At 62.8% G+C, this 225,328-nt stretch carries 216 protein-coding genes, 5 tRNA genes and 1 pseudogene (2 of these 222 running past the window's edge); 86 read left to right on the top strand and 136 right to left on the bottom strand.

The window, feature by feature from the left end; all coding sequences use genetic code 11:
- The 8 genes and pseudogenes from ASD07_RS11955 to ASD07_RS11915 form a co-directional block, all read left to right on the top strand.
- Positions 1-2,403, top strand: the final stretch of a protein-coding gene (locus tag ASD07_RS11955) for an RHS repeat-associated core domain-containing protein (RefSeq protein WP_082507274.1). It extends 2,559 nt beyond the left edge of the window; 2,403 of the gene's 4,962 nt are visible here — the last part of the coding sequence; its start codon lies beyond the left edge, outside the window; the stop codon is at positions 2,401-2,403.
- 10 nt (positions 2,404-2,413) lie between these two features.
- Positions 2,414-2,830 carry an NTF2 fold immunity protein gene (locus ASD07_RS11950; RefSeq protein WP_055929905.1) on the top strand — a complete coding sequence of 139 codons (417 nt, stop codon included), beginning with the start codon at positions 2,414-2,416 and terminating at the stop codon, positions 2,828-2,830.
- A 189-nt stretch (positions 2,831-3,019) separates the two neighbouring features.
- Positions 3,020-3,442, top strand: a complete 423-nt coding sequence (locus ASD07_RS11945; RefSeq protein ID WP_055929902.1) for an NTF2 fold immunity protein — start codon at positions 3,020-3,022, stop codon at positions 3,440-3,442.
- A gap of 369 nt (positions 3,443-3,811) precedes the next feature.
- Positions 3,812-4,048 (top strand): annotated as a pseudogene (locus ASD07_RS31675) (IS3 family transposase); the annotation flags it as partial.
- A gap of 210 nt (positions 4,049-4,258) precedes the next feature.
- Positions 4,259-4,870, top strand: a complete 612-nt coding sequence (locus ASD07_RS11930) for an Imm26 family immunity protein (RefSeq protein WP_200953791.1) — start codon at positions 4,259-4,261, stop codon at positions 4,868-4,870.
- Positions 4,871-5,043: 173 nt separating this feature from the next.
- Entirely contained in the window at positions 5,044-5,271 is a 228-nt protein-coding gene (locus ASD07_RS11925; protein WP_055929893.1) for a hypothetical protein, read from the top strand.
- A 196-nt stretch (positions 5,272-5,467) separates the two neighbouring features.
- Positions 5,468-6,052: a hypothetical protein gene (locus ASD07_RS11920; RefSeq protein ID WP_055929890.1), complete on the top strand. Its 585-nt coding sequence runs from the start codon at positions 5,468-5,470 to the stop codon at positions 6,050-6,052.
- Positions 6,053-6,208: 156 nt separating this feature from the next.
- Positions 6,209-6,472, top strand: a complete 264-nt coding sequence (locus tag ASD07_RS11915; RefSeq protein WP_055929887.1) for a hypothetical protein — start codon at positions 6,209-6,211, stop codon at positions 6,470-6,472.
- 48 nt (positions 6,473-6,520) lie between these two features.
- On the opposite strand, the gene ASD07_RS11910 is transcribed toward ASD07_RS11915, so the two are convergent.
- The 3 genes from ASD07_RS11910 to pepN all read right to left on the bottom strand — a co-directional run bounded on the left by ASD07_RS11910 (position 6,521) and on the right by pepN (position 10,310).
- Positions 6,521-6,596 (bottom strand) — tRNA-Thr (locus tag ASD07_RS11910).
- A 67-nt stretch (positions 6,597-6,663) separates the two neighbouring features.
- A complete protein-coding gene (locus ASD07_RS11905; RefSeq protein ID WP_055929884.1) occupies positions 6,664-7,671 on the bottom strand; it encodes a class 1 fructose-bisphosphatase in 1,008 nt (335 codons plus the stop codon).
- Between the two features lie 23 nt (positions 7,672-7,694).
- On the bottom strand, positions 7,695-10,310 hold the full coding sequence (gene pepN / locus ASD07_RS11900) for an aminopeptidase N (protein WP_055929881.1): 2,616 nt from the start codon (positions 10,308-10,310) through the stop codon (positions 7,695-7,697).
- A gap of 162 nt (positions 10,311-10,472) precedes the next feature.
- Between pepN and ASD07_RS11895 the strand changes: the two genes are divergently transcribed.
- Positions 10,473-11,111: a DUF4136 domain-containing protein gene (locus ASD07_RS11895; protein WP_055929879.1), complete on the top strand. Its 639-nt coding sequence runs from the start codon at positions 10,473-10,475 to the stop codon at positions 11,109-11,111.
- Positions 11,098-12,489: a C13 family peptidase gene (locus ASD07_RS11890; protein ID WP_156397974.1), complete on the top strand. Its 1,392-nt coding sequence runs from the start codon at positions 11,098-11,100 to the stop codon at positions 12,487-12,489. The genes ASD07_RS11895 and ASD07_RS11890 overlap by 14 nt, the downstream gene beginning before the upstream one ends.
- Before the next feature lie 244 nt (positions 12,490-12,733).
- Here ASD07_RS11890 and ASD07_RS11880 read toward each other — a convergent pair whose 3' ends face one another.
- From ASD07_RS11880 to ASD07_RS11855, 7 genes are all read right to left on the bottom strand, one after another.
- Positions 12,734-13,465, bottom strand: a complete 732-nt coding sequence (locus ASD07_RS11880) for an alpha/beta hydrolase (protein ID WP_055929871.1) — start codon at positions 13,463-13,465, stop codon at positions 12,734-12,736.
- 2 nt (positions 13,466-13,467) lie between these two features.
- Positions 13,468-13,599, bottom strand: a complete 132-nt coding sequence (locus ASD07_RS32060; RefSeq protein ID WP_255356996.1) for a hypothetical protein — start codon at positions 13,597-13,599, stop codon at positions 13,468-13,470.
- Between the two features lie 6 nt (positions 13,600-13,605).
- Complete coding sequence (locus ASD07_RS11875; RefSeq protein ID WP_055929868.1) at positions 13,606-14,580, bottom strand: quinone oxidoreductase; 975 nt, start codon at positions 14,578-14,580, stop codon at positions 13,606-13,608.
- An 11-nt stretch (positions 14,581-14,591) separates the two neighbouring features.
- Entirely contained in the window at positions 14,592-16,166 is a 1,575-nt protein-coding gene (locus tag ASD07_RS11870; protein ID WP_055929865.1) for a S9 family peptidase, read from the bottom strand.
- Positions 16,167-16,232: 66 nt separating this feature from the next.
- Positions 16,233-16,631 (bottom strand): methylglyoxal synthase, encoded by a 399-nt coding sequence (locus ASD07_RS11865; RefSeq protein WP_055929862.1) that lies wholly within the window; start codon positions 16,629-16,631, stop codon positions 16,233-16,235.
- Positions 16,628-17,551, bottom strand: a complete 924-nt coding sequence (locus ASD07_RS11860) for a DMT family transporter (protein ID WP_055929859.1) — start codon at positions 17,549-17,551, stop codon at positions 16,628-16,630. The genes ASD07_RS11865 and ASD07_RS11860 overlap by 4 nt, the downstream gene beginning before the upstream one ends.
- Positions 17,552-17,651: 100 nt before the next feature.
- Complete coding sequence (locus tag ASD07_RS11855) at positions 17,652-20,162, bottom strand: alkaline phosphatase (RefSeq protein ID WP_055929856.1); 2,511 nt, start codon at positions 20,160-20,162, stop codon at positions 17,652-17,654.
- A 198-nt stretch (positions 20,163-20,360) separates the two neighbouring features.
- Between ASD07_RS11855 and ASD07_RS11850 the strand changes: the two genes are divergently transcribed.
- The 8 genes from ASD07_RS11850 (at position 20,361) to rng (ending at position 27,339) form a co-directional block, all read left to right on the top strand.
- Positions 20,361-21,086, top strand: a complete 726-nt coding sequence (locus ASD07_RS11850) for a YebC/PmpR family DNA-binding transcriptional regulator (RefSeq protein ID WP_055929854.1) — start codon at positions 20,361-20,363, stop codon at positions 21,084-21,086.
- A 5-nt stretch (positions 21,087-21,091) separates the two neighbouring features.
- Complete coding sequence (purD, locus tag ASD07_RS11845; RefSeq protein WP_055929853.1) at positions 21,092-22,363, top strand: phosphoribosylamine--glycine ligase; 1,272 nt, start codon at positions 21,092-21,094, stop codon at positions 22,361-22,363.
- 131 nt (positions 22,364-22,494) lie between these two features.
- Positions 22,495-23,406, top strand: a complete 912-nt coding sequence (gene hemF / locus ASD07_RS11840) for an oxygen-dependent coproporphyrinogen oxidase (protein ID WP_055929850.1) — start codon at positions 22,495-22,497, stop codon at positions 23,404-23,406.
- On the top strand, positions 23,403-24,050 hold the full coding sequence (gene nadD / locus ASD07_RS11835; RefSeq protein WP_156397973.1) for a nicotinate-nucleotide adenylyltransferase: 648 nt from the start codon (positions 23,403-23,405) through the stop codon (positions 24,048-24,050). The genes hemF and nadD overlap by 4 nt, the downstream gene beginning before the upstream one ends.
- A 3-nt stretch (positions 24,051-24,053) precedes the next feature.
- Positions 24,054-24,761: a ribosome silencing factor gene (rsfS, locus tag ASD07_RS11830; RefSeq protein WP_055929844.1), complete on the top strand. Its 708-nt coding sequence runs from the start codon at positions 24,054-24,056 to the stop codon at positions 24,759-24,761.
- A gap of 5 nt (positions 24,762-24,766) precedes the next feature.
- Positions 24,767-25,237 carry a 23S rRNA (pseudouridine(1915)-N(3))-methyltransferase RlmH gene (rlmH, locus tag ASD07_RS11825; protein ID WP_055929840.1) on the top strand — a complete coding sequence of 157 codons (471 nt, stop codon included), beginning with the start codon at positions 24,767-24,769 and terminating at the stop codon, positions 25,235-25,237.
- Positions 25,238-25,252: 15 nt separating this feature from the next.
- The gene (locus tag ASD07_RS11820) at positions 25,253-25,873 is read left to right on the top strand and encodes a nucleoside triphosphate pyrophosphatase (protein ID WP_055929838.1); all 621 of its coding nucleotides are present in this window, start codon (positions 25,253-25,255) and stop codon (positions 25,871-25,873) included.
- Complete coding sequence (rng, locus tag ASD07_RS11815) at positions 25,873-27,339, top strand: ribonuclease G (RefSeq protein WP_055929835.1); 1,467 nt, start codon at positions 25,873-25,875, stop codon at positions 27,337-27,339. Before ASD07_RS11820 ends, rng begins: the two co-directional genes overlap by 1 nt.
- Here the strand turns inward: rng and ASD07_RS11810 are convergent.
- Positions 27,326-28,096, bottom strand: coding sequence for an ABC transporter substrate-binding protein (locus tag ASD07_RS11810; RefSeq protein WP_055929831.1), 771 nt, complete (start codon positions 28,094-28,096; stop codon positions 27,326-27,328). The genes rng and ASD07_RS11810 overlap by 14 nt on opposite strands.
- Positions 28,097-28,263: 167 nt before the next feature.
- On the opposite strand from ASD07_RS11810, the gene ASD07_RS11805 reads away from it, so the two are divergent.
- Positions 28,264-29,799 (top strand): methyl-accepting chemotaxis protein, encoded by a 1,536-nt coding sequence (locus tag ASD07_RS11805; protein ID WP_055929828.1) that lies wholly within the window; start codon positions 28,264-28,266, stop codon positions 29,797-29,799.
- Here ASD07_RS11805 and ASD07_RS11800 read toward each other — a convergent pair whose 3' ends face one another.
- The 4 genes from ASD07_RS11800 to ASD07_RS11785 all read right to left on the bottom strand — a co-directional run bounded on the left by ASD07_RS11800 (position 29,800) and on the right by ASD07_RS11785 (position 33,079).
- Positions 29,800-30,564, bottom strand: a complete 765-nt coding sequence (locus ASD07_RS11800) for a hypothetical protein (protein WP_055929827.1) — start codon at positions 30,562-30,564, stop codon at positions 29,800-29,802.
- Positions 30,565-30,688: 124 nt separating this feature from the next.
- A complete protein-coding gene (locus ASD07_RS11795) occupies positions 30,689-31,144 on the bottom strand; it encodes a hypothetical protein (RefSeq protein ID WP_055929823.1) in 456 nt (151 codons plus the stop codon).
- 36 nt (positions 31,145-31,180) lie between these two features.
- Positions 31,181-31,864 carry an alpha/beta fold hydrolase gene (locus tag ASD07_RS11790; protein ID WP_229207122.1) on the bottom strand — a complete coding sequence of 228 codons (684 nt, stop codon included), beginning with the start codon at positions 31,862-31,864 and terminating at the stop codon, positions 31,181-31,183.
- Positions 31,865-31,903: 39 nt separating this feature from the next.
- A complete protein-coding gene (locus tag ASD07_RS11785) occupies positions 31,904-33,079 on the bottom strand; it encodes a YncE family protein (protein WP_055929820.1) in 1,176 nt (391 codons plus the stop codon).
- A gap of 64 nt (positions 33,080-33,143) precedes the next feature.
- Here ASD07_RS11785 and ASD07_RS11780 point away from each other — a divergent pair, with 64 nt between their 5' ends.
- Together ASD07_RS11780 and ASD07_RS11775 are read left to right on the top strand one after the other, a co-directional pair.
- Positions 33,144-33,494, top strand: coding sequence for a hypothetical protein (locus ASD07_RS11780; RefSeq protein ID WP_055929817.1), 351 nt, complete (start codon positions 33,144-33,146; stop codon positions 33,492-33,494).
- Positions 33,491-34,828, top strand: coding sequence for a hypothetical protein (locus tag ASD07_RS11775; protein ID WP_055929814.1), 1,338 nt, complete (start codon positions 33,491-33,493; stop codon positions 34,826-34,828). The genes ASD07_RS11780 and ASD07_RS11775 overlap by 4 nt, the downstream gene beginning before the upstream one ends.
- Here ASD07_RS11775 and waaF read toward each other — a convergent pair.
- Positions 34,818-35,837: a lipopolysaccharide heptosyltransferase II gene (gene waaF, locus ASD07_RS11770; protein ID WP_055929812.1), complete on the bottom strand. Its 1,020-nt coding sequence runs from the start codon at positions 35,835-35,837 to the stop codon at positions 34,818-34,820. The two genes, ASD07_RS11775 and waaF, sit on opposite strands and share 11 nt — an antisense overlap.
- A gap of 108 nt (positions 35,838-35,945) precedes the next feature.
- On the opposite strand from waaF, the gene ASD07_RS11765 reads away from it, so the two are divergent.
- Entirely contained in the window at positions 35,946-36,779 is an 834-nt protein-coding gene (locus ASD07_RS11765) for a glycosyltransferase family 2 protein (protein WP_055929809.1), read from the top strand.
- Between the two features lie 10 nt (positions 36,780-36,789).
- Here ASD07_RS11765 and ASD07_RS11760 read toward each other — a convergent pair whose 3' ends face one another.
- Complete coding sequence (locus tag ASD07_RS11760; RefSeq protein WP_229207121.1) at positions 36,790-37,389, bottom strand: response regulator transcription factor; 600 nt, start codon at positions 37,387-37,389, stop codon at positions 36,790-36,792.
- Positions 37,390-37,391: 2 nt separating this feature from the next.
- Positions 37,392-38,951, bottom strand: a complete 1,560-nt coding sequence (locus tag ASD07_RS11755) for an ATP-binding protein (protein WP_055929807.1) — start codon at positions 38,949-38,951, stop codon at positions 37,392-37,394.
- Positions 38,952-39,132: 181 nt separating this feature from the next.
- On the opposite strand from ASD07_RS11755, the gene ASD07_RS11750 reads away from it, so the two are divergent.
- A complete protein-coding gene (locus tag ASD07_RS11750; RefSeq protein ID WP_055931772.1) occupies positions 39,133-39,363 on the top strand; it encodes a DUF6139 family protein in 231 nt (76 codons plus the stop codon).
- A gap of 11 nt (positions 39,364-39,374) precedes the next feature.
- On the opposite strand, the gene ASD07_RS11745 is transcribed toward ASD07_RS11750, so the two are convergent.
- From ASD07_RS11745 to dnaE, 4 genes are all read right to left on the bottom strand, one after another.
- Entirely contained in the window at positions 39,375-39,635 is a 261-nt protein-coding gene (locus ASD07_RS11745; RefSeq protein ID WP_229207120.1) for a KTSC domain-containing protein, read from the bottom strand.
- A gap of 7 nt (positions 39,636-39,642) precedes the next feature.
- Positions 39,643-40,857, bottom strand: coding sequence for a hypothetical protein (locus ASD07_RS11740; protein WP_055929801.1), 1,215 nt, complete (start codon positions 40,855-40,857; stop codon positions 39,643-39,645).
- A gap of 2 nt (positions 40,858-40,859) precedes the next feature.
- Complete coding sequence (locus tag ASD07_RS11735; protein WP_055929799.1) at positions 40,860-42,380, bottom strand: MBOAT family protein; 1,521 nt, start codon at positions 42,378-42,380, stop codon at positions 40,860-40,862.
- Between the two features lie 104 nt (positions 42,381-42,484).
- Positions 42,485-46,021: a DNA polymerase III subunit alpha gene (gene dnaE, locus ASD07_RS11730; RefSeq protein ID WP_055929796.1), complete on the bottom strand. Its 3,537-nt coding sequence runs from the start codon at positions 46,019-46,021 to the stop codon at positions 42,485-42,487.
- Positions 46,022-46,208: 187 nt separating this feature from the next.
- Between dnaE and ASD07_RS11725 the strand changes: the two genes are divergently transcribed.
- Entirely contained in the window at positions 46,209-46,511 is a 303-nt protein-coding gene (locus ASD07_RS11725; protein ID WP_055929792.1) for a c-type cytochrome, read from the top strand.
- A 33-nt stretch (positions 46,512-46,544) separates the two neighbouring features.
- Here the strand turns inward: ASD07_RS11725 and ASD07_RS11720 are convergent, their stop codons facing one another.
- On the bottom strand, positions 46,545-47,081 hold the full coding sequence (locus ASD07_RS11720; protein ID WP_162246552.1) for a DUF1444 family protein: 537 nt from the start codon (positions 47,079-47,081) through the stop codon (positions 46,545-46,547).
- A 168-nt stretch (positions 47,082-47,249) separates the two neighbouring features.
- On the opposite strand from ASD07_RS11720, the gene ASD07_RS11715 reads away from it, so the two are divergent.
- Entirely contained in the window at positions 47,250-48,131 is an 882-nt protein-coding gene (locus tag ASD07_RS11715; RefSeq protein WP_055929786.1) for a sulfurtransferase, read from the top strand.
- Between the two features lie 49 nt (positions 48,132-48,180).
- Here ASD07_RS11715 and ASD07_RS11710 read toward each other — a convergent pair whose 3' ends face one another.
- Positions 48,181-49,617 carry a DEAD/DEAH box helicase gene (locus tag ASD07_RS11710; RefSeq protein ID WP_055929783.1) on the bottom strand — a complete coding sequence of 479 codons (1,437 nt, stop codon included), beginning with the start codon at positions 49,615-49,617 and terminating at the stop codon, positions 48,181-48,183.
- Between the two features lie 118 nt (positions 49,618-49,735).
- Between ASD07_RS11710 and ASD07_RS11705 the strand changes: the two genes are divergently transcribed.
- From ASD07_RS11705 to ASD07_RS11685, 5 genes are all read left to right on the top strand, one after another.
- On the top strand, positions 49,736-52,813 hold the full coding sequence (locus tag ASD07_RS11705; RefSeq protein WP_055929780.1) for a diguanylate cyclase: 3,078 nt from the start codon (positions 49,736-49,738) through the stop codon (positions 52,811-52,813).
- Positions 52,813-53,016 carry an oxidoreductase-like domain-containing protein gene (locus tag ASD07_RS11700; protein WP_055929777.1) on the top strand — a complete coding sequence of 68 codons (204 nt, stop codon included), beginning with the start codon at positions 52,813-52,815 and terminating at the stop codon, positions 53,014-53,016. The genes ASD07_RS11705 and ASD07_RS11700 overlap by 1 nt, the downstream gene beginning before the upstream one ends.
- Before the next feature lie 94 nt (positions 53,017-53,110).
- Complete coding sequence (locus ASD07_RS11695; RefSeq protein ID WP_055929773.1) at positions 53,111-54,373, top strand: NRAMP family divalent metal transporter; 1,263 nt, start codon at positions 53,111-53,113, stop codon at positions 54,371-54,373.
- A gap of 5 nt (positions 54,374-54,378) precedes the next feature.
- Positions 54,379-54,711 carry a hypothetical protein gene (locus tag ASD07_RS11690; RefSeq protein ID WP_055929770.1) on the top strand — a complete coding sequence of 111 codons (333 nt, stop codon included), beginning with the start codon at positions 54,379-54,381 and terminating at the stop codon, positions 54,709-54,711.
- Positions 54,712-54,714: 3 nt separating this feature from the next.
- Positions 54,715-55,491 (top strand): ABC transporter substrate-binding protein, encoded by a 777-nt coding sequence (locus ASD07_RS11685; protein WP_055929768.1) that lies wholly within the window; start codon positions 54,715-54,717, stop codon positions 55,489-55,491.
- On the opposite strand, the gene ASD07_RS11680 is transcribed toward ASD07_RS11685, so the two are convergent.
- Together ASD07_RS11680 and lpxO are read right to left on the bottom strand one after the other, a co-directional pair.
- Complete coding sequence (locus ASD07_RS11680; RefSeq protein ID WP_055929764.1) at positions 55,460-55,879, bottom strand: hypothetical protein; 420 nt, start codon at positions 55,877-55,879, stop codon at positions 55,460-55,462. The genes ASD07_RS11685 and ASD07_RS11680 overlap by 32 nt on opposite strands.
- 131 nt (positions 55,880-56,010) lie before the next feature.
- Positions 56,011-56,910 carry a lipid A hydroxylase LpxO gene (lpxO, locus tag ASD07_RS11675; protein ID WP_055929761.1) on the bottom strand — a complete coding sequence of 300 codons (900 nt, stop codon included), beginning with the start codon at positions 56,908-56,910 and terminating at the stop codon, positions 56,011-56,013.
- A 100-nt stretch (positions 56,911-57,010) separates the two neighbouring features.
- On the opposite strand from lpxO, the gene ASD07_RS11670 reads away from it, so the two are divergent.
- Positions 57,011-57,847 carry a class I SAM-dependent methyltransferase gene (locus ASD07_RS11670; protein ID WP_055929758.1) on the top strand — a complete coding sequence of 279 codons (837 nt, stop codon included), beginning with the start codon at positions 57,011-57,013 and terminating at the stop codon, positions 57,845-57,847.
- A gap of 10 nt (positions 57,848-57,857) precedes the next feature.
- Here the strand turns inward: ASD07_RS11670 and ASD07_RS11665 are convergent, their stop codons facing one another.
- Positions 57,858-58,859, bottom strand: coding sequence for an alpha/beta fold hydrolase (locus ASD07_RS11665; RefSeq protein WP_200953790.1), 1,002 nt, complete (start codon positions 58,857-58,859; stop codon positions 57,858-57,860).
- Positions 58,860-58,969: 110 nt separating this feature from the next.
- Between ASD07_RS11665 and ASD07_RS11660 the strand changes: the two genes are divergently transcribed.
- Positions 58,970-59,782 carry a helix-turn-helix domain-containing protein gene (locus tag ASD07_RS11660; protein WP_055929755.1) on the top strand — a complete coding sequence of 271 codons (813 nt, stop codon included), beginning with the start codon at positions 58,970-58,972 and terminating at the stop codon, positions 59,780-59,782.
- Positions 59,779-60,042 carry a hypothetical protein gene (locus ASD07_RS11655; RefSeq protein WP_055929752.1) on the top strand — a complete coding sequence of 88 codons (264 nt, stop codon included), beginning with the start codon at positions 59,779-59,781 and terminating at the stop codon, positions 60,040-60,042. Before ASD07_RS11660 ends, ASD07_RS11655 begins: the two co-directional genes overlap by 4 nt.
- 12 nt (positions 60,043-60,054) lie before the next feature.
- Here the strand turns inward: ASD07_RS11655 and ASD07_RS11650 are convergent, their stop codons facing one another.
- The 7 genes from ASD07_RS11650 to ASD07_RS11620 form a co-directional block, all read right to left on the bottom strand.
- On the bottom strand, positions 60,055-60,774 hold the full coding sequence (locus tag ASD07_RS11650; RefSeq protein WP_055929749.1) for a PEP-CTERM sorting domain-containing protein: 720 nt from the start codon (positions 60,772-60,774) through the stop codon (positions 60,055-60,057).
- Complete coding sequence (locus ASD07_RS11645) at positions 60,771-61,355, bottom strand: PEP-CTERM sorting domain-containing protein (protein WP_055929748.1); 585 nt, start codon at positions 61,353-61,355, stop codon at positions 60,771-60,773. The genes ASD07_RS11650 and ASD07_RS11645 overlap by 4 nt, the downstream gene beginning before the upstream one ends.
- A gap of 117 nt (positions 61,356-61,472) precedes the next feature.
- On the bottom strand, positions 61,473-62,348 hold the full coding sequence (locus tag ASD07_RS11640; RefSeq protein WP_055929745.1) for an SMP-30/gluconolactonase/LRE family protein: 876 nt from the start codon (positions 62,346-62,348) through the stop codon (positions 61,473-61,475).
- A complete protein-coding gene (locus tag ASD07_RS11635) occupies positions 62,348-63,757 on the bottom strand; it encodes an MFS transporter (protein WP_055929741.1) in 1,410 nt (469 codons plus the stop codon). Before ASD07_RS11635 ends, ASD07_RS11640 begins: the two co-directional genes overlap by 1 nt.
- 51 nt (positions 63,758-63,808) lie before the next feature.
- On the bottom strand, positions 63,809-65,389 hold the full coding sequence (locus tag ASD07_RS11630) for an aldehyde dehydrogenase (NADP(+)) (protein ID WP_055929738.1): 1,581 nt from the start codon (positions 65,387-65,389) through the stop codon (positions 63,809-63,811).
- Positions 65,389-66,300: a 5-dehydro-4-deoxyglucarate dehydratase gene (gene kdgD, locus ASD07_RS11625; protein ID WP_055931766.1), complete on the bottom strand. Its 912-nt coding sequence runs from the start codon at positions 66,298-66,300 to the stop codon at positions 65,389-65,391. Before kdgD ends, ASD07_RS11630 begins: the two co-directional genes overlap by 1 nt.
- Positions 66,301-66,419: 119 nt before the next feature.
- On the bottom strand, positions 66,420-67,151 hold the full coding sequence (locus ASD07_RS11620; RefSeq protein WP_082507333.1) for a FadR/GntR family transcriptional regulator: 732 nt from the start codon (positions 67,149-67,151) through the stop codon (positions 66,420-66,422).
- Between the two features lie 144 nt (positions 67,152-67,295).
- On the opposite strand from ASD07_RS11620, the gene ASD07_RS11615 reads away from it, so the two are divergent.
- Both ASD07_RS11615 and ASD07_RS11610 read left to right on the top strand, forming a co-directional pair.
- Entirely contained in the window at positions 67,296-67,997 is a 702-nt protein-coding gene (locus tag ASD07_RS11615) for a FadR/GntR family transcriptional regulator (RefSeq protein WP_055929731.1), read from the top strand.
- Positions 67,998-68,069: 72 nt separating this feature from the next.
- Complete coding sequence (locus ASD07_RS11610; protein ID WP_055929729.1) at positions 68,070-69,839, top strand: GDSL-type esterase/lipase family protein; 1,770 nt, start codon at positions 68,070-68,072, stop codon at positions 69,837-69,839.
- Here ASD07_RS11610 and ASD07_RS30095 read toward each other — a convergent pair.
- Genes ASD07_RS30095 through garD form a run of 4 tightly spaced genes read right to left on the bottom strand, consistent with a single transcriptional unit; the run spans position 69,836 to position 75,618 of the window.
- A complete protein-coding gene (locus ASD07_RS30095) occupies positions 69,836-72,355 on the bottom strand; it encodes a family 43 glycosylhydrolase (protein ID WP_082507269.1) in 2,520 nt (839 codons plus the stop codon). The two genes, ASD07_RS11610 and ASD07_RS30095, sit on opposite strands and share 4 nt — an antisense overlap.
- Complete coding sequence (locus tag ASD07_RS11600; protein ID WP_055929726.1) at positions 72,352-73,233, bottom strand: aldose 1-epimerase; 882 nt, start codon at positions 73,231-73,233, stop codon at positions 72,352-72,354. The genes ASD07_RS30095 and ASD07_RS11600 overlap by 4 nt, the downstream gene beginning before the upstream one ends.
- Positions 73,230-74,045 carry an NAD(P)-dependent oxidoreductase gene (locus ASD07_RS11595; RefSeq protein WP_055929723.1) on the bottom strand — a complete coding sequence of 272 codons (816 nt, stop codon included), beginning with the start codon at positions 74,043-74,045 and terminating at the stop codon, positions 73,230-73,232. Before ASD07_RS11595 ends, ASD07_RS11600 begins: the two co-directional genes overlap by 4 nt.
- Positions 74,046-74,061: 16 nt before the next feature.
- Positions 74,062-75,618, bottom strand: a complete 1,557-nt coding sequence (garD, locus tag ASD07_RS11590; RefSeq protein WP_055929720.1) for a galactarate dehydratase — start codon at positions 75,616-75,618, stop codon at positions 74,062-74,064.
- 163 nt (positions 75,619-75,781) lie between these two features.
- Between garD and ASD07_RS11585 the strand changes: the two genes are divergently transcribed.
- The 8 genes from ASD07_RS11585 (at position 75,782) to ASD07_RS11550 (ending at position 88,703) form a co-directional block, all read left to right on the top strand.
- On the top strand, positions 75,782-77,185 hold the full coding sequence (locus ASD07_RS11585; RefSeq protein WP_055929717.1) for a glycoside hydrolase family 105 protein: 1,404 nt from the start codon (positions 75,782-75,784) through the stop codon (positions 77,183-77,185).
- Positions 77,186-77,194: 9 nt separating this feature from the next.
- The gene (locus tag ASD07_RS11580; protein ID WP_055929714.1) at positions 77,195-78,406 is read left to right on the top strand and encodes a DUF4861 family protein; all 1,212 of its coding nucleotides are present in this window, start codon (positions 77,195-77,197) and stop codon (positions 78,404-78,406) included.
- Positions 78,407-78,441: 35 nt separating this feature from the next.
- Entirely contained in the window at positions 78,442-80,265 is a 1,824-nt protein-coding gene (locus tag ASD07_RS11575) for a glycoside hydrolase family 28 protein (protein ID WP_055929711.1), read from the top strand.
- Positions 80,266-80,391: 126 nt separating this feature from the next.
- Positions 80,392-83,340 carry a TonB-dependent receptor gene (locus tag ASD07_RS11570; RefSeq protein ID WP_055929709.1) on the top strand — a complete coding sequence of 983 codons (2,949 nt, stop codon included), beginning with the start codon at positions 80,392-80,394 and terminating at the stop codon, positions 83,338-83,340.
- A 119-nt stretch (positions 83,341-83,459) separates the two neighbouring features.
- Positions 83,460-84,734, top strand: coding sequence for an HD-GYP domain-containing protein (locus ASD07_RS11565; protein WP_162246551.1), 1,275 nt, complete (start codon positions 83,460-83,462; stop codon positions 84,732-84,734).
- A 115-nt stretch (positions 84,735-84,849) separates the two neighbouring features.
- Positions 84,850-85,164 (top strand): hypothetical protein, encoded by a 315-nt coding sequence (locus ASD07_RS11560; RefSeq protein WP_055929705.1) that lies wholly within the window; start codon positions 84,850-84,852, stop codon positions 85,162-85,164.
- A 5-nt stretch (positions 85,165-85,169) separates the two neighbouring features.
- Entirely contained in the window at positions 85,170-86,462 is a 1,293-nt protein-coding gene (locus tag ASD07_RS11555) for an FAD-dependent oxidoreductase (protein ID WP_055929702.1), read from the top strand.
- A gap of 111 nt (positions 86,463-86,573) precedes the next feature.
- Positions 86,574-88,703: an alpha-amylase family glycosyl hydrolase gene (locus tag ASD07_RS11550; protein ID WP_055929700.1), complete on the top strand. Its 2,130-nt coding sequence runs from the start codon at positions 86,574-86,576 to the stop codon at positions 88,701-88,703.
- A gap of 1 nt (position 88,704) precedes the next feature.
- On the opposite strand, the gene ASD07_RS11545 is transcribed toward ASD07_RS11550, so the two are convergent.
- The 12 genes from ASD07_RS11545 to nosZ form a co-directional block, all read right to left on the bottom strand.
- Positions 88,705-90,576: a hypothetical protein gene (locus ASD07_RS11545; protein ID WP_082507267.1), complete on the bottom strand. Its 1,872-nt coding sequence runs from the start codon at positions 90,574-90,576 to the stop codon at positions 88,705-88,707.
- On the bottom strand, positions 90,569-90,937 hold the full coding sequence (locus ASD07_RS11540; RefSeq protein WP_055929694.1) for a YbaN family protein: 369 nt from the start codon (positions 90,935-90,937) through the stop codon (positions 90,569-90,571). The genes ASD07_RS11545 and ASD07_RS11540 overlap by 8 nt, the downstream gene beginning before the upstream one ends.
- Positions 90,938-90,944: 7 nt before the next feature.
- Entirely contained in the window at positions 90,945-91,523 is a 579-nt protein-coding gene (locus ASD07_RS11535) for an MEDS domain-containing protein (RefSeq protein WP_055929691.1), read from the bottom strand.
- A gap of 68 nt (positions 91,524-91,591) precedes the next feature.
- On the bottom strand, positions 91,592-91,903 hold the full coding sequence (locus ASD07_RS11530) for a cupin domain-containing protein (protein ID WP_055929689.1): 312 nt from the start codon (positions 91,901-91,903) through the stop codon (positions 91,592-91,594).
- On the bottom strand, positions 91,860-92,918 hold the full coding sequence (locus ASD07_RS11525; protein ID WP_055929686.1) for an FAD:protein FMN transferase: 1,059 nt from the start codon (positions 92,916-92,918) through the stop codon (positions 91,860-91,862). The genes ASD07_RS11530 and ASD07_RS11525 overlap by 44 nt, the downstream gene beginning before the upstream one ends.
- Before the next feature lie 2 nt (positions 92,919-92,920).
- On the bottom strand, positions 92,921-93,244 hold the full coding sequence (locus ASD07_RS11520) for a cytochrome c5 family protein (protein ID WP_055929683.1): 324 nt from the start codon (positions 93,242-93,244) through the stop codon (positions 92,921-92,923).
- 38 nt (positions 93,245-93,282) lie between these two features.
- Positions 93,283-93,804: a nitrous oxide reductase accessory protein NosL gene (locus ASD07_RS11515; protein ID WP_055929680.1), complete on the bottom strand. Its 522-nt coding sequence runs from the start codon at positions 93,802-93,804 to the stop codon at positions 93,283-93,285.
- A complete protein-coding gene (locus tag ASD07_RS11510; protein WP_055929677.1) occupies positions 93,801-94,625 on the bottom strand; it encodes an ABC transporter permease in 825 nt (274 codons plus the stop codon). Before ASD07_RS11510 ends, ASD07_RS11515 begins: the two co-directional genes overlap by 4 nt.
- Positions 94,609-95,529 (bottom strand): ABC transporter ATP-binding protein, encoded by a 921-nt coding sequence (locus ASD07_RS11505; RefSeq protein ID WP_055929674.1) that lies wholly within the window; start codon positions 95,527-95,529, stop codon positions 94,609-94,611. Before ASD07_RS11505 ends, ASD07_RS11510 begins: the two co-directional genes overlap by 17 nt.
- On the bottom strand, positions 95,510-96,787 hold the full coding sequence (locus ASD07_RS11500) for a nitrous oxide reductase family maturation protein NosD (protein ID WP_082507265.1): 1,278 nt from the start codon (positions 96,785-96,787) through the stop codon (positions 95,510-95,512). Before ASD07_RS11500 ends, ASD07_RS11505 begins: the two co-directional genes overlap by 20 nt.
- A 4-nt stretch (positions 96,788-96,791) precedes the next feature.
- On the bottom strand, positions 96,792-98,957 hold the full coding sequence (locus ASD07_RS11495; protein ID WP_055929668.1) for a 4Fe-4S binding protein: 2,166 nt from the start codon (positions 98,955-98,957) through the stop codon (positions 96,792-96,794).
- Positions 98,958-98,978: 21 nt separating this feature from the next.
- Positions 98,979-100,907: a TAT-dependent nitrous-oxide reductase gene (nosZ, locus tag ASD07_RS11490; RefSeq protein WP_055929665.1), complete on the bottom strand. Its 1,929-nt coding sequence runs from the start codon at positions 100,905-100,907 to the stop codon at positions 98,979-98,981.
- A gap of 106 nt (positions 100,908-101,013) precedes the next feature.
- Between nosZ and ASD07_RS11485 the strand changes: the two genes are divergently transcribed.
- Entirely contained in the window at positions 101,014-103,164 is a 2,151-nt protein-coding gene (locus tag ASD07_RS11485) for a hypothetical protein (protein WP_055929661.1), read from the top strand.
- 29 nt (positions 103,165-103,193) lie between these two features.
- On the opposite strand, the gene ASD07_RS11480 is transcribed toward ASD07_RS11485, so the two are convergent.
- Positions 103,194-103,841: a glutathione S-transferase family protein gene (locus ASD07_RS11480; protein WP_055929658.1), complete on the bottom strand. Its 648-nt coding sequence runs from the start codon at positions 103,839-103,841 to the stop codon at positions 103,194-103,196.
- Positions 103,842-103,955: 114 nt separating this feature from the next.
- Here ASD07_RS11480 and ASD07_RS11475 point away from each other — a divergent pair, with 114 nt between their 5' ends.
- Positions 103,956-104,537, top strand: coding sequence for a TetR/AcrR family transcriptional regulator (locus tag ASD07_RS11475; RefSeq protein ID WP_055929655.1), 582 nt, complete (start codon positions 103,956-103,958; stop codon positions 104,535-104,537).
- Here the strand turns inward: ASD07_RS11475 and ASD07_RS11470 are convergent.
- Positions 104,534-105,115 (bottom strand): DJ-1/PfpI family protein, encoded by a 582-nt coding sequence (locus tag ASD07_RS11470; protein WP_055929652.1) that lies wholly within the window; start codon positions 105,113-105,115, stop codon positions 104,534-104,536. The genes ASD07_RS11475 and ASD07_RS11470 overlap by 4 nt on opposite strands.
- A 141-nt stretch (positions 105,116-105,256) precedes the next feature.
- Between ASD07_RS11470 and ASD07_RS11465 the strand changes: the two genes are divergently transcribed.
- Positions 105,257-106,192, top strand: a complete 936-nt coding sequence (locus ASD07_RS11465; RefSeq protein WP_055929649.1) for a GlxA family transcriptional regulator — start codon at positions 105,257-105,259, stop codon at positions 106,190-106,192.
- Positions 106,193-106,275: 83 nt separating this feature from the next.
- On the top strand, positions 106,276-107,196 hold the full coding sequence (locus tag ASD07_RS11460; RefSeq protein ID WP_055929647.1) for an alpha/beta fold hydrolase: 921 nt from the start codon (positions 106,276-106,278) through the stop codon (positions 107,194-107,196).
- A 19-nt stretch (positions 107,197-107,215) separates the two neighbouring features.
- Here the strand turns inward: ASD07_RS11460 and ASD07_RS11455 are convergent, their stop codons facing one another.
- From ASD07_RS11455 to ybiB, 11 genes are all read right to left on the bottom strand, one after another.
- Positions 107,216-108,268 (bottom strand): DUF5694 domain-containing protein, encoded by a 1,053-nt coding sequence (locus tag ASD07_RS11455; protein WP_156397971.1) that lies wholly within the window; start codon positions 108,266-108,268, stop codon positions 107,216-107,218.
- 102 nt (positions 108,269-108,370) lie between these two features.
- Complete coding sequence (locus ASD07_RS11450; RefSeq protein ID WP_055929644.1) at positions 108,371-109,855, bottom strand: hypothetical protein; 1,485 nt, start codon at positions 109,853-109,855, stop codon at positions 108,371-108,373.
- A gap of 129 nt (positions 109,856-109,984) precedes the next feature.
- Positions 109,985-110,063 (bottom strand) — tRNA-Ile (locus ASD07_RS11445).
- 44 nt (positions 110,064-110,107) lie between these two features.
- Positions 110,108-110,659 (bottom strand): hypothetical protein, encoded by a 552-nt coding sequence (locus tag ASD07_RS11440; protein WP_055929641.1) that lies wholly within the window; start codon positions 110,657-110,659, stop codon positions 110,108-110,110.
- 58 nt (positions 110,660-110,717) lie between these two features.
- Positions 110,718-110,796, bottom strand: a tRNA-Ile gene (locus tag ASD07_RS11435).
- Between the two features lie 8 nt (positions 110,797-110,804).
- A complete protein-coding gene (gene rpoD, locus ASD07_RS11430) occupies positions 110,805-113,048 on the bottom strand; it encodes an RNA polymerase sigma factor RpoD (RefSeq protein WP_055929639.1) in 2,244 nt (747 codons plus the stop codon).
- Positions 113,049-113,218: 170 nt separating this feature from the next.
- A complete protein-coding gene (dnaG, locus tag ASD07_RS11425) occupies positions 113,219-115,015 on the bottom strand; it encodes a DNA primase (protein WP_055929636.1) in 1,797 nt (598 codons plus the stop codon).
- 102 nt (positions 115,016-115,117) lie between these two features.
- Positions 115,118-115,567 carry a GatB/YqeY domain-containing protein gene (locus ASD07_RS11420; protein WP_055929634.1) on the bottom strand — a complete coding sequence of 150 codons (450 nt, stop codon included), beginning with the start codon at positions 115,565-115,567 and terminating at the stop codon, positions 115,118-115,120.
- Positions 115,568-115,693: 126 nt separating this feature from the next.
- Complete coding sequence (gene rpsU, locus ASD07_RS11415) at positions 115,694-115,906, bottom strand: 30S ribosomal protein S21 (protein ID WP_005665410.1); 213 nt, start codon at positions 115,904-115,906, stop codon at positions 115,694-115,696.
- A 197-nt stretch (positions 115,907-116,103) separates the two neighbouring features.
- Positions 116,104-117,315: an NAD(P)/FAD-dependent oxidoreductase gene (locus ASD07_RS11410; RefSeq protein WP_055929631.1), complete on the bottom strand. Its 1,212-nt coding sequence runs from the start codon at positions 117,313-117,315 to the stop codon at positions 116,104-116,106.
- A gap of 6 nt (positions 117,316-117,321) precedes the next feature.
- A complete protein-coding gene (gene ybiB, locus ASD07_RS11405; protein WP_055929628.1) occupies positions 117,322-118,272 on the bottom strand; it encodes a DNA-binding protein YbiB in 951 nt (316 codons plus the stop codon).
- A 73-nt stretch (positions 118,273-118,345) separates the two neighbouring features.
- Between ybiB and ASD07_RS11400 the strand changes: the two genes are divergently transcribed.
- Entirely contained in the window at positions 118,346-119,404 is a 1,059-nt protein-coding gene (locus tag ASD07_RS11400) for a 3-deoxy-7-phosphoheptulonate synthase (RefSeq protein WP_055929625.1), read from the top strand.
- Here ASD07_RS11400 and ASD07_RS11395 read toward each other — a convergent pair.
- Positions 119,401-119,856 carry an OsmC family protein gene (locus tag ASD07_RS11395; protein WP_055929622.1) on the bottom strand — a complete coding sequence of 152 codons (456 nt, stop codon included), beginning with the start codon at positions 119,854-119,856 and terminating at the stop codon, positions 119,401-119,403. The genes ASD07_RS11400 and ASD07_RS11395 overlap by 4 nt on opposite strands.
- Positions 119,853-120,482 (bottom strand): GntR family transcriptional regulator, encoded by a 630-nt coding sequence (locus ASD07_RS11390; RefSeq protein ID WP_055929619.1) that lies wholly within the window; start codon positions 120,480-120,482, stop codon positions 119,853-119,855. The genes ASD07_RS11395 and ASD07_RS11390 overlap by 4 nt, the downstream gene beginning before the upstream one ends.
- An 86-nt stretch (positions 120,483-120,568) precedes the next feature.
- Between ASD07_RS11390 and tsaD the strand changes: the two genes are divergently transcribed.
- Positions 120,569-121,603 (top strand): tRNA (adenosine(37)-N6)-threonylcarbamoyltransferase complex transferase subunit TsaD, encoded by a 1,035-nt coding sequence (gene tsaD, locus ASD07_RS11385; protein WP_055929616.1) that lies wholly within the window; start codon positions 120,569-120,571, stop codon positions 121,601-121,603.
- On the opposite strand, the gene ASD07_RS30790 is transcribed toward tsaD, so the two are convergent.
- The 6 genes from ASD07_RS30790 to ASD07_RS11360 all read right to left on the bottom strand — a co-directional run bounded on the left by ASD07_RS30790 (position 121,604) and on the right by ASD07_RS11360 (position 126,673).
- Entirely contained in the window at positions 121,604-121,774 is a 171-nt protein-coding gene (locus ASD07_RS30790; protein WP_156397970.1) for a hypothetical protein, read from the bottom strand.
- Between the two features lie 68 nt (positions 121,775-121,842).
- The gene (locus ASD07_RS11380) at positions 121,843-122,637 is read right to left on the bottom strand and encodes an ABC transporter ATP-binding protein (protein ID WP_055929613.1); all 795 of its coding nucleotides are present in this window, start codon (positions 122,635-122,637) and stop codon (positions 121,843-121,845) included.
- 1 nt (position 122,638) lies between these two features.
- Positions 122,639-123,535, bottom strand: a complete 897-nt coding sequence (ntrB, locus tag ASD07_RS11375) for a nitrate ABC transporter permease (RefSeq protein WP_055929610.1) — start codon at positions 123,533-123,535, stop codon at positions 122,639-122,641.
- A gap of 11 nt (positions 123,536-123,546) precedes the next feature.
- Entirely contained in the window at positions 123,547-124,767 is a 1,221-nt protein-coding gene (locus ASD07_RS11370; protein ID WP_055929607.1) for a CmpA/NrtA family ABC transporter substrate-binding protein, read from the bottom strand.
- A gap of 116 nt (positions 124,768-124,883) precedes the next feature.
- The gene (locus tag ASD07_RS11365) at positions 124,884-125,792 is read right to left on the bottom strand and encodes a LysR family transcriptional regulator (RefSeq protein WP_055929604.1); all 909 of its coding nucleotides are present in this window, start codon (positions 125,790-125,792) and stop codon (positions 124,884-124,886) included.
- Positions 125,774-126,673: a LysR family transcriptional regulator gene (locus tag ASD07_RS11360; protein WP_055929601.1), complete on the bottom strand. Its 900-nt coding sequence runs from the start codon at positions 126,671-126,673 to the stop codon at positions 125,774-125,776. Before ASD07_RS11360 ends, ASD07_RS11365 begins: the two co-directional genes overlap by 19 nt.
- Before the next feature lie 109 nt (positions 126,674-126,782).
- On the opposite strand from ASD07_RS11360, the gene ASD07_RS11355 reads away from it, so the two are divergent.
- Entirely contained in the window at positions 126,783-127,637 is an 855-nt protein-coding gene (locus ASD07_RS11355) for an oxidoreductase (protein ID WP_055929598.1), read from the top strand.
- Here the strand turns inward: ASD07_RS11355 and ASD07_RS11350 are convergent.
- The 7 genes from ASD07_RS11350 to ybaK all read right to left on the bottom strand — a co-directional run bounded on the left by ASD07_RS11350 (position 127,634) and on the right by ybaK (position 133,053).
- Complete coding sequence (locus ASD07_RS11350) at positions 127,634-128,473, bottom strand: ion transporter (protein ID WP_055929595.1); 840 nt, start codon at positions 128,471-128,473, stop codon at positions 127,634-127,636. The genes ASD07_RS11355 and ASD07_RS11350 overlap by 4 nt on opposite strands.
- Positions 128,470-129,696, bottom strand: a complete 1,227-nt coding sequence (locus ASD07_RS11345) for a metal-dependent hydrolase (RefSeq protein ID WP_055929591.1) — start codon at positions 129,694-129,696, stop codon at positions 128,470-128,472. The genes ASD07_RS11350 and ASD07_RS11345 overlap by 4 nt, the downstream gene beginning before the upstream one ends.
- An 88-nt stretch (positions 129,697-129,784) precedes the next feature.
- Positions 129,785-130,075: a DUF427 domain-containing protein gene (locus ASD07_RS11340; protein ID WP_055929589.1), complete on the bottom strand. Its 291-nt coding sequence runs from the start codon at positions 130,073-130,075 to the stop codon at positions 129,785-129,787.
- Positions 130,076-130,092: 17 nt separating this feature from the next.
- Complete coding sequence (locus ASD07_RS11335) at positions 130,093-131,136, bottom strand: sensor domain-containing diguanylate cyclase (RefSeq protein WP_055929587.1); 1,044 nt, start codon at positions 131,134-131,136, stop codon at positions 130,093-130,095.
- 56 nt (positions 131,137-131,192) lie between these two features.
- Entirely contained in the window at positions 131,193-131,843 is a 651-nt protein-coding gene (locus tag ASD07_RS11330) for a DsbA family oxidoreductase (protein ID WP_055929584.1), read from the bottom strand.
- A gap of 6 nt (positions 131,844-131,849) precedes the next feature.
- Positions 131,850-132,473: a glycerol-3-phosphate 1-O-acyltransferase PlsY gene (gene plsY, locus ASD07_RS11325; protein ID WP_055929581.1), complete on the bottom strand. Its 624-nt coding sequence runs from the start codon at positions 132,471-132,473 to the stop codon at positions 131,850-131,852.
- Between the two features lie 88 nt (positions 132,474-132,561).
- Positions 132,562-133,053: a Cys-tRNA(Pro) deacylase gene (gene ybaK, locus ASD07_RS11320; RefSeq protein ID WP_055929578.1), complete on the bottom strand. Its 492-nt coding sequence runs from the start codon at positions 133,051-133,053 to the stop codon at positions 132,562-132,564.
- A 38-nt stretch (positions 133,054-133,091) separates the two neighbouring features.
- Here ybaK and ASD07_RS11315 point away from each other — a divergent pair, with 38 nt between their 5' ends.
- Entirely contained in the window at positions 133,092-134,051 is a 960-nt protein-coding gene (locus ASD07_RS11315; RefSeq protein WP_055929575.1) for an endonuclease/exonuclease/phosphatase family protein, read from the top strand.
- A 29-nt stretch (positions 134,052-134,080) separates the two neighbouring features.
- On the opposite strand, the gene ASD07_RS11310 is transcribed toward ASD07_RS11315, so the two are convergent.
- Positions 134,081-136,510, bottom strand: coding sequence for a bifunctional diguanylate cyclase/phosphodiesterase (locus ASD07_RS11310; protein WP_055929572.1), 2,430 nt, complete (start codon positions 136,508-136,510; stop codon positions 134,081-134,083).
- A 190-nt stretch (positions 136,511-136,700) separates the two neighbouring features.
- Here ASD07_RS11310 and ASD07_RS11305 point away from each other — a divergent pair, with 190 nt between their 5' ends.
- Together ASD07_RS11305 and ASD07_RS11300 are read left to right on the top strand one after the other, a co-directional pair.
- Positions 136,701-137,903 carry an efflux RND transporter periplasmic adaptor subunit gene (locus tag ASD07_RS11305; RefSeq protein WP_055929569.1) on the top strand — a complete coding sequence of 401 codons (1,203 nt, stop codon included), beginning with the start codon at positions 136,701-136,703 and terminating at the stop codon, positions 137,901-137,903.
- 11 nt (positions 137,904-137,914) lie between these two features.
- A complete protein-coding gene (locus ASD07_RS11300; protein WP_055929565.1) occupies positions 137,915-141,034 on the top strand; it encodes an efflux RND transporter permease subunit in 3,120 nt (1,039 codons plus the stop codon).
- A 124-nt stretch (positions 141,035-141,158) separates the two neighbouring features.
- Here the strand turns inward: ASD07_RS11300 and ASD07_RS31410 are convergent, their stop codons facing one another.
- The 4 genes from ASD07_RS31410 to ASD07_RS11285 form a co-directional block, all read right to left on the bottom strand.
- Positions 141,159-141,332: a hypothetical protein gene (locus tag ASD07_RS31410; protein WP_200953789.1), complete on the bottom strand. Its 174-nt coding sequence runs from the start codon at positions 141,330-141,332 to the stop codon at positions 141,159-141,161.
- A gap of 56 nt (positions 141,333-141,388) precedes the next feature.
- The gene (xerD, locus tag ASD07_RS11295; protein ID WP_055929562.1) at positions 141,389-142,291 is read right to left on the bottom strand and encodes a site-specific tyrosine recombinase XerD; all 903 of its coding nucleotides are present in this window, start codon (positions 142,289-142,291) and stop codon (positions 141,389-141,391) included.
- A complete protein-coding gene (locus tag ASD07_RS11290) occupies positions 142,267-142,791 on the bottom strand; it encodes a methylated-DNA--[protein]-cysteine S-methyltransferase (RefSeq protein WP_229207119.1) in 525 nt (174 codons plus the stop codon). The genes xerD and ASD07_RS11290 overlap by 25 nt, the downstream gene beginning before the upstream one ends.
- 325 nt (positions 142,792-143,116) lie before the next feature.
- Positions 143,117-144,109: a TRAP transporter substrate-binding protein gene (locus ASD07_RS11285; protein ID WP_055929559.1), complete on the bottom strand. Its 993-nt coding sequence runs from the start codon at positions 144,107-144,109 to the stop codon at positions 143,117-143,119.
- Positions 144,110-144,231: 122 nt separating this feature from the next.
- Here ASD07_RS11285 and ASD07_RS11280 point away from each other — a divergent pair, with 122 nt between their 5' ends.
- From ASD07_RS11280 to ASD07_RS11265, 4 genes are read left to right on the top strand one after another with little or no spacing between them, the layout of a single operon-like run.
- Positions 144,232-146,208: a PAS domain S-box protein gene (locus tag ASD07_RS11280; protein WP_055929556.1), complete on the top strand. Its 1,977-nt coding sequence runs from the start codon at positions 144,232-144,234 to the stop codon at positions 146,206-146,208.
- A 21-nt stretch (positions 146,209-146,229) separates the two neighbouring features.
- On the top strand, positions 146,230-146,817 hold the full coding sequence (locus tag ASD07_RS11275; protein ID WP_055929553.1) for a response regulator transcription factor: 588 nt from the start codon (positions 146,230-146,232) through the stop codon (positions 146,815-146,817).
- Between the two features lie 48 nt (positions 146,818-146,865).
- A complete protein-coding gene (locus tag ASD07_RS11270; RefSeq protein ID WP_055929550.1) occupies positions 146,866-147,321 on the top strand; it encodes a MarR family winged helix-turn-helix transcriptional regulator in 456 nt (151 codons plus the stop codon).
- A 4-nt stretch (positions 147,322-147,325) separates the two neighbouring features.
- Positions 147,326-148,168 (top strand): CPBP family intramembrane glutamic endopeptidase, encoded by an 843-nt coding sequence (locus tag ASD07_RS11265; RefSeq protein ID WP_055929547.1) that lies wholly within the window; start codon positions 147,326-147,328, stop codon positions 148,166-148,168.
- Positions 148,169-148,199: 31 nt separating this feature from the next.
- Here ASD07_RS11265 and ASD07_RS11260 read toward each other — a convergent pair whose 3' ends face one another.
- Genes ASD07_RS11260 through queG form a run of 3 tightly spaced genes read right to left on the bottom strand, consistent with a single transcriptional unit; the run spans position 148,200 to position 150,242 of the window.
- Complete coding sequence (locus ASD07_RS11260; RefSeq protein WP_055929533.1) at positions 148,200-148,787, bottom strand: GGDEF domain-containing protein; 588 nt, start codon at positions 148,785-148,787, stop codon at positions 148,200-148,202.
- Positions 148,788-148,821: 34 nt separating this feature from the next.
- On the bottom strand, positions 148,822-149,178 hold the full coding sequence (locus tag ASD07_RS11255) for a hypothetical protein (protein ID WP_156397968.1): 357 nt from the start codon (positions 149,176-149,178) through the stop codon (positions 148,822-148,824).
- Positions 149,130-150,242: a tRNA epoxyqueuosine(34) reductase QueG gene (queG, locus tag ASD07_RS11250; protein WP_156397967.1), complete on the bottom strand. Its 1,113-nt coding sequence runs from the start codon at positions 150,240-150,242 to the stop codon at positions 149,130-149,132. Before queG ends, ASD07_RS11255 begins: the two co-directional genes overlap by 49 nt.
- Before the next feature lie 41 nt (positions 150,243-150,283).
- Between queG and tsaE the strand changes: the two genes are divergently transcribed.
- Genes tsaE through ASD07_RS11235 form a run of 3 tightly spaced genes read left to right on the top strand, consistent with a single transcriptional unit; the run spans position 150,284 to position 152,952 of the window.
- The gene (tsaE, locus tag ASD07_RS11245; protein WP_055929528.1) at positions 150,284-150,769 is read left to right on the top strand and encodes a tRNA (adenosine(37)-N6)-threonylcarbamoyltransferase complex ATPase subunit type 1 TsaE; all 486 of its coding nucleotides are present in this window, start codon (positions 150,284-150,286) and stop codon (positions 150,767-150,769) included.
- Positions 150,733-152,202, top strand: coding sequence for an N-acetylmuramoyl-L-alanine amidase (locus ASD07_RS11240; RefSeq protein ID WP_055929525.1), 1,470 nt, complete (start codon positions 150,733-150,735; stop codon positions 152,200-152,202). Before tsaE ends, ASD07_RS11240 begins: the two co-directional genes overlap by 37 nt.
- Before the next feature lie 9 nt (positions 152,203-152,211).
- On the top strand, positions 152,212-152,952 hold the full coding sequence (locus ASD07_RS11235) for a D-hexose-6-phosphate mutarotase (protein WP_055929524.1): 741 nt from the start codon (positions 152,212-152,214) through the stop codon (positions 152,950-152,952).
- On the opposite strand, the gene ASD07_RS11230 is transcribed toward ASD07_RS11235, so the two are convergent.
- Both ASD07_RS11230 and ASD07_RS11225 read right to left on the bottom strand, forming a co-directional pair.
- The gene (locus ASD07_RS11230) at positions 152,936-154,012 is read right to left on the bottom strand and encodes a carbonic anhydrase (protein ID WP_055929522.1); all 1,077 of its coding nucleotides are present in this window, start codon (positions 154,010-154,012) and stop codon (positions 152,936-152,938) included. The genes ASD07_RS11235 and ASD07_RS11230 overlap by 17 nt on opposite strands.
- A 66-nt stretch (positions 154,013-154,078) precedes the next feature.
- Positions 154,079-154,723, bottom strand: coding sequence for a VTT domain-containing protein (locus ASD07_RS11225; RefSeq protein ID WP_055929521.1), 645 nt, complete (start codon positions 154,721-154,723; stop codon positions 154,079-154,081).
- A 112-nt stretch (positions 154,724-154,835) separates the two neighbouring features.
- On the opposite strand from ASD07_RS11225, the gene ASD07_RS11220 reads away from it, so the two are divergent.
- The 5 genes from ASD07_RS11220 (at position 154,836) to ASD07_RS11200 (ending at position 159,186) form a co-directional block, all read left to right on the top strand.
- Entirely contained in the window at positions 154,836-155,741 is a 906-nt protein-coding gene (locus ASD07_RS11220) for a peptidylprolyl isomerase (RefSeq protein WP_307144017.1), read from the top strand.
- Positions 155,742-155,793: 52 nt separating this feature from the next.
- Positions 155,794-157,728: a DNA mismatch repair endonuclease MutL gene (gene mutL, locus ASD07_RS11215; protein ID WP_055929518.1), complete on the top strand. Its 1,935-nt coding sequence runs from the start codon at positions 155,794-155,796 to the stop codon at positions 157,726-157,728.
- A gap of 7 nt (positions 157,729-157,735) precedes the next feature.
- A complete protein-coding gene (miaA, locus tag ASD07_RS11210) occupies positions 157,736-158,701 on the top strand; it encodes a tRNA (adenosine(37)-N6)-dimethylallyltransferase MiaA (protein ID WP_055929514.1) in 966 nt (321 codons plus the stop codon).
- Between the two features lie 35 nt (positions 158,702-158,736).
- A tRNA-Met gene (locus tag ASD07_RS11205) sits at positions 158,737-158,813 on the top strand.
- Between the two features lie 296 nt (positions 158,814-159,109).
- A tRNA-Met gene (locus ASD07_RS11200) sits at positions 159,110-159,186 on the top strand.
- A 107-nt stretch (positions 159,187-159,293) separates the two neighbouring features.
- On the opposite strand, the gene ASD07_RS11195 is transcribed toward ASD07_RS11200, so the two are convergent.
- From ASD07_RS11195 to ASD07_RS11175, 5 genes are all read right to left on the bottom strand, one after another.
- The gene (locus ASD07_RS11195; RefSeq protein ID WP_082507264.1) at positions 159,294-160,235 is read right to left on the bottom strand and encodes an acyl-CoA desaturase; all 942 of its coding nucleotides are present in this window, start codon (positions 160,233-160,235) and stop codon (positions 159,294-159,296) included.
- 89 nt (positions 160,236-160,324) lie between these two features.
- Positions 160,325-160,648, bottom strand: coding sequence for a thioredoxin family protein (locus ASD07_RS11190; protein ID WP_055931752.1), 324 nt, complete (start codon positions 160,646-160,648; stop codon positions 160,325-160,327).
- A 32-nt stretch (positions 160,649-160,680) separates the two neighbouring features.
- Positions 160,681-162,258, bottom strand: a complete 1,578-nt coding sequence (locus ASD07_RS11185) for an aldehyde dehydrogenase (NADP(+)) (RefSeq protein ID WP_055929511.1) — start codon at positions 162,256-162,258, stop codon at positions 160,681-160,683.
- 41 nt (positions 162,259-162,299) lie between these two features.
- Positions 162,300-163,118 carry a ChaN family lipoprotein gene (locus ASD07_RS11180; protein ID WP_055929508.1) on the bottom strand — a complete coding sequence of 273 codons (819 nt, stop codon included), beginning with the start codon at positions 163,116-163,118 and terminating at the stop codon, positions 162,300-162,302.
- A gap of 31 nt (positions 163,119-163,149) precedes the next feature.
- Complete coding sequence (locus ASD07_RS11175) at positions 163,150-163,989, bottom strand: alpha/beta fold hydrolase (protein WP_055929506.1); 840 nt, start codon at positions 163,987-163,989, stop codon at positions 163,150-163,152.
- Positions 163,990-164,093: 104 nt separating this feature from the next.
- Between ASD07_RS11175 and ASD07_RS11170 the strand changes: the two genes are divergently transcribed.
- Complete coding sequence (locus ASD07_RS11170) at positions 164,094-164,642, top strand: ABATE domain-containing protein (RefSeq protein ID WP_055929503.1); 549 nt, start codon at positions 164,094-164,096, stop codon at positions 164,640-164,642.
- On the opposite strand, the gene ASD07_RS11165 is transcribed toward ASD07_RS11170, so the two are convergent.
- A complete protein-coding gene (locus ASD07_RS11165; protein ID WP_055929500.1) occupies positions 164,639-165,538 on the bottom strand; it encodes a LysR family transcriptional regulator in 900 nt (299 codons plus the stop codon). The genes ASD07_RS11170 and ASD07_RS11165 overlap by 4 nt on opposite strands.
- A 101-nt stretch (positions 165,539-165,639) precedes the next feature.
- On the opposite strand from ASD07_RS11165, the gene ASD07_RS11160 reads away from it, so the two are divergent.
- Both ASD07_RS11160 and ASD07_RS11155 read left to right on the top strand, forming a co-directional pair.
- Positions 165,640-166,371 carry an SDR family NAD(P)-dependent oxidoreductase gene (locus ASD07_RS11160; RefSeq protein WP_055929497.1) on the top strand — a complete coding sequence of 244 codons (732 nt, stop codon included), beginning with the start codon at positions 165,640-165,642 and terminating at the stop codon, positions 166,369-166,371.
- Between the two features lie 15 nt (positions 166,372-166,386).
- A complete protein-coding gene (locus tag ASD07_RS11155) occupies positions 166,387-166,596 on the top strand; it encodes a 4-oxalocrotonate tautomerase family protein (RefSeq protein WP_055929494.1) in 210 nt (69 codons plus the stop codon).
- Here ASD07_RS11155 and ASD07_RS31405 read toward each other — a convergent pair.
- The 3 genes from ASD07_RS31405 to ASD07_RS11145 are packed head-to-tail and all read right to left on the bottom strand — an operon-like array spanning position 166,591 to position 169,018.
- Complete coding sequence (locus ASD07_RS31405) at positions 166,591-166,764, bottom strand: hypothetical protein (RefSeq protein WP_200953788.1); 174 nt, start codon at positions 166,762-166,764, stop codon at positions 166,591-166,593. The genes ASD07_RS11155 and ASD07_RS31405 overlap by 6 nt on opposite strands.
- 59 nt (positions 166,765-166,823) lie before the next feature.
- The gene (locus ASD07_RS11150; protein WP_055929491.1) at positions 166,824-167,369 is read right to left on the bottom strand and encodes a DUF1697 domain-containing protein; all 546 of its coding nucleotides are present in this window, start codon (positions 167,367-167,369) and stop codon (positions 166,824-166,826) included.
- Between the two features lie 53 nt (positions 167,370-167,422).
- Positions 167,423-169,018, bottom strand: a complete 1,596-nt coding sequence (locus ASD07_RS11145) for a sensor histidine kinase (protein ID WP_055929488.1) — start codon at positions 169,016-169,018, stop codon at positions 167,423-167,425.
- A gap of 120 nt (positions 169,019-169,138) precedes the next feature.
- Between ASD07_RS11145 and ASD07_RS11140 the strand changes: the two genes are divergently transcribed.
- Positions 169,139-169,477: a hypothetical protein gene (locus tag ASD07_RS11140; protein WP_055929485.1), complete on the top strand. Its 339-nt coding sequence runs from the start codon at positions 169,139-169,141 to the stop codon at positions 169,475-169,477.
- Entirely contained in the window at positions 169,474-170,319 is an 846-nt protein-coding gene (locus ASD07_RS11135) for an HDOD domain-containing protein (protein WP_055929482.1), read from the top strand. The genes ASD07_RS11140 and ASD07_RS11135 overlap by 4 nt, the downstream gene beginning before the upstream one ends.
- A 13-nt stretch (positions 170,320-170,332) precedes the next feature.
- On the opposite strand, the gene ASD07_RS11130 is transcribed toward ASD07_RS11135, so the two are convergent.
- Positions 170,333-170,677, bottom strand: a complete 345-nt coding sequence (locus tag ASD07_RS11130; protein ID WP_055929479.1) for a hypothetical protein — start codon at positions 170,675-170,677, stop codon at positions 170,333-170,335.
- Positions 170,678-170,881: 204 nt separating this feature from the next.
- Entirely contained in the window at positions 170,882-171,187 is a 306-nt protein-coding gene (locus ASD07_RS11125) for a hypothetical protein (RefSeq protein WP_055929477.1), read from the bottom strand.
- A 94-nt stretch (positions 171,188-171,281) separates the two neighbouring features.
- Between ASD07_RS11125 and miaB the strand changes: the two genes are divergently transcribed.
- The 3 genes from miaB to ybeY are packed head-to-tail and all read left to right on the top strand — an operon-like array spanning position 171,282 to position 174,122.
- Positions 171,282-172,616, top strand: a complete 1,335-nt coding sequence (miaB, locus tag ASD07_RS11120; RefSeq protein ID WP_055929474.1) for a tRNA (N6-isopentenyl adenosine(37)-C2)-methylthiotransferase MiaB — start codon at positions 171,282-171,284, stop codon at positions 172,614-172,616.
- The gene (locus tag ASD07_RS11115; protein ID WP_055929471.1) at positions 172,613-173,680 is read left to right on the top strand and encodes a PhoH family protein; all 1,068 of its coding nucleotides are present in this window, start codon (positions 172,613-172,615) and stop codon (positions 173,678-173,680) included. The genes miaB and ASD07_RS11115 overlap by 4 nt, the downstream gene beginning before the upstream one ends.
- Complete coding sequence (gene ybeY / locus ASD07_RS11110; protein WP_055929468.1) at positions 173,664-174,122, top strand: rRNA maturation RNase YbeY; 459 nt, start codon at positions 173,664-173,666, stop codon at positions 174,120-174,122. The genes ASD07_RS11115 and ybeY overlap by 17 nt, the downstream gene beginning before the upstream one ends.
- Here the strand turns inward: ybeY and ASD07_RS11105 are convergent.
- Positions 174,119-174,742 (bottom strand): LysE family translocator, encoded by a 624-nt coding sequence (locus tag ASD07_RS11105; RefSeq protein ID WP_055929465.1) that lies wholly within the window; start codon positions 174,740-174,742, stop codon positions 174,119-174,121. The two genes, ybeY and ASD07_RS11105, sit on opposite strands and share 4 nt — an antisense overlap.
- A 92-nt stretch (positions 174,743-174,834) precedes the next feature.
- Between ASD07_RS11105 and ASD07_RS11100 the strand changes: the two genes are divergently transcribed.
- The gene (locus ASD07_RS11100; RefSeq protein WP_055929462.1) at positions 174,835-175,722 is read left to right on the top strand and encodes a LysR substrate-binding domain-containing protein; all 888 of its coding nucleotides are present in this window, start codon (positions 174,835-174,837) and stop codon (positions 175,720-175,722) included.
- On the opposite strand, the gene ASD07_RS11095 is transcribed toward ASD07_RS11100, so the two are convergent.
- Positions 175,719-176,735, bottom strand: a complete 1,017-nt coding sequence (locus ASD07_RS11095) for a transporter (RefSeq protein WP_055929459.1) — start codon at positions 176,733-176,735, stop codon at positions 175,719-175,721. The two genes, ASD07_RS11100 and ASD07_RS11095, sit on opposite strands and share 4 nt — an antisense overlap.
- Before the next feature lie 85 nt (positions 176,736-176,820).
- Between ASD07_RS11095 and ASD07_RS11090 the strand changes: the two genes are divergently transcribed.
- Positions 176,821-177,699, top strand: a complete 879-nt coding sequence (locus tag ASD07_RS11090) for an HlyC/CorC family transporter (RefSeq protein ID WP_055929456.1) — start codon at positions 176,821-176,823, stop codon at positions 177,697-177,699.
- Complete coding sequence (gene lnt, locus ASD07_RS11085) at positions 177,699-179,237, top strand: apolipoprotein N-acyltransferase (RefSeq protein ID WP_055929453.1); 1,539 nt, start codon at positions 177,699-177,701, stop codon at positions 179,235-179,237. Before ASD07_RS11090 ends, lnt begins: the two co-directional genes overlap by 1 nt.
- Here the strand turns inward: lnt and ASD07_RS30785 are convergent.
- Both ASD07_RS30785 and ASD07_RS30780 read right to left on the bottom strand, forming a co-directional pair.
- Complete coding sequence (locus ASD07_RS30785; protein ID WP_055929450.1) at positions 179,234-179,785, bottom strand: hypothetical protein; 552 nt, start codon at positions 179,783-179,785, stop codon at positions 179,234-179,236. The genes lnt and ASD07_RS30785 overlap by 4 nt on opposite strands.
- 3 nt (positions 179,786-179,788) lie before the next feature.
- Complete coding sequence (locus ASD07_RS30780) at positions 179,789-180,265, bottom strand: hypothetical protein (RefSeq protein WP_156397966.1); 477 nt, start codon at positions 180,263-180,265, stop codon at positions 179,789-179,791.
- 179 nt (positions 180,266-180,444) lie between these two features.
- Here ASD07_RS30780 and glyQ point away from each other — a divergent pair, with 179 nt between their 5' ends.
- The 6 genes from glyQ to ASD07_RS11045 are packed head-to-tail and all read left to right on the top strand — an operon-like array spanning position 180,445 to position 186,370.
- Positions 180,445-181,341 (top strand): glycine--tRNA ligase subunit alpha, encoded by an 897-nt coding sequence (gene glyQ / locus ASD07_RS11070; RefSeq protein WP_055929444.1) that lies wholly within the window; start codon positions 180,445-180,447, stop codon positions 181,339-181,341.
- Positions 181,342-181,354: 13 nt separating this feature from the next.
- Positions 181,355-183,457 (top strand): glycine--tRNA ligase subunit beta, encoded by a 2,103-nt coding sequence (gene glyS, locus ASD07_RS11065; protein WP_055929442.1) that lies wholly within the window; start codon positions 181,355-181,357, stop codon positions 183,455-183,457.
- A 1-nt stretch (position 183,458) separates the two neighbouring features.
- Positions 183,459-184,016 carry a D-glycero-beta-D-manno-heptose 1,7-bisphosphate 7-phosphatase gene (gene gmhB / locus ASD07_RS11060; RefSeq protein WP_055929439.1) on the top strand — a complete coding sequence of 186 codons (558 nt, stop codon included), beginning with the start codon at positions 183,459-183,461 and terminating at the stop codon, positions 184,014-184,016.
- Positions 184,017-184,029: 13 nt separating this feature from the next.
- On the top strand, positions 184,030-184,770 hold the full coding sequence (locus ASD07_RS11055) for a 1-acyl-sn-glycerol-3-phosphate acyltransferase (RefSeq protein WP_055929436.1): 741 nt from the start codon (positions 184,030-184,032) through the stop codon (positions 184,768-184,770).
- Entirely contained in the window at positions 184,716-185,654 is a 939-nt protein-coding gene (locus tag ASD07_RS11050) for a M48 family metallopeptidase (protein WP_082507261.1), read from the top strand. The genes ASD07_RS11055 and ASD07_RS11050 overlap by 55 nt, the downstream gene beginning before the upstream one ends.
- A complete protein-coding gene (locus ASD07_RS11045; RefSeq protein ID WP_055929433.1) occupies positions 185,654-186,370 on the top strand; it encodes a phosphodiester glycosidase family protein in 717 nt (238 codons plus the stop codon). The genes ASD07_RS11050 and ASD07_RS11045 overlap by 1 nt, the downstream gene beginning before the upstream one ends.
- Here the strand turns inward: ASD07_RS11045 and ASD07_RS11040 are convergent.
- The 8 genes from ASD07_RS11040 to ASD07_RS11005 form a co-directional block, all read right to left on the bottom strand.
- Positions 186,367-186,972 carry a response regulator transcription factor gene (locus ASD07_RS11040; RefSeq protein WP_055929430.1) on the bottom strand — a complete coding sequence of 202 codons (606 nt, stop codon included), beginning with the start codon at positions 186,970-186,972 and terminating at the stop codon, positions 186,367-186,369. The two genes, ASD07_RS11045 and ASD07_RS11040, sit on opposite strands and share 4 nt — an antisense overlap.
- Positions 186,969-188,078: a sensor histidine kinase gene (locus ASD07_RS11035; protein WP_055929428.1), complete on the bottom strand. Its 1,110-nt coding sequence runs from the start codon at positions 188,076-188,078 to the stop codon at positions 186,969-186,971. The genes ASD07_RS11040 and ASD07_RS11035 overlap by 4 nt, the downstream gene beginning before the upstream one ends.
- 6 nt (positions 188,079-188,084) lie before the next feature.
- Positions 188,085-189,878, bottom strand: coding sequence for a CIA30 family protein (locus tag ASD07_RS11030; protein WP_055929425.1), 1,794 nt, complete (start codon positions 189,876-189,878; stop codon positions 188,085-188,087).
- 90 nt (positions 189,879-189,968) lie between these two features.
- Positions 189,969-191,252, bottom strand: coding sequence for a lipid IV(A) 3-deoxy-D-manno-octulosonic acid transferase (gene waaA / locus ASD07_RS11025; protein WP_055929423.1), 1,284 nt, complete (start codon positions 191,250-191,252; stop codon positions 189,969-189,971).
- 2 nt (positions 191,253-191,254) lie between these two features.
- Positions 191,255-192,220, bottom strand: a complete 966-nt coding sequence (gene waaC / locus ASD07_RS11020) for a lipopolysaccharide heptosyltransferase I (protein WP_055929420.1) — start codon at positions 192,218-192,220, stop codon at positions 191,255-191,257.
- Positions 192,221-193,600: a phosphomannomutase/phosphoglucomutase gene (locus tag ASD07_RS11015; RefSeq protein ID WP_055929416.1), complete on the bottom strand. Its 1,380-nt coding sequence runs from the start codon at positions 193,598-193,600 to the stop codon at positions 192,221-192,223.
- 33 nt (positions 193,601-193,633) lie between these two features.
- On the bottom strand, positions 193,634-193,948 hold the full coding sequence (locus tag ASD07_RS11010) for an H-NS family nucleoid-associated regulatory protein (RefSeq protein WP_055929413.1): 315 nt from the start codon (positions 193,946-193,948) through the stop codon (positions 193,634-193,636).
- 52 nt (positions 193,949-194,000) lie between these two features.
- Positions 194,001-195,098, bottom strand: a complete 1,098-nt coding sequence (locus ASD07_RS11005) for a glycosyltransferase (RefSeq protein WP_055929410.1) — start codon at positions 195,096-195,098, stop codon at positions 194,001-194,003.
- Positions 195,099-195,319: 221 nt separating this feature from the next.
- Between ASD07_RS11005 and ASD07_RS11000 the strand changes: the two genes are divergently transcribed.
- The gene (locus ASD07_RS11000) at positions 195,320-196,165 is read left to right on the top strand and encodes a symmetrical bis(5'-nucleosyl)-tetraphosphatase (protein ID WP_055929407.1); all 846 of its coding nucleotides are present in this window, start codon (positions 195,320-195,322) and stop codon (positions 196,163-196,165) included.
- Here the strand turns inward: ASD07_RS11000 and ASD07_RS10995 are convergent.
- Genes ASD07_RS10995 through ASD07_RS10965 form a run of 7 tightly spaced genes read right to left on the bottom strand, consistent with a single transcriptional unit; the run spans position 196,162 to position 201,158 of the window.
- Positions 196,162-196,644: a hypothetical protein gene (locus tag ASD07_RS10995; protein WP_055929404.1), complete on the bottom strand. Its 483-nt coding sequence runs from the start codon at positions 196,642-196,644 to the stop codon at positions 196,162-196,164. The genes ASD07_RS11000 and ASD07_RS10995 overlap by 4 nt on opposite strands.
- On the bottom strand, positions 196,641-197,438 hold the full coding sequence (locus ASD07_RS10990) for a 1-acyl-sn-glycerol-3-phosphate acyltransferase (RefSeq protein ID WP_055929401.1): 798 nt from the start codon (positions 197,436-197,438) through the stop codon (positions 196,641-196,643). The genes ASD07_RS10995 and ASD07_RS10990 overlap by 4 nt, the downstream gene beginning before the upstream one ends.
- Positions 197,419-198,723, bottom strand: a complete 1,305-nt coding sequence (locus ASD07_RS10985; RefSeq protein ID WP_055929397.1) for a dihydroorotase — start codon at positions 198,721-198,723, stop codon at positions 197,419-197,421. Before ASD07_RS10985 ends, ASD07_RS10990 begins: the two co-directional genes overlap by 20 nt.
- A 2-nt stretch (positions 198,724-198,725) precedes the next feature.
- Positions 198,726-199,691, bottom strand: a complete 966-nt coding sequence (locus ASD07_RS10980; RefSeq protein WP_055929394.1) for an aspartate carbamoyltransferase catalytic subunit — start codon at positions 199,689-199,691, stop codon at positions 198,726-198,728.
- Positions 199,684-200,205, bottom strand: a complete 522-nt coding sequence (gene pyrR, locus ASD07_RS10975) for a bifunctional pyr operon transcriptional regulator/uracil phosphoribosyltransferase PyrR (RefSeq protein ID WP_055929391.1) — start codon at positions 200,203-200,205, stop codon at positions 199,684-199,686. Before pyrR ends, ASD07_RS10980 begins: the two co-directional genes overlap by 8 nt.
- Positions 200,192-200,590, bottom strand: a complete 399-nt coding sequence (gene ruvX, locus ASD07_RS10970; RefSeq protein ID WP_055929388.1) for a Holliday junction resolvase RuvX — start codon at positions 200,588-200,590, stop codon at positions 200,192-200,194. The genes pyrR and ruvX overlap by 14 nt, the downstream gene beginning before the upstream one ends.
- Positions 200,583-201,158: a YqgE/AlgH family protein gene (locus ASD07_RS10965; protein ID WP_229207118.1), complete on the bottom strand. Its 576-nt coding sequence runs from the start codon at positions 201,156-201,158 to the stop codon at positions 200,583-200,585. The genes ruvX and ASD07_RS10965 overlap by 8 nt, the downstream gene beginning before the upstream one ends.
- A gap of 184 nt (positions 201,159-201,342) precedes the next feature.
- Here ASD07_RS10965 and ASD07_RS10960 point away from each other — a divergent pair, with 184 nt between their 5' ends.
- Positions 201,343-202,725, top strand: coding sequence for a deoxyribodipyrimidine photo-lyase (locus ASD07_RS10960; RefSeq protein ID WP_055929382.1), 1,383 nt, complete (start codon positions 201,343-201,345; stop codon positions 202,723-202,725).
- Here ASD07_RS10960 and ASD07_RS10955 read toward each other — a convergent pair.
- The 7 genes from ASD07_RS10955 to ASD07_RS10925 all read right to left on the bottom strand — a co-directional run bounded on the left by ASD07_RS10955 (position 202,704) and on the right by ASD07_RS10925 (position 213,465).
- Complete coding sequence (locus ASD07_RS10955) at positions 202,704-203,267, bottom strand: YdcF family protein (protein ID WP_055929379.1); 564 nt, start codon at positions 203,265-203,267, stop codon at positions 202,704-202,706. The two genes, ASD07_RS10960 and ASD07_RS10955, sit on opposite strands and share 22 nt — an antisense overlap.
- A 60-nt stretch (positions 203,268-203,327) precedes the next feature.
- On the bottom strand, positions 203,328-209,402 hold the full coding sequence (locus ASD07_RS10950) for an Hpt domain-containing protein (RefSeq protein WP_055929377.1): 6,075 nt from the start codon (positions 209,400-209,402) through the stop codon (positions 203,328-203,330).
- A 35-nt stretch (positions 209,403-209,437) separates the two neighbouring features.
- Positions 209,438-211,765, bottom strand: a complete 2,328-nt coding sequence (locus ASD07_RS10945; RefSeq protein WP_055929374.1) for a methyl-accepting chemotaxis protein — start codon at positions 211,763-211,765, stop codon at positions 209,438-209,440.
- A 57-nt stretch (positions 211,766-211,822) separates the two neighbouring features.
- Positions 211,823-212,371: a chemotaxis protein CheW gene (locus tag ASD07_RS10940; protein ID WP_055929372.1), complete on the bottom strand. Its 549-nt coding sequence runs from the start codon at positions 212,369-212,371 to the stop codon at positions 211,823-211,825.
- A 3-nt stretch (positions 212,372-212,374) separates the two neighbouring features.
- On the bottom strand, positions 212,375-212,740 hold the full coding sequence (locus ASD07_RS10935) for a response regulator transcription factor (RefSeq protein ID WP_055929369.1): 366 nt from the start codon (positions 212,738-212,740) through the stop codon (positions 212,375-212,377).
- 24 nt (positions 212,741-212,764) lie between these two features.
- A complete protein-coding gene (locus ASD07_RS10930) occupies positions 212,765-213,163 on the bottom strand; it encodes a PleD family two-component system response regulator (protein ID WP_055929366.1) in 399 nt (132 codons plus the stop codon).
- A 149-nt stretch (positions 213,164-213,312) separates the two neighbouring features.
- Complete coding sequence (locus tag ASD07_RS10925; RefSeq protein ID WP_028104578.1) at positions 213,313-213,465, bottom strand: rubredoxin; 153 nt, start codon at positions 213,463-213,465, stop codon at positions 213,313-213,315.
- A 96-nt stretch (positions 213,466-213,561) separates the two neighbouring features.
- Here ASD07_RS10925 and ASD07_RS10920 point away from each other — a divergent pair, with 96 nt between their 5' ends.
- A complete protein-coding gene (locus ASD07_RS10920; protein ID WP_055929363.1) occupies positions 213,562-214,371 on the top strand; it encodes a bifunctional hydroxymethylpyrimidine kinase/phosphomethylpyrimidine kinase in 810 nt (269 codons plus the stop codon).
- Positions 214,368-215,651 carry a glutamate-1-semialdehyde 2,1-aminomutase gene (gene hemL / locus ASD07_RS10915; protein ID WP_055929360.1) on the top strand — a complete coding sequence of 428 codons (1,284 nt, stop codon included), beginning with the start codon at positions 214,368-214,370 and terminating at the stop codon, positions 215,649-215,651. The genes ASD07_RS10920 and hemL overlap by 4 nt, the downstream gene beginning before the upstream one ends.
- Here the strand turns inward: hemL and ASD07_RS10910 are convergent.
- The 11 genes from ASD07_RS10910 to ASD07_RS10860 form a co-directional block, all read right to left on the bottom strand.
- Positions 215,648-216,766 carry a sensor histidine kinase gene (locus tag ASD07_RS10910; RefSeq protein WP_082507260.1) on the bottom strand — a complete coding sequence of 373 codons (1,119 nt, stop codon included), beginning with the start codon at positions 216,764-216,766 and terminating at the stop codon, positions 215,648-215,650. The two genes, hemL and ASD07_RS10910, sit on opposite strands and share 4 nt — an antisense overlap.
- 197 nt (positions 216,767-216,963) lie before the next feature.
- Positions 216,964-217,824, bottom strand: a complete 861-nt coding sequence (locus tag ASD07_RS10905) for a hypothetical protein (RefSeq protein WP_055929355.1) — start codon at positions 217,822-217,824, stop codon at positions 216,964-216,966.
- Positions 217,824-218,516 (bottom strand): hypothetical protein, encoded by a 693-nt coding sequence (locus ASD07_RS10900; RefSeq protein ID WP_055929352.1) that lies wholly within the window; start codon positions 218,514-218,516, stop codon positions 217,824-217,826. Before ASD07_RS10900 ends, ASD07_RS10905 begins: the two co-directional genes overlap by 1 nt.
- 98 nt (positions 218,517-218,614) lie before the next feature.
- Positions 218,615-219,580 carry a magnesium/cobalt transporter CorA gene (gene corA / locus ASD07_RS10895; RefSeq protein WP_055929349.1) on the bottom strand — a complete coding sequence of 322 codons (966 nt, stop codon included), beginning with the start codon at positions 219,578-219,580 and terminating at the stop codon, positions 218,615-218,617.
- Between the two features lie 102 nt (positions 219,581-219,682).
- Positions 219,683-220,060: a hypothetical protein gene (locus ASD07_RS10890; protein ID WP_055929346.1), complete on the bottom strand. Its 378-nt coding sequence runs from the start codon at positions 220,058-220,060 to the stop codon at positions 219,683-219,685.
- Positions 220,057-220,749 (bottom strand): monofunctional biosynthetic peptidoglycan transglycosylase, encoded by a 693-nt coding sequence (gene mtgA, locus ASD07_RS10885; RefSeq protein WP_055929343.1) that lies wholly within the window; start codon positions 220,747-220,749, stop codon positions 220,057-220,059. The genes ASD07_RS10890 and mtgA overlap by 4 nt, the downstream gene beginning before the upstream one ends.
- Entirely contained in the window at positions 220,746-221,567 is an 822-nt protein-coding gene (gene aroE, locus ASD07_RS10880) for a shikimate dehydrogenase (protein WP_055929341.1), read from the bottom strand. Before aroE ends, mtgA begins: the two co-directional genes overlap by 4 nt.
- Positions 221,567-222,448, bottom strand: coding sequence for an energy transducer TonB (locus ASD07_RS10875; RefSeq protein ID WP_055929338.1), 882 nt, complete (start codon positions 222,446-222,448; stop codon positions 221,567-221,569). The genes aroE and ASD07_RS10875 overlap by 1 nt, the downstream gene beginning before the upstream one ends.
- 45 nt (positions 222,449-222,493) lie before the next feature.
- Positions 222,494-224,527, bottom strand: coding sequence for a ribonuclease catalytic domain-containing protein (locus ASD07_RS10870; RefSeq protein WP_055929335.1), 2,034 nt, complete (start codon positions 224,525-224,527; stop codon positions 222,494-222,496).
- Positions 224,524-225,108 carry a chorismate lyase gene (locus tag ASD07_RS10865; RefSeq protein ID WP_055929332.1) on the bottom strand — a complete coding sequence of 195 codons (585 nt, stop codon included), beginning with the start codon at positions 225,106-225,108 and terminating at the stop codon, positions 224,524-224,526. Before ASD07_RS10865 ends, ASD07_RS10870 begins: the two co-directional genes overlap by 4 nt.
- On the bottom strand, positions 225,105-225,328 hold the 3' portion of the coding sequence (locus tag ASD07_RS10860; protein WP_055929330.1) for a YqiA/YcfP family alpha/beta fold hydrolase. The gene runs 358 nt beyond the window's last position; only the last 224 of its 582 coding nucleotides appear in the window; the start codon falls outside the window, past its right edge; its stop codon occupies positions 225,105-225,107. Before ASD07_RS10860 ends, ASD07_RS10865 begins: the two co-directional genes overlap by 4 nt.

Raw genomic sequence — 225,328 nt, 5'->3', positions numbered from 1 at the left:
ACTACCTACCGCTACAATGTAACTGGGGAATTGTCGGAAATAGCTCGCCCAGATGGTACAAGCGAGCACCTGGCCTATGACGCAGAAGGACGCCTCATCGACTACGTCGATCCGAAAGGCCAGCGCACACGCTATGCCTACAACGGTCACGGCTTGCCTGTCGAACGAATGGACGCAAACAACCAGACGATGCGCTACGTCCATGACGAGGCGTTGCGCGTCGTCGAGCTGGTCAACGCGAATAATGAGAGCTATCGCTTCACGTATGACGCAGAGAGCCGGCTCGCCAGCGAAACCGGGTTCGATGGCAAAACAACCAGCTATGAATATGACCGCGCCGGCTATTTGAGCGCCAGCGAAACTGCCGGCAAACGCACCAGCTACGCGCGCGACTCGCTGGGCCAGCTCGATGCCAAAGTTGACGTCGACGGCAGCGTGCGCTATGCCTACGATGCCTTGGGCCGCCTGACTGCCATCCGCAACGCCGGTGCCGATATTCGCTATGCCTACGATCCTGTGGGTCAACTCATTGACGAGCGCACCGCTTATGCCCTGCACAATGTCGCCCTGCCCGATCAGGAAGTGGAATACGACGCCGCATTCACGCTGACACACGCCTATGATGAATTGGGTAACAGGATCCACACCGTCCTGCCCAATGGCCGCTTGGTGGAGATCCAGCGCTACGGTTCGGGTCACTGGCACGGAACCCTGTGGAATGGCAATTCCATCGTAGATATTGAGCGCGACAAGCTGCACCGCGAAACCGAGCGGCTGGCCGGCAACGGCAACGAACGCATGCGGACCGAAAAGCGCTACGATCCGCAATCCCGCTTGACTGCCATCTCCTTGCACAAAGGCGGGCAAGTGCTTCACAAGCAGAATTATGGATACGATCGGGCGGGAAACCTGAGCCAGGTTGACGACGAATTGCGTGGCGTTACCCGCTATACCTACGATCCTGTGGGGCAGATTCGCTCCGCGGTACAGCCGGGCCTCACTGAGCTATTTGAATTTGATCCCGCAGGGAACCTGCTGGACCCTGGCGCCAAAGACAGCACACAAAGCCTGCAAGAACAACCACTGGCTGAGGCTCCTCGGCCGCGCCTGCCAAAAGTCACGCATAACCTGCTGCGCCAGTACATGAATTTTGCTTATCAATACGATGAGCAAGGTAACACCATTCGCAAGTCCATCCATCGGCTGGCCGGCGCCAATGATGCGGGCGAACTGAGCTTTGCTTACGATTCGGAAAACCGGCTCCTGCATGTCAGCCGCGCTTTTGCCAACGCCGACTCCGCTACCATTGTCCATTACCGATACGATGGTTTCGGGCGCCGAATCGCCAAGCACACTGAGCAAGGTGGCGTGACCTTCTACGTTTGGGACGGCGATCAGTTGTGCCACGAAGTGCGGGACGATAAGTCTGTCAGCTATTTGTATGAGCCGGAAAGCTTTGTGCCATTAGCCATGGTCGAAACACCGGTCGGCAGCAAGGAGTACGCATCCCGGCAAACGTTCAGGGCGCCGGTTTCCGCATGGCGCCTGCCGGATGTCGGGGATGCGACAGCGCATTTGGAGGACTGGCAAGCGCATTTGGCAAAGCTCGAAGAGCTACAACACCAGGAACGTTGGAACGCGCGCCGCCAGCAGGCAGCTGAATTATGCGCTTCTGACCGAATTTATCACTATAGCTGCGATCGGCTGGGGACTCCGCAAAGGCTGCATGCCGACGATGGCACGCTGGTTTGGTCCGCCATCTACCGCACCTGGGGCCGCGTGCTCTCCGCCGACCGAGCAATCGTCGCGCAACCATTGCGCTTCCAGGGGCAATACGAGGACGCAGAGACCGGCCTTTACTACAACCGCTATCGCTATTACGATCCGGATTGCGCCCGCTATATCACGCAAGATCCGATCGGTTTGGCTGGAGGTACGAACCTCTATCGCTATGTCGATTCCCCAACTACTTATGTCGACCCGCTAGGCCTATTTGCCACGGCAGCGTATGTCTACGGTGTGGGCAATCGAATCGAAAGCGCAACGGCTACTATTACGCCATCGGACCTCAATACTGGCAGCAATACCAACGCTACATCTCGACGATGGGCACGCAAATTGGGCTGTCCGCTGGATGATGCTGGTCACGTGGTCGGCAATCAGCTAGGCGGGCGCGGAGGGAAGAAGTATGTATTCCCACAGACGTTAGGCGTTAACCGAGGAAGATTCGCGCAGTGGGAAAGCGAAATTGCCGACCAGGTGAGACAAGGCGCAACCGCGTATCTTGACATCAGGCTCATATATAACGGTAATTCAACCCGACCCGACCGTATTGCATACAGCTATACAATTAATGGTCACACCGAGTCGACGGTGTTCCAAAACCCAAGAAATTGTCCATAGGAGAAAAAAGATGTCTGACGTAACTTTGGAAAGTGCGAAAGCAGTGGCAATAGAGTTCTTCCACGAAATGACCGAGTGGGAAAAATGGTGCGCTGAATTTGATATTGATCAACCAAGCGAGGAAACGCACGAAATACGCTTGGCCCGCTTAGAAGCGATATTTAACAAATACCTCACTTCGAAGGCACTCAAGCACAAGCAGTCGCGTTACGAGTTTCTTGACTTTAAGATGCCTCCTGAATTCTCTCGTGGCATTTCCGATGTTGAGCCAGCAGATGGGGGGAAAGTTTGGATCTATAAACCGATTGGCGCAATGAACGGACGGGCACGTTTTCTCATGGAAAACGAAGGCGGCGCTTGGAAGCTGGCGTTGAAGGAGCAAGATCCTGCAAATACCGGTAAATGGAAACGGTATCTAGATCTTTAATAGACAGTATCGGTACCGCTGACGAATTGCTTGAACGTTGTCTGGCTCCATGGGACCGGCGCAATGAACGGGCAAGCACGCTTCTTAATGGCGAATGAAGCCGGCGCCTGGAAGGTGGCGTTGAAGGAACAGGATCCGGCCAACATCGGAAAATGGAAAAGATACCTCGATATCTGATATGACAGCGAAATGGCAACGACTGAAACTATGCTAGGAAATGCAAAGGCCGTGGCAACTGAGTTCTTCCACGAGATGACTGAATGGGAGAAATGGTGTGCTGAATTTGATGTGAATCGGTCAAGCGAGGAAACTCATGAGTTACGCCTCACCCGCCTTGAGGCAATATTCAACAACTATCTCACCGCGAAGGCGCTCAAGCACAAGCAGTCGCGCTACGAGTTCCTTGACTTCGAGATGCCGCCGGAGTTCTCTCACGGCATTTCCAGTGTCGAACCGGCAGAAGGTGGAAAGGTCTGGGTCTATAAGCCGACAGGCATGATGAACGGACGTGCGCGCTTTCTAATGGAGAGCGAAGACGGCACTTGGAAGGTGGCATTTAGGGAAGACGATGTCGCGAATACCGGAAAATGGAGGAAGGCCTTAGATCTATAATCCTTGGCGTAGTCTGTCGACGGATCTCCGGGTCGGCAAAAGACGATATCGGTCCGACGATGACCGCAAGAGCTTTTGAGAGCGGGAGAGATGCGATAACCAAGTTCGATAGGATTGTAGGCGTCGTCGCATCATTTTTGAAGAAGGTGGCCAACGAGAGGCGTGCCTGTCGGGTTCAATTCCTACTTCGCGAGGAAACGCAAGCCGAGCATCTGCAGGCTCTGCGCGATATTTGCGAAGAGCCTCAACATTTGAAATGACAAAGAGATATCGGTGAATGATGCAACTATGCTAGGAAACGCAAAGGCCGTGGCAATTGCGTTTTTCCACGAGATGGCCCACTGGGGAAAATGGTGCGCTGAACTTGATAAGCCATCTCGCCGACGTGAGATGGCCCGCCACTACGTCGAAGCCGGCCGCATGACTGTCAAGAGTGCCTGTGTGGCCTTCGGCATCAGCCAGACTTGCTACCGTTATCAAGCCAAGCTCAATGCTGAAAATGAGGCCATAGCCGATTGGCTGGTTCGCCTGACGAACAACCAGCGCAACTGGGGCTTCGGTTTGTGCTTCCTGTTCCAGCGCAACGTAAAGGGCTTCACCTGGAACAAGCAACATCAACTACAACATGCTCCACGACGAATTCACTCCATTCCCAATTTTCCGATGCGATCAGTGACACTGCACTTCGTATGCTTGGTCCTGATGGTGCGGCAGGTTTCATGGAGTTCTTCTTCGATTACGCGCACGGCATATGGCGCAACCGGCTGTATGACAAGGCAGCCTTAAGCATACGAAAAAATGGGCATGAAACCACTAATGAGCAAGGTCAAACCGGGTGATTTGTTTTACGTCCCGGCCACGAACAAAGAGTGCAAATCTGGCTTTGTGATCGGGCGCTATATTGAACTTGTCCCTACGAATGCTGGTCATTTGATCGAGGTATTTGCAAGATTTTATACAGAACTGCCCAAGTCGATCGATGAGGTTGATAAAAGCCAGCGCTTATTCCGCCCGATCATGTGTTCGCTACGATTTGAGGAAATTCCCAAATGGAAGGTTTTGTTCAGCGATCCCAGTTACGACACAAGCCAATCGGACTACGGCAGTATTGCCATCGCATTTGATACAAAGCTCTGGAGTGGCGGGAAGAGCCGAAGCGCAACAAAGGAGGAACTCCAGGAATTTGAGGACTCGACCTGCTGGCGGATGCATCACATCGTTTTTAGGGTCAATGCACACTTGGCCGGAATCTTCGGCCCAAATGATTGCTATGACTATCACCGCGTACCAAAAGGACTGCGCGTGGACGACCCCGCAGCAAAGGAAGAAGTAATTGCCTTAGCTGAAGCGATGGATGCGCGATTTAAAAATTGGGAAGACGTGGAAAAGGCACGCAGGCCGCGTAAGCCCCTAATGGGTCAATCATGAGGGCTGGCCAAAAAGCGTCACTCACGGCGAGGCTCATGTTCATATGCATAGGATCCGCTGGGCCGCAGCACTTCCGACTCACGACGCACAGCTCGATCTGTTCAGTTAGGACGCGGCTGCCAATACCGTCCACTCCTTACCGGAGAACTCGCAATTTCTAGAAGGATAAAGTTATGGTGCACTTCAAGTCTATTTCAGATTTGATTGCAGGCTTAAGCAAGCTTAAACAGGAGGCATGGATTCACACGGATATGACGGTTTGGCTGTCGAATCCCGAAACGGCAGATTTTTATTACGTGCATTGGGCTTACTTGCAAAGTCTGGATGATGACGAAGTTTTCGAGAACGATGATGGTGACGAGCTACCACTTGTATTGAGGGAAAAAAATTTGAACGAATGAATGCTTGTCAATGTGCTTGCTGACATTGCGGCTCGCCTTGAGTCGAAAGAGAACTGCGTAAGAAAATTCATTGATCAGGTCAACTATTACCGTGAATTTGACACCTTTATGCATTGACCCAGTAAATCGTTCATCCTCGATGAAATTGAGGCGGCTCAGCGTGGACCGAGCCGCACCATGCTTCTGGAGAAATTGAATGCCGCTTGACGTCGCATTGAAAAACTTTGCTGGCGCTTTTGCAGCCGGGTCCGCAAATTTCGGAACGCTCGAGTGTCGTGAATTCCAGCCGATCGTTGAACCGATTCCGCTTGGTCCGGTCCTACACGACTACTATGGACGGCTGAGTATGAGCGACAAACCGCAGGTGGGCGGGCGACTCCTGCTGATGCTGTTCACGCTCGATGATCTTGAGACTTGCCAGCATGGATGGCGCTGGATACGCAAAAATAATGGCCCTGTCATAGACGATCCCGCCTGGAACAAGCATTGGATCGTCATCGCCTACCACCATGGCGATGCTATCGTTGTCGATGACAGTACCGCCAGCGGCGTTGTAACTGGCCACATTGGCTCATTCAATGTGAAGATTGCCGACGATCTCGCCAGCTTTTTCCAAGTCATGGCCGAGGCTATGACGCTTGAGGCGAGTACCTTCAACTACGAAGTGCTCGACGAAGACTTTAGCCCCATTCCCGACTTTCTCAATGCAGTCAGTGCCATTGCACGGCGCGTGCTTGTGCCTGCTGGTGAGGCAGGTTTCATGGAATTCTTCTTCGGTTGATGGCGCGGCTAATGACGCAACGTCATCGACCATTAGCTGATGGGCACTTTCGTCGAACGTAACGCCAAGTAAGTCGGCACCGCGCGCGTTTGAGCCACATCAACCGCGCGCTTTAGCCAGAGGCGAAAATGATAGGATCCTTTTCAAGGAGCTGCCATGGAAGCCACTCCCCCGCCCGAGCTCGCCGCATATGAGCAACGCACTACGCAACTGGAGAAAACGGTGAATGATCTCTCCTGCGACCTGAAAACGCTGCGATCGCACATAGACGGCCGCTTCATTGAGCAACGTGCCCATTTTGATGCTCAGCTTTTCGCGACAACGGAAAAGCTCAATGCCCGCATGGACTCACAAACTTATATGATCATCGGCATGCTGGTGGCGGTCTTTCTCGCCCTGGTTGCGCTGGTCGCGAGTTAACGAAAAAACCCTGCCAGATCAATGACCTGGCAGGGTTTCTGTACGTCCTGGTGCCGGAGATAGGAATCGAACCTACGACCTTCTCATTACGAATGAGCTGCTCTACCAACTGAGCTACACCGGCAAAGAGCCCGGATTATAACAAACAAACTTGCGCGTTTGCTAGTATCAGGGCGCCATCATTGCAAAAATTACACGGATTCCTGGTGGTAGCTGGTGACCAGTGCCACTTCGTCGCGGGAACCGAGGAAGACTGGCACGCGCTGGTGCAGTTTTTCAGGCTGGATGTCGAGGATGCGCTTCTGGCCATCGGTGGCCATGCCGCCGGCCTGTTCAACGATAAAGGCCATCGGGTTCGCTTCGTACATCAGGCGCAGGCGGCCCGGCTTGGATGGGTCTTTATTATCGGCCGGGTACATGAAGATGCCGCCGCGGTTCAGGATGCGGTGCACGTCGGACACCATCGAGGCGATCCAGCGCATATTGAAGTCGGTACCGCGCGGGCCGGTGGTGCCGGCCAGCAGTTCGCCGATGTAGCGCTGCACCGGCGCGTGCCAGTGGCGCATGTTGGACGAATTGATCGCAAATTCCTTGGTCTTGGCAGGAATCTGCATATTGCGCTGGGTCAGCACCCACGAGCCCATCTCGCGGTCCAGGGTGAAGCAGTTCACGCCGTTGCCGGTGGTGAGCACCAGCAGGGTTTGCGGGCCGTACACGGCGTAGCCGGCGGCCACTTGCTTGGCGCCTGGCTGCAGGAAGTCTTTTTCGGTCGGCTCGGTCATGCCTTCCGGCGCCTTCAACACGGAGAAGATAGTACCGATCGATACGTTGACGTCGATGTTGGAGGAGCCGTCCAGCGGGTCGAACACCAGCAGGTATTCGCCTTTCGGGTAGCGGTTAGGGATCGGGTGGATGTCTTCCATTTCTTCCGACGCCATCGCCGCCAGGTGACCGCCCCATTCGTTCGCTTCCAGCAGGATTTCGTTGGAGATCACGTCCAGTTTCTTCTGGACTTCACCCTGCACGTTTTCCGATTCCAGTGCGCCCAGCACCTCGCCCAGTGCGCCTTTGCCAACGCTGTGGGAAATGGTTTTGCAGGCGCGGCCTACCACCTCGATCAGGAGGCGCAGTTCGGCTGGGATGCTGTGGTGCTGGCGTTGTTCTTCAACGAGGTATTGGGTCAGGCTGATGCGTTTCATTATTTCCCTAGGTTTGTGCTTAATTAGTTTGCGAGTGCTTTGCTGACCACTTCCATCACGTCGTTCGACAGTTTGGCGGCGGCGGCGACTTTTTCCAGCGCATGGCGCATATGGATTTGCAGCGCCGGCGCATAGCGGCGCCAGCGGTCCATGCTGCGGGCCAGGCGGGCGGCCACTTGCGGGTTTAGGGCGTCGAGCTTGATCACGTGCTCGGCCCAGAATTCGTAGGCGCTGCCGTCGGCGGCGTGGAATTGCGATGGATTCTGGTTGCAGAAGCTGAACAACAGGCTGCGGGCGCGGTTCGGGTTCTTCAGCGTGAAGGCCGGGTGTTTCATCAGCTCGCGTACCTTGGCCACGTTGGTGTGCGGGGCGGAACCCTGCATGGCGAACCATTTGTCCACCACCAGCGCTTCGCCTTTGAAGTCCTTGTAGAAGGCGTCGAGCTGCTTGCCTGCGTCGGCGCCGCTGTGGATCAGGGCGGACAAGGCGGCGGCGCGATCGGTCATATTGGTGGCGGCAGAGAACTGCTCGCTGGCCAGCTTGACCGCTTTGGGATGAGGCTCTACCAGCATATAGGCCAGCGCCAGATTCTTCAGGCCACGCTTGCCGGCCGAGAGGGCATCCGGGCTGTATGGCCCCGGCGTGCCGTTGGCGTGATACGCCTCCAGCAGCTCGTTTTCCAGCGCATCGCCGATGACGGAACGTACAAACTGGCGTGCGATGTGGATCGCTTGCGGATCGACCACGTCCATCCGCTCGCCGATGATGGTCTCCGACGGCAGGATCAATGCCATTTCGCGGAAAGCTGGATCCAGCGACGTATCGGCCAGCAGCTCGCGCAGCGCGACGATATAGGTGTGATCGAGTACCAGCTCTTCGCCCTTTTGCACGGCGGCGGTCAGCGACAGCAGGCGTTCCATGGCCAGGCGCTGGCCGGCTTCCCAGCGGTTCACCGGGTCGCTGTCGTAGCGGAACAGGTGCAGCAGCTCGTCATCGGTGTACGGGTATTCCAGTACCACCGGCGCGGAAAAATCGCGCAGGATCGAAGGTACCGGCGCTTCGGCCACGCCTTCGAAGCGGAAGGTCTGCTCGGCCTTGGTCAGTTCCAGCACCTTGGTCGGGATCAGGTCCTTGCCATGGCGGTCCAGCAGGCCCACGGCCACTGGAATATGGAACGGCTGCTTCTCGGACTGGCCCGGCGTGGCCGGACAGGTCTGGCGTAGCGTCAGTTCATACACCTGCCTGGCGCCATCGTGGTGGCCGCTGGCGCTGACTATTGGCGTGCCAGCCTGGCTGTACCAGCGCTCGAACTGCTTCAGGTCGCGCTTGTTGGCGTCGGCCATCGCGGCGCGGAAATCATCGCATTGCACGGCCTGGCCGTCATGGCGTTCGAAGTACAGGTCCATGCCCTTGCGGAAGCCTTCGCGGCCCAGCAAGGTCTGGTACATGCGCACTACTTCAGCGCCCTTCTCGTACACGGTCACCGTGTAGAAGTTGTTGATCTCGACGAAGGAATCGGGACGCACCGGGTGCGCCATCGGGCCTGCGTCTTCCGGGAACTGGGCCTGGCGCAGCGTGCGCACCTGGTCGATGCGGGTCACGGCGCGGCCGCTCTCGGTACCGATCATGTCGGCGCTGAATTCCTGGTCGCGGAATACGGTCAGGCCTTCTTTCAACGACAGCTGGAACCAGTCGCGGCACGTCACGCGGTTGCCGGTCCAGTTGTGGAAGTATTCGTGGCCGACCACGGCTTCGATGCCGGCGTAGTCGATATCGGTCGCCACGCGCGGATTGGCCAGCACGAACTTGGTGTTGAAGATGTTCAGGCCCTTGTTTTCCATCGCGCCCATATTGAAGTCGCTGACGGCAACAATCATGAAGCGGTCCAGGTCCAGTTCCAGGCCCCAGCGTTCCTCGTCCCAGCGGATCGAGTTCTTCAGCGACTCCATCGCGTAGTCGGTCTTATCGAGGTTGCCCTCTTCCACCCACACCTGCAGCAGCACTTCGCGGCCGGACTTCAGCTTGTATTTCTCTTCCTGGCACACCAGGCGTGCGGCCACCAGGGCAAACAGGTAGGACGGCTTCTTGAACGGGTCTTCCCACTTGGCGTAGTGTCGGCCGTCGCCAAGGTCGCCCTCTTCCAGCAGATTGCCGTTGGAGAGCAGTACCGGGTATTGCTCCTTGTCGGCGCGCAGCATCACGGTGTAGCGCGCCATCACATCCGGACGGTCCGGGAAGTAGGTGATGCGGCGGAAGCCTTCGGCTTCGCACTGCGTATAGAAACCACTGCCCGAAGTGTACAGGCCGGAAAGCGTGGTGTTTTCGACCGGGGCGCAGGTGGTTTCGATTTCCAGCAGCACATTGATCGGTGCGTTGCGGATGGTCAGAGTATTGTTGCCAATAATATATTGGTCTGGGTTCAGCGCCACCCCGTTCATGCGCAGGGCGACCAGCTCAATGGCTTCGCCGTGCAGCACCAGGTCGTGGCTCTTGCTGTCCGGGTTATGGCGCAGTTGCACGCGGTTGGCGACGATGGTGCAGACGGGATCAAGGTCGAAGCCCAGTTCCACGGTCTCCACCAGGTAGCTGGGCGGGGTGTAGTCTTTACGATAAATCGTTTGCGGGCTGTCGGTACGCATGGTTTGGGCGAGCGAGGACAAAGAAGGCTATTTTACCAATACCGGGCAGGGGACACGCCCGATTCTTTTCCGGTGCCCCTGCGGGGGTAACATTCTGTAATAATTAGGTGAAACGCATGTTGCCGGATTAAACTGGCTTATAGGACAAAAAGGAGTGTCGCCATGAAAGCGCTAGCCATTTTGGTGGCAGCCACCAGTCTGTTGCTGAGCGGCTGTGCCACTACCCTGCGCAGCAACGTTACGGTCTTCCACGAGTGGCCGAGCGACCTGCAGGACAAATCATATTCCTTCGAAACGCCCTCGCCTGGCGAGGATACACTGGAATTACGCAGCTACCAGAACCTGGTGAGCGGTGAACTGGCCAAGCTGGGCTTCACCCAGGCCGCGACGACCAAGGACGCCAAGCTGCGCGTCGCCATGCAGTTCAGCACCATCGACCGACCGGTCAAAGTCCTGACCGCGAGCGACCCGTGGATGTATGGGCCAGGCCCGTGGGGCTATTACCCGCGCTGGGGCTACTACCCTTACCGTTACCGCTACTATGGTTTCTACCGCCCATACTACGACCCGTGGATGTGGGGGCCGATGGAATTCCGCGAAACCATCCAGCATAACTACGACCGCAACCTGCGTGTCACCATCAACAACCTGCAGGGCAAGAAGCTGTATGACGTGACTGTGCAGAACACCAGCCGCAAGCAATCGACCCCGTTGGTCATGCCGGCCCTGGTGCAAAGCGCCTTCACCGGCTTCCCTGGCGAAAGCGGAAAGGCCAAGCGCGTAGATCTTGAGCTCCAATAACTCCATCCAATCAATCGGGCGGTGGTTGCGCGCAGGCGCTTCCACCGCCTTTTTCCGTTCCCCGCGCTGGGAAGGCCTTTCCACCGGCCCTGGTGTCGTCGCGGCTCTCGTGCTGCTGGTACTGGGACTGTCGGTCCTGTTCCAGCGCTTGTATATCCACGGTCCCGCGATCTTTTACTGGAAGGCTATCGCCTACGGCTGGCTGCCTTTTGCCCTGCTGCCCTTCTATGCCTTGATGGCGCGCGGCACTGGACCGAGCGGGCGCCCCGGTGCGGCGCCCGACCTGGCACTGCTTACTACCTTGCTGCTGGCGCAGACTGTCTGGCTGGAACTGTTTGTAGACCTGTGCTTTACCGCCATGCTGTACAGCGGGTCCGAAGCGTGGTCGGTGCGCTACCTTGGCCAATGGGGTGCCTGGATCATCTGGGGGATTCCGGTCACCCTGATGGTCCTGTCGCAACTGGTGCTGCTGGCGCGCGGCGGGCGTGGACGACGTTGGCCGCTGACGCTCGCGGCGGGCATGATGGCGGGCGTGGTGGCCCTGGGCGTGGCCACGCAGCAGCCGGACTTCTGGTATCCCAAAAAACAGGAGGCCAACAACGAAGAGTCTTCGCGCTACCTGAAACTGACTGCGGAATTGATGGAGTCACAGCCGGTGCTGCTGTCGCGCCAACTGGCGGCGCTGGCGCCGCAGCGTCCGGGCAAGGTCGATATGTATGCGCTGACCTTCGCGCCCTACGGCGATGAAGTCTTCCGCCGCGAAAGCCAGATGGTGGCGGACGTGATGTCCCAGCGTTTCGGTACTGCCGGCCGCACGCTGCAGCTGGTGAATCATTTCCAGACTGCGGAAAAACTGCCTTGGGCCACCACGGTGAACCTGCAGAAGGCAATCCGCAGCGTGGCGCGTACCATGGACAAGGATGAAGACGTGCTGTTCATCTATCTGACTTCGCACGGCGCGCGCGAAGGCCAGCTGGCGGCGGACTTCTGGCCGTTCGAGCTCACCGAGCTGACTCCATCCACGCTACGCAAGTGGCTCGACGAAGCGGGCATCAGGCATCGCGTGATCGCAGTGTCGGCCTGCTTCTCCGGCAGCTGGATTCCGTCACTGAAGGACGACGCAACCATGGTGCTGACCGCAGCCGATGCCGATCACACTTCCTACGGTTGCGGCTACAAATCGGAGCTGACTTTCTTCGGCCGCGCCATGTTCGACGAACAGCTGCGCACCCGCACGCGCTCCTTTGAACAAGCCCACGCCGCCGCGCGCGAAGTGATCCGCAAGCGCGAAGTCGAAGCGGGCAAGGACGACGGCTACTCGAATCCGCAAATCTCGGTCGGTACTGCCATCCGCGCCAAGCTTGCTACGTTTCAGTGAACGTAACGGGCAATGAAAAAGACCGCCGCTGTTAGGCTGGCCATTGCCCCGTATAGTCTCCAGGTTTGCTTGTGGAGGTCTTCTTTTGTCGCGTAAATCCGGTCTGCAGATTCGATCCATTTCTTGATCCCTGTGACGTCCTCCTTCATGCTGCCAACATCCTCCCTGAGTTGCGCGACGTCTACTTTGAGTTGCCCTTGCCTGAAATTGTGACAGGAGTTGGACCAAGCACGCGCTTGAAAGTTCAATGAAGCTGCAAGGATCGGAGCGAGATATCATTGTGCCCAACACCGGACACAACGTGGAAAGTGGCAAGGCCGGGGCGGAAGCTGCGGTACAGGGCTTCGCTGCTGGCACGGGGAATGACTTCGTCGCGTTCGGCAGCGAAAATGGTGGTGGGGGCGTTGACCTTGGCGGCGTAGCTTACCGACTCGTAGCGGTCGCGCAGCAGCAGACGCACCGGCAGCCAAGGGAAATGGTGCGATGCTGCTCCGGCCATGCTGTCGTAAGGTGTGAGCAGCACCAGCCGGTCCACAGTCTTGACACTCGCGAGCCTGGTGGCGATACCGCTGCCAAGGCTGCGCCCGACCACCGTTACCTGCGGGTGCAGTGCACGCACATGCTCGTACAGCGCCTGCGCATCGGCAAACAGGCCCGCTTCCGTTGGTTCGCCCGGCGTGGCGCCGTAGCCTCGGTAGTGCATCAGGTACAGCGCCTGGCCGGGAAAGGCAGCCTGCAATTCCGGCAGGCTGTATTCCACCGCTTCCGCATTGCCGCCGAAGTAGATCACGGCGCCAGGCCCCGGCTGCTCGCGCAGCGTGACGCCAACGCGCGCACCTCCTCCCAGCGTCAGGATCGTGCCGCCTTCGAACGCCTGGGGATAATAGATCATGCTGCGCTGGCGGAAAAACACCAGCGCGCATACGGCGACATACACCGCCAGCACCAGCAGAAGGAGCGACAGCACAAGGCGCATGGTCAGCGGTAATACGCTTCGCTGGCGAAGGTGATGAGACCGATCAGGGCCACAGCACTCAGCAGGACGATCAGCAAGCGTCCAAATTTCGGGGTGCCGTCATCGTCTTCGGTTGGGCGGTTCTGGTCGGTCATATTCACTCAGGGCAGTAGGATGGTGGAACCCGTGGTGCGGCGCGCCTCCAGGTCGCGATGCGCTTGCGCAACATCGGCCAAATTATACCGCTGCTTGATTTCGATCTTCACGTCGCCGCGCGCCACCACGTCGAACAGCGATTGCGCACAAGCCTCAAGGTCGGCGCGCGTGGCGGTGTAGTTGCCCAGCGCGGGACGGGTCAGGAACAGCGAGCCGCGCGAAGCCAGTTCACCCAGCGAGAAGTTGGCTACCGGCCCGGAAGCATTGCCGAAACTGACCATCATGCCGCGCGGCTGCAGGCAGTCAAGCGAACCAATGAAGGTGTCCTTGCCGATCGAATCGAACACAGTGGAGACGCCCTTGCCGCCTGTGATCTCGCGGACCCGCTCAGTAAAGTTCTCCGCGTTGTAGTTGATCGCGTGGGCCGCGCCATGCTGCAGCGCCAGCGCCACCTTCTCGTCCGAACCGGCGGTACCGATCAGGTTCACGCCGAGGGCACGCGCCCATTGGCAAGCGATCAGCCCCACGCCGCCGGCCGCGGCATGGAACAGGATGGTGTCGCCCGCCTTGAGCGGCGCCGCGCTGTGGAACAGGTACTGCACCGTCATCCCCTGCAGCATCATGGCGGCCGCCGTGTCGCTGCCGATGGCATCCGGCAGCTTGACCAGCAGGCTGGCGGGCATGTTGCGCGCCTGCGCATAGGCGCCGTTGGGACGGCCAGCATACGCCACGCGGTCGCCCACGTGCACATGGCTCACGCCCTCGCCCACTGCTTCCACGATGCCGGCGCCTTCCTGGCCCAGGCCGCCCGGCAGCGGCTGCGGATACAGGCCGGTACGGAAGTACGCGTCGATAAAGTTAAGGCCGATCGCCTCGTGCCGCACCGTCGCTTCGCCCGGACCAGGTGCGCCTACCTCGACGTCGACGTATTCCATCACTTCCGGCCCGCCGGTGCGGGACATGCGTATCGCCTTAACCATTACCTACTCCTTTAGTGTGTGATGAAGCCGCGCTCGCGCAGCCATTGTGTCATGCGTGGATAGTGTTCACGCGCCCAGTGCGTGGAGTTGATGTAGGCACTGCCGCCATCGAGATCGGTTTCCCACAAGCCGTGCGCGGCGCGCGGCAGCATCCACACCTGGTGATCCCTGTGACCGCTCGCGTCCAGCGTTTGCTGGAACAGTTTCGCGCTCTTATGCACCGGCACGAAGGCGTCTTTCTCGCCGAGGATATACACCACTGGCGCATTCAGCTTCTTCAGGTCCGGCAGCGGGTCGTAGCTGTAGAAGGCGGTGCTGGTTTCGCTCGGTTTCTCTTTCAGCGTGTCGGGCACGATTTCGACCTGGCTGGCCCAGCGCGCACTCTCGCCGGCGCGTGCTGCTGCCAGCAACTCGGCGCGGTTGGCGCCGCGGCTGGTCACCCAGCGCATCAGTTTTTCCTGGTAGGCGGCGCCCGCCTTTACCTCGTCTTCACTGAATCCTTGCGCACGCAGCGAATTCTCGATGCGATAGACCTCCTGTTCGGCCGGCGGCACGGCCGACGCGGCTTGTGCGATCACGAAGGCGACTTTCTGTGAACGAATCGCTGCCAGCGGCGCCAACCAGCCGCCCTGGCTATGTCCCCATGTGCCGATGGCGTTGGCCTTGATGTCGCCACGCTTGCCAAGCAGTTCGATGCCGGCGATTGCATCGTCGGCCAGTTGCTCCATGGTGGCCTTGTTGAACTCACCGCTGGATTTGCCGACGCCGCGCTTGTCGTACATCAGCGCGGCCATGCCGTGGGCTGCGAAATAATAGGCTTGCAGCGCATAGGCGCCGCGCGGCGCGGGACTGGACATCTGCGTCAGTACAATGGCCGGGAATGGCCCCTTCCCTTCCGGCAGGACCAGGGTCCCGGAGAGGGTGGCGTCGCCGTTCCTGAATGTGACTTCTTCGGAACGGAACTGCAGGCGGCGGCCGGTTTGCTTCTTGCCGGCCTGCTGCCAGATCATCTTGTTGCCCTCGAAGCGCATCGTGGTTTCGCGCACTTCGGGATTCAGGTTGCCCGCGCCTGCGTAATATACCTTCTCGCTGTCGGCGAACATGGAGGCATAGCGGCCGGTGCTCATATCGCTGTAAAACAGTTGCGGGAAGTCGCCCCACTCCGACAGCACGACCACGCGCTTGCCGGGGAATTCATAGGCGCCCAGCAGCGGCTGGTGGCGTGCGGGATCGTCGGCCAGGGTGCGGCGGAAGGCGAACCTGCCTTCCTTCCCGTTCAGGCTTACTTTGCCGGACAGCAGGCCGCCTTGCAGCTTGCCGTCGAATTGCAGCACGCCGTCAGGGCCCGGCAAGGCGAAGCGCACCTGGCTGCCCTGCTGCGCAACCGCGTCGAGCGGCAGGCCTTTCTTTTCAAAGGCGGGCATATCGACTGTGGCCTTGCCATCGACGCCGAAATGCGGCCGCAGGAAGTTGACGTCGTTGCCGACACCGTAGGTGCCGACCCAATGCCCAGCCAGCACCGGTGGCGCGGCATGCGCGGCGGAAGCAATGGCAAAGGCGGCAATGCCGCCCAGGATGATTTTCATATGCAGTCTCCCCGATTTTGTAATGAGGGCGCTACATTGCCAGCGCGCCAGGGCGCCGGCCAAGACTCATGCGACAGGCTGCGATTTTGCGGCATCAGCCTGCAATTGGGACAGCACCAGGTGGGCAGTCGCCAGGTTGGTAGCGCAAGCAACGTTATGCACGTCGCAGGCACGGACCAGTGCATTGATATCCGGCTCGTGCGGCTGCGGGGTCATCGGGTCGCGCAGGAAGATGATGGCGTCAATATGCCCGTCGACCAGCAAGGCGCCGATCTGCAGGTCGCCGCCCAGGGGGCCGGAATGCTTGCGCTCCACCGTCAGGCCTACTTCAGCAATCAGGCGGCCGCCCGTAGTGCCGGTCGCGCACAGTTTGCAGGTACGCAGGAAGGCAGCGTACTCGCGCGCCAGCGCGATCATGTCGTCTTTTTTCTTGTCGTGGGCAATCAGGGCAATGCGGGGCGTCATTTCTCTTTACCTTTCACATTCGACAGCAGGTAGATACCGGCCAGCACCAGGGCCGTCCCCGCCAGTTGCCAGCTGGTGACGGGTTCGGACAGGATGACGGCGCCAAAGAACAGCGTGGAAACAGGACCAATCATACCCGCCAGCGAAGCGGGGCCAGCGCCTATGCGCTGCACAGCGATCATGGTCATGAATACAGGCATCACCGTGCACAGGATGCCGTTCACCAGCGACAGGCCGTACACTTCCATCGGCTGCACCAGCAGGCCGGCGGGCCGCAGCAGGAAGAACTGGCCGATACAGGCGGCACTCGAGACGCACATGGCATACGACACCAGGCGCAGCGAGCCAAGGCGCTTGACCATTTCCCCTGAAGCCAGCAGGTACAAGGCGTAGGCCATGGCCGAGCCCAGCACCAGCAGCGAGCCGAGGGCCACATTGCTGCCGCCATCACGCAGGTCGTGGAAGAACACCAGTACGATGCCGGCATAGGCGGTGAGCAGCGAAATCCACTGGCTGCGCCCGATATGCTTCTTCAGCCACAGCGCGGAGGCCAGCAGTACAAAAGTCGGCGTCAGGAACAGGATCAGGCGCTCCAGGCCGACAGTGATGAATTGCAGCCCGAGAAAATCGAGGTAGGAAGACAGGTAGTAGCCGACCAGTCCCAGTCCAACCAGGCGCCAGGCATCGGCGCGGCTCAAAGGCGGTTCGGTGCGCATCTTCCACAGCGCGATGGCGGCGAAGACGGGCAAGGAAAACAGCATGCGGAAGGCGATCACCGTGACGGCGTCGAGGTGATACCGGTATAGCAGCTTGGCCACGATGGCCTTGGTGGAAAACAGGATGGCGCCGCCAATTGCGATTGCCAATCCGCCAAGATAGGCGGCACGCTTGCCTTGCGATTCCTGAGTGGCTATTTCCATGCCACCATTGTAGCGGCAAGCCGCCAGGTTTGCTGGCGGCCGCCGCGTGCCAGCTGCCTGACCCTGTGGGTCAGGCACCGGTTTGCCGGTTTTGCCGACCTTAGTACACGTTGACGGACGCCTGGCCTGCGGTAACAGCAGCGGTGGTGATCTTGGCGATCACATTGGCCGGGGCATTGCCGCCTACCAGTTTGTTGACCTGCTTGAACTGTGCCGTCAACGAGCCCGGGGTCAGCGTCACCACGGTGAACCCTTGCGCGTCGGTATTCACGTGACGCAGGTGCGGGTTGCTGTTCAGGCCTGCCAGTTGCTGCGCCAGCGGCACCAGTTGGCTGCTGAAGGTGGCGTCGGCCTTGAGGCCTGCCAGCACGGCATCCACGGTCGCATCCAGCGCCGCTTCCGGCACGCCTTTCGCGCCCAGGGCCCCGCGCAGCTGCACGGTCAGCGAGGCGGCCAGCGTATCGGCGGTCGGCGCGGCCTTGCCCAGGGTGTAGTCCAGCAGGTTCAGGTCGAGGTCCACGATGCCCACATTCGGCACTGGCAGTTGCAGCGGCCAGGACACCAGCGTGGCCAATTCGGCGCCCAGGCTCTTCGCCGCATCACGCAGGTAGGTGAAGAAAGAGTCGGAGCTGGCGCCGGCCGATACCAGGTCCACCATTACCGGCGTGCCGCCGCCCGCTGCGTCGTAATCGTCGCTCACCGTGCCGGCGAAGAAGGAATGGATGTCGCCGGTCAGCGCCACCACATTGCCGATGGCATTGGTTTTCAGGTGCGACATCAGGGCCTTGCGCTCGGCATTGTAGCCGTCCCACTGGTCGCAGTTGATCAGGAACTTGCGGAAGTAAGGAGCCAATGCGGCCGCCTTGCCGGAAGCGACCACGATTGGCGATGCCGCTTTGTTGGCCTGGATATCGGGCTTGATGTAGCCAATGGCGATGCCCTGGGCCGCGGCTGTAGCCTGCGCCGTGGCGTCGCCCGCGGCCTTGGCCACGTTCTCCGCCTGGCCGAACGCCAGCACGGCGACGCCGGCCTGGGTCGAGGTCAGGCCAGCGCCGACGGCCGCGGTCAGGCGTGCGCTGGTATCGCCGCCGCCGGCTGCCACGCCGGCTATGGCCATGGCGGCGCCACTCGCCACCGAAGCCGAAGCGCCGGCAGTCATTGCAGCCACAATGGCAGCGGCCACCGGCACATTGCCGCCGGTCGAACCGATGGCGGTGTCGCCGATAGTTTTGGCCAAAGTGCCCACGGCCTGCAGTGCAATCAGGGTCGCAATGGCGTCGGTGCCGTTCATGCCCATGCGCAGCAGCGATACTTCATTGCCCCACAGTTTCCAGGTCGCGCTCGAAGCCTTCATGGTCGACTTCCACCAGTCGCGCTGGGTGGCGCCCAGCATGCCGGCCACGGACAGCGGATCGGCGCCGGCCGCGGTGGCGGCCGCCATCTTCTGCGCTTCGACGCCGTTGTACAGGTCCTGCGCCACCAGATAGCGCGCGCCAATGCTGCCCAGCGGCAGGCCGGTGGCCGGGTTGGCCATCTGTTCCGGCACCACGTGGTCGGCGCGGTAGAGGCGTTCATCGGTCATCACCAGCTGCATCAGCTTACCGAACTTGAAGTCGCGGTAGATCTTGATGTTCTGGAAGCCGGTGGCCGCGCTGTCGAGGGTAACGTCGGCCGGCATGAATTCGAACCAGGCCTGGTTGGCGCTGCGGCGGCGCGGCGTGTCATGTTTCTCGCCCTCGGCATAGGTCTGGGTATCGCCCCAGCAATCGTCGCTGAACTCATGGTCGTCCCAGATCGCGATGAAGGCGAAGCGCTCGTGCACCGCCTGCAGGCGGGTATCGGTGCGGTAGGTCTTGTACAGGTAGCGGTAGTCGGCCAGCGTGGTCGCGTATTTCGCGCCCGAAGCGCCGTTCTTGAACGTGCCGTCCGGCAGCTTCAACTCGGCATGGCGTTTTTCGACGGAGCCGGCCTGGAAACCCTCGCCCACGGTCTCGTAAATGTAATCGCCGAGGTGGACGATGAAGTCCAGTTTTTCATTTTTGGCAATATGGTCCAACGCGCCCCAGTGGTTGATGCTCCAGTCCTGGCAGGTCAGGTAAGCAAATTTCAGCTGGTCGACGCTGGCATCGGCTGCCGCTGCGGTCTTGAAGCGGGCCACATTGGAACGCACGTCGCCGGCGGTGAACTGATAGAAGTAGGCGGTGTTCGGCAGCAGGCCGGTGACCTTGTGGCGGATCGTGTTATCGAAATCGGCGTTCAGCTCGATCTGCGCATCGACCACCGTGGCGCCTTCAAGCGCCTTGTTGCCGCCCAGGGAAGCGGTATTGTCGACCGCGGTGACCTGCACGCGCACCGTAACGCCGCTCTTGGCGGTGACCGTCGCCACGTCGTCCAGGGAAGTCGGCACCACGCGGGTCCACAGCATGATGCTGTCGGCGCGCGGGTCACCGGAGGCTACGCTTTGCGGGAATTTCCAGTTGGCGCCGGTCGCGGGCGGCAAGCCAGGTGCCGGCGCGGGGGAATCACTGCCGCCGCCGCAGCCTGCCAGGCCGCCGGTGGCAGCCGATACCGTAATAAAGCCGCCCAATTTGATAAATTGCCGACGATCCATATGTCTCCTTCATGATAAAAGTTTATTGTTTTACGATATTAACTTTACAAGCAGATGAATTAGCCCTGAGGAAAGCTACTAAACATGCCCGCACCCCTTGCGGAAGCACTTTTGGTCGCGCCGGCGCGACAATTTCAGAGAGGTACCGGTATGCTAGAATGTCGCCCTCGATTGGATACCGTCTAAGGAAGATTGAACATGGCTGGACACAGCAAATGGGCCAATATTAAGCACAAAAAGGCTGCAACGGACGCGAAACGCGGCAAAATCTGGACGCGCCTGATCAAGGAGATCACGGTGGCTGCACGCATGGGCGGCGGCGACCTGAACTCCAATCCGCGCCTGCGCCTGGCAGTCGACAAGGCCGCTGATGCCAATATGCCGAAGGACAATGTGAACCGCGCGATCACCCGCGGTACCGGTGGCGGCGACGGCGCCAACTATGAAGAAGTTCGCTACGAAGGCTACGGCATCGGCGGCGCGGCCATCATCGTGGACTGCATGACCGACAACCGTGTGCGTACCGTGGCTGAAGTGCGCCATGCATTCAACAAATACGGCGGCAATATGGGCACCGAAGGCTCCGTGGCCTTCATGTTCCAGCACACCGGCCAGTTCCTGTTCGCACCGGGCACCGACGAAACCAGGCTGATGGACGCAGCACTGGAAGCGGGCGCCGAAGACGTGGTGACCGACGAAGAAGGCGGCATCGAAGTACTGTGCGGCCCGCACGATTTCGCGGGCGTGAAAGACGCGCTGGAAGCGGCAGGCTTCAAGGCCGAAGTGGCGGAAGTGATCATGAAGCCAGCCACCGAAACCGTATTCACCGGTGAAGACGCGGCCAAGATGCAAAAGCTGCTGGACGCACTGGAAAACCTGGACGACGTCCAGGAAATCTATACCAACGCTGTCATCGAAGAATAATCCTTATGAAGATCCTGGTAGTCGGCTCGGGTGGCCGTGAACATGCTTTGGCTTGGAAACTGGCGCAGTCGGAACGCGTACAGATGGTCTATGTTGCGCCTGGCAACGGCGGCACCGCGCGCGATGTGCGCCTGGAAAACGTGCCGATCACCGACCTGGAGGAACTCGCTGCCTTCGTCGAGAAAGAGCACATCGGCCTGACCGTGGTCGGCCCGGAAGTGCCGCTGGCTGCCGGTATCGTCAACCTGTTCCGCGCGCGCGGCCTGAAAGTATTCGGCCCGACCAGGGAAGCGGCACAGCTCGAGTCCTCCAAGGACTTCGCCAAAGCCTTCATGAAGCGCCACGGCATCCCGACCGCTGAATATGAGACCTTCGCCGATGCCAAGGCGGCCCACGCCTACGTGGATGCCAAGGGCGCGCCGATCGTGATCAAGGCCGACGGCCTGGCCGCCGGCAAGGGCGTGGTGGTTGCCATGACCCTGGAAGAAGCGCACGGCGCAGTCGACCACATGCTGTCCGATAACGCCTTCGGCGACGCCGGTGCGCGCATCGTGATCGAAGAATTCCTGGCCGGCGAAGAAGCCTCCTTCATCGTCATGTGCGACGGCAAGAACGTGCTGCCGCTGGCCACCTCGCAAGACCACAAGCGGCTGCAGGATAACGACCAGGGCCCGAACACCGGCGGCATGGGCGCCTACTCCCCGGCCCCGATCGTGACCCCGGCCATGCATGCGCGCGTCATGCGCGAGATCATCATGCCTACCATCCAGGGCATGTCCAAAGACGGCATCCAGTTCACCGGCTTCCTGTACGCCGGCCTGATGATCGACGCTGCCGGCAACCCGAAGACGCTGGAATTCAACTGCCGCATGGGCGACCCGGAGACCCAGCCGATCATGTCGCGCCTGAAGACCGACCTGCTGGGCGTGATGGAACACGCCGTGAACGGCAGCCTGGACCAGGTGGAACTGGAATGGGACCGCCGCACCGCCGTTGGCGTGGTGCTGGCAGCCGCCGGCTACCCGGACGCACCGCGCAAGGGCGACCATATCCACGGCATTCCGGCTGAAACGACCGATTCCGTGACCTTCCACGCCGGCACCATCGACGATGCGGACGGCAAGCTGGTCACCGCCGGCGGCCGCGTACTGTGCGTCGTCGGCCTGGGCGACAACATCAAGATGGCACAGAAGCAGGCTTACGAAGCGGTCGAAAAGATCGGTTTCGAAGGCGTGCAGTTCCGCCGCGATATCGGCTGGCGGGGTTTGAAGCACTAAAACCGGTAAACCAGGGTCCGACCCAAGGGTCGGACCCGCGCGTGCCAACGCCGCGGACTCCGGAACAGGCGGGTCTGACCCTTGGGTCAGACCCAGCTTTACCGGTTTAGAAGAAGAGAGCAAAAGAAGAAATGACCGCCCCCGCCCCACAAGACGTCAAAGCCTGGCTGCTTGGCCTGCAAGAGCGCATCATCTCCGCCCTGGAGGATGTGGACGGCAAGCCATTCCTGCGCGATGCGTGGGAGCGCCCGGAAGGCGGCGGCGGCATTTCGCGCCTGATCGAGGACGGCAATGTGTTCGAGCGCGGCGGCTGCAACTTCAGCCACGTAACGGGCGCCAAGCTGCCGCCATCGGCCTCGGCGCACCGTCCCGATCTGGGCGGCCAGCCGTGGGAAGCCATGGGTGTATCGCTCGTGCTGCACCCGCGCAACCCCTACGCACCGACCGTGCACATGAATGTGCGCTTCTTCAGCACCGCCACTGCCGACGGCAAGCCGGTATGGTGGTTCGGCGGCGGCATGGACCTGACGCCGTATTACGGCAACAAGGAAGACGCAAAGCACTTCCACGCAACTTGCCGCGACGCGCTGCAGCCCTTCGGCGACGAGCTGCATCCAAAGTTCAAGCAATGGTGCGACGAGTACTTCTACCTGAAGCACCGCAAGGAAGCGCGCGGCGTGGGCGGCATCTTCTTCGATGACTTCAACGCGCTCGGCTTCGAAAAGAGTTTTGACATGACACGCAGCGTAGGCGACGCATTCCTGGCCGCCTACCTGCCGATCGTGAAAGCCCGCAAGAACGCACCCTACGGTGAGCGCGAGCGCGACTTCCAGGCCTACCGCCGTGGACGCTACGTCGAGTTCAACCTGGTGTTCGACCGCGGCACCCTGTTCGGCCTGCAGTCCGGCGGCCGCACGGAAGCGATCCTGATGTCGATGCCGCCGGTGGTCAAATGGCGTTATGACTGGCATCCGGAAGACGGCAGCGCGGAAGCGGCGCTGTACTCGGACTTCCTGCCGCACCGCGACTGGCTGGCCGAGTGAAACGCTGCATCGCACTGCTGGGAGGCAGTTTCGATCCGGTGCACAACGGCCACGTCGCGCTTGGCAAACAGTTTGTCCAGCTGCTCAATGCCGATGCATTGCTGGTGATTCCGGCCCTGCCCTGGCAAAAGGGCGTGCTGGTGGCGACGCCGCAGCAGCGGGTGGACATGCTGACTTTGGCCTTTACCGGCCTGCCCTGCCCGGTCACGATCGACTGGCAGGAACTGGCGCGCGGCAGCGCCACTTATACGATCGAAACGCTGCGGGCAATCCGCGCCGACGTGGGGCCCGACGTAGCGCTGGCCTTCCTGATGGGCGCCGACCAGCTGCAGCGACTGAATACCTGGCACGAATGGCGCAACCTGTTCGACCTGGCCCACTTCTGCGTGGCGGCCAGGCCCGGCTTCGAGCTGGACGACGCCCACGTGCCGGCCGAGGTGGCAGCTGAATTCCAGCGCCGCCTGGCCACGCCGGAGCAGGTCAGGAACACCCCGGCGGGCAGGACCATGCTGGCGGCCGATTTGGCCGTCGACATCTCGGCCACTGCCATTCGTGCTGCATTACAACGGGGGGATGGGGCGAACTCGCTTCTGCCACCGGTAGTGCTAGACTATATTGAACAACATAATTTGTATAAGAACTAAATAATGGATATCAAAAAACTGCAAACCCTCGTCGTGGACGCCCTGGAAGACGTGAAGGGCCAGGAAATCGTCGTATTCGACACCACCGGCTTGACCAGCCTCTTTGACCGCATCGCCATCGCTTCCGGTACCTCCAACCGCCAGACCAAGGCACTGGCTGCCTCGGTGCGCGACAAGGTCAAGGAAGCCGGCGGCGACGTGATCGGCATCGAGGGTGAAGACACCGGCGAATGGGTGCTGGTGGACCTGGGCGACATGATCGTCCACATCATGCAGGCGCCGATCCGCGCTTACTACCGCCTGGAAGAAATCTGGGGCGAAAAGCCGGTGAAACTGGGCGCCGCCAAGCGCAAGTCGACCACTGAAGGCAAGGAAGCGGCCGCCAAGGAAGCCACGCCGAAGAAATCCGGCCACCTGGCCGCCACCAAGCCTGCCAAAGCCGCCGAACCCGTGATCGAGAAGAAGACGGCTGCCAAGAAGCCGGGCACCGCCAAGGCAACCGCCGCTGCCGGCGCCGTAGCGAAGAAAGCTGCCGCCAAAAAGGCTGCGCCGAAGGTGGTCGCACCGGAAGGCAAGAAAGTGAAGGTCGCTTCCACCAAGACCGCCGAGGCAAACGTCAAGGCCGCCAAGGAGAAGAAAGCCGCCGCCGCCGCCGCAACGCCGGTCAAGACCGTCATCAAGCGCCTGAAGAAGGCTGCAGCGGCTGAGTAAGCCCCGTGCAGCTGATTATCGCTGCGGTCGGCCACAAAATGCCGGCCTGGATCGAGAATGGCTTCACCGAATACGTGAAGCGCATGCCGCCGGAATTGCGCATCGTGCTGAAGGAAATCAAGCCCGTCGAGCGTTCCGGCAGCAAGACCGCCGCCACCGCCATGGCCCTGGAACGGGAGCGCATCGAGGCGGCATTGCCGAAATCGGTGCGCATCATCGCCCTCGATGAGCGCGGCAAGGACCTGACCAGCGTGGGTCTGTCCCAGCAGCTGGAGGCCTGGCAGCAGGATGGCCGCGATACCGCCTTCCTGATCGGCGGCGCCGATGGCCTCGATCCGGGGCTGAAAGCCAAGGCGGAAGGCTTGCTTCGCCTGTCCAGCCTGACCCTGCCGCATGGCATGGTGCGCGTCATGTTGGCCGAACAGTTGTACAGGGCGTGGACAATTACACAAAACCACCCTTATCATCGTGTCTAACCCTTAAGGCATCTGATGAAACTGGTCGAAAAGAAGATCTACCTGGCTTCCAAGAGTCCACGCCGGCGCGAATTACTGCGCCAGATTGGCGTGGACTTTGAGTTGCTATTGCTGCGCAACGACGGCCCGCGCGGGCCGGACGTCAGCGAAAACGTCCATTCCGGCGAGGAGCCGCTGGTGTATGTCGGCCGGGTGGCCCAGGAAAAAGCCGATTTTGCCTGGGACATGATCCAGCGCCGCCGCCTGATCCTGCGTCCCATCCTGGCGGCCGACACCACCGTCACCATCGACGGCGACATCCTCGGCAAGCCGGCCAATGTGCGCGAGGCTAGCGACATGCTGCACAAGCTGTCGGGCCGCACCCACCAGGTACTGACTTCGGTGGCCGTGCATTCGCAGGACTTTTCCGGCCATATCACCCAGGTCTCCGAGGTCCGCTTCGGCAAGCTGACGGAGGCCGAAATCAAGACTTACTGCGCCACCACCGAGCCTTACGACAAGGCCGGCGGCTATGGCATCCAGGGCCTGGCCGCCCTGTTCGTTGAACACATCGAAGGCAGCCACTCCGGCATCATGGGCCTGCCGCTGTATGAAACGGCGCAACTGTTGCGCCAGGCAGGATTGAAACTCCCCTGATGAACGAAGATATCCTCATTAATATCACCCCGCAGGAAACCCGCGTTGCCCTCATCATGCAGGGCGCCGTGCAGGAACTGCATATCGAGCGCACGCTGACGCGCGGCCTGGCGGGCAATGTCTATTCCGGCAAAGTGGTGCGGGTGCTGCCCGGCATGCAGTCGGCCTTCATCGACATCGGCCTGGAGCGCGCAGCCTTCCTGCACGTGGCCGATATCTGGGAGGCGCGTCCGCATGACGGCGCCCAGAACGCGACCCCGACCCCGATCGAAAAACTGCTGTTCGACGGCCAGGTGCTGACCGTGCAGGTGATCAAGGACCCGATCGGCACCAAGGGCGCGCGCCTGTCGACCCAGATCTCGATTGCCGGCCGCATGCTGGTCTACCTGCCGCAGGACGGCCATATCGGCATCTCGCAAAAGATCGAGAAGGAAGCCGACCGCGAAGCCCTGCGCGCGCGCATGCAAGGCCTGCTGCCGGACGACGAAAAAGGCGGCTACATCGTGCGCACCCAGGCCGAAGACGCCTCGGACAGCGACCTGCAGGCCGACATCGAATACCTGCGCAAGACCTGGGGCGCGATCTGCCACGGCGCGCGCACCCGCCCGCCGACTTCCCTGCTGCACCAGGACTTGAACCTGGCGCAGCGCGTGCTGCGCGACTTCGTGCACGACGAGACGGCAACCATCCAGGTCGATTCGCGCGAGAACTTCCTGGCGCTGACGGAATTCAGCCGCGTCTACACGCCGTCGGTCCTGTCGCGCTTGCAGCACTACACCGGCGAGCGCCCGCTGTTCGACCTGTACGGCGTGGAAGAAGAAATCCACCGCGCGCTGGGCCGCCGCGTCGACCTCAAGTCCGGCGGCTACCTGATCGTCGACCAGACCGAGGCCATGACGACCATCGACGTCAATACCGGCGGTTTCGTCGGCGGCCGCAATTTTGCCGACACCATCTTCAAGACCAACCTGGAGGCGGCGCATGCCATCGCGCGCCAGCTGCGCCTGCGCAACCTGGGCGGCATCATCATCCTCGACTTCATCGACATGGAGAACAACGAGCACCGCAACGCCGTGCTCGCGGAACTAAAGAAGGCACTGGCGCGCGACCGCACCAAGGTGTCGGTATCCGGCTTCTCCGCGCTGGGCCTGGTGGAGATGACCCGCAAGCGCACGCGCGAATCGCTGGCCCACATCCTGTGCGAACCCTGCCCCGCCTGCGAAGGCAAAGGCCAGGTCAAGACCTCGCGCACGATTTGCTACGAGATCCTGCGCGAGCTGCTGCGCGAGGCCAAGCAGTTCAACCCGCGCGAATTCCGTATCCTCGCTTCGCAGGAAGTGGTCGACCTGTTCCTCGAGGAAGAGTCGCAGCACCTGGCGATGCTGGGCGACTTTATCGGCAAGAAGATTTCACTGCAGGTTGAAACCAGCTACCACCAGGAACAGTACGACGTCATTCTGATGTAGTCCTGATCGGCACGGCGCCATGGCGCGCCAGGATGGCCTGCCATGCCGGGTCGCGCTGCAGCTCCTGCACTGCCGCCGCGATGCGCCGCGCGGTCCTGGGCGGCAAGCTAGGCGACAACAGGATATGGCGCAGGAAGTCGCCGCCCGGTTCCGGCGCTGCGACCAGCTGCTGCAATTCCGGCGACGCCTCTGCCAGCGCGCGAAAATGCAGGCGATTCACCACGGTAAAATCAATGCGGCCGGCCAGCAGCTTACGCAGGTTGTTGGCCTCATCGCCGACCTCTTCGATATGCAGCTCGCCGCGCCGCTCCATGCTATCCAGGAAACGGTAAACGTGGCCGCGCACAGCGCCAAAGCGCATTCCCCGCAACGATGCCGGCAGATCGCTGGCAGGGACATTCCCGGCCTTGAACAGCACTACATTGTGGTCCAAGAACAGGGGTGCGCTCCAGTCGTAACGCTTGGCCAGCGCCTCGTCGAGGAAGCCTGGCGACAGGAACAGCGCAATTCCATCGATCCTTTTGTTGGACCGTCCCGCCATTGCGAGGAAGCGGGCGCGCGGCACATTTTCCAGCACGAACTGGTCTTCGCCCATGTGGCGGTTCAAGGCCGACACCAACTCAGCGGCCAGTCCCCTTCCATCCGCTTGTACGAAGGGCGGATTCAGGTAGGTGTTATAGGCCGTATAGGTTGCAGCTACGCCCCAGGCGGGCCAGGCCAGCAGCAACAGCAAGCCATTGCGAAGCAGGTTTGGCATGCTCCTATGCTAGCCCGAAAGTGCAAGAAATGCCGAAAGTTACCTTGCAAATATAAATGTTCCGATTTGCATATTAACAATTCTCTTGCTGAACACAAACGGATTTAGCGTTACCATCGTGGAACAAATGGCAGCGATGAACTGTCACAAAGTCCGGGGAGATCACGATGAAGAACATGAAAATTGGCGCACGCCTTGGCCTGGCCTTTGCCGTGGTACTGCTGCTCCTGGCCGTGATGACGGTGGTCGGCATCATGCGCCTGCAAAGCGCCAGCGCGAAGACCGAGGCCCTGGTGGCCGAAAATGTGCGCAACGAGCGCCTGGTGGCCGAGTGGCAGAAGGTGGTCGAAGTCAATGCTGCCCGCACCACGGCGGCATATATGGTGTCCGATCCGGAGCAGCAGAAGTCCATCGAAGCGCAAATGAAGGCCGCCTCCGGCCGCGCTACCGAAATCCAGGACTTGCTGGCCAAGCTCCTGGCCCATCCCGCATCGCGCAGCGCCTACGAAAAAGTGCTGGACAACCGCAAAGCCTATGTCGAACAGCGCAAGGCCGTCTACAAAGCCAAGGCCGACGGCGATAAGGAAACGGCGCAGCGCCTGTTCGTCGACATGGAAGCGCGCCGCGTCAGCTATCTGGGCGCGCTCGATGAAGTGACGCAAGCCGAGCATCGCAACCTCGATGCGCTGGCCGCTGAAATCCAGGCCAGCAACCGTAGCGGCCGCAACCTGCTGATCATGCTGGGCATGGCGGCTGTCACCCTGGGCGTGGGCTTCGCCTGGCTGACCACCCACTCTATCGTCAAGCCGCTCAACCAAGCCGTCAAGATCGCCCAGACCGTAGCGGATGGCGACTTGAGCCGCCGCATCGAAGCGCACGGCGAGGACGAAGCGGGCCAGCTCCTGAAAGCCCTGAAGTCCATGAACGACAGCCTGGCCGGCATCGTCAGCGAAGTACGCCACGGCACCGAGAGCATCGCCACCGCTTCGCAGCAGATCGCCTCCGGTAACCACGACCTGTCGGCGCGCACCGAACACCAGGCCAGTACGCTGGAACAGACAGCATCGTCGATGGAAGAGCTGACTTCCGCGGTGCGTACCAATGCCGACAATGCGCGCACGGCGCGCGAACTGGCCGCCACCGCCTCCGACGTGGCGACGCGCGGCGGCAGCGTGGTGAGCGAAGTGGTTCACACCATGGGTTCAATCAACGCGGCCTCGACCAAGATCGTCGACATCATTGGGGTCATCGACGGCATCGCGTTCCAGACCAATATCCTGGCGCTGAATGCCGCCGTGGAAGCGGCGCGCGCCGGCGAACAGGGGCGCGGCTTTGCGGTGGTGGCGAGCGAGGTGCGCAGCCTGGCGCAGCGCAGCGCGCAGGCGGCCGGAGAGATCAAGGCATTGATCAACAACACGGTGCAGCAGGTGCAGGCCGGCAGCGAACTGGTGAACCAGGCCGGCAGCACCATGGATGAAGTGGTGGCCAGCATCCAGCGCGTCACCTCCATCATGTCGGAGATCGCGTCCGCCAGCAGCGAGCAGACGGTCGGCATCGAGCAGGTCAACCAGGCGATCGTGCAGCTTGACAATGTGACGCAGCAGAATGCCGCGCTGGTGGAACAGGCGGCAGCGGCGGCCAGCGCCATGCAGGACCAGGCCGGCCGTTTGACCGGCCAGGTCGGCCGCTTCAAACTGGCCTGATTACTTCCTCTCCACTGCCGGCGGCGATGCCGTCGCAGCGCCCACGCTGAAGTAGCCATCGAAGCGGCGGTCGTTGCCGCCGAAGCCGATGCTCCGGGCAGGGGTGGCGCCAGTGGGCTCGTTACCGGCGAGCGGACTGGCATCGCAATACGGCGAGCACGTCCATGCGTTGCCGCGCGTGTAGCGGGCGTTCAGGCTGAGAACATTCTTCGACCTGGCCTGGATGTACTGGCCGAATGGAACCGAAGCGTAGACATCGCCCTTGCCAGCCGATACTTGTGCATGGACCCCGCCCACCAGGACCAGGTTGTAGCCGTTTTCCAGCCGGTGCTGCAGGAAGTTCTCCCCCATCCCGGCATTGATATCGGCGACGCCATACAGCGGCGCGAAGCCGACCACCTGCACGCCTTTCAGTGCACGGTGCAGTTCCAGCATGGCCCGGCTGGTGCGGCCATCAAGCCTGCGCCAGCGCGGCGACGACAGCAAAGCGGCTTCATCGATCTCGCCGCGAAGATATTGCGCCGTGTGCTCGGTGTCCGAAGCGTCGAATTCCAGGAACACCCTGACCGGCTCGCCGTGCTCGACGAACTCGCGTACGCAAGCCGAGAAGAATGCAGGAATCTCATTGGTGCCGTGCATCTCGCCGAAAATGACCGTACCCGACTGCGGCAAGCGTTCCTTCAAGGCGGCATGGCAGTTCGCCTGTGCAGTTGGCATGGCGCATACCAGCGCAGCAAGCAATCCAGGCACATAAAGTTTCTTCATACGTCGCGCTCTCTTGGTTTGTTAAGGTGTTTTTTTGCGGAACGCGGACGAAATCCGGTCCCGCGGAATTAGCAAGAGCCCAGGGCAGTCGCCGTTCGCGGAATCGTCACCCTATGCCTGCGCCTTATTTGATAAAACGGGCGTAAATCCAGCCGGCCATTGCTGCCACGCCGACAGTCGCAAAGCGGGTCAGCCAATCCCTGCTGCGCTGCCGGCTGGCCATCTTGCGCGATAGCTCCGCAGCTTCCGCAATCAAGCCGCTGTCGTCGGGGTGATGGTAGGTTTGGTCTGGGGCACGATAGGTTTCGAGTTCATCGCCCCGTACGCGGGCACCCAGCAAGCCGGCAAGGTCAATCATCAGGCGCAGGAACTCCTCGCTGGGGCTCTTGGCCCACAGTTCTCCATCTTCCAGCAACATGATCTCACTCTCGCCGTCCCTGGCCGGCTGGTAGACCTGGGGGTCCGGCTGCGCGTCCCCGTCGAATGCGAGGCGGCCGGACATCCGGCCGACCGCCAGCGACACCTCCTCCAGCCGGATGGGATCGGAAGCAGTGCGCAAAATTGAGATGTGATAGCCCATACGGGCCGAGTATAGCGTTAATGTTTAGGCAATATCCTATCGAAAAATCACAGTCAGGATGCTGGCCAGCGCCTGCGGCTGTTCGAGGGGAATCAGGTGGCCCGCGTCGGGCACGGTCACCAGCTTTGCGCCGGGAATGCCGTCGGCCAGTTCGCGCGCCTCTTCGGCGCGGCGCAGCTGGTCTTGGGCTGCCGCAACCACCAGGGTCGGACATCGGATATCGGGCAGGCGGCCGGTATCGGCCTCGCGCACGATCAGCGACTGGCGCACGAAGACCTCGCGGCCGAGGCGTTCGCCCATCAGGCGCACCTGCGTCAGCAGCGCTTCGTTGGCGGAGTTATCCGGGTGCAGCGATTGCGCGATGGCGGCGCGCCCCAGGCCGCGGAAGGTGCCGATCGGCCTGGCGCGGGCTGCCTTGCTGCGCTGTTCAACCTGCAGCGGCAAATCGGCCCGGCTGGAAGTGGCGACCAGCGCCAGCGACTGCACGCGCCCGGGTGCCAGCCGCACCACTTCGCGCGCGACGTAGCCGCCCATCGAGAAGCCAAGCAAGCTGAATTGCGGCGGGCAGTGCGCCAGCACGGCCTGCGCCATGGCGGCGATGGAATCGCCTTCGGCCAGGCTGGCGAAATGCAGCGGGAGTGCGGCAGGCAGGAACGGCAGCATGCCATCCCATAAGGCATCGTCCAGCATGTAGCCGGGAATCAGGACCAGCGGTATCATGCCGCGATTATATCCGCGGCATGACACCGCCGGCTGGGCTCAGTGCCCCATCATCTCATTCCACTGCGGCAGCAAGACGATGCTGTTGGGATTCAGGCCGGCGTTCTTCAGCGTATCCATGCTGGTGACGACGGTGCCGGCCTGCAGGTCGACCACGGTGACCGATCCATCGCTCATGCCCGGCAGGTTAAGCAGGGCATTCTGTACGAAGGCATATTTGCCGTCCTTGGTAAAGGCCACATGGTGGGCCCCTTCTGCTGCCGGGATGGACTTGAGCAGCCTGGGCTCTCCTGCCTTGGCCGATATATCGAAGACATGCAGTTGCCCCGGCTTGGCGCTGGTCACATACATGCGCGTGGCGGCCTTGTTGAAGTAGAGCTCCAGCGGCACGCCTGCCTTGGCGTCGGCAAAGTCATACACCTGCGCCACCTCGAAATCCTTCTTGTCCTTGTTCCAGCTGGCCGTCCATAGCGTACCGCCATACATATTGGTGATGTAGGCTACAGCCGGTTTCGCATTCGGCACGAACAGGATTTCCACCGGCGCCTCGCCGGCCGGCGAAGCTTTCTTCGACACCTTGTAGGTGCCAAGCACCTTGCCGGTGCTGGCCTCCACCGCGCTGATCACCTCCCCCGCATCGCCCAGGTCGGAGGCGCGCACGGTCGACGTGAGCAGGATGCGGTCGGCCGCACCGGAAACGGCCAGCCCATGCGGATACGGCGCCGCCACCTTGATGGTGGATAGCACTTTGTCGCTATGGGCGTCGCCCACCACCATGGCCTGGCTTCCCATGCAGCTCACATACCAGCGTTTGTGGTCCGGCGAGAAAGCCATGTCCTCGCCCACGCTGCAGTCGGGAATGCTGACGGTGGTCATGGCATAGTCCCTGGACTTCATGTCCATCACGCGCAGCTCGGTCTTGCCCAGCGCCGTGATGTAGGCCTTGCTCATGTCGTGGTTGTAGAAAATATGGTGCGCCACCAGGTCGGCCGGCAGCGGGATGTCCTTGACGATCTTGCCGAAAGTCCTGGAGTTGGGGTCGACATCGACAATCGCGATGCCTTCCTTGCGCGCCGCCGGCGCCACCGGGTTCTTGAGCGCCTTGAGCGACTCGGCGGACTTGCTTTCATAATTCATCATCGCCAGGATTTCAGCGCTGGCCAGGGCCGGAATGCCCAAGGCGACCGCGAGGGGAAGCAGGAAACGGATACGCATGGTCCACTCCTTCTTTTGCAGGGTCAGGCATTGAATATTACGCCTGCCGCACTAGAATCTCCATATGCGCCTGCCCTGCCCCCACTGGCTGTTTGCAACCCTGACGCTGTTGGCGGGGATTCCTGTATGGGCCGCGCAACAAAGTGCCAGTTTCGACGTCAAGCAGCAGCGCATTGCCAACCCGGCGCCCACGGTGCGCGTGCCGCAGGGCGACACGCTGGTGCTGGAATTGCGCAGCGACGCCCCGCTGGAGCTGCACCTGCACGGCTATGACCTGATGTTCTCGCTCAAGCCCGGCGCACCGGGACGCCTGCAACTCCAGGCGCGAGTGCTCGGCCGCTTCCCCCTGGCGGCGCATGGCAAGGGCCAGCACCATGCCCCGGCCCTGCTTTACGTGGAAGTTACTCCCAGATGAAGCGCTGGCTGCTGGCAGCCATTCCCTTGCCCGCGCTGGCGCATGGATTCGGCCAGCGCTTTGATTTGCCGCTGCCCTTGTGGATGTTCATGGGCGGGGCCGGCGCCACAGTGGCTGCCACCTTCCTGCTGCTGGCGCGCCAGCGCAATATGCAGCCGCGTGCGCCGGAACGGGCTTTCACGCTGCTGGAACGAATTCCGCTGGCCAGCGTGCTGGCGACGGCCTTGCGGCTGGCGGTGCTGGCGCTGTACCTGCTGGTGATCTGCGCCGGCTTTGCCGGCGCACAGAATCCGTTCAAGAATATTGCGCCGGCCATGGTGTGGGCTATCTGGTGGGTCGGCATGGCCTTCGTCTCGGCCCTGCTGGGCGACTTGTGGGCGCTGGTCAATCCGCTCGACACCGTGTACCGCTGGACCCTGGGCGAGCGCCCCGCCAAGCTGGCCTGGCCGCAATGGGCCGGCGTGTGGCCGGCCGCCCTGCTGTTCCTCGCCTTCGTGAACATGGAATTGAACTGGGAAGGCAGCGAGCAGCCGGCCAGCCTGGCCGCTGCAATGCTGGCCTACTCCTGCCTGTCCTGGCTGGCCATGTTCCTGTTCGGGCGCCGCACCTGGCTGGCGCACGGCGAAGTGTTTGCGGTGGTATTCGGCCTGCTGGCGCGCTTTGCACCAAACCAGGTGCACAATGGACGCTGGCAATTGCGCCCTTTCGGCGCCGGCTTGCTGCTGCAGGCGCCGCTCGGCTGGTCGCATATCGTGCTGGTGATGCTGATGCTGGCTTCCGTCAGCTTCGACGGCCTGCTGGAAACCCAGGCGTGGCTGGACCTGCAGGGCGCACTGGCACTGCCGCCCGCCTTGCTGCGCGGCGCAGCGCTATGCCTCCTGCCGGCGGTATTCCTGCTGGCTTACCTGGCCGTGTGCCGCGCGATTGCCTGGTGCGGCGGCGGTGCGGCGCTGGCGGCGACCGCCGGCTGGTATGTGCTGACCTTGGTGCCCATCGCGATTGCCTACCACTTCGCCCATTACCTGTCCTTCCTGGCGATGGCGGGGCAATACCTGGTCCCCCTGGCTTCCGATCCGCTCAACCTTGGCTGGGACCTGTTCGGCACCCGCTTCTATTTCATCCGGCTGGGCATCGTCGATGCGCGCATGGTCTGGTATGTGTCGCTGTTCGCCATCGTGGCGGGACATGTGGCGGCGGTATGGCTGGGACACCAGACCGCCTTGCGCCAGTTCGGGCCGCGCGCCACCCGCAGCCAGTTGCCGATGCTGGCGCTGATGGTGGCTTACACCCTGCTGAGCCTTTGGATCATCGCCCAGCCGATCGTCAACGGCTGAGCATTGGCTGCAGCACCTGCCACACCTGGCCGGCGCTGATGCCGTGCATGCAGTTCTGGTGGCCGAGCGGGCATTCGCGCTGGCGGCATGGCGAGCACTCCAGGCGCAGCGAAATCGAGGCCGCCAGCTCGGAGAATGGCGGCGCGTGATCCGGATCGGTCGGACCGTAAATGGCGATCACCGGCCGGTTCAGCGCCGAAGCCACGTGCAGCAGGCCGGAATCGTTGCTGACCACGGCGGCCGAACGGGCGATCAGGGCGATGGCATCGGACAGGCTGGTCTTGCCGGCCAGGCTGGACAGGCCAGCCGGTGCCCCGGCGGCAGCAATGACTTCATCGCATGTCGGGCCATCTTTGGGCGAACCCAGAAGCGCAACCTGGGCTTGCGGGTCGCGCGCCAGGATGTGCTGCGCCAACTGGCCGAAATGCGCAGGCGGCCAGCGCTTGGCTGCGCCGAATTCGGCGCCCGGCGCAAACACCACCAGCGGGCGCGCCGGGTCCAGGCCAACCTTGGCGCAAGCAGCGGCAACCTGCTCGCCGCTGGCGGCCATGCGCGGCTTGGGCAGGCCGCCATGCAGCGGCGCCCCCGGCGCATCGGCCAGCGCCGCGTAAAACGGCACCATCGGCCGCGGCGGCGTGTCGTCGTGGTGCATCACATTGATCAAGCCATAACGGCTCTCGCCCTTGTAGCCGACGCGGCGCGCAATACCGGCCAGCCAGGGAATCAGGGCGTATTTCAGGGTGTTGGGCAGGATGTAGGCGTCGGCATAGCCGCGCTGGCGCAGCAGGCGCGCGTAGCGCCAGCGCTCCTTCAATTGCAGCGCGCCATGGCGGAACGGGGTTTCCAGCACCTCGGCCACTTCCGGCATCTGGCGCCAGGCCGGCGACACGGCCGGCGGCGCCAGCACGTCGATCGGGCGCTCCGGATGCAGCGCTTTCAGGCGCTGCAACAGCGGCTGCGCCATTACGGCGTCGCCGATCCAGTTGGGGGAGATCACCAGCGTCCTCATTGGCGCCCCTCCTGTTCAGCACAGCCGGTGGCGCGCACCCGGCGCTGATATACTGCCGGATTGGCGCCCGCCGGCAGGACGGCATTTTTTATTAATCTTTTAGCATCCATGCAACAAGCTTCAACCATCTCGTTAATTATCACCACATACAATCGTCCGGACGCCCTGTCGGCCGTGGTGGAGGCCTGCTTTGCACAGGACGATCAAAATTTCGAGATCATTATCGCCGATGACGGATCGACCAACAACACGCGGGAAACCGTCGCCGCCCTGCAGGCGCGCTCGCCGGTGCCGTTGCAGCACGTGTGGCAGGAGGATCTCGGTTTTCGCGCCGCGCGGGCGCGCAACCTGGGCACCCTGGCGGCGCAGGGCGAATACATCATCTTTATCGATGGCGATTGCGTGCCGCAGAAGGACTTCGTGGCCAACCACCGCCGCCTGTCCAAGCGCGGCTACGTGGTGACGGGCAGCCGCGTGCTGCTGAGCGAAGCCTATACGCGCCGCCTGCTGGAGCAGCACCTCGATATCCAGCGCGCGCGCGCGCTGGAAAAACTCAAGCTTTACCTGGCCGGCAACGCCAACAAATTCCTGCAAACGATGCTGACCCTGCCGAACCTGGGCCGTGAAAGCAAGCGCTTCACCTGGCGCCGCATCAAGAGCTGCAATATGGCGGTATGGCGCAGTGACCTGGACCTGGTGAACGGCTTCGACGAAAGCTTCACCGGCTGGGGCCATGAAGACTCCGACCTGGTGCTGCGCCTGTTCAATGCCGGCGTCATGCGCAAGAGCGGCGCCTTCGCCACCGAGGTATATCACCTGTGGCACCGCGAAGCGAAACGCGACCAGGAATCGAGCAACCGCGCGGTGGTGCTGCAGCGCGCCGTCGACAAGACCACGCAAGCCGTGACCGGCTTGCGCGAGCTGGGCGCAAGCGCAGCCTAGTCGCGCTAGCCTAGTCGCGCAGCGCGACGCGCACCAGGTCGGCCACGTTATCCACGCCCAGCTTGGCCATCAGGCGCGCCTTGTGCACTTCCACGGTGCGTACGCTGATGTTCAGCTGGGGGGCGATTTCGCGGTTGTGGCGCCCCATGACCACCAGTTCGAAGACTTCACGCTCGCGCGGGGTCAGTTCGTCCAGCAGCTGGTCGCGCTGCTGGCGGCGGTCCTGGTCCTGGCGCTGGCGCAGCTGCATCGAAAACGCTTCCTCGATGGCGGCAATCAGCTTGTCGTCGTCGAACGGCTTTTCCAGGAAATCGACAGCGCGCGCCTTGAACGCTTCGCGCGCCGAGCTGACGTCGCCGTGGCCGGTCACGATAATCACCGGCAGCAGGCAGTTCATCTCATTGAGCTTGCGCTGCAAGGTCAGCCCGTCCATGCCGGACATGCGGATATCGGCCACCAGGCAGCCCGCCCATTCGGGCAGCCAGGCATGCAGGAACGCTTCGGCACTGGCAAAAACGGCGGTACGGTAGCCGCGCACCCCCAGCAGCAGGCCAAGGGCGTCGCGCAGCGAAGGATCATCGTCGACGATGAAAACGGTAAGGTTTGACAAGGCTATTCTCCAGAGTCCAGCGCCGGCAGTATAAAACGAAAGACGCCGTGATCGGCAACTTCCGCCCATAAAGTTCCGCCGTGCGCCTCGACGATGGAGCGGCTCAGCACCAGTCCCAGGCCCATGCCGCTGGCCTTGGTCGATACGAAGGGCTCGAACAGGCGTCCCGCCGCCTGCTGCGTCAGGCCATCGCCGCTGTCTTCCACCGTGAAGCGCAGCTTGCCGCCGATATTCTCGGCCGCGAGGCGGATGCGGCGCTGCCCCGCCGGGCGCATGCGCACTGCATCCAGAGCGTTGGCCAGCAGGTTGCGCAGCACCAGTTCCACCTGCAGGCGATCGACCTGCACCGCCAGCGCCGGCGCCTCGTCGATTGAGACCTGCACCCCGTGTTCCGCAAACTGCGGCCGGAACTGCTGCACAATACCGGACTGCAAGGCGGCCGCGCCGACGGTTTCGAGCTGCATGGCGCCGGTGCGGAAGAAGTCGCGCAGCCGGCGCACCACTTCCGCCGCGCGCGCCGATTCATTGATCATCTGCCCGATCGCGTTCTTCAGCACATCGCCCGCATCGCCGCGCGCCAGCAGGTGCTCGCAAGCCTTGCCGTACACCGCCAGCGCCGTCATCGGCTGGTTCAGCTCATGCGCCAGGGCGGCCGCCATTTCGCCCGCCGCGGCCAGGCGCAAGGTCTGCTTCAGTTCTTCCGCCACCTGGCGCCGCTCGTCGACCACGATGCCGATGAAGAAGCCCACCAGCGCCAGCACGGCATCGAGCATCTGCAGTTCGGAGACGGTGATGTTATTGGCGCTGTTGGCCCTGACCAGGGCCACGATGGCGAGCTGCAGCACGAACACCACCAGCGCCGCGCCATGCACGCCCTGGCGCGAAGCGGCCCAGATCAGCGGCAGGAACAGGAAATAGAAGTGCTTGAATTCGGCCGTCATGATATAGCCGAACACCGCCCACAGAACGAAAATCGCCAGCGCCAGGTAGCCCAGGGTTTCCGGCTTCCAGGTGGCCTCGCGCAGGCGTACCCGGTCTTGCGGGTTGGCCAGTTTCCACAGCAGCGGCATGCTGACCACCACCCCCACCATGTCGCCGAAACCGAAACGCCAGGCGGCGCGCAGCCAGTCGCTCCAGGGCACCAGGCCAAGCCAGGCCAGCAGGCTGATATGGCCGACCGCGTTCAGCAAGGTGCCGGCGGCAACGATCATCAGCCAGCGGTAGAAACTCGAGCGCGAACTGAAGATGGTGCCGCCGCCGAGCGCGCGGCGCAGGCATTCGCCCAGCAAGCCGTAGCCGCAGATCAGCCAGGCGGCTGTGAGCAGGGTGCCGGCCAAGCCGCCCGGCAGGCCGCGCACCAGGACATCGCCCGTCACCAGGGCGGCAAACCACGGCAGCGCCGCGCGCCGGCCATACACCAGCCAGAACACCAGGCCGAGTGCTGTGTCCGGGTTCCAGGGCGTGATGTTCAGGCCAAGCAGCGGCTCGACGTAAGTGATCCAGTCGAACAGCAGGTAAGCGGCAAAGAATCCGGTGGCCGGCAGCAAAAACGGAAAACGCATAAAGCCCACTATATCATTGAACTTGAGCAATCATCCGGCGTGCGGGTTTGTTGATCCATGTTAATTTTGCTGTTTCCAGTGCAGCGCGCCGGCAAATCTTGCATGGCCACAGCCATGCAAGCGGAGTAGAATCAAAGCGTTACGCCAGCCTGTGCGTAGGACTAGTTGAAGGGAGATGAAGATGCGCCTGGATATCTACCGCCGTGCCGAACATGACGGCATTTTTTCCTACCTCGCCGTACCCGAGGGCAAACCCATCCCACAGGAAGCCATCAACACCGACTGGCTGCCAGCCGAGCAATCGCTGGAAGTCGACGATGATGTGCAAGGCCTGCCTGATTACCACATCGACCGGCTGACCCAGCAGATGGGCAGCAAAGGCTACGCCATTACCGGCTTGAAAGACATGTAAGCGCGGCGGCGTCAGTCGCCGAACAGCTCGTCAAGCCCGGCGGGACGCGTTCCGGCCTGCGGCTTGGCGCGTCCCTTGCGGCCTGTGAACTCTTCCTCGATATTGTCGCGGTAAAAGCTCCAGGCGCTGCCCGAGGCCGACAGGCGCTGCCACACGTCGCGCCCGACGCCGTCGTAATCGATGGCGCTGCCGTCGTCGAACTCGACGCGCAGCACGCGTGCGCGCTCGTCGTAACCAATGGCGCGCAGCTTGCCTGCGTTGATGCGTTTCATTTCCATTTCATTGTCCCTTTCCGAGCCGGCGCGCCGCGCGCGCCACCAGTTCATGTGCTTCCGCAAACAGCGCCGGCTGCGCCGCGGCGCAAGCGGCACGTTCGGCGGCGATGCGCTGGCGGTCCTGCTCCAGGTTCTGCAAGGTCAGCGCCATGCCAAAACCATCCTGCGGCGCGCCAGCCAGCATGCGCCGCAGCATCTCTTCACCCAGCGCCGGCTTCTGGTGCCCGGCCTCCCAGTACCAGTGCGTCGTGCCCTTCCGGTTCGGTCCCGGAATCGCTTCGCAATTGAATTCGCCGAAGCCGCTGAAGTCGTGCACCGTGATCTGCGCTTGCGGGTAACGGGTGCGCGCGGCCTGCGCCTCCTCCAGTACGATACGTTTCCATTCCTCGAAGCGCTGCCACATGCCGCTCGCTTCATACAGCGCCAGCATCTGCGCGTGATAAGCGTACACCATCAGGCGCAGGTCGACGCCGGGATTATCGCTCGCCGCCGCATCGACCAGGGCGCGCAATTCGGCGCGCAGCCCTTGCCGGTCAAGCCCGCCCGGCGCTTTCTTCACCAGCGAGGCCGCATTCTCTTCCGCGCGCTGGCGAAAGATCTTGTAGTAGCCGTCGTAGCGCACAAATTTGATGTACTGGTGCAGCGGGTTCAGGCCGCGCTCCGTCATGGTTTCGGCCTCGCGGTCGCCCTGCATGGCAAAGGTGGCTGCCGCATCGCGCAAGGCGGACAGCGAAAACAGGCTTTCCACACGCCAGCCCAGTTTGCCAGCCCCTGCTACCGGCGGTTTGCGCGCGCCGCCTTGCTGGCCCGGCGCCAGCAAGGCGTCGTGGAAATCGAGGCCGGCAATCACGCGCGAAGGCGAGATGCCGAGGCTGCGCAAGTACTGCAACTGCCCTACCGCCACCATGGTGCCGGTGCCCGCCAGCCCGAGGTTGTAGGCGCCGCCGCCCAGCAAGGGGCTGTCCGGATCGAAGCCGACTTCAACCCGCGAATTCCCGACCAGGAACTGGGTCGCGCCCAGGCGCCGGGCGCCGGCCAGCTTGATCTCGTTACGGAAGTGCTGCGGCACCGGTTTTTCCGCATTCAGGCCGGGCTTGCGCACCACGCCATACAGGCCATAGGGGTCGGCCAGCATCACCACGCCGGCCACCAGCAGCAGGCCCGCCAGCATGGCCAGGCCCAGTTTGCGCAAATAATGATGGTGCAAAGCGTTGCACATGGTCAGAACTGGAAATAAAGGAATTCGCTCGGCCGCGACAGGGCCAGCAGGCAAAACACGGCCAGCAGGCCGGTCACCAGCGCCGGACGCGGCGCCGGCAGCCAGGCCAGGCGCGCCGGGGCCGCCGTGCCGTCATGATCCAGCGCAGGCTCGAAGCGATGCATGATTTGCTGCGTATTCGGCGCCAGGAAAGCGACCAGCGCGGCCAGCAGGACCCAGCACCATGTTTCAATGAACTGGGTGGCGCCGCCCAGCGTCCACTTGATTCCCAGCGCGGCCAGCGCATCGTGCAGGCCGCCCAGGCGCGCGCCGATAGCATCCGGCAGCGCGACGCCATACTGGCCTGACATGCCGCCCACGATGCGCATGGCCGAGGGCAGGTCGGCGGCGCGGAAGAACACCCAGGCATAAGCCACGGCAGCGAAGGTCAGCGCCCGGGCCGCAACCGCCCCTGCCTTGCCGGCGCCTTGCCAGCCAAGGCGCGCCCTGAGCATCTGCCATGCGTGCGCAATCATCAGGTAGGCGCCGTGCAGGCCGCCCCACAGCACGAAATTCCAGCTGGCGCCGTGCCACAGGCCGCCCAGCAGCATGGTCGCCATCAGGTTCGCTTCGGCGCGCACTGCGCCATGGCGGTTGCCGCCCAGTGGAATGTACAGGTAGTCGCGCAGGAAGCGCGACAGGGTCATATGCCAGCGCCGCCAGAAGTCGACGATATTGCGCGATTTGTAGGGCGAGTTGAAGTTCAGCGGCAGGTGCACGCCGAACATGCGCGACAGGCCGATCGCCATGTCCGAATAGCCCGAGAAATCGAAATACAGCTGGAAGGAATAAGCCAGCACGCCGCCCCAGGCCATCAGCAGGGTCGGCTCGCCAGGCGCCGCGAACAGCGCGTTGGCGTACGGCGCCAGGGTGTCGGCCAGCAGTGTTTTCTTGGCCAGGCCGATAATGAAGATGGTGGCGCCGACCGAGAAGTTTTCGGCGCTCGGCAAGGCGTTCCGCGGGTCGGCGAACTGCGGCATCATTTCCTTGTGGTGCAGCACCGGCCCGGCCACCAGGTGCGGAAAGTAGGTCACGAACAGCAGGTAGTGGATGAAGCGTCCTTCCTGCACGAAACCGCGCGCCGTGTCGACCAGGAAGGCGATCTGGGTGAAGGTGAAGAACGATATGCCGATCGGCAGCACCACCTGCAGCAGTTCCGTATGCTGGCCGGTCAGGCTGGTGTAGAAGAAGTTGGCGTACTTGTAGTAGCCGAGCAGCGCCAGGTTGGCCGCCACGGCGCCGCCCAGCCAGCAGCTGCGCGCCCTGCCCTGCGCGCGCCGGATGGCCTGGGCGCAGCCATAGTTGGCGACGATGGAGCCGAGCAGCAGCGGCACATAGCGCACCTCCCACCAGCCGTAGAAAAACAGCGACGCCAGCGCCAGCCACGCCACGCCCCAGGTCGGGTGGCGGCGTGCCAGCAGGAAGTAGCCGACCAGGGCGATCGGCAAAAAACCCAGCAGGAAGCTGAAAGAATTGAACAACATGATCGGTAGTGGCCACCATGAGGAATGGAGCGGTACTACCGGATTATGTTGAACTATTAATAACTATGGCGCACGATACTGTTGGGTTGGCTTAGCGCCCCATCTTAATACTCGATGGCGACTTCCTGTGCTCCCAGGCCCTGTTCCAGGGCGATCTTCAGCGCATCGGACGGCGCCACGCGCCAGTCGTCGCCAAGCTGCAACACACAGTCGATGCCTTGCGGCTTGACGCGCATCGACACGGGCAGGCCGTATTCGTCGCGGTGCGGGCCGAGGATCTCGGCCAGCCTGGCCGGCGCCACGGCCTTCGGCAGGGCCAGGCCGATCTGGCGGCCGAACTGGATGCGCGCCGCGGTGATGTTGTAGACCTTTTCCGCCGAAATGCGCAGGCCGCCGGAGAAGCGGTCTTCCGACACCTTGCCCGTCACGCACAGGAATTCGTCTTCCTTGAACATATGCTTGTTCGGCTCGAAGACTTCGTTGTACACCGTGACTTCAACCACGGCGGTCTTGTCGTCCAGCGTGACGATCAGCAGCTTGCCGCGCTGGGTCATCTGGGTACGGATGCCGGAAACGACGCCGCACATCATGCGCGGTTCGCGCGACGGCTCCAGTTCGGACAGCTTGGTGCGGGCAAAGCGGCGCGCTTCCGCCGCGTAGGAGTCGAACATGTGGCCGGACAGGTAGTAGCCCAGCGCGATCTTCTCTTCCGCCAGCTTTTCGCGGTCGGTCCATGGCGTCGCCTGCACATAATCAGGCGGCGCCACCAGGTCGGAATCGTCGCCGCCGAACAGGCTGACCTGGTTGGCCGACTTGGCTTCCTGGTCCGCGTATTCCATGGCGAAGCCGACCGAGGCAAACAGCGCCGCCCGGTCGACGCCAAAGCCGTCAAACGCACCGGCGCGGATCAGGGCTTCGATGGTGCGGCGGTTCATCTGCTTCTTGTCGACCCGCTTGCAGAAGTCGAACAGGCTGGTGAACGGGCCGCCCGAGGTGCGCGAGGCGATGATCGCTTCGATCGCGTTCTGTCCCGCGCCTTTCACGCCACCCAGGCCGTAGCGGATCCTGGTCGCCTTCTTGCCCGGCTCGCCGTCCGGACGGAAGTGGTAGGCCGACTGGTTGACGTCCGGCGGCAGGATGGTCAGGCCGCAGACGTCGATCGAGTCCTCGACCAGGATCTTGACCTTCTCGGTATCGTCCATGGCCAGCGACATGTTGGCTGCCATAAACGCTGCGGTGTGGTGGTGCTTCAGGTAGGCGGTATGGTACGACAGCAGCGCGTAGGCGGCCGCGTGCGACTTGTTGAAGCCGTAGCCCGCGAACTTTTCCATCAAGTCGAAGATCTCGTCGGCCTTCTCGACGGTCAGGCCGCCTTCTTGCGCGCCCTTGCGGAAAAGCTCGCGGTGCTCCGCCATCTCCTCGGCTTTTTTCTTACCCATGGCACGGCGCAGCATGTCCGCGCCGCCCAGCGAGTAGCCGCCGATGATCTGCGCCATCTGCATGACCTGTTCCTGGTACACCATGATGCCGTAGGTTTCGGACAGGATGCCCTCGGTGCGCGGATCGGGGTAGTCGAACTTTTCGCCGTGCTTGCGCTTGCAGAAGTCCGGGATCAGGTCCATCGGGCCCGGGCGGTACAGTGCCACCAGCGCGATAATGTCTTCAAAGCGGTCGGGACGCGCGTCCTTCAGCATGCCCTGCATGCCGCGCGATTCAAGCTGGAACACGGCGACGGTTTTCGCCTTGGTCAGCAGCTCGTAGGTCGGGCGGTCGTTCAGCGGCAGCTTGGCCAGGTCGAAATCGGACAGTTCGGGATCGAGATCCTTGATGTAGTTGACGGCGCGGTCCAGGATGGTCAGCGTGGTCAAGCCCAGGAAGTCGAACTTCACCAGGCCGATCGCCTCCACGTCGTCCTTGTCGAACTGCGACACCACGCCGGTATCGCCGGACTGGGTGTACAGCGGGCAGAAGTCGGTCAGCTTGCCCGGTGCGATCAGCACGCCGCCGGCGTGCATACCGATGTTACGGGTGATGCCTTCGACCTGCTGCGCCAGGTCCAGCAACTGGCGCACTTCCTCCTCGTTTTCCTGGCGCTCCTTGAGCAGCGGCTCTTCTTCGATCGCTTCCGCGATCGACACCGGTTTGCCAGGCTTGAACGGGATCAGCTTCGACACCCCATCGCAGAACATATAGCCGAAATCCATCACGCGGCCCACGTCGCGGATCGCGCCTTTCGCCGCCATGGTACCGAAGGTGGCGATCTGCGATACCGCCTCGCGCCCGTACAAGTCCTTCACGTGCTGGATCACCAGTTCGCGTTTTTCCTGGCAGAAGTCAATATCGAAGTCGGGCATCGATACCCGCTCCGGGTTCAGGAAACGTTCGAACAGCAGGTTGTACTTCAACGGATCCAGGTCGGTAATCTTCAGCGCATACGCCACCAGCGAGCCGGCACCGGAGCCGCGGCCCGGGCCGATCGGCACGCCGTTGTTCTTGCCCCACTGGATGAATTCCGCAACGATCAGGAAGTAGCCCGGGAACTTCATCTTGATGATGGTGTCGTTCTCGAATTTCAGGCGCGCCTCGTAGCGCGGGCGCTCCTTCTCGCGTTTCTCCGGATCGGGGAACAGCTGCACCAGGCGCTCTTCCAGGCCCCTGGTCGTCTCCGACACCAGGAATTCGTCGATGGTCATGCCCGGGGTCGGGAAGTTCGGCAGCTGCGGCTTGCCCAGCACCAGCGACAGGTTGCAGCGCTTGGCGATCTCCACCGAGTTTTGCAGCGCCGCCGGCAGGTCGTGGAACAGCTCCGCCATTTCCGCCTGGGTCAGGAAGCGCATCTGCTCGTTGAAGCGCTTGACGCGCTTGGCGTTGGCCAGCATCTCGCCTTCCGCGATACAGACACGCGCCTCGTGGGCGATATATTCTTCCCGCGACAGGAACTGCACCGGGTGCGTCGCCACCACCGGCAGGCCAAGCCTGGCCGCAATCGCCACCGACTGGCGCACTTGGACTTCCTGGTTGGCCTGGCCGGCGCGCTGGATCTCGACGTAGAAATGGCCGTTCGGGAAAATCTCCGCCCATTTCCGGGCATTGGCTTCAGCCAGTTCCAGGTTGCCGTTCTCGATGGCCTGGCCGATATCGCCGAAATGAGCGCCGGACAAGGCGATCAGGCAGTTGCGCGGATCTTCGTCCGGCAGCAGAGGGTACTGCTTGTTGGGCAAGTCGCGCAGCCACTCGGTGCGGATTTCTGCGCGCCCCTTCCACTGGTTGTTCAACCACGCTTCGGACAGCAGCTCACACAGCTGCAGGTAGCCCATGCGGTTCTTCGCGAACAGCATGATGCGGTGCGGTTTGTCGCGGTTGTCGTCGTTGGTGATCCAGGTATCGACACCGACGATCGGCTTGATGCCCTTGCCGCGCGCCGCCTTGTAGAAGCGCACCATGGCGAACATATTGGCCAGGTCGGTGATGGCCAGGGCGCCCTGGCCATCCTTGACCGCCTTCTTGATCATGTCGTCATAGCGCACCAGGCCGTCGACAATCGAATATTCCGTATGGACGCGCAGGTGGACGAATTGCGGTCCCACGGGCGCGGCGGCTGGCGTGGCGTCTACTGGCTGGTCGATTGTTTCAATGCTCATGGGGGCAGGCGGATTTTAAGTCGAATATCCCCCTATTTTAACGCCTGAGCTGCCCCGGGCGCCTCCTAATGAACTAGATTGCTGGCTAGTCCAGCATAGGGCGCGCCATAATTGCTTACAAATGAGCCCGTTGCAGCCGCACGGCGCGGCTAGAATCACCCTTACCAATCCACCCTTGGAGATGAAGATGAAAATTGTTGCTGCTGCCCTGCTGATGACCGCCTCGCTGGCGGCCTATGCGGAAGAACCTGAGCAGTTGGCCAAATCGAAGAGCTGCTTCGCCTGCCACGCCATGGCGAAAAAACTGGTCGGGCCTTCGTTCAAGGATGTCGCGGCCAAATACAAAAACGACAAGGGCGCCGAGGATAAACTGATCCTGAAGGTGCTGCAGGGCGGCTCCGGGGTCTGGGGTGCTGTCCCGATGCCGCCTAACCAGGTGACCGACGCCGAAGCGCACCAACTGGTACGCTGGGTGCTGGCGCAGAAGTAAGCGCTAACCGGGGCGGCCGTCCACCGCCCATCGTCACGCCGGCTTGCGGATGCGGAAGGTGTTCCTGCTGATCAAGTGATCGCCGTTTTCATGGACGCGTTCCACCATTTCCTTCAGCGCGGCGACACCTTCCTCCGACGCCATGTCGCAGAACGCCATGATGTCGCGCGCCGGCACGGCAACCATATACCCTTCGTCCACCAGGCCGGCCAGGTCGCGCTGCCACAACGCCTGCAGCAGGAACATGCTGGCCTCGAAATTGCCGTCGACGAAAACGCCAAAGACCGGGCCATGCTGCTCGACCCGCATATGCTGGCTGCAAAGCTTGTCCAGGTTGGCGATGGCCGAGCGGTGCAGCTGCGCCGCGTCCATGCCGGCTTCGGCGAGATGGCGATGCTGTACATACACCAGCCCTTGGGGCTCGTCGACCACGTAGGCCACCACCAGGCCGGAACCCACTTGCCGCAGTACCGGGCTGTCGGCTTCGGACAGGGAAACCGCGGCGGCGCCACCGGCAATGTCCACGCTTTTCAGATACGCGACAGCGCGCGCCAGGAATTCTTGCGTCACAAACTCTGCTGCACCATCATTCATTGAATTGACCTTTCCATTTTTCAACATTTGATAGCAATTATTCCAGATCATTTAAGCATTTGGCAATCCCTGCCTATTATTTGGGCATTCCGCCGAGTGCGGCTATAATGTCGGCTGTTCCGGATTCAATCGATTACCCATCCCATGCAAGCAACCATTGAAAACGCGCCTGCAATGCCCGGCGCGGCAGCAGCCGTATACGTCAACATAGCGGCCTACAAATTCATCACGCTCGAGCAGCTGGACGAACTGCGCCCGCAATACCAGGACATCTGTGCCCGCCTGGGCCTGAAGGGCACCATCCTGCTGACCCCGGAAGGCATCAATATGTTCCTGTCCGGCACCCGCGCCCACATTGACGAGTACCTGGCCTGGGTCCGCAGCGACCCGCGCCTGGCCGACCTGGAAGTGAAGGAAAGCCTGTCGGCCGATCAGTCGCACCGCCGCATGCTGGTGCGTATCAAGAAAGAAATCATCACCATGCGCCATCCGCTGATCCGTCCTGAAGACGGCCGCGCACCGCATGTGCAAGCCAAAGACCTGAAGCGCTGGCTGGACCAGGGCCACGACGACAACGGCAAGCCGGTGGTGATGGTGGAGACCCGCAACGATTACGAAGTCGACGTCGGCACTTTCACCAACACCGTCGATTACCGCCTGACCAAGTTCACCGAATTCCCGGAAATCATCGAGAAGCACAAGGCTGATTTCGAAGGCAAGACCGTGGTGACCTTCTGCACCGGCGGCATTCGCTGCGAGAAGGCCGCGATCCATATGCAGAATATCGGCTACGACAATGTGTACCAGCTGGAAGGCGGCATCCTGAAGTACTTCGAGGAAGTCGGCGGCGCGCATTACACCGGCGATTGCTTCGTATTCGACTATCGCACCGCGCTGAACCCGCAACTGGAGCCGACCGAGACCAAGCAGTGCTTCGCCTGCCGCGCGGTGGTGACGCCGCGCCAGCAGCTGGCACCGGAATACGTACCCGGGGTTTCGTGCCCGGCCTGCTTCGGCAAGCACTAAGCAGCAAGCCATAAAAAAGGCCCGTTGATCAACGGGCCTTTTTTACGCCTTAGCCTTTCGGCAGTCCGCCCAGCAGGGCGGCAATTTTCTGTTTCGGCTTGGCAGGAGCGGCCGGCGCCGCAGCTGCCGCTGCGCCATTGCTGCGAGTCGGCTCATACGGTTTCAGGAACCATGGATCGACTTTCTCGCGGCGCGGGGACAGCGCCGGTCCGTCGCCGCGGCCTTCACGGCGCTCACCGCTGCGCGGCGCCGAGCGGTCGGCCTGGGTGCGGTCGCGGCGGCGGTCGCCGTGGCGCTCGTCGCTGCGGAAGCCGCCCGGCACGAAGCCTTCGAGCGTAGCGCGCGGGACGGTTTGCTTGATCAGCTTTTCGATGTCCACCAGCAGGCGTTCATCCTTGTCCGAGAAGATCGAAATCGCATCGCCGGAAGCGCCGGCGCGGCCGGTACGGCCGATGCGGTGCACGTAGTCTTCAGCGTTATACGGCAGGTCGAAGTTGATCACGCACGGCAGGTCCGAGATGTCCAGGCCGCGTGCCGCCACGTCGGTGGCGACCAGCACATCGATCTCGCCTTTCTTGAACGCGTCCAGCGCCTGCATGCGTTCCTGCTGCGTCTTGTCGCCATGGATGGCGGAGGCCTTCATGCCTTCGGCTGCCAGGCCGCGCGCCAGGCGGGACGCGCCGATCTTGGTGTTGGAGAACACGATCACCTGTTTCAGCTCGCGCTGGCGCAGGATGTGGGCGACGGCATCGCGTTTGTGGTCTTCATTTACCTTGTACACCACCTGGGTCACGCGTTCGGCGGTCGCGTTGGAACGCGCCACTTCGATCGTGATCGGGTCGGTCAGGAAGGTCGACGCCAGCTTCTTGATCTCCGGCGAGAAGGTGGCCGAGAACATCAGGTTCTGGCGCTTCTTCGGCAGCAGGTTGATGATGCGCTGCAGGTCGGGCAGGAAGCCCATGTCCAGCATGCGGTCGGCTTCGTCCATGACCAGCATCTGCACCTGGCCCAGCGAAATATTCTTCTGCTCCACGTGGTCCAGCAGGCGGCCCGGGGTGGCAATCACGATTTCCACCCCGCTGCGCAGCTTTTCAGTCTGCGGCTTCATGTCCATGCCGCCGAAGACGACGGTGGAACGCAGCGGGGTGTGCTTGCAATAGGCGGCCACGTTTTCCGCCACCTGCACCGCCAGTTCGCGGGTCGGCGTCAGCACCAGGGCGCGTACCGGGTGGCGCGCCGGGCTCATCGACGCACTCGCATGGGCCAGCAGCAGCTGGATGATCGGCAGCGAAAAACTGGCCGTTTTGCCGGTACCGGTCTGGGCGGCCCCCATCACGTCGCGGCCCTGCAGCAGGATCGGGATCGCTTGCGCCTGGATCGGCGTGGGGTGCACATAACCCTGGTCGGTCAGTGCTCGCAGGATTTCCGGCGCCAGGCCGAAATCGGCGAACTTTACTTGCTCAGGGGTGTTCTCAATGTCAGACATACAATTCTTTAGTTAACAGCGGCCAACCCCGCATGATACCCGAGAACTGTGGTAAAGCGCATGGAATGGCGCTCCAGAACGGAAATTATTGCCGAGTTGGAAGCTATAATGTCACTAAATGAATGCTACCTACGCTCGCGGCTGGCAAATGGGCCGCTTTATTTTGCTCATCATCCTGGCATGCAGCCTGTTGACTGCTGTCGCCCAGGCTGCTTCGCCGTCGCTGCGCTTTCGCAAGCTCGGGCCACTCGGCAATGACGAGCCGTCAATGTTATCCCTGCTGCAAGACAAACGCGGCTTCATGTGGATCGGCACCCAGTCGAACGGGCTGTACCGCTACGACGGTTACCGTGTGACCAAGTATCGCAGCAAGGCGGGCGACCCGCGCAAGCTGCCGCATGACCGCGTAGCGGCGCTGTTTGAAGACAGCCGGGGCCGGCTGTGGGCCGGCACCCAGAGCGGCCTGGCGCGTTTCAACCCGGAAAGCAACGATTTCACCACCTTCGTGCCGGCCAATGTGCCCAACAACGGCCGCATCATCCGCGCCATCGTGTCCGATGGAAAAGACGGCATGTGGTTGGCGACCTGGGGCGGGCTGCAGCACTTTGAACCTGGCAGCGGCAAGTTCAGCATCCATATGCACGATCCGGCCCGCCCTGGCAGCCTGGGCGGCAACGACCTGAATGCGCTGGCGGTCGATGTCCAGGGCGGCGTCTGGGCCGCCACCTGGCCCGGCGGCCTGGACTACCTGCCAGCCGGCGCCAGTGAATTCGAACATCGCCGCGTGGACAAGGGCCAGGACCCGAACGCCCGCGCCAACATCGTGCGCGCCCTGCGCTTCGACCAGCACGGCGTGCTGTGGATCGGCACCGAAGGCGGGGTCTGGCGCTGGGACAGCAGCCAGCCATGGGACACGCGCGCAAGCGTGGCCGTGCCCGACAGCCGCGTCACCAGCTTCTATTTCGACCGCGACGATACCTTGTGGGCCACCACCCTGTCGGCCGGCTTGCTGCGCTGGGACGCGACGGCGCAACGCTTCGACCAGTACAGCCACAACAGCGACGACCCGTATTCGCTGCCGGGCGATAACCTGCGCGCCATGCTGCAAGACCGCGGCGGCATGCTGTGGATCGCCTCCTTCACCGATGGCATTGCCCTGGTCAACCTGAGCAGCAGCGGCTTCACGCGCCACCTGCCGTATCGCCTGGACGGGCGCCACGGCCGCGCCAACAACGCCTTGCTCAGCCTGGAGAGCGGGCCGAACGGCACGGTCTGGATTGGCGGCAACCTTGGCGCCGGCCTGTTCGATCCCGCCAAGGGCGAAGTGCTGCGGCGCTACCAGGCCGATGGCCGGCCCGGTTCGATGAACAGCAATATCGTGTACAGCCTGTACCAGCAGCCCGGCGGTCCGCTGTGGATCGGCACGGCCAACGGCCTGAACCGGCTCGATACGCTCGATGGCAAGTTCCAGCTGGTCCGCTTCGGCAATACCGCCAGCGATTTCATCAACTCCATCGCGCCCGGCAAGGACGGCGTGCTGTGGCTCGGCACCGGCAACAGCCTGGTGCGCTACGACACGCTGCACGACCGCTCCCTGCTGTTTTATCACGACCCGCAAAATCCGGACAGCCGCAGCGTGGGCGGCACCAGCGTGGTGCTGGAAGACAGCAAGGGCCGCGTGTGGATGGGCTCCGAATTCAATGGCGGCGGGCTCGACCTCCTGGACCCGGCCACCGGCAAGTTCCGCCACCTGCGCGCCGGCGGGCCGGAAGGCATGATCGACGATAACGTCACCTCGCTGCACGAAGACGCCGCCGGCCGGCTGTGGATCGGCACCTCGCGCGGCCTGGTGCAACTGGAAGAAACGGCAGGCGGCGGCTTGCGCCTGCGCTCACATGCCGCCGCCGTGCAGCACCTGAAGACGCTGTCCATCCAGTCCGACGCCAAGGGCAAGATCTGGGTCAGCACGCTGGCCGGCCTGTTCCGCCTGAATCCCGGCAACGGCTCGGCCCAGCTTTACACCGTCGCCGACGGCATGACCGACGGCTTCACCACCAACGCCTCGGCGCCCGGCCCGGATGGCAGGCTGTACTTCGGCGGCGTGCACGGCATGACCGGCATCGAGCCGGAGCAGGTGCGCAGCGACTCGGTGCCGCCGCAGGTGGCCATCACCGACATCAAGCTGTTCAGCCATTCGCTCAGCGAAGGCCGCTTCCGCGACCAGGCCCGGCTGGAAGGCCCGCTGACGGCGCCCACCGGCCTGGTGCTGTCCTCGCAAGCCACCGCCTTCACCATCGAGTTCGCAGCCCTGCACTTCACCGAACCGTCGCAGAACCGCTACGCCTACCAGCTGGAAGGTTTCGACCCTGACTGGCAGGAAACCGACGCCGAGCGCCGCGTCGCCACCTACACCAACCTCGATCCCGGCCGCTATGTATTCCGGGTCCGCGCCGCCAACCACCACGGCAGCTGGAGCGAGCAGCCCGCCACGCTGCACGTGACGATCACGCCGCCGTTCTGGCAAACCACCTGGTTCCGCCTGGCTGCGGCTGCCCTGATCGTGGGCGGGCTGTGGAGCCTGTACCACTGGCGCATCCGCCGCCTGACGCGCCTGCAAGCAGTGCTCGAGCAGCAGGTTGCCGCCCGCACCGTCGAACTGGAAGACTCCAACCGCAAGCTCGAGGCTCTGAGCCAGACCGACGGCCTGACCGGCGTCGGCAACCGGCGCGGCTTCGACCTGGCGCTGGAGGCGGAATGGCGGCGCGCCCAGCGCACCGGCCAGCCACTGGCGCTGTCGATGCTGGATGTGGACTACTTCAAGAAATACAATGACCGCTATGGCCACCTGGCCGGCGACGCCACGCTGCGCGCGGTGGCGCGCGTGATCACCGAACACGGCCGGCGCAGTTCCGACCTGGTGGCGCGCTACGGCGGCGAAGAATTTGCGCTGCTGTCGGTGGCCACGCCGGGCGCCGACGCGATCGGCGTGGCACAGACCATCTGCACCGAACTGGCGCGCCTGCAATTGCCGCACGACGCCTCCCCGCTCGGCCATGTCACCATCAGTATCGGCGTGGCGGTACTGGTGCCGACCGAAAACAGCCGCCCCGAGCAACTGGTACGGCTGGCGGACGAAGCGCTGTACCGCGCCAAGCAGCGCGGCCGCAACCAGGCCCTGCTGGCAATGGAAGAATAATGGACGTGGCCCCGCAAGACGACCCCAAGCCGCAAGCGCCGGCCGAGCCCGGCCCCGGCGAGTGCTGCCACAGCGGCTGCACCTGGTGCGTGCTCGACCTCTACTACGACGACCTCGAGCGCTACCGCAGCGCCCTCGCCGCCTGGGAAGCTCGCAGAAAGAAAGTCGGGGTCAGGTCCGGCAATCGGACAAAAAAAGCATGAACGTATAGGTTTTGGCGGATTGCCAGACCAGAGCCCGACTTGCATGTTCGTGTTCTAACAGAAGGCGGGGCCGGAGCCAGCTAGCATCGGTGGCATGGAACAGCAGAGCCAATCATGGCTGGACAAGCTCGGCCCGGGCCTGGTCGCGGGGGCCGCCGACGATGATCCCAGCGGCATCGCCACCTATTCCCAGGCTGGAGCCCAGTTCGGCTTCGGCATGCTGTGGCTTGGCTTGTTCACCTATCCGCTGATGGTCGGCATCCAGGAAACCAGCGCCCGCATCGGCCGTACCAGCGGGCGCGGGCTGGCGTCCAATATGCGCCGCTGCTTCCCGGCCTGGCTGTTGTACGGCATGGTCAGCCTGCTGTTGTTTGCCAACACCATCAATATCGCGGCCGACCTGGCTGCCATGGGCGATGCGCTGCACCTGGTGGCCGGCGGCAAGGCGCAGTGGCACGCGCTGGCCTTCGGCCTGCTGTCGGTGCTGCTGCAAGTCTTCATTCCCTACCAGCGCTACGCGCGCATGCTGAAGTGGCTGACGCTGGCGCTGCTGGCCTATGCCGCGACAGTGCTGGTGCTCGACGTGCCTTGGGGCGAGGTTGCCAAGCGCACCTTTTCGCCGCACATGGAATGGAACAAGGCGTACCTGACCACGATGGTGGCGGTATTCGGCACCACCATCAGCCCCTACCTGTTTTTCTGGCAGGCCGCGCAGGAAGTGGAGGAACTGCAGGCCGACCCGCAGGCCGAGCCGCTCAAGCGCGCGCCGCGCCAGGTGCGCCCGCAACTGCGCCGCATCAAGCTCGATACGGCCATCGGCATGGGCTTTTCCAACCTGGTGGCATGGTCGATCATGCTGACCACCGCGGTCACGCTGCATGCGCACGGCATCTTCCACGTCGGTTCGTCGGCGCAGGCCGCGGCGGCGCTGCGGCCGATTGCAGGCGAACTGGCGTTTGCGCTGTTCGGCCTGGGCATCATCGGCACCGGCTTGCTGGCGATCCCGGTGCTGGCAGGTTCGGCTGCCTACGCCATGGCCGGCGCCTTCAACTGGCGCAGCAGCCTGGAACTGCAACCGAAGGCCGCGCGCAAGTTCTACGCCATCATCGTCGCCGCCACGCTGGCCGGCGTCGGCATCGGCTTCCTGCCGATGGACCCGATGCGGGCGCTGTTCTGGAGCGCAGTCGTCAACGGCGTGGTCGCGGTGCCGGTGATGGTGGTGACCATGCTGCTGTCGACGCGGCGCGGGGTGATGGGCGAGGTCGTCCTGTCGCGCCGCCTGCGCGTGCTGGGCTGGTCCTGTACCACAGTCATGGCCTTGGCAGTTTTGGCCATGTTCGCCAGCATGGTAAGCTAGCGCGCATGAACAAACGACACTTCCTGCTGGCCCTTGCCGCCGCCATCGCCCTGCCTGCCCTGCCTGCGCTGGCCGGCGAACCCCGCCCATTCCCGCCCAGCGCCAAGCGCGGCAAGATGGCCTTCGGTTATGCGCCCGACATCGCCATCGACGGCAAGCCGCGCCAGCTCTCGCCTGCCGCGCGCATCTTCAGCGAAGAAAACCTGACCCTGGTGCCGAGCGCACTGGCCGAGGCGACCCTGATCGTCAACTACACCGAAGACATGAACGGCAATATCGACCGGGTCTGGATCCTGACGCAGGAAGAAGCGCGCCTGCCGGCAGCCACCAAGCGCTGAGCAATGCTGCGGCGCCGCCTTGCCTTCGCCCTGCTGCTTGCAGCCTCGGCGCAGGCCGGCGCCGGCACCCTCGTCAAGGCCTATAACAGCTATCGCGGACCGCCTTACATCGACGGCAAAGGCGGGCTGGCGCCCGCGCTGGTACGCTACCTGAACCACAAGCTGGACGGCCGCTACACGCTGCAGCTGGTGTCGCTCCAGCGCCGCCAGCTTAACCAGTTGATGGAGGCGGCCGGCGGCTTCGATGGCGTGGCCCTGTTCCTGTCGCCAGCCTTCATCGGCGACGTGCCGCGCAAGCGCTTCCACTGGAGCCCGGCCTTCCTGGACGACAGCAATGCCATCGTGTCGCGCATCGACAATCCGGTGCGCTACGAAGGCCCCGCTTCGCTGGTCGGCCTGCGCTTTGCCGGCATTGCCGGCAACCGTTATCCCGGCATCGACGAATACGTCGGCAAGAGCCTGGCGCGCAGCAACGCGGCCGATGCCATGAGCAACCTGCGCAAGCTGGTAGCGGGCCAGGCGGATTTCACCGTGATGCCGCTCAGTTCATTCCGTTACCTGCGACGCCAGATGGACCGGGAAAAACTGCCCCTTGGCCAGTTGCATGTGGGCGACAAGCCCTTCAGCCAGTTTGGCCGCCACTTCGTCCTGGCGCGCGATGCCGGCGAGCTGGCAATAGAGCTGGACAGGATTGCGGCCGCCATGCCCTGCGACCGCGAGTGGCGCCGCATCGCGCTGCGCTATCACTTTACCGTCGCCGACGCCGCCGTTTGCCGCTGAAACGTCCCGCCGCGCGAAACGCCAACAGCACCACCAGGCTGATGCCGCACAAGGCCTGTATGGCAGGCTTGTGCGCGGAATCGTCGACTGCTTCGAATTTGCTGCCCAACAGGACATTATTGGCCAAGGCCGGATCGACATCCAGCATCATGCTGCCAAGGTTGGCCCGCAGGCTGCCGGCATTGCCGGGCGGGCTGAAGGGAAATTCCGGCGGCTCGGCCAAGCCGTCCTGGAACGTGGCGGCGCCGTCTTCGGCGGCGCTCAACTCGAACGGGTCGGGACCGGCATTGCCTGCACCAGGTGCATCGGAGCTGGACAGGAGTGCAGCGCAAGCCCCCTGGCTCATGGACAGCAGCAAGGCGCAAGCGCCCAGCCCCAGCTTCCCCATATATTTCCTCTAGTTAATTTTTCTTAACCAGACAGTAAGCAATAATCACGCCAAGAAATATAAGTTGCTGATTTTAAATGCAGCACTTTTTCAGCTGTAAGGAATTCCGACAGTTTTACGCCAGCACCCGCTCAGATGTAATAGAGCGCTGCCGCGGCGCCGATAATCAGGCCGAACTTGGTGATCTTGTAGACGGTCTTGTTCCAGGCCTTGAAAGCGCGGCGGTATTTGCCGGCGTAGAAGGAAACGCGGAACAGCTTCGACACCAGGCCGACCTGGTCGCCCTGTTCGTTGGGCGAGGCGGCGGCGGTCATCATGGTGCGGCCCAGGAAGCGGTTGACCGCCTGTGCCCAGCGATAACGCATTGGACGCTCCACGTCGCAGAACAGGATGATGCGGCCGCTCTCGGAACCGTTGATCGCCCAGTGGATATAGGTTTCATCGAAAATCACGCCCTGGCCATCGCGCCAGCTATGGCGCTCGCCATCGACGTCGATGAAGCAGCGGTCATCGTTCGGCGTGGCCAGGCCCAGGTGGTAGCGCAGCGACCCGGCGAACGGGTCGCGGTGCGGATTGAGCTTGCCGCCAGGCGGCAGTTCGGCAAACATGGCAGCCTTCACCGACGGGATCGAGGCCAGCAGGGCATAGGTCTGCGGGCACAGTTCCTGCGCCGATGGATGGCTGGCGTTGTACCACTTCAGGTAAAAGCGCTTCCAGCCATTCTTGAAGAAGGAATTGAAGCCGGCGTCGTCGTTCTTTTCCGAAGCCTTGATCTTCTGCAGGCGCAGCAGGTTTTCCGCTTCGGCGCGGATCACTTGCCAGTTGTCTTGCAGCGGCTTGAGTTCCTGGAAGGTGTCAACCGGCAGGTAAGGGGTCGACGGCACGCGCGAGAACCAGTGCATGAAGATATTGATCGGGGCCATGAACGACGAATGGTCGAACAGTTGGCGGCCGATCGGGAGCCGTACCTTGCCACGGAAGTGGATATGCAGGACGGACAGGATGTAAAAGCCGACAACAGCCCATTTCATTGCGAAACCTCGGAAAGATCCAAACCTGCGATTTTACCGCAGTCTGCAAAGTGAGTATTTGTGAATATCGCAACAATGTAAGCATGCTATCGTGGCGCGCATGACTTGTATTATTTGCTACGCCCCATTGAAGACCGGCCTCTCAGGCTGGCACCGGACCTGCCCCGGCTGCGCCTATGAAGGCGCAGCCCATTGCGTCGCACCTGCAAGCGGCGCTGAAGACATGCGCGAAGCGTCCCTGAATGCGCTGCGCCAGGACAACTGCCGCACCATCGTCGCCCTCACCCGCCAGTTTGCCGCGCCGCGCGCCAACACGCTGCTTGACGTGGGCAGCGCCCATGGCTGGTTCCTGGAAGCGGCATCCTGTGCTTTCGACGTGCTGGGCGTCGAGCCCGATGAAGTGCTGGCGCGGCAAGCGGCTGCGCGCGGGCTGCCGGTGCGCATCGGCTACTTCCCGCAGGCGCTGGCGGACGGGGAGCAATTCGACATCATCGTGCTGAACGAAGTGATCGAACATATCCCCGATATCCGTGCCGCGCTGCGCGACTGCCACCAGCGCCTGTCGCCGGACGGCACGCTGGTGTTGAACCTGCCAAGCAGCCGCGGGCTGTGCTACCGCTTGTCCAAGCTGTTCGCCCGCTTCGGCCTGCATGGTCCGTTCGACCGGCTGTGGCAGAAGGACATGCCGTCGCCGCATGCGCATTACTTTAATCCGTCCAACCTCACCAGGCTGGTGGAACGGGAAGGCTTCGCACTGCGCCACAGCACCGAGCTGGCCATCGTGAAAAAGGAAGGCATGTGGCGCTGGATGACCGTGTTCGGCCGACTCCACCCGTTCAAGGCCCCGCTGCGCTACCTGGCCATGCGCTGGGCGCTGTTGCCGCTGATGCGGCTGTTCCCCAGCGATATCATGGTCTGCATCTACCGCAAGCGTTAAGCGCTGGCCGTCATGCGCTGCGCCATAGCGCCAGCGCTTCCTGCGCCACCAGTTCCGGGCGCTCCTCAGGCCAGAATAGCTTGCTGCCTTCGAGGCGGCCTACGCCTTTGCTGTTGCCAAAGGCCTGCTCAAGATAGTCGGCGCCGCGCGGCAGGAAGATAGTGTCCGCCATGCCCCACAACACCCGCACCGGCGCGGTACTGGCTTGCAACGCCGGCTTGATGCCGTGCAGGGCATTGCGCTCGAGCGCCGCAATGTAGCCGTGCAGGCGCTGCGGATTGTCGACCAGGGGACGCAGGTAGGTTTCGAATACCTCGTCCGCCAGTGCGGCGGGACGGGCATAGCAGATGCCGCCCAGGCCCTCCGGCGCGCGCGCCTTGTCCTTGTCGGCCAACCAGGGTGCCAGCCATTCCTGCGCAAACCTGCCTTGCCTGGCCAGTTCGATCACGGGCAGCATGGCGGGCGGAGGGCAATCGATTTCGGTGTCGCAGTTGGCCAGCAGCAGGCTGCGCACGCGTTCCGGGTGCAGCACCAGGAACAGCTGCGCCACGGCGCCGCCGCTATCGCTGGCCACCACATCGACTTTATCGACGCCCAGTTTATCGAGCAGCTCGGCCAGCATGGCGACCTGGCCTTCCGGATCGAGCTTGGCTTGCGGCGCTGGTTCGCTGTGGCCAAGCCCGAGGAAGTCCGGCGCGATGCAGCGGCGATGCGGCGCCAGGCGCGCCACCGCGCCTCGCCATTGGAAGCTGTTCAACGGCAGGCCATGCAGGAACAGCGCTGCCTGCGGGCCGCGGCCACGTTCCACAACTGCAATGCGGCCAACGCTGGTGGCGACAAAACGCCGCGCCGCGTGCCAGCGCCGGGCATCGCGCGCAGCCCCGGCGCGCAGCGCTGCATCCCCCGCTGCCACGCCTTCGGCAGCACTGGCAAAGCCCCCCATGCCCGTCAAGGCGCTGAGTGCGGTAGCGGCAAAACCCAATTTCAAAAAGTCCCGGCGAATCATGCTCATTCCCTTCAAGACAGGTTTTCAATGGTATGCATGATCGGCCCGGGAGCGACGCGAAGCAATGACCTCGGAGGTCATGGAAGCGCAGCGCCAAACCTTGCTAATATCGCCACATGAACGCAATCCCCACCCCGACCACCCATATCGGCGCCCTGCTGCGCGAATGGCGCTCCGCTCGCCGCCTGAGCCAGATGGACCTGGCACTGGATGCCGGCCTCTCCACGCGCCATCTGAGCTGCATCGAAACCGGCAAGGCCCAACCCGGCCGCGACGTCCTGGCGCGCATCGCCGACGCACTGGAAATGACACTGCGCGACCGCAACGCGCTGCTGGTGGCCGCCGGGTACGCGCCGCGCTACACGGAATCCGCGCTGGCCAATCCCGAACTGGCGCCAATGCGGCGCGCCATCGAAGCGATGCTGAAGCAGCAGGAGCCCTACCCCGCCTTCCTGATGAACCGGCACTGGGACATCGTGATGGCCAACGACGCCGCCATCCGCATGAACCGCTGGCTGCTGGATGGCCGCGACAGTCCGCACCGCAATATGCTGCGCCACGCATTCGACCCGCAGGACTTGCGCTCGGTCCTGGTGAACTGGGAGGAAATCGCCGGCACCCTGCTGGCCCACCTGCACAAGCTGGTTGCGACAGCACCCAACGACAGCAAGGCTCGCGCACTGCTGGACGAAGTGCTGGCCTACCCCGGCGTACCCGAGAAATGGCGCCAGCGCGACTTGCGCGCGGTGCCCGAGCCGCTGCTTGAAACGGTGTTCCAGCGCGACGGGCAGCGCCTGGCATTCTTTTCCACCATCACCACCTTCGGTACTCCGCGCGACGTTACGCTGGAAGAACTGCATATTGAATCGTGCTTCCCGGCAGATGAGGCCAGCGCCGTATTTTGCCGTTCACTTGAAAGGTCGATATGAACGACTACATCCTCCTCATGCATGACGATGCCATCGATCGAGCCGTCGCCGAAGACGGCGCCCGCTGGGAGCACTACCTGTCCGGTCTGCGCGCCTCGGGACAGTTCGATGGCGGCAGCGTCGTGCCGGCGCCTGCCCGCGTGAACGGCTACATCAGGGTCCGCGCAGAGAGCCTGGAAGCGGCGCAACGCTTCCTTGCCGGGAATCCAGATTACGATGCAGGCGGCACGGTCGAAGTGCGCGCGCTCCCGCGCTCGTAACGGGCAGGCGGCTTAGCCAGGCTTGCGCCTGCGCAGGCCCGCGATAGCCGCCAGGCCGATGCCGAACAGCGCGGGCGCTGCCGGTTCCGGGACTGCGGCCACCTTCAGGCCGCCCTCCCAACCCTCAAATTCCCGCCATGTTTCAGCGCCGGTCCCCGGATCGTTGCGGACGCGACTCCACTGGGTACCAAACCACGTCTCGGACAGCGGCTCGCGGTGCCACAAGGTCTCAGCCAAGGTGGCATCCATTGATGTCGCCCAATCCATTCCAGTGCCTTTGAAGAACAACTGGTAGCTGCTGCTGTAGAAGAGCGAAATCCGGTCCTTCCAGTTGTATTCATCCTTCTCGACGCTGAAGATGAAGTGGCCCGTGTAGCTGCCATCGGGTTGCACCTGAATATTGGCATACAGGACCTGGTCGGAAGGATCCGCAGTTCCAAAGCGGGCAAGGTAGCTGCTGTCGTAGGGCGTTTGGATGCCCGACTGGTCAAAGTCGAAAAAGCAGGTCGAGCCGTGTGCCGTGCCGACATAGCGGTGGCGGCAATCGCGCAGGGAAGTCAGGTTGGAGCGCAAGGTGCCGCCAAATGGCGTGAAGACCTGCGTGTCGTAACTGAGGTCATCGTCTTTGACATTCCAGTGCTTGCCCGAATCGACGCTGAACGTGGTCGCAATGCCGGCATGCGCCAAGCCAGCCGAAGCCAGGAGGATGGCTGGCAAAACGAGGGACTTCATGCCTTCCTCCGGCGCAGGGCCGCAAGGCCAGCGAAGCCAATGCCAAACAGGGCCAGCACGCCAGGTTCCGGCACCGCCCTCACCGCCATTTGGCCGTTCCATCCTTCCGCCGTGATGGTCGCGTCGATGCCAGTCAGCGGATCAAAGCGGGTGTGTTCCAGGAAAGTGGTGTAGCGCAGGCTTTTCGTCTCACGTTGCCATAGCAAGTCCGCAAGGGCAGCGTTCAGCGTTGTGCCAAAATCCATGCCCGTGCCGTAAAAATTAAACTGGTAGTTGGTGTTAAAACCGGTAAACAAAGTGTCGTTGCCGTCTGGCTCCGAGACGTAAGAGCCGCTGAGGAACGTGAAATTGCCGTAGTACGAGCCGCTCTTCGATACTCTCAGTAGTGCCACCAGCGTTGGAGTACGGTTGAATCCAGCGAGTCCAAGGCGCTTCAGGTAAGCACTATCGTATGGCGAGCTGAACCCGGACAGGTCGCTATCGAAATAGCAGGTCGACATATGTACGGAAGTGTAAGTCTTGCGGCAGTTACGCAGGGGCTGCATATTCGAGCGGATGGTACCGCCAAAAGGCTCGAACACTTCCGCGTCATCGATATTGCCCTCGCCCTTTGAGGTCCAGTGGACTGCGGAAGTGACGTCAAAGCTGGCGACAACGCCCGCATGGGCCGGCGCGGCAAGCGCCAGCAGCAGGGCTGGTTAGTTGCACATAGCTTCGGCAAGGCCTTGTACGCCCGGCCGCAGCAGCAGGACGCTGCCCGGCCAGCCGTCGGTGACATTGCCGGGGTCGATCGACGTGACCAGCAGTGTGCGCAGGTCGGGGCCGCCGAAGCTGCACATTGACGGCTTGGCGAACGGCAGCGCGGTCTCGCGGTCCAGCACACCGGCCGGCGTGTAGCGCTGCAGCAGGCCGCCGTCGTTGGCGCAAGTCCAGTAGCAGCCGTCGGCATCGACGGCGGCGCCGTCGGGACGGCCTTTTTGCGCGCCCAGGTCGAGGAAGATGCGCTTGTTATGCGGCGTACCGCTGGCAATGTCGTAATCGAAGGCCCACACCATGCGCCGCTTCGGATGGGAATCAGACAGGTACATCACGTCCCCGCCTGGCGAGAAGGCGGTGCCGTTCTGGGTCAGCAAGCCGGATACGAAAGGCGCCGAAAGCCCTTCACCCGCGCTGTAACGATAAAGCCGGCCGACCGAACGCTCTGCCGACATATCCATGAACATGGTACCGGCCCAGAAGCGGCCCTGCCTGTCGCAGCGTCCATCATTGAAACGCATGCCCTCGCCCAGTTCCGGCCCGGGCGGCGCGGCCAGTCTTTGGGCAGATGCGCTGCCGTCTTCTTGCAGCGACAGGTGGAAAATGCCGGTCTCCATGCCGGCGATCAGGCCGCCGCGCGCGGCCGGCGAAACGCAGGCCGCCATTTCCGGAGCTTGCCAGAAGCGCGTGGCGCCGCTTGCGTAGTCAAGGCGCCAGATGCGGCGCGCCGGAATGTCGACCCAATACCATGCGCCCTCGCCCGCGTGCCAGGTGGGGCTTTCACCCACCGTGCAATGTACACCGCTTATTTTTTCCATCAGAGGTCAGTGATTTCCTTGTGAGCCGGAACCAGCGCCTTCATGACGCACCAGGCGAGCAGGTAGGCCAGCGCACAAAAGGTGAACATGATCATGTAGCCGGTCTGGATCTGGCCCAGTGCGCTGTAGTGGTCGAACAAGCGGCCTGCAACCTTGGTGATCATTACACCGCCAAGGCCACCAGCCATGCCGCCGATGCCGACCACGGAGCCGACGCTATGTTTTGGGAACATGTCGGACACAGTGGTGAACAGGTTGGCCGACCAGGCCTGGTGCGCCGAGGCGCCGATGCCGATCAGGACTACCGGCACCCAGATGCCCAGGTAACCAAGCGGCTGCGCCAGCAGCACCGCCAACGGGAAGAAGGCGATGGTCAGCATGGCGCGCATGCGGCCCTGGTAGACGCTGGCGCCGCGGTTGATGAAGAAGGTCGGGAACCAGCCGCCGCCAATGGAGCCAAACATGGTCATCGAGTACAGCACCGCAAGCGGGAGCACCATTTCGGTAGCCGATACGCCGTATTGCGCCGACATGAACTTCGGCAGCCAGAAAAGGAAAAACCACCACACGCCGTCGGTCAGGAATTTTCCGACCGTGAAAGCCCAGGTCTGGCGGTAGGCCAGAAGCTTGAACCAGGATGCCTTGCGCGGTGCCGCGTCGGCGTCCGGCGCGGCCGGCGCATCGCCCGCATCGCTGTTGATGTAATCCAGCTCGGCGCGCGCGAGGCGCTTCTGCCTGGCCGGCGTTTCATAGAAATACAGCCAGAAGCCCATCCAGACAAAGCCGATCGCGCCGATGATGATGAAAGCTGATTGCCAGCCCCACAGCTCGGCAATCAGCGGCACCGTGATGGGCGCCAGGATCGCGCCGATATTTGCACCGGAGTTGAAGATGCCGGTGGCGAAGGAGCGTTCCTTCTTCGGAAAATATTCAGCGGTGGCCTTGATCGCCGCCGGAAAATTGCCCGCCTCGCCCAGCGCCAGTACGGCGCGGCCCACCATGAAGCCGGCCACCGACACCGGCACCGCGGCGATACCGATGGCAGCGAGAATATTCGAGAACGTGGTTCCGATCGACACCGAATATGCATGCAGGATCGCGCCCATCGACCACACCACGATCGCCAGTACGAAAGCGCGGCGCGTTCCCATCTTGTCGATCACGCGGCCGGCAAACAGCATCGAGATCGCGTACACGAACTGGAATACGGCAGCGATGTTGGCGTAGTCGCTATTCGACCAGCCGAATTCTTTCGACAAAGCGGGCGCCAGCAGCGACAGCACCTGGCGGTCAAGGTAGTTGATGGTGGTGGCAAAGAACAGCAGGCCACAGATGGTCCAGCGGTATTTGCCGATGGCGGCGGCCGGTTCGGCTGCCAGGCCGACGGCTTGCGGGTTGGGCTGATTCATAGTTTCTTATATTCGAAAGCGGCCGGCGTCTCCTCCGGCCGTACTACTTGATCAAACTGCCGTGCGCAGCTCCCCGTCCACGATGCGAACCAGGCGCAGTGGATTATCGTCCTGCAGGGCGGCCGGCAGCAAGGCTGCCGGCACATTCTGGTAGCTTACCGGACGCAGGAAGCGTTCGATCGCCGTGGCGCCAACCGACGTGGTGCGGGTGTCCGAGGTAGCCGGGAACGGGCCGCCGTGCACCATCGCGTGGCACACTTCGACGCCGGTCGGGAAGCCGTTGAACAGCACGCGGCCGGCCTTGCGTTCCAGCGTCGGCAGCAGCCTGGCAGCCAGCGGATGGTCGTCGGCAGTGCAGTGCACGGTGGCGGTCAACTGGCCTTCCAGGCTGGCGGCAAGACGCAGCACTTCGGCTTCGTCGCGGCAGGAGATCAGTACCGAGGCCGGGCCAAACACCTCGTCCTGCAGCGCATGGCTGGCGAGGAAGGTTTCTGCGTCGACCCGGAACAGCGCAGCCTGCGCGGCACACCCAGCGCCCTCTGCCTGGCCCAGTGCCAGCAATTTAACTCCGGCAACATCGGACAGGCGGCCGACGCCGGATTCATATGCAGTGTGAATGCCAGCGGTCAGCATGGTGCCGGCACCCTTCGGCTGCAGCGCAGCAGCGGCAGCCGAAGCGAAACGGTCGAAGTCGGAACCGGCTACCCCGATCACCAGGCCTGGATTGGTGCAGAACTGGCCGACGCCCATCGTCAGCGACTCCACGAAAGCGGCGCCCAGTGTTTCGGCATTCGCTGCCAGCACCGCAGGGAGCATAAAGACCGGGTTGATGCTGCTCATTTCGGCGTACACCGGAATCGGCTCATGGCGCGCAGCGGCAGTCCGCATCAGGGCAGTGCCGCCCTGGCGCGAACCGGTAAAGCCGACTGCCTTGATCGACGGGTTGGCGACCAGCGCCTGGCCGACCACGCGGCCATCGCCGTGGATCATCGAGAACACGCCTTCAGGCATGCCGCAATCCGCCGCCGCTTTCCGCACCGCGCGCGCCACCAGCTCCGATGTGCCGGGATGGGCGGCGTGCGCCTTCACCACCACCGGGCAGCCGGCAGCCAGCGCGGAAGCGGTGTCGCCACCAGCCACGGAAAACGCCAGCGGGAAGTTGGAAGCGCCGAACACGGCGACCGGGCCGATTGCAATCTTGCGCAGGCGCAGGTCGGGACGCGGCGGCGTGCGCTGCGGCAGCGCCGAGTCGAGCGTGGCGTGCTGCCAATGGCCGTCGCGCACCACTTTGGCAAACAGGCGCAATTGGTTGACGGTGCGGCCACGCTCGCCTTCCAGGCGGGCTTGCGGCAGGCCGGTTTCGGCCATGGCACGCTCGGTCAGCGTTGCGCCGAGGGCGTCGATATTGCCGGCGACCGCTTCCAGGAAGGCGGCCCGCACTTCCGGCGTGGTGGCGCGATAGGCATCGAAAGCCTGTTCGGCCAGCGCACAGGCGCGCTCCACGTCCGCCAGTTCGGCCTGGCCGAACGCCGGCTGCAGGTTTTGCCTGGTAGCCGGGTTGAAGGCCAACAAGGTGCCGGCTGCGCCGCGCACCAGTTGCTGGCCGATGATCATTTCACCGGTGACCTGCATTATTGGGCACCTTGCTTCTTGATCAGCGCCAGCAGCATTGCGTCTTCTTCCGCGGTCAGGTCGGTCAGCGGAGCCCGCACCGGGCCACCGGAATGGCCGACCAGGCGCGCACCTGCCTTCACGATCGACACCGAGTAGCCTGCCTTGCGATTGCGGATCTCCAGGTATGGCAGGAAGAATTCATCGAGCATGCGGTCGGTTTCGGCAGTGTTGCCGGCGGTGGTGGCGTGGTAGAAGTCCATCGCCAGCTTCGGCACGAAATTGAACACCGCCGAGGAATATACCGGCGTACCCAGGGCCTTATAGGCGCCGGCATAGACTTCCGCAGTCGGCAGGCCGCCGAGATACGAGAAACGGTCGCCCAGCTTGCGGTAGATCTGCACCATCAGCTCAATCTCGCCCACGCCATCCTTGAAACCGATCAGGTTCGGGCAGCGCGCTGCCAGGATCGCCAGCGAGTTGGCGCTCAGGCGGCAGTTGGCGCGGTTGTAGACGATCACGCCGATCCTGACCGACTCGCACACCTGGGCCACGTGTTCGATCAGGCCGTCCTGGCTTGCTTCGGTCAGGTAATGCGGCAACAGCAGCAGGCCATCAGCGCCCAGGCGCTCGGCTTCCTGCGCCAGCGCGATGGCCTGGCGTGTCGGGCCACCGGTACCTGCCAGCAGCGGCACTTTGCCGCGGCAGCTTTCCACGGCGACCTTGATCACCTGCGAATATTCAGTAGCGGTCAGCGAGAAGAACTCACCGGTACCGCCGGCCGCAAACAGCGCGCTGGCGCCATAGGGAGCCAGCCAGTCCAGGCGTTCGGCATAGGTCCTGGCGTTGAAATTGCCTTCTGCGTCGAAGTCGGTGATCGGGAAGGACAGCAGGCCGGACGACATGACTTTCTTGAGTTCTTGCGGGGACATGGACATCGTTGACTCCTAAGTGTGGTTTTTGGACGAATCGCGCTTGAATTAAGTTGTAAGTCATCGTACAACTTAGTTTAAATGCGCGCAAGCGAAAAAATGGGGACGTACCCCATTTTTTACGCTGCGTTTTCGAAACGTTGCTGGGCCTGTAACAGGCGTTCGCGGGAATTGGAGAGGTGGGTGCGCATGGCAGCGCGGGCGGCTTCGGGGTCCTGGCGCTGGATGGCGCGGAAGATGTCTTCGTGTTCGCGGTGGACGCGTTCCAGGTAGTCTGCCGGACGATCCTGCGACAGGTTGGCGGTGTTGACGCGGGCGCGCGGAATAATCGCCTGGCCAAGCTGGCCCAGGATGTCGACGAAATAGCGGTTGCCGGTGGCCTTGGCAATCACCAGGTGGAAGCGGCGATCGGCTTCCACCGAAGCGCGCCCCTGCTCCATCGCTTGTCGCATATCGGCCAGCGCCTGCGCCAGTTCAGCCACTTGCTCGTCGCTGCGGCGGGTAGCCGCCAGGCCGGCAGTCTCCGTTTCCATACTGATGCGCAGTTCGAGGATGGCCAGCACGTCGCGCACCGTAACAATGCTCTCGGCGTCGATGCCAAGGCCGCCGGTATTGCGCGGCTTCTCCAGCACGAAGGTGCCGATGCCATGGCGGGTCTGCACCAGGCCAGCCGCCTGCAGATGCGAAATCGCTTCGCGCACCACGGTGCGGCTGACGCCATGCTGCTCCATGATGGCCGATTCGGTCGGCAGCTTGTCGCCGGGCTTCAGCACGCCGCTTTTGATGCTGCCGCTGATTTGTTCGACCACGCCCTGGGCCAGGGTGTGTCGCTTGCGAGGGAGGATAGTCATGGCCTCATTATACATGCCAAAAAGATGTCAGACATCCTATCAGAGATATCCTGGCCCATTCTCGCGCCATGCTTTCTTGCGAAATTGGCCGGACCAAATTAAAATCGGGCGACCATCTCCCCCTATATAGAAGGCCCTGGCCGCATGAGCAAAAAAATCGTTGCAACGGAGCCGAATCCAGCAGCCGAACAACGGCTGTACCGCGTGGTCGCCGCCAAGATCCAGGATTTGATCCGCGAAGAAAACATCAAGCCTGGCACCCGCCTGCCGGCCGAACGCGATCTGGCCGCCAAACTGAGTGTGAGCCGCGCTTCGCTGCGCGAGGCGCTGATTGCGCTCGAACTGTCCGGCATCGTCGAGGTGCGCGGCGGCTCGGGAGTGTATGTCAGCGAAAAGGCATCGGCCCCTTCGGATGTGACGGAAGGCGGCCCGGGTCCGTTTGAAGTGCTGGCTGCGCGACGCCTGATTGAATCCGAGGTCGCGGCGATCGCGGCAAAGATGGCCACCGATTCGGCCATCGACGCAATCCTGCGCGCTGCAGCGGAAATGGAACAGCACCACTCCGACCGCGCCACCAACGAACAAGCCGACCGCAACTTCCACCTGGCGATTGCGCGCGCTACCGGCAATACGGCGCTGGTGGGGGTGGTAGAGACGCTGTGGAACCAGCGCGGCACCATGTGGCACAAGCTGAAAGAGCACTTCCAGACGGAAGAACTGCGCCAGAACACGCTGGATGACCATCGGAATATCGTAGCGGCGATCGCAGCGCACGATGCCGCCGGCGCGCGCCAGGCCATGCGCGCCCACCTGGAACGCGTTACCAAGACCTTCTCACGCGGCTGAATAATTTTGGCCTGACCACTTGTAAGTGCGGTCGGACCAAAATAAAATGAGGCGAACTTCCGGGGGAGCCTCATGCTGCGTCACATCCTTTTGTCCCTGGCCTGTGCGGCCATCTTGCCAGCCCACGCTGCCGATCGCATCATCCTGGTCGGCGATTCGACCGTCGCCAGCGGCGGGGGATACGGCGACTACCTGTGCCGGCGACAGCGCGCCGACACGACCTGCCTCAATCTTGCCAAGAACGGCCGCAGTTCCGGCTCCTTCCGTGCCGAGGGCCGCTGGGACGAGGTACAGGCATTGCTGCGCGATGGAGCCGGCTTCCACAAAACTTATGTGCTGATGCAGTTCGGCCACAACGACCAGCCGGGCAAGCCCGGCCGCTCGACGGACCTGGTCAAGGAATACCCTGCGAACCTGGCGCGCTATGTGGCCGACGTGAAGGCGGGTGGCGGCGTGCCGGTGCTGGTGACCTCTCTCACGCGCCGCAGCTTCCGCAATGGCTACGTGTGGAATGACCTGGCGCCCTGGGCATCGGCCGCACGCGAAGTGGCGCGGAGCGAAGGCGTAGCGGTGCTGGACTTGAATGCGCTATCCCTGGCTGCCGTGCAGGCCATGGGGCCGGAAAATGCCGACACGCTGGCCCAACCTAAAGGCGCAGGATTCGACTACACCCACCTTGGTCCAAAAGGCGGCCGCTTCTTCGGCGACATGGCCGCGCGCGAACTGCTGCGCCTGTTCCCTGCCCTCGGGCCCCTGACAGATCCTGCTGAGACCTCGCGCCAGGCTGCGCGCGAACATGCGCCTGCCGACGGTTGGGCCGGCGAGCAAGGCGGCACGCATGGCGGCGCCGCTGCTCCCGCCTCGGCCTTGCATACCGTCGCCACTCCGGCCGAACTTCGCTCCGCCTTGGCCGCCGCTCACGAGGCACGCATCATCCAGGTACGCGGCATGCTCGACATGGCCGACGCAGCCAAGCCCGGCTTGCTGCGGATTCCATCCAACACCACGCTGATCGGGCTTGGCGAAGATGCGGGCCTTGTGAATGCGAGCATTATTGTGGCCAACGTGAGCCAGGTCGTTATCCGCAACCTCGCGCTCAGCAATCCATGCGACCCCGATCCGAAATGGGATCCCCAGGACGGGCCGCACGGCAACTGGAATTCGCAGTACGACGGCATTACCGTCACCGGTTCGCATCACGTCTGGCTCGACCATAACAGCTTCACCGATGCGCCGCGCACCGACGGCCAGTCGCCCAAAGAGAACGGCATGCTGAAGCAGTGCCACGACGGCGCACTCGATATCACGGCGGCTTCTGACTTCGTCACCGTGTCGTACAACCACTTCGCATTGCACGAAAAGAACACACTGGTTGGAGCCAGCGACCGCGCCACCGGCGATGAAGGCCACCTGCGCGTGACCTTCTCGAACAACTTCTTCGACCACGTGACAGCGCGCACTCCACGCGTAAGGTTCGGGCAAGTCCACTTGTTCAACAACTTCCACAAGGGTTCGCGCAAGCATGCCGAGTACGCGCATGAATACAGCGTCGGCGTCGCCAAACAGGCGCGCGTGATCATCGATGCCAACGCCTACGACATCGAAGGCGCGCGTGGCTGCGGCGATGTGCTGCACAATCCGGGCATGTCCGAACCGGGCTCGGTCCTTGACCGCGGCTCGCAATTGAACGGCAAAACACTGGCCGATTGCGGCTTCCCTACAGACGTCGGATGGAGCGTCCCCTACGGCTATACCGCCCTCCCCGCTGGCGACGTGCAGCCCAACGTCATGGCCAATGCCGGTGCCGGCCACCTATCCAGACTCCGCCCCGCGGCCCGCTAAGGCGTGATCCGCAGATAATCGATGTCGGCGTAAGAACCCTTCGCGCCGGTGGCGAACAGTGCGATCTGGGCGCCGACCCAGCGGCCCATAGCGGCGGTGAACGGCGTGCCTGCGGGTGTGAAGTGGACGCCGTCCTGGCCATAGGAGAACGCGGTTTGGCCACCAGCGCCAACATCCATGCGCAAATGGACGGACGTCTTCAGCGGCAACGGGAACGATGCTTCCTGCTGTTCCTTGCATCTATCATTGGCTGCCTCGCAGCGTACGTAGGCAACACGCAGTCCGCCGTGCTCGCGGCGCAGGCCCAGCCAGGCGTAGCTTTGGCCGTACATGGCCAGGCCGACCATATCGCCGTCGGCAACAGCATGCAGGTCGACCTTCGTCACTGCGGTAAAGACTGGCGCAGGAGGTTTCTGCGTCAGCACTGCAGGCAATGATCGCAGCGGCGCGATAGCGGCTTCGCCATTCGCCGGCGCTGCCACGGGCTGAGCGTACAGGCGCAGGAAGCCGGCACGTGCAGTCAGCGAGTTCCAGCCGGGTGCCGGATTGGCCACCCATTGCCACTGCGGTGCGAGGCGCTTTGCGCCGAACTCGTCGCCGCTTGCCAGCGACGCCGGCGCCAGCCCCGCTATCGGCTTGGCGTATTCAAGCACAGGCTGTCCCACACCCGGCTTGACGGAAGGCTCGCCGATGAGCGGCCAACCGTCATCCAGCCAGCGCATAGGCTGCAAATGCACCACGCGGCCGAACGCGCGCTTGTCCTGGAAGTGATAGAACCAGTCGCCGCCATCTTCCGCTCCCACCCAGGCGCCCTGGTGCGGACCATTGGTGGAGGAACTGCCCTGCTCCATAACGATGCGCGCTTCATACGGTCCGTCGATATGCCGTGAACGGAACACCGACTGCCATCCCGACTCCACACCACCGGCCGGTGCGAACACGTAGTACCAGCCATTGCGCTTATAGAGCTTGGGGCCTTCCAGCGTCTTATAGCCCGGCAGCGTATTGCCATCGATGACCACGCGGCTGACCTGGTCCAGCATGCGGCTGCCGTCCGGCGCCATAGGGCGCAGGCTCAGGACGTTGTTGAAGCCCGCGCGCGACTTCGCCCACCCATGCAGCAGCCACGCTTTGCCGTCGTCGTCCCACAGCGGCGCTGGATCGATCAAGCCTTTACCGGCCATGATCAGCCGCGGCTTGCTCCATGGGCCAGCAAAGTCTTTGGCGGTGATGACGTAGATGCCGAAATCCGGATCGGGATAGAAGATCCAGAACTTGCCATCGTGAAAGCGCAGGCACGGCGCCCATACGCCCTTGCCATGCTGCGGCGTGCGAAACGCCTTTCCCGGCACCAGCCTTCGCAGGGCATGGCCGACCAGCCTCCAGTTCAGCATATCGCCCGACTCCAGCAATGGCAGGCCAGGTACATTGGTGAAACTTGAAGAAGTCATGTAGTAGCGCTTGCCGACGCGGATTACATCCGGGTCCGAATAGTCGGCATGCAGGATCGGGTTGCGGTAACGGCCATCGGCCAAATCCGGCGACCACGGCGCGCGGCGCGTTTGCGGTACGCCGAGCGTGCGCTCAAGGAAACCTTGCATGGCATCGACAGTCGGGGCCAGCCAAGGGTCGAACAACCAGAAAGAGTGCGGCGTCCCGGGTAAATGCACATGCTCGGCCGGTATCTTGTATTGCCTGAGCCGCGCCGCCAACGCCTCGCGCCCAACGCTGAAGCGCGCCTGGGCGCTGGTGACAAACAGTACCGGCGCGCTGCCTGCACCTGCATGCGTCAGGGGCGATGCATCGCGCCAACGCGCTTCCTGTTCGGCATAGCGGCCGCCCAACCAGGCAGCGGCCGCGGACGGGTTCCTGGCCGGGTCGTCTTCATGCTTGCGCGCCTCCTCGGAGGTAAAGTCGGACAGGCCATCTATATTAATGGCCGCCTGCACGGCACTCGACGCATCACTGCCGCTCGTCATGCCGACCAATGCAGCAATCTGGCCGCCCGCCGATCCACCGGCGGCGGCGATGCGCTTATCGTCCAGGCCATATTGCGGCGCCGCCAGGCGCAGCCAGCGAACCGCCTGTTTGACATCGTCGATCGCAGCAGGATACTGTGCTTCGCCTGACAAACGATAATCGACCGTGGCGGCCGCGAAGCCTCGCGCCGCAAGGCGGGCAGCCAGTGGCGCCATATTTTCCCGTGTGCCGCTGCGCCATCCCCCGCCGTGGACCAGCACGACCAGCGGCGAAGGGCGTTCATCGCCGCCGCCATTCGGCCCGGGCAGGTAAAGGTCGAGCTGCAACGCATGCTCTGCGCGTTGGGCATATGTAAGGTTGCGCAGCACGCGAACCGGTGCAGGTGCCTCTGCAGCAGCAACCGCAATGTAAGGATACTGGCCGGCCAGCTTGGCAAACGTTGTTCCGGCGTTATATGGCGCCTCCCCAGATGCCGCCATGCTGTTCGCGCCGGCGGCCAGCCAGGCGACGCCCAGCACGGCTTGCAGCCTCCTCATGCAATCTCCTCAACCGCAAACCGTACGGTGCGCCGCAAACTCTGCCCTGGCGCCAGGACGGTAAGGCCATTCGCGGCCGCACCGCCCGGCAGGTTATGCGCGTTGACCGGATGGTCGACCGGCTCGAAACAGAAGAAGTCCTTGCCCGCTGGGACGTACAGGATGTAATAAGCCATGTCTGCGCTGATGCGCAGCCGCAAACGTCGCGTCGGCCAGTCGATCTGTGCGCGGCCATCCCAGCCGGTGAAGGCGTTATCGACGCCTGCACGCGGCAGTGGGCGCGCCGCATCGCCGCCGAAATCCCATGCCGACGGCACAGTGCTGCGTGCCGCGGGCAGCTTGTCGGCGTCGGACAGCCACACGCCATCTGCGGCAGCCCGCAACCGCGCGCCTTCCGGGTCGGGCAGCCATGGATGCAGCCCGAGGCCAAACGGCAGCGGATGCTGGCCGTCGTTGGTCACCTTGAGCGTCACCCGCAACGCGTTGTCCGACAGCGTATAGGCCATGTGCGCGGTGAATGCGAATGGCGAACCGTCGCGGCGGTGGAGCGAGAGCACGACGCTGCTGTCGTCCCTGGCCTCGACGTTCCACGGCATGCGCCAGCCATCGCCATGGATCGGGCAAGGTTCGCCTGCGCGTGTTGGCGCGGGCGTGATACGGCGGCCTTCAAATTCAAAACCTTCAGGGGCGATCCGGTTGGACCAGGGGACGAGCGGGAAACAGGCCAACTGGCCCGGCAGCGGCTGCGCGACGCCGTCTGGAGCCGGGCGCAGCACCGCAGCCGGCGCAATGCCGCCAAGCCAGTCAAGCCGCGCCAGGCCGCCGCCGGCAGCCGGCAGCACTACCGCCTGCAAGCAGCCGCTGCGCAGTTCGATCATTTGAACATCGGGCCATCGAGCAGGAATTTACCGCCCTGGTAGATGGTGGTGATGTCGTCCTTCTGCGGGAAGTCGGAAGTATCCGGGAACAGGTGCGCGAACTTCGCCGACGAATCCTTCGGGCGATAGCCCAGGTGCGCCGCACAGCGGTTATCCCACCACACCGAATCGTTGTCCGACATGCCGAACACAATGGTGTGGCCCACACGCGGTGCGAACAGCGAGCAGCGCAGCAGCTCCGTCAAATCGTCATACGAAAGGTAGGTCGACATCATGCGCTTGTTGGCCGGCTGGGGGAAGCTGGAGCCGATGCGGATGCAGACAGTCTCGATGCCGAAGCGGTCGTAGTAGTAGCGCGACATCTGCTCGCCAAATACCTTTGAAATGCCGTACATGCTGTCCGGCCGCGTCGGCATGTTCGCATCCAGCATATCGGTGGTCTTGTAGTAGCCGATCGCATGGTTCGAGCTGGCGAACATCAGGCGCTTCACGCCGTGCTTATAGGCCGCCTCGTACAGGTTCGCCACGCCAAGGATATTGGCCTGCATGATCGCCTCGAACGGTGCTTCGGTCGAAATGCCGCCGAAGTGCAGCACGGCATCCACGCCCTCCATCAGCTTCATCACCGCGGCCTTGTCGGACAGGTCGCACTGCACCAGCTCCTCGCCGGGGCGCGCCTCGCCCATGTCGGCGATATCGCTCAGGCGCACCACTTCCGCCCACGGCTTGATGCGGTCGCGCAGCACTTTTCCCAGGCCGCCCGCAGCGCCGGTCATCAGGATCCGCTTGAATGGTTTTCCAGTTTGCGTCATGTCTTTTACTCCGTCATCAGGTTACCGGCGCTGGATTGAACAGCGCCAGCGAATTATGGATCTTCCAGTGTTCGGCCCAGGTTTCCTTGCCGCTCGCCACATCCAGCATCAGGTGGAACAACTCCCAGCCGACATCCTCGATGCTGGCTTCGCCGCTGGCAATGCGTCCCGCGTTCACGTCCATCAGGTCGTGCCAGCGCTGCGCCAGGTCGTTGCGTGTGGCGACCTTGATCACCGGTACCGCCGCGAGGCCGTATGGCGTACCGCGGCCGGTGGTAAAAACGTGGATGTTCATGCCGGCCGCCATCTGCAGCGTGCCGCAAATGAAATCGCTGGCTGGCGTCGCCGCGTAGATCAGGCCTTTCTGCGTCAGCTTGTCGCCCGGGGACAGCACGCCGTTGATGGCCCCCGAACCGGACTTCACAATCGAACCCATGGCTTTTTCCACAATGTTCGACAGGCCGCCTTTCTTGTTGCCCGGCGTGGTGTTGGCGCTGCGGTCAACGCCGCCGCGCTTCAGGTAATCGTCGTACCACTGCATTTCGCGGATCATCGCCGCCGCCACTTCGGGCGTCTCGGCGCGCGAAGTAAGCTGGTCGATGCCGTCGCGCACTTCCGTCACTTCCGAGAACATCACGCTGGCGCCGGCGCGCACCAGCAGGTCGGTGGCATAGCCCACTGCCGGATTGGCAGTCACGCCGGAGAAAGCATCGCTGCCGCCGCACTGCACGCCGACCACCAGTTCGGACGCAGGCACGGTTTCGCGCTGGCGTGCATTCAACGCTTTCAGGTGATGCTCCGCAGTGCGCATGATCGAGTCGATCATGGAATTGAAGCCGACATGCGCTCCGTCCTGCAGGCAGACCACGTCCGGCTCGCCGGCCGCCGCGTTAAGGTTGGCCGACGCGATCGGGATGCTCCCGGTCGGGAACAGTCGCGTGGGCGGCAGCTTCTCGCAGCCGAGACTGACCACCATCACCTGGTTGCCGAAGTTCGGGTTCCTGCTGATATTGCGCAGCGTGCGAATCGGCACATCGGCGCCCGGCGCATCGATCGCCACGCCACAGCCGTAGATATGCTCCAGCCCCACCACATCATCCACATTGGGATAGCGCGGCAGCAGTTCTTCCTTGATGCGCTTGACCGCGTGGTCGACCACGCCCGACACGCACTGCACGGTGGTAGTCACGGCCAGGATATTGCGCGTGCCGACCGAACCATCGGCATTCCGGTAACCCTGGAAGGTGTAGCCCTCCAGCGGCGGCAGCGGCGCCGGCTTGCGGGTGCCGATCGGCAGGCCATCCAGCGAACGGGCGCCCGGCATGCGCAACACCTTCTCAGACACCCAGGAACCGCGGGGAATCGCCTGGTCTGCGTAACCGATGGTCACGTTATAGCGCGTCACGGCAGCGCCTTCAGCCAGGTCGGCCAGCGCGACTTTATGCCCTTGAGGCACGCCTTCGACCAGCGTCAGGCCGTCCGGGAATACCGAGCCAGCCGGCAAGCCGCCGTCATTGACCACGATGGCGACATTGTCAGCCTCGTGCATCTTGATGTAGCGTGCAATTTTCATAGAAATCCTTTGGGTACTTGCATTGTTCCTTGCCTTCGTTTTCAGTATGCCACACAAAAATCTCGATTGGCTAGTCCACCTTGCATATTTGGTCTGACCAAATTAGAATGGCCTGACCAGATGACGCACTTTCACCACACTTAAAACGTCGCATCGGAGACCTATGAAGCCGACATCGTCCCTGCTGGCAGCCGCCCTGGCATGCCTGTTCGTCCTCAACCCGGCCCACGCGGATGGCCCCTACCGCAATCCCGACAACAAAAACCAGAACGATGCCGGCGAAGGCAGCTACCCTGTGCCCTACAAGATGCCGACCGCCGCCGACATCACCGGCACGCTGCAAAAAGTGCGCGGCTATATGGACAGCGTGACCCCGACCCGCGTCATCAACAAAAAAACCGGCGCGCCGGTCAGCGACCTGAAAACCCCGGTGGCCGACGCGATCTTCGAACCGAGCAAGGGCGACTTCGGCATCCAGGTGTACGAAATGGGCGTGGTGCACTCCGGCTTGCTGCGCGCAGCCGAAGCGACCGGCGACCGCAATTTCCTCGCCATGACCGAGCGCCACTTCAACTTTTTCAAAGCGACCAAGCCTTACTTCACCGAGCAGGAGAAGCAGTTCAAGCTGGAGCGCGCCAACAGCTTCTCGCGCTTCCTCGACCCGCGCTCGCTCGATGATTCGGGTTCGATGTGCGCCGCCCTGATGCGCGCCCGCGCCGCCAAGGTCGGCCCCGACCTGTCGGACATGATCGCCACCTGCAGCGATTGGGTCGCCAACAAGCAGTTCCGCCTGAAAGACGGCACCCTGGCCCGCAAACGTCCTCAGGCTGAGTCATTGTGGGGCGATGACCTGTACATGGGCGTGCCGGCACTGGCTGAAATGGGGCGCATGACCGGCAAACGTTCCTACTACGACGACGCAGTGAACAATGTGCTGAACATGGCCGGCTACCTGTTCAACCCGCAGACCAACTTGTATACCCACGGCTGGCACGCCGGCATGAAGGATGCACCGAACTTCTACTGGTCGCGCGCCAACGGCTGGGCGGTGCTGGCCATGTCCGACCTGCTGGACGTGCTGCCGCAAGACCATCCCGGCTATCCGAAAGTACTGGCGCAATTGCGCCTGTCGCTGAAAGGCATTGCAGAGCGCCAGTCCGGCGGCGGCTTGTGGCACCAGATGATCGACCGCAACGACTCCTATCTGGAAACCTCGGCTTCGGCCATCTTCACCTACGTGATTGCGCATGCCGTCAACCAGGGATGGATTTCGCCGGCGCCGTACGGTTCCATCGCCCAAGCCGGCTGGGCCGGACTGCAGACCAGGGTCACCGACAAAGGCGAAGTGGAAGGCACTTGCGTCGGCACCACGCTGGCCGGCGACCAGGTGTACTACTACAACCGCCCGACCAGCAAACACGCGCTGCATGGCTACGGCCCTGTACTGCTGGCAGGCGCCGAAATGATCAAGCTGGTCACCAATCCCAAGCTCGATATCCAGTACCGCGTGCGCACCTACCATTACCTGCCGAAAGGCGGCGAGACCGACTACCGCGAACACCACTAAGGAGCAGCCATGAAGACCACCCGCATCCTTGCCGCACTGGCCGCCGCCCTGCCCGCGCTTGCCGCCAGCGCAGCGGAGCGCCTGACCATCACGCTGCAGCACGACCTCGACATCGCGCGTCCCTCGGAGACTGTAGGCGTGCCATGGTCGGAAGTGAACAAGGCCTTGCCGCACGCACTGGTGCAAAAGATCGCCGTGCGCGATGGCTCCGGCCGCGTGGTGCCGCACCAGGTCACCAACGTTGCGCCACAGGCGAAAGATCCGCAGAACGTCGGCATCGCCTACGGCGAGCTGATTTTCCAGCACAGCTTCAAGGCAGGCGAAAAGTCCGCCACCTACACCGTAGAAAAGATCGACGGCGTCGCACCCGTATTCGCCGCGCAAACCTTCGCCCGTTACGTGCCCGAGCGCCTGGACGACTTCGGCTGGGAGAACGACAAGATCGGCCACCGCACCTACGGCCCCGCCCTGGCCGCCCCGGCGCCGCCCGGCGTCGCAAAGGAGGTGCTGGTGACCTCCGGCCTGGACCTGTGGTTCAAGCGCGTGCCCTACCCTATCGTCGACCGCTGGTACAACAAAGGCCACGACCACTACCACCATGACGAAGGCGAAGGCATGGACATGTACAACGTCGGCCGCTCGCGCGGCGCCGGCGGTACCGGCATATGGGACGGCGGCAAGCTGTATGTCTCGACCAACTACGCAAGCTGGAAAGTACTGGCCAATGGCCCGGTGCGTTCAGTGTTCGAACTGGCGTACGCCGCGTGGGACGCTGCCGGTACGCCCGTCACGGAAACCAAGCGCTTCACCGTCGACGCAGGCCAGCAGCTCGACATGATCGAATCCACATTCTCCTATGCAGGCGAGAAGCCGCTGACCATTGCGGCAGGACTGAACAAGACGCCAAGCGACAAAGGCCAAAGCCCGCAAATCGCCACCAGGCGCGAAGGCAGGATATTGCTGCAATGGGTCGAGCAGTCCAGCAACGGCGCCTTCGGTACCGCCCTCATCGTGCCCACCGCGCAAGGCTTTGCAGAGGACAGCTTGAACGAATTGATCCTCGCCCCGGCAACGGCAGGCAAGCCATTCCGCTACTACGCCGGCGGCGCCTGGAGCCGCGCCGGCGAAATCACCACCCGCGAGCAATGGGAAGCCTACATCGCCAACGCCGCCGCCCGCGCCGCCAATCCCGTGCGCACTGTCCTTGCGGTTTCCAAATGAAAATGTCCGCTCCGGGGTCAGGAACAAAAGTGGACATGTTGCGCTCACGCCGCGCCGTGCTTCGCGCAGCCGTCGCTGGCGGCACGCTGCTTGCGTCGCATCCCGCGCTCGCACGCATCGCTGCCGCCGCGGCGGCAGCGGTCAATGGCGGTCCCTGGCTGCGTGCAAGGGAAATCGCAGCACGCTTTGCCACACCGCTCACCTTCCGCAAGCAGGATTTCCTGGTGACGAAATATGGCGCCAAGCCCTGCAAACTGCTCTCCGTACAAGGCCAGATAGCCTCGCTCGAACCGGGCACGCTGCAAACGCCGGCGCAAGGCAGCCATGACTGCTACCCAGCCATCAGCGCTGCCATCGCAGCTGCACACCAAACCGGCGGCGGCCGCGTCGTCATCCCTGAAGGCGTGTGGTACATCAAGGGCCCGCTCGTGCTGCGCTCCAACGTCCACGTGCACCTGGCAAAAGGCGCCCGCCTGATGTTCAGCGCCAATCCGGACGATTACGCGAAATACGGCGACATCGACTGCGGCCGGAACGGCAAGCTGGTTCGCAGCCGCTGGCAAGGCAACGACTGCCTGAACTTCTCCCCGCTGGTCTACGCCCACGGCCAGAAGAATATCGCCCTCACCGGCGAAGACTGGACTTCCGTGCTCGACGGCCAGGGCGGCATCCCATTCGAAAATAACCCGCAGGAATGCTGGTGGGACTGGAAAGGCCGCGGCAAGCCCGCGCGTGAACGCACTGAAATCGCCCCCAACCCGGACAACGCCCCGCTCGCCCAGCGCGCGCCGCACCTCACACCGGAAGACCGCGCCCTGATCGCAGGCCCGGGCAACCGCTGGCAAACCGACTCGCGCTACCTGCCCGCGCTTTCCGAAGCCGGCATTCCGGGCAGGGAACGCATTTTCGGCCACGGCCACTTCCTGCGCCCCTGCATGGTCGAACTGATCGAGTGCGAAAACGTCCTGCTCCAGGGCTACCAAATCGCCGGTGCGCCATTCTGGGTGCACCACCCGGTCGCCAGCCGCAACGTCCACTTCAAGGACGTGAACATGCAAAGCCTCGGCCCGAACAGCGATGGCTTCGATCCTGAAGCCTGCGATGGCGTGCTGGTGGAAGGCTGCACCTTCAACAACGGCGACGACTGCATTGCCATCAAGGCCGGCAAGAACCAGGACACCCACTACGGCCCCACCCGCAATATCCTGATCCGCAATTGCGTGATGAACAGCGGCCATGGCGGCGTCACGCTGGGCAGCGAAATGGCCGGCGGCATTGAGCACATCTACGCCGAGCAGATCGAATTCAGGAACCTGCATTGGGCCAGCGATGCACTCAACACCGCCATTCGCCTGAAAACAAACATGAACCGCGGCGGTTTCCTGCGCCACCTCTACGTGCGCAATTGCACGCTGCCGAACGGCGTGCAGACCAGCCCGGGCATCTACAAGCCGCTGCCCGGCACCAGCAAGCCATCCGGACAGGTCGCCTCCGGCGCCGGCGCCGTAATCACCATCGACTGCGATTACGCGCCAGCGGACGACGCCGTGCGCAATCGCCCGCCGCAAGTATCGGACATCGAAATCTCAGGCCTCAAAGTCGGCAACGTCAACTCAGCCCAGGGCAAGGTCTCCTGTTACCAGGCCATGGTGCTGCTCGGCCCCGTCGCCGGCAGCTACAACGGCGCCGCAGGCTTAGCGATCCCCCCCATCACGCGCGTGAAAATCCGCGACTGCGACTTCGGAACGCCACGCAATGCCGGGCAACCGTGGTTTCTGCACAACGTACGCGGACTTGTGCTCGATAACGTCACCATAGGCGAAAAGCGCTACAGCGGGGAATTTTCCGCCGACGCCTGATCTGGACAGGCCAATTTTGCAAATAAATATATTTGGACTGACCACATTGCAAAAACATTAGCATAGAATACCAAAACCGGCCTGACCAATTACAAGAGCCGGCAGCAACGATAAACAGGAGATGGCATGAAGTTTACGGATCAAACCGAGGCCTTGCGCAAGTTCGCGCTGCGTCTCGTCGGCACTTACTCAGTCACCGCGCTCGCCATGGGCCTCGCCCACGCACAGTCCACCGCACCGGCCGCGCCGGCAGCAGAACCAGAAATGAAGGTAGTCGTCACCGGCCTGCGGGCCGCGCTGGAATCGGCGCTGAACAAAAAGCGCGAGGACAACGGCATCGTCGACGTCATCAAGGCCGAAGACATGGGCAAATTCCCCGACACCAACCTGGCCGAATCGCTGCAGCGCGTGCCGGGCGTGGTGATCGACCGCGATGCCGGCGAAGGGCGCAGCATCACCGTGCGCGGCCTGGGCCAGGACTTCACCCGCGTGCGCATCAACGGCCTGGAAGCGCTGGCCACCACCGGCGGCACCGACAGCTCCGGCGGCACCAACCGCTCGCGCGGCTTCGACTTCAACGTGTTCGCCTCCGAGTTGTTCTCGTCGCTGACTGTGCGCAAGAGCTCCTCCGCCGACGTGGATGAAGGCTCATTGGGCGCCACCGTCGACCTGCAGACCATGCGCCCCTTCGACCTGAAAGGCTTCAACGCTACGATCACCGCCAAAGGCAAGTACAACGACCTGTCGAAGAAGACCGACCCGCGCGTAGCTTTCCTGCTGTCCGACACCTTCGCCGACCGCAAAGTGGGCGTGCTGCTGTCCGGTGCCTTCTCCAAGCGCCAGCTGCTGGAAGAAGGCTTCTCCACCGTGCGCTGGGACAACGGCCCGTCGAGCGGCGGCTGGTGCGCACCGCAAGGCGTGAGCGCCAACCCGTCCAATTCCACTGCTGCGACTTGCGGGCCTGCTGCACAAGCCGTGCCACGCCTGCCTGCATCGCAAGCCGCGACCGATGCCTACAACCTGGCCAGCAACGCCAATAGCTTCCATCCGCGCCTGCCGCGCTATGGCCGCCTGACCCACGACCAGGACCGCATAGGCCTGACCGGTGCCGTGCAATGGCGCCCTATGCAAGGCTCGCTGGTCACCTTCGACATGCTGTATGCGAAGCTCGATGCGACGCGCCAGGAAGACTTCCTGGAAGCGATTTCGTTCAGCCGCTCCGCCAGCCAGGGCGGCAAGCCGCAAACCTCGGTAGTGGAAGCACAGTACGCACCGAACGGCAACCTGTTGTACGGCAAATTCAACGGCGTCGACATGCGCGCCGAGTCGCGCTTCGACAAGTTGTCCACCACGTTCACGCAGCCGACGCTGACCCTCGACCAGCGCTTGACCGATACCCTGCAACTGCAAGCACGCGTCGGCCGCGCCACGTCGAAGTTCCGCAATCCGGTGCAGACCACTACTACGCTCGATGCGCTGAACGTAAACGGCTACGCCATCGACTTCCGCCAGGATGATCGCCACCCGATCATTTCGCTGCCGTACGACCCGGCAGCCGGCGGCAGCATGGGAATTATCGGCGTGCCGCAGGTTGCCAGCGGCACCCAGCCGACCACCGTCGCCAACACCACCACCAGCGAGATCCGCATCCGCCCGCAGGGCGCCAACAATCGCAACGACACGGCGACCGTAGACTTGGCCTGGGAAGCTTCGGACGCGCTGACCATCAAGGGCGGCCTGAATCGCAAGAAGTACGACTTTGATTCCTATGAGTCGCGCCGCGTGAACCAGAACGACACCATCTTCGCGCCGCCCTCCGGTTCGGGCAACCTGGCCACCACGCTAAGCGGCTTTGGCAAAGGCCAGAACCTGCCGGCCGGCACCTATACCACCTGGTTGATCCCGGACCTGAACGCCATCGCCAAGGCGTATGACATCTACTGCAACTGCATCAAGAGCGGTCCGGCCGGAGGGCCGGGCGACTTCACCCTGTCCTCCGTCACCAACGGCAATGCCCGCGGCAACAACCGCTCCGTCAACGAGGAAGACAAAGGCTTCTACCTGATGGGCGAATTCAAGACGGAGCTCGGCACCATTCCCCTGCGCGGCAACTTCGGCGCCCGCTACGTCAAGACCGAGCTTTCTGCTACCGGCTACCAGGCTGCCGGCGGCGGCACTGCCGTTACCGTCAACAATGAATACTCGGACACCCTGCCATCGCTGAACATCGCCGCCACGCTGACACCGGACCTGATCGCACGCTTCGCCGCGGCCAAGGTGATGACCCGTCCGCAGCTGAACAACCTGTCGCCGGGCGGCACCATCGCTACCACCGGTACGCCGAGCATCACCACTGGCAATCCGCTGCTGAAGCCTTTCCGCGCCAAGACCTTCGACACCAGCCTCGAATACTACTTCGGCAAGAACGCCTTTGTCGGCCTGGGACTGTTCCAGAAGAACATCAGCACCTACATCCAGTCCCTGCGCACCAATATCGCGTTCAAGGACACCGGGCTGCCGATGTCGCTGCTGCCGGCCAATTTCACCGGCGAAGAAGTGTTCCAGGTGACGGCACCAATCAACACCGATGGCGGCAAGTTGAAGGGCTTCGAACTGAATTACCAGCAGCCGTTCACCTTCCTGCCAGCGTGGGGCAAGGACTTCGGCACGCTGCTGAACTACACCCATGTGAAGTCGAAGATCGAGTACGTGGTCTCGCCAACCAGCGACACCCGCATTACCGACGACTTGCTGAACCTGTCGCCGCGCTCGTGGAACGCCACGCTGTACTACGACAACGGCAAGCTCAGTGCCCGCATCTCGGCTTCTTCCCGCTCCTCGTTCGTAACCCGCGTGCCGGGCCAGAACAACAACGACGTCGAAGGCAAGAACAAGTCGCTGAACGTGGACCTCTCGCTGTCGTATAAAGTCAACGACAAGCTGGAATTCACGCTGGAAGGCGTGAACCTGACCAACGAAGAAAACGACCAGTTCGTGAGCCGCGCGCGCAACAGCGTGGTGGTGAACAACGTGACCGGCCGCGAATTCCTGGCCGGCTTGCGCTACAAGTTTTAAGGTGTTTCAAAGGCGTCTCTCCGCCTCTGCTTCCGGCCCCGCCTAGCGCGGGGCTTTTTTTTTCTGCGAGAATGTCCACATTCGTTCCTGACCCCAAGGTGGACGTTTTGGCTAGCGAAATGCAACTAAGTGAGGTTCCCGGCGAGAGCCCGCATTTCGTGCGCTCGGTTGCGGAAATGGGCGACACGCGCGATGTCATTGCCAGCCGGGATATCTATGCCAGCAACGGCACCAAGCTGCTGGCCAAGGGCGCCCGTATCGACAGCAAGCAGTTCGAAAAGCTTACCCGCTATAAGCTGTCCGCCCCGCTCGACCAGGTACTGTCTTCCGACAAGGCGGTGGATGGCGCCATGCTGGCGATCGAATTCGACCGCATCCTGGAACACGACGCCACCTACCGCCAGCTGCTCTCGCGTGCCGGCGATCCGCGCCAGTTAAAGCACTGCACTGCCAACCTGCGCCTGCACTCGACCGTCGAGTTGCGCCTGACCGTCATGGCGGACAAGCACGCCGAAATGTTCGAACACACCCTGCGCACTTCCATCATCTCCTTCGCCTGCGCCCAGCGCATGGGCGTTGCGGCGGCCGGCCTGCCCGCAGTGCTGCTGGCTTCCTTGTGCCACGACTTCGGCGAGATGCACACCGATCCGCGCATCCTCGACCAGTCGCACCAGGTCACGGCGCAAGAACGGCGCTTCGTGCACGTGCATCCTGTCACGGGATACGTGCTGCTGAAGGACTTGCCGGGCTTTCCCTCCGCCGCCAGCAAAGCCGTGCTGCAGCATCATGAACGGCTGGACGGCAGCGGTTACCCGCATGCCCTGCACGGCGCGCAGGTCGACCGGCTGGCACGCATCGTCGCTGCCGCCGATGTCACCGAAACAGTGTTGCGCCGCCTCGATATGCAGCGCCTTGAAATGCTGTACCGGATCAACAAGCCGCGTTTCGATGGCGATGTACTGGCCATCCTGCGCGACCTGTTGCAACCGCAGGCCGGCCAGCCCGCCGAAGCCGGCCCCGCCACCGATCCGTCTCGGCGCCTGAACCATTTATCGGATTTGCTGCAGGCCTGGTTCGACCTCAGGGCAATGCTGGAACAGCGCCCCGCCACCGATTCTCCGGGCTCGCCGATAGCCTTCCTGTTCGAGCGCATGGCGTCGATCCGCTCACTGGTGCTGCAAGCCGGCTTCAATCCGGACGATATGACCAGCATTCTGGCCATGATGCAGGACGACCCGGAGGTGCTGGCTGAAGTGCGCGCCATGCTCGATGAAATGGATTGGCTTCTGGCCGACCTGGCCAACGAGATCGACCGCCGTTCGCCGGAGCTTGACGGCCTGTCGCAGGGTGCCCTGAAAGACCTGATGCAGCGCCTGCGCCCTGAAGTTCATTAACAAAACGGTTGCAAATGCTTACACCGATTACATGGCACGATGTTTTTTGCGCGCACCGCCAGCCATATACTGCAGCCACGCGACTTGCGGAAACCAACAAATGAAAGGGTACGCCATGAAAACCACCAAGCTGTTCGCTGCCGTCCTGGTATCGGCCTTCGTCTTGCCAGCCTTCGCCCAATCCACTCCTAACCTCGACAAGCGCGAAGATCGCCAGCAAGGCCGCATCGTGCAAGGCATCGAGTCGGGCCAGTTGACCGCCAAGGAAGCGCAGCACCTGGAAGCACGCGAAGCCAAGCTGGCCAGCGACGAAGCAATGGCCAAGGCCGACGGCAAAGTGACCCGCAAGGAGCGCAACAAGCTGCAGCGCGAAGCTGACCGCAACAGCGCCGCCATCCACCACCAGAAGCACGACAAGCAGACCCGCTGATTCCAATGCCAGCGCGCTATGACGCCATCGTAATCGGCAGCGGCCCCGGTGGCGCCAGCGTCGCACAGTCGCTGGCGCGGCATGGCCAGCGCGTACTGGTACTGGAGCAAGGCAGCGGCGCCCCTTTGCGCGGCACGCTGGCCCAGATGGCGGGCATCGGCGCCATTCCCGGCAAGGGCGCTTTCCTCCATCGCGATGCATCGCTGCTGGTGCGCGGGCTGGCTACCGGCGGCAGCTCTACCCTGAATTTCGCCACCGCCGCCGCGCCCCCGCTCGAACGCTTCGCGGCGCTGGGCATCGACCTGGCACCCTCCCTCGCGGAATGCCGTGCCGAGCTCCCGATCGGCCAGTTGCCGGACGAACTGCTCGGCCCCATGGCCCGGCGCATCATGCAGGCCGCGCTGTCGTCCGGCCTGCCCTGGCAAAAGCTCGACAAGATGATCCGCCCCGCCATCTGCCGCACCGGCTGCTGGCGCTGCGTCTATGGCTGTCCGTTTGGCGCCAAGTGGACTGCGCGCGACCTGCTGGATGACGCACGCCTGCACGGCGCCCATATCCTGGACAATGCGCAGGCCATGCGCGTCGTGCGCGAGCAGGGCCGCGCAACCGGCGTGGAATACCTGCGCGATGGCGCGGCACATACGGTCCAGGCCAAAGTTGTGATATTGGCCGGCGGCGGCATCGGCAGCCCGCGCCTGCTGCACGCTTCCGGGCTGGCGCCGCGCAGCCTGCCGTTCATCAGCGACCCGGTGGTGGCGGTGATGGGCGCGCTCGACGATATCGAAGGCGGCGCAGAGGTGCCGATGGCTGCCGGCATGGCGCTGCCGGAAGAAGGCCTGTCCTTCGCCGACCTGACGCTGCCCAGGCCGATGTACCAGGCCTTCGCGCTGCAGGTAGGCCGCATTGACCGCCTGTTCGCGCACCGCCGCACGCTCAGCATCATGGTCAAGATCCGCGACCAGGCCGGCGGCGGCATCGGCCCGCACTGGGTCGACAAGACGCTGCAGACGGAGGACCGCGAGCGCCTGCGCCGCGGCACCGCTATGGCGCGGCGCATCCTGTCCCAGGCCGGCGCCCGCCATGTATTCCAGAGCTGGCATTTCGCCGCTCACCCGGGCGGCGCGCTGGCCGTGGGCGGAGGCGGCCCGGCGTCCGTGGACAGCGAATTGCGCACAGCAACGCCCGGGCTCTACATCTGCGACGCCTCCGTCCTGCCCGTCCCCTGGGGCCTGCCGCCCACCCTCACGCTGCTTGCACTCGGCAAGCGCCTGGGGCACCGACTACAGGAATTCATGTAGTCAAAATACTTTGAATTTATCGCTTTTTCTGCTGCGTTTACGCCACACAGCAACAGTACACGTAGTCAAACTACTCCATACTTTGTCGACCAAACAAAGAAAGGAAGGACTATGGAGACTCAACGCAAGGCCCTGACTACGGCCATCCTGGCCGCATTCGCCATCCACGCGCAGGCCGCGCCAGACACCTCGGTCGGCAACAAGCAAGGCTTCAACACGGACGTGATCTACCAGATCGTGACCGACCGCCTGGCGGACGGCAACAGCGCCAACAATCCCACCGGCAGCGCCTTCAGCTCCGGCTGCACGCAGAAAAAACTGTTCTGCGGCGGCGACTGGAAAGGCATCCAGAACAAGATCGAAGATGGCTACCTGACCGGCATGGGCATTACCGCCATCTGGATTTCGCAGCCGGTCGAAAACATCACCGCCGTGCTGAACTACTCGGGCACCAACAGCACCGCCTATCACGGCTATTGGGCGCGCGACTTCAAACGCGCCAATCCAGCCTTCGGCACCATGACTGATTTCACCAATATGATCAACGCGGCCCACGCCCGCAACATCAAGGTGATCATCGACTTCGCGCCCAACCATACCTCGCCCGCTTCGGCTAGCGACACCACCTTCGGCGAAAACGGCAAGCTGTATGACAATGGCGCCCTGATGGCGGGCTACGGTTCGGACCCGAATGGCTACTTCCACCATAATGGCGGCACCGATTTTTCCACGCTGGAAAGCGGCATTTACCGCAACCTGTTCGACCTGGCGGACCTGAACCACAATCACGCCACCGTTGACGGCTACATGAAGGCCGCCATCAAGGTCTGGCTGGACCTGGGCATTGACGGCATCCGCATGGACGCAGTCAAGCACATGCCTTTCGGCTGGCAAAAGAGCCTGATGTCCTATATCCACGGCTACAAGCCGGTGTTCACTTTCGGCGAGTGGTACCTGAGCGAGAATGAAGTCGATCCGGCCAACCACTACTTCTCCAACCGCAGCGGTATGAGCCTGCTGGACTTCCAGTTTGCGCAGAAAGTGCGCCAGGTCTTCAAGGATGGCTCGGCGAACATGACTTCGCTGAACCAGATGGTGAGCGATACCGCCGGACAGTACGCCCACGTGGCCGACCAGGTGACCTTCATCGACAACCACGACATGCCGCGCTTCCAGGTGGCCGGCGCCAGCGGCCGCAAGCTGGAACAGGCACTGGCCTTTACCCTTACCTCGCGCGGCGTGCCGGCCATCTACTATGGCACCGAGCAATACATGCAAGGCACCGGCGATCCCGACAACCGCGCGATGATGACGTCCTTCGCCACCACCACGGCGGCCTATAAACTGGTGGGCCGCCTGGCGCCGCTGCGCAAGTCCAATCCCGCCATCGCCTACGGCAGTACGCAGCAGCGCTGGGTCAATAACGATGTGCTGATCTATGAACGCAGCTTCGGCAACAACGTGGCCGTGGTGGCGATCAACCGCAACTTGTCCAGCGCAACGCCGATCAGCGGCTTCATCGCCGGCCTGCCCCCAGGCAGCTATACCGACGTGCTGAATGGCCTGGGCTTCAATGGCAACAGCATCACAGTCGGGGCCAACGGCGCGGTCGGCAACTTCACGCTGGCGGCCGGCGCTGTCGCGCTCTGGCAGTACACCGCTACAGTGGCTTCACCAAAACTTGGCCACGTGGGGCCAAATATGTCGATGCCAGGCAAGACCATTACCATCGACGGCCGCGGCTTCGGCGCTTCCAAAGGCACAGTGAAATTCGGCAGCACGGTGGTCAGCGGCGCCAATATCCTCTTGTGGGAAGATACCCAGGTCAAGGTACTGGTGCCAAACGTGGCGGCAGGCATGAGCGGCGTGAGCATCGTTACTGCAGGCGCTGTGACGAGCGATAGCTGGGACAACTTCGAAATCCTCAGCGGCCCGCAGGTAACGGTACGTTTCGTCGTCGGCAACGCTACCACGGTGTCGGGCGAAAACGTCTACCTGGCAGGGGATAAGTTCGAACTTGCCAACTGGAGCGCAGCAGCGCCGCTTGGCCCGCTGTTCAACCAGGTGGTCTACAGCTATCCGAACTGGTACACCGATGTCAGCGTGCCGGCCGGCACCACGCTCAGCTACAAGTTCCTGAAGAAGAGCGCCAATCCCACCGTGTGGGAAGGCGGCGGCAACCACACTTTCACCACCCCGGCCAGCGGCACGGCGACAGTGAACGTGAACTGGCAGCCTTGACTCAGGGCTTCAGCTTCAAGATCGTACGCTGAGTGGCGACGTATAGCGCGCCCTTCCTGTCCACGGCAAGGGCGCGCAGTTTTCCGGTGTCTTCCTGCAAGCCGTTCCCTTCGGTGGTGACTTCACCGTTCACCGATATCCTGCGCAACACTCCATCGTCAATGAGGTAGATATTACTGCCGGCGTCGGTCGCCGCATGGGTGATGTTTCGGAAGCGTGCCAGCAGGCTTACGCCGTCGCTGCTGCCTTTGCGTTCGCGGCTGCCGGCGGCCAGCAATTGGTAGCCGTCGCCTCCTACCCTGCTCACATAATGACCGTGCAGCATGAAGACATCGTCGTTCGGCGCAACCAGCACGTCGCCGCAACCGTCCGCGCCCTGCAGTTCCGTCTTGCGCGCCACACCGCGCGGGCGAATGCGCCACAGCACGTTATCGGCGCAATACCAGGCTTGGCCGCCAGCATCCGCGGCGACCCTGTGCTGGCCCAAACCGGGCAGCATGAAGGGTTCGGCATCCTGCGCGACATATGCCCAGATGCGCTTCAGGGCAGGAACCAGGCCGGTCTGCTCCGGCGTCATGCCCGGCGGACCGCTGACCAGGGAGATCATGCCTTCCGTACTGACGCCGGCCAGCCCGCCGTTGGCGGTCACGAAAACGCCGGTGCTTGATCGCGCCACCATCGACCCGTGCAAATCCACCTGCGCCGCCGTGTGCGATTCGCGCAGCTTGCGAAAGCCGCCCGCCTCCAGCAGGGTGCGTACCACGCCCTCCTTGTCGATGCGGCGCAACTGGTCGCCGTCCAGCACATACAAGCCGCCATCGCGGCCCACTGCAAGCTGGGTGATGTCGCCGAAGCGGGCCTGCATCGCCGGACCATCGCGGTTCAGCGATGCGGCGTATTGCAGGGTGAGCGGCTGCAGCTTGCCGCTGGCATCCCAGCTCGTTGCCGCCTGGCGCTCTGCCAGCAGCAGGTACAGGCTGCCCTCGCCGTCGCGCGCAACGCCAGACAGTTCTCCCGTGACGTCGCCCATACCCAGCAGCGGCACGATCATGCCGCTACGCTCAATCCGATAGACAGTTCCGGTGGCAGGCCCGGTCGCCAGCAGGCGGCCCTGCGAGTCGGCAGCCAGCTGTCCCGCGGGCATTGCGCGCCCTTTCGCAAGAGCCGGCATGCTGGGCGCCTGGTAGCGCCGCAGGCATTTGCCGCGCAGGCATTCCTCGCCCTGGGCTGTCACAGTGTTCGATTGCACATCGAGCGCTTGCCATTTTCCGTCGGCAGCCACGCGCAGCGCATTGCTCGCGTCAGACAATACGACGCCGTCGCGTGCATCGAGCGCTATGCCCTGCGGTTGAAATGGCAAGTCCTGGGCCACCGTACTGACGACACCGTCGGCCGAGATGCGCCGCAGCGCACGATTGCCTGCATCGGCCACCAGGAGGCTGCCCGCCCGATCGAGTGCCAGGCCAGCAGGCTGGTTAAAGCGGGCCGCGATGCCCTTGCCGTCATTGCGTCCGGCGGTTCCTGCCTGGCCCGCAACGGTGCGCACCTCGCCCGCCGGTGAAATCGCCTTTACCGCATGGTTGCCCGCATCGGCTACATAGACCGTGCCATCCGCGCTCACGGCCAGACCGGCCGGCGCGATGAAGCGTCCGGCCAAAATTACCAGCTTGCCCTCCGGCTTTAAGGCCCTGACTGTCGCACCGTCGGTGAAATAGACGGTGTCGTCCAGCCCCACCGCAATACCGCGCGGCGCGTCGATCCGCTCGCTGCGCAAGGCCATCGGCGCGCCCGCAATGACCTCCCATTTGGCGGCAAAGGCGGCCTGGGAGAGCAGCAGCGCAGCTGCGGCCGCAATCAAACTCCTTTTATTCATCCAGCGCACGGGAAGTGGGAAGGCGCCACAGGTAAACCGTCACGCCGCAGGCAACCAGGAACAGCATGACCTTCAGCGAGAAAAAGGGCACCCTGTATATCGAATAGAACATCGACGGCCACATCATCGCCATCGCCAGCACCTTGCCGCGCAACGGGATGCCGCGCCCGTCCTCATAGTCGCGCAGGTAGCGGCCAAAGCGGCCGTGGTTGCGCAGCCAATGATGCAGCTTGTCCGAACTGCGGGCGAAGCAGGCCGACGCCAGCAGGAGGAAGGGCGTGGTGGGCAGCAGCGGCAGGAACACGCCCAGGACCGCGAGGACCATGAACAGGCAGCCGAAAGTGACCAGGACGATTTTCATCGCCCCATTATAGCGGCGGGCAGGCCCTGGTATGCGCGTTGTGCACTTCGCGGCAATCTGCCGGGTCGGCGGAATCGAAACTGGCCTTCGGATAGGCGCAGAACAGGGGGAAGGATTCGCGCTGGCACAATTGCGTCCACATATGCTCCAGGCGCATGGTCGCGCGATACAGCTTTTCCTCCCACAGCAAGGCCACCATTTCACCGAATGCCCGCACCGTCGGGTGCTTTTCGCGCGCCTTGTCCAGCAATTCTTCAATCATCTCGTTGAAACGCGATTCAGCCGGCCAGCCATCGAACATGAAGCGCGCCAGGCAGTCGCGGGCATCGCGCACGATGAACTGTCCGCTCGATGCCGCCGCTGCGACATTGATGCCGCTGCGTTCCAGCCGCTCTGCCAGCGCAGCCCGGTGTTCCGGCGTGGCGATGATGACGACGGCGTCGTTCTTGCGGAAACCTTCCGCAACAAAGACTTCCAGCATGTCGAGGAAAACGTCTTCATTCTCGTACATCTGCACCACGTGGTCGCAGTGCGAAGTATGCTGCCAGAATTCCTCTATCGCTTCCTGCTGCTGCGTTGACTGCATTTCTGTTGGCTCCAGGAGTAAAGCAACCAAGAGTAGCAGATCAGGATTACCAAAAGATGCGCACTTTGTCACGCGCTGCGCCCGTGCAGGTGCACCGCGAGCCATAAGGCGCCATCGGAAACCTGCAGGACGGCATGGGGCGTGCGCGCCGGCAGGAACAGGTAATCGCCGGCCTTCAGCGCTACCTTGCTGCCGGCCACGTCCAGCATGGCCTCCCCCGTCAGCAGCACCACCCATTCGTCCTGTTCCTGCACGTATTCCTGCGATGCGATCTTCGCCGTGCTGACAATGCGCTCGATAACCAGCCCCCGGTGCGACAGCAGCGTATCGAAGCGCTCACCCGTTGCGGGCGGCAGTGCATCCTCGTACAGATTTCCCATTCTCTTTTCCCTGGTCGGTGCGTGCCGTCATGGCAGGCGTAGCATACACCTCGCCCTGGGCATCAATCAGCATGGCTTCTTTCAAATCGAGTCGTTGCGCCATATCGCACCAGCCCTGCGGGCCAACCACGAACAGCGGCTTGGAATTGCCATCCGAGCGCAAACCTGCGTCGGCGCCGCCGGAGGCAATGATGGTGACGGAAGCGACCAGGTCCACCGTCTGTCCGGTGCGGGCATCGATGATGTGGGCGTGGCGCTTGCCCTCCTTCATGAAGTAGCGCTCGTAGTCGCCGCTGGTGCCGATTGCCTCATTGTCGTGCAGGGCCACGCGCGCCACCGTCTCCGGCCCGCGCGGATTGCGGATGCCGACCATCCACGGCCGCTCGCCCGGCTGGCCAAGCGCGATCGCGTTGCCGCCGACGTTGACCAATGCCGCCTTGACATGTGCCTGGCGCAGGATCTGCGCCGCCCGGTCCAATGCATAGCCTTTAGCGTAGCCGCCCAGGTCCAGCATGACGGTGCGGTTACTGCTAGTAATGCGGTTCCCTTCGAAATGCAAGTCCGCCATGCGCGGATTGGCCTTGACCAGCCTCTCGATTTCCGCCGACGGCGGACCGCCCGCTGTAATATCGTTCTTCTGGAAACCCCACAGCCGGATCAGGCGGCCGATGGCGGGGTTGAACGTATCGCCGGAGCGCGCCGACAATTCGGCGGCGGAGCGCAACAGCCCCACCATCTCATCGTCTGCGTCAAAGGCCTCGCCGCGAGCGATAGCATCGTTCAGCGCCGTCAGCTGGCTTGGCTGCCAGGCATGGTACTTGTGGTGCAGGCGGTCGAATTCGCGCAGCACGGCAGCGCCCTGCTCGCGCGCCTCAGCTTCGGATGGCCCGTAAATACTTACCTCCACCTGCGTGCCGAACACATGGCCCTGCACGCGGTGCACTTCATCCCTGGCCGTGCAAGCTGCCAGCAAAGGCAGCAGCACGGTGCAAGCCAACAGCCGTCGGCGCTGCATTATCAGCTCTTGGCCATGAAGTCGATGGCGGCCTTCACCTCATCATCTTTCAAGCCGGGATTGCCGCCTTTTGCAGGCATCATCTTGAAGCCGTTCAGGCCATGGGTGTACAGTACTTCCTTGCCCTGCTTGACGCGCGGGGCCCACGCGGCTTTATCGCCGGCTTTAGGTGCGCCCAGCACGCCAGCGGCGTGGCAGGAGGCGCAGTTGGCGGAATAGATCTTCTCGCCGCTGATGCCGGCGCCCTTGGCAGGTGCGGCGGCCATAACCGCAGGCGCCAGGACGGCGGCAGCGATAGCGACGGTCAGCTTGGTAAATGCTTTCATGCTTGTCTTCCTCTTGGTTGGTGGGTGAAAAAAAATACTCAGCGCATGGAATCGTCATGCGCATCATGGCCCGGCCTGGTGCCCGGTTTGAGCACACCCGGCTTGATCTGGCTGTAATCGAGTACGCGGCCGCCTTCTCGCGCAGCGAAGGCCTGCGCATCCTCTTTACCGGCGAAGGTGCCGATGGTTGGCCCCATAGCGCCCTGGGCGCGGCTCTCGATCACGTAGAACGCGCTGCGGGCCTCGATCCAATGCCCGCGCGGCTTGCTCCAATCGGCTTTGCCCATGTCCTGCACATAGCTGGCGCCGATGCCGCGCTGGCCATCGTCGCCAAACAGGACCTCAAACAATTCCGACAGGCTGCAGAAGTAGTCGATGCGGCCGTCCCTGAACACGATCTGCGCCTTCGGGCCGGGATAATCCTTGAGGCTCATGCCATCGAGCGCGCAAACCGCATCGTCCGCCGGCTCGCCAGCAGCCAGCGAACGCACGGCATCGCCGCAGCCGGCAAGCAACAGCAGCAGCGCTGCAAGGGCAGCGGCATTTCGCTTGCACTTCATTTGAATCTCCAGCTGGCGATGGCAAAGGGAACGGCGATCCAGGCCAGCATTACGCCAGCCAGCAGCGCCGGGCTGGTCAAATGCTCCGGCATCACGGTCGCCAGGCCGTACAGGCCCTGCACCTGCTCGGAGCTGAAGATATTCAGCAGGCGGAACACGTCGGCTGGATTGAGCATCAGCAAGGCGCCGAAGACGCTGCTGTCCAGGGCACCCTGCGACAGCGCCAGGACGCCCATCAGCACCATGTCGAACACCAGCACGAACAGGAACCACAGGCCGATCGCCAGACCGCTGGCGCGAATGCGGTTGTGCGCCAGCACCGACAGGCAAAGCGACATGCTGAGGAAGGCCAGTCCCAACAGGATGGCGCTGCCGGCAAAGCCGAAGAAATGCACGGCATCGCGCGCGTCGAGCTGGTTGGCGAGGGCCAGCAAGGCCGCGCCGAAGCCCAGTGCCGTCGATGCAGCCAGCGCAGCCGCCAGACCGGCAAACTTCCCCAGCAGCAGTTCAAAGCGGGTGATTGGCAGCGACAGCAGGAGTTCCAGCGAACCGCGTTCGCGCTCGCCGACAATCGCGTCGTAGCCCAGCAGCAGCGCAATCAGCGGCACCAGGTAGGTGACAAGGCTGGACAGGCTGACGATGGTGACGTCGATACCCCGATAGCCCACACTTCCCTGCTGCGCCATGCCGAACCATGCAATCGCCAGCGCAAACACGGCGAACACCAGCGCCACCGCCAGCACCCAGCGGTTGCGCAGGCGGTCGCGGAATTCGCGCGCAGCGATGGTGGCAGCGGCCGACCAGTCAAGCCGCGCGTGCATGACGGCCTCCCATGCCGAAGAACAGGTCTTCCAGCGACGGCTCATGGATCGCCACGTCATCGATGGCGTCGCTGAGCGTCGAGATCAGCTGCAGCATCTGGATTTTCTGGCGCGGCGGGCAAGGAACGCGGATGCAATCGCGCTCCACGCGCACCTGGTGGCCGCGCAGCGCGGCGATTACGCGGCCGGTAGCGCCTGGACGCGCCACCAGCCGGATTTCGGCAGGCATGGCTGCGCCGGCGCGCAGTTGCGCCAGCGTTCCTTGCGCCGCAATGCGGCCTCCGCTCAGGATCACCAGTTCGTCGACCCGCTCCTGGATCTCGGCCAGGATGTGCGAAGTGATGACGATGGTGGCGCCCTCTTCTCGCAGCTGGTGCAGGATGCGGTAGAAATCGTGGATGCCGTCCGGATCGAGGCCATTGGTCGGTTCATCAAGGAAGACCAGTTGCGGTGCGCCAAGCAGCAATTGTGCAAAGCCCAGGCGCTGTCGCATGCCCTTGGAGTAGCCGCCAACACGGCGATCGGCCGCCGCCGACAGGCCCACCCGCTCCAGCACATTGCAGCAGGCGCCGCGCGCGACTTTCTTCAAATCCGCGAACAGGTGCAGCAGTTCCAGACCGGTCAGGTTGTCGTAGGCGACAAAGCTCTCCGGCAGATAGCCGATACGGCGCCGCACATCGCGGAAGGCGCCATCATTGGTGCGTACGCCGCAGATGCGTACTTCGCCCGAAGTCGGCTCCAGTAAGCCAAGCATCATCTTGAACAGTGTGCTTTTGCCGGCGCCGTTATGCCCGATCAGGCCCACCATGCGGCCCCGCCCGACGGACAGGTCGACGCCATCGACCGCCTGCAGCGCCCCATAACGCTTGCCCACGGCGCGCAAGTCAATCAGCTTGTCGTCCATGCCATTTTCTCCAATCAGTGTTCCAGGGCTGCATACGGGCGTGCTTGTCGATCACGCTCGGCGCGCGCAGCAAAGGAAATTGCCGCGACACCAAGCGCAGCGTTTGTACGGCCGGACTGCTAAGCAGGAGCTTGAGCAGCGGGTATTGCCAGTGCAGGCGATCGACCACGTCGTTGGCCTGGTACAGCACATCGCCGTTGCCGTCGTTGTCCTGGTCCCAGCCGCTGTAATTGCTCCAGTAATTGCCCTTGCTGCGCCCCCATTCGACGTCTTTCGAGGCTACGAAGTTGACCTGTTCGGCATTGTGGATAAAGTCGTTTCCATCCACAGCATTGTTGCTGGAACCGGCCGTCAGGTGCACGCCGGTGCGATTGCCGATTACCAGGTTTCCGCGCAGGGAATTGAATTCGGCGTCGTAAATAAAGAAGCCGCGTCCATTGCCGGCCACGATATTGTTTTCTATGACCGAGTCCTGGATGGTGCGCAGCATGATGCCGTGGTCTTCGTTTCCCCAGGCGACGTTGTTGCGCACCGTGAGGCTGCGTACCTCCATCAGCGCCAGGCCGCCGCGGCTCTGGTACACGGTGTTGCCTTCCCACGTGCTGTTGTGGGTGTTCATATAGTGCGTTCCGTAGCGCACGTGATGCACGGTGTTGCCGCGGAAGGTGGCACGGCGCGAGTAGTCGACGTAGATGCCGTCGCGCACGTAGCTCACCGTATTGTCGATCACCTGCGTGTCGTCGGTGTTGTAGACCTGGATGCCGTTGCCGCGCATTTGCGACATCAGGTCACGGCGGCCGGTAATCAGGTTGCCCTGCAGGATGGCGTCACGCGACTGCTCGAGCCAGACGCCGAACAGGTTGGTGACCAGGTCGCAGTTGGCGATCACGATCCGGTCGGAGCCTGGCATGACGTAGATGCCGGCATTTTGCGATCCGAGGTCGGTGCCGCTGTCGCGCACGATCAAGCCGCGGATCGATACGTCAGCCGACCTGACGCGGATCACGTCCCCCTTGTAGCCGGCGGCGATGGTCGGCTTGCCGATACCCTCAAGGCGTAGCGGCTTGTCGATCAGGATGCGTTCTGCGTAGGTACCGGCCATGACCTGGATAGTGTCGCCGGGATGTGCCTGGCCGACGGCAGCGGCGATCGATTCGCCGGCGCGCACCTGCAGCACGGCCGCGTATGCACCTGCCGGGGCGCAGGCCAGCATCGCGGGCGCAGCCAGGGCGGCCGCGCAAACCCTGAGGACACTCATGGTTTTACCCTGCCTTCCTTTTCAGCTCACTGCGGACCGCATCCAGCGAAATAAAGTAGCCGCGTTCATCGATAGGCGTCAGCGGCTGGCCGTTCTTCTCGCGCGTCTTGCGCTCCTTGGCCAGCGGCGGGCAGGCATGGTCGTCGTAGTACATCACCATGCAGTCCAGGCAAAGCAGGCATTCCTTCTGGTCGATGCGCCCCTGCGCATCGATAGCATGCGAGCCGCACCCCTTGGCACATGCGGTGCAGGTCACGCACTCCTGCTTGCGCTTCAGGCCAAACAGGCGGAAGAAGCTCGGCACGGCCAGGCCGGCGCCCAGCGGGCAAATGTACTTGCAATATGGCCGCTCGCTCAGGATTGAAATGCCGAGAATGACCGCCACGAAGGCCGAGAACGGCCAGCCCCGATTCAGTACGCCCACCAGGAAGGTGGTCTTGAACGGTTCAATCTCCGCCAGGTGCTCTGCCAGTTCCATCGAATAGAACGACACCCCGACCAGCACCGCGAACACGCCGTACTTCACCCATTTCAGCTTGTCGTGCACGCGCTTGGGCAGCAGGCCCTGGAAGCGGCCCAGTCCAATCAGGGTGCCGAGCTTGTGGGCCAGGTGTTGCAGCGAACCGAATGGACACAGCCAGCCGCAGAACAGGCCGCGCCCCCACAGCACCACGCTGACCACCATGAACCACCAGAAGATGAAGGTGAACGGGTCGGACAGGAACAGCTCCCACTTCCACTGGTAGACCAGGGAATGGAACCAGGTCATCACCTGGGTGATTGAAGGCTGCGCCTTCAGGTACAGTCCAAAGAAGCCGACCGCGATGAGCCACAGCATGGTGCGCGGAATGCTGATCAGCGGCTTGCTCTTGCGCTTCGAGGCGCGCACCAGGCGCTCGCGCTGCGAGTACAAGCCGGCCGTAGCCAGCAGCGCCAGCACGAACAAGGTGATTTCGCCTTTGCGCGCCAGCCAGGCCGATTTCCAGGCCGGCACCGGACGCTCGACTTTCGGGCGGCCGCCTTCCAGGTAGCGCGCCGGAGTCCAGTATTCTTCGTCAAAGTGGACAAACACCTTGGCGTGGGTCTGCATGTCCAGCTTATTGGCCAGCAGGCTCAGTTGCCACGGCCACGCAGGGTTGAAATTTGCGGAACGGACGATGAAGATCGCCGATTCCTTGTATTCCGGCGCATCGGCCGGCTCCAGGTGATACAGGTTCAGGTAATCGGTATCGCGGAAGGTAAAGCGGTCCGCATCCTGGCGCACCTGGATGCGGTCGTAAATACCGCCGCGCACAAAGCCGGAACCCTTGAACGATTCCAGGCCGGTGCCGATGATGAAGATTGCGTGCTCGTCTTCCTTCAGGTCCTGCATCAGGCGCTGGTAATTGCGTTCGCCGAGCAGGCTGATGCCGATGGTCGGCACATTCAGGTAGCCGAAGTGCAGGTCCATATATGGCTTGCCGCCGGATGGCAGGCCCACATCCGCGCTTTCCACGCGCATATGCTGGACCGCGCCCTCCTTGACGAGCGCGGTCCAGTCCAGACGTTCGCGCAGCTGCGTGAAATGTACGCGCGGTTTGACCATCCCCTTGAAGATGCCCACCTGCTTGCCTATCTCATACGCGCTTTGCGCAATGGTCTGGTTCTCGGCTATGGCAGTAACGGTGGCCCCGCTGATCGCATCAAGATCACCACCATCACGTCCAAGACCGAGTTCCAGCTTGGCGTCGCCGGGCTTGCCCAGGTACTGCCTGACGAACTTCGTCAGCACAGTTTCCGGAATGCCCGCCAACAAAATCGGTTCGGAGTGCTTCAGGATGCGCACCCCGGTAATCAAACCTTTGGCATCCATGCCGATCAGCGTGACAACCGGCTTACCCGAGTAAGCCGGAATGTCCACCACATCGGTGGACAGGAACACGTAGCCCACCACCTTCTGCCTGCCCTGCTCCAGCGCGTAGCCTTCAACGTAGGCCGGCGCGCCTTTGCGCTTGGAAAACGCCGTCGCGGCAGGCAGCACGTCGCTGCACGGCGCTTCGGCACACAAATCGGGGCCACCCAGCAACCCCGCGGACAGCACGGTGTTGTACATCGAAGTGGCCGAGGCGGGCGCTGCGCACACCAACGCAAGCAGCGCCGCCCAAAGCAGGGAAATCAGTCGATACAGCATGGATAAACCGCCCTTTCGGGCTTAAGCCTCCACCAGGAAGCGGCTGCGCATTTCCAGGTGCAGCGCGTGGCAGAAGTGCGTGCAATACATCCAGAACGCACCGGCATGGTCAGCCTTGAAGGTGACCGACTTGGTCTCCTGCGGGTTGACGATGAAGTTGATGTTGTAGGTCGGCAGTGCGCAACCGTGAGTCAGGTCTTCCACCTTGTCGTAGTTGGTCAGCGTGAGCGTTACCTCGTCACCCTTCTTCACCTTGATGACCGGCATGCTGAAGGCCGGCGCCTGCGACATCAGGCGCACATGCACCTTGTTGCCGTTGCGCGTAATGCCCGCGTTGTCCGCCGTCACCTTGTTCGGGAAGTCGTCCATGTTGTAGATCTGGCGCGTCTTCACGATATCGCGGCGCACGATGATTGCGTCGTGCGGCTCCGGATAAGCGGTGTGGTCGGAAATGATCACCATCTGGTCGCCGGTGATGTCGATCAGCTGCTCCGTTTCACTGTGCAGCGGGCCGACCGGCAGGAAGCGGTCCTTCGAGAACTTGTTACCCGAGTTGAAGTACTTGCCGTCCGCATCCTTGGTCTCACCCATCGAAGCGTAGCCGTGGCCCGGCTGGTAGTGCACGTCCACACGGTCAACCACCGGCTTGACGGTCTTGTCGCCCTTGAACTGCGCGATGGCGGCAGCCACGTTCCACTTGACGATCTGGCTGTCCAGGAACAGGGTGGTAAAGGCATTGCCCTTGCCGTCGAAGGCGGTATGCAACGGGCCCAGGCCGATTTCCGGTTCCGCCACAACGGCATCGCGCTCGGTTTTCAGTTCGCCGTCGAACCACTTGGCCACCAGAGCCACTTCGATCACGGTCGCAGTCGGCGACAGCTTGCCGGAGCACACCATGTACTTGCCGTCCGGCGACGCGTTCACGCCGTGCGGGTTCTTGCCGACCGGGACGTAGCACGTGACGGCGGTCTTGGGATCGGCATTGACGGCTTTGCGGCCGTCAACCACCGGCACTTTCGAGGAGCCGATGGTGGTGAATTTTCCGGCCTTGACCAGCGCTTCCACCCGGGCCACATCGAAGAACACGCAGGCATCGCGCTCGGCAGCCATCATGCCCGCCTGGTCCGCCGCATTTTCCGTGTTGTACTGGTTGGAGCAGGCGAAGCGGCCATCATAGGATGTCGCCGTCAAATCCATATTGCCATCGACGCGCACTTGCCAACGCACGTCCATGGTTTCCGCATCCACGCAGGTGAACAGCGAGCCCCATTTGGAGGGATCGTCCAGGTCGCGGCCGTCGTTCGGGAATGGAATCGCGAATTCGGCACCGCAAAACACGCGGGTGGTGTGGTTGACCGACTTGTCGACCGGGTCGCACTTGTCAGGGAAGATGCCGTGGAAGCCTTGTACGTTAGGCAGTTCGGTGATCTTGTCGCACTCCATGGTGTCCATGCGGATGCGGGCCAGGCGCGAGTGGATCTTGTCGTTCACCCACAGGAAACGGCCATCATAGGTGCCGTCCTTGTAGCTGCCATGCACGTGGTGGGTATCACCGGTGGTGTATTTCAGGCTGCCATCCGGCTTGGTGCCCATGATAGCCTTGGATTCGTTGGTGATACCCCAACCAACCATAGGATCGATATTGAAAACAGGGATACGGCGCAGTGTTCGCCCGGAAGGAACGCCCATAATGCGCGCCTCGCCGGAGTGGCCGCCGCTGGAGAACAGGTAATAGTCATCCAGCTGGCCCGGCTCCACATGCGCCTTGCCAGCACCGTGCGACTTGCCCGCTGCTGCTGCCGATGCCGAAGCAGAACCGGGCGCCCCCGCACCGTTCTCCTTGCAGCCTGCCAGCACGCCAGCGCCGGCCAAGCCTAACGCAGCACTCTTACCCAGGAATCGACGACGGCTGTTCGTTTGCGCGTCGTTTACCTCATTGTCGCTACCCATGTTTCAATACTCCTACTCTGTGTTATTCCAGTGCAGGACTGTACGGAGTTTGCCGGCTAATTAAATTGATTCAAGTCAAGCACTTTCAATTTGAGAGGATCTGCCCATGAAATCTTTGCTGTTCTATCTCGTCGGCCTGCTGGCCTCGGGCGCCGCGGCGGCGGCGCAACTGCCCTCCCTTCAAGTGAGCGACGCCTCGGCGCAGGCGCAAGCAGGCCTGCCTGTCACTGTCGGCCACGTGTTCGCGAAAGGCGATGTAAAGCCAGGCGAAACAATCACCGCATCAGTGAGGGGCGTCGCCATACCTTTGCAGGCCGACGTCAAGGCGACACACGCCGATGGCTCGATGCGCCATGCCGTGCTAACTGCCGTGCTGCCGCAACTCGGCAGCGGCGAAACTGCCGAGGTAGCGCTGGCGACAATGCCCATGCCTGTGCCGTCAGGTGGCACCGGCCCTGGATCCCTGCTGGCCAGTGGTTTCAATGCCGTGGTGCGGCTCAACGTCGGCGGCGTCATTTACACTGCGGACGCCGCGCAGCTACTGGCCAGCAAGCCATATAAGACCTGGCTTGCCGGGCCATTGGTCGACGAATGGCAGGTAAGCGCTCCCGTGCTGGCGAATGGCGTCGCGCACCCGCACCTTGCCGTGCGCTTCGCAATCCGCAGCTATCGCGTGCCAGGCAGCGGCCGCCCCGGCCCGACGCGGGTGGACGTGACCGTCGAGAACAACTGGGCTTATGAACCGGATCCCAGGAATGTGACCTACGATGCCGAAGTCGTGGTGAACAACCAGGTGGTGTATAACAAAGCCGCGTTGAGCCACTTCCATCACGCGCGCTGGCGCAAGGTGTTCTGGTCCGGCGCCGAACCGAAAGTACACGTCAAACATGATATCGCCTATCTGCTTGGCACGCGCGCCCTGCCCAATTACGATCGGACTGTGGTTCCCTCGCAAACCGGCCTTGCCAGGATGAAGACCGATTGGGAGGCGGCCGACAGTGGCCCGATGGCCATGCCGCTGGTGAACAAATACATGCCTTCGACTGGCGGCCGCCCGGATATCGGGCTGCAGCACGCCTGGGCCGCAACCTACCTGCTCAGCATGGATGCCCGCGCCAGGCAGGTGACAGTCGGGCTGGGCGACCTGGCGGGAAGCTGGCCGGTCCACTATCGCGACAAAAACACGGACCAGGTGGTGTCGATCATTGAGTACCCTTACGTGCGCGACCAGCGCATCGGCTCCGACAGCTACAATCCGCTCACCCAAAAGCACGAAGACATGCCGCGTTGTACTTCGACCGTGGCCGGCGCATGCAGCACGCCTTATACGCCCGATTCAGCCCACCAGCCCTCTTTCGCCTACCTGCCCTACCTCCTCACCGGGGATACCTATTATCTGGACGAATTGCAGTTCTGGGCGAACTGGAACCTGGTCACCATGAATCCGCATTACCGCGCGCTTTCCAAAGGCCTGGTGAAGGGCAACCAGGTCCGTGGCCAGGCCTGGTCGCTGCGCACGTTGGGACATGCCGCCTACATCACGCCGGACGCCCATCCAATGAAGGCCTATTTCAACCAGGTCCTGAAAGACAACCTGGATTTTTACAACACCACCTTCGCCGGCAGTGCCACAAACCAGCTGGGCTTCATCGACAATACAGCCACCAGCTACGCCGTGGCCTACAGCGGTCCAACCGGGCCGAGTACCGGCGTCGCCCCTTGGATGGACGACTTCTTCACATCGACGGTCGGCCATCTGGACGAAATGGGATTTACCGCAGCGCAGCCGATCCTGGCCTGGAAAGCGCGCTTCCCGGTCGGCCGCATGATGGCCAGTGGCTACTGCTGGATTGACGGTGCGGTCTACGCCCTCATGGTACGGCCGAGCGCCACCTCCGCTTATTTCACCAGTTTCGCCGAAGCCTACCAGGCGACCATGCGCAATAACGACGGCTCACCAATGGTGAACAGCACCGGTGCACGCTACCTGGAGCAGCCTTGCGGCAGCCAGGCCCAGGCCAACTGGCGCACCCAGGTCGACAAGGATGCCAACGTCTGGCGCTCGCCATGGCTGGCCGGCGAGATGACCGGTTACGCCACCTCGCCGGAAGGCTATCCCTCGAACATGCAGCCGGCGCTGGCCATGGCCGCCGCTACCGGCATCCCCAACGCCCGTGAGGCATGGACGCGCTTCATCAACCGTAGCGTCAAGCCGAACTACAGCGAGCGGCCGCAGTTCGCCATCGTGCCGCGCTGAATAAGGGTTTGCCCGGCGGGCGGCTAACCTCAGGCTGCCGCCTGCTTCGGCGCATACAGCGCCACCTGTGCTGCCACTGCCCGCGCGTAGGCTGGACGGTCCATGCAGCGCGCCTGGTAGGCGCTGACCGCCGGGAATTGCTCCAGCAGGCCGCTCGAGTCCAGCAGGCGCAATACCGTCGACATCATGATGTCGGCAACGCTGAACGTGCCAGCCAGATAGTCGCTACCTGACAGCCATGCTTCCAGGTCGCCGAGGCGGCGCTTCGCCATCGCTTCCAGCCCGGGCCGGCGAGCTTCGACCCATGCTTCTCCCGCATGGAACACGTCCAGCTCCGCAAAGGCACCGAAATACGGCTCGACCGAATTCAGTGCCGCGTACAACCACATCTCGGCCAACTGCCGCTCGCGCGCGCCGGTCGGCATCAGCCCCAGTTGGTCGCCCAAGTGGCGCAGTATGGCGCCGGACTCGAAGATCGGCTGATCGCCATCCAGCAGCACAGGCACCTGGCCAAAAGGCTGCTGCTGGCGATAGGTGGACGACATCTGGTCTTCAGGCCCAATTGTCTGCACGGAATACGGCTGGCCTGCCTCTTCCAGCGCCCAGCGTGCGCGCAGGTCGCGCACGTAACCAACAGCGAAATCTGGAACGGAACGCAAAGTAACCAGGGTGTACATGTCTGTCTCCTTAGGGTTGGGATGTGAACATGTGGCAGATTACGGAGATACTTAATATGTTCAAGAACATATTTTCAATCGGACGCATAATGCCGATCAAGGAGGAAGCCCCCCATGCCTTACACCGCAGAGCACAAGGAGCGCACCCGCGCCAGGATCGTCGAATCAGCCCGCAAGCTGTTCAACCGTCACGGCTTCGAGCAGGTATCGATCGAAACCATCATGTCAGAAGCCGGCCTGACGCGCGGTGGTTTCTACAACCATTTCGGCAGCAAGGATGAACTGTACGCCGCCGCTGTAGCCAGCTTCACCACCTGCAACCCCTTCCGAAAGGACATCGCCAGCGCGCCCTCGGCCGACCCGCGCGACATGGCTCATCGGCTGTTGAACCTTTACCTTAGCGACAAAGTGCTGGAAGATATCGAGAACCACTGCCCCCTGTATGCCTTGCCCGGCGACGTGGCCCGCGCCGGCCTGTCGCCACAGCGCGCCTACACAGACCTGATCCGCAACCTGACACGCATTTACGCGCACGCGTTGAAGGACTACGGCGACGGCGAGCAGAGGGCGCAAGCCATCGTGGCGCTCTGCGTCGGCGGCATGGTGCTGGCCCGCACCACCGACGATCCTGTACTACGCGCATCATTGCGCGCGGCGGCACGCCAGCAAGCACTGGCGCTGCTGGGTGCGAATTAAGGCTTGATCTCGGTACCGAGCACCTTGAGGAACTGCGCCATCCATTGCGGATGCGCAGGCCACGCTGGCGCTGTCACGAAATTTCCATCAGTGACCGCCTGGTCCATCTCGACCGAAACGTATTCGCCCCCAGCCATGCGGACTTCAGGCGCACACGCTGGATACGCCGAGATGCGCCTGCCCTTGATGACGTCAGCCGCAGTCAGGATCTGCGCACCGTGGCAGATCGCCGCAATCGGCTTGCCCGCCTTGGCGAATTCCTGCACCGTTTCCAGCACTCGCTGGTTGAGGCGCAAATATTCCGGCGCCCGTCCGCCCGCAATCACCAGCGCGTCGTAGGCCGAGGCACGAGCGTCGTCAAAGCTCGCGTTCAGCGCAAACTGGTGGCCTGGTTTTTCAGTATAAGTCTGGTCGCCCTCAAAATCGTGGATCGCGGTCTTGATCTTCTCGCCCGCATTCTTGCCAGGGCAGACCGCGTGCACCGTGTGCCCAACCATCTGCAGTGCCTGGAACGGCACCATGGTTTCATAATCTTCCGCAAAGTCGCCCGTCAAAAACAGGATCTTCTTGATTGCCATTCCGATCTCCTTGTTAAAACTTGCATGACGAAATGCGCTTACGATGAGCAGCGCGACTGATGAGGATAACATCGCTTGCCAGCGCCGGCAGCCAATGGCGCGTATGATCGAAATACCTCCTTTTACGCCATAGGTCCTGCTTTGCTGAAGATTGGCTTCCTGCTGCCGCCTGGCTTCCAGATCATGGGGCTGGCCGCCGCCTCCGCGTTCGAACTGGCTAACACCACGGCCTGCGAGCGCCTGTACGACATCGGCTTTTTTTCCGCACATGGCGGCCCGGTTGCAAATTCGTTCGGCGCCTCGCTGGAAACCCAGCCGCTCGCGCGGCGCCGGCTGGACACCCTGATCGTCTGCGGCCTGGTTGCGCCAGCGCCCACCGACACGCAGATACTCATTCGCTTGCGCGCCGCCGCCAGGCTTGCGCGCCGGACCGCATCCGTCTGCACCGGCACTTTCCTGCTTGGCGAAGCTGGCCTGATCGACGGCAGGCGCGTCACAACGCACTGGTTGTTTGCCCGCGAACTGCAGCAGCAATTCCCCGCGGCGCGCGTCGATGCGGACCGCATTTTCATCAACGATGGCCCAGTCTGGACTTCGGCCGGCATGAGCACCGGCATCGACCTTGCGCTGGGCCTTATCGAGGCCGATTACGGCGCCGAACTCGCGGCAGCGGTGGCGAAGAAGCTGGTGGTCTACCATCGTCGCGGCGGAGGCCAGTCCCAGCATTCCACCCTCCTGCAACTTGGCGCCAAGTCCGACCGCATCCAGCGCGTGCTGGAGTATGCGCGCAATCACCTGCACTCCGGTCTGTCGGTCCAGGAACTGGCCGGTGTCGCACACCTCAGCCCTCGACAGTTCAGCCGAGCCTTCACAAGCGAAACCGGCCAGTCGCCGGCCAAGGCGATCGAGCACCTGCGGCTGGAAGCCGCGCGCCTGATGATCGAGCAAAGCCGCCACACCATCGAAGAAATCGCGGCGGAAACCGGCTTCATCGATACCGAACGCATGCGACGCGCCTTCCTGCGCGCCTACGGACAGCCGCCGCAAGCACTGCGCCGTATAGCGCGCATGTCCTGAAAGGAGGGAAATACGTCATTTACGCCACAAGCAGCGGAACCTATATTGAAGGCATCTCGAACCCTTCACCAAGGATCACCAATATGTCCGCGCTCAAGAAATCAATCGCCGCTGCTGCAGGCACCCTTGCATTGGCCGGCGCCGCCGCCCAGGAAATCGACTACGTAAAACTCAGCCCCGATATCACCCTGCGCCGGATGGTGGTCAAAAATCCGGCAGCCAAAGGCACGGTACTGTTCCTGCACGGCTTTCCGGAAACCATGCTCACCTGGCGCGACCTGGCGCTGGACCTGGGCCGCGATTACGAAGTGCACGCCTTTGACTGGCCGGGCTATGGTCAATCGTCACGCCCTTCCGCCGCCAAATTCGCCTACGCACCGCGCGACTATGCGCAAGTCGTTAAGGCCTACATCGACAAGGCAGGCATCGACCGCTCAACGCTGGTGATTTACGCCACTGATATCGGCGCCCTGCCGCCGCTGCTGGCAGCGCTGGAGCAGCCTGACATCGCAAGGAAAATCATCGCCGGCGACTTCGCCCCATTCGACCGGCCGCAATACATGTCCGACCGCCTGCGCAGCCTGAAAGAGCCGCAGACCGCCCAGGTAACCCGCACCGCGATCAACCAGAATCGCAACGAGATCATCGAAAACACCTTCCGCCGCGGCCTGGAAGCCAGCGAGCAATTCAATGTGCCTGCGGATTTCACGGAAGACATGCTGGCCGGCTGGACGCAGGGCCGCCTGAGCACGGGAGACGCCTTCTACCACTACTACTCGCACTTCACCCGCGACCAGCAGTATTTCGAGGCCAACCTGGAACGCCTGAAAACACCGGTCCAGGTTGTGTGGGGAGAGAAGGATATCTACATCGACAAGAAGATGGGCGAAGAATTCGCCGCCAAGTCAGGTCGGCCATTCAGCATCCTGCCCGGGCTCGGCCACTACGCCCACCTGCAGGCACCGCGACAAATCAGCCGCGAGATCCGGGCAGCGTTTGATTGAGCGGCGTTCCTGCGCTGCGTCACTTCAAAACGTCGACAGCATCGACGATCTCCACGCCCTGCAGCTGCGCAAGCCAATGGTCAAACCAAGGCTTATGCGCAGCGCCGACAATGGACAGCACACGGGCCCCCGGACGCTCGCGGAAGGTTTCACGGATGTTGGCCACCATGCGCAGGTTGCGGATCTCCCAGCCGCCTACCCAGATTTGCGGGTAAACTTCCGCCGACTTCGCCCGCATCGGCCCTACTACGTTCGACTCCGCATGGATGCGCATGCTCTCCGGCGCGTTTATGAAACGGTACAAGGGCAGCATATCGTCCGCCTGCGACAAGGCATCTTCCTGCTTGCGGCGGACGTTCATTTCGGCGCTGCTTGACGCCCAGGCAGCCTCCAGCTGCTTCACGAAGGCCTTGATGTCAGGCAGGTCGATACGGTCGCCGGTATGGTTATCAACCGAATAGACGCGCTGCAGGCCAAGCCTGGCGGCCAGTGGCGCCGCAATCAGGTTGTCCTCGTTCTTGCGCTTTTCAAGCTTTTCCAGCATTGCCACCAGGGCCGCATCCAGGCTATCGCCCTCGCGGCGCTCGGCCGCAGGCAACTGCAGCCACTGCACCAGGGCCGACGAGGGCTCGTTCGCCGCCAGGAACGCTGCCGCCAGACGCCTGCGCTGCGATGCAGTCGGCTTCGCAGGCCAGGCCTTCAGCGTCGTATCCACTTCCGCCAGCGCAGCCGGCATATCGAGCCCGGTCGCAGCCATCGCTACCTCAGTCTTGGGACACCAGTTCGCCCCATACTTTGCGGGATGCCGCGCCGCGAGGTCACAGTCCTCCCCGGACTCGCTCTCAATGGTAATGATGTCGGGCTTGAAGGCTGCCAGGCGGTCGATGACACCGCCCAGGGAAGCCGCTTTGAATGTGGCCGGCGTGCCGCTCAAATGGACGGTGCCCAGCACCATCACCTGCGACTTCGGCCCCGCCATGTCGCGATCGAGCTTGGTCAAATCGACCTGCGCTTGCGCCAGCAACGGCGATGCCGCAGCCAGCCCCCACGCCACTTTTTTCCACATGCCCATTTCACTCCCCCGACGGTTGATAGGAGTGCCGATTCTAGGATCCCGCGCGCGTGCGCGCCCCCGCTATCCGACAGGATGCAGGATCAAGTGGATGGATGGCGTTTAACGGCGGGCGCCTGCTGCGCTGAACGTCAAGGACACCTTGCCGCCGTTCTTGTTGCCGCAGCTGCGCTTTGCCTGCTCGGGCGCCAGGGTGCCGGTGAAAGAAGCCTGCCGCGGCGGTCCATCCAGTGGCAGCGTCAGGGCAATGCCCTCGCTGTCGTACATGACGACCTGCGGCAGCTCCTTGCCATCGTCTCCTTCTGGATTAAAGATATCCACTTGGACCGCGTGCCCGTTCATGCTGAAGCGGCATTCGCCGGCACGCTGCTCGTAAGCGAAATCGAAAGAGCGCTGGCCCTTCTTATCGATATTGATGCGGCCAAGGCTCAGGGAATGCTCCACTCCGGCTGTCGTCTGGCTGAAGCGCGTCTCGCCGCCAACAGCGCCCGTGTACCAGGCAAGCTTGCCGCCGGCATCTTTGGAGATGACGACCCATTGCCCTGAATTGGTGGCCGCGAACACCGGTTCCCCTGGCGCCAGTTGCAACGGAGTTTCCTTTCCATTGGCGGGAGAAATGAGTACCAGCTCCGCCGCCTTGCGCTTCACGTCGCAAGGCTTGCGCAAGGCCAGCACGTCCGCGCCATATTCGGTAATCGAACTCGTTTCGCAAAATTTGCTCGGATAGCTGGCCAGCGAGAGCTGCTTGCCTTCGGCGCTGGTCACTGCCAGTGTCGATCCTGTCTTCTCGTAGGCGAGCGAATAGATCGCACCCTGCTGGGAAATTCCCGCCGCCACGTGGCGCGGGGATTGCTTGAACGGACGCATGCTCCAGGCATAACCGCCATTGACCAGGACGCGCGAATTTGCATAGTCGTCGACCCAGTTGTCCTTCACTACTTTAGCTGCAACGAATGGCCCGGCAACCTGCACGTTGTCGCCTACAAAGCGCGCCTCGGAACCGCTCCTGAAGGCGCCCGTCTTGCGAACGTTCAGCTTACCCTCTTTCAGGCGCCGGTCCAGCGCGAGCGTAAAGAAGGAGTAATACTCGGAGGAGTCATCCTCGTCCTTGATATAGCCTGCAACCTGTAGCCCACTCGCGGATACGCCCAGCGCATGGCCGTAGCTGTTGCTTCCCGGGATCGCAAGCTCTTTCTTTCCAAGCTGCTTTCCCTGCATATTGAATTGGTACATGTAGACGAGGCCCTGGTTCAGCGAGCGCGAAGCTTGGGTATCCACGTTCGCCAGCAGGTAGACATTCTCGCCATCGAACGCGCACTGCACCGGGTACAGCGATGCGTCATCATCGGGCACGGGGATTTGCGTCTTGGCCAGGACGGCGTCGCGCTTCAGGTCAAGCAGCGTCAGCTCGGCAGTGCTATTCCCCCATTCGGGATCAAAGCTTTGTCCAACGAGACAAGCGCGAGCATTGTCGGCAGAAAAACCTATGTAAGTGGGTGAAAATTTGCTGGCATTGAGGGGAGCGGCCAGGGCGCTGGAAAATGCCAGGCCGAGCAGGATGGATCCAGGGAATCGAATAATATGCATAGAGGAAATATTACCAGAATAGCAATCGCATCCGTGAAACGATTCAATCCCTGATGTCCGAGGGAATATCCCAATAGAAAACGCCCCGACGATTGCTCGTAGAGGCGTTTTTCACTGCATATAGCGAATTGGTAGGCCCTCGCGGAGTCGAACCGCGCACCAAAGGATTATGAGTCCTCTGCTCTAACCAGGCATGAGCTAAGGGCCCTGGGAACCCGGCAGGATAGGGCTGAAGCCCCTTTCCGTCAAGTTTTACTTGCCGCCTTGCTTTGGCGCGCAAGAATTGATTGCTGCCACCAAAACCGCTTTGGTGTTGATATTCGGGTCAATTGGCGCATCACCTGCCCCGTAGGTCTGGTCGGTGGCCGTGCTGGCGATGCATGGGCAGGCCGCATCCAGTGCAGCAGTCCCTTGCCTGGCCAGCGGCGCGAAAATACCCCGGCCGCCGCGGCAGATTTCCTCCAGTTGCTGACCGACTTGTTTCTTGACGTACGGCCTCGCGCAGACGACTTCCGCGTCGCGTATCAGGTCGCTGTATTTGGCCTTGTCCTCCGCCGTTGGATCGCCAGGGGACTGCCAGTCTGCCGCGCGCAGGAACTCCTCGGCCTTTATCGGAAGGCAGACGCAATACTGGTCAAAATCCACATCCATCTTCTGGAATTTGGGGTCGTTGCGCGCGTCATCGCAGTGGGATTGGCCTGGCAGCAGCTGCTTCAGGACGGCTTCATCCATAGGCGCGGCATGGCCCGTGCCCATAACAGCAAGCGAAAGGAAGAGGGCCAGCAGTTGATCGCGTACGTTCATCGGTTCATTTACAGAAAAAACAAAGCCCGATCCAAAGGACCGGGCCTTGCTGATGTGTTGGTAGGCCTCCCCGGAGTCGAACCGGGTACCAACGGATTATGAGTCCGCTGCTCTAACCAAGCGTGAGCTAGAGGCCCGTCGGGCCTTAGTTCCCTTCCAGGAAACTCTTCAGCTTGTCCGAGCGCGATGGGTGGCGCAGCTTGCGCAGTGCCTTGGCTTCGATCTGGCGGATACGTTCACGGGTCACGTCGAACTGTTTGCCGACCTCTTCCAGCGTGTGGTCGGTGGACATTTCGATACCGAAGCGCATGCGCAGCACCTTGGCTTCACGCGGCGTCAGCGAATCCAGCACATCCTTCACGACACCGCGCATCGAGGCATGCAGCGCTGCGTCCGAAGGCGCCAGCGTGTTGTTGTCCTCGATGAAGTCGCCCAGATGGGAATCGTCGTCGTCACCGATCGGCGTTTCCATCGAGATCGGCTCTTTCGCGATCTTCATGATCTTGCGGATCTTATCCTCCGGCATTTCCATCTTGATCGCCAGGGTTGCCGGATCCGGCTCGGCGCCGGTCTCCTGCAGGATCTGGCGCGAAATCCGGTTCATCTTGTTGATCGTTTCGATCATGTGCACCGGAATACGGATGGTACGTGCCTGGTCGGCGATGGAACGGGTGATCGCCTGGCGGATCCACCACGTAGCGTACGTGGAGAACTTGTAGCCGCGGCGGTACTCGAACTTGTCGACCGCTTTCATCAGGCCGATATTGCCTTCCTGGATCAGGTCGAGGAATTGCAGGCCGCGATTGGTGTACTTCTTCGCGATCGAGATCACCAGGCGCAGGTTGGCCTCGGTCATTTCACGCTTGGCCTTGCGCGCCTTCATTTCACCGGCCGCCATCTGGCGGTTGATGTTGCGCAGGTCCGGCAGCGGCAGCACGACGCGCGCCTGCAGGTCGATCAGGCGCTGCTGCAGTTCCTTGATGGTCGGGATGTTGCGGCCCAGGATCGCGCTGTAAGCGTGACCTGCGGCGACTTCGCCATCCACCCATTCGAGGTTGGTTTCGTTGCCCGGGAAAACCTTGATGAAGTGGGCGCGCGGCATGCCGCACTTGTTCACCGCCACGTCGAGGATCTGCTTCTCGATATGGCGCACTTCATCGACCTGTCCGCGCAGGGTGTCGCACAGCTTTTCCACCACTTTGGCAGTGAAGCGGATGCCCAGCAGCTCGCCGGAAATCGACTCCTGTGCCTTCAGGTAGGCTTTCGAGTTATAGCCATCCTTCTCGAATGCTTTGCGCATGCGGTCGAACTGGTTGGCGATATTGTCGAATTTTTCGAGGGCGAGCTGCTTCATCGCTTCCAGCTGCTCGGCGGTGTAACCGGCCGCGGCGCCGCCTGGACTGGCGGCTTCGTCCTCTTCCTCTTCGCCCTCTGCTTCTTCGTCGTCGTCCGACTCTTCGTCGTCGGAAGCGGCGGCTGCAGTGGCGATGTTTTCGCCATCCTCATCAACCAGGCCGTCGACGATTTCGTCGATCTTGATCTCGTCGATGCGGATGCGCTCGGAGGTGGCGAGGATCTCGGCGATCGTCACAGGGCAGGCGGAAATCGCCTGGATCATGTCGCGCAGGCCGTCTTCGATACGCTTGGCGATTTCGATCTCGCCTTCACGGGTCAGCAGCTCGACCGAACCCATTTCACGCATATACATGCGGACCGGGTCGGTGGTGCGGCCGAAGTCGGAATCGACGGTGGACAGCGCGGCTTCTGCGGCAGCTTCAGCTTCGTCGTCGCTGGTGACAGTGGCGACGTTATCCGACAGCAGCAGGGTCTCGGCATCGGGCGCGTGCTCATACACGGCGATGCCCATGTCATTGAAGGTGCCGATAATGCCCTCGATCGCTTCCGGATCGACGATATTTTCTGGCAGGTGGTCGTTGATTTCAGCGTAGGTGAGGAAGCCGCGTTCCTTGCCGAACTTGATCAGCGTCTTGAGCTTCTGGCGGCGGCGTTCGAGTTCCTCTTCCGTAGCCTCGGTGTCGGACGAGAACGCATCTTTCAGCAATGCCTTTTCCTTGGCCTTGCGGTCTTTGGCTTTCGCCTTGTCCGCAGCCTTCATCTCGGCACGCTCAACAGCGTTCAGTGCTGCAACCTCGTCGTTTTCCGGCGTGAATTCCTTCGGCTTGCGGCCACGGCGTCCCGGCACCTTGACGGATGGCAGCACATATCCGGAAGTATCGATGGCAGCCAGGGCGGCTGCGTCCGTTGTCTGACTAACCACCGGCGGCGCCGTGACGCGAGTTGCCGGTTTATTAGCCGACTTGGTCGCGGGCTTGGCGGTCACTTTGCGAGGCTTTTCAGCCGCTTTGGTTTCAGGTTTCTTTGCTGGCACAGGCGCTTTCCGGGAATAGTTAAGTCCACTACAAACCGCAACAACTACTACTGTAACTTACTGAAAACAAACGAAAAATCAGACCCGCTAAATATTGCAATATTTAGCATTTTATTATAGCACGCCCCTTTACAATTACCAGACGGGAAGGTTTCCGTGCGTGCCAGCAATTACCTCGAACCTAAATCATCTTCAGCTTCCTTGCGCAGCTGGTCTTGCTTGGCAGTAATTTCGCGGTAGCGTACACCAATTTCTTCGGAGGATAAACCAGCGGTAAATAGCTGGTCCAGTTCCTGTTTTAAAGCATCCATCTTCAAGTGGCGCACGGTAGCGAGCAGCCACAGGCGCTCACCCTCGATATCCGGCTCCGGCGCGGCAGCAATCTCACCGATGAGCGCATCATAATCGCTGCCGGTTTCTTTCACCAACTGGCAGAACGCGGCAAAGCTGCCCTGCTCCCCCAGCGATTGCGCCTGCACAATCAGCCAGACCAGGCGCTCGGCGGCTTCCTGGCCGAAATGACTGAAGGCCAGCAGGGCTTCGTCATCCAGCTGCAGCGCCAGGGTCGGGTGCGTCAGCATGACGCGGATCAGTTTCAGCTCAAGCCCCACTGGCTGCACGCGCCGGCTCTTTGGCGGCGCTACCTTATTAGCAGCCACTGGCTTGGTCAGCTCAAATAGCTGCTCAACTTCGCCCGGCGTGCTCTGCGTCATGGTCGCCAGGCCGCGCACGATTTGCAGGCGCAGCGAGGTCGGCGGCATAGCCTGCAGCAGCGGCTTGGCGTCGAACTGGACGCGGGCCCGGCCTTCAGGCGATGTTAAATCATGCTCGCCGGCGGCCTCGCGCAGCAGGAATTGGGACAGCGGCATCGCTTCATGTACCTGCTGCTCGAAAGCCTGGGCGCCATATTCGCGGATATAGCTGTCCGGGTCGTGCTCAGCCGGCAGGAACAGGAACTTGATCGTCTTGTCATCCGACACATGCGGCAGGCAGGCTTCCAGCGCACGCCTTGCAGCGCGGCGACCGGCCTTGTCGCCATCGAAACTGAAGATCACGGTGTCGGTTTGACGCAACAACTTCTGGACGTGGGTCGTGGTGCAAGCGGTTCCCAGCGTCGCGACCGCTTGCGGAAAGCCCATCTGGGCCAACGCCACCACGTCCATATAGCCTTCCGTCACCAGCACATAGCCCGCATCGCGGATTGCCTGGCGCGCTTCGAACAAGCCATACAGCTCCGAGCCCTTTGAAAATAAAGGCGTTTCCGGGGAATTCAAGTACTTTGGTTCGCCCTGGTCCATGATGCGGCCGCCAAAGGCGATCACTTGGCCCTTGGTATTGCGGATAGGGAACATTACCCGCTCGCGGAAGCGGTCATAGCGCTTGGTGCGCTTACCGTCCTCATCGACGTTCTGGATGATCAGGCCGGCTTCAACCAGGACCGGGTTTTCATAGTCCGGGAACACGGCTTTCAAGCCATCCCAGCCGCTCGGCGAATAGCCCAGCGCAAAGCGGGCCGCGATTTCGCCGGTCAGGCCGCGGCCTTTCAAGTAGCCGATCGCCTGCGGCGCCAGGCGCAATTGGGCGCGGTAAAACTCATTAGCCTTGGACATGGCCTCCGACAGCGCCATGGACTGCTGCTGCTGGGCCGCGCGCTGGGCCGGCGGGATTTTGTCGTCCTGTTCAGGTACGACCATGCCGACATTCTGGGCCAGATCCTTGACCGCATCGACAAAGCCCATGCCCGAATACTCGATCAGGAAGCCGATCGCGGTGCCATGGGCGCCACAGCCGAAGCAGTGATAGAACTGCTTGGTCGGACTAACGGTAAAGCTAGGAGATTTTTCGCTGTGAAACGGGCACAGGCCCTGGAAATTGGCGCCGCCCTTTTTCAACTGGACGTAACGCCCCACCACATCGACGATATCGACGCGGTTCAGCAGGTCGGCAATAAATGACTGTGGAATCACGAGGCTGAACGGTATTTGTTATAAATCAGACTATACCGCCGCGCACAAAGGGAGTTTGATCCACCTCAACGCACGCGGCCCACGATATGGCTGGGCTGTAGATTATGACGGGGTGAGGGCCTTTTTGACCAGTGCGGAGACGACGGTCATGTCGGCGCGGCCAGCCAGCTTGGGCTTGACGATGACCATGACTTTGCCCATGTCCTGGGGACCTGCTGCGCCGGACTCGGCGACGGCGGCTTTCACTTCAGCGGCGATCTCTTCGTCGGACAGGCCGGCTGGCATGTAATCCACCAGGAAGGCCAGTTCGGCTTTCTCAATGTCGGCCAGGTCGGAACGGCCGCCGGCTTCGAACTGGGTGATCGAATCCTTGCGCTGCTTGATCATCTTCTCAACGATGGCCACGGTCTGCACGTCGTTGACTTCGATCTGCTCGTCCACTTCCTTGCGCTTGATCTCGGCCAGCAGCAGGCGGATGGTGGCCAGCTTGCCGGCTTCCTTGGCGCGCATGGCGGCTTTCATGTCTTCAGTGATCTGGGCTTTCAGGCTCATAGCTACCTCAAAAGTGTGCGTGGAAAAAAGGAAAACCCGCTGCGGCATTTACCGGAGCGGGTTGAAACTCTGGCGTGGGCATCCGTGGCGATCAATGCGCCTGCAAGAATGCCGACGAGAGCTGAATTAGTACAGCTTCTTAGGCAGTTGCTGGCTGCGGATGCGCTTGTAGTGACGCTTCACGGCAGCTGCCAGCTTGCGCTTGCGTTCTGCGGTTGGCTTTTCGTAGAACTCGCGTGCGCGCAGTTCGGTCAGCAGACCGGTCTTTTCGATGGTGCGCTTGAAGCGACGCATTGCGACTTCGAACGGCTCGTTTTCTTTAAGGCGGATAGTAGTCATGTAAAAATTCAAACCGTTAGGGTTCAGGAAAGACAGCGATATTAGCAGGTTTTGCTCAAAAATGGAAGAGACAATAGACGCCAAACCGGCCACTCAGGCGGTTCCGCAGGGGATATCGACGTCTTTCGCGGGCAATATTTCAGCCGAGCTAACATCATGAATCCGGCGAAAAATGCGTTGCCGGAAGTGGAATGATATCAGATCGCGAGGCCGGCAGCCACTCCGGATGCCCAAGCCCATTGGAAGTTGTAGCCGCCCAGCCATCCGGTCACATCCACCGCTTCACCAATGAAGTACAGACCCGGCACGTTCTTGCATTCCATCGATTGCTGGAACAACTCGCGGGTGTCGACGCCGCCACGCGTGACTTCGGCCTTGCGATAGCCTTCCGAGCCGTTTGGCGTGATGGTCCATTGGTTGACGGCGCGGCCCAGCTTGCGCAGGGTGTCGTCCTTCATGTCGGCGATGCGCGCTTCGGGGTCCAGCCCTTGCACTTGCAGCAAGCCTTCGGCCAGGCGGCTCGGCAGCCATTGCGACAGCAGGTTGCCGAGCTGCTTCTTCAGCGTGCCCTTCCCTTCGATCAGCGTCTGCGCCAGGTCCATTTCCGGCAACAGGTTGATCGTGATCGGGGTGCCGGGCTGCCAGAAACTGGAAATCTGCAGGATGGCCGGGCCGCTCAGGCCTCGGTGGGTGAACAGCAGGTCTTCGCGGAAGCGCGCGCCGCTCGGATTGCGGCCTTTCAGGGAGCCGGTTTCCACGTCCACTTCCAGCGATACGCCGGACAGCGGCACGAATGGCGCCCATTCCTCGGTGTCGAAAGTCAGCGGCACCAGGGCGGGACGCGGCTCGACCAGCTCCAGCCCAAACTGCTTGGCAATCCGGTAGCCGAAATCGGTCGCGCCGATTTTCGGGATCGACAAGCCGCCAGTGGCAACGACAATCGACGCCGCGTGGATTTCTTCGCCTTCGTCTGTTTGCAGGATGTAGCCGGCACCGTTCTGCTGCAACGCGTCCACTTTCGCAGGCATGCGCCAGTGCACATTGCCGTCGGAGCATTCATCCTTCAGCATCTGGATGATCTGCTCGGCCGAGTCGTCGCAGAACAGTTGTCCTTTATGCTTTTCGTGGAAGCCGATACGATGCTTCTTCACCATCGCCAGGAAGTCGTGCGGCGTGAAGCGCGACAATGCGCTCTTGGCGAAGTGCGGGTTCTCCGACAGGAAATTGGCGGGGCCGGCGTTAATATTGGTGAAGTTGCAACGACCACCACCGGAGATGCGGATCTTCTCCGCCAGTTTATCGGCGTGATCGAGCAGCACAACGCGTTTGCCACGCTTGCCTGCAGTCGCTGCGCACATCATTCCGGCGGCGCCCGCGCCGATCACCGCCACATCAAATTCTTTAGCCATAACCTCCTATTTTACGCGAAGCAAATGGCGGGCTACATCTTTACAGTGGGCGACTTGCTGAGCGATCGAATCCGGCACCGGAATCTCGCCGCGCAGCACGGCCTGGATCCAGGCGGCAGTGGACTCCGCGCTCTTATCTTCGGGCAGCTCGGGCAGCTTTTCCACCAGGGTCTGCTTCTCGACCAGCACCGTGCGCTCGCCGCCGTGGAACCAGTCGATCTTCTGCGCCTTGTTGGCATTGGCGACAGTCTCGCCTTCCGTGCCGCGCATCAGGAAGGCGTGGCCTTTGTTCAGCGTGAAGAATTCACCCAGCGATTCCAGGTACTCCGGGTGGGTATAGGACACCAGCCGCAGCGCGGCCCCTGCAAACGGCTGCACGATCTTCACCAGCGTATGCGTCGAGTTGCGCACGCCGAGGATGCGGCGCAGCGACAGCATCCACGCCAGCCGCGGCGCCAGTGCATCGATGGTGATGAAGGCCACGCGGCCATTCGCCAGCGCAGCTTCAGCCGCCGCATGGTCGGGCGAGGCGTGCACGCCGAGCGCCTCAAATACTTCGGCCGTGGCGACGCGCCCCACGTCATGTGCCACGCCGTGCACCAGCACCGGTACGCCTTCGCGCGCCAGCAGCAGCGCCAGCAAGGCCGTCAGGTTGGCCATCTTGCGCGCGCCGTTATAGCTGGGAATGACCACCGGTGCAAACTCGCCGGCCGGCGCAGACAGCTTGTGGAACGAGGCTTCCGAAGCTTCCAGGAAGCCTTCCAGCTCTTCCACCGATTCGCCCTTGATACGCATCGACAGCAAGATGCCGCCCAGCTCCAGGTCCGATACGCGCCCATCAAGAATCGCGCCCCACAATTCGCGCGCCTGTTCGCGCTCCATGCTGCGGGCGCCCTTCGCGCCCCGGCCGATTTCCTTGATGTACGGAGCGGCCTGGAAAGGTTGTTTAGTCGTCATTCAGCCAGTTTACGGCATTTCGGCTACACTGTTAGATCCCCCAAGAAAAAACACAGTGAAAAGCAGACTGATCATGATCGCCCAAAACCTTGAAAACATTAACGTTACCTCGTTCGCATCCATGCCCACCCCTGAGGAGCTGCATGCGAAACTGCCGCTGACCGACAAGGCCTCCGACACCGTCACCAAGGGCCGCGCCGACCTGCGCGCCATCCTGGAGCGCAAGGACAAGCGCCTGTTCGTCGTCGTCGGTCCTTGCTCCATCCATGACCCTGTCGCGGGCCTGGACTATGCGCGCCGCCTGAAAGCGCTGCAGGAAGAAGTCAAGGACACCATGCTGCTGGTAATGCGCGTGTATTTCGAAAAGCCGCGCACCACCACCGGCTGGAAGGGCTATATCAACGATCCGTATATGGACGACTCGTTCCGCGTCGACGAGGGCATGCTGAAAGCGCGCCAATTCCTGCTGGACGTCTGCGAACTGGGCCTGCCAACCGCCACCGAGGCGCTGGACCCGATCTCGCCGCAATACCTGGGCGACCTGATCGCCTGGACCGCCATCGGCGCCCGCACCACCGAATCGCAGACCCACCGCGAAATGTCGTCGGGCCTGTCGACTCCTGTCGGGTTCAAGAACGGCACCGACGGCGATATCGGCATTGCGATCAACGCCATCCTGTCGGCGGCGAATCCGCACGCCTTCCTGGGCATTAACAGCCAGGGTAATGTGTCCGTCGTGCGCACGCGGGGCAATCCGCATGGCCACGTGGTGCTGCGCGGGGGCGACGGCCGGCCTAACTATGATTCCGTGTCGGTGGCAATCGCGGAACAGTCGCTGCAGAAGGCCAAGCTGCCGGCCAATATCGTGATCGACTGCTCGCACGCCAATTCGTACAAGAAGCCGGAACTGCAGCCGCTGGTGATGACCGATGTGGTCAACCAGATCGTGCACGGCAATGAATCCGTCGTCGGCGTGATGATCGAGTCGAACATTGTGGCGGGCAACCAGAAGATTCCGGCGGACCTGTCGGAACTCAAATACGGCTGCTCGGTGACCGACGCCTGCATCGACTGGGAGACCACGGTTCGCGTGCTGAAAGAGGCTGACCGCGAACTGCGTGCCCGTCCTTAATAGCGCCAGCTGCCTTCAACCTTCATCTCGGACTTGACCGAACGCGCCAGGAAGCACGCTCCATGTGCTTCGTGGTGCAGGCGCTCCAGCTCCGCATCCGTCGGCGCCTTCTCGCCCGAGAAGGCGACCAGCGGCTTCAGCGTCACCACGCTGATCCAGCCATCTTCCATCTTCCCTTCCGCCGCATCGACGTAGCTGTCGACCACATACCCGTCGCGCGCCGCCAGGCTCAGGAACCACAGCATATGGCAGCTCGATAGCGAAGCCACATATGCCTCCTCCGGATCCACCGCAGAAGGATCTGACAGCGGCACCCTCACCACATGCGGCGACGACGATCCGGGCACTACCATGCCGCCGTCAAACGTCCATTTATGCAGGCGGCTGTACCGGTTATCGGTGAATTTGGCGTCGTGCCGATGCCACGCAACTTCCGCGGTATGAATGCTCAAGTCATGCTCCTTTCAGTTTCGCGCAGGTGCGCGGCCAGCATGGCGCACGCGCCCTCAGCATCACCTGCCCTCACCAGCGCGATCAGGCGTTGGTGCTCATCGTTCCATTCCGGACGGCGCGCCTCCGGCCCCAGGCGCGCCAGGTAAAAGCGCTCCACCGAAGACCGCAAGCTGCCCACCAGCTGCAAGCTGCGCGGCCTCGCGCTTGGCGCATACAGTTCGTCATGGAAGGCGCGGTCGAGCCGCAGCCATTCCAGCGGCACAGTCTCGCCATCCAGTTCGTGCTGGATCGCCTCCAGCCGGCGCAGGCTGCGCTCCGAATGCAAGGGCACCGCGCGCCGCAGCACCTCGGTCTCCAGCAGCACGCGCAGGTCGAACAGCTCACGCAGTTCTTCGGCGCTCAAGGTGGTCACGAAGGCGCCGCGATTCGGCTCGATCTGCACCAGGCCTTCCGCCTGCAGGGAATTGAGCGCTTCGCGCACGGGGATACGGCTGGTGCCGAATTGTTCGGCCAGTTCGGCCTGGCGCAGCACGGCGCCGGGCGCCAGTTCGCCGTTGCTGATGGCGCCGCGCAGGGCCGCCAGGATGGCCGGACCGCCGTGCGCACGGGGTGGAGGTGTCTTCATGCAATCAATTGTATACACGTATACCAATCATCGCAAGCTGGCTTTCAATTACAATGGCGGATTGCTTTTACCCTTTGTGCACTCCAATGATCGTTCTCGGCGTTGAATCCTCTTGTGACGAAACCGGCCTGGCCCTGTATGACACGCAGCGCGGCCTGTTGTCGCACGCCCTGCACTCGCAGGTAGCGATGCATGAGGAATACGGTGGCGTGGTGCCGGAACTGGCCTCGCGCGACCACATCCGCCGCGCGATTCCGCTGTTGGAGCAGGCGCTGTCCAAGGCTGGAATGGCCGCCCAGGACATCGACGCCATCGCCTACACGCAAGGGCCGGGCCTGGCCGGCGCCCTGCTGGTTGGTTCCGCCATCGCCTGCTCCCTGGGCCTGGCGCTGGATAAGCCGGTACTGGGCGTGCACCACCTGGAAGGCCACCTGCTGTCGCCGCTGCTGGCCAGCGAGCCGCCGGAATTCCCTTTCGTCGCGCTGCTGGTTTCCGGCGGCCATACGCAGCTGATGCGCGTAGACGGCGTCGGCCAGTACGAACTGCTGGGTGAAACTCTGGATGATGCGGCTGGTGAAGCATTCGATAAATCGGCCAAGCTGCTCGGTCTGGGCTACCCCGGCGGCCCGGCCATTTCGCGCATGGCCGAATTCGGCGATCCGGAAGCCTACAAGCTGCCGCGTCCCATGCTGCACTCGAAGGACCTGATGTTCTCGTTCTCGGGCCTGAAGACAGCAGTGCTGACGGTAGTGAACAACAGCGGCGGCGCTGCCAATGTCTGCGAGCAGGACAAGGCAAACATCGCGCGCGGTTTCGTGGATGCGATCGTGGATGTGCTGACGGCCAAATGCCTGTCCGCGCTAAAGCAGACCGGCCTGAAACGCCTGGTGATTGCCGGTGGCGTCGGTGCGAACGCGCAGCTGCGCGCATCGCTGAACGCGGCAGCCAAAAAGAAGCACTTCAAGGTCTACTACCCGGAACTGGAATTCTGCACCGATAACGGGGCAATGATTGCCTTCGCCGGCGCCATGCGCCTGCAGATCAATCCGCAGGCGGCGCAGCGGGATTATTCCTTCAATGTCCGTCCGCGTTGGCCGCTGGACGAACTGCGGGTTATTTGATCAGGCGAGCAGCCAGGCGCTCAGGCCCACCAGGGCCAGCAGGCCGGCTGCAATACCGGTACGCAGGCCGGTGTGGTTCATCTGCTGGCGTACCAGTTCGTGGCGGTTCGGCTTTTCATCCCGCTTTGCTTCTTTGATAACTTCGTGCTGCTGTACTTCGGTACTCATCATGCGTCTCCATTTGTATAGACCACAAATGTAGCAGCAGAGCCGTCCTGCTGCCACACTTTTGTACATTGCTATGCAGCAAAACGTTGTGCCGGGCGTCCTTGCCGCTGGTAGAGGAACTCCAGTACGCTGGTCCGGTAGTCGAGGTAAAGCGCATCCTGGGCCAGGGCTAGCCTGTCGCGCGGGCGCTCCAGCCTTACTTTAACAATACCGCCGATCGTGGCAGCTGGACCATTTGTCATCATGACAATGCGGTCGGACAGCAACACCGCCTCATCCACGTCATGCGTGACCATCACCACCGTGGCACCGGTAGCGGCAACGATGCGCATCAATTCATCCTGCAGGTGGGCGCGCGTCAGGGCGTCGAGGGCGCCGAACGGTTCGTCCATCAGCAGCACTTTCGGCTCCATCGACAGCGCCCGGGCGATGCCAACGCGCTGCTTCATGCCGCCCGAAATTTCGGTGGGCCGCTTGCCGCCGGCCGCCGCCAACCCGACCAGCTCCAACGCTTTCCAGGTGCGTTCGTCCAGCTGCGCGCGCAACTCTTTGCCGCCGAATACGCGCTCCACCGCCAGGTAGATGTTCTCGAAGCAGGTCAGCCAAGGCAGCAGTGAATGGTTCTGGAACACTACCGCGCGTTCCGGTCCCGGCCCGGCGATTTCACGCCCGCTGCAAACCAGCACGCCGCTGCTTGGCAAGTTCAGGCCCGCGATCAGGTTGAGCAGTGTCGATTTGCCGCAGCCGGAATGGCCGATCAGGGTGATGAATTCGCCCTGTTCCACCGCCAGGTTGATGTCGCTCAGCGCGTGGAATTGGCCGAAGCGCATATCGACCCTGCTGATATCGATGAATTTCGACGCCATCTCATTTCTCCTCATAGCTGAAGGCTTTGGCCAGCGCGACCAGCGCCAGTTCCAGCAGCAGGCCGACCATGCCGATCACGCCAATGGCGATCAGGATGTGCGGCACATTCATGTTGTTCCATTCATCCCATACCCAGAAGCCAATGCCAACTCCGCCGGTCAGCATTTCAGCGGCGACGATCACCAGCCATGCGGTACCGATCGCCAGCCGCACGCCGGTCAGCATGTAGGGCAACACGGAAGGCAGCAGGATCCTGGTCACCACCTTCCACTCGGACAAGTCCAGCACACGTGCCACGTTCAGGTAATCCTGCGGCACGCGCTGCACACCAACAGCTGTGTTGACGATCATCGGCCAGATCGAGCAGATGAAGATGGCCCAGATCGCGGCCGGATCGGCGGCCTTGAAGACCAGCAGCCCAATCGGCAGCCAGGCCAGCGGCGACACGGGCTTCAGCAGGCTGATTAAAGGGCTGAACATGCCATACACAAAGGAGAAGCGGCCGATCAGGAAGCCTAGCGGAATGCCGACCAGCGCCGCCAGGCCAAAGCCAAGCGCCACCCGGCGCAGCGACGCAAGGATATTCCAACCTATGCCCTGGTCGTTCGGGCCCTTGCGGTAGAACGGATCGGCAAACAGCTTCACCGCCTCATGCCAGGTTTCCAGCGGCGTTGGAAACCCTGCATTTCGTACTGCCAGGATTTGCCAGGCCAGCAGCAGCAGCGACAGGCCAAGCAGCGGCGGCAGCACCTTCATGACGAAGGGCCGCAGCCGCCCGCCCTCCGGCGCCAGGCGTACTCCCTTCGCTGCCAGGCGTGCGCGGCGCGACGGTGCAGGCGCTGCGTCCGCGGCTGTGGCCGCGCCTATGCCCTCTATCGATTCGTAGACTGCATTCATATGCCCTCCCTTCACACCTTGATCTTGAACGAGTCGGCATACGCCTTGGGATTCTTGCCGTCCCAAAGTGCGCCGTCGACCATCTTCACGCTACGCAGCGGCGACTTCGGCACATTCACCTTCGCCATGCTTGCCGCATCCTTGTAGACCTCAATCTGGTTGACCTGCGTCGCAACGGCCAGGTAATCAGGCTCCGACTTCAGCAAGCCCCAGCGTTTCTGCTGCGTCAGGAACCACATGCCGTCGCTCAGGTAAGGGAAATTCACCGCGCCGTCATTGAAGAACTTCATGTAGTTCGGATCATCCCAGACCTTGCCAAGCCCATTCTGGTAGCGCCCCATGATGCGCTGGCCGATCACGTCGACCGTGGTGTTGACGTAGGATTTGTCGGCAATGGCTTCGGCCATCCTCACCTTGTTCGACAGGGATGCATCGATCCAGCGCCCCGCTTCCAGCACCGCTGCGACCAGTGCGCGTGCGGTGTTCGGATACTTCTTCACCCACTCCGCGCTGGTACCGAGCACCTTCTCCGGATGGTCGCGCCAGATATCCTGCGTAGTGACCGCCGTGATGCCGATGCCGTCCACGATCGCGCGGTGGTTCCACGGCTCACCCACGCAGAAACCGTCCATATTCCCGATCCGCATATTCGCTACCATTTGCGGCGGCGGCACGGTGATCATCTTCGCGTCCTGCATCGGATTGATGCCGTATGAAGCGAGCCAGTAATACAGCCACATTGCATGCGTACCGGTTGGGAAAGTCTGGGCGAAGGTGTATTCGCGCGGCTCGGCGCGCATCAGCTTTGCCAGCGACACGCCGTCGACCGCCCCTTTGTCGGAAAGCTTCTTCGACAGCGTGATCGCCTGGCCGTTGTGATTGAGGTTCATCAGCACGGCCATGTCTTTCTTCGCGCCGCCGGCGCCAAGGTGCACGCCGTACACCAGGCCATACAGCACATGTGCAGCATCGAGCTCACCGTTCACCAGCTTGTCGCGCACGGCGGGCCATGAGGCCTCTTTGCTCAACACGATCTTGATGCCGTACTTCTTGTCGAAGCCCAGCAAGGACGCCATCACGACCGAGGCGCAATCAGTGAGGGGAATGAAGCCGACTTTGACTTCTTCTTTTTCCGGCTTGTCGGAGCCTGCAGCCCAGGCGTAATTCGATAAGGCTGTCGCAGCGCCCGCAGCAAGCAGGCGACGGCGGGTAAGGCTGAACGTGCGATCCATCTCTATCCCCGGTGAGTAAATAATGGGGATATTGCAAGCGCCGTGCCACCCCGCTTCCGGGGCGATGCCGGTGAAAATCAAGCACTGCGTTTGTGCGCCGCACCAATTTAGCGCTGTCAGCGCACCGGTTGGAGCCTCGGATCGGTGCGCAGGCGCTCGGCCATCAGGTCCACGAAGCTGCGAATGCGGGTTGAACCCTGGCGGCTGTCGCGGTGGATGATATGGATCGGCACGGCCGGCGTGGCGTAGTCCTGCAGCACCTCCACCAGTTCTCCGGCATCGAGCAAGGCGGCCGCCTGGTAGGACAGCAGGCGGGCGATGCCGAAACCGCTGCGCACCGCCTCGATAGCCGAGTCATTGTTATTCACGCCCAGGCGCGGCTTGACCCGCAGCGATTGCGTGCTGCCGCCATGCTGGAAGCGCCAGTCCGGCGGCACGCTGGAGCCGGATGAAGCGACAACGGTGTGTTGCTCCAGTTCCTGCGGCGTGGCCGGCGCGCCATGCTTCGCTATATAGGAAGGCGAGGCGATGATCATGCGCCGCACCTGCCCGACGGGAATCGCACGCATGCTCGAGTCGGGCAGCTCGCCGATGCGGATGCCGACGTCGATGCCCTCCTCCAGCAGGTTGGTCACGCGGTCGACAAAGACAGTGGAAACATCCATCGCAGGATAGCGCTGCAGGTAGTCGACGATGCCGGGCACGACGTAGATGCGGCCGAACAGCACCGGCGCGGTGACGGTCAGGTGGCCGCGCGGCGCGGCGTTGATACCCGCCACCGCATCGTCGGCTTCATCGACTTCCGCGATGATGCGGCGCGCATCGTCCAGGTAGCGCTGGCCCGCTTCCGTCACCCGCACGTGGCGCGTGGTACGGTCCAGCAGCCTTACGCCCAGCCTTTCCTCCAGCGCCGCCACCGCGCGCGTGACGGCAGGCGGCGACAGGCCCAGGCGGCGCGCGCCTGACGCGAAGCCCTGCTCCTCGGCCACGGCCACGTAGACAGTCATCAGGTAAAGGCGGTCCATTTGCGTTTCATCATGAAGTCGATAAAGTGCCGCACGCGCATCGGCATGCGGCTGCGCTGCGGATAGTACATGTAAACAGCCGCATTCGCCGTCACGTGGGTCGGCAGCAGGTGCACCAGCCGTCCCTCTGCCAGGTCGCGCTCCACCATATACAACGCCAGCTGCCCGATGCCGACGCCGGCGCGTACCGCCTCCACCTCGCCTTCCGCCGTGTTGAAGGTCGCCACGCACGGCACATCCTGATAAACCGTTCCGCCCTGCCCTTTCATCTCCCACGGAATGACGCGGCCCGTGTTCGGCTGGCGGAAGCCGGTGCAGCGGTGCTGCTGCAGCTCCTCCACCGTGCGCGGCGCGCCGTGACGCTCAATGTAGCCGCGCGAGGCGCAGATATACAGCGGAATTCTGCCCAGCTGGCGCGCGACCAGGTTGCGCTCAGGCGGATTACCCGCACGGAAGCCGACGTCGATCTTCGATTCGATCAAATCGGTGAAGTGGTCATCGAACAGCATGTCGAAATGGGCGCTCGGATACAGCTCCTGGAACTCGCGCAGCAGCGGCGCCAGCATCACCGTGCCCAGCGAGGTAGGCGCGGCGACGCGGATCATGCCGTCGACCGCCTCGCGGCTGTTCTGCACATGGTCCAGCGCCTCGTCCAGCAGGCGCAGGCCGGGGTTGGCCAGTTCGAACAGGCGCTGGCCCTCGTCGGTCAGGCTCAGGCTGCGCGTGGTGCGGTGGAACAGGCGCACACCGAGGTATTCCTCCAGCTGGCGAATCGCCTTGCTGACCGCCTGCGCGGACAAGCCGGCATCTACCGCTGCCTGGCTGAAGCTGCCGGCGTGCACGACGCCGATGAACAGTGTGATGACGTGGGCCTTATCCATGATTCACAACTACTGGTTGAAGATCAATCACCTTTACCGTATCTAGTGTAGCAGCTTCCCGAGGCCTAATATTCCCTTCACCAACCCACCCGATTGAAGGAGCAATATCATGGCAAACAAAGTCTGGTTCATCACTGGTGCCTCCCGCGGCTTCGGCCTGCTGATTGCCCGCGACGCCCTGGAGCGTGGCGATTCCGTCGTAGCTGCAGCCCGCAACCCGCAAGCGATCGTCGACGCCCTGGGCGTTCATCCCAAGCTGCTGCCGGTGCAGCTGGACGTCACCAAGGAAGCCGCTGCCGTCGTCGCCACCCAGGCCGCAATCGAACGCTTCGGCCGCATCGACGTGCTGGTGAATAATGCCGGCTACGGCATCCTCGGCGCCGTTGAAGAGACTTCGGCTGAAGAAGTGCGCCGCAACTACGAGACCAACGTCTTTGGCCTGCTGAACGTGAGCCGCGCCGTGCTGCCGGTCATGCGCCAGCAGCGCAGCGGCCGTGTGCTCAATATTTCTTCGCTGGGCGGCTACCAGGCTTATTACGGCTGGGGCGTCTACGGCTCCACCAAATTTGCGGTGGAAGGCTTGAGCGAAGCGATGGCGCAGGAACTGGCCCCGCTGGGCGTGCACGTCACTGTCGTGGAGCCGGGCTTCTTCCGCACCGACTTCCTCGACGCCACGTCGCTGGTCGAGACTGCGGTTCGCATTGAAGAATACCAGGACACGGTCGGCGCCATGCGCACCTTCGCCGCCGGCGCCAATCATGCCCAGCCCGGCGATCCGGCGAGGCTGTCGCAAGCCTTGCTGAAACTGGCCGATGCCGGGCAGCCGCCACTGCGCCTGCAGCTGGGCAGCGACGCCGTTGCCCGCGCCTACGCCAAACACCGGCAGGTGGAGCAGGAGCTGGCGCAATGGAAGGAGCTGGCGCTGTCGACCGACTTCGAGCAACCGGTCAAGCAGGCCGCTTAAATCGCGGGGAACCGGCTCCCGCAGCTCTTGCAGAAACGCGCCGACTGCTCATGGTCTGCGGCCAGGCAGCCGGCGCAAGTACGGTTCGAACGGCGCTGCTGGCTGATTTCCGCGCTGATGATACCGGTCGGAACCGCGAGAATGCCCCACCCAAGCAGCATCATGACCGAAGCGATGGCACGCCCCAGGTCCGTCTTCGGCACCAGGTCGCCAAAGCCCACCGTGGTCACGGCGGAAATCGCCCAGTAGACGGAAGTCGGGATGCTGGTGAAACCATGCGCCGGCCCTTCCACCACGTACATGACGGTCCCCAGCAGGAACACGATCATGAACACCACCGACAGGAAGATCAGGATCTTGCGCCGGCTGGCCAGCAAGGCACGGCCCAGCATCCCATATTCCTCGATGTAGAGCGTGAGCTTGAGGATACGGAACATGCGCAGCAAGCGCAGGATCCGCACATTGAGCAGCACATGCGCTCCCGGCAGGATCAGCGACATATAGCTTGGCAGTACCGCCAGCAAATCGATCATGCCGAAGAAGCTGCGTGCGTAGCGCAGCGGGTGCCGCACGCACAGCAGGCGGCAGGCGTATTCGATAGTAAACAGCGCGGTAAAGAACCACTCTGCCGCGAACAGCCAATCGCCATAGTCGCGCGCCACCCCTGACACGCTGGCCAGCACCACCGTCGTCACGCTAAGCAGGATGGCGCCGATCAGCGCCAGGTCGAAGATCATGCCGGCCCGCGTATCGGACTCGAAGATCACGGCATACAGCTTTTCGCGCCAGCCGCCTTGCGGCCGGCCGAAGCGCTGGTGCGGGTCGTAGGTCTTCATTGCACGCTTCCCAGCAAATCAGAGCGCGGCATGCCCCAGGCCGGCACGCCGAACGGGCATTCCGGCTGCGCTGCCAGCAGCAGCGTGGTGAAGTTGCCGCGCGGCGTGGTGGCGAAACGCAGGTCGCTGGCCTGCGCCGCATCCACCGCCGGCATGCGCGCGAAGCGCAGCCAGGCCGCAAGCTGGCAATCGGCGGCCGCACGCGCACGCAAGGCAGCCACATCGCCTTGCCACGAGCCGGAAACCAGCACCCCCGGCACGGTACCGGCCATTTCCTGCGCCGCGTCGGCCGTCAGCGCCGCAGGGCATGCGCGCGGCGGCAGCAGCGAAGGCGCAAGACTCAGATGCCCACGCCGCAGCTGATAAGCTTTCCCGTCCGATTCAATCGAAGTGAAGCTCCAGCACAATGGTTGCGACGGGAAAGCAGTCAGCGCCACATCCAGCACGCGCGCCTGCGGGTCTTGCAGCACCAGCGCCGCCGTCACCGCCTGGCGCGCCTTGAACGACGCCGACGCCTGGACGCCGACAAACGCCAGCGCCACGCCAAGCGCCAGCAGGAGTGCGCGCCGGCTGTGCATATGCATGAAGCGCAGCGCCGCCACCGCCCCGCCCAGCGCCACCAGCGCCGCGAACGAAGCCCAGCCAAGGTAGCCATGCATCGTCACATACAGCAGCACTACCGGCAGCACCGCCAGCAGCACGATGCGCATCCGCCGCGAAGGCGCCGCCATCGCCAGCGGCACCCCGAAGGCGACCCAGAACACCGGCTCGATGATGTAGACCATATCGCCGAAATACCAGGTTCCGCTGAACGGATAGAACGGATGGACGCCGTAGTTGTTCATGAAGTCCATGCCGAGGTGCAGCAGGAAACCCGCCGCCAGCGCCAGCAAAAGCCCACGCCGTGCGGCGCGGCTCTCCCGCAGCAACGCCCGCGCATTCGGCCACAAGGTCCACAACAGGGCGAACAGCAGCAATGCCTGCGGCAGCAGGTACAGCAAAGTGTGCGTATGTCCCCGGTGGTGCAGCAAATAGCCCAGCGGCGCCGGCGCCAGCCGGGTGAAAAACAGGTCAAGGTCGGGGAAATTGCTGGCAAGCGCGCAGGCTGTCAGCAGCAAGCGATGGCGCGTCTTATGCCGCGCCGGCTCAGCCTCCACGGGCAGTGAGCGCTGGATCAATTCGCCGACACCGAGGCCGACAACGGAATGAGTGATGTTATCCATACCTAAATGAAAGTCGGGGTCAGCTCCGGCAATCGGACATTCGCTACGCGAATGTCCGATTGCCGGAGCTGACCCCGACTTTCAACCATTAATGCTGGACCTCGACGCCGTGCCAGAAGGCGATGCGGTCCTTGATGTTGTTGGCCGCTTCCTTCGGCGTTGGGTAGTACCAGGCGGCGTTGGCATTCACCTTGCCGTCCACCACCACGTTGTAGTAGCTGGCCACGCCTTTCCACGGGCACAGCGTGGTGTGCTCGCTCGGCTGGAGATAGTCCTGCTTGACCCGCGATGGCGGGAAATAGATATTGTGCTCGACGATCTCGACTTCGCTGCTATCGGCTTCCGCAATCACGGCGCCATTCCAAATTGCCTTCGGCATGCAAACTCCTGTCCTGTTCAACCTTCTACACGGTTGCGGCCATTGGCTTTGGCACGGTACAGCGCGGCTTCAGCCTGCTTCAGCAGCATCTCGGCATCATCAATATCCATGTGATTGAAGGAGCCGACGCCAAGGCTGGCCGTCACCGTTACCGTGCGTGCCCCGGCGCCGTGCACCTGGGCTTCAATCCGCGACCGCAACGTCTCTGCGAACTTGCGCGCTCCTTCGAGCGGCGTGTTCGGCAACAGGATACACAATTCTTCGCCGCCGTAGCGTCCAGCCACATCGATTACCCGCACGTTTTCGCGCACCAGCCGCCCGATGACGGCCAGCACTTCGTCGCCGGCCTGGTGACCGAACTCATCGTTAACGTTCTTGATGTGGTCGACGTCTACCATTACCGCCGATAAGGGGGTGCGGAAGCGGCGTGTGCGGGCGACTTCAAAGCTCAGCCGGTTCATCAGCGAGCGGCGGTTGTGCAGCCCGGTCAGCTCATCGGTGGTGGCCAGGGTTTCCAGCTCATCCATCGAGGTTTTGAGCGCCCGCTCATTGGCGCGTAGTTCGAACAGGGCCATCACCTGGCGCGCCAGCTTGCGCAATAGGTCGCGCTGGGATGTCGACAGGCAGCCGGGTTTGCTGTCCATCACGCTCAGGGTGCCGATCGCGTAGCCGTCGCTGGTCGCCAGCGGCACGCTGCTGTACATGCGCATGAAAGGAGCTTCGATGGTCAGCGGCAGGCCTGCCGTACGGGCATCCTTGCTCAGGTCGCAGATCTCGCTGGTCTCGCCGCCCAGCACCGCCAGCGAGCAGTAGCACTGGCTGCGCGGCATGGCGCCCAGCGCCAACCCGGCGAAAGACTTGACGAAGGCGCGTTCCGCATCGAGCAGCGTGATGAAGGCGTAGGGAACGTCGCAAACCCTGGCGGCAAGCTCGGTCAGGAAGGTGAAATCTTCGCCAGCGGGCGCGTTCAGGGCGTCGTAGCGGTACAGCGCAGCCAGGCGGTTGTGGTCGTCCGACTGCCTCGGGTACAGGGCCCTTATGATCTTTTCTGCGGCAGACAATGCTTTCTCCCTTGTTACGATACCAAGTGTAACAAGGTTGTTAGCAAGATAACAGTCTATTTGGACGCCATGATTTGCCGCAGCGCACGCTCGAACGCTTCAGGTGGTTGCCCACCAGAAATGAGGTGTTTTTCGTCGATGATAACGGCTGGCACCGATTGGATGCCGTTGCGGTGGTAGAAGTGCTCCATATCGCGCACTTCCTGGGCATAGCGGCCAGAAGACAATACCTGCACCGCTTCCGCCTCGTCCAAGCCGACCTTGCCGGCTACCTGCACCAGCAGGGTGCGCGAGCTTGGGTCCTGGCCGCGCGTGAAATAGGCGTCGAACAGCGCCTTTTTCAGTTCCTTCTGCCTGCCCTGCTCGCCAGCCCAATGCAGCAGGCGGTGGGCATCAAAAGTGTTGTAAATACGGCTACGCATACCTACGCCGAAGTCGAAACCGACGTCGGCGCCGCGCTGGCGGATCATTTCACGGGTTTGCTCTTGCTGGGCGGGGCTGGCGCCGTATTTCTGGCGCAGGTGCTCGGTGATGTCCTGCCCTTCCGGAACCATGTGCGGGTTCAGCTCGAAGGGTTGGAAATGGATCTGTGCCTGCACGCCGTCGCCAAGCCGGCCCAGCGCCACTTCCAGGCTGTTCAGCCCGATCGCACACCAGGGACAGGAAACGTCGGAGACGAAGTCGATGCGGATCGGGGTAGTAGTCATGGTTATCTAGGCCTTTTTCTTGGCTTTGCTGCCGATACGGCTTTCTTTGCCAGCAATAAGGTTAGCAATATTTTTGGCATGGCGCCAAACCAGCAAACCACTCATTGCCAACACGGCAGCCAGCTGCGGCTCGGCGCCAAACAGCAGGCCATAGTAGAACGGCGCAAAAACGGAGGCGATCAGGGCTGCCAGCGAGGAATAGCGGAAAGCGTAAGCCACCACCAGCCAGGTCGCCAGCGTTGCCAGGCCCAGCCAAACATTCAGGGCCAGCAGCACGCCCAGCGCGGTCGCCACGCCCTTGCCGCCGACGAATTTGAAAAATACCGGCCACAGGTGGCCAACGAATACGGCTATCGCCACCAGGGCGATGGCCTGGTCGGCCTGGCTGCCCAGGCCCAGTTGCTGCTGGAAGTGGTCCACCAGGAAGACTGCCAGCCAACCCTTGAAGGCATCGCCGATCAGGGTCCAGATTGCCGCGCCCTTGTTACCGCTGCGCAGCACGTTGGTGGCGCCGGGATTGCCGGAACCATAGGTGCGCGGGTCGTCAAGCCCGTAGAACTTGCTCACCACCACGGCGAAAGAAATCGAGCCGATCAGGTAAGCGGCAATAATCAGAAGCAAAGTAATCATAAATCCCCAGGATTCGTTGTTTTTATATGCGGCAGCGACTATACACCATACCGTCCAGCGCGGGCGGCACGGCGGCCAGCTGATCTTATCAATCAGCCAAGGCGCATTGCACTGGCCTGGCTGCCAGCACTTCCGTCAGTACTGTTGGTTTAATACCAATCAGGAAGCCACGGCGCCCGCCATTGATATAAATCGTTTCCAGCCCGAGGATGCTCTCTTCAACGTAGACCGGCATCGCCTTCCTGGTGCCGAACGGCGACGTGCCGCCCACCATATAGCCGGAATGGCGCTGCGCCACCTCCGGCTTGCAAGGTTCGACGGCTTTGCAGCCGATATTGCGCGCCAGGTTTTTGGTTGAGACTTTGCAGTCGCCGTGCATCAGCACGATCAGCGGCTTAGCCGCCTCGTCCTGCATGACCAGGGTCTTCACCACGGCGTGTTCGTCGACGCCAAGTTCGCGCGAAGAAACGGAGGTGCCGCCATGTTCTTCGTACTCATAAGGATGCTCGGAAAAAGCGACTTTATGCTTACGCAGTAAGGCCGTCGCCGGAGTTTCGGAAATGTGCTCTTTTTTTGCCATGCCGTGATACGCTAGTGCCAAGAGAGGAGTTTCTCATTATGCAGCAAGAAATTCGCTTTGCCACCTTCAATGTCTGCAACCTTGCTCCGCCAGGGGCGAAACTGTACGACAACCTGCTGCCGTTGACGGAGCAGGAGTACGAGGCCAAGGCGGAATGGACCGCACAGCAACTGGACCATCTCGATGCCGACGTGATCGGTTTCCAGGAAATCTTCTCCCAGGCAGCCTTGCGCGATGTGCTCTCGCGCACCCGCAAATACCGCGATGCGCTGCATGTCGGCTTCGACCCCGATCCCCACGCTTCCCGCCTGACGCCCAATGTGGCGCTGGTGTCGCGCCTGCCGTTGGCCGTGGCGCCGGAAGTCTACGCCAATTTCCCCGAGGGCGTGCCGGCCGAATCGGGCTTGCCGGAGTCGGACCGTTTCGCACGGGCGCCGCTGCACGCGCAGATTGTGCTGCCCAACGAAGTGGTGGTGGATGTCATCGTGGTGCACTTGAAATCGCGCCGCCCCGATTACCGTAGTGGCGATACCTCGGAAGACCCGCTGCACCTGGCCATGGCCAGCCTGCGTTCGCTGGTATGGCGCGGGACCGAAGCCGTGGCGCTGCGGGTCCTGTTAAGCAAGATGATGCGCGAATCGCGCCGGCCTTGCATCGTGCTGGGGGATTTCAACGATACGGCCGACGCGGTGACCACCACCATCGTGCTTGGCAACGGTGGCGGCATGATGCCTGGCGACGAGCGGCGCGGCCGCATGTACGACGCCAACCAGATCCAGCAGCGGCAAGACCATTTGCGGCATGTGGCCTACACCAGCATCCATGAAGGCCACTACTCCACCATCGACCACGTGCTGGTATCGGAAGAATTCAATCCGGCCTCGCCGCGCGCCATCGGCGAAGTGCTGGATGTCAGCTACTTCAACGACCACTTGCGCCAGGAGCGTCCCGAAGTTTCCGACCACGGCCAGGTGCTGGTGCGGCTGCGGCTGCGCTAGGCGGTCACAGTTTGTGACCACCACTTTTTCTAACCGGGGTCAGCGGCGCTTGCCAGATGGCCCTGGTATTGGTCGCAGCCAAGCTCGCGCAAGAGCTGGAGCTGGGCTTCTGTTTCGACGCCCTCGGCAATAACGGTCATGTCCAGGCTACGCGCCATGGCGATGATGGTGCGAATGGCGGTGGCGTCGGTACCCCGCTCGAAGAAGGATTGGGCGATCTTGAGCTTGTCGATCGGGCTGTCCTTCAACTGTCCCAGCCGCGAGTAGCCGGTGCCGAAGTCGTCGATCGACAGCCGGACTCCAAGGCCGCGCAATTTCCCCAGTATGGTTTCAGTCTGCGTGCCGCCTTGCATCAGCATCGCCTCAGTGAGCTGCAGTTCCAGCAGGCGCGGCGGCAATCCGGCCGAGCGCAAGGCCTTTGCTACGCAATCGAGCAAGTCTTTATGCACAAACTGCACCGGCGCCAGGTTGACCGACACCACCAGCTCGCGGCTCTCATCCTGCCAGCCGCGTGCTTGGCGGCAGGCCTCCTGCAGCACCCAATTGCCGACGGCCACCATCAAGCCCGCCTCCGTGGCGACATCGATAAAGCGCTCCGGCAGCAGCACACCCAGCTCGGGATGGCGCCAGCGCAGCAGCGCCTCCATTCCCACCACCGCGCCGCTGGGGATATCGACCTCGGGCTCAAACACCAGCTCAAACTGCAGCTCGGCCAATGCGCGCCGCAAGCCCTGCTCCAGCCCCGAGCGCTCGACGATGCGCGCATTCATCTCGCCGCTGAAAAAGCGGTAGCCGTTGCGGCCTTCCTGCTTGGCGTGGTACATGGCGATGTCGGCATTCTTGAGCAGGGTGTCAATCTCCTCGCCATCGGCCGGGAACATGGCGATCCCGATTGAGCCGGAAATATGGGCAATGTGTTCGCCGAACACGAACTCCTGCTCCAGCGCGCGTAGCACAGAGTCCGCGGCATGCGCAGCTCCCTGCGCACCCGCCACATCCGACAGCACGATGATGAATTCATCGCCGCCCTGCCGGCTCACCGTATCGGCCTCGCGCACGCAATGCACCAGCCGGCTGGCGACTTCCTTCAGCAGGCGGTCGCCCACGGAATGCCCCAGCGTGTCGTTGACCACCTTGAACCGGTCCAGGTCAACGAACAGCACCGCCAGCAAAGCCTGGTTGCGGCGCGCCGCCGCCAGCGCCAGGCGCAAACGGTCCAGCAGCAGCACCCTGTTAGGCAAGTCGGTCAGGAAGTCGTGTTCGGCCAGGTGGCGTGTATGTTCTTCGGATTTCTTGCGCTCGGTGATATCGGTCACGATGCCCATATAGTTGCTGACGCGGCCTGCACTGTCGCGTATCGAACTGATACTGGTCCAGCACGGGAATAGCCCGCCGTCGTGCCGCCGCCCCCACAACTCGCCTTCCCAGTGGTCGCCGGCCTCGACCTGCGCCCACACTTCGCGATAGAACGATTCGTCGTGCACACCAGAGCGGAACAGGCTGACCGGCTTGCCCAGCATGTCCTGCGGCCCGAATCCGGTAATCACGGTAAAGGCGCGGTTAAGGGCAATCACGCGCCGGCTGCGGTCGGTCAGCACGATGGCATCCCGGCTGTTCTCGAAAACCTGGGCCGCCAGGTGCAGCTTGCGCTCGGCCCGCTTGCGCTCAGAGATATCGCGCACTACCGCGTAATACAGCTTGCTGCCATCAAGGGAAAGCGCGGTCAGCAGTACTTCGGCCCAGAACAGTCCGCCTTCGCAATCGACATAGTGCCACTCACCGTGTGCGTTGCCCGCATGTCGCGCCTCGGCAGCCATGCTCTCCTCGGCCTCGGCCGACAGCACGCCGGACGGCTGCTGCATCGGCGAAAACTCATGCAGGCCGCGCCCGACCAGCCGCTCGGCCCCGTCGCACTTGAACAGGCTGACCGCCGCCGGGTTGGCTTCTTCCACCACGCCGTCGCGTAGCAGCAGGATGGCGTCGCTGGAGCGCTCGAACAAATGGTGGAAATTTTCGCCTGCCGCCTGCAAGGCATCGAAATCGCGGTGCCGCTGCGTGATGTCGACTTCCATGCAAAAGATCTGCGCCAGTTGCCCCTCATGCCAGACCGGGATATGGGTCGAATACAACCAGAGCTCGCGGCCGTCGCCAGTACGCACCTGCCAGTCGCCGGCCGGGCTGGAGTGGCCGTTGCGCCATATTTCTTCCAGCAGCGCATCGTGTTCCGCCTGCCGTGCACCATGCGAACGTAACTCAGCCATACGCTTGCCGACCGCCTCGCAGGCTTCGATGCCCAGCATGTCGGCACAGGCCTGGTTACAGAATTGCACTACGCCATCACGGCCGAAGCTGCATACCGCCATCAATGGCGTCAGCTCGAGCGCGGCCACCATGCGTGCGATCAGGTCGAGCGCGGCATGCGCAGGCGTGGCGGGCGCGGCAGGCGAAGGAGTACTCATAGCTCCATTGTTGCCACGTTGTGCGGCGCCCGTTTGCGATCCATCAAAGGTGCGGCTCCTCCCTCACTTTTTGCATTTCAGGTCGCCGATTTTGCGCTTTATCGCATTCCCGTGGCCGCTGGACTTGTTAAAACCTACAGTGACACCATCGCAACCCGCGCCAGCGGACAATTTTGACGAAGAGATAATAATGAGCCCACAACCCGTGCACCTGAAGTCCCCCAAACGCTGGCGCCTTCCCCTGATCGGCCTGCTTGTGCTGGGCCTGGCGGGTGGCGGCTGGACCGTCATGAAATCGCAGGCCAAGCCGGCCGGGGACCCCAAGGCCGGGGCCGCCAAACCGGCGCCCGTCCTCGAACTGGCCGGCGCCGACGTTGCCGCCATTGATGCGCGGCCCTTGTCGGTCGGCCTTCCACTGTCGGGTTCGCTAATCCCGGTCAACCAGGCCACCATCAAGTCGAAAGTATCGGGGCAGGTACAGGAAGCTGCGCTGCGCGAAGGCGTATCCGTGCAGGAAGGCCAGGTGCTGGCCCGCCTCGACCAGGCCGACCTGAAAGCGCGGCTGGCCCAGCAGCAAGCCATGCTGGAAGAAGCCCAGGCCAAGCTGTCCATGGCCCAGAAAAACGAATACAACGCAAAAGCGCTGCTGTCGCAAAAATTCATCTCGCAGACCAGCTTCGATACCACCGCCAATGCCGTCGAGCTGGCGCATGCCAACGTCAAATCCGCTTCCGCCGTGGTCGAGCTGGCCCGCATCGCGCTGAACGACAGCGTGATCCGCGCCCCGATCAGCGGCATCATCGCCAAACGTCATGTTCAGGCGGGCGATAAAGTCGCGCCTGACATGCCTGTCTACACCATCGTCGGCCTGCAAGAACTGACGCTGGAGGCGCAAGTGCCCACCACCGATATCCCGCGCGTCAAGATCGGCCAGGAAGTCAGCTTCCGCGTCGACGGTTTCGCCAAACGCGAATTCAGCGGCAAAGTGGCGCGCATCAACCCGACCACCGAGGCCGGCTCGCGCGCGATGCTGGTGTATATCTCGGTGCCGAATGCCGACAGCGTACTGCGCGGCGGCATGTTCGCCAAAGGGAATATCACCACCGAACGCACCAAGGAAGCGCCGATGGTGCCGCTGGCAGCACTGCGCGAGGAAGCAGGCAAGCAGGTGGTCTACCTGGTATCGAACGGTATCGTCGTGTCGCAGCCGGTCAGCCTTGGCCTGCGCAGCGAAGATGTGGGGCTGGCCGAAGTTACGGCAGGCCTGGACAAGGGCGCCAACGTCATCATCTCCAAGCTGGAGGGCGTGAAGCCGGGTGCGAAGGTGAAACTGGCGACGCCGGTAAGCACTCCCGCTGCCAAGCCGGCCATGCTGGCTGCGGCCAAAGGCTAAGGGGCGCCGCCATGTGGATCACTAAAATCTCGATCCGCCAGCCGGTCTTTGCCACCATGGTGATGGTGGCGCTGATGGTGCTTGGCATTTTTTCTTACAAGGGCCTCGGCGTGGAATCCATGCCGAACGTCTCCTTCCCGTTCGCGGCGATTGAGGTCGTGTACCCGGGCGCCTCGCCGGAGGCGGTGGAGAACGACATCACCCGCCCCATCGAGGACATCGTCAACACCGTGTCCGGCGTCAAGACCATTCGCGCCAACTCGTGGGAAGGCAAGGCTGGCGTGTACGTCGAATTCGAACTGTCCACCAATATGGACAAGGCGATGCAGGACATGCGCGACAAGATTGCGCTGGTGCGCCCGAAATTCCCGCGCGAAGCGAAGGAACCCTTCATTGCCCGCGCTGAAGGCGAGAACGACCAGCCGATTGTCAGCCTGTCCTTCACCTCGGACAAGCGCAGCCTGCGCGAACTGTCCACCATGACCGACCAGATCCTGGCCAAGCGCTTCCAGGGCGTGCCGGGCGTGGGCCAGGTGCGCGTGTTCGGCACCACCAAGCGCCAGATGCTGGTCAGCCTGCGCCCTGCCGACATGCGTGCGCAAGGCGTGGGCGTGGACGAAGTGATGCGCGCCATCCAGAACACCAATGCCAACCTGCCGGCCGGCCGCCTGACTGCCGACGTCACCGAAACCCTGGTGCGGGTCGAAGGCAAGCTGAAAGAAGCGGCGGAGTTCAACAAGATCATCGTGGCGCGCCGCGCCAACGGCCCGGTCTACCTGGACCAGGTAGCCGACGTGATCGACGGCGAAGCGGAAGAACAATCGATCTCGCGCGTCAACGGCAAGCGTGCCGTTTCGCTGGATATCACCAAGGTGCAGGACGCCAACGTGGTGGAAGTCGGCAACGGCATCCTGAAAGTGGCGGAAAACCTGCGCAAGACCCTGCCGGAAGATATCAAGATCAAGATCATGGATTCGCAGTCCGAGCGCGTGCAGGCGCAATTGGATAATGTGAAACGCACCATCATCGAAGGCGCGATCCTGACCATGGTGATCGTGTTCTTCTTCCTGCACTCCTGGCGCTCCACCATCATCACCGGCCTGACCTTGCCGATCTCGGTGCTGGCCTCCTTCATCGCCATGAAAGCTTTCGGCTTCACGCTGAACTTCCTGACGCTGATGGCGCTGTCGCTGTGCATCGGCCTGCTGATCGACGATGCCATCGTGGTGCGTGAAAACATCGTGCGCCACCTCGGTTTCGGCAAGCACCACCGCAAGGCGGCGGAAGACGGCACCAACGAAATCGGCATCGCCGTGATGGCGACCACCTTTGCGATCGTCGCCGTGTTCGTGCCGGTGGCCTTCATGGAAGGCATCATCGGCCGCTTCTTCCTGCAATTCGGCGTGACTGTGACCGTGGCCGTGCTGGTGTCGCTGTTCGTATCCTTCACGCTGGACCCGATGCTGTCGTCGGTATGGCATGACCCGGTCAAGGACCGCTTCAAATACCTGCCGTGGCTGGGCCGCATCATGGAAAAGGTCGAACACGGCGTGGAAAAGGTGCACAAGCTGTATGGCAAAGTGCTGGCCCTCGCGCTGAAATGGCGCAAGCTGACGCTCGCCACCGCGCTTGGCCTGTTCGTGGGCAGCCTGATGCTGGTGCCGATGATCGGCGGCGAAATGTTCCCCGAAACCGACCAGGGCCAGATTTTCCTGCAGTTCAAGGTGCCGGTGGGCTCCAGCCTGGAATACAACGACGCCAAGGTGAAGCAGGTGGAAGCGGCGCTCAAGGAATTCCCCGAGATCGACGCAGTGCTGGCCAACGTCGGCGACCAGGGCGGCCGCCACATGTCCTTCATGCGCGTGAAGCTGAGCGATGCCAAAACCACGCATCGCCAGTCGCAGCAAAAACTGGAAGGAGCGATCCGTAAAAGGCTGGAAAGCATTCCCGGCATCACCATGTCGGTCGGCCAGAAACCGATCTTCATCGCCATCCTTGGTACCGACGAAGCCAAGCTGGAGCAGACCGCGCAGACCCTGATGGCCAAGATGCGCAAGATCAAAGGCATCGCCGACCTGGAATACAGCCAGGAAGGCGCCAACCCTTCCACGCTGATCAAGATCAACAACGAACTGGCCAGCGACCTCGGGCTGAACGTGCAGCAGATCGGCAGCGCCATGCGTCCCTTCGTGGCAGGCGATACGGCCAGCTACTGGCTGGCGGCCGATGGCCAGAACTATGAAGTCAATGTGCAGCTGCCGAAGTCCGGCCGCCAGCGCATCGCCGACCTGGCCGACCTTTCGCTCACCTCCAGCAAGACCGGCCCGGACGGCAATCCGCTGATGGTGCCGCTGCGCCAGGTAGTGGACTTCGTGCCCGGCTTCAGCCCGCAAGTGCTGAAACGCCAGGCCCTGCAGCGCCGCGTGGCGGTCTACGCCGGCACCGAAGGCCGCCCGGCCGGCGACGTCGATGCCGACGTCAAGAAGGCGATGGACTCGATGACGCTGCCCGACGGCGTACGCTTCGACGTGGCCGGCAATGCACAGCAGATGGCCGAAACCATGAATGGCGCCATGACGGCGCTGGGCATTGCAGTGGTGTTCATTTATATCGTGCTGGCCTCGCAGTTCGGCAGCTTCCTGCAGCCGATTGCGATCATGGTATCGCTGCCGATGTCGCTGATCGGCGTGCTGGTGGCGCTGCTGGCGACCGGCTCCACGCTCAACGTGTTCTCCGTGATCGGCGTGATCATGCTGATGGGGCTGGTAACCAAGAACGCGATCCTGCTGGTGGACTTCACCAACCACGGCCAGCGCGACGGCATGAGCCAGTTCGACGCCATCATGGCAGCCGGCCAGGTTCGCCTGCGCCCTATCCTGATGACGACCCTGGCCATGATCTTCGGCATGCTGCCGATGGCGATTGGACTCGGCGAAGGCGGGGAAACGCAGGCGCCGATGGGCCGTGCAGTGATAGGCGGCGTGATCACCTCCACCCTGCTGACCCTGGTGGTAGTACCAGTGGCCTACACCTACCTCGACAGCTTCGGCAAGCGCGCCAAGCGCTGGCTGCGCCGCGGCCACCACGACGACGACGCGGCTGAAAAGCCGGATGTCGCCGAAGCCGCGTAAACAGTTTCCGCCTGAACAGTCCTTGCCTCAGCGGGGACGTGACGGCGACCCAAACGGAAGAGCCCGTGTCCCACTTGGGGACTCGGCGTCCCCGTGATGACCACAAGGTGTGATACGGGCTCGGCTATTCTGGACTGGTGGTGTCGGTTTCTTCGTTCTCGTAGCCGGCTTCGTCGGCATCCTGCTCGTCGCCGGGCCGATTCTTGGATGCAAGCTTTTTCTGTGCTTTTTCTTCGGCCTTGCGTTTCTTCTCCAGCTCGCGCTGGCGTTTCTCGAATGCGAAATTCGTCTTTGCCATGGAAATACCTCCTGAAAGCCTACATTAGGCCGATTGACTGCGCTGCGCAAACGAAATTATCCGCGCGGATGATGTAGCGCATGAATCTGCTTCAAACGCTCGCGGGCAACGTGCGTATAGATCTGTGTGGTGGAAATGTCGGAGTGGCCTAAAAGCAACTGCACGACGCGCAGGTCGGCGCCATGGTTCAGCAAATGGGTGGCGAACGCATGGCGCAGCGTGTGCGGCGACAAGGGCGCGCTAATGCCGGCCTTGCAAGCATGCTTTTTTACTACCACCCAGAACATCTGCCGCGTCATCGGTCCACCACGGCCGGTAATGAAGAGTGCATCGTCCTGCTGGCCATCGAGGATCACGCCGCGCGCTTCGCGCAGGTAGCGCTCGATCCACAGGCGCGCCTGCTCGCCAAACGGTACCAGGCGGGTCTTGGCGCCCTTGCCGGTAATGCGCAGCACGCCATCGTTCATGCTCAGCTCCAGCGTCTTCAGGGCGACCAGTTCCGATACCCGCAGGCCGCTGGCATACATCAGTTCCAGCATGGTGCGGTCGCGGATGCCGAGCGGCGTACGCAGGTCGGGCGCGGCCAGCAGCGCCTCGACCTGCCCTTCGCTCAGGGTATGGACGAAACGCAGCGGCTGCTTGGCCGAAGCCATGCGCAGGCAGGGGTCTTCTGCGATATGGCGCTGGCGCAGCGCGAGCTGGTAGAAGCGCTTCAGTGCCGACAGGCGACGGTTGGCCGAGCTGGCCTTGGTGTCTTCATGGCGTGCCGCGAAATAGGCTTGCAGGTCGGCTGTGCCGGCTGCGTGCAGGCTGCCAACCGAAGGGCGCGCCGTCTCCAGCCATCGGGCAAAGGCAGTCAGGTCGCGCCGGTAGGCATCGAGGGAGTTCTTGGACAGCCCGTCCTCCAGCCACAGGCTGTCGCAGAACTCGTCGATCAGAGCAAGGTTGCCTGCTGCCATTGATACTCTTGATGTCCTTCGTGGGCCAGCAGCCAGCGTTTTACGCCAAGGGTGAAGCCGTTCTGGTCGTCGCTGCCGGCAAAGCCGCCCAGGCTGTTGGCGCCCATCACGCGGTGGCAAGGCACCAGCGGCGGGAAGGGATTGCTGCGGCAGGCCTGGCCCACAGCGCGCGCCACGGAATCGAGGTGCTTGGCCAGTTCGCCGTAGGTGCGCACCTGGCCGCGCGGGATCTCGCGCAGCGATTGCCACACGCGGCGCTGGAATTCGCTGCCGCGCATTGCCAGCGGCAAGTCGAAAACATAGTCGGCATCGTCGCAATAGGCCAGCAGCTGCTGCACGGCTTTTTCAGCCAGGGCATTGCTTGGCGCCTGTTCCGGCGTGCCACCGGGCAGGTAGAACATTTCCGTCACGACCGCGCCGGCCGTGCCGACGCCCATGGCGCCGAACGGGAGATGGACGATGGCGCTGAAATCCCTGCCAGCTTGTTGTTTTTCGGTCACGCTTACTCCAATAAAACTGTGGCAATCATGCTACACCAGCGCGCCAGGATAGGGCAAAAAAAAACGCACCCTCAGGTGCGTCTTGAATCTTTTTTATCGCCACCCCGGCCATCTAACCCCGCTTGTGGCGGCGGCCAACAGCATACTGTCAGGCAGCGTGTCTCCTCAATGTATCCACGGGCTGGCCGCGTGTCTTCTTCTACACTCCCCACTAAATCCTGTGCCCTTAACCATCATGGTGCAAGTCGCACCGTTCGGGGGCGTCGCAATATTAACCGATCTTTTTCCGAATATCGTTATTTATTTTGAGCAACTTGACAGGATTTCACTTTGCTGTTTCGCGGTTGATGGACTGGATCAGGTCCTTGCCGATGCGCTCTTCCATCTGCTTTTGCACCGGCAGCAGGGCGTTGCGCCACCAGGCCTGTTCCTGCGCGCTCAGGTTGTAGATCTGGGTCTTGCCGGACTTGCGGATCGCTTCCAGCGCCATATCGTTGTCGCGCTGGGCGATGGCTTTTTCGTAAGTGGTGGCTTCCTTCATCGCGCCTTCCAGCTTGCCGCGTAGATCCGACGGCAAGCCATCCCAGAACTTCTTGTTGACGATCACCGCATAGCCCAGGTAGCCGTGGTTGGAAATGGTCAGGTGCTTCTGCACCTCATGCATCTTTTGCGTGTACATATTCGACGGCGGGTTCTCGGTGCCGTCCACCACGCCGGTCTGCAGCGCCATATAGGCTTCGGAGAAGGCCAGCGATTGCGGAACCGCACCCAGCGCGCGCATCTGGATGTCCAGCACCTTGGAAGACTGGATGCGCATCTTCAGGCCCTTGAAGTCGGCCGGCACGCGCAGCTGGCGGTTGGCCGACATGACCTTGAAGCCGTTGTCCCAGTACGCCAGGCCGGTAATGCCCTTGGTCTCGAGTTTCTTCAGCAGCGACTTGCCGATCGGGCCTTCGGTCACGTTATACAGCGCGGTCTTGTTGGGGAAGATGTAGGGCAGGTCGAAGACCTCGAATTCCTTCACGCCCAGGGGACCGAACTTGGCCAGCGAGGGCGCCAGCATCTGCACCGCCCCCAGTTGCAGCGCTTCCAGTTCTTCCTTGTCCTTATACAGTTGGCTGTTCGGGTAAACCTGGACCCTGACGCGGCCACCGGTGGCTTTTTCCGCGAGCTGTTTGAAGCGCTCCGCAGCCTGTCCCTTGGGCGTGTCCGGCGCGACAACGTGGCTGAATTTGATGACGATGGGTGCCTGCGCGAACGCTTGCGACGTGACGAGTGCGGCCGCGCCGAAGGCGGCCAGGAGGGACTTCAGATGCATAAGGTCTCCCGGCGATTTTGGTGCATTATTATTCTCACTTTATATTGTGTTCAGCGGAATGGTGGCACACAACTGTGGAAACCCACAATACAAGCAGCAACTGGATTCGATACTCTCGGCGCATGTTCAAACGCATATCACTGCCCTTTTCCATACGCTGGCTGCTGCCGGTGGTACTGGTGCTGCTGTTCGTCGCCATCGTGTTCTGGCTGCCCTGGCAGGCGCGCCAGCTTGAAAGCAATGAGCGGCAGGAGCAGTTGATCGCCGATACGCTGTGGGTTGAACAGTCGATCCGCTTCCAGCTCGGGCGCCATGAAGAGAGCTTGCGCGGCCTGGCCAATGAAATTGCCACCGGCCACCCGGCACCAGCCGACGTACAGCAGCGCATGGGCCGCATGCTGAAAAATGGCGCCGAACTGAAAAGCGTGATCCAGGTCGACCCCGAGGGCCGCGTTGTGGTGGCGAGCGAAGGGGCGGCGGCCAGCACAAGCGGCAGCGCCACGCTCGGCCCGGCTTCGCTGGCAGCGCAGGACCACGCCCGCCGCACGCACACGCCGGTCTACGCCGAGCCGGAACCGATCGGCGCAGACGCCCAGCCTGGCGCGCTGAAAATGGACCTGCTGTTCCCGATCTACAGCGGCGACAAGTGGCTGGGCAGCCTGGTGGCGACCTTCCAGCTCAGTAGCCTGCTCGATGAAATGGTGCCGTGGTGGTTCGCCCAGGACAACCAGATTTCACTGCTCGACCGCGACGACAAGGTACTGGCGCGCCGCAGTTCGGCCGGCCCCGGCCACGGCGTCTACACCCACAAACGCGCGCTCGACCTGCCCGGTGCCACCATCATCCTGATGACGGATAGCGTAAAGAGCGAGCCGAAGCTGCTGCCCAACCTGCTGGTCGGCTCCGTCATCGCCCTTTCGCTGGCCCTGTTATGGAGCTTGTTCGCACTATGGGGCCACATCTCGCGCCGCCTGGCTGCGGAAGGCGAACTGCGGCAGCAAATGAGCTTCCGCACCGCGATGGAAAACTCCCTGGTAACCGGCCTGCGCGCGCGCGACCTGGAGGGCCGCATCACCTACGTCAACCCCGCCTTCTGCCAGATGGTGGGATACCCGGCCGAAGAATTGATCGGCCGCCTGCCACCCATGCCTTACTGGGCGCCGGACGTCATGGAGGAGTACCAGCACCGCCTGGCCAGTGTTCTGGCCGGCTCTGTCACGCCGGAATTTGAGACCCTGTTCCAGCGTCCGGACGGCACCCGCATCCCGGTTCTGGTGTTCGAAGCGCCGCTGGTGGACAAGGAGGGCCGTCACACCGGCTTCATGGGCTCGATCCTCGACATCTCCGACCGCAAGCGCATGGAAGACCTGAACCGCCAGCACCAGGAAAAGCTGCAGGCCAGTGCCCGCCTGGCCACCATGGGCGAAATCGCTTCCATGCTGGCGCATGAACTGAACCAGCCGCTGGCCGCCATTTCAAGCTATACCACGGGCGCCCTGAATATCCTTGCACGCGGCGGCGAATCGGCCATGCTGAAGCCGGCGCTGGAACAGGCCGGCGCCCAGGCCCAGCGCGCCGGCCAGATCATCCGCAGCGTGCACGAATTCGTGAAGAACCGCGAATCGGAGCGCCAGGACGTGGCGCTGCAATCCATGCTCGACGCCATCCTGGTGCTGATCGAGCTGCAGGCGCGCCAGCACCACGTTTCGCTGCAAATCGAGATACCGGAATCGCTGCCGCTGGTGCGCGCCGACCGCATGCTGATTGAACAGGTGCTGCTGAACCTGACGCGCAACGGCATCGAGGCCATGGCCGACGTGCAGCCGCTGAAACGCGTGCTGCGCGTGGTGGCCGCGAACGATCCGCAGGCGGGCATGGTGGTGGTGCAGGTCATCGACCATGGCCACGGCATTCCGCAGGACGTGGCCGAGCGCCTGTTCTCGCCCTTCTTTTCGACCAAGGCGGAAGGCATGGGCATGGGCCTCAACATTTGCCGCACCGCGATCGAGTTCCACGGCGGCACATTGACCCACCGCGGCAACCCGCAAGGCGGTACCATATTCACTTTTACGCTGCCGGTCGCTGGCGGCGCCCAATAGAGCAAGTTCGGGAGACCCAGAATGCTACATATCGTTGACGATGAAGCCGTGGTACGCGATGCCCTGTCGTGGCTTGCTTCCTCGCGCGGCATCGCAGCAACCACTTACGAAAGCGCGGCTGCCTTCCTGGCCTTTGCGCAGGGCGGTGCTTTCGATGCGGAAGGAGACTGCGTGCTGCTCGACGTGCGCATGCCCGAAATCAGCGGCGTGGCGGCCTTCGACCAGTTGGCGGCGCGCGGGCTGACGGCGCGCCTGCCCGTCATCTTCCTGACCGGCCACGGCGACGTGCCGATGGCGGTCGACACGCTCAAGCGCGGCGCTTTCGACTTCTTCGAAAAGCCCTTCAATGACAACCAGTTGATGGACCGCGTGCAGGAAGGCCTGGCAGCCTCGCGCCTGGCCAGCGGCAAGGCTGCCGTACAGGCGCGCCTGGCCACGCTTTCGGGCCGCGAGCGGGAAGTGCTGGACCTGATCCTGGCCGGCAAGATGAACAAGGTGGTGGCCGATGAACTGGGCATCTCGATGCGTACCGTTGAAGTGCACCGCGCCCACATCTTCGACAAGATGCAGGTGAAGACCGCAGTCGAACTGGCCGGACTGCTGAAGTGAACTAAAAAATAATACATAAGCACTTATATATTGTGCTAGGATGGGTCCATGAAACAAGGACTCGGAACCCAGTTGCGCCATCTCATCGAACTGCTGGACGGCGCCGTGCAGCGCTCATATGTTGACGCCGGCCTCGATTACCGGCCGCGTTACACGCCCGTGATGCGCGCACTGGCCGGCGGCCAGCCATGCACCGTCAGCCAGGTAGCGGAAAGCGCCGGCATCACCCAGCCCGCTGCCACGCAGACCGTGGCCCTGATGCTGAGAGAAGGCTGGCTGGTGGCGCAGTCCAGCCCCACCGACGCGCGCCAGAAGCTGCTGCGCCTCAGCCCCCAGGGCGAACGCCTGCTGCCCGAGCTGCAGGCCTGCTGGCGCGCCACTTCTGCAGCGGCCAGTTCGCTTGATGCCGATCTGCCCTATCCCCTTGCCGAGACGCTGGCCCACGCGATCGCCGCACTGGAGCAGCAATCTTTTGACGAACGCATCCGCAAAGCAAAGGAGTAGAACGATGCAACAAACCATCCCTTCCCCGCTGCCCCAATCCTTGCCTTTGCGCAGCCGCCTGGCCCGCAATCCCGTGGTGCGCATCCTCGCCGGCATCGCTTGCGTCGCCGTGCCCTTGATCGTAACCATGATGCTGGTGCAGAACCTGGTGCCAAAAGAATTGCGCATCGCCTGGCATCACCTGCTCGCCGCGGCGCTGTGCCTGGCCGGATACCGCTTCTATGTACGCCGCTTCGAGCAGCGAGACGCCATCGAATCCGCACTGCCCGGCGCAGCGCCCGGCCTGCTGCGCGGCCTCGGCATCGGCGCCGTTTTGAGCCTTGCTGTTGCCGGCGTGCTGGCGGCGGCCGGCGCGCTGGAAATCACCGGCAGCACACACCCGGGCGCAGCCCTCAAGCCCTTGTCCGAGCAAGCCATGGTGGCGATCATGGAAGAACTGCTGTTCCGCGCGGTGCTGTTCCGCATTGTCGAGGCGCGCTGGGGCACCCTGGCGTCGCTGCTGGTGAACGTGCTGCTGTTTGCGCTGGCCCACCTGCCCAACGAACACATTACCGCGCTGGCGGTGCTCAACACCGGCGTCGCCGGGCTCGCCCTGTGCGCCGCGTGGATGCTGACACGCAGCCTGTGGCTGCCGGTCGGCGTGCATTTCGCGTGGAATTACCTGTACGACGGGGTGCTGGGCATTCCGGTCTCCGGCCATGCGGCGCGCGGCTGGCTGCAGGTACAGATGGCCGGCCCCGAATGGCTCAGCGGCGGCGCCTACGGCGTGGAAGGTTCGCTGGTCACGTTTCTTGCCTGGGGCGCAGCGGCGGCCTTGATGCTGCGCTGGCGCATCAAGCGCCCATGACCGCCTGGTTGCGGCCACCCTGCTTGGCGCGCTACAGCGCCTCGTCGGCACGCCGCACCCACTGTTCATAGCTCGCTTCATGCCTGTCGCTGACGGCGACGCCAAGGCTGACGTGGCAGCGGAACAGCCGGTTGTCGTGATTGATCTCGCAACCCGCCACGCGCTCGCGCAGGCGTTCGGCAAAGACGAACGCCCCTTCGCGCCCGGTTTCCGGCAGCACGATCAGGAATTCCTCGCCGCCACAGCGCGCCCCCACGTCAACTTCCCGCATCACCGAGCGGATGCACGCCGCCAGCATGCGCAGCGCGGCGTCGCCGCCCGGGTGGCCGTATTTGTCGTTGACCTGCTTGAAATGGTCGATATCGAGCAGCACCAGGGATGAAGCGTGGCCGGAGCGGCGCGCGCGGCGGCATTCCGCGTCGAGGTGGCGGTCGGCGGCCCGGCGGTTCAGCAGGCCGGTCAGCCCATCCGTGGTGGCCAGGCGCTCCAGGTCGATGTTCATGCGCTGCATTTCGCCCAACAGGCCATCGGTCGAATCCTGCCAATGCGAAAACACCTGGTAGCCGAAGAAGGCGATGAAAACGATGATTGCCGCGAACACCCAGTAGAAAATCCACACCGTCTGGCGGAAAACTTCCGGCGCATGGTCGGCATCAGTCCTGCCAGACCGGCAATTGGGCCCCGGGCGCAATGTGGTTGGTATAGCTCCAGATCAGGGCTCCGGACGAGTCGAAAATGCTGGCTACAAAACAAAGCTGGACATAGAACAGCAGCGATGTCAGTTGGCGCAAGTCGCGCCGCATCACCATGGCGCGGTAGCCGATCGCCAGGATGCTGAATCCGAGCGGATTGGCGCAGGCAAACAGCAGCGCCCAATGCAGCGGCATGCCGGCATACAGCGCCAGCACCAGGGTCGAACAGCAGGCGGGAATCGCGCCCCACCACCAGCCCAGGGCAAGGGTCAGGAGCAGGCCTCGGTGCCGGCCTGTTGGTGCTGAAGAACGGCCCATTTCACGTGTTCGCGCACCAGTTCCGACGGGTGCGCGCAGCGCGCCTGCAACGCAGCGAGGATCGCCGGATCGCCCTTGGCACCCATGCGTGCCGCGTTACCCAGGCCGACCGCAAGATTGCGCAGCCAGCGCTCATGGCCGATACGGCGGATCGGGCTGCCCTCCATGCGGCGGTTGAATTCCTCTTCGGTCCACGCGAACAGCTCGATCATGCCGGCGCTGCCCAGGGCATGGCGCTCGTCGAAGTCCGGCAGTGTGGCGCGCTGGGCGAACTTGTTCCAGGGGCAGACGGTCTGGCAATCGTCGCAGCCGTAGACGCGGTTGCCCAGCAAGGGCCGCAGTTCTTCCGGGATGGCGCCTTTGTGTTCGATGGTCAGGTAGGAGATGCAGCGCCGCGCATCCAGCTTGCCCGGCCCGAGAATGGCCTGGGTCGGGCAGATGTCGATGCAGGCCGTGCACTGGCCGCAGTGCGCGCCGGTCGGCTCATCCACCGGCAGCGGCAGGTCGACCAGGATCTCGCCCATGAAGAACATGGAGCCCGCGCTGCGGTTGATCAACAAGGTATGCTTGCCGCGCCAGCCCAGGCCCGACTTTTCCGCCAGCGGCAGCTCCATTACGGGCGCCGAGTCGGTGAACACGCGATAACCGAACTCCCCGACCGCCGCGCTGACCTTGTCGGCCAGCTGCTGCAGCCGCGCGCGCAGCACCTTATGATAATCGCGGCCGCGGGCATACACCGAGATCACGGCTTGCGCAGGATCGGCCAGGCGCGCCGTTTCGCGCTCGCGCCAGCCTTCGTCGGCCGCACCGGGCAGGTAATTCATGCGCGCCGTGATCACCCGCACCGTGCCCGGCACCAGTTCCGCCGGACGCGCGCGTTTCATGCCGTGGCTTGCCATATAGTCCATATCGCCGTGCATGCCGGCATCCAGCCAGGCCTGCAGCCCCGCCTCGGCGGCGGACAGGTCGATATCGGCAATGCGCACCTCCGCGAAGCCGAGTTCCAGCCCCCATGCCTTGATGCGGCTGGCTAATTCGTCTAAATTGGCTTGGGAGAGTGACACGGCCTTACAATGCGGGGAAATCCAAACCATCATTTTATTCGATGCTGCACTTTAAATCCCATCTTCACGACGAAGCCGGTACCGCGGCGCTGGGCGCGGCGCTGTCGCGCGCCCTGCTGCCCGGCATGGCGATCTACCTGCACGGCGACCTGGGCGCCGGAAAAACCGCGCTGACGCGCGCGTTGCTGCATGCGGCAGGCCATGCGGGGCCGGTAAAAAGCCCGACATATACCCTGTCCGAACCCTACCGCGTGAAAGTCGACGGCAGGCTTGCCAATGTGGTGCATTTCGACCTGTACCGCATGGGCAGTCCCGAGGAATTCCTCGATGCCGGCTTCCGCGAAGAGTTCAATCGCGAGAACGTTTGCATCGTCGAATGGCCGGAGAAGGCCGATGGCGTGTTGCCGCCGCCCGATCTACATGTTTTCCTCTCTGTAGCCGGGGCCGGACGTGATGTAGAATTGCAGCCGTCCTCCGCTCTTGGTACGTCATGCCTGCAACGCCTCCAATTCGCTCCAAACCTGTAAGCCGCCGCACGGTGCTCAAGGCCGGCGGCACCCTGCTGCTGTCGGTGCTCGCCCCCATGTCGGCGCAAGCCGCGCAGATCCTCGCTGTGCGGGTGTGGCCGGCGGAGGATTACACGCGCGTCACCCTGGAAAACGACACCGACCTCAAGGTCAAGCACTTCCTGGTTCCGGACCCGGACCGGCTGGTGGTCGACATTGAAGGCCTGGTGCTGAATTCCACGCTGAAAAGCCTGGTCGCCAAGATCGAGTCGAACGACCCGTACATCAAGGAAGTACGCGTCGGCCAGAACCGCCCGAATGTGGTGCGGCTGGTGTTCGACCTGAAAGAAAAAGTCACGCCGCAGGTATTCACGCTGGAGCCGGTCGGCAATTACAAGCATCGCCTGATTTTCGACCTTTACCCGGTCAAGGCAACCGACCCGATCGCGGCGCTGATCGAAAAGGGCGAATGGTCGCAGGATGAGAAGGACGGCGCCACCGTCGCGCAACAGCCAGCCCCCGCGGGCCAGCCGGCAGCGCCCGGCCAGGCAGGCGGCGCAAGCAGCAGCACCCAAGGCGCGTCCAGCCAGGCCGGCGTAACTGCCTCCGCGCCGAGCACCGGCACCAGCGCGCCCGGCCAGTCGCCCGCAATCGCCGCCCAATCCGGCAAACCCGCTCCTGGCGAGCCGGAACCTGCGCCGGCACACCACAAGCCGGGCCAGAAACCCGGGCCGGAAAAAATGGTCCGCATGCTCACCATCGCCCTCGACCCCGGCCATGGCGGCGAGGACCCTGGCGCAATGGGCGCGCGCGGCAGCCGCGAAAAAGACATCGTGCTGGCAATCGCCAAGCGCCTGAAAGAGAAGATCGAAGACCACCCCAATATGCGCGTCATGCTCACGCGCGATGGCGACTACTTCGTCCCGCTCGGCAAGCGCGTGGAAAAGGCGCGCAAAGTCGACGCCGACCTGTTTGTCTCGATCCACGCCGACGCTTTCGTGAAGACCAGCGCGCGCGGCTCTTCCGTGTTCGTGCTGTCCGAAAAAGGTGCAACCTCGAGCGCTGCGCGCTGGCTGGCGGACAAGGAAAACCAGGCCGACCTGATCGGCGGCGCCAATGCCAAAGGCCACGACCCGCAACTGGCCAGCGTGCTGTTCGACCTCTCCACCACCGCCCAGATCAACGACAGCATGAAAGTCGGCAAGGCCGTGCTGGGCGAAATCGGCGGTATCAACAAGCTGCACAAAGGCTCGGTCGAACAGGCCGGTTTCGCCGTGCTGAAAGCCCCGGACATCCCGTCGATCCTGATCGAGACCGCCTTCATCTCCAACCCGGAAGAGGAAGCGCGCCTGCTGGACGACGAATACCAGGACAAGATCGCGGACGCCATCGTCAAAGGTATCCGCCGCTATTTCGCCAAGAACCCGCCGCTCTCGAAAAACCGGCTCACCTGAGGAAAGCGCATGAACGAAGTTCGCATCTCCACACCTGAAGGCGCCGAAGCCACGATTTCCCTGTTCGGCGCACACTTGATGTCGTGGAAGACTGCGGACGGCAAGGAACGCCTGTTCCTGAGCCAGCGTTCAGCGCTCGACGGCAGCGCAGCCGTGCGCGGCGGCGTGCCGGTCATCTTCCCCCAGTTCGCCACGCGCGGCGACGGCCTGCGCCATGGTTTCGCCCGCACCGCCACCTGGCGCATCGTCGAGCAGGCCAACGGCTGGGCCGAACTGGCGCTGGCGCAGGGCGACCTGCCGCGCAATCGTTTCCAGTCCTGGCCACACGCCTTTGAACTGCGCCTGCGTTTCGACCTGAAAGCCAACGCCCTGGAAATGCGCTATACCGTGCGCAACACAGGCCGGCAGGACTTCAGCTGGGCCGGCGCCCTGCACACTTATTTCGCAGTTACGGAATTCGAGAAAGCCACGCTGGACGGCATGCCGTTCAGCGGTGCCCTGGACGATATCCGCCCCGCCACGCCGCGGCTACGCCTCGACACCGGCGCCGGCACATTGCAGCTGGAGCAGCAAGGCTTCTCGGAATGGGTGGTGTGGAATCCAGGAATGGAAGGCGCGGCAGCCACCGCCGACATGGACGACGGCGATTACCGCCGCTTCGTCTGCATTGAACCTGCCCAGGTGGACAAGCAGGTGCTGCAGGCCGGCACCGAATGGACCGGCCTGCACACCATCAGTTTGATTCCTTGATCATACGGCCGGAGTTGGCCTGGATCGGACGTGCATTGAACGGATACAGGCGGCTGAACAGGGCCAGTTGCGCGGGCGAGGCCTGCACCGGCTCCTTCATCACCAGCCACAGTACGCCTTCAGTGCAAGGCGGCGTGGTCAGCGAACCCATAAACGTGTAGTAATCGCGGCGCTGCGGCAGCATGTCGTTCGGGTCCAGCACGATGCTCGGCATCGCCGTATCGCCCTTTTCCAGCGGCAGGTTGTTCCACACGGTCTGGATGGTCGCTTGCGGCTTGCCGCGCTCCAGCAGCAATGCCAGCACCGCCAGCCTGCCTTCCGGATCCTTGTGCACCAGGTGCACCACCATTTCGAAACCCTTGCCGTTGACGCGCTCCTCGGCCGGGCGATGGAAGTGGAACTGCTGCAGCTCGTATGTGCGGCCGGCCACGCTCAGGTAATTGCCCGGACCGACCATTACCTGCACGGTATGGCCGTTATCGGTCACATTGAAGCCGGAGGGGCGGTAATCGAAGGCGATCTGCTCCAGGTCCACCTTCATGCCGTCACGGATATCGATCGGCGACTGGCGGCTGCCGCTTGAGCATTTGGCCCAGTCTGAATTGATTTTGGACCAGTTGGCCGGGCCGGATTCGCCCTCATACGTCCAATGGGTGCCGTACACGCGCGGCGGCGGGGCCTTGGCAGCGACTTCCGCTGCGGCGGCCTTGACGGCTTTCTGCTTGCGCGCCTTTTCAGCAGAGGCAATGCGGGCAGCCTGGTTGGCGCGCATTTCGGCCAGGCGCTGGGCGATCTTCTCCGACAGTTCCGCTTCCGCGCGCGCTTCTTCCTCGCGCTGGGCGGCGGCAGACGCCGCCGGGTTCTTGCGCGCGGGCGGGACGTACTTCGGGCCACCGGCCGCAGTGGGCTCTTTTTCAATATTCGCCCTGTCGGCAGCTGCGGCAGCGGCCAGGTTGGGGCGAATATTCGGCACGCTTTTCGACGGCGGTACGACGGGATCGGCGGCGCCTGCTGTCCCGATGACAAGACAACAGGCCGACAGGGCGATCAAGTTACGCATGTTAAATCCGGAGGAGAGACTGTTACTCCGGTTAACGGTTGCGCTGCGGGAAAACTTGAGAGCGGCTTAACGCTTGAGCATACGACGGCCCAGTTTCCAGGCACCGCCCAGTGCCATCGGCACCACGGCCGCGCTGACGCCAACCAGCACGATGGCGCTCAGGTGGTCGCGCACCCATGGAGTGTTGCCGAAGACATAACCGGCCACGCACAGCGACACCACCCAGGCCACGGCCCCGACGACGTTAAACAGCTGGAAGCGGGCATGGGTCATGTCCGATACGCCGGCCACAAATGGCGCGAAAGTACGCACCACCGGCACGAAGCGCGCCAGGATGATGGTTTTGCCGCCATGCTTCTCGAAGAATTCGTGGGTGCGGTTCAGCGCATCCTTGTTGATCCAACGATAATCATGGGTAAACACGCGCTGGCCGATTGCTTCGCCAATCCAGTAGTTGGTCGTATTACCCAAAATTGCGGCAGTCGCCAACAGGAACATCAGCAGTCCGAGGTGCATCTGGCCGGTCGCGCAGAAGGCGCCGCCAATGAACAACAGCGTATCGCCGGGGAAGAAGAAAAGTACCACCAGGCCAGTCTCGCAAAAGACGATGGCAAACAGCAGTGCATAGACATACACGCCATATTGAGCAATCAAAGTACCCATTGCGCGGTCTACGTGGACCAGCATGTCCAGCAATTGAACGAAATCCATTTATTTAAAGTCCCAAAAGGTTGCGGCGGGAATGATACCAAACTGTCTATCTTACAGGCTAAAATTGCCCGGCATCTTAGAACCTGCTTAGAACCCCACAAAGGAGACATTAGTGAAGTCCACCATGCCCGTAGTCCTGGCGTTGGCCTTACCCCTGGCCGCCATGGCCGCGCCCACCAAGGAATTGCCGCCCAAGGCGACTGTCAGCGACATCGTCAAGGCAGCGCCGCAAGCCCACTGGCGTCCTCTGGACCCGGCCAACACCCTGTACATGGACCTGCCGGCCGGCCGCGTGATCATCGAACTGGCGCCGGCTTTTGCGCCCAATCACGCCGCCAATATCCGCACCATGGCCAAGGAAGGCTACTGGGACGGGCTGTGGATCTACCGCACCCAGGACAATTTCGTGGTGCAGTGGGGCGATCCGCGCGAAGACAAGCCAAAGGCGATCGGGACGGCCAAGGCCAGGCTGGAGCAGGAATTCACGGTGCCGATGAAGAACGACGCCCAGTTCACCCGCCTGCCGGACAAGGACGGCTATGCGCAGCAGGTGGGCCACTCCAACGGCTTCCCGTCCGCGCGCGACCCGAAAACCGGCCAGGCCTGGCTGGCGCACTGCTATGGCATGGTTGGCGTGGCGCGCGGCAATGAGTCCGACAGCGGCAACGGCGGCACCCTGTACACCGTGATCGGCAACTCGCCGCGCCACCTGGACCGCAATATCACTGTGGTGGGACGTATTGTCAGCGGCATGCCGCTGCTGTCCGTGCTGCCGCGCGGCCCGGCGCCGATGGGCATGTTCGAAAAAGAAGAACAGTGGGTGCCGATCAAGTCGGTCAAGCTGGCCGCCGAAGTACCCGAGGCTGAGCGGTCGAAGTTTGAAGTGATGCGCACCGAATCGGCCAGCTTCAACTCCGTGATCGAAGCGCAGCGCAACCGCGGCGGCCCGTGGACGAAATATGCAGCCGGCCACGTTGACCTGTGCAACGTCCCCATCCCGGTACGCGAAGTGAAATAAGGAAAATGTCCACTTCGGGGTCAGGAACGAATGTGGACATTATAATGTGGCAATGAACGCGCCAACCCCTCCCCGCCCGATCCGGGCCCTGCCAGACCAACTGATTTCCCAGATCGCCGCAGGCGAGGTTGTCGAACGGCCATCGGCAGTTGTCAAAGAACTCCTGGAAAACGCCCTGGACGCCGGCTCGACCCAGGTCACCGTGCGGCTGGAAGAAGGCGGCGTCAAACGCATTTGCATTACTGACAACGGCCGCGGTATCCCGCCCGACCAGATGCCGCTGGCACTGGCGCGCCACGCGACCTCGAAAATCGCTTCGCTGGACGACCTGGAGAACGTCGGCACCCTCGGTTTCCGCGGCGAAGCCCTGGCGTCGATCGCCTCGGTGGCGGCCGTCACCCTGACCTCGCGCACCGCCGACGGCGCCCATGCCTGGGAACTGGAAGGCTCGCACGAAGGTACGGTAGTCCCTTCGTCCGGCGCCCCGGGTACCACGATCGACGTGCGCGACCTGTATTTCAATACCCCCGCGCGCCGCAAATTCCTGAAATCCGAGCAGACCGAATACGGCCACTGCGCGGAAGTGGTGCGCCGCATCGCCCTGGCGCGCCCCGACGTATCGTTTACGCTGAGCCACAACGGCAAGACCGTCGACCACTGGATGGTCAGCGACATGGCCAAGCGCAGCGCGCAGATCCTGGGCAGCAATTTCGAAGAAGCGCGCCTGGCGCTGGACGAAGGCTCCGGCGTGCTGCGCATCCACGGCTTTGCCGGCCTGCCGACTGCCTCCAAGGGCCGCGCCGACAGCCAGTACTTCTACGTCAACGGCCGCTTCGTACGCGACAAGCTGCTGGTGCACGCCGTGCGCGCCGCGTATGAGGACGTGCTGCATGGCGACCGCTATCCATCCTACGTTCTGGCGCTCGACCTCGACCCGGCACTGGTCGACGTGAACGTGCACCCATCGAAGATCGAGGTTCGCTTCCGCGACGGCCGTGCGGTGCACCAGTTCGTGTTCCACGCCGTGCAGCGCGCGCTTGCCGCGACCTCGGCCACCTCGCACGGCAGCGTGCCTTCGCCGCTGCCGGCCGCCGACAACCTGCATGCATCGGGACCTGTTTGGCGCCCGCAGGAGCAGACCAGCTTCGGCTCGATCCTGAACCCCGAGTATCGCCCGACCTTCTCGCCATCGCCGTTCGGCAGCCCTGCCGCGGGCGGCGTCGCCCAGAGCGCGGAGCGCTACGGCGCCCTGTGGTCGAACGAGCCGCGCGACAACTTCGCTCTGGGCGCGACCGCAGCGGACGGCGGCGGCGGCTTCCGCGCCTCCTCCGAATATACGCTGCCGCAAGCCACGCCAATCACCGCTTCCTCGGCCCAGCTGGCCGGTGAAGAATTCCCGCTCGGCTTCGCATTGGCGCAACTGCATGGCATCTACATCCTGGCCCAGAACAGCAAAGGCCTGGTGCTGGTCGACATGCACGCCGCGCACGAGCGCATCCTGTACGAACAGTTGAAGAATGCGCTGGACGCCCAGATCGACGGCACCGAAATGTCGGTGCAGAACCTGCTGATCCCTGTCACCTTCTACGCCGACGCAGTGGAAGTGGGCACCGTGCAGGAACACGGCGAGACCCTGAAAACACTGGGATTCGACATCGCCGTGATGTCGCCAACCACGCTCGCTGTGCGCGCCGTCCCCGCCCTGCTGAAAAATGCCGATGCCCAGACCCTGGCGCGCGACGTGATTCGCGACGTACGCGAATTCGGCGGCTCGCGCGTGCTGATCGAGCGCCGCAATGAGCTGCTTGGCACCCTGGCCTGCCACACCGCGGTGCGCGCCAACCGCATCCTGGCCGTGCCCGAAATGAACGCCCTGCTGCGCCATATGGAAGCCACAGAGCGCGCCGACCAGTGCAACCACGGCCGCCCGACCTGGGTGCAGATCGACATCAACGCGCTGGATAAACTCTTCCTGCGCGGGCAGTAAAGGCATAATGAACGAGCAGTCCAACAAGCGTCCGCTGGCGGTCGCCATCATGGGTCCGACCGCGTCCGGCAAGACCGCCGTCGCGCTGGCCATCGCACAGCAGGTGCCGTGCGAGATCATCTCCGTCGATTCCGCGCTGGTGTATCGCGGCATGGACATCGGCACCGCCAAGCCTTCAAAAGAAGAACTCGCCGCCGTGCCGCACCACCTGATCGACATCATCGACCCGCTGGACTCCTACTCGGTGGCGCAGTTCCGCACCGATACCCTGCGCCTGGTCGCTGAAATCAGCGCGCGCGGCAAGGTCCCGCTGCTGGTCGGCGGCACCATGCTGTATTACAAAGGCCTGGCCGATGGCCTGGACGAACTGCCCGGCGCCGACGCCGTCCTGCGCGCGCAACTGGACGAGGAAGCCGCCCGCATCGGCTGGCCAGCCATGCACGCACGCCTGGCACAAATCGATCCTGCAACGGCGGCCCGGCTTAAGCCCAACGACTCCCAGCGCGTCCAGCGCGCCCTGGAAATCCACGCCCTGTCCGGCAAGCCGATGTCCGAGCTGCTGGCCCAGCGCGAAAAAGAAGAGCTGCCCTTCGACCTGCTGTCGTACGCGCTCGAACCATCCGACCGGGCCTGGCTGCACCAACGCATCGCTCGCCGCTTCGACATCATGCTCGATTCCGGCTTCCTCGATGAGGTGAACACCCTGCGCGCGCGCGGCGACCTGCATCCTGGACTGCCCTCGATCCGCTGCGTCGGTTACCGCCAGGCCTGGGAATACATGGATGGCAGCATCGACTACGCGGCGATGCGCGAAACCGGCATTATTGCTACCCGCCAATTATGTAAGCGCCAGCTAACCTGGCTACGCTCCATGCCGGAACGGATCATGGTCGACTGCTGCGCCCCGGACGCCAGCGAACAATTGCAACAGCAAGTGCTTGCCAACATAGCCAGGGCGAAAACCAGTCCTTGACAGACCGCAGGCCAGCGCCGATAATGCTGGCCTGCGGTGATATAGCTCAGTTGGTTAGAGCATAGCATTCATAATGCTAGGGTCGGTGGTTCAAGTCCACCTATCACCACCAGAATTCAGGAAGCCGTTGATTCAATTGAATCAACGGCTTTTTTATTGACCAGATCCCGCTGTCGCAAGCCTGCCAATCCACGCGCTCCAGCGAAGTGGCCAGGCATGCTCAGCGTTCACGCCCCGCGTGGCGCAGCACCTGGTGACCGGCAATGCGGCTGATTTCGTCCGGTCGGTGCAGGAAGCAGGGCTTTTGTCACGTTGCGCGCAGGAATCATCTTGCGTGGGCATGGACAAGCGTAGAGGGGCCGTCAATGGTTGACAGCGTAGGCGAAACACTTCATAATGCGTGGCTCTGGTGATATAGCTCAGTTGGTTAGAGCATAGCATTCATAATGCTAGGGTCGGTGGTTCAAGTCCACCTATCACCACCAGGATTCATCAAAAAGCCTGATCCGGAAACGGTTCAGGCTTTTTTGTTTCGCCCTTGCTCATGAAGAGCGAAGCAGAGAAGGATTGCTGAAACTGCACAAGTGATTGGTCACCACCAGAGGCTGACCAGGAATGGCCTGAACCGGCAACGGTCCAGGCCATTTTTGTTTTCCGGCCCGTCCGGCAACTGCAAATCCCTCACCAGTCCAAAGCGCTCCAGGACCCGCAATGCCCACCAGCCAGGATCCCACTCCCCTTCCGCCAGCCCAAGCCGCGCCGAATGCGGGAAGGCATGGTGGTTGTTATGCCAACTCTCGCCCATGGTCAGCAGGGAAGTCCAGCGGATGTTGCGCCCTTGCACTGCGGCACCATCCACCTCATAGGACATATCGCCGTGGTTATGTGCGAAATAGCCGATCAGCCAATGGCCTGTCACACCGGCGCCGATACGGGCACACACACCCCAGCACACGAAGGCCCAGCCGCCCCAAAAATAGAACAGTAGGGCCAGCGGCAACTGCTGCAGCATCCATGTTCGTTCCAGAAACAGATAGAACGCGCTCCCGGTAATGCGTCGTTCGATGTGGATCACCGGAGGCTTGTCCAGAATCAGCTCGCAATGCAACTGCCACCAGGCGTCGCGCCAGAACCCAGCGCCGTGCCGCAGGTATGGGTGGCAATCCTGCTGCCGCTGCGCATGGTCACGCAGCTCGTGCTGGCGCAGCAAACCGATCGGCCCTGCCAGGCCAACTTGCACACCGGTCCAGACCAGCAGGTACTCCAGCCATTTGGGACATGCAAAACTGTTGTGTATCAGTTTGCGATGACTTCCCAGCGAGTGTCCGAACAGCAGCACAAACGCTGTGGCGAAGGCAAATAGCGCAATCGCTGGCAACACGGGGTATGCGAGGATGCCATACACCGCCCCGCCTCCCATCGCCACCAGCCAGAGTGACTTGGCTGGGGCATAACGCACCTGGCCGGCGCATACCGCGGCCAGGTCTTCACTGGCGACCCGATGCTTTCGTATAACGTTAGGAATCCTTTTCATGCGCCGCCCCAAAGATTTAACTATTAACTAATTAGTTAATAGTTAAATCTTTTTTCTGAACAATGTCAAGGATGCCTGAACAAATGGTGTCAAATGGCAGCAATCTGCGCGAAGCCTTCGCGCAGTTCGTCGGCATCTTCCGGGCGCACGACGCGCGCGACTTCCTTGCCATCTTTCAGGAAGACCACGGTCGGCCACAGCTTGATGCGGAAGGCGCGGCCCAGCACACGGCCGGGCCCGTCTTCCACTTTGAAGTGAGGAATGTTGGCGTACTCGCGGTACGCTTCGGCGATGGCCGGCTGGGCGCCGCGGCAATAGCCGCACCAGTTGGTGCCAAATTCCAGCACCGCAGGCCCGGTGAGCGCATCGATGTCAGCCCGGCTCGGCTGCTCTGTCTTGTACACAGTTTCCATCATGCGGACCACCTTACCATGACCACGCAGGCTTATGCGCCCGTCTGGATCTTGCCGTCGACCACACGCGGCACGTTTTGCGGATTGCTGTTGGCCAGGGTCGAAGGCAGTGCCCATTCCGGCGCATCCTGATAGCACACCGGCCGCAGGAAACGGTCGATGGCGGTAGCGCCGACCGAGGTGCTGCGCGGATCTGAGGTCGATGGGAACGGACCGCCATGCACTATCGCATGCGCCACTTCGACACCAGTCGGGAAACCGTTGAACAGGATACGGCCAGCCTTGCGCTCCAGCGTCGGCAGCAGGCCGGCGGCGATCTCTCGGTCGTCGGCGGTTGCATGCACGGTGGAGGTCAACTGGCCTTCCACATGCTCTGCGATGCGGCGCAGGTCGGCCGCGTCGCGGCAGCGCACCAGTACCGAGCTTGGGCCGAAGTTCTCGTCTTCCAGCGCAGGCGTGGACAGGAAGGTGTCGACGTCGGTGCTGTACAGGTGCGGTTGTGCCGCACAGGCAGTGCTCCCCGCGCCGCCTTGCGCCAGCAGTTCCACCTTGTCCAGCGAGGCCAGCTTGCCGACGCCGGCTTCGTACGATTTGTGGATGCCAGGGGTCAGCATGGTGGTCGACGGCTTGGCTTGCACCGCAGCCGCTGCCGCAGCAGCAAACTCGTTCAGCTCAGGGCCTTCCAGCGCAATCAGCAGGCCTGGATTGGTGCAGAACTGGCCGGAGCCCATGGTCAGTGAATCGGCAAAGCCTTGTGCGATGCGTGCAGCGCCGGCTTTCAGTGCGCCCGGCAGCAGGAACACCGGATTGATCGATGCCATTTCCGCGTACACCGGAATCGGCTCCTTGCGGGCCTGGGCGATACGCACCAGCGCCAAACCGCCGCCGCGCGAGCCGGTGAAGCCGACCGCCTTGATAGCTGGATGCGACACCAGATCGCCGCCGATCTGCACATCGCCGATCACCAGTGAGAACACGCCTTCATGCAGGCCGCAGTCGGCCACGGCTTTCTGGATCGCCTTGCCTACCAGTTCAGAGGTGCCAAGGTGCGCAGGGTGGGCTTTCACGACCACCGGGCAGCCAGCGGCCAGCGCCGACGCGGTATCGCCGCCGGCAACCGAAAACGCCAGCGGGAAGTTGGAGGCGCCGAATACGGCAACCGGACCGACGCCGATCTTGCGCATGCGCAGGTCGGATCGTGGCGGCACGCGTTCCGGCAGCGCCGAATCCAGCGTCGCTCCCAGGAACAAGCCGTCGCGCACCACCTTGGCGAACAGGCGCAGCTGGTTGACGGTACGTCCACGCTCGCCTTCCAGGCGCGCTTGCGGCAGGCCGGATTCCTGCATGGCGCGCTCAATCAGTTGCGGGCCGGCGTCGAGGATGTTCTGCGCCACGTGCTCCAGGAATTGCGCGCGCTTTTCCAGGGTGGTTTCGCGGTAGGAGTCGAATGCTTGCGCGGCCAGTTCGCAGGCGCGCTGCAGGTCGGCTGGTGTAGCCATGCCAAATGCTGGCTCGATCTCGATATTGCGGGCCGGGTCGGTAGCCTTCATCTGGCCTGCGCTGCCTTTGACGGCGGCGTGTCCGATCAACATTTCACCTGCGATCTGCATTCTTTGCTCCTTGGTATATTGGGGTCGGCAGGGCCGGAAGTTTACTTGAATTTCGCGCAAGGGTCTGTGCGCTTTTGCGCAGCTACCTTGCGGATTTCGTCATAGCTGCCCTGCAGTCCATCGGGCTCGATGAAGCCAATGGTGCGGACGTTCAGCCTGGGTTCAATGGCATTCAGCCAACGCGGTACGCCGATGTCCTTTCGCACATGGCCGTTGCCTGCGATGAGGACCACGTCGCGCGGCTGCTGCTGGCGAACCAGCTTGGCCATCCAGATATCGCGCGCCACCTGGGCATTGACCATGCCGGGCAACATCATGTCGGGCGCCATATTGCAGTGACCTTCCTGGATCGCCTTCTCCTGGCCGCGGCGCAGGTCGGAAGGCAGCGGCTCATTCAGCTTGTAGGCGGCGACGGTGGCGGCATCAAAGCTCGATGCCACGCCGTCGCGCACCACTTTCGACGCGTCTGCGCGCGACAGGTTGACGGCGACCAGCGGCAGGTGGTTGCTGAGTGCGAGCTGGATGAGCGGGTGGTACAGCTGCCAGTCCCAGCCCTTCTTGTTCATGACGTTGATCAAGCAGGACGCATCAAGGCAGCCCTTCTGCGCTTCGTCCAGCAAGCCTTGCGATTCACGGTCGAACTGTTCCATTGCGATCACGGGACGCCAGCCGGCTTCCACGCGCTGCCGCAAGTCTTCCAGGCGCAGCTTATGCGCCTCCTTGTTGTCATGCACCTCGCCCAGCAAGAGCACTTGCGGGTTGGAGGCGGTGGTGGGGGCCGTGTAGGTAACGGTTTGCTTGCTGCTGCAGCCGGCCAAAGCCAGGCCGGCCAGCAGCAGCGCGATGGTGTATGGCTTCATCGATGCGTGGTCAGGCTTTCCTCGAAAGCGTCTAGTCTAACAGGGCATGGATGGCTTTGCCGATCACCTCAGCGTGGGTCTCCAGCGCGAAATGGCCGGTATCCAGCAATTGCACGATGGCGTTCGGATTGTCGCGGCGATAGGCTTCGGCGCCAGGCGGGGTAAAGAACGGGTCGTTTTTGCCCCAGATCGCCAGCGTCGGCACCTGAGCTTTGCGGAAGAATTCCTGGAACGCCGGGTACAGCTCGAGGTTTTTCCGGTAATCGTAAAACAGCTCGAGCTGGATATCGATATTGCCTGGGCGTGCCATCAGTGCCGAGTCCAGGGTATAGGACTCGGGCGCTACGGTAGCGGGATCGGCGACACCGTGGGTGTATTGCCATTTGGTCGCTTCCGGTGTCAGGAATCCGCGCATCACGTTGGTGTTTTCTTCGTTCGGGTCGGCCCAGTGTTTGCGCATGGGGGTCCAGCCATCGCTCAAGCCTTCCAGGTAGGCGTTGCCGTTCTGCGAAACCAGGGCCGTGATGCGTTCCGGTTTGGCAGCCGCCAGGCGCAGGCCGACCGGGGCACCGTAGTCGAACACGTAGAGTGCGAATTTATCCAGTTTGATGGCTTGCAGGAAGGCCTCCATAGTGCGGGCCAGGTTGTCGAAGGTGTATTCGTAGTTGCGCGCCGCCGGCACCTCGGTAAAGCCGAAACCCGGCAGGTCGGGCGCGATCACGCGGTATTTGGTCGCCAACAGCGGGATCAGGTTGCGGAACATGTGGGAACTGGTGGGGAAACCGTGCATCAGGAGGATCGCCGGTGCGTCGGGTGCGCCTGCTTCGCGGTAGAAAATATTGACGCCGTCAGCCTGGATGGTGCGATTCATCACTAACCCCTTAAAGTTTTTTTTGATGGTTACTAGATTACTCCCACCACGTAACTTGTCAAGCTTTATTTTGATGGTTACAATAAAACCAGGAGGACAGGAAAATGATCGAGTTTTATGGCGACCATCCCGCACTGGATCTGATGAATACCGTGGTGCACGGCGAGGAAACCTGGCATGGCGATGCCGATGTCATGGCATGGCTGGCGGCGGCCGGACAGGTTACGGCGCAAGGCGGCGCGCCCGGCAACCCCGGCGAGTTGCTGGCGGCGGCACGCGCGCTGCGAGAAACCGTCCGCACTGCCGTGGCAGCCCGCAAGGCCGGCGAGCGGGTCGACGTCGCGGCGTTGAATGCAGCGCTGGCGCACGCCGAACGCCACATGGCGCTGGTAGCAGAAAGTGGGAATGGGCTGTCGCTGCAGGCCCGCTACGCTGCCGGCACGCCGCAGCAGCTGCTGGCGCCATTAGCCGAGGCGGCAGCGCAGCTGCTGGCGACGGCCGACTTCAAGCTGGTGCGCAAATGCGAAGACCACGCCTGCACGCTGTGGTTCCTGGACCGCACCAAATCGCACCGCCGCCGCTGGTGCAGCATGGCGCTGTGCGGCAACCGCAACAAGGTCGCTGCTTTCCGCCAGCGCCAGCACGAAAGCTAGCGCAGGACGAACTCGACGAAGCTGCGCACGCGCAGCGACAGGTGGCGTGCGTGCGGGTAGATCAAGTAAAAAGGCCGCGAGCAGCCGCCATGCTGCGGCAGCAGTTCGACCAGCACCCCGCTGGCCAGTTCGCGCTCCACGGCAAAGCGATAGGTCTGCGCTATGCCGCCGCCATGCACCGCCAGCGTCCCCATGCCGAGGAAGTCTTCCGCACACACGATGGCGTCGCTCCCCGCCAGCTCGATCTGCGCGCCGTCGCGCATGAACTGCCAGGGAATCAGGCGTCCCGTGCTGGGCAGCACGAACTGGATGCATTCATGGTCTGCAAGCTCCTCCAACGATCTGGGCATGCCGCGCCGCTTCAGGTAAGACGGCGATGCCACCAGCACCAGGGCCGCATCTTCCAGCTTGCGCGCGATCAGGGTTGAGTCCTGCGGCGCGCGGCCGCGCACCGCCAGGTCATAGCCCTCTTCGGCAAAGTCGATATTCCGGTTGCTGACGTGGATTTCGACCTGCACCTCCGGAAACTGCACGCGGAACGCAGCCACACGTTCCAGCAAACGGTAATGCGCATACGGCGTCGGTACGCTGATACGCAGCTTGCCCGATGGCGCGGCCTGCTGCCCCGTCACTTCGCGCTCAGCCTCCACCAATTGCGACAGCGCCTGCCGGCACTGCTCGAAATACACTTTGCCGCCATCGGTCAGGCGGATCTGGCGCGTCGTGCGCACAAACAGCCGCACACCGAGCCGCTCCTCCAGGCGCGAAATCGAACGGCTCACCGCCGCCGGCGTCACGCCTGCCAGCGCCGCCGCGGCAGTGAAGCTGCCCTGCTCCGCCGCCAGCACGAACAACTCGATACTGCCCAACTGCATATCGTCGAAATGGCGCCGCATTCATTACCCCATGTATCAAGTCAATTACCGAAAGCCATATTTATCCGCCTGAACGTCATAAGTATAGTGGACTCACCGTAACCCAACTCAAGGAGTTTCAAATGACTAAGACAGCCATCATCACCGGCGCTTCCAGCGGCCTCGGTTTCGCCATCGCCAAGGCCTACCTGGCCCGCGGCTACAACGTGGTCGGCAATGCCCGCACCATGGACCGTCTGCAAACCGCAGCGGCCCAACTGGGCAATCCGTCCAATTTCCTGCCGGTGGCTGGCGATATCGCCTCGCCGCAGACGGCCAGGGAATTGTTCGAAAAAGCGGCTGCACGTTTCGGCAAGGTCGACATCCTGGTAAATAACGCCGGCATCTTCATCGCCAAGCCGACGGTCGACTACACCGAAGCCGAGACCGACGCCCTGGTGGCGACCAACCTGAAGGGCTTCTTGTTCCCGGCGCAGGAAGCGGTGCGCCATATGGAGGCCAATGGCGGTGGCCATATCGTCAACATCACTGCCAGCCTGGGCGTGACGCCAGCCAAGGCGACCGCCCTGCTGCCTGTCCTGATCAAAGGCGGCCTGAATATGGCGACCCGCGCCCTGGCATTGGAAGTGGCCAGCAAGAACATCAAGGTCAATGCCGTGGCGCCCGGCATCATCAGCACCCCGCTGCATAGCCCGGATGCCGGCACCCAGGAATTCCTGAAAGGCCTGGTGCCGACCCACAAGATGGGCACCGCCGAAGACATCGCCGACGCGGTGCTCTACCTGACCGACTCGACCTTCATCTCCGGCCATGTGCTGACCGTCGACGACGGCGCCGCAGCCGGCAACTGGTAATCAAAGGAGAATGACATGCCCTATGTGAACATCAAAGTCACCCGAGAACAAGGCGGCCCGACCAGGGAACAGAAGAAGGAACTGATTGTCCGCACCACCCGCATGCTGCAGGAGGTGCTGGACAAAGACCCGGCGACCACCTTCGTCATCATCGACGAAGTGGAGACCGATAGCTGGGGAGTGGGATATGAAACGGTGACCGAACGGCGCGCGCGCCAGTCATAAGCCGCAAACGCTGTGGATATTGCTGAAGGCGACACCACCGACAATGGCGCGGCCAATGCAGCTGACCTTCTGCCAGCCATTGTCGGCCACAGCGAAGCCGCCGATTACCAGGGCCAGGACGACGCCACCGAGAATCAGGGCCCCTCTTATCGAATCATTAATCTTCATTGTGCGTCTGACAAAATCATGGATAAGCGATTTTAGACGCTCAACGCGACGGCGGACAACTAATTATTTGCCATCGCGTGCAATTTGCTGATCGTGCTCCAGTTGCGTGAAGTGACCGCATCGCCCAGTGCCTTGCCCATGGCGGCGGCAGCGCGGCTGGCCAGCACCCCATCCGGGCACCAGATATACGCAGCATGGCGTCCCAGCGCGAACGCTTCCGGCTGCCAGCGCTGCCGCGCCAGCGGTTCCAGCTTGCTGCGGTCTTCTTCGGGTTTATTGAGCACAGCCACCAGCAAGCGCGAATGGTCATCGGCCACGTGCTGCAGGCTGTTTTCCTTGACGATCTCAGCCAACTGGGCAGCCTCGATCACGGTGACTTTGGCGGGAACGCCGAGCTTCAAGACCAGCGCTTCCTCGATGTGCAGGGCGCTGTCGGCAGCATCGGCCGTGTCGCAATCGAACACCACATTGCCACTGTTGAGCAGCGTGCGCACGTCGCTGTATCCCATATCGCTCAGCACCTTGCGCAAGTCGGCCATCGCAACGCGTTTTGCGCGTCCGACATTTATGCCGCGCAGCAAGGCGATCAAGCGCTGCTTATCCATAAGGTTTCTCCCTGCATGGCTTCAGTATGCGGCAGAAACTGCAGTGGCGGCGCTCAGCTCACGGGCCGGGCGTGCAGCGGGGCGTCGGGATGTTTGTCTTCGTTCTCGCCGCCGGGTGTCACACGCGGAATGCGCAGCACAAAGCTGGCGCCCTTGCCCAGCGTACTGGAAACGGAAATGGTGCCGCCGAACTGCTTGACGATCAGGTTGAAGACAATGTTCAGGCCAAGGCCGGTACCGCCCTGCCCGCGCCGGGTAGTGACGAAGGGGTCGAACACCTTGTCCAGCATATCGGGGGCGATACCTTTGCCGTTGTCGACTACCTGCATCTCGATGGCGTCGCCTTCGGGAATGACGTTGATATCGATATTGCCCGCGCCGTCCGGCTCGAAGGCATGTTCGACACAGTTCAGCGTGAGGTTGGTGATAACCTGTGCCAGGGCGCCGGGATAGCTGTCCAGCATGATGTCATCCGGGCAGTTGATCGCGACCACGATGCGGGTTTTCTTCAGCTTGGGTTGCAGGCTCGACACCACCTCGCCGATGTACTCCTTCAGCTCGAAACGGCGCCGCGCTTCGCTGACCTGGTCGACTGCGATCTGCTTGAAGCTGTGGATCAGGTGTGCTGCGCGGTAAGCATTGTTCATGATCAGGCGCGCGCTTTCGCCGGCCGTGTCGATGTACTTCTGGATCTCCGACTTCCTGACCTGGCCGGCCTTCATCGACTCGTCGACGGCCGTGGTGGCATCCATCAGCACCGAGGCGCTGGTCAGGGCGATCCCGACCGGCGTATTGATTTCATGCGCCACCCCCGCCACCAGGGAGCCGAGCGAGGCCAGGCGCTCGGCCTGCAGCAGCGATTCCTGCGTGCGCCGCAGGTCGTCCAGCGCCTGCGCCGTTTCCTGCGCCGAGCGGCGCGCCAGGTCCTCCGCTTCGCGCGTGCGCTTGATAATCGATTTCACCTTGCGCTGGATGGCATTGAAGCCGCGGATCACGTCGCCCAGTTCATCGCTGCGCTTTTCCGGCAGCTCCTCCACTTCGTCGGAGCCGCGCGTCGCCAGTTCGAACAAACCGTCGCGCAACTTCTTCAAAGGGTCGAACACGATGCGCAAGGACAGCGCCAGCGCCACCACCAGGATCAGGTCCAGGGTCAGCACTTCCACCACCTTGCGCCGCACCTCGGCGGCCAGCGTGGCATCGATCTGGGCCCGGCTGAAATTCACCACCACGCGGCCGACAATCACCGGCTTCAATGCACTGCCGGCGGCGCCGGCATCGCGGTACGCCAGGTCGGCCACCACCGGGGCCCCCTGCACGGTCGTTTCGGATTCGATGGGGACGATGCTGCCGTCATCCTTGCGGCGCTTGCCGGAGAACAGGCCGACCGAAGTATCGTAGACGCGGATCGCCACCAGTTCCGGCGGCAGCATCTCGGCCGCCACGATATTGTCGACCTTGGCCTTGTCGAGGTCCCACAGCGCGGAGGGCAAGCTGGTTTGCAAACGGGTCAGCACGCCTTCGCGCAGGCGCTGGTTGGCTACTTCCAGTTCGTGACCCAGGCTGTACTGTGCGTAAGTGCCGGAAATGCCCAGCACAACGGTGACGATCACAACGAACAGTGCAGTCAGCCGGCCTTGGATACCAAACATTCACTCCCTCCCCATATTCCCACCAATGTAAGGGAAGCGGTGTCGCTTGGCAAGATTTTAAGGGTGATGCCTTTCCGTCACTGATGTAAGATTTGGCATGCTTATGTTGGAGATAAAAAAATGACGGCGACTTACCGCCACCTGCCTTTGGCCAAAGCCGAGCCTGGAATGGTGCTTTCCGATGAATTGCTGGACACGCACGGCCAGGTCCTGCTGCCGGCAGGTACCGTGCTGACCGAACGGATGCTGGCGCGCTTGCCGGACCATGGCATCGAATCGCTGGCCGTGGTCGACGACACGGCGCCCGATCCGGCCCAGGCGGCCGCCGAACGTGCAGCCCACCTGGCGCGCATCGAAGTGCTGTTCCGCCGCCACGATCCGGCCAATGCCGAAGATTCCGCGGCCAATGCGCTGCGCGCCCTGGTCACCGAATTTCGCGTCGGCAAGGAGGCTGCATGAGCGAGCAGCTCAGTTATGACGACGTGGTGAAGAACCTGGACGACCTGCCATCGCTGCCGGTAGTGGTGATGGAATTGCTGAATAGCGTGGACCAGGAGGACATCGACATCGCGGTGCTGGCCAAGAAGGTTTCACATGACCAGGCCCTGACGGCCAAAACGCTGCGCCTGGCCAATTCCTCGCTGTTCGGGCTGCAGGTCAAAGTCACCACGATCCAGCAAGCGATTACCTTCCTTGGCTTCCAGAGTACGCGCAACCTGATTACGGCAGCTGCCGTCACCGGCTGCTTCGCCGGCAAGCTGTGCCCTGGCTTCGACCATAGCATGTTCTGGCGCCATTCGATTGCGACAGCTGCCTGCGCCAAGGTGCTGGCACGCCACGTGCGATTCAACCAGGACTATGCATTCACGGCAGGCCTGCTGCACGATATCGGCCGCCTGGTACTGGTGTCGACGTTCCCGGACTTGTATGCGGAGGTCATCGCCTACCAGAAGCAGCACGATTGCTATACGCTGGAGGCGGAACGCGCCGTGCTCGGCATCGACCACGTCGAAGCCGGCCTGGCGTTGGCGGAGCACTGGAATTTTTCAGACACGATGCGGCTGGCGATTGCCGGCCACCACGAGCCCGGGAAGCCGGGCGCCGGCTTCCTGGCAGCGATCGTGCACGTGGCCGACGCGGTGGTGCATGCGCTGGACCTGGTGCGGAAACCGGACGACCTGGTGCCGTCCGTCTCCCCGATTGCCTGGAAAGCGCTCAACCTGGGCGAAGACACTTTCCTGCACCTGTTCCGCGAAACGGAACTGCAATATGAAGAAATTGCATTGGTGCTGATGGCTTAAGGCACCGGCACGCTCAATGCGCGCTGGCTTGCGGCATGCCGCCCTGGGTCGACGCGCCGACTGGCTTGTCTTCCGGTTTCGGGCGGCCCTGGGCATCCGACAGGCGGTACTTGGTGCGGCGGTCGCCCATCAAGTCACGCAGTTCGCGGATGCTCATGCCTGTCACTTCATGCATACGGATCAGCAGCGAAGCGCCGACCGGCAAACGGTGGTGACGGATTTTACTGATTACGGGTGGAGCAACTTCCAGCATGCGCGAAAGCGCAGCATCGTTCTTCAATTGCATTTTGCCGAGCAGGATGTCCAGCAGGTGGTTCGGGTTGTAGCTTTCCTGCGAAGCGAGAGCGTGGTGTGCCATGATGATCCTCTCTTGACAGTGGAGTGTTGAGGAAAGTGCTTGCAGTCTTGCTAAATTCTCATGCTGCTCTGCGAAGCTAACCTTGTTCAACATCAAGACTTGGCGATGATTTGCCGAAAATCTTGACAACAATGCCATTTCAACACAGTCATTATTCCTGTGTCGCACGAAAGAACCACACGGAAATTGTGTTGCGCGGATATTTCAGGCTGTAACGGAAATAATGCTGCCGGGTGCCGGCGTGCCCGGCACCGTGCGCCCGGCCTGGGCGTTTTGCGCCAATAGCTGCTGGCGTGTCAGGAAGTCTTGCTGCTGGGCCGACTGGGATTGTTCCAGGGCACGGGTTTCTTCACGGCGGGTGCTGATTTGCTCGGTTCGCGCAGCCTGCTGTTCGCGGATGCGCTGCTCTTCCTGCTGCAACTGGCGCTGTTCGGTCAGCCGGCGCTCGGCGGCGGCGTTATCGACCTGCTGGAAATTCGGGGTGGTCGGTCCTATTCCATTGATAGCCATGACGTAGCTCCCGCAGAAAATTGCTTTTTTAACTCTAGGACCCGCGCGGCCTTATTTCAAGGGCGAGGTGGCGATTTACGGTAAACTTGTGGGTATGCAGAAAAAAGTCTTCATTAAAACCTTCGGCTGCCAGATGAACGAGTACGACTCGGACAAGATGGCAGACCTGCTCGGCGCGTCCGAGGGACTGGTACGTACCGAATCCCCCGAAGACGCCGACGTTATCCTCCTCAACACTTGTTCCGTGCGCGAAAAGGCGCAGGAAAAGGTGTTTTCGGACCTGGGCACCTTCAAGAAACTCAAGCAAGCCAAGCCTGAACTGGTCATCGGCGTGGGCGGCTGCGTCGCCTCGCAGGAGGGCGAAGCCATCGTCAAGCGCGCGCCGCTGGTGGACGTGGTGTTCGGCCCGCAGACCCTGCACCGCCTGCCCAAGATGATCGAATTGCGCCGCCAGTCCGGCAAGCCGCAGATCGACATCAGTTTCCCCGAGATCGAGAAGTTCGACCACCTGCCGCCGGCACGCGTGGAAGGCGCCTTCGCCTATGTCTCGATCATGGAAGGCTGCTCCAAGTACTGCTCCTACTGCGTGGTGCCCTACACCCGCGGCGAGGAAGTGTCGCGCCGTTTCGAGGACGTGCTGACCGAAGTGGCCGGCCTGGCGGCGCAGGGCGTAAAGGAAGTCATGCTGCTGGGCCAGAACGTGAATGCCTTCCGCGGCGAAACCGCCGACGGCAGCATCGCCGATTTCGCCATGCTGATCGAATACGTGGCCGAAATCCCGGGCATTGAACGGATCCGCTTCGTCACCAGCCATCCGAAGGAATTCACGCAGCGCCTGATCGACTGCTACGCGAGGATCCCGCAACTGGCCGACCAGCTCTACCTGCCGGCCCAGCATGGCTCGGACAAGATCCTGGGCGCCATGAAGCGCGGCTACACTGCGCTGGAATACAAGTCCATTATCCGCAAGGTGCGCGCGGTGCGACCGAACGTGGTGATTTCGTCGGACTTCATCGTCGGCTTCCCCGGCGAGACGGACGAGGATTTCGAGGCGATGTTCAAGCTGGTGCAGGACGTCGATTTCGACAACAGTTTCAGCTTCATCTACAGCAAGCGCCCCGGCACCCCGGCCGCCAACCTGGCCGACGACACCGCGGCCGAAGTCAAGTCGGCCCGCCTGCAGCGCCTGCAAGCCCTGTTTGATGAAAACACCAAGCGCCACAGCGCCGCCATGGTCGGCATGACCATGCAAGTGCTGGTGGAAGGCCCATCCAGGCGCGGCGGCAGCGAGATGCAGGGCCGCGCCAGCAATACCCGCACCGTCCACTTCGACGGCGGCGCCAATGCGCAAGCCCTGGTCGGCCAAATGGTCAGCGTGCGCATCATTGAAAGTATGGATTACTCCCTGCGCGGAGAAGCGAACCTTTGAAAACTAAAACCCCTGTGCAACCGCACTACTTCGTTCCAGAACCACTGGACAACACGCGCCTGGCCCATCTGTGCGGCCCGCTCGACGAAAACCTGCGCCAGATTTCCGCGGCGCTGGACGTGACCATTTTCCGCCGCGGCGAGAAGTTCATCGTCAGCGGCACCAATGCCGAACGTGCAGTCGCCATCCTCGAGCGCTTCTATGAAGTCGCCGACAAGGTAGTACCGGTGGAGGAAGTGCAGCTGGCCCTGGTCGAACAGCGCGCCAGCGAAGCGCAGGACGATTACGCCCCAACCGGCGAAGAGCCCCCCTTCCACGAACCGGACATCACCAGCCCGCTGCTGAAGACGCGCCGCAACGACTTGCGCGGCCGTACGCCGCACCAGATCCGCTACCTGCGCAACATCCTCGATCACGACATCAGCTTCGGCGTCGGTCCGGCCGGTACCGGCAAGACTTACCTGGCAGTCGCTTGCGCCGTCGACGCGCTGGAGCGCGACGCGGTCAAGCGCATCATCCTGACCCGCCCCGCGGTGGAAGCAGGCGAACGCCTGGGTTTCCTGCCGGGCGACCTCGCCCAGAAGGTCGACCCGTACCTGCGCCCTCTGTACGACGCGCTGTACGACTTGCTTGGTTTCGACCGCACCCAGAAGATGTTCGAGAAACAGGTGATCGAGATCGCGCCGCTGGCATACATGCGCGGCCGCACGCTGAACCACGCCTTCGTCATCCTGGACGAGGCGCAGAACACCACGGTGGAACAGATGAAGATGTTCCTGACCCGTATCGGCTTCGGCAGCAAGGCCGTGGTAACGGGCGACGTCACCCAGGTCGACCTGGCGAAGCACCAGAAATCGGGCCTGGTCGACGCCATGCACGTGCTGCGCAATGTGCGCGGCATCGCCTTCAGCCAGTTCTCCAGCGCCGACGTGGTGCGCCATCCGCTGGTGGCGCGCATTGTCGATGCCTATGAAAGCGCGCAGGAAGCCAGCGCCGAAATCGCGCCCCTGCTGCAAACCGTCAAACCCGCTGTGAAAGCTGTGCGCAATGTCCGAAAAAAATAAGCTGGCCCTGTCCGTCCAATACGCCGACCCGCGCCTGCAGGAAGAAATCACCCGCCCGATGATCCGCAAATGGGTCAAGGCGGCCTTGTTCGCGCCGGCCGAACTGACCATCCGCTTTGTCGATGCGGCCGAAGGCCAGGAACTGAACCGCGATTACCGGGGCAAGGATTACGCCACCAATGTGCTGACCTTCGCCTACAACGAGGGCGAGGAAGTGGCCGAGGACGAACCGACCCGCGCCGACATCATCCTGTGCACCGACGTGCTGCAGCGCGAAGCGGCCGAGCAAAAGAAGTCCGTGGCAGAACACACCGCCCACCTGATCGTGCACGGCGTGCTGCACGCCCAGGGCTACGACCACGAGGACGACGAGGAAGCGGCCGAGATGGAAGGCATCGAAACCGAAATCGTCACCGGCCTCGGGTACGCCGACCCGTACTAAATCTGCAGCGACAGCATGGTCGCGCCGAAGGCGCAAAACACCAGGGCGCTCAGGCGCGACATGGTGCGCGCTGCGCTCCGCCGGCTGAGCCAGGCCCTGGCCTTTGAAGCCAGCCCCGCATAGATACCGTGGATAACCAGCAGCCCCATGCAGTAGGTGGCAATGGCCAATGCCACTGGCACCTGCTGTCGCGCCGTCCCCGTGGCGCCGGCAACTTGCGGCAGGACCGACAGGAAGAACAATAGCGATTTCGGATTGCTCGCCTGCAGTAACGCACCGCGCAGCATTCGCCTGCCATAGCCCTTCGCAGGCGAAGCGCCGGCCGCGCCGATCGGCGCTGGTTCACGTTGCCAGGTCCTGTAGGCGAGGTAGAAAAGATAACCAACGCCGCCATATTTCAGCAGCAGGAACAGGGTCGGCCAGGAGCGAACCAGCAGCCCGATGCCGGCCGCTGACAATCCGGCCATGATCGCGGCGCCGATGGCCAGGCCCAGCACTCCATGCATGGCCGCGCGCCAGCCGCTTGCGATGGCGTTGTCCAGCGTCATCAGAACGCCGGGCCCCGGGCTGGACACGGTGAAGACCACCATGGCCACGAACATCCAATAAGTATTATTCATGCGCACAGTGTGCGGCTTGCCCGCCAGGCATTCAAACGAGAACTTGGTATGATGCGTTGAGTATTTCTCAACACCACTTCGCCGAGCTATCGATGACTGTCCGCCCGCCCCTCAACGCACTCCACGTTTTCTGCATCGTCGTGCGCGAAGGCGGCTTCCGCCAGGCGGCGCAAGCCCTGCACCTGACACCGGGCGCCGTCAGCCGCCAGGTGCAGGCGCTGGAAGAACACCTCCGGCAAGTACTGTTCGAACGTGCGGCCGGCAATTCCGCCACGCTCACAGCTGCCGGCCGGCAGCTGCACGAGCAGGCGGCGGGCAAGATGGCCGGGATCGTCGACCTGCTGCAACCCGGCGGCGGCCGGTCCAGCCAAGCGTCCATCCTGGTCGATACCAGCGTGACGCTGGCGATGCACTGGCTGATTCCGCAACTGCCGGGCTTCCGGCAACGATACCCGCACATCCACGTCGATTTGCGCACCACCGATGGCGCCATCAATCCTTCTGCACCGGTCGATGTTTTCCTGCGGCGCAATGCGGCAGAACTGCGTGGACTGCCATCCGAGGTCTTCATGCACGAGCGCTGCATCCTGGTGTCGAGTCCAGCCTTCGCAAAGGGCGCCACCCTGCGCGAGCGGCAAGATTTGCGCTGGCTGGCCAAGTCGCCGCGCATCGGTGTGCTTTCCCGGCCCGACCTGTGGCCAGGCTGGAACCAGGCGCACGGCATGGATAGCAGCGCATTGGCGCCGACCATCGGCTTCGATAACACCATCCTTGCCATCCAGGCCGCTGTACAGGGAATAGGAGTGCTGGTGGTGCCGGAAATCTTCGTTGCGGCAATGGTGGAAGGCGGTGCGCTGCAGCGCCTCGTTCCGGCCTGTATCGATAGCGGTACTTATTCGTTTGCCGTGGGCCGCCGGCGCGCCTCGCCGCGCGTGGCGACCTTTACGCAGTGGCTGAAGGAGCGCGGCAACGCCGGCTAATTGTTACGTTGGCGGAACAGCCAGGCGCCAGCCACCACGGTAAATATGGCCACGATGCCGGCGATGATCCAGAAGCCGGCCTTGTCGTCGGCCAGCGGGACGCCGCCGACATTCATGCCCAGCAGGCCGGCAATGATATTGATCGGCAGCGCCAGCACGGTCACGATGGTCAGCACATACAGGCTGCGGTTATTGGCCTCGCCGGCCAGCGCGGCAATCTCTTCCTGCAGCAACTTGATGCGCTCCTGCAGCGCGGCCATGTCGTTCAGCACCACCGCAAATTCCTCGGTTGACTCGCGCAACTCCTGGCGATCGGCTTCGCCGGCCCACGACGGCGGCCGTTGCAAAAGGCGGAACAGGGCGGCCGGTTCCGGCGCCAGCAACCGTTGCAGCCGCACCAGCACACGCCGCAGGGCACCCAGGTCGGCGCGCTTGAATTTCAGCCTGCCCGACAGGAGGTTGTCTTCGATCCGGTCCACCTTGCCGGTCGCGTCGCGCACGATGCGGGTCAGCACGTCAGCCTGGTCGCGCAGCAGGTGGGTCAGCAGCACGACGCTCGACACCAGGTTTTCGCCGCTGCGCACCGCCTGCCGCAAGCGCTCCACCGCCTGCAAGGGCTTGCGCCGGGCGCTTACCACCAGCCGCCGGTCGACGCTCAGGCAGACGCTGGAGATATCCGAGGGCTCGAAACTGAAATCCCGCAACACATCATTCACTACCGCCACCAGGGTATCGTCGGCCTGCTCGATACGGGTCGAACGCGCGCCCTCTTCGTGCAGGCTGTCGTAGTATTCATTGGCCAGCACGGCATGCTCGCGCATCCATTTTTCGCTGGCGGTGTTGGCAAGGTTGAAATGCAGCCAGAGAAATTCACCGGGTGGATTGCCGGGTTCGCGCAGCCAGTGTTCGGCCTCGGAGGCTTCGATCGGCACCGGCTGCGGGCCACGCCCGAACAGGTAACCGCAAACCAGGCCGCACTGGTCGGATCCATAGGTGACTGCACTGATCTGCATGAGTTTCCAATCTGATAATTTCGGCCGTGGCTCGGCTGTTTAGTGTATGCTATAGCACTTCGGAACGACGGCTTTAATGCCAATTATGCAAGAGCACTCTAGTAGCGTCAGGAATGACGCTAAACCACACCGGTCGCTGTTCGAGCGACTCACCGCCCTGATTTCCCCTGAGCCCGAGAGCCGCTCGGAGCTGCTTGAAGTCCTGCACGACGCTCATGAACGCAACCTGATCGACGCCGACGCATTGTCGATGATCGAAGGCGTGTTCCAGGTGTCCGACTTGTCGGCACGCGACATCATGATCCCGCGCTCGCAGATGGATGTCATCGATATCACCAAGCCAATCGAAGAATGGATCCCGCTGGTGCTGGAAACGGCCCACTCGCGCTTCCCTGCCATCGAAGGCGAGCGCGACAAGGTGGTCGGCATCCTGCTGGCCAAGGACTTGCTGCGCTACTACGCGGAAGAATCGTTCGACGTGCGCGACATGCTGCGCCCGGCGATCTTCATCCCGGAATCGAAGCGCCTGAATGTGCTGCTGCGCGATTTCCGCGCCAACCACAATCACATGGCCATCGTGGTCGATGAGTACTCCGGCGTGGCCGGCCTGATCACCATCGAGGATGTGCTGGAGCAGATCGTCGGCGATATCGAAGATGAATACGACTTCGACGAAGAAGAAGACAATATCCTCTCCATCAAGGAAGGCAAGATCGGCCCGCGCTGGCGCGTCAAGGCGCTGACCGAGCTGGAACAGTTCAACGAAGAACTGGATACCGGCCTGCTCGACGAGGATGTCGACACCATCGGCGGCCTGGTGGCCAAGCACCTGGGCCGCATGCCGCATAAGGGCGATACCTTTGACATCGCCAACCTGCGTTTTGAAGTGCTGCGCGCCGATGCGCGCCAGGTCCATGTGCTGACGGTTGAAAAACTGCCTGCCTCCCTGGACGAGCAGGACTAATGCGCTGGCGTAAGACCAAGGCAGGCGAACCGCCTGCCCCGCCCCGCTCTACCCGTAGCCGCATGCTGATCGCCGCCATCGCCGGCGCGGTTGGGGTGTTTGCGTTTGCGCCGTTCGGCTGGTGGCCGCTGCAGGTCCTTTCCCTGGCGGTGCTGGTGTACCAGGCCTTGCGTGCCGACGGCGTGCGCGCTTCCGCCCTGGTGGGCTGGGCTTTCGGTTTCGGCTGGTGCCTGGCTGGTTTCCACTGGCTGTACATCGCCATTCACGACTTTGGCGGCATGCCCGCGCCGCTCGCCGCGATTTCGATCGCCCTGTTGGCGGCGGCAATGGCCCTGTATACGTCGGGCGCCATGGCTGCTACTGCCTGGCTGCGCAAGCGTTGGCCGCTGCCGCTGCCTGCTGCGGCGCTGCTGGTACTGCCGGCGTGCTGGGCTTTGTTTGAATTCCTGCGCGGCTGGCTGTTTACAGGTTTCCCTTGGGTCACCGCTGGCTACGCCCACAATACTTCGCCGCTGGCTGGCTATGCACCTGTACTGGGCGTATACGGTATCAGCTGGCTGGCAGCCATGACAGCGGGCGCCCTGCCGCTAATGATGCATCCTTTCCGCTACAAGGCGATAGGCCTGGTAGCGGCCATCTGGCTCGGCGGCTTTGTGCTGGGGCGGATCGAATGGACCGTGCCATCCGGCAAAGCGCTGTCGGTGCGCCTGGTTCAGGGCAACGTCGCGCTGCAGAACAAGTTCGATATCAAGCATCTCGGCGATATCCTGCGCATGTACCAGCAGCAGGTAACGGCAACACCGGCCGACCTGATCGCGATTCCCGAAACGGGCGTGCCGCTGTTTGCCTCGCAACTGCCGCCGGGCTACCTGGATTCCTACGGCCAGTTTGCGCGCCGCACCGGCAGCCACATCGCGCTGGGTATTCCCATGACGAATGGGGTGGAATATTCGAACAGCGTGCTGGGCCTGTCGCCAACGCTGGCAGCCAGCACTTATCGCTACGACAAGCACCACCTGGTGCCGTTCGGCGAATTCATCCCGACCGGCTTCCGCTGGTTCACCAACCTGATGCAGATTCCTCTCGGCGATCAGACGCGCGGCGCAGTAATCCAGGCCCCGTTCCCGGTGAAAGACCAGAAGGTGCTGCCAAACATCTGCTATGAGAATGTGTTCGGCGAAGAGATCGCGGAACAGATTTCGCTGACCGGTGCGACCGTGATGCTGAACGTATCCGAGCTGGCCTGGTACGGCGAATCGATCGCCATCCCGCAGCATTTGCAGATGTCGCAAATGCGTTCGCTGGAGACCGGCCGCCCAATGCTGAGCGCCACCAACAGCGGCGCAACGGTCGTGATCTCTCCGCGCGGCGAAATTGCGCACTCCCTGCCCTACCGCACGCCAGGTGTCCTCAGCGCAACGGTGCAAGGCATGTCCGGCGACACGCCTTACATCAGGCTGCAGAACAAGCTGCTCCTCGCCCTCGCCGGCTTGTCCATCGCCGCCGCCTGGCTGTGGTCGCGCAAGCTGCGCAGCTAAAAGACCTCGTCAATGGTCCTGGCGGTCACTACCGCCAGGCACCAACGCTGTAGCTCATCCGGCGAAGCATTCATCACTTTTTGACGTGCGTCCGCGTCGAGCTGCCCGAACCGCAGCTCAAGTTGGGCGTAGATCATGCTTCGCATCGACTCCAGTCGACCACGTGCTTCGCCTCGAACTTCGCCGCGTGCTTCACCGCGCGCCTCACCGCGTGCCTCCCCCCTCGCTTCGCCAATTGCCTCCCCCCTCGCTTTTCCAATTGCCTCCCCCCTTGCTTCACCCCGTTCCATTCCACGCTGTTCAGCGCGCTCTTGCCATAGATATTTCCAAGCCATTTCCAGCCTCCCGTCGAAAATTTGCTGCTGTGCTTCCAGCTCAGCCTGCAGGAATGCTGGCAGTGTCATCATCCTCTCAATCAGGTCGAACACGTCCCTGGACTTCTTGCGCGTCCAACCACATGTACGCAGTCCCGTCAGCAGTTTTGCTTTGACAATCGCACGCTCTAAAGGTTCCTTGCGAGTACGCAGGGTGAACAGATGCGCCACCACCAGCTATGCAAAAACGTTGTCACTGAGCAGGAGCTCCGCCAGGCGGTCTTCAAAGTCCCGTAACTTGATGGTCTCGAAGTCGAACGTGGTGCGGGTGTTGCCGGCGGCAAGTTCAAACCGGCATGGCCGCCAGGTCGGGCTATGGTCACCCAGGATTGCGATACTGCGCATCGGCAATTGAAAATGCTCATATAAACGGTATTGGCAAACAAACATGCGCTGCGCGAACCCGCGCTGGCGGGCAGCCTGGATTTCGATATGCCACAGGTATGGCTGCCCATCCACACCGGGCGCTCGCAACAGCTTGTCGACCCGGAAAAGGCCCAGATTGCTATCGCGCGAGCATTTGGCAAGTTCCTGGTCCTGGCTCTCGGGCGCGGGACGGCATCCCCACTCTTCAAGCAGGAAAAGTTCAGTGAAATCAGGCCAGTAGAGCTCGATCGCCTGCTTCCAGGCCGAGTCGTAGTCGGCGTTTGGCATGTCCATGGCGCTTGGACTAACCGGCCGTGCATCGGTTCAGGTGGCGCGCACTGGCTTTGATATCGATCAAACGCCCCGCAGCCCGGGCAAAACTCTACAGGTTCGCCGCAAAAACCGCTAAAATGAGCCGTTTTAGCGAACCGATAACGCTCGCGCCCAGGGCGCCACCAACGACCACGATGCTGACATTTCAACAAATTATCCTGACCCTGCAATCCTACTGGGACAAGCAGGGCTGCGCATTGCTCCAGCCATACGACATGGAAGTCGGCGCGGGCACCTTCCACACCGGTACTTTCCTGCGTGCAATTGGCCCTGAGCCTTGGCGCGCCGCTTATGTCCAGCCATCGCGCCGCCCGAAAGACGGCCGCTACGGCGAAAACCCGAACCGCCTGCAGCACTACTACCAGTACCAGGTCGTGCTGAAGCCGGCCCCGGAAAACATCCTGGACCTGTACCTGGGTTCCCTGGCCGCGCTGGGCCTGGACCTGAAGCAGAACGATGTGCGCTTCGTGGAAGACGACTGGGAAAGCCCGACCCTGGGCGCCTGGGGCCTGGGCTGGGAAGTCTGGCTGAACGGCATGGAAGTTACCCAGTTTACCTACTTCCAGCAAGTCGGCGGCCTCGACTGCAAACCTGTACTGGGCGAAATCACTTACGGCGTCGAGCGCCTGGCCATGTACCTGCAAGGCGTGGAAAACGTTTACGACCTGGTGTGGACCGAGTGGGAAGAGAATGGGGAGAAGAAGCAGCTGAAATACGGCGACGTCTTCCACCAGAACGAAGTGGAACAATCGACCTACAACTTCGAGCACGCCAACACCGACCTGCTGTTCGCGCAATTCGCCAACCACGAATCGGAAGCCAAGCGCCTGATCGAGCTGCAACTGGTGCTGCCCGCCTACGAGCAGATCATGAAAGCCTCGCACAGCTTCAATATGCTGGACGCCCGCGGCGCCATTTCCGTGACCGAGCGCGCCGCCTATATCGGCCGCGTGCGCACCCTGTCGCGCATGGTGGCCCAGGCCTACTACGAGTCCCGCGAACGCCTCGGCTTCCCTATGGTCGCCAAATAAAACAATACCGAACATGAATCAGACCCTGCTCATCGAACTGCTGACCGAAGAACTGCCGCCGAAAGCCCTGTCCAAGCTGGGCGCCGCTTTCGCCGCTGGCATCGTCAACGGCCTGAAAGCGCGCGACTTCCTGGAAGAAGACAGCGTCGCCACCACCTACGCCACTCCACGCCGCCTGGCGGTGTCGATCACCAAGGTGCGCGCCACCTCGCCGGACAAGCAAGTGCGCGAAAAGATCCTGCCGGTCGCCATCGCGCTTGACGCCGACGGCAACCCTACTGCGCCGCTGACCAAGAAGCTGGCCGGCATGGGCCTGGCCCACATCGCCGTGGCCGACATGGAACGCGCCCAGGACGGCAAGGCCGAAAGCTTCTTCTACACCAAACTGGCCGCCGGCTCCGCCCTGCAAACCGGTGCACAGGCAGCGCTGGAAGAGACCATCGCCAAGCTGCCTATCCCTAAGGTCATGAGCTACCAGCGTCCGGACGGCGAGACCGTGCAGTTCGTGCGGCCGGTCCACGCGCTGATTGCCCTGCATGGCGCCACCGTGCTCCCACTGACCCTGCTGGGCCTGACTGCAGCCAACAAGACCGAAGGCCACCGCTTCCTGACCGAACCTGGCAAGCGCGAGATCACCGTTGCCAACGCCGAAACCTATGCGTCCACCCTGGCCTGCGCCGGCAAGGTCGTTGCAGGCTTTGAAGCGCGCAAGGAAGCAATCCGCAGCGCGCTGCTGGCCAAGGCTGGCGCCGACCAGGTGCTGATGCCGGAAGCGCTGCTGGAAGAAGTGTCGTCCCTGGTCGAGTGGCCGGTCGTGTACGAGTGCCACTTCGAGGAAGAATTCCTGGCCGTGCCGCAGGAATGCCTGATCCTCACCATGCAGACCAACCAGAAATACTTCGCCCTGACCGACGCCAGCGGCAAGCTGCGCTCGCGCTTCCTGATCGTGTCGAACATTGCTACCGACACCCCGGCCGCCATCATCGGCGGCAACGAACGCGTGGTGCGCCCGCGCCTGTCCGACGCCAAGTTCTTCTTCGAGCAGGACAAGAAGAAGTCGCTGGAATCGCGCCTGCCGCTGCTGAAGAACGTGGTGTACCACAACAAGCTGGGCACCCAGGCCGAACGCTCCGAACGCGTCACCTCGCTGGCCGCCGCCATCGCTGGCCGCCTGGGCGGCGACAAGGCGCTGGCCGAACGCGCCGCGCGCCTGTCCAAGGCCGACCTGCTGACCGATATGGTGGGCGAATTCCCTGAGCTGCAAGGCATCATGGGCACTTACTACGCACGCCACGACGGCGAGCACGAAGAAGTCGCGCTGGCCGCCTCCGAACACTACCAGCCGCGCTTCGCCGGCGACAGCCTGCCGTCCACCGCCACCGGCACCGCCGTGGCGCTGGCCGACAAAGTTGAAACCCTGGTCGGCATCTGGGCCATCGGCCTGCAGCCAACCGGCGACAAGGACCCGTTCGCGCTGCGCCGCCACGCGCTGGGCGTGCTGCGCATGCTGGTGGAAAAGCGCCTGCCGCTGCCTATCTCCGCGCTGCTGGGCGAGGCCGTCGCGCAATTCGCAGCCGTGCCGAACTTCAAGGATCCAAGCGCCGAAGTCAGCGCCTTCATGCTGGACCGCCTGCGCGGCATGCTGCGCGAACGCGGCTTCAGCGTCAACGAGATCGAAGCCGTGGTAGCGCAGAACCCCGACCGCCTGGACGACATCGTGCAGCGCCTGGAGGCCGTGCAAGCCTTCGCCGCCCTGCCGGAATCTGTCTCGCTGGCCGGCGCCAACAAGCGCATCACCAACATCCTGAAGAAGAACGAGGAAGCGCTGGCGCAGGCGGGCACCGTCAAGGCCGAACTGCTGCAGGACGCAGCCGAGAAGGCCCTGCACGCCGCCATGGGCCGCGTGGCTCCGGAAGTCGATGCGGCGTGGGCCAAGGGCGACTTCAGCGCCACGCTCAAGACATTGGCGCAGCTGAAGGAAGAAGTCGATGCCTTCTTCAACGACGTGATGGTCATGGCCGAAGACATCGCCCTGCGCAACAACCGCCTGGCGCTGCTGTCTTCCCTGCACGGCATGATGAACCGCGTCGCCGATATTTCCAAGCTGGCGGCCTGATATGCCACAGAGCCAGCCGACCAAGCTGATCATCCTGGACCGGGATGGCGTGATCAACCACGATTCGCCCGACTTCATCAAGTCGCCGGACGAGTGGATTCCCATCCCCGGCTCGCTGGAAGCGATAGCCCGCCTGAACCAGGCGGGCTATCGTGTGGTGATTGCATCGAACCAGTCGGGCATCGCCCGCCAGTATTTCGACATCAACACCCTGAATGCGATCCACCAGAAGATGCACCGGCTGGCGCAGCAGGTTGGCGCCGACATCGACGCCATCTTCTTCTGCCCGCACGCGGCGGCCGACAATTGCGACTGCCGCAAGCCAAAGCCTGGCATGTTCACGGAAATTTCGAAGCGCTTCGAGATCAGCCTGAAAGGCGTGCCGACTGTGGGTGATTCGCTGCGCGACCTGCAGGCAGGGTTCATCAGCGGCTGCGTGCCGTTCCTGGTGTTGACAGGCAAAGGCGAGAAGACCAATGCTACGGGCGGCCTGCCGCCAGGCACGCAAATCTTCGCTGACCTGGCTGCCACCGTAGACCATATACTTAAGACCAATTGATTGGAGACCGTCGTTGCGTAATTTCGTTCTGTTCCTGCGTTCCGCCCTGTTCATGGCCGTGATGGCAATTGCCACCGTCATCTGGTCCGCAGTCTGCATGCTGGCGGCGCCGCTGCCCTACAACAAACGCTATTTCGTGACTTCGCGCTGGAATGTCTTCATCGTCTGGTGTGCCAAATGGATCTGCGGCATTAACTACCAGTTCAAGGGCCATGAGAACTTCCCGGATGCGCCGGCGATCATCCTGTCCAAGCACCAGTCGGCATGGGAGACCATCTTCCTGTTGGCGAACTTGCCACGCCCGCTGGTGTTCGTGTTCAAAAAAGAAATCCTGTACATCCCCTTCTTCGGCTGGGGCATCGCGCTGCTGCGCATGATCCCGATCGACCGCAAGCAAGGCAAGAACGCATTTAAATCGGTTGTTGCGCACGGCAAGCGTCGACTCAAAGACGGCCAATGGATTATCATGTTCCCGGAAGGGACCCGCATTCCAGTCGGCCAACAAGGCAAATACAAGAGCGGCGGCACGCGCCTGGCAGTGGAAACCGGTGCCGTGGTGGTGCCGATTGCGCTGAACTCCGGCGAGTGCTGGCCAAAGAATTCCTTTATCAAGAAACCGGGCACCGTCACGGTGTCGGTTGGCAAACCGATTTCGTCGGAAGGTAAAACTCCGGACGAATTGATGGAGCAGGTGGAACAGTGGATCGAATCAGAAATGCGCGTCATTTCGCCCCACGCCTACAGCGCTGGCTAGCCGAAAAGGCTGAAGCGCAACAGGAGGCGCCGCTGCCCGCGGCCGCGCCTTCTTCCCCGTTTCCCGTGCCCGCTCCTGCGGCCGTGAACCTGCTGCGTCCCCCGGTGCAACTGCGCCGCCCGGAACCCGCCTCCCCGCCACTGTCCGGCGACCAGGACAAACGACAACTGCTTGTCGGCGAATACATCCTTGAATATGTCCTGAAGCGCTCCACGCGCCACTCCATCGGGTTCACAGTCGACGACAACGGCCTGCATGTCACCGCTCCCAAGCGCTGCTCGCTGGCCGATATCGATAACGCCATCCGCGCCAAGCAGCACTGGATCCTGTCGAAGCTCGACGAGCGCCGCCAGCGCCGCGCCGCGCGCCTGGAAAAGCCGCCCATCGTCTGGGATGACGGCGCCAGGCTGCCTTACCTCGGTGAAGAAATCACGCTGCGCCTGTACCAGGCGCCTCGCAACCGCACCGAATTCGACCCGGTGGCGATGGAACTCTCCATGGGCCTGGTGCAAGGCGCCACCGAACAGTTGCTCAAGGAACGTGTCAAGAACTGGTACAAGGCGCAGGCGGAGGGTTTGTTCCAGCAGCGGCTGGACCTGTATGCGGCGCGCCTGGGCGTGCAGTATGCCGGTTTCTCGCTGTCCTCGGCCGACACGCGCTGGGGTTCCTGTACCGCCCAGCGCATCATCCGCCTGAACTGGAAGCTGATGCACTTTTCGCTGCCGCTGGTCGATTACGTGGTGGCGCACGAACTGGCGCACATCCTCGAAATGAACCACAGCGCGCGCTTCTGGGCCAATGTCGGCCGCATCTATCCGCAATACGAAGAAGCCAAGCAACTGCTGCGCAAACGCGCCGCCGAACTGCCGCCACTATTCACCTGATGCGCGCTCTCGCGGCCGCCGTCGCCCTGCCCCTGTGTGCCTTGCTGGCGGCGTGCGCGGCGACGCGCGCCGCCGAGCCCCGTTTTACCGTGGTGACGATCGATCCGGCCCGGCAACGCCTGCAGCTCTTTCTCAACGATGAAAAAGGCCGCCCGTACCAGCGGCTCGATAAGCTTGCCGCAGCGCTGGCCGGGCACGGCCAGCGCCTGGCGTTCGCCATGAACGCCGGGATGTACCATGCGGATTACTCCCCGGTAGGCCTGTTGGTGGCCGATGGCATCGAGTTCGCCCCGCTCAACCTGGAACACGGCAAAGGCAATTTCTTCCTGCAACCGAACGGCGTGTTCCTGGTGACGGATGCTGGTGCACAGGTCGTCGAATCAAGCGCCTACCCCGCCTTCGCCCGCCAGGCGCGTATCGCCACGCAGTCCGGCCCGATGCTGCTGTCGGAAGGCAGGATCAACCCGCTGTTCGACCCAATCTCCCGCTCGGCCTATATCCGCAATGGCGTCTGCGCCATTGATGGCAAGGCGATCTTTGTCATCAGCGATGTCCCGCTCAACCTGTATGCCTTCGCCAGCTACTTTCGCGACACGCTGAAGTGCCGCGACGCCCTGTATCTCGATGGTTCGGTTTCCTCGCTTTACTCCCCGGCACTGGGCCGCAATGACAGCCATGCCAAGCTGGGGCCGATCATCGGCGTGACAGGCAACTAAAGCCAGCCGGCTTCGCGCGCCAGGCGGAAAGCTTCGACCCGGTTGCCGGCATTGAGTTTGCTGATCGCTTCCGACAGATAGTTGCGCACGGTGCCTTCAGACAGGCTCAGTTGTTTCGCGATATCGGCACCGCTGCGGCCTTCGCCGGCCAGGCGCAGCACCTGGCGTTCCCGTTCGCTCAAGGGATCTTCGCTGCCGCTCCAGCTTTCCAGCGCCAGCTCGGGTGCGATGGCGCGCCCGCCGGCATGCACACTGCGGATGGCGGATGCCAGCGATTCGGAAGGCGCATCTTTCAGCAGGTAGCCGCGTACGCCGGCTGCCATGGCGCGGCGCAAGTAGCCGGAACGGGCAAAGGTGGTGACAATCACCACCCGCGACTGGCTGCCGCGCCCGCACAGCGCCGCAGCCAATTCCAGTCCTGTCATCAGCGGCATTTCGATATCGGTCAACACGATGTCCGGGCGCAGCTCTTCGCATTGTGCCAGCGCTTCCTGCCCGTTGCGGGCCTGGCCGACGACGTCGAGGTCCGGCTCCAGCTTCAACAGCGCAGCCAATGCGCCCAGCACCATCGACTGGTCTTCGGCAATCAGGATCCGGATCATGCAGCAACTCCCATCGGTAAATACAATTCCAGCGCCAGGCCGTCCTCCGTGCGCAAAGCCAGGCGCCCGCCGGCCGCCGCGACACGCTCGCGCATGCCGCGCAGGCCGTTGCCGCACTCCAGGGCCGCGCGGTCCACTGGCGCGCGGCCGTTGTCGCGGATATGGCAGACGATCTGGCCGCCCTCCTGCCGTACGCTGACCAGGCAGCGGGTGGCACGGGCATGGCGCAGGATGTTCGTCACCGCCTCGCGCAAAGCCAGCGCCAGCACATTCTCCGCCGTCGCAGGCATGGCGAAGGCCTGCACTTCGGCGTCCAGCGTCACATCTGCCGCGGCCAGGGCGGCGCGAGCTTGCGCCAGCTCTTGCACAAAGCCTGTCTGGCGGAAGCCGGTAACCGCACTGCGTACTTCGGCCAGCGCATGGCGCGCCGTGCTCTCGATATCCTTGATTTCTTTTGCGCTGGCAGCAGTATCGCGCTCCAGCAGGCGCCCCGCCAGTTCCGCCTTGATCGCAATCAGCGACAGGGTATGCCCCAGCAAATCATGCAGGTCGCGCGAAATGCGTTCGCGTTCGGCAATGCGGGCAAGGTGCTCGACTTCTTCCTGCTTGCGCAGCAGCTGCTGGCCGGAACGGCGCACGCGCGCATCCATCACGCTGGCGATGCCGACCGGCGCACCGACGGCCAGTGACGGCAACAGGAATGGCAAGGGCAACTGCGCTGCCAGTGCCACCAGCGCGGCACTAGCCAGGATCAGCGTTATGCCAAGGTAGGCGTGGCGCGGCTGTTCCAGCGCCGCGCACATGGAGCAGGCAAATATGAAAAAGGTGCAGGCACCGAAATTGAACGGGGCCCACGCGAAGCCCAGGACGACAGTTGCCAGCAATAGCGGCAGCGCCTGCCGGTTGCGCAAGCGGTAGCTGGCCAGGTACATCGGCACGAACACCACGATCGACAATACCAGCAAACCAAACTCCAGCAGCGCTGGCTTGATGTAGAAGTACTTCCACAGGAAGAAGTTCAGCGACAGCAGCCAAAGGTAAGGTGCTTTGCCGAGATGCGGCGGCACCCAGGGGCCGGCCAGCAAGCGCTTGAACTTCTCCATCATCGCTCCTTACTGCAGCATCAGGCGCACGTCGGAAATCTGGAACCGGTAGTCCCCGGTCTGCGGCCCCGCGTTGAAAGCAATCATTGTAATCGCGCTGGTGTCGATGCCTTTGAATCCGGCCAGCGGCAAGCTCACTTCCTGCCAATCGGCTGCGGCCTCGAACGGCATGCTGACCGGAATCTGCCCGGCACGCGACATGATTGCCACCGCATAGCGCTTGCCATCGCCCTTGACGCGGAAGCGCAGAACCTTGACCGCGCTCAGGTCGGCCGCCGCCATCGGCGAAGTGCCCGGCATGAAGGCCAGGCCGGCCCATGGGAAGGCAAAGCCGGGCTGCACGCTGGCCTTCACGCTGACCGCAGCATCGTCGACGTAGTCGACCTGCACGCTCGACTTGCCCCCCAGGATGGCGTCATTGGAAGGCATCCAGCCGGCGCCGAAGGGGCTGTCCAGCTTGTCCCTGGTGAACAGGCTGATGCGGCCATCGGCCGGCATCTGCGGCGGCACGCCTTTCGAATTCAGTTCCTGCATCACCAGTGCCTGCTTCTTCGCGCGAAGCGGCGATACGATCTCGCCATCCTTCCACACTTCCACGATGCGCCGTGTCGCCAGGATATCCTTGCTCGGGTCGCCATCGACCAGCACCACATCGGCCTTGTAGCCCTTGGCAAGCTGCCCGCGCAGGCCGAGCCGGAAGTACCTGGCCGGCACCGAGGTTGCCGCTGCCAGCGCCTGTAACGGTGTCAGGCCCGCCTTGGTCAGCGCCAGCAGCTCATGGTGCAGGCTCGCGCCGTACAGCGTACCCGGATTGCCGGCATCGGTGCCTGCCAGCAGGGGCACGCCTGCGTCGCGCAGGGCGGCCACCACGGTATTCGGTGCGGCCAGGATGGCAGGACGCGGCTCCTTGCCATGCAGGGTTTCCAGGATCGCCACCTGCTCCTTGTCGAGCAGCGCCGTCAGCTGCCGGTCGCCAAGCAGCTCTTGCGGCGGCAGGCCGGCGACACTCTCCATCACGCTAAACGTCGGGATGATGAAGGCCTTATGCTGCCTGGCCAGTTTGACGAAGGACTGCAGTTCGGCGGGAGCGATCGACGCTGCGGTGAACAAGTGCACCAGGCCGTCGGCGCCGGCTTCCAGGGCGGCGCGCGCATCGCCGAGCTTGGAAATATGCACCACGGCCAGCTTGCCGCGCTTGTGCGCGGCCGCCACCAGCGCCTTGACGGTCGGCACATCAAGGCTGTTCATCGGATGTCCCGGCCAGCCCGGTTCCAGCACGATCTTGATGAAGTCCGAGCCTTCGGCAATGCGGGCATCGACCCAGGCCTGCGCTTCTCCCGGCTGCTCCAGGGTCGGGATCGGAAAGCCGTACTCGGTGCCATGGCCGCCCGGCACGGTGGCCAGGATGCCGGCCGAGAAAACGTCGGCAGCATCCTTGTTCTCTCCTTTTGCCATGCGGGCGTGGATCGCCTGCATGCCCTGCACCGGCATGAACATGTCGACCTGGGTCGTCACCCCAAACAGCAGCGGCAAGTCGAGGTAGCGATAGGCATGCACGTGGGAGTCGATCAGGCCCGGCATCAGCGTGCGGCCGGTGCCCTCGATAATTTTTGCGCCGGCGGGCGCCTGGCCCTTGAAGTCGGCGCTGGCGATCTTGCCGCCTTCCAGCAGCACGCTGCGCCGGGCATGCACTTCCCGGCCGTCGAAGACGCGGACATCCTTGATCAGGGTGGTTTCAGCTGCCAAAGCAGGCAGGGCGCAGGCCATGCTGGCGGCGATCAACAGCTTACGGAACGATTGCATTGCGGTCTCCTTGGGTTCAGGTGAACGCAGTATCCGCTTTGCCCTCGCTGCGCACCAGGACAGAATGCCATGACTTCGTCATGACATTTGTCACTTCAAATCAGGAAGCAATGCAAGCGTGCGCGCGGTGGCGCCGCGGTGGGTATTGGCGAAGGTCAGCGCATGCGCGCCCATCGCGCCTCGCGCCGTACTATCGGCCAGCAGGCGCACGGCCTGCTGCATCAGGCCATCGCTGTTCGGCACCCGCACTGCGCCGCCTTGCTGCAGGCAGTCTTCGGTGGCTTGCGCGAAATTGAAGGTGTGCTCGCCGACGATGATCGGCTTGCCCAGTGCCGCCGGTTCGATCAGGTTCTGTCCGCCCAGCGGCTGCAGGCTGCCGCCGATAAACGCCAGGTCGCAGGCCGAATAGTAGGCGAACATTTCACCCATCGAATCGCCCAGCAGCACCACGGTGGAAGGATCGACGCTGGCGCCGGCTTGCGCCAGCGCCGTACGGCGCTGCAGCGACAGGCCGCGCTCGGCCACCATGGCCGCGACTTCGTCGAAGCGCTGCGGATGGCGCGGCACGAGCAGCAGCAGAACGTCCGGTGGCAGCGCTGCGCGCGCAGCCTGGAAAGCATCCAGGATCATGCCCTCCTCCCCTTCGCGCGTGCTGGCGCAAAGGAAGACCGGGCGCACGCCGATCTGCTGGCGCAGTTGCGCGCCGGTTGCCAGCGCAGCCTGCGGGATGACGACGTCGAATTTGATGCTGCCGGTCACATTCACATTGCTGGCGCCCAGTTCGCGGATGCGCAGCGCATCGGCTTCGGTCTGTGCTGCCACCAGGGTGATGCCCTGCGCCGCATCGCGTATCACCTTGCCGAAACGCTGCGCCTTGCCCAGCGAACGCTCGCTCAGGCGCGCGTTGGCCAGCACCACAGGCACTTGTTCGCGCTGGCATTGCAGGATCAGGTTCGGCCACACTTCCGTCTCCATCAGGATGCAGACGCGCGGCTCGAAATGGCGGATGAAGCGCGCCACCAGCAGCGGCATATCGTATGGCAGGTAGGATTGCACCACACGGGCGCCATGCTTGCCGAACAGGCTCTTGCCGGTAGCACGCCCGGTCGGCGTCATGCAAGTCAGCACGATGCGCGACTGCGGGTATTTCTTCAACAGGGCATCGACCAGCGGTTCGGCTGCGCGTGTTTCGCCCACCGATACGGCATGCACCCAGATGGTGGCCGGTTCGTCGTTGGCGGCGCGCGCGCCGTAAATGCCCAGGCGCTCGCCCCAGTACTGGCGATAACCCGGCTCCTTGCGCCCGCGCCACCACAGGCGCCCCAGCACCAGCGGCAAAGCCAGCCACCACATGAACGTGTAAAAAAGTCGCATGCTCAAAGCAGGCTCTTGGCGGCGGCCAGCACTTCAGGCACGCCGGGCGGCGAACCTTTGTCGCCAAGGTTGATGATGCGCGGCGACCAGTTGCCTTCCGTTTTCCAGCGCGGCGAGTCGGCGTAGATTTCCACCACCGGGCGCGAGAAGGCCGCTGCGATATGGGTCAGCCCGGTGTCCACTCCCACCGCCAGCGCAGCACGGCGCGCCAGCATGACGGCGTCGGCCATCTGCAGTTTAGGCAGCACGCGGGCATTCGGGATGCCGGCAGCCAGCGCTTGCGCTTCCGCCTTTTCCTTGTCCGAGCCCCAAGGCAGCAGCACCGGCATCGGCGCCAGCGCCCTGCCCAGTTCAGTCCAGTTGGCCGGCGCCCATTTCTTGGCATCGCGCGCAGTGCCGTGGAAGAACACGGCGTACGGCTCGTCGCCCATCCAGTACGGGCGCGCTTCGCCGGCCGGCACTTCGGGCAGGCCGAAATCGGCCGGATAGTCGACCTTGAAGCCCAGTGCGGCGCCCACTACCAGGCGGCCGCGCGCAACGGCGTGCGTACGCGGGTCGAGCGGGATGCTCCTGCTGTGGAAAATGCGGGAAATGCCTTCGTAGCCCGAACCTTCGCTGCCGTTGGCAAGGCCGACCTTGTTCCTGCCGCGCGCCGCGCCCATGATGACGCCGGTCTTCAGCAAGCCCTGCGTGTCGAACACATAGTCATACTGAACCTCGCGCAGCTGGCGGAAAAAGGCGCCGATCTCGGCGCGCGTTTCCTTCTTGCCCAGGCTCTTGCGCCAGCGGCGCAGGCCCCAGGGCAGGATATGGCGCACCATGGGGTTCAGGCGCACCAGGCTGACATAGCCTTCCTCCACCACCCAGTCGATGTTCGCGTCCGGGAAATGGCGCTTGATGTCGGCCACGATGGGCATATTGTGCAGCACATCCCCCAGCGAGGAGACGCGCACGAGCAGGATATTCATTCAGAACGGCAGTTGCGCATCCGGCTTGGCAGCCAGGATCACATCGCGGAACTGGCCCTGGATGCGCGCCAGCGCGGCCGGCGATTCCGCCTCGAAGCGCATCACGATCACCGGCGTCGTATTCGAGGAACGTGCCAGGCCGAAGCCGTCGGCATATTCCACGCGCAGGCCGTCGATATCGATGACGCGTTCATTGCCCGGGAATTTCGCTTCAGCGGCCAGCTTGGCCATCAGCGCGTAATTCTCGCCTTCGTTCAGTTGCAGTTGCAGTTCCGGCGTGCTGTCGGACTTCGGCAGTGCGTTCAGCAGCGCGGAAGGATCGGCGTGGCGCGTCAGGATTTCCAGCATGCGAGCGCCGGCATACAAGCCGTCATCGAAGCCGTACCAGCGATCCTTGAAGAACACGTGGCCGCTCATTTCGCCGCCCAGCGGGGCGCCGGTTTCCTTCAGCTTGGCCTTCACCAGCGAATGGCCGGTCTTGCACATCAGCGGCTTGCCGCCCGCCTGCTCGATGTAAGGCGCCAGGTGGCGCGTGCATTTCACGTCGTACAGGATCTGGGCGCCCGGGTTACGGGACAGCACGTCTTCCGCAAACAGCATCATCTGGCGGTCCGGGAAAATGATCTGGCCGTCCTTGGTCACGATGCCCAGGCGGTCGCCGTCGCCGTCGAACGCCAGGCCGATTTCGGCGTCGCTATCCTGCAGCGCCTGGATCAGGTCTTGCAGGTTTTCCGGGTGCGCGGGGTCCGGGTGGTGGTTCGGGAAAGTGCCGTCCACTTCGCAGAACAACTCGACCACTTCGCAGCCCATGGCGCGATACAGGTCGCCTGCAAATGCGCCGGCCACGCCATTGCCGCAGTCGACGGCGATCTTGACCGGGCGTGCAATCTTCACGTCGCCGATGATGCGCTGCAAATACTGTTCGCGGATGTCGTGGGTGCCGTAACTGCCGGCAGCGGCCGCCGGCTGCAGGCCCGCTTCGATGGCCTGGTACAGGGCGGTGATGGCATCGCCATGGATCGCCTCGCCCTTCAGCACCATTTTGAAGCCGTTATAGTCCGGCGGGTTATGGCTGCCGGTGACCATGATGCCGGAACGGGTGTCGAGCACCTGGGTCCCGAAATACACCATCGGCGTTGCCACCACGCCCAGGTCGATCACGTCGACGCCGGCGGCCTGCAGGCCCTGCGCCAATGCAGCGATCAGGCCCGGGCCCGACAGGCGGCCGTCACGGCCGATCACCACGCTGCGTTCTCCCTTCGCGGCGGCAGCCAGGCCGAAAGCGTGGCCAATGGAGCGTGCCACGCCTTCGTCCAGTGTTTTACCGATAATGCCGCGGATATCGTAGGCTTTGAAGATGGATTTGGAGAGAGCAACCATAGAAACTAACAAGACAAATATTAAAAAGCTGGCTCAGATGCGCAGGTCGTCAATCGACTTGCCGCCCTCGACCCAGTCCTTGACCCATTTCGGCTGGCGGCCGCGGCCGGTCCACTGCTCGCTTGCATTGGCGGGATTGCGGTAGCGCGCTTCCACCTTGCCACCCTTGTTGCGCGTGCCCGGGAAACCGGCCAGCAATTCCTTCAGCGGCACGCCGGCTTGCAGGGCGATGGCGAATATCTGTTCGCGCGCCTTTTGCTTATCCATACCCTCGCGCTGCTTTAATTCGCGCTTAATCTGTTCCTGCAGGTCGCGCAATTCAGCGGATGCCAGTTTCGACAGGTCCATCTTCCTATCCTTTAATTTGATTTCGATGCCTTGAAATATACACGAAATCGGCTTAACGGATTTTCTTATGTCGAATCATCCAGCGCGGCGCTTTAAATCGGACAATGCGCGCATATAGCCAGACATAACTCGCAATAAATAGCAGGCAGAACAGCATGAGCACCCAGGTATAGCGCCAGAATACCGTGGCGGGAATAACCGCCATCAGCGAAAACATCCACAAATAAGGCGAGGTCATGGAATTGCGGCGCACCAGGGCACGCGCATCCTTGCGGCCCACCGCCCATTGCACCACGCGCCGGAAAATCAGGCTGTGCAGGTGAATGCCGTCCGGCATCGCGGGCGAGGTACCGCGGATGAAGAAGCGGCGATAAACACTGAACAGGGTTTCAAAAGTGGGATAGATTAATAGCAATACGGCATACCAAGTAGAAACTTGCGGATTGCGCATTACCAGCATCAGGGCCAATTCGCCCAGCATAAAGCCGATAAAGTAAGCGCCGCCATCGCCCAGGAATATTAGCCCGACCGGATAATTCCAGATCAGGAAACCGGCGGTGGCGCCTGCGACCATCAATGCCGCCACCAGCACAAACATATCATTGACCTGCAGCGCGACATAACCAAGCGACAACAGCATGCAAATCGTCACCACGCTGGCCAGGCCATTGAATCCGTCGATAATATTGATGGCATTGGCAATGCCGGCCACCGCCAGCACCGTCAATGGCAAGGTCAGCCACAAATAGGGAACCGGCGTGGTGGAGAACATCCAGTCGATGCGATCGATGCGCGCATCCATCAGGAAATAGGCGAGCAAGGCGGCAAACATGGTCAGCAGCAGGCGGCGGCGGGCGCTGACCTTGCCCGTATAGTCTTCGACAATGCCGCCGAGGAAGGCAAACATCGCGCACATGATCAACGACAGCATCCAGCTTGTCATGACCGGCACGCGCCAGACCGAAACGCAGGCGCTCAGCGCAACGGCCAAAAAGATCGACAGGCCACCGATGCGGGCCACGTGGTGGGCATGCACTTTCTGTACGCCACCGAAATCAGCATCTAATGCGGGGCCATGCAACCGCACTTCCTTGATGACCCACAGGGTCAAGAGTGCAGACGTGAAAAAGCTCACGAGGAAGGAAAACATTTGTTCTTATCAGTATAGTGAGCCAGCCGCTATTGTCGCAGCGCAGCAAGAAAGATTGCTCGCGCGCTAAGCGGCGATTGTACCGTATGCGTGCGGGGCGACGGGAAATTCTAGCCCATAGCGTTGCGTCTAAGGTATTTACTTACCAATTGATACTTCTAGTGCAGCGCGCCCGGCCCTGCGCACCGCCGGCGAGCGCGATCATGCGTTATCCTAATGCGATGAAAACATATGCAGTCGGCGACCTGCAGGGTTGCCATGGCGAGACAGTCACCCTGGTCGAAAAGATCCTGGATACCGAACACGCCGCCGGAAACGACCCGCCCGCCATCCTGTTTTGCGGCGACCTGATCAACCGCGGCCCCGATTCGCTGTCTACGCTGCGCTATGTGCAGGCCTTGAGCCAGGGCAGCGACGGCCGCATCGACGCGGTGCTGGGCAACCATGACTTGCACCTGCTGGCGGTCGCCAACGGGATCCGGCCCGAATCGAGCTCCGACACCATCGAGCATATCCTGGCGGCGGCTGACCGCGAGGCGCTGCTGCACTGGCTGCGCCTGCGCCCGATGGCCATCATGCGCCTGGAGCACCTGCTGGTGCATGGCGGCGTGCTGCCGCAGTGGACGGCGCAACAGGCCATGGCGCTGGCCGGCGAAGTGGAAGCGGCCTTGCGCGGCGACCAGTGGGTCGGCTTCCTGCGCGAGATGTACGGCAACCAGCCCGATCGCTGGAGCGACGACTTGAGCGGCGCCGCGCGCCTGCGCTGCATCGTCAATGCCCTGACCCGCATGCGCTTCTGCAGCGCCACAGGGGTGATGGACTTCAAGATGAAGGAGTCGGCGCACGCCGATCCGTCGAGCGGCCTGATGCCGTGGTTCGAAGTGCCGGGCCGCCGCAGCAGCGATACCACCGTGGTGTTTGGCCACTGGTCGGCGCTGGGGCTGCGCATCATGCCGCGCCTGATCGCGCTTGACAGCGGCTGCGTGTGGGGCGGCAAGCTGTCGGCCGTCTGCCTCGACGACCGCAGCCTGCTGCAGGTCGATTGCCCGGAATACCGGAAGGTTTAGTGCTTCGGCCTGCCCTCGGCCGGGGCCGAGGCCTGGGATTGAGCCAGCCCGTCGGCTTTGCCCGCTTCGCCAGCGCCTTCCGCCGCGGCGGGCGCCTCGCCTTCGGCCGCTGCCGCAGCGGCCGGCGCGAACGTGGCCGCCATCAGTTCCTTGTACGCTTCCGACCTGCGCAGCGGTTCCAGGTTGGCGCTGCCCTTGATTGCCTCTTCATCCGTAAAGCCGTTGACGATTGCCGTCTCCAGCGACGCGATGGCGGCATTCTTGCGGCCCAGCTGCGCCTGGGCCTGGGCCAACAGGAAAAACGACTCGGCTTCCTTGGGCGCTTTCAGCGTCGCGGCATACGCCTTGTCCGCCGCAATGCCGTAATTCTTTTGCGTCAGGCTTTCCGTCGCCTGCGTGCGCAAGGCCTTAGCATTGGTGAAGGTGTCGCCGCAGGCCGCCAACAGCAGGCACGCTGCCAGCACGCTGATCCTGGTCATGCTGATTGCTCCTGTAAAGTTTCCGTCTCCGGCACGATGCCCAGCGCGGCGCCGATCGCGGCGTGGGTCGCAGCCGCCAGTTCGCGGCGATGGGCGCCTTCGCCCGGTAACGCTTGCAGCACGGACAGGCGCGCCCGCACCGGCTTGCTGTCGAGGATATTCACCACGCTTTGCACGAAAGTCATGTCGCCGATGAAGTCCACCGAGGGATGGGGCTCGCCCGCCGGGTCGACATAGGACAAGGCAAACGGCTGCACCGGCACCTTGCCATCCACGGCCGCCTCGAACAGGTTGGCGTGGAAAGGCAGCAGCGTGCCTTGCGCAGCCGTCGTTCCCTCGGGGAAGAAGGCCACGCGCTGGCCGTCCTGCAGGGCGTGCACCAGGCCCTTGAAAATATTGCGCAGCTCGCGCTTGTTGCCGCGCGCGATGAACACAGTGCCCGCCTGCGCCACCAGCCAGCCGGCCAGCGGCCAGTCGCGGATCTCCGACTTGGCCACGAAGCGGCATGGATACAGCGCATTGATGACGAAGATATCCAGCCACGAGATGTGGTTGCAGACGATCATGCCCTGCTCCAGCGGCGCCGCGCTGCCCGGCGCCATCTGCACGCTGACGTTGCAGATCGCCAGCAGCTGGCGCGACCAGCGCCGGATATGGCCGTTGCGCTTTTCCGTCCCGATGAAGGGGAAGATGAACGCGCAAATCGCCATGCCGGCCAGCAGGTGCACCGCCACGCGCCCGATGCGCAGCACCAGGCGCCAGTCAAGATTGCGTTTAGCTTGCGGTGCGCTCATATGCCACCCGGCCCGCAACGATGGTCGCCTGCACCTGCCCCGCCAACTCATAGCCGAGGAACGGCGTGTGCTTGCCCTGGCTGGCCAAAGTGCTGCCGCTGACGGTCCAGCGCGCGGCCGGGTCAAACACCACCACGTCGGCCACGCTGCCCACGCCCAGCTGCCCCGCTTGCGCCAGGCCTGCCACGCGTGCAGCTTCGCAGGTGACGCGCGCCACGGCGCGCGAAAGCGCGTCGTCCCTGCCCTGCGCCGCGGCGTAATCGTCGGCCCATTTGATAGCCAGCGACAGCAGCAGCTCCAGGCCGGTGGCGCCCGGCGAAGCTTCGCCGAACGGCAGCAGCTTTTCATCGTCGTCGCACGGCGTGTGGTCGGAGCACATGGCGTCGATGGTGCCGTCCAGCAGCCCGGCACGGATCGCCTCGCGGTCGCGCTGGGTGCGGAACGGCGGGTCGACGCGCGCATTGGAGTCGAAGAAGTTGATGTCGGTGTCGGTCAGGTGCACGTGGTGCGCGCCAACGTCGCAGGTGATCGGCAAGCCTTCCGCTTTCGCCGCGCGCACCAGCTCCAGGCCGGCGGCAGAGGACATGCGGCACAGGTGGACCTTGGCGCCGGTCGAACGCATCAGCTCGAAGATCGTGTGCAGGGCGATGGTTTCGGCCATCACCGGCACGCCGGACAGGCCCAGGCGCGACGCCAGCGGGCCGCTGTGGGCCACGCCGCCGCGGCCAACGTAGGCGTCCTGCGGGCGCAGCCAGATCGTAAAACCGAAGGTGGCGGCGTACTGCATGCAGCGCTGCAGAACGGTGGTGTCCCTGATCGGGGATTCGGCTTGCGAGAAGCCGATGCAGCCGGCGCCGGTCAGCTCCACCAGCTCGGTCAGCGCTTCGCCTTTCAGGCCGTGCGTCAGTGCGCCCAGCGGATGCACGTGGGCCTGGTTCAGGGCATTGGCGCGGTGCTTGAGCATTTCGATCAAGCCTGGTTCGTCGAGCACAGGGTCGGTGTCGGGCGGGCACACCAGGGAGGTCACGCCGCCCTGCACTGCCGCCTGCATTTCCGATTTCAGCGTGGCCTTGTATTCGAAGCCGGGTTCGCGCAGCCGCGCCGACAGGTCGACCAGGCCCGGCGCCACCACCTTGCCGGCGGCATCGATGGTGCGCCCGGCCGTGAAACCGGCCGGCGGGGTGCCGATGGCGGCAACCTTGCCGTCCACGATATACAGGTCTTGTTTGGAATCGATCTTGTTGGCCGGATCGATCAGTCGGCCGTTTTGGATAAGTACGTTCATTTTTATGCTTGCGTGCCTGCCAGGATGCTCATCACCGCCATGCGGACTGCGATACCGAAGGTGACCTGCGACAGGATCACCGCTTGCGGGCCGTCGGCCACGGCGGAGTCGATCTCCACGCCGCGGTTCATCGGGCCCGGGTGCATCACGATGGCGTCCGGCCTGGCCAGCGCCAGGCGCTCCGGCGTCAGGCCGTAGGCGCGGAAGTACTCGCCGGCGGACGGCAGCAGCGCGCCGCTCATGCGCTCGTTCTGCAGGCGCAGCATGATGATCACGTCCACATCCTTGAGGCCTTCGTCCATGTTGGTGAAGGTGCGCACGCCCAGCTGCTCCAGGCCGCCCGGCAGCAGGGTATGCGGGCCGATGGCGCGGATTTCAGGCACGCCCAGGGTGGTCAGGGCGTGGATATCGGAACGGGCCACGCGGCTGTGCAGGATGTCGCCCACGATCGCCACGCGCAGGTTGGTGAAATCCGTCTTGTAGTGGCGGATGGTGTACATGTCCAGCAGGCCCTGCGTCGGGTGCGCGTGGCGGCCGTCGCCCGCGTTGACCACGTGCACGTGGTTCTGCCTGGTGTCGTGCAGGTGCTTGGCGATCAGGTACGGCGCACCCGACTGCGAATGGCGCACCACGAACATGTCGGCGTGCATGGCCGACAGGTTGTCGATGGTATCCAGCAGCGACTCGCCCTTGCTGGCGGAAGACGCCGCGATATTCAGGTTGATCACGTCGGCCGACAGGCGCTTGGCCGCGATCTCGAAGGTGGTGCGGGTACGGGTGGAATTCTCGAAGAACAGGTTGAAAACGCTTTTACCGCGCATCAGCGGGACCTTCTTCACTTCGCGGTCGGAGACGGACACGAAGGAGGAGGCGGTATCGAGGATCTGGTTGATGATGGCCTTCGGCAGGCCCTCGGTCGACAGCAGGTGCTGAAGCTCGCCGTGTTTGTTGAGTTGCGGATTAAGCATGGTTCTGTTCAATAGTCAGGGAAAACTTTCCGTCGCCGCCCTGCTGCAGGCGCAGGGCCTGGCCCGGCGCGCAGCGCGTGTGGGCTGCCACGAAATCGGCAGCCACCGGCAATTGGCGTTCGCCGCGGTCCACCAGCGAGGCGAGCATGATGCGCGCCGGGCGGCCGTAGTCGAACAATTCGTTGATGGCGGCGCGCGTGGTGCGGCCGGTGTAGAGCACGTCGTCCACCAGCACAATGGTGGCGCCATTGACGTCGAAGCCGATATGGGTCGGCTTCACGTCGTGCGGCAAGCCCTTCTTCGCGTAGTCGTCGCGGTAGAAGGACACGTCCAGCACACCCAGGCGCGCAATCAGGTTCAGGTCCTTGGCCAGGCGCTCGGCGATCCAGGCGCCGCCGGAGTGGATGCCGACGATGGCCGGGTCGTTGGCGCCGGCAATGCCGGCCTTGACCTGCTCGAGCAGGCTGGCGTACAGCGCTTCAGCGTCAAGCAGTTGGGGATCAGTGTGGGACATATTCGTCAAAGTATTGTTGGAGGATGATGGCAGCGGCGCGGTCGTCGATGATTTCGCCGCGCTTGGCGGCAATCATCGCCGACGAGTAGCGCTCGTCGACCAGCACCACGGGAAGATTGAAGCGGCCGTTCAACTGATTGGCAAACTTGCGGCAGCGCGCCGTCATTTCGTGCTCGGCCCCGTCCGGATGGAACGGCAGGCCCACAATCAGCCTGGTCGGCCCCCATTTATCGATCAGGGCCTTGATCTCGGCGAAGCGTGCATCGTTGACCGTGGATTGAATGACGGCCAGGGGACTGGCCTGGCCGATCATCGTGTTTCCCATTGCGACACCAACGCGTTTGATGCCGAAGTCGAAGCCTAAGACAGTTTCCGGACTATGCATGACCCGCTTCAGAGTTAAGCATCAGGGGGTCGAAGCCCAGCAGTTTGATGGCGGCCTGGTAGCGCTCCTCGATCGGCACCTCGAACACGATGCGCGGATCGGCGGCCACGGTCAGCCAGCCATTGCGCGCCAGTTCGTCTTCCAGCTGGCCGGGGCTCCAGCCCGCGTAGCCGATCGACACCATCATGCGTTCCGGGCCCTGGCCGCGGGCCACGGCTTCCAGCACGTCGATCGAAGTGGTGAAGGCGACGTCATTGGTCACCGTCAGCGAAGACGAATAGTGCGCGCCCGGGGTATGCAGCACAAAACCGCGGTCGTCCTGCACCGGGCCGCCGAACATGATCGGCTCCGATTCCAGGTGGCGCTCGGCGGCGGACGACACTTCGAGGTCGATCCGGTCGAACAGCACTTCCATGGTCATATCGGTAGGCTTGTTGATCACGACGCCCAGCACGCCGTTCTCGTTGTGTTCGCACACATACACGACCGTGCCGCCAAAGATCGGGTCATGCATGGATGGCATGGCAATCAGGAAATGATTTGCCAGGTTGAGCGCAGGGGCAGTCATATGTGCCTTTAGCTCCTTCAGTTCACTAGTTTCCGGTAACAATCCCGGCACTGGCATGCTTCTGGTCAATTTGACTTTTTTCATGATTGCTCTCAATGCAGGACTGTTAAGTGTTCTTTACTGTAATATCCGCGCTGCAACTGTCGGATATACCCACAGTTTACTATGAATTGCTGATCCAGCCATGAAAAACGCCCTTGTCTGGTTGCGCCGGGACCTGCGCCTGTTCGACCATGCCGCCATGCATCATGCGCTGGCCTCTGCAGGGACAGTGTACGTGGCCTTTATTTTCGACCGCGCCATCCTGGATGCGCTGCCGGCAGCCGACCGGCGCGTCGAGTTCATCCACGACACGCTGGCCGCGCTTGCTGCCGAGCTCGACGCGGCAGGCGGGCACCTTATCGTACGGCATGATCTTGCCGAAACAGCAATCCCAGACCTCGCTGCCGAGCTTGCCGTCGATGTTGTATTTGCCAATCACGACTATGAGCCGGCGGCTATGGCCCGCGACGCCAGGGTGGCGCGCAGCCTGCGCCAGGCCGGGCGTGAGTTGCGCACCTTCAAGGACCAGGTGGTATTCGAACGCGACGAAGTGCTGACCCAGGCCGGGCAGCCGTTTTCCGTGTTCACGCCCTACAAGAATGCCTGGCTGCGCAAACTGGAAGCCGATCCGTCGGTGCTGGCGCCGTGGAGCGTCGAGCCGGGGAGCGCGCGCCAGCCGGGCCGCTTTGCACCGGGCCGCAGTACACTGCCCTCGCTGGCCGACATCGGCTTCGAACGCACCAACCTGCACCAGCTGGGCATCGGCAACGGGCTGCAGCTATTCGACGAATTCCTGGGCAGGATTGCCGATTACGGCGCTGCGCGCGATTTCCCTGCCGTCAAGGGCCCGTCCTACCTGTCGCTGCACCTGCGCTTCGGCACCGTCTCGATCCGCCACCTGGTACGCAGCGTGATGACCATGGCGGCGCGCGGCGCGGCCGGCGCAGGCGGTGCGGTGTGGCTGTCGGAGCTGGTCTGGCGCGAGTTCTACATGCAGATCCTGTTCCACCACCCGCATGTGGTCGACGGCGCCTTCAAGCCGGCCTACGACAAGATCGCATGGGAAACCGGCCCCGCAGCCGACGAACTGTTTGCAGCATGGTGCGAAGGCCGCACCGGCTACGCACTGGTGGATGCCGCCATGCTGCAGATCAACCGCACCGGCTATATGCACAATCGGCTGCGCATGGTGACGGCATCGTTCCTGTGCAAGGACCTGGGGATCGACTGGCGCCGCGGCGAAGCTTACTTCGCGCTGCACCTCAATGATTTCGACCTGGCAGCCAACAACGGCGGCTGGCAATGGGCATCGTCCTCCGGCTGCGATGCGCAGCCCTACTTCCGGATCTTCAACCCGGTCACGCAATCGCAGAAGTTCGATCCGGAAGGAAAATTCATCAAGCGCTACCTGCCCCAGCTGGCAGGCCTGTCGGCCAGGGAGATCCACTTGCCGCGCAACCCGATCGTCGAGCACGACGAAGCCCGCAAGCGCACATTGCAGCGCTACGAAGTGGTCAAGAAGTAAGCCGCGTAGCCGAGCAGCTCGCGCGGGATCGAATAGAGGTCGCGCAACTCGGCGTAGCGTGCATGGCTATGTCCGGCGACCTGCACGCCGGCCCGTTCAAGGGCAAGCCGGGTGCGCGGCACATGGAAGTACTGCGTCGCCACCAGCACCGACTTCAGGTCCCTGGCGCGCATGAAGGCAGCCGCGTTGCCGGCCGTCGCCCTGGTATCCAGGCCTTGGCTGTCGACGACGATGGCAGCCCTTGGCACGCCATTCTTTGCAAGATAGCCGGCCATCACTACCGCTTCGTCAAAGCCTTCCCTGCCCAGCCCTCCGCTGACGAATATCAATGGCGCACGATGGCCGCGATACAAGGCCAGCGCGATATCGAGCCGCGCCCGCAGCCGCGGGCTGGGCGTGCCGTCCGGCGCCACCGTGTTGCCGGGCACCACGATCAGGTCGGCGTCGGCCTGCTGGTCGCTGCAGCCCGCAACGACGATCACGCCGCAGCCCAGCAGGAAAACGCCGGCAAGCAGCGCGGCAAATAGCTTGAACAGTCGCATTCGATCGGATAAAAAAAGGGCAGGCGCGATGGCCTGCCCTGTTGTGCGCTACTGCACGCCTCAAGCGCGTTGCGGCAGCAGGCCCGCGATGGCGCCCAGCAGGATATCTTCCTGGAACGGCTTGCCGAAGTAGGCATTCACGCCCAGTTGCAGCGCGTAGTTGCGGTGCTTGTCCGCCGAACGCGAGGTGATCATGATGATCGGGATCTCCTTGGTGCGTTCGTCGCCGCGCACGTTGCGGGTCAGGTCAAAGCCGTCCATGCGCGGCATCTCGATGTCGACCAGCATCAGTTCCGGCAGGCGGTCCTGCAACTGCTCCAGCGCATCCACGCCGTCCTTGGCCAGCATGACGTGATAGCCTTCGCGCTCCAGCAGGCGCTGGGTCACCTTGCGCACGGTGAGCGAATCGTCCACCACCATGACAGTGCCATGGGCGCGCGTCTGTTGCACAGGCTCGGCGACGCCGCCGGCGGGTGCCGGCGCCGGGGTTGCCGAGGTACGCGGCGCCAGTTCCGGATGCTGCGCCACGTGCAGCTGCAGCGCCACCGGATTCAGGATCAGTACGATCTCGCCCGAACCGAGCACGGTTGCGCCGGCGATGCCGGGCATGCGCGACAGCTGCGGGCCGATGTTCTTGATAACCACCTCGCGGTTGCCGAGGATTTCGTCGACGTGCAGCGCGACGCGGTCGGTACCGTTACGCAGCATCATGACCGGCGAAGAACGCTGCAGCAGCGGACGCGCATCGCCGTCGCCCAGCAACGTGGCCAGGTAGCGCAGCGGCACGTGCTGGCCGTGGTGTACCACGGCGCCTTTGCCGGTAGCTTCAGCCAACGCGCCTTCCTTCAGCTGCAGCACCTGCTCCACCATCAGCGCAGGCACTGCATGGGTGCGGCCGCCGGCGGAGATCAGCACCACCTGGGTCACTGCCAGCGTCAGCGGCAGGCGGATCGTGAAGCGCGAACCCTTGCCTGCTTCGGTGAAGGTTTCCACGCGGCCGCCCAGGGCCTGCGCCTCGGACAGCACGATGTCCATGCCGACGCCGCGGCCGGCCAGTTCGGTCAGCGTATCGGCGGTCGAGAAGCCCGGCTGGAAGATCAGGTTGGACGCTTCGGCGTCGCTGACCACCTGGTCTTCAGCCAGCAGGCCGACGCTGCGCGCCTTGTTGCGGATGCGTTCCAGGTCCAGGCCAGCGCCGTCGTCGCTGAACTCCAGCACCACTTCGTTACCCTGCTGGCTGACCTGCACCAGCAATTCACCGGTCTCGCCCTTGCCGTGTTCGACCCGCCGTTCGCGCGACTCGATGCCGTGCACGATGGCGTTACGCAGCAAGTGTTCAAACGGCGCGGCCATGCGTTCCAGAACGCTACGGTCCATTTCAACGCCGCCGCCGCGGATGTCCAGGTTGACGCGCTTGTCGGTTTCTTTGGCACCCTGGCGGGCGACGCGGAACAGACGTTCGGAAACGCTGTTGAACGGCACCATGCGCACGCGCATCAGGTCTCGCTGCAGGTCGCGCGTCATACGCGCTTGCTGCGTCAAGTCGCCGGTGGCGCCGTCGATGGAACGGATCAGGCCTTCGTGGAAGGAGGCCACGTCGCTCACCGACTCGGCCATCATGCGGGTCAATTCCTGCAGGCGGGTAAAGCGGTCGAACTCGAGCGGGTCGAATTCGCGCTCGCCGGCAATCGACATACGCGAAGCGATCTGCGATTCAGCTTGCATTTCGACTTCGCGCAGCTGGCGGCGCAGGCGATTCAAGTTTTCCTGGAAGTCGGACACCGAAGTGCGCAGCGAGGTCACTTCGTTTTCCAGGCGCGAACGGGTGATCGACACTTCACCGGCCTGGTTCACCAGGCGGTCAAGGATGTCTGCGCGTACACGCACCAGAGGCGAGGCCTTGGCGCCGCCTTCCGCCTCGTCGCCAGCGCGTGCCGTTGCAGGCGCTGCGGCCAGGCGTGCGGCAAGTGCGCTGAGCGAAGGCTGTGCCGCACCCTGGGATGCAGGTGCGCCTGCTTCACCGGCAGGTGCTGCAGCGGCGGCTTGCGCGGCAGCCATGGCGGCGGCGTAGGCTTCCGGATTTTGCAGTTGTTCGAACAGCAGCAGCGCGTGGTCATAGTGCGCCATCAGCTCGTCGAACGAGTGCTGCGACGCACTGCCTGCGTGCACCATATTTTCAATGTGCGTTTCGATTTCGTGCGCGTGCTGGCCAAGGCGCATTGCACCTGCCATGCGGGCGCTGCCCTTCACGGTGTGCAGCACGCGCTGCAGGCTGTGGGCGTGACTGAAATCGGTCGGCTTGGCGTGCCAGGCGCGCAGCGACTCGCCGATCTGCGGCAGCAGGTCGGTGCCTTCTTCCAGGAACACTGGCAGCAGGTCCGGGTCCAGTTCGTCGTGGATGTCGGACGGGCTGGCGCCCAGCAGGTGCGGGGTTTCCGGCAGTTCGACGACCTGCACTTCGCTTGGCGCAGCGTGGTCGAGGTCGACCGCATCTTCTTCGATGGCTTCGCCCGCGGCCAGTGCGGTGGCGTCGATGGCGTCGACTTCGATTGCAGCTTCGGCCACCGCGGCATCGGCTTCGGCCAGCAGCGCTGCTTCGTCAATTTCTTCGATCGCCGGCGCGGCTTCCTCGATTGCAGGTGCGGCGATTTCCTCGGCGACCGGAGCAACGATTTCTTCGGCGACGGGCTCAATGATTTCCTCGACGACCGGCGCGGCGATTTCCTCGACGATTGGTGCCGTGCTTTCTTCGACCACCGGCTCAGCGATTTCCTCGACCACCGGTGCCGTGATTTCCTCGACCACCGGCTCAGCGATTTCTTCGACGATCGGTGCCGTAATTTCCTCGACGACCGGCTCAGCGATTTCCTCGACCACCGGTGCCGTGATCTCCTCGACCACCGGCGCGGCCTGCTTCAGCTCCGGCGCGTCGAACGCGTCATCAAATGCGGAATCGAACAGGTTGTCGATGTTGCCGCCTTGCGCGAGCACTTCAGGTGCCGGCTGCTCGACGCTTTCGGCCGCTGCCGGCGCTTCGGTAACCAGGCTGTGGTAGGTATCGCTGAACAGGTTGTCCAGGCGCTGTTCCAGCTGCACGCCCTCAGGCTCGCCCACGATGCTGTCCAGTTGCTCGTCGAGCTCCTTGTCAACTTCCGGCGGATGCGCCAGATGCTCGCGCAGCTTATGCAGCGCCTCGATCAATTCCGGTTGTTCTGGCGGCAGTTCGCCGGTGGCGAAGCTTTGCAGCATCTGGCGCACGCGTTCGATGGTGAAGTCGAACAGGTCGTGCTGCGCATCGTCCAGGTGCGGTGCCGGCGGCTGCAGCTCCTGCAGCGTGATTTCCAGTGCATAGGACAATTCGCGCAAAGGCTTGAAGCCTACGGTGCCGGAAGTGCCGGTCAGGGTATGCACGGCATGCAGCGCTTCCGGGTTGACCGCACGCTGCTCGTGGCGCCACTCGCCGAAATCCTGCGACAGCAGGCGTACCAGTTCGTCGGTCTCCGCCATGTAGATGTTGTACAGCGGCAGCGGGATCGCCAGGCGTCCCACGAACTTCATATTATCTTCCGCCGGCGGCTCTGGCGGCGTAGGCGCGGTAGCAGTCGGGAACTCGATGACGTTGGTCGAGCGGGCCGGGGCAGCCTCTTCTTGCGCCTCGAATACGAGCGGCTCTTCGAGGGTCAGTTCGGCCTCTGGTTGCGACACTTCGATCGCTTCCAGGTCGAAGACCGGGTCGGCGGACAGCGCTTCGACCGGCTCGGCAGGCGCGGCCTCGGCTTCAAGCGGCGCAGCGGCTTCCTCGGCCACCTCGATCGCTTCGATAGCAGCTCCTGCGTCTGCTTCAGGCGCAGCGACAGCCTCGGTGCCGGCGGCCGGACGCTCGAACACGCCGGTGTCCTGCAGGCGCGTGGCGGCGTCGACGATCGGTTTTTCCTGGCGGGCCGAGTTGCCGGTGGTGGCCAGTTCTTCCACCCAGGCCGACATTTCTTCGCTCGCATAATTGAGCAGCGCGAACAGGTCTTCCGAGGGGCGGCGCTCTTCCGCCAGCCACAGGTTCATGACTTTTTCGATCGCATGCCCGCCGTCGCCGAAGCGGTTCAGGCCCACCATGCGGCTGCTGCCCTTCAGCGTGTGGAAGGAGCGGCGCAGCATGGTCATGGTGTCGAGGTTGGAGATCTCGCTGTGCGGACGCGCCAGCGTCTCGCGTACGAAGGCCAGCACTTCCTGTGCTTCGCCAATGAAGATTTCCAGCAGTTCCGCTTCGACTGCCTCGTCGCCGGCAGCGCCGGCTTCAGGGACAGGCGCCGTCAGCACCGGTTCAGGAGCCGCTTCCGGCTCCGGCAGTGCTTCTTCCAGCACCGGGATCGACTCCGGGCCGGAAATTTTCTTGAACGGCACGGCGCGGAAAGTGCCATGTTCCGGGTCGAACGCAAAGCGCTCGCGAGCGCCGGAAGGATTCTGCGCCAGCATGTCGACGAAGAAGCCCAGGGCACCCACGTTCTGGGCGATATCGTCCAGCGCCTTGGCTTCATGCGCCTGGTCGAACTGGCCCGATGCCAGGCGGCCGATTTCGATGCGCACGTGCGCAGCGGCGTTCATCGCATCATCCTGGTCCAGGATGGCGCAGGCGCCGTGCAGCTGGTGCAGCACCTTGTCCAGGTCCGACAGTTCGCCGCGGCGCGCCGGATCGGTGTAATACTCGTCCAGCATCTTTTCGACCTGGCGCAAGCCGGTCTTCATTTCCAGCGCGAGGGCGACAACGGTGTCCTCTTCGTGCAGCTGGCGGGCCAGGCCGCCCTGCCATTGCGCCGGTTCCGGCGCGGTGCCACCGGCCGCCAGCGCTTGCAGGCGCGCCGCGATGGTGTCGGCGTGGGCGTTGAAATCGTCCGGCAGGTGGCGGATCTGGGCAATGCCATGTTCGGCGAACAGCAGCGCCGTCGCCATTTCCAGTCCCAGCGCCTCGCTGCGGCGGGTGCCCAGGGTATTGCGGGCGGATTCAGCCAGCTGGCGCAGCAGCGCCGCCAGCGCGCCCAGGCCCAGCATTTCGCTGGCCACGGCCACCTTGGCCAGGGACTGGCCGAAATCGTTATCGAGTTCCGCGCTGTTTTCGTTCTGCTCGATGCGCTGCCACACCGAACGCGCGTGGGCAATACCCTCGCGCGCCGCAGCCAGCGATGCATCGTCGATACGGCCATAGCGGCGCGTTTCGAAATCGTGCGGCACCATGCCATCCAGCGCATAACCGGCGCGCAGCTGGCGAGCCAGCGGCGGCAGGTGTTCCGGATCGGCCGAGGCGACAAAGAACAGCGCCTCTTTCAGCACGTTGTCCGGCAGTTCAGGCGAACCGGCCGACAGGCGGCGCAGTTGCAGGTTGATCAGGCCGAACAGCTGCTTGACGTAACGGTTGCTTTCCTGCTGGCCGTTCACCACCAGCTCGGCGAAGGCTTGCATGGCGCGCCAGAATACGCGCGCCTTGTGCTCGCCCTGCTGGTCCGCCACATCGGTGATGGCAGCCTGCAGCGCGGCGGCGTGGATAGCCTGGGTGCCGGCATCGGCCGCCTTCAGGTAAGGCAGCAGCGCGCGTTCAAAACGCTGGCGCAGCGCCTTGTAGTCCGGCGTGCCGGTTGGCGCACCGGTCGACGGCAAGGCTGCCGGCAGTTCCGGCACATACGATACGTCAGGGAAGAACAGGTCGGCCGGGTGGACCCGGTCGATGCCCAGCAAATCCTGGATATCGCGGAAGAACGGGAACAGACGCACCGGCTGGAACGGGGCGCCGGACAGCAGCTCCTCCAGGAATTCCACCAGTGCCTGGTACATATTGGCCAGCAGCTGGGCATGGTCCGCAGTGCATTTCAGCGTGCCGTCACGCATGCGGTCCAGCACCACTTCCGCCAATTGCGTCAGCAGCGCCACGCCGTCCACGTCCACCATCTGCAAGGCGCCGTGCGCCTGGTGCAGGTGGGACTTGGCGTGCATCAGCGCCGTGGTCTGGTCTTCCGCATCACGCCCGCCGGCTTCGAACAGCGCCGTGCGGGAACGGGCCAGCGCTTCGCGGATTTCACCCATGACCCAGGACAGCGGGCCGGTGTCGTATTGCGGCAAAGCGGTGAACGAAAGATCAGGTTTGCTCATAGATTCTAAAAATTAAGCGGCAACTTGGGCACTAATCAGGCACCAACACGGAATCGCGACACGGAGTTCTTCAACTCCTGCGCCAGCGCAGTCAGCTTGCGAACCGAACTGGCGGTTTGCTGGGTACCGTCCTGGGTTTGCTGCGTTACCTGCAGGATGTGCTGCATATTGTGCGCCACGCCGTTAGCCGACGTCGCCTGCATGCCGGTCGCGTAGGAAATACCCTGAATCAGTTCCGCCAGGCGGTTCGAAACCTGCGAGATGTCCTGCAGTGCAGTACCTGCCGCGTCGGACAGCTTGGCACCTTCAACCACACCCTGCGTGGATTTTTCCATAGCGGCTACCGCGTCGTGGGTGTCGGTCTGAATGGTCTTCACCAGCGCACCGATCTGCTTGGCCGCTTCGGCGGAACGTTCCGCCAGTCGCTGCACCTCTTCCGCAACCACCGAGAAGCCTCGGCCTGCTTCACCTGCCGATGCCGCCTGGATCGCCGCGTTCAGCGCCAGCACGTTGGTCTGTTCGGTAATGTCGGAAATCAGCTCGGTAATCTCGCCAATCTCCTGCGAGGATTCACCCAGTCGCTTGATGCGCTTCGAGGTTTCCTGGATCTGCTCGCGGATCTCGTCCATACCCTTGATCGCGTTCTGCACCGCGTCCGCACCCTGGCGTGCCGCGTCAACCGACTGGCGCGCAACGTCCGCCGATTCCGACGCGCTACGCGACACGTCGGTAATCTCGTTGGCCATCTTCACAACGGTGTTGGATGCCTCCTGGATCTCTTTCGACTGCGCTGCCGATGCTGCCAGCAGGTCGTTCGAAATGCCTTGTGCGTGGCTCGATGCGGAAGTAACCTGTTCGGCGGTAATCGTCACACGGCCCACCAGGCCGCGCAGCTCTTCCACGGTGTAGTTGACCGAGTCGGCAATCGCGCCGGTAATGTCTTCGGAAACGGTTGCCTGCACGGTCAAGTCACCGTCCGCCACTTCCTGCAGTTCGTTCATCAGGCGCAAAATTGCGGCCTGGTTCTGCTCGTTAATGGCCTTGGTTTCTTCTTCCTGCTGCTGCGCTTTCTGGCGCATCGCTTCCGCTTCCAGGCGGCGGCGCTCGGAAGCGCGGCCACGGCTCTGGGAATCGAGCAGCAGCACGCGGCCGATCGCGGCAGCGGAGACCAGGGTCACCAGCAAGCCCACCACCATCAGCCAGAACGAGATGCCCAGCGAGTCCTGCTGCTCGCGCAGCTTGGTCTGCAGGTTGGCGAAGTTGGCACGCACGTCTTCGTTCTCGTTGAACAGCAGTCGTTCCGCGCTCTTCGCAGCGGAGAATTTTTCCAGACGGTCCAGGATGAACTTGACCAGTTTGTCGTAGTCCTCGAAGCCTTTTTTCAGCGCTTGCAGGTTTTCGCGGGTCTCGCCATCCTTCACCGCTGGCAGGCCAAGCTGGTCGCTGCCGGCCAGGAAACCGTCCACGGTCTGGCGGAACACGGTGGCGTCGCGGCCCAGCTGGAAGGCGGTTTCGGAGGAAGAAATGCCGCCTTCGGTCAGGAAGGCCGACGCGCTGCGGCTCATGCGCTGGGTCAGCATGCCCAGCTTGCCCAGTGCCGCCAGTTCCTTGGCGTTGCCGCCCTGCTTCAGGCGCGCGGCCGAGACTTCCTCGGTCAGCGACAGCAGGTCAGGCGACATGGCGTTCAGTTTTTGCAAGGTCTCGTCCAGACCGGCCAAGTCCCATTTGTATTTGGCGATGGTGGAGGCAGCCTTGTCGGACGCCGTCCACTTCTTGCGGGCGTCGTTCAGGGTCGGCAGCACCGTGCCTGGCGCCGACAGGATCGAGTGGCCGGCATAGCGGCCGCCTTCGGCCAGTGCCAGCAGAGCGCGATTCAGTTCGCTGCGGCTGTCTTCCAGCTGCTTGATCGCCTGCTGGTTACCTTTAATCGCGTTCGGCGCCGCCTTACCGATACGCTGCGAGTGCATCAGCACGTCGGAAGCGATCTGGGTACGGGTCGACGTCACGCCGCTGTTGTACGCGTTCCATGCCACGAAGACCACCGACAGCAGCAGGGATACACCGAGCGTGGTGGACAGCAGGCTCAACTGGCGTGCGCTTGGCAGGTGGCCGATCAGCGGCAGCTTGACGTTGGCCGCCGCTTCGCCCACCGAGCTGGTACGCAGGCGCTGCAGCAGGCCGCGCGTACCTTCCGCCGCTTCCGGGGTGACGCCTTCGGTCGCTGCCGGTTGTTCAGCCGTAGCAACAGCCGCTTCCGGCGGCGTGCCCTCGTACTGAGAATTGTTAAAGCTGGCAAACTCCGAATTGGAACCCAGCTCGGCGCTGGTCTCCGGCGCGGAGCGCGACAAGAATTTAAATGCCATTACTACGTCCCCCGATAGCTTTCGATAATGTTGCGCCTGCCCGATGGCAGCACGCGATTACAGGCCGATTTGCAGGAACCGCGCATCGTGCACCAGTTGGCCCAGGTCAAGCCTGGTCCACTGTTGCCCTTCACGGTCTTTGAATTGCTGGCCACCCCAGGCAGCTTGCCCGCTGTCCGCCGGTGCTTCCTGCACCATTTCGTCCAGGTTGCGCAAGCCAAGCACGCGCCCGGCCAGGATTGCGACATTGAAGCTGAGGTGGGTGGCCAAGGTCACCAGGCGGCTGTCCGGACCTGGCTGGGTGCCCGCTTCGCCCATATAGCGCGCCAGGTCGACCACACCGACCAGGTTGCCGCGAATATTGGACAGACCGCGGTACCAGTCCTGCGCCAGCGGTACCGCCGTCACGGCCTGGAACGGCACGATTTCGCCGACCTGGGTCAGGTCCAGCAGGCAGCGGCGGCCGCCCAGCAGCACGCCCAGTTCGCGCCCGGCATTGCTCGTGCCGGCCTTGGCGGCCTGCATGCGCTCCAGCAGCGTCACTTGGTACTGCCGCAGGCGGCTGCGGCGTTCAGCGCCGGTCGGCGCCTGCTGTTCGGTCGTCATCGCTTAACCGAGTGCGGCAATCTTGGCCAGCAGCTCGGCTGCATCGACCGGTTTGACCAGATAATCCTTGGCGCCCTGGCGGATGCCCCAGATACGGTCGGTTTCCTGGTTCTTGGACGAGCAGATGATGATCGGCACGTCCTGCAGCTCAGGATCCTTGGCGATGGCGCGCGTGACCTGGAAGCCGTTCTGGCCAGGCATCACCACGTCCATCAGGATCAGTTGCGGCTTGTCGGCCTTGATCTTTGCCATGGCTTCTTCGCCGTTTTCAGCGGTGGAAACGGTGAAACCGCTGCGCACCAGGATGTCGGTCAGGTAATAACGCTCGGTAGGCGAGTCGTCTACGATCAGGATTCGTTGAATGGCCATGCTTTACTCTCTGTATTACGGTTTTTACGCACTGGCAGCGGCGGTGTGCTCTCGCACCGCAGCCAACAGGCTGTCTTTGGTGAATGGTTTGGTCAGGTAGGCTGCCGAACCGACCATGGCGCCGCGCGCGCGGTCGAACAGGCCATCCTTCGATGAGAGCATCAGCACTGGAGTGGAATGAAACTTGGCGCTCTTTTTGATCAGGGCGCAGGTTTGGTAGCCATCCAGCCGCGGCATCAGGATGTCGCAGAAGATCAGCGCCGGCTGCTGGTCATTGATCTTGGCCAGCGCGTCGAAACCATCTTCGGCCAGGATCACCTGGTATCCCGCCTGGGTCAGGAAAATTTCAGCAGACCGACGAATGGTGCTGCTATCGTCGATCACCATGATTTTCAGTCCGGTTCCTTGCGGTTTATTCGTCATTTCTAAAGTATTCGCTCAATAGTCTCGCTACGATAGCACAGGGCAAAGCCCTGTGGCAGATCATGCTGCTGAAAAGAAACACTTATTTATTTGAAAACTTGGAAACATTCATTAATTGTCAAGAAACTTCGTTTTCAAAAATATAACACTTAGATCGCTACCATTTCGAAATCGTCCTTGCGTGCGCCGCATTCCGGGCAAGTCCAGTTCATCGGCACGTCGGCCCAGCGGGTGCCTGGCGCAATGCCTTCTTCCGGCAAGCCTGCGGCTTCGTCATAAATCCAGCCACAGATCAGGCACATCCAGCTCTGGAATTCCTGGCTTGTATCAATGCTGCTCACGTTGAGTCACCTTCTAATAAAGTAAAATGCTGAATTAGGTATCTTAATCTACCCGCCGTGCAAAACCAAACATCTCCCTTGATCCTGACATTTGGCGTGGCCGATCCGGTCGGAGCGGTCGGCGTACATGCCGACCTGGCTGTTTTCCATGCCCTCGGATGCCGCGGCCTGTCCGCCACCACCGCCCTGCTGGTCGGTGACAGCGCGCGCGTCGAAGACCAGCAGCACGTCGATCCCGACTGGGTGGCCGACCAGGCCCGCATGGTGCTGGAAGACGTGCCGGTGCAAGCCTTCAAGGTCGGCGCACTGGACCACCTGGAACACGTCTCCACCCTGGCCGAAATCGTCTCCGACTATCCCGATGCGCCGCTGGTGCTCGACCCCTTCGGCAGCCAGTTGCCGCCGCCGGGCGACGAGGACGACCCCGAAGAACTGCTGACCGTGCTGCGCCAGCTGCTGGTGCCGCAGGGCACGCTGCTGATGCTGTCCGAAGTCGAACTGGCGCGCATGGCCGAGACCTGGCGCGACCTGGGCAACGGCGAAACCATGGCCGACGACGCCGAGCACCTGATCGACCTCGGCTGCGAATACGTGCTGGTGACCGGCACCAATGCCGGCAGCGGCCAGCGCGCCAACACCCTGTACAGCGCCGAAGGCGTGCTGCGCCACGACAAATGGCAGCACCTGCCGGGCCCATTCGTCGGCGCCGGCGGCACCCTGTCCGCTGCCATCGCCGCCTGGCTGGCGCACGGCCTGGCCGTGCCGGAAGCGGTGGAACGCGCCGAACAATACACTTACCAGGCCCTGCTCCATGCCCAACGCTATGGCATGGGGCGCTTTGTCCCCAATCGATTCTTCAAACCATGACCACTTCGAAAAACGATATCCTGTTTGAGCGCGCCCAGAAATCCACTCCCGGCGGCGTGAATTCGCCGGTGCGCGCCTTCCGCTCCGTCGGCGGCACGCCGCGCTTCATCACCCGCGCCGAAGGCCCCTACTTCTGGGATGCGGACGGCAAGCGCTATATCGACTACATCGGCTCCTGGGGCCCGGCCATCGTCGGCCACGCCCACCCCGACGTGGTGAAAGCGGTGCAGGATGCCGCCACCCGCGGCCTGTCCTTCGGCGCGCCGACCGAAGCTGAAGTGGAAATGGCCGAGGAAATCTGCCGCCTGGTGCCCTCGATCGAACAGGTGCGCCTGGTGTCTTCGGGCACGGAAGCGACCATGAGCGCCTTGCGCCTGGCGCGCGGCGCCACCGGGCGCGACAAGATCATCAAGTTTGAAGGCTGCTATCACGGCCATGCCGACTCCCTGCTGGTGAAAGCCGGCAGCGGCCTGCTGACCTTCGGCAACCCGACTTCGGCCGGCGTGCCGGAAGACTTTGTCAAGCACACCCTGGTGCTGGACTACAACAACGTGGAAGCGATCCGCGCCGCGTTTGCCGAATACGGCGACGACATCGCCTGCGTCATCGTGGAGCCGGTGGCCGGCAATATGAACCTGATCAAGGGCACCCCGCAGTTCCTGGGCGCGCTGCGCGAGCTGTGCACCCGACACGGCGCCATCCTGATCTTCGACGAAGTGATGTGCGGTTTCCGCGTCGGCCTGGGCGGCGCGCAGGAACTGTACGGCATCAAGCCTGACCTGACCGCGCTCGGCAAGGTAATCGGCGGCGGCCTGCCGGTGGCAGCCTTCGGCGGCTCGCAAGAACTGATGTCGAAGATGTCGCCGGTGGGCGCGGTTTACCAGGCGGGCACCCTGTCCGGCAACCCGGTTGCCGTGGCAGCGGGCATGGCCACCCTGAAACTGATCCAGCAGCCAGGCTTCTACCAGGGCCTGGCCCGCAGCGCGCGCCGCCTGGCCGACGGCCTGACCGCCGCCGCGCAAGAAGCCGGCGTCACCTTCTGCGCCGATGCGGTAGGCGGCATGTTCGGCCTGTATTTCAGCGCCAGCCCGCCCAACAACTACGCCGAAATGATGGCCGGCGACCGCGACAAGTTCAACCTGTTCTTCCACAAGATGCTGGATGAAGGCGTCTACTTCGCCCCGGCCGCTTTCGAAGCCGGCTTCGTCAGCGCCCGGCACGACGACGCCGTGATCGACGCCACCATCGCCGCCGCGAAAAAAGTCTTTGCTACGCTTTAATTCACTACCGGGGCGCCGCTGAAAGGCCGTGCGTCCATCGGGATGTCGATCAGGAAGGTGGTGCCGAGCGCTGCCGAACTGGTGACGATGATGCTGCCGCCGTGGCTCTCGGCCACGCGGCGCGCATACGGCAGCCCTACTCCCCAACCGTCCTTGCTGCACTTGCCGCGCCGCGCCCGGCGATAGACCTGGAAGATCGATTCCATTTCTTCCGCCGGAATCGCCTCGCCTTCGTTGTGCACCGCCAGCTGCACGCGATGGCCGCGACTGGCCACCCGTACCAGCACCGGCGTACCCGCCGCGCGGTATTTGATGGCATTGCCCAGCAGGTTTTCAAGCGCACGTTGCAACGAAGCGCGGCACCAGTGCCCCACTGCCGATTCGAATTCCACCTGCACCTGCACTGCGCTGCGTTCCATCGTTTGCTGCGCGACCTCGTAGGCCAGCAAAGCCAGGTCGAATTCCTCCAGGTGCAGCGGCAGGCGCTGGCCGCCTTCGAACACCATGCAGTCGAGCAAGTCGCGCGTCATGGCTTCGATGCGCTGCGCGTTGACCACGATGCGCTCGGCCAGCCTGCGGATATCGTCGCTTGGCGCCTTGCTTTCAATCACCTGCGCCGCCACGCTGACGGTTGACAGCGGGGTGCGTAGATCATGCGTCAGCGCGGCGATGAACTGCTCGCGCAGGGCCGACTGGATCAGCGCGAACGCCGTCACGCTTTCGCGGATGGCGCTGTCGATCGAGCTGGCAATCGCTTCCCGCTGTTCATGCGTCAGCGTCACGCTGCACTGGTGCAGCATCGTAAACAGCACCTGCCGGAACAACTGGTATTCGCGGATCAGGGTAGTGGTGTCGTAGCCGCTCAGGCGCGCCCGTTCGCCGCCATGCTCTTGCGCAATGACCGCCACGTCGACGCCGCTGGCCTGGTAATACTCATCCGTCAAAAGGCGCGCCAGGTGCTCGTAAAACGTCGGCAAGGTGTTCAGCAAGATTGGATCGGGCAGCTCGCCGGCTTTGCACAGCGTCTGCCGCGCGGCCTGGCACCAGGCTTCAATCACCTGGTCGCGCAAAGCCAGCATCGCTTGCGATGATGGAGACAAACCGACCTCAGTCATTGAGCCTCCAGGAAAATGTGCATTGTGAATCGAAAGAATCTTATGCAGATACTTTCGTGTCAATACACAGCGCAAGGCGATAAATAACTGACAAGTACAAAAGCGCCGCAGCACGGGCGCGCCTGGCCTGCGCCGGCAAACATCGCTTAACCGGCGGTTACAAGCAGTGTTGCAATCTTGCAGCGTTATTGCCGCGCTTATCCCGTTGCCGCATCGCACCCGGGCGCGGGCGGCTGCGCGCGCTTGAGTGGAAGCGACATCAGCCAGCCGCGCAAGTTCCTGACCAGCGCGCGGCCGCAGCGCTCATTGACCGGTTCGGCACGTTCGACCGCATCCTTCTTCCCTTCCAGGTAGCGAAAAGTACGCTGCGCGCCAGCGGCCGTTGCGACCGGCGCCAGTGCATGCTCGCGCACGATCTCGACTGACGCGCGGAACAGCGCGGCGCTCATTTCCCGCAGCCGCAAACCGCCGTTGCGCTGCCAGAACACGGCTTCGTTCTCGACATCCACGGCGCGCGATACCACCCGCACCGTATTGGTGTAGAGCGGCAGCTCGCTTCCGGCCTGGAACACCGACACCGTATTGTCAATGATCAGCGCGCTTTGATCCTGCGTCATGTAGAACACCGGTGAACTGGCAATGAGCCATCCTGACTGCGGCCGGCCACCGCTACCGATCCAGGGCACGCCCGACGCCGCCGGGAAGGCTCGCTCAGCGAGTTCGCCATAGCTGAAGGTATCCAGCGTCTTCCTGAAAGGCACCAGGATCCTGTCCGCGTCAGCTTCGATCTCGCTGCGCTGCTCTTTCATTTGGCCCTTGACCACCACTGCGTGCGTCGCCAGGGCCACGACAAAACCGGCCAGGCCAGGGGCCGGATACAGCATGTTGCTTGGGCCCTGGCCCGCCTTGTCAAAATTAACCTGGCCGCGGAAGTCGATTTTTTCCCTGTCCGGCAAACTCAGCGACCAGACGGCGTTCGGCGGCGCCGATTCGGCCGCTTTCGGCGCCGGCAGGCAAGCCAGCAGCACGGCCAGTGCAATGAAGTGTTGCCGCATCATTATCTCGCCAGTGCCCGGAGAATGGCTTCCCGCGCCCCGTCGAGCGCCTGGTAAAAGGCATTGCTCAGGCCAGGGAAGGCCGGCGCCTCGTCCCAGTTGCCGAGGGCGCTCTTCTGCTGCATCACCGGCTGGTACCATTCGTAGGTGTTGTCCTTGAAGTTGACGATATACACCGCGCCGCTCACGATGCCTTTGGGCTCGCCAGTTGGAATGTACGAAGAATAGGGGCGCGTGATGCCGATTTCGGTCAACTCCACCACCAGCAGCTTGTCGAGCTGGTAACGCGATTGCAGCGAAGCGTAATTCCTGGCGGCCGCATTGCGCCCTTTGCCGCTGGCTTTGGGCAGCTGGTCGAGCACGATCGGCTCATCGATCACGACTGGCAGCTGGCCGCGCAATTTCAGTGCTTCGGCGATTTCAGCCTTCATGCGCAACAGCTCCTCTGCCGCGAGGGTCCGGGTGTGCGCCGTCAGCGCGGCGTTGGCAACCGTGGCTGCAGCACGGGACAGCGGCCAGTCGGCACCTGGGAAACTGGTATCGACCTGTGGCAGCTTGCTCATCGCGACACCGACCCGCAGGCCCGGTTCCGCAAAGATTCCGTAGCCCATCGATACTGCGGCCTGGGGCGGCGCGGCGGCGCAGCCGGCCAGCAATGCCGCAATGGCGAGCAGCAAGCCAAATCGGAACATCATCTCAGCCCTTTCGTATAGTTGGAATTTTCCGCAAGCGGGAGTCGCGGCGAAATTTTACCTATCAATTGGGACTTAGCAAATGATTATGTTGCTTTAAGTCAACGCAGCCAGCCGCGGCGGCGGAAGTATAGCAGCGGCGCGGCGGCACTGACGATCATCAGGCCCCAGGCCCAGCCATAGCCCATCTGCCACTTCAGTTCCGGCATGAAGTCGAAGTTCATGCCGTACACTGAGGCGATCAGGGTCGGCGGCAGGAAGGCGACCGAAGCCACCGAGAAGATCTTGATGATCTTATTCTGGTTAATGTTGATGAAGCCGACGGTGGCATCCATCAGGAAGTTGATCTTATCGAACAGGAAGGAAGTGTGGCCGTCCAGCGATTCAATGTCGCGCAGGATCTGGCGCGCTTCCTCGAACTGGTCGGAATTGAGCAGGCGGCCGCGCATCAGGAACGACACCGCGCGGCGCGTGTCCATCATGTTGCGGCGGATGCGGCCGTTCAAGTCTTCCTCGTGCGCGATGGCGCTCAGCGCATCGGCCGCGTCCTTGTCGGTGAATTCTTCCTGCAGCACGCGGCCCGACACTTCTTCCAGGTTCTGGTAGATGCCTTCCAGCGCGTCCGCCGAATACTCGGCGTCGGTGGCGTACAGGTCGAGCAGCACGTCCATGTAGTCCGCGATCGAGCCGGGACGCGAACGGGCGCGCATGCGCACCAGACGGAACACCGGCAGGTCGTCGGTATGCACCGAGAACAGCATTTTCTTGGCCAGGATGAACGCTACCGTCACCACGCGCGACGGGCCTTCATCCTCTTCCAGCAGGAAGTCGGTACGCAGGTGGAGGTCGCCGTTTTCCGCTTCGTAGTAGCGGGCCGAGGCTTCGATGTCCTTGACTTCGTCTTCGCCTGGCAGGATCACGCCGTAGATGGACTTGACCCAGGCGCGCTCGTCTTCTGTCGGATCGGTCAGGTCGACCCAGACCGGTGCCGCTTGCTCAAGGTCTCCGCGCGTCTCAATAGGCACCTGGTTGAGCCGGCCATTTTGTAAAACGAAAACATTGATCATAGGCAATCTCAGCCGGACAGGGAGTGTAGAGCGCGGGTTCTAAAAAACTTCGCAAGTGTACCCGCAAAGGGGGAGGCGTTGCCACCCCGCCGCTGCAAATTTTTAACGCGTCGCCCGCTCGATGGCGCGGTCCGTCGCATTCGGCATCGCTTCCGGCGCCGGCTTCGGCGGCTCCTTCGGCGCTTCGATCCCGCGCGAGTCGTGGATCGCGATGACTTTGCCCTTCTCGCCGCAATCGGTATTGGAGATCACCGTCCTGCCATTGATAACGCACTTGCGCATCGGGGCCGCCGGCGGCGTCACCGTGGCCACCGCTGGCGCAGCCACTGCGGCAGCCTTGGCGCCGGCCTTGTTGAGCGCTTCGGCAAACAGGTTGCGGTCTTGCCGCATCGAGATCAGGGCAAACGCCGCAGCGCCGCCCAATACGCCCATCACGATCGCCACCGCGACCAGGCTGATACCGGATTGATTTTTATTCATGGTAAGTCTGCAGAATTCATTCGTTGCATGATGATGCCGGTACGCCGCGCCAGGTAGGCCGATTCGCGGTGCACATCATAATATTTAGGGCGCGGCAGCATCACTGCCAGCCGCGCCGCCTGTTCAGGTCCCAGCTTTGACGCCGGAATCCGGTAATAGTGGCGCGCTGCCGCTTCCGCGCCGTAAATGCCGCGGCCGAACTCCGCCACGTTCAGGTAGATCTCGAAGATGCGGCGTTTATCCATCAGCATCTCCAGCATATAAGTGATGATCAGCTCCTGCCCCTTGCGCAGGTAGCTGCGCGAGCCGGACAGGAACAGGTTCTTGGCCAGTTGCTGGGTGATCGTCGAGCCGCCGTGGACCTTGGTGCCCTTTTTCTTTTCCTGGTTATGCTCGTAGGCTTTCTGCATCGCCTCCCAGTCCACGCCTTCGTGCTCGGCGAAGTTGGCATCTTCCGAGGCGATCACCGCGCGTTTCAGGTTGGGCGAGATGGCCTGGTAGCTGACCCAGGCCTGCTGCACGCGCGCTTTCGGGTCCTTCTCCTGCATCGCTGCCTGCTGCTCGCGCATGAAGGCTGTCATGCCCGGATTATGCTCGACCCACCACCAGATCTGCACGAAGAAATACAGCTGTACCGCGAGAAAAATCGCGACCGGCACGATGATGAACCACTTCAGCTTCCTGATCATAGCTTGGCGCGCAGCTGCGCCAGCACTGCGGCTGTCTGCGGCCGTACGCCGCGCCAGAGCTGGAAGGCTTCGGCGGCCTGCTCGACCAGCATGCCCAGGCCGTCGCGCGTGGCGGCGCCATGGGCGGCGGCGAACGCCATGAAAACGGTCGGTTTGGCGCCGTACATCATGTCCAGCGCCAGCGCGCGGGGCGCGAAGATGGTGGCCGGCACCGGCGGCAGGTCGGCGTTCAGGCTGGCGGAGGTGGCGTTGATGATGATGTCGAAAGCGTCCAGCACGTCGGCAAAGCCGCAGGCCGACAGCACCCCCGCCCCGGCCAGCGCGCCGAACTGCTCGACCAGCGCTTCCGCGGTGGCGACGGTGCGGTTGGCGATGACCAGTGCCGCAGGACGATGTTCAAGGATGGGCAGCACCACGCCGCGCGCGGCGCCGCCGGCGCCAAGCAGCAGCACGCGCTTGCCGGTAATCGCCACGCCGGCGTTCTGCACGATGTCGGCCACCAGGCCGGCGCCATCGGTGTTGTCGCCCGTGATGCCGCCGTCGGCATCGAACAGCAGGGTGTTCACGGCGCCTGCCGCCTGGGCACGTACGGTCAGGGCGCTGGCCAGCTTGTGCGCCTCCAGCTTGAACGGCACGGTGACATTGGCGCCCTTGCCGCCGGCGGCAATAAAGGCTTGCACCGCGGCGCCGAAGCCGTCCAGCGGCGCCAGCGATTTTTCGTAGCTCAGTTGCTGGCCGGTCTGCGCCGCATAGGCCGCGTGGATCTCAGGCGACTTGCTGTGGGCAATCGGGTTGCCGAAGACGCAGTACCTATCCATTACTCCGGGCTTCCGTAGGAGACCTGGACCTTCTCTTCACGCGTAAAGACGAACTTCTGCACGATCACCCACAGGTCGTCGCGATCCTTGGAACGCATATTCGGCGGGAATTTGCCGAACGGCGCCGAGCGCCGCACGATGCTGATCGCGGCCTTGTCGAGGTCCGGGTTGCCGGAGCTGCGCTCGACCACGGTGCCGCCTTCCCTCTCATAGACGCTGCCGTCCTGGAAGATGGGAATGCTCAGCACCACCACGCCATACAGCTTGCGCCCATCCTTCTGCGGGAAGTTCAGCGTGCCGATATCCTCCACGCGGCGGCGGAAGGCGTTGTAATACATGGCATAGCCGACGCCCTGCGTGCTCGGCGACAGGAAAGTCTTCTTCGGCCGCTTGTTCTGGTCTTCGATGGTTTGCGTGATTTCCGCTTCCATGCGGGCGATGGCCTTGCTGCTTTCAATCAGCTCGGCGCCGGTGCGGCTGGGATCGGTCTGGTTCTTTTCCGCCACCGGCGCGGCAGACAAAGGACTCTTCCTGACCTGGGTCAGCAGGTTCTTCTGGCGCTCTTCGAGCTCCTGCATATAACGCTGGGAAGCCTTGATGCTGTCGCCGGTTTCCATGCGGCGCATGTCGGGCAGCGGGGATTTGGCACGGCCGGCATCGGCGTTGCCGCCGCCATCCAGGTCGGCCTGCGCCAGTGCATCGGCCTTCAGCGGCTTGGAGGCATGCTTGGCATTGACCAGGATAACTTCAAGGCCGGGGTCCGTTGGCTCGACCTTGAAATCTTTGGGGGCGACGAAATGCACCGTCAGCGCCACGGCGTGGAACAGCACCGACACTGCGGTGGCGATGACAAGGAACTGGTTTTCTTTGAAAGACTTCACGCGCTGGAATCAGAAATGATGCTTTTGAGAATCTTGAATTCTACTTCACTGTGGGCCTGGTTCGGTAACAACCGTCTCGCTGGCGAGCGCAGCCTCCTCCGCATCGGCCTCGCTCGGCTGCGCCGGATCGGCTGGCGCCTCTTCCTCGTCCAGTTCCGCCGCGGGCTCGGCAGGCTGGGTAATCGAGCCTTCCTGCAAGCGCGTCTCGATGGCCAGGTCGACTTCGTCCCAGCGCAAAACGTCCAGCTTCACGTGTGACCCGCGTGCAACAGAGGGCATGCCAGGCATGCGCACGATCAGCGGTATCTCGGCCAGGCGCAGCACTTCATCCTTCAGTACCACCGCCTCGACTTCCTTCGCGTTTTCCTGGCCCAGCCAGCGCAAGCACCAGTAACGTTCCATATTCGACTGGAAGTCCGCGTACGACGCATAAGCCGCGTCGAAGGCCGAGACGATGGCAAACAGGTTGGCATCCTTGTGCTTGAACGGCGCCACCATGGGCGCGGTCACACCGTGCGAGGCGCAGGCCAGGATCTGCCACTGGTTGACCAGGTCGGTATACCGGCGCAGCGGCGAGGTCGACCAGGCGTACTGGTCCACGCCCAGGCCCTGGTGCGGCGCGGCCTGGGTCATCATGCGCACCTGCATCTTGGCAGCCCAGCCGCCTGCGCCCTGTCCCTGGGTACGGTAGATGCCAGGCACCCCGTGGTCGTGCATCAGCTTGCCCCAGGTGCTGTTGGCGAAGATCATCAGCTCGGCCACGATCTTGTCCAGCGGCGCACCGCGCTTGCGGCGCGAGATCGTGACCACATCGTCTTCCACATAGAAGTTGAAGTCGACGCGGTTATTCTGTTCCGGCTTCAGGCCGAAGGCCTCACGCTTGACCATGCGGCCCGCTTCCAGGTGCTGGGCCCAGCCCCACAGCAAGGTCAGCTCGGCCTTGCGCGGGTAGTCGCCGGCGCCGCTGGCCAGGGTTTCCTCGTTGACCAGTTCGTCCAGCGTGTTGTGGCGCAGGTTGTTGGCGATCGGCACCAGCTCGGCCTTGGTTGCGGTCGAGATGACCGACCAGTCGGCCGGATCCAGCACGGCATACAGCGACAGCGCCGGGCAGGTCTTGCCTTCGGCCAGGGTAAAAGCCTCAACGATGCTGTCCGGCAGCATGGTGATCTTGTCGCCCGGCATATACACGGTGGACATGCGGCCGCGCGCGATCTTGTCGATGGCGTCGTCCGGCTTGATGCCCAGGCCTGGTGCGGCGATGTGGATGCCGACACGCACCTTGCCGTCCGCCTGGTGCACCACGGAGAAGGCGTCGTCGATTTCGGTGGTGGTCACGTCGTCGATGGAGAACGCTGCCACTGCCGCCAGCGGCAGGCCGGCAGGCGCGGCAGGCACCGGCAGCTCCGGGAAGCCATGGCCTTTCGGGAAATTCTCGAACAGGAACTTCGCCATGTGCAGCTCTTTCGGCGACTTGATGCCGCCGGCCGACAGCATCAGGCGCGCCGGCGTGGTGTGCGCTTCATTGGCGGCCTGCTCCAGCGCCTTGTATTCAATGGTGTTCTTGTCCGGCTTGAACAGCAGCTGGCTCACGATGTTCTGCATCGAAACCGGCAGGGTGCCCGCCTTCAGTTCCTCGGCGTACTGGCCCTGGATGACGGCTTGCTGCTTCTTCTTCTCGATACCGGCCAGTGCCGCCTTCAGCGTCTGCTCCGGGGCTTTCTTGTAGCGGCCGCGGCCCTTCTTGTGGAAATAGATCGGCGCCGCATGCAGGCTCAGGATCAGGCCGGCCGCTTCCGCCGGCTGCGGGGCGTGGCCGAAATACTCGGCGCCCAGTTCGGCGAAACCGAACTCTTCTTCGCCCGCCACTTCCCACAGGAAGTCCAGGTCGACGTCGGCGGCGATGGCCTTGGCCTGCTCCAGCAATTCAGCCGGCGCCGGCTTGTCGAACTGCAGCATCACGTCCTTGGTTTTGACCTTGTTGCGCTTGCCGCTTGCCATTTCAACCTGGTAGGCCTCGCCTGCTTGCGACAGCACGCTGCCTACTTTGAAATCGCCCGATTCTTCAAAAAATACATTCATTTCACGTTATTCCGTTCAAGCTTCAGCACCGGGGGCAGGAAGACCTCGGTCACCAGCAAAGTTCCTTCATGGCGCCGGTACAGGCAGCGCCGTGCATACAGTAAAGCATCCTCCGGCACCTCGGCGCCGTTGGCCGCCAGGGCCGCGCGTGCACGCAAGGCCAGCGGATGCGTCGCGCGCAGCCGCGCAAATTCCAGTTCGCCGCGCCGCACTTGCGGGTCGCCGAACAGTGTACTGCCGAGCGAGCGTTCGCCCAAGGCACTGAACAGCGGCCAGTCCGAGGCGTCCGCCGCCATCGGCACCACGGTGTGGGCGAAGACGACAGGCGTATTATCACACCGCAGCAACACTTCCCTCTCCCAGACACGGCCGGGGCGATGATAGCCGATGATATTGGCTTCGTCTGCCAGGCAGATTGCCGTGTCCTGGTGCAGCAGCTGCACGCGGAAAGCGCTGCTATGCGCTTTCAGTTTATCGGTCAGCGACCCGCCGCTGGCCAGCCAGTGGCGGTAAGGGTGCGGGGCGTTCGTTGCAAGCACGTGACCGTGCCAGTTGGCCTGGCGCAGCGATTGACCTTTCATCGCGTCCCGCCCGTGATGCCACAGAACTCGAGCACTTCGTCGAGGTAATCGGCGTATTCGCTGATAGCGTGGTCGCTGCCTTCCACCACCTTGCGTTTCGCGCCGCGATAGTGGACCAGCATCTGGCGGTAGTCCAGTACTTCGTCGCCGGTGCAGGCAATCAGGAAATAGCGCTCCATCTCCAGCATGTGGCCCGGAGACAGCGCCAGAAGCTCGTCTA

The organism is Duganella sp. Root336D2 (assembly GCF_001425005.1).
GTDB lineage: Bacteria > Pseudomonadota > Gammaproteobacteria > Burkholderiales > Burkholderiaceae_D > Rugamonas.
Note: the sequence above shows the minus strand (reverse complement) of the source record. Positions and strands in the feature narration are given on the sequence as shown.

Bases quoted from the DNA above. Each gene is read 5' to 3' on its own strand.
- ASD07_RS11950 (WP_055929905.1), top strand. From the start codon at position 2,414: ATGTCTGACGTAACTTTGGAAAGTGCGAAAGCAGTGGCAATAGAGTTC.
- ASD07_RS11945 (WP_055929902.1), top strand. From the start codon at position 3,020: ATGGCAACGACTGAAACTATGCTAGGAAATGCAAAGGCCGTGGCAACT.
- ASD07_RS11930 (WP_200953791.1), top strand. From the start codon at position 4,259: ATGAGCAAGGTCAAACCGGGTGATTTGTTTTACGTCCCGGCCACGAAC.
- ASD07_RS11925 (WP_055929893.1), top strand. From the start codon at position 5,044: ATGGTGCACTTCAAGTCTATTTCAGATTTGATTGCAGGCTTAAGCAAG.
- ASD07_RS11920 (WP_055929890.1), top strand. From the start codon at position 5,468: ATGCCGCTTGACGTCGCATTGAAAAACTTTGCTGGCGCTTTTGCAGCC.
- ASD07_RS11915 (WP_055929887.1), top strand. From the start codon at position 6,209: ATGGAAGCCACTCCCCCGCCCGAGCTCGCCGCATATGAGCAACGCACT.
- ASD07_RS11905 (WP_055929884.1), bottom strand. From the start codon at position 7,671: ATGAAACGCATCAGCCTGACCCAATACCTCGTTGAAGAACAACGCCAG.
- pepN (WP_055929881.1), bottom strand. From the start codon at position 10,310: ATGCGTACCGACAGCCCGCAAACGATTTATCGTAAAGACTACACCCCG.
- ASD07_RS11895 (WP_055929879.1), top strand. From the start codon at position 10,473: ATGAAAGCGCTAGCCATTTTGGTGGCAGCCACCAGTCTGTTGCTGAGC.
- ASD07_RS11880 (WP_055929871.1), bottom strand. From the start codon at position 13,465: ATGCGCCTTGTGCTGTCGCTCCTTCTGCTGGTGCTGGCGGTGTATGTC.
- ASD07_RS32060 (WP_255356996.1), bottom strand. From the start codon at position 13,599: ATGACCGACCAGAACCGCCCAACCGAAGACGATGACGGCACCCCGAAA.
- ASD07_RS11875 (WP_055929868.1), bottom strand. From the start codon at position 14,580: ATGGTTAAGGCGATACGCATGTCCCGCACCGGCGGGCCGGAAGTGATG.
- ASD07_RS11870 (WP_055929865.1), bottom strand. From the start codon at position 16,166: ATGAAAATCATCCTGGGCGGCATTGCCGCCTTTGCCATTGCTTCCGCC.
- ASD07_RS11865 (WP_055929862.1), bottom strand. From the start codon at position 16,631: ATGACGCCCCGCATTGCCCTGATTGCCCACGACAAGAAAAAAGACGAC.
- ASD07_RS11860 (WP_055929859.1), bottom strand. From the start codon at position 17,551: ATGGAAATAGCCACTCAGGAATCGCAAGGCAAGCGTGCCGCCTATCTT.
- ASD07_RS11855 (WP_055929856.1), bottom strand. From the start codon at position 20,162: ATGGATCGTCGGCAATTTATCAAATTGGGCGGCTTTATTACGGTATCG.
- ASD07_RS11850 (WP_055929854.1), top strand. From the start codon at position 20,361: ATGGCTGGACACAGCAAATGGGCCAATATTAAGCACAAAAAGGCTGCA.
- purD (WP_055929853.1), top strand. From the start codon at position 21,092: ATGAAGATCCTGGTAGTCGGCTCGGGTGGCCGTGAACATGCTTTGGCT.
- hemF (WP_055929850.1), top strand. From the start codon at position 22,495: ATGACCGCCCCCGCCCCACAAGACGTCAAAGCCTGGCTGCTTGGCCTG.
- rsfS (WP_055929844.1), top strand. From the start codon at position 24,054: ATGGATATCAAAAAACTGCAAACCCTCGTCGTGGACGCCCTGGAAGAC.
- ASD07_RS11820 (WP_055929838.1), top strand. From the start codon at position 25,253: ATGAAACTGGTCGAAAAGAAGATCTACCTGGCTTCCAAGAGTCCACGC.
- rng (WP_055929835.1), top strand. From the start codon at position 25,873: ATGAACGAAGATATCCTCATTAATATCACCCCGCAGGAAACCCGCGTT.
- ASD07_RS11810 (WP_055929831.1), bottom strand. From the start codon at position 28,096: ATGCCAAACCTGCTTCGCAATGGCTTGCTGTTGCTGCTGGCCTGGCCC.
- ASD07_RS11805 (WP_055929828.1), top strand. From the start codon at position 28,264: ATGAAGAACATGAAAATTGGCGCACGCCTTGGCCTGGCCTTTGCCGTG.
- ASD07_RS11800 (WP_055929827.1), bottom strand. From the start codon at position 30,564: ATGAAGAAACTTTATGTGCCTGGATTGCTTGCTGCGCTGGTATGCGCC.
- ASD07_RS11795 (WP_055929823.1), bottom strand. From the start codon at position 31,144: ATGGGCTATCACATCTCAATTTTGCGCACTGCTTCCGATCCCATCCGG.
- ASD07_RS11790 (WP_229207122.1), bottom strand. From the start codon at position 31,864: ATGATACCGCTGGTCCTGATTCCCGGCTACATGCTGGACGATGCCTTA.
- ASD07_RS11785 (WP_055929820.1), bottom strand. From the start codon at position 33,079: ATGCGTATCCGTTTCCTGCTTCCCCTCGCGGTCGCCTTGGGCATTCCG.
- ASD07_RS11780 (WP_055929817.1), top strand. From the start codon at position 33,144: ATGCGCCTGCCCTGCCCCCACTGGCTGTTTGCAACCCTGACGCTGTTG.
- ASD07_RS11775 (WP_055929814.1), top strand. From the start codon at position 33,491: ATGAAGCGCTGGCTGCTGGCAGCCATTCCCTTGCCCGCGCTGGCGCAT.
- waaF (WP_055929812.1), bottom strand. From the start codon at position 35,837: ATGAGGACGCTGGTGATCTCCCCCAACTGGATCGGCGACGCCGTAATG.
- ASD07_RS11765 (WP_055929809.1), top strand. From the start codon at position 35,946: ATGCAACAAGCTTCAACCATCTCGTTAATTATCACCACATACAATCGT.
- ASD07_RS11755 (WP_055929807.1), bottom strand. From the start codon at position 38,951: ATGCGTTTTCCGTTTTTGCTGCCGGCCACCGGATTCTTTGCCGCTTAC.
- ASD07_RS11750 (WP_055931772.1), top strand. From the start codon at position 39,133: ATGCGCCTGGATATCTACCGCCGTGCCGAACATGACGGCATTTTTTCC.
- ASD07_RS11745 (WP_229207120.1), bottom strand. From the start codon at position 39,635: ATGAAACGCATCAACGCAGGCAAGCTGCGCGCCATTGGTTACGACGAG.
- ASD07_RS11740 (WP_055929801.1), bottom strand. From the start codon at position 40,857: ATGTGCAACGCTTTGCACCATCATTATTTGCGCAAACTGGGCCTGGCC.
- ASD07_RS11735 (WP_055929799.1), bottom strand. From the start codon at position 42,380: ATGTTGTTCAATTCTTTCAGCTTCCTGCTGGGTTTTTTGCCGATCGCC.
- dnaE (WP_055929796.1), bottom strand. From the start codon at position 46,021: ATGAGCATTGAAACAATCGACCAGCCAGTAGACGCCACGCCAGCCGCC.
- ASD07_RS11725 (WP_055929792.1), top strand. From the start codon at position 46,209: ATGAAAATTGTTGCTGCTGCCCTGCTGATGACCGCCTCGCTGGCGGCC.
- ASD07_RS11715 (WP_055929786.1), top strand. From the start codon at position 47,250: ATGCAAGCAACCATTGAAAACGCGCCTGCAATGCCCGGCGCGGCAGCA.
- ASD07_RS11710 (WP_055929783.1), bottom strand. From the start codon at position 49,617: ATGTCTGACATTGAGAACACCCCTGAGCAAGTAAAGTTCGCCGATTTC.
- ASD07_RS11705 (WP_055929780.1), top strand. From the start codon at position 49,736: ATGAATGCTACCTACGCTCGCGGCTGGCAAATGGGCCGCTTTATTTTG.
- ASD07_RS11700 (WP_055929777.1), top strand. From the start codon at position 52,813: ATGGACGTGGCCCCGCAAGACGACCCCAAGCCGCAAGCGCCGGCCGAG.
- ASD07_RS11695 (WP_055929773.1), top strand. From the start codon at position 53,111: ATGGAACAGCAGAGCCAATCATGGCTGGACAAGCTCGGCCCGGGCCTG.
- ASD07_RS11690 (WP_055929770.1), top strand. From the start codon at position 54,379: ATGAACAAACGACACTTCCTGCTGGCCCTTGCCGCCGCCATCGCCCTG.
- ASD07_RS11685 (WP_055929768.1), top strand. From the start codon at position 54,715: ATGCTGCGGCGCCGCCTTGCCTTCGCCCTGCTGCTTGCAGCCTCGGCG.
- ASD07_RS11680 (WP_055929764.1), bottom strand. From the start codon at position 55,879: ATGGGGAAGCTGGGGCTGGGCGCTTGCGCCTTGCTGCTGTCCATGAGC.
- lpxO (WP_055929761.1), bottom strand. From the start codon at position 56,910: ATGAAATGGGCTGTTGTCGGCTTTTACATCCTGTCCGTCCTGCATATC.
- ASD07_RS11670 (WP_055929758.1), top strand. From the start codon at position 57,011: ATGACTTGTATTATTTGCTACGCCCCATTGAAGACCGGCCTCTCAGGC.
- ASD07_RS11665 (WP_200953790.1), bottom strand. From the start codon at position 58,859: ATGAGCATGATTCGCCGGGACTTTTTGAAATTGGGTTTTGCCGCTACC.
- ASD07_RS11660 (WP_055929755.1), top strand. From the start codon at position 58,970: ATGAACGCAATCCCCACCCCGACCACCCATATCGGCGCCCTGCTGCGC.
- ASD07_RS11655 (WP_055929752.1), top strand. From the start codon at position 59,779: ATGAACGACTACATCCTCCTCATGCATGACGATGCCATCGATCGAGCC.
- ASD07_RS11650 (WP_055929749.1), bottom strand. From the start codon at position 60,774: ATGAAGTCCCTCGTTTTGCCAGCCATCCTCCTGGCTTCGGCTGGCTTG.
- ASD07_RS11640 (WP_055929745.1), bottom strand. From the start codon at position 62,348: ATGGAAAAAATAAGCGGTGTACATTGCACGGTGGGTGAAAGCCCCACC.
- ASD07_RS11635 (WP_055929741.1), bottom strand. From the start codon at position 63,757: ATGAATCAGCCCAACCCGCAAGCCGTCGGCCTGGCAGCCGAACCGGCC.
- ASD07_RS11630 (WP_055929738.1), bottom strand. From the start codon at position 65,389: ATGCAGGTCACCGGTGAAATGATCATCGGCCAGCAACTGGTGCGCGGC.
- kdgD (WP_055931766.1), bottom strand. From the start codon at position 66,300: ATGTCCCCGCAAGAACTCAAGAAAGTCATGTCGTCCGGCCTGCTGTCC.
- ASD07_RS11620 (WP_082507333.1), bottom strand. From the start codon at position 67,151: ATGACTATCCTCCCTCGCAAGCGACACACCCTGGCCCAGGGCGTGGTC.
- ASD07_RS11615 (WP_055929731.1), top strand. From the start codon at position 67,296: ATGAGCAAAAAAATCGTTGCAACGGAGCCGAATCCAGCAGCCGAACAA.
- ASD07_RS11610 (WP_055929729.1), top strand. From the start codon at position 68,070: ATGCTGCGTCACATCCTTTTGTCCCTGGCCTGTGCGGCCATCTTGCCA.
- ASD07_RS30095 (WP_082507269.1), bottom strand. From the start codon at position 72,355: ATGAGGAGGCTGCAAGCCGTGCTGGGCGTCGCCTGGCTGGCCGCCGGC.
- ASD07_RS11600 (WP_055929726.1), bottom strand. From the start codon at position 73,233: ATGATCGAACTGCGCAGCGGCTGCTTGCAGGCGGTAGTGCTGCCGGCT.
- ASD07_RS11595 (WP_055929723.1), bottom strand. From the start codon at position 74,045: ATGACGCAAACTGGAAAACCATTCAAGCGGATCCTGATGACCGGCGCT.
- garD (WP_055929720.1), bottom strand. From the start codon at position 75,618: ATGAAAATTGCACGCTACATCAAGATGCACGAGGCTGACAATGTCGCC.
- ASD07_RS11585 (WP_055929717.1), top strand. From the start codon at position 75,782: ATGAAGCCGACATCGTCCCTGCTGGCAGCCGCCCTGGCATGCCTGTTC.
- ASD07_RS11580 (WP_055929714.1), top strand. From the start codon at position 77,195: ATGAAGACCACCCGCATCCTTGCCGCACTGGCCGCCGCCCTGCCCGCG.
- ASD07_RS11575 (WP_055929711.1), top strand. From the start codon at position 78,442: ATGTTGCGCTCACGCCGCGCCGTGCTTCGCGCAGCCGTCGCTGGCGGC.
- ASD07_RS11570 (WP_055929709.1), top strand. From the start codon at position 80,392: ATGAAGTTTACGGATCAAACCGAGGCCTTGCGCAAGTTCGCGCTGCGT.
- ASD07_RS11565 (WP_162246551.1), top strand. From the start codon at position 83,460: ATGCAACTAAGTGAGGTTCCCGGCGAGAGCCCGCATTTCGTGCGCTCG.
- ASD07_RS11560 (WP_055929705.1), top strand. From the start codon at position 84,850: ATGAAAACCACCAAGCTGTTCGCTGCCGTCCTGGTATCGGCCTTCGTC.
- ASD07_RS11555 (WP_055929702.1), top strand. From the start codon at position 85,170: ATGCCAGCGCGCTATGACGCCATCGTAATCGGCAGCGGCCCCGGTGGC.
- ASD07_RS11550 (WP_055929700.1), top strand. From the start codon at position 86,574: ATGGAGACTCAACGCAAGGCCCTGACTACGGCCATCCTGGCCGCATTC.
- ASD07_RS11545 (WP_082507267.1), bottom strand. From the start codon at position 90,576: ATGAATAAAAGGAGTTTGATTGCGGCCGCAGCTGCGCTGCTGCTCTCC.
- ASD07_RS11540 (WP_055929694.1), bottom strand. From the start codon at position 90,937: ATGAAAATCGTCCTGGTCACTTTCGGCTGCCTGTTCATGGTCCTCGCG.
- ASD07_RS11535 (WP_055929691.1), bottom strand. From the start codon at position 91,523: ATGCAGTCAACGCAGCAGCAGGAAGCGATAGAGGAATTCTGGCAGCAT.
- ASD07_RS11530 (WP_055929689.1), bottom strand. From the start codon at position 91,903: ATGGGAAATCTGTACGAGGATGCACTGCCGCCCGCAACGGGTGAGCGC.
- ASD07_RS11525 (WP_055929686.1), bottom strand. From the start codon at position 92,918: ATGCAGCGCCGACGGCTGTTGGCTTGCACCGTGCTGCTGCCTTTGCTG.
- ASD07_RS11520 (WP_055929683.1), bottom strand. From the start codon at position 93,244: ATGAAAGCATTTACCAAGCTGACCGTCGCTATCGCTGCCGCCGTCCTG.
- ASD07_RS11515 (WP_055929680.1), bottom strand. From the start codon at position 93,804: ATGAAGTGCAAGCGAAATGCCGCTGCCCTTGCAGCGCTGCTGCTGTTG.
- ASD07_RS11510 (WP_055929677.1), bottom strand. From the start codon at position 94,625: ATGCACGCGCGGCTTGACTGGTCGGCCGCTGCCACCATCGCTGCGCGC.
- ASD07_RS11505 (WP_055929674.1), bottom strand. From the start codon at position 95,529: ATGGACGACAAGCTGATTGACTTGCGCGCCGTGGGCAAGCGTTATGGG.
- ASD07_RS11500 (WP_082507265.1), bottom strand. From the start codon at position 96,787: ATGAGTGTCCTCAGGGTTTGCGCGGCCGCCCTGGCTGCGCCCGCGATG.
- ASD07_RS11495 (WP_055929668.1), bottom strand. From the start codon at position 98,957: ATGCTGTATCGACTGATTTCCCTGCTTTGGGCGGCGCTGCTTGCGTTG.
- nosZ (WP_055929665.1), bottom strand. From the start codon at position 100,907: ATGGGTAGCGACAATGAGGTAAACGACGCGCAAACGAACAGCCGTCGT.
- ASD07_RS11485 (WP_055929661.1), top strand. From the start codon at position 101,014: ATGAAATCTTTGCTGTTCTATCTCGTCGGCCTGCTGGCCTCGGGCGCC.
- ASD07_RS11480 (WP_055929658.1), bottom strand. From the start codon at position 103,841: ATGTACACCCTGGTTACTTTGCGTTCCGTTCCAGATTTCGCTGTTGGT.
- ASD07_RS11475 (WP_055929655.1), top strand. From the start codon at position 103,956: ATGCCTTACACCGCAGAGCACAAGGAGCGCACCCGCGCCAGGATCGTC.
- ASD07_RS11470 (WP_055929652.1), bottom strand. From the start codon at position 105,115: ATGGCAATCAAGAAGATCCTGTTTTTGACGGGCGACTTTGCGGAAGAT.
- ASD07_RS11460 (WP_055929647.1), top strand. From the start codon at position 106,276: ATGTCCGCGCTCAAGAAATCAATCGCCGCTGCTGCAGGCACCCTTGCA.
- ASD07_RS11455 (WP_156397971.1), bottom strand. From the start codon at position 108,268: ATGGGCATGTGGAAAAAAGTGGCGTGGGGGCTGGCTGCGGCATCGCCG.
- ASD07_RS11450 (WP_055929644.1), bottom strand. From the start codon at position 109,855: ATGCATATTATTCGATTCCCTGGATCCATCCTGCTCGGCCTGGCATTT.
- ASD07_RS11440 (WP_055929641.1), bottom strand. From the start codon at position 110,659: ATGAACGTACGCGATCAACTGCTGGCCCTCTTCCTTTCGCTTGCTGTT.
- ASD07_RS11420 (WP_055929634.1), bottom strand. From the start codon at position 115,567: ATGAGCCTGAAAGCCCAGATCACTGAAGACATGAAAGCCGCCATGCGC.
- rpsU (WP_005665410.1), bottom strand. From the start codon at position 115,906: ATGACTACTATCCGCCTTAAAGAAAACGAGCCGTTCGAAGTCGCAATG.
- ASD07_RS11410 (WP_055929631.1), bottom strand. From the start codon at position 117,315: ATGGCTAAAGAATTTGATGTGGCGGTGATCGGCGCGGGCGCCGCCGGA.
- ybiB (WP_055929628.1), bottom strand. From the start codon at position 118,272: ATGACGACTAAACAACCTTTCCAGGCCGCTCCGTACATCAAGGAAATC.
- ASD07_RS11400 (WP_055929625.1), top strand. From the start codon at position 118,346: ATGATCGCCCAAAACCTTGAAAACATTAACGTTACCTCGTTCGCATCC.
- ASD07_RS11390 (WP_055929619.1), bottom strand. From the start codon at position 120,482: ATGAAGACACCTCCACCCCGTGCGCACGGCGGTCCGGCCATCCTGGCG.
- tsaD (WP_055929616.1), top strand. From the start codon at position 120,569: ATGATCGTTCTCGGCGTTGAATCCTCTTGTGACGAAACCGGCCTGGCC.
- ASD07_RS30790 (WP_156397970.1), bottom strand. From the start codon at position 121,774: ATGATGAGTACCGAAGTACAGCAGCACGAAGTTATCAAAGAAGCAAAG.
- ASD07_RS11380 (WP_055929613.1), bottom strand. From the start codon at position 122,637: ATGGCGTCGAAATTCATCGATATCAGCAGGGTCGATATGCGCTTCGGC.
- ntrB (WP_055929610.1), bottom strand. From the start codon at position 123,535: ATGAATGCAGTCTACGAATCGATAGAGGGCATAGGCGCGGCCACAGCC.
- ASD07_RS11370 (WP_055929607.1), bottom strand. From the start codon at position 124,767: ATGGATCGCACGTTCAGCCTTACCCGCCGTCGCCTGCTTGCTGCGGGC.
- ASD07_RS11365 (WP_055929604.1), bottom strand. From the start codon at position 125,792: ATGGACCGCCTTTACCTGATGACTGTCTACGTGGCCGTGGCCGAGGAG.
- ASD07_RS11360 (WP_055929601.1), bottom strand. From the start codon at position 126,673: ATGGATAAGGCCCACGTCATCACACTGTTCATCGGCGTCGTGCACGCC.
- ASD07_RS11355 (WP_055929598.1), top strand. From the start codon at position 126,783: ATGGCAAACAAAGTCTGGTTCATCACTGGTGCCTCCCGCGGCTTCGGC.
- ASD07_RS11350 (WP_055929595.1), bottom strand. From the start codon at position 128,473: ATGAAGACCTACGACCCGCACCAGCGCTTCGGCCGGCCGCAAGGCGGC.
- ASD07_RS11345 (WP_055929591.1), bottom strand. From the start codon at position 129,696: ATGGATAACATCACTCATTCCGTTGTCGGCCTCGGTGTCGGCGAATTG.
- ASD07_RS11340 (WP_055929589.1), bottom strand. From the start codon at position 130,075: ATGCCGAAGGCAATTTGGAATGGCGCCGTGATTGCGGAAGCCGATAGC.
- ASD07_RS11330 (WP_055929584.1), bottom strand. From the start codon at position 131,843: ATGACTACTACCCCGATCCGCATCGACTTCGTCTCCGACGTTTCCTGT.
- plsY (WP_055929581.1), bottom strand. From the start codon at position 132,473: ATGATTACTTTGCTTCTGATTATTGCCGCTTACCTGATCGGCTCGATT.
- ybaK (WP_055929578.1), bottom strand. From the start codon at position 133,053: ATGGCAAAAAAAGAGCACATTTCCGAAACTCCGGCGACGGCCTTACTG.
- ASD07_RS11315 (WP_055929575.1), top strand. From the start codon at position 133,092: ATGCAGCAAGAAATTCGCTTTGCCACCTTCAATGTCTGCAACCTTGCT.
- ASD07_RS11310 (WP_055929572.1), bottom strand. From the start codon at position 136,510: ATGAGTACTCCTTCGCCTGCCGCGCCCGCCACGCCTGCGCATGCCGCG.
- ASD07_RS11305 (WP_055929569.1), top strand. From the start codon at position 136,701: ATGAGCCCACAACCCGTGCACCTGAAGTCCCCCAAACGCTGGCGCCTT.
- ASD07_RS11300 (WP_055929565.1), top strand. From the start codon at position 137,915: ATGTGGATCACTAAAATCTCGATCCGCCAGCCGGTCTTTGCCACCATG.
- ASD07_RS31410 (WP_200953789.1), bottom strand. From the start codon at position 141,332: ATGGCAAAGACGAATTTCGCATTCGAGAAACGCCAGCGCGAGCTGGAG.
- xerD (WP_055929562.1), bottom strand. From the start codon at position 142,291: ATGGCAGCAGGCAACCTTGCTCTGATCGACGAGTTCTGCGACAGCCTG.
- ASD07_RS11285 (WP_055929559.1), bottom strand. From the start codon at position 144,109: ATGCATCTGAAGTCCCTCCTGGCCGCCTTCGGCGCGGCCGCACTCGTC.
- ASD07_RS11280 (WP_055929556.1), top strand. From the start codon at position 144,232: ATGTTCAAACGCATATCACTGCCCTTTTCCATACGCTGGCTGCTGCCG.
- ASD07_RS11275 (WP_055929553.1), top strand. From the start codon at position 146,230: ATGCTACATATCGTTGACGATGAAGCCGTGGTACGCGATGCCCTGTCG.
- ASD07_RS11270 (WP_055929550.1), top strand. From the start codon at position 146,866: ATGAAACAAGGACTCGGAACCCAGTTGCGCCATCTCATCGAACTGCTG.
- ASD07_RS11265 (WP_055929547.1), top strand. From the start codon at position 147,326: ATGCAACAAACCATCCCTTCCCCGCTGCCCCAATCCTTGCCTTTGCGC.
- ASD07_RS11255 (WP_156397968.1), bottom strand. From the start codon at position 149,178: ATGGGCCGTTCTTCAGCACCAACAGGCCGGCACCGAGGCCTGCTCCTG.
- tsaE (WP_055929528.1), top strand. From the start codon at position 150,284: ATGCTGCACTTTAAATCCCATCTTCACGACGAAGCCGGTACCGCGGCG.
- ASD07_RS11240 (WP_055929525.1), top strand. From the start codon at position 150,733: ATGCCTGCAACGCCTCCAATTCGCTCCAAACCTGTAAGCCGCCGCACG.
- ASD07_RS11235 (WP_055929524.1), top strand. From the start codon at position 152,212: ATGAACGAAGTTCGCATCTCCACACCTGAAGGCGCCGAAGCCACGATT.
- ASD07_RS11230 (WP_055929522.1), bottom strand. From the start codon at position 154,012: ATGCGTAACTTGATCGCCCTGTCGGCCTGTTGTCTTGTCATCGGGACA.
- ASD07_RS11225 (WP_055929521.1), bottom strand. From the start codon at position 154,723: ATGGATTTCGTTCAATTGCTGGACATGCTGGTCCACGTAGACCGCGCA.
- mutL (WP_055929518.1), top strand. From the start codon at position 155,794: ATGAACGCGCCAACCCCTCCCCGCCCGATCCGGGCCCTGCCAGACCAA.
- miaA (WP_055929514.1), top strand. From the start codon at position 157,736: ATGAACGAGCAGTCCAACAAGCGTCCGCTGGCGGTCGCCATCATGGGT.
- ASD07_RS11195 (WP_082507264.1), bottom strand. From the start codon at position 160,235: ATGAAAAGGATTCCTAACGTTATACGAAAGCATCGGGTCGCCAGTGAA.
- ASD07_RS11190 (WP_055931752.1), bottom strand. From the start codon at position 160,648: ATGGAAACTGTGTACAAGACAGAGCAGCCGAGCCGGGCTGACATCGAT.
- ASD07_RS11185 (WP_055929511.1), bottom strand. From the start codon at position 162,258: ATGCAGATCGCAGGTGAAATGTTGATCGGACACGCCGCCGTCAAAGGC.
- ASD07_RS11180 (WP_055929508.1), bottom strand. From the start codon at position 163,118: ATGAAGCCATACACCATCGCGCTGCTGCTGGCCGGCCTGGCTTTGGCC.
- ASD07_RS11175 (WP_055929506.1), bottom strand. From the start codon at position 163,989: ATGAATCGCACCATCCAGGCTGACGGCGTCAATATTTTCTACCGCGAA.
- ASD07_RS11170 (WP_055929503.1), top strand. From the start codon at position 164,094: ATGATCGAGTTTTATGGCGACCATCCCGCACTGGATCTGATGAATACC.
- ASD07_RS11165 (WP_055929500.1), bottom strand. From the start codon at position 165,538: ATGCGGCGCCATTTCGACGATATGCAGTTGGGCAGTATCGAGTTGTTC.
- ASD07_RS11160 (WP_055929497.1), top strand. From the start codon at position 165,640: ATGACTAAGACAGCCATCATCACCGGCGCTTCCAGCGGCCTCGGTTTC.
- ASD07_RS11155 (WP_055929494.1), top strand. From the start codon at position 166,387: ATGCCCTATGTGAACATCAAAGTCACCCGAGAACAAGGCGGCCCGACC.
- ASD07_RS31405 (WP_200953788.1), bottom strand. From the start codon at position 166,764: ATGAAGATTAATGATTCGATAAGAGGGGCCCTGATTCTCGGTGGCGTC.
- ASD07_RS11150 (WP_055929491.1), bottom strand. From the start codon at position 167,369: ATGGATAAGCAGCGCTTGATCGCCTTGCTGCGCGGCATAAATGTCGGA.
- ASD07_RS11145 (WP_055929488.1), bottom strand. From the start codon at position 169,018: ATGTTTGGTATCCAAGGCCGGCTGACTGCACTGTTCGTTGTGATCGTC.
- ASD07_RS11140 (WP_055929485.1), top strand. From the start codon at position 169,139: ATGACGGCGACTTACCGCCACCTGCCTTTGGCCAAAGCCGAGCCTGGA.
- ASD07_RS11135 (WP_055929482.1), top strand. From the start codon at position 169,474: ATGAGCGAGCAGCTCAGTTATGACGACGTGGTGAAGAACCTGGACGAC.
- ASD07_RS11130 (WP_055929479.1), bottom strand. From the start codon at position 170,677: ATGGCACACCACGCTCTCGCTTCGCAGGAAAGCTACAACCCGAACCAC.
- ASD07_RS11125 (WP_055929477.1), bottom strand. From the start codon at position 171,187: ATGGCTATCAATGGAATAGGACCGACCACCCCGAATTTCCAGCAGGTC.
- miaB (WP_055929474.1), top strand. From the start codon at position 171,282: ATGCAGAAAAAAGTCTTCATTAAAACCTTCGGCTGCCAGATGAACGAG.
- ybeY (WP_055929468.1), top strand. From the start codon at position 173,664: ATGTCCGAAAAAAATAAGCTGGCCCTGTCCGTCCAATACGCCGACCCG.
- ASD07_RS11105 (WP_055929465.1), bottom strand. From the start codon at position 174,742: ATGAATAATACTTATTGGATGTTCGTGGCCATGGTGGTCTTCACCGTG.
- ASD07_RS11100 (WP_055929462.1), top strand. From the start codon at position 174,835: ATGACTGTCCGCCCGCCCCTCAACGCACTCCACGTTTTCTGCATCGTC.
- ASD07_RS11095 (WP_055929459.1), bottom strand. From the start codon at position 176,735: ATGCAGATCAGTGCAGTCACCTATGGATCCGACCAGTGCGGCCTGGTT.
- ASD07_RS11090 (WP_055929456.1), top strand. From the start codon at position 176,821: ATGCAAGAGCACTCTAGTAGCGTCAGGAATGACGCTAAACCACACCGG.
- lnt (WP_055929453.1), top strand. From the start codon at position 177,699: ATGCGCTGGCGTAAGACCAAGGCAGGCGAACCGCCTGCCCCGCCCCGC.
- ASD07_RS30780 (WP_156397966.1), bottom strand. From the start codon at position 180,265: ATGCCAAACGCCGACTACGACTCGGCCTGGAAGCAGGCGATCGAGCTC.
- glyQ (WP_055929444.1), top strand. From the start codon at position 180,445: ATGCTGACATTTCAACAAATTATCCTGACCCTGCAATCCTACTGGGAC.
- glyS (WP_055929442.1), top strand. From the start codon at position 181,355: ATGAATCAGACCCTGCTCATCGAACTGCTGACCGAAGAACTGCCGCCG.
- gmhB (WP_055929439.1), top strand. From the start codon at position 183,459: ATGCCACAGAGCCAGCCGACCAAGCTGATCATCCTGGACCGGGATGGC.
- ASD07_RS11045 (WP_055929433.1), top strand. From the start codon at position 185,654: ATGCGCGCTCTCGCGGCCGCCGTCGCCCTGCCCCTGTGTGCCTTGCTG.
- ASD07_RS11040 (WP_055929430.1), bottom strand. From the start codon at position 186,972: ATGATCCGGATCCTGATTGCCGAAGACCAGTCGATGGTGCTGGGCGCA.
- ASD07_RS11035 (WP_055929428.1), bottom strand. From the start codon at position 188,078: ATGATGGAGAAGTTCAAGCGCTTGCTGGCCGGCCCCTGGGTGCCGCCG.
- ASD07_RS11030 (WP_055929425.1), bottom strand. From the start codon at position 189,878: ATGCAATCGTTCCGTAAGCTGTTGATCGCCGCCAGCATGGCCTGCGCC.
- waaA (WP_055929423.1), bottom strand. From the start codon at position 191,252: ATGCGACTTTTTTACACGTTCATGTGGTGGCTGGCTTTGCCGCTGGTG.
- waaC (WP_055929420.1), bottom strand. From the start codon at position 192,220: ATGAATATCCTGCTCGTGCGCGTCTCCTCGCTGGGGGATGTGCTGCAC.
- ASD07_RS11015 (WP_055929416.1), bottom strand. From the start codon at position 193,600: ATGGTTGCTCTCTCCAAATCCATCTTCAAAGCCTACGATATCCGCGGC.
- ASD07_RS11010 (WP_055929413.1), bottom strand. From the start codon at position 193,948: ATGGACCTGTCGAAACTGGCATCCGCTGAATTGCGCGACCTGCAGGAA.
- ASD07_RS11005 (WP_055929410.1), bottom strand. From the start codon at position 195,098: ATGTTTTCCTTCCTCGTGAGCTTTTTCACGTCTGCACTCTTGACCCTG.
- ASD07_RS11000 (WP_055929407.1), top strand. From the start codon at position 195,320: ATGAAAACATATGCAGTCGGCGACCTGCAGGGTTGCCATGGCGAGACA.
- ASD07_RS10995 (WP_055929404.1), bottom strand. From the start codon at position 196,644: ATGACCAGGATCAGCGTGCTGGCAGCGTGCCTGCTGTTGGCGGCCTGC.
- ASD07_RS10990 (WP_055929401.1), bottom strand. From the start codon at position 197,438: ATGAGCGCACCGCAAGCTAAACGCAATCTTGACTGGCGCCTGGTGCTG.
- ASD07_RS10985 (WP_055929397.1), bottom strand. From the start codon at position 198,723: ATGAACGTACTTATCCAAAACGGCCGACTGATCGATCCGGCCAACAAG.
- ASD07_RS10980 (WP_055929394.1), bottom strand. From the start codon at position 199,691: ATGCTTAATCCGCAACTCAACAAACACGGCGAGCTTCAGCACCTGCTG.
- pyrR (WP_055929391.1), bottom strand. From the start codon at position 200,205: ATGTCCCACACTGATCCCCAACTGCTTGACGCTGAAGCGCTGTACGCC.
- ruvX (WP_055929388.1), bottom strand. From the start codon at position 200,590: ATGCATAGTCCGGAAACTGTCTTAGGCTTCGACTTCGGCATCAAACGC.
- ASD07_RS10965 (WP_229207118.1), bottom strand. From the start codon at position 201,158: ATGACTGCCCCTGCGCTCAACCTGGCAAATCATTTCCTGATTGCCATG.
- ASD07_RS10960 (WP_055929382.1), top strand. From the start codon at position 201,343: ATGAAAAACGCCCTTGTCTGGTTGCGCCGGGACCTGCGCCTGTTCGAC.
- ASD07_RS10955 (WP_055929379.1), bottom strand. From the start codon at position 203,267: ATGCGACTGTTCAAGCTATTTGCCGCGCTGCTTGCCGGCGTTTTCCTG.
- ASD07_RS10950 (WP_055929377.1), bottom strand. From the start codon at position 209,402: ATGAGCAAACCTGATCTTTCGTTCACCGCTTTGCCGCAATACGACACC.
- ASD07_RS10945 (WP_055929374.1), bottom strand. From the start codon at position 211,765: ATGGCATTTAAATTCTTGTCGCGCTCCGCGCCGGAGACCAGCGCCGAG.
- ASD07_RS10940 (WP_055929372.1), bottom strand. From the start codon at position 212,371: ATGACGACCGAACAGCAGGCGCCGACCGGCGCTGAACGCCGCAGCCGC.
- ASD07_RS10935 (WP_055929369.1), bottom strand. From the start codon at position 212,740: ATGGCCATTCAACGAATCCTGATCGTAGACGACTCGCCTACCGAGCGT.
- ASD07_RS10930 (WP_055929366.1), bottom strand. From the start codon at position 213,163: ATGACGAATAAACCGCAAGGAACCGGACTGAAAATCATGGTGATCGAC.
- ASD07_RS10925 (WP_028104578.1), bottom strand. From the start codon at position 213,465: ATGTGCCTGATCTGTGGCTGGATTTATGACGAAGCCGCAGGCTTGCCG.
- hemL (WP_055929360.1), top strand. From the start codon at position 214,368: ATGACCACTTCGAAAAACGATATCCTGTTTGAGCGCGCCCAGAAATCC.
- ASD07_RS10910 (WP_082507260.1), bottom strand. From the start codon at position 216,766: ATGACTGAGGTCGGTTTGTCTCCATCATCGCAAGCGATGCTGGCTTTG.
- ASD07_RS10905 (WP_055929355.1), bottom strand. From the start codon at position 217,824: ATGATGCGGCAACACTTCATTGCACTGGCCGTGCTGCTGGCTTGCCTG.
- ASD07_RS10900 (WP_055929352.1), bottom strand. From the start codon at position 218,516: ATGATGTTCCGATTTGGCTTGCTGCTCGCCATTGCGGCATTGCTGGCC.
- corA (WP_055929349.1), bottom strand. From the start codon at position 219,580: ATGATCAATGTTTTCGTTTTACAAAATGGCCGGCTCAACCAGGTGCCT.
- ASD07_RS10890 (WP_055929346.1), bottom strand. From the start codon at position 220,060: ATGAATAAAAATCAATCCGGTATCAGCCTGGTCGCGGTGGCGATCGTG.
- mtgA (WP_055929343.1), bottom strand. From the start codon at position 220,749: ATGATCAGGAAGCTGAAGTGGTTCATCATCGTGCCGGTCGCGATTTTT.
- aroE (WP_055929341.1), bottom strand. From the start codon at position 221,567: ATGGATAGGTACTGCGTCTTCGGCAACCCGATTGCCCACAGCAAGTCG.
- ASD07_RS10870 (WP_055929335.1), bottom strand. From the start codon at position 224,527: ATGAATGTATTTTTTGAAGAATCGGGCGATTTCAAAGTAGGCAGCGTG.
- ASD07_RS10865 (WP_055929332.1), bottom strand. From the start codon at position 225,108: ATGAAAGGTCAATCGCTGCGCCAGGCCAACTGGCACGGTCACGTGCTT.